Raw genomic sequence first — 227,018 nt, 5'->3', positions numbered from 1 at the left:
CCCTCAGGTCGCCAGTGACGGCCTGATTCGCCTTTTACTGCTTGATAACCAGTTTCAGGTCAACAGGGTATTTAGCCTGAACTTTTTCGCCCTTCAGCACTTTGTCGGCAGTTTCAACGCCAGTCGCGCCAATCTGCTCAGGCAGCTGAGCGATGGTCGCAGCCAGTTTGCCATCGTTTACTGCTTTTTCACCATCCGGCGTGCCGTCAAATCCGACAACCATCACATCAGATTTACCTGCAGTCTGCAGAGCGCGCAGCGCACCCAGCGCCATTTCGTCGTTCTGCGCGAATACCGCCTGCACGTCAGGATGTGCGGTCAGCAGGTTCTGCATGACGTTCAGACCTTTAGTACGATCGAAGTCTGCCGGCTGGCTGGCCAGCACGTTGAATTTGTGCGCTGCAACCGCCTGCTGGAAGCCTTCACCACGCTCGCGAGCGGCGGACGTACCGGCAATCCCCTGCAGTTCGATAACTTTCGCGCCTTCGCCGGCTTTCTTCGCAATGTAGTCACCCGCGATTTTGCCGCCCAGCACGTTATCAGACGCAATGTGGCTCACTACGTCGCCTTTCGTTGCCTGACGGTCCAGGGTGATCACCGGGATCTTCGCCTGGTTTGCCATTTTCACGGCGTTGCCTACGGCATCGGAATCGGTTGGGTTAATCAGCAGAATTTTGGTGCCACGAACGGTTAAGTCCTGAACGTTAGCCAACTCTTTCGCCGGGTTGTTCTGTGAATCCAGTACCACCAGGTTGTAGCCCAGTTTATCGGCTTCTTTCTGCGCTCCATCCTTCAGGGAAACGAAGAACGGGTTGTTCAGGGTAGAGACAACCAGCGCGATGGTATCTTTAGCCATGGCGTTAGCACTTACGGTTGCGCTCAGCGCGACAGCAGAAACCAGGGTAGCCAGTTTTTTCATGTTCATATCTAAGATGTCCTGTAGTGTCGTCAGTTACTGTTTTTTGTTGTCTACCAGTACCGCCAGCAAAATCACCACTGCCTTAACGATCATCTGGTAATAGGAGGAAACACCTAACAAATTCAAACCATTATTCAGGAAACCGAGGATCAGTGCGCCGATCAATGTCCCAACAATGCGACCTTTACCGCCCGCAAGACTCGTACCGCCCAGAACCACTGCTGCAATAGCATCCAGCTCATACCCCGTACCCGCCGTCGGCTGCGCGGAAGAGAGGCGCGCCACTTCGATGATGCCCGCCAGTGACGCCAGCAGACCACACAGGGAATACACGATGACTTTGACTTTATTAACGCTAATCCCGGACAGGCGCGTTGCCGCTTCGTTACCGCCCAGCGCATAGATGTAACGGCCCAGACGGGTATGGTGCAGCATGTACCACGCCGCCAGGAAGACGATAGCCATGATCCAGACCGGGGTCGGGACACCCAGCGGGCGACCGATACCGAACCAGCCAAACAGATCGGCGTTATCGGTGAAGCCGGTATTGACCGGGCTGCCGTTGGTATAGACCATGGTCACACCGCGCAGCAGCAGCATCATCACCAGCGTCGCGATGAACGCCTGAACGCGGCCTTTTGCCACAATCACGCCGGTGACGGCGCCAATCGCCGCGCCTGCCGCCAGGGCCGCGGCCACGGCCACCAGCGCGTTGACTTCAATCCCGACAAGCGAAGCGGCGATCGCGCCGGTGAGGGCCAGCAGGGAACCGACGGACAGATCGATCCCTGAGGTCAAAATCACCAGCGTCATGCCGACCGCCATAATGGCGTTCACCGACGTCTGCTGCAGAATGTTGAACAGGTTATTTACGGTGAAGAAATTCGGGCTCATGGTCGACACAATCGCGATCAGCACCAGCAGGGCAATCAGCGATTTTTGCTCCATCAGCCACGCCTTTGTGAAATAGCGGCGACCAGAAACAGCCTGGGTAGTCATCTTCTTACTCCTGATTCACGCGATTAAGCTTGCCCACAGCGGCAGCCATCAGAACTTCCTGGGTGGCCTGCTCGCGAGTGAATTCACCGCCGAGATGCCCTTCATGCATGACGATAATGCGATCGCTCATGCCTAATACTTCTGGCATCTCGGAAGAGACCAGAATGATGCTCAGACCGTCGGCCTTGAACTGGTTAATCAGCTGATAGATCTCTTTCTTCGCCCCCACGTCTACGCCGCGGGTTGGCTCATCGAGGATCAACACTTTCGGGCGCGTCATCAGCCCGCGCGCAATCGCCACTTTCTGCTGATTCCCGCCGGACAACAGGCCAATCGCCTGCTCCATCGACGGGGTTTTAACGTTAAAGAGACGGATGAAATCGCTCACCGCCTGCTGCTCGTCTTTATGCTTCAGGCTGCCGCCGCTGTAGCTGAAATAGCGCAGCGCAGTCAGGGACATGTTCTCTTTTACCGACATGCCCAGCACTAAGCCGTCGCGTTTGCGGTCTTCGGAGATATAGACGATGCCGTTCGCCAGACCATCCTGCGGGGAGCGGGTGACCACTTCATGGCCGTCGAGGGTGACATAACCGCTGGTGCGCGGCAGTGCGCCGTACAACACTTTCATCAGCTCGGTACGTCCCGCGCCCATCAGGCCCGCCACGCCCAGGATCTCGCCCTGGCGCAGGGTAAAAGTCACGTCATCCACACCCGGGCCGCAGAGGTTGTCCACCTTCAGGCGGATCTCACCCGGCGCTTTATCCAGATGCGGATACTGATCTTCCAGCTTACGTCCCACCATCATTTCGATGAGCGTATCTTCGGTCAGCGTGGCCACTTCGCGCTCGGCAATAAACTGCCCGTCGCGGAAGACGGTGACGTCATCGCAGATCTCGAAAATCTCTTTCATGCGGTGAGAGATATAGACAATCCCGCGCCCCTGCGATTTCAGCTCGCGGATAACGCGGAACAGGGATTCGGTTTCGGTATCGGTCAGGGCGTCGGTCGGTTCATCCATAATGATGACCTTCGACTCAAAGCTCAGCACCTTCGCGATTTCCACCATCTGCTGATCGCCGATGGAGAGATCACCGACCAGCCGGTCGCTCTTAAAGCGCAGGTTCAGCTTCGCCAGCAGCTTGTCGGCTTCGGCATACATGGTTTTCCAGTCGATCTTGCCGAAGCGGTTCACGAATTCACGGCCGAGGAAGATGTTCTCCGCAATGGTGAGCTGCGGGATCAGGTTCAGCTCCTGGTGAATAATGCCAATACCCGCTTCCTGAGAAGATTTCGGGCCAGTGAAGGTGGTTTCTTTACCCAGCCAGAGGAGTGAACCGGCATCGCGTTGATAGATACCGGTCAGCACTTTCATCATGGTGGATTTGCCGGCGCCGTTTTCGCCCACCAGCGCCATTACGCGCCCGGGGTAAACGTTCAGCGCCGCGCCGGAGAGGGCTTTTACGCCCGGGAACGACTTATCGATCCCTTTGAGTTGCAGTAATGCGTCCATGATGGCCTCAGAAGGTGACGCCAGCACAGAGAATGATATTCGCATACGGGGAACACTCCCCGCTGCGAATCACCGCCTGACTGTCTGCGGTTTGTTGTTTGAACTGTTCGTGCGTTGTGTAACGAATTTCGATGGTGTTTCCCTGGTGTTGTTGCAGCTGCTCAAGATGGCTGAGCAACGTTTCGTGGAGTTGCGGATTATGTTGTTTGATTTCCGCCGCGAGAATGGCCGCCTCAACCTGCATCTCCGCGGTCACCACGTCCAGTACCTGCATAAACGAAGGTACGCCCTGCGTTAACGCCATATCGATACGGGTTGTGCTGCGCGGAACCGGTAAGCCTGCATCGCAAACCACCAGCGTATCGGTATGCCCAAGACGGGAAATAACCGATGAGATTTCTGAGTTGAGTACAGTGCCTTTCTTCATTTTCTTGCTCCACTAGCGAAACGTTTCGCTAAAAGGAGTGTAGCGCCAGAAATGTTCAGAAAACCACCATGACGTAACAGATTTGTGATCGACGTCGAAACGTTTCGCTAAGTGAAATATTGATGGGATAAATTGCCCGGCGGCGCTTCGCTTGCGCGGGCCTACAGGTTTGGTAGGCCGGGTAAGCGCAGCGCCACCCGGCATTTTCAGAAGGACTTAAATCTCGACCTGCGTCCCCAGCTCAATCACACGGTTAGGCGGGATCTCAAACTGGTCAGGCGCACGCAGGGCGTTACGCTGCAGGATAAGATAAAGCTTACCGCGCAGGCGCAGATACCAGGGACGCTTGCCGATAATCAGCGACTCGTGCGACATAAAGAACGACGTCTCCATCATCCGGCAGCTTAACCCTTCAAGGCCGCAGCGGTGGAATACCTCCTCCACGTTTGGCGTTTCGCGCCAGCCGTAACTCGCCACCACGCGCCAGAATGTTGGGGATAACTGCTCAATCTGGACGCGGCGTACGTTGTGAACATACGGTGCATCTTCGGTACGCAACGTCAGCAGGATCACGCGTTCATGCAGGACTTTGTTATGCTTGAGATTATGCATCAGTGCGAACGGGATGACGTTCAGGGCGCGAGACATATACACCGCCGTTCCTGGCACGCGCACCGGCGGGGATTTCTCCAGGGAAGCGATCATCGCCTCCAGAGAGTTACCGTGTTCATGCATACGACGCAGCAGGCGGAAACGCTCGCTTTTCCAGGTGGTCATGACGATGAACATCACCAGACCCAGCGTCAGCGGCAGCCAGCCGCCGGAGACAATCTTGTCGAGGTTCGCGGAGAACAGCGGCACGTCAATACACAGGAAGCCCACCAGAATCATCGCCACGAGGAATTTATTCCAGTGCCAGTTTCGGTACGCCACCGTAGTGGAGAGAAGCGATGTCAGCACCATCGTACCGGTTACTGCAATACCGTACGCCGCCGCCAGGTTGCTGGAGTGCTCGAAGCTGACGATAACAATGACAACCGCGAAATAGAGCAGCCAGTTAACGAACGGGATGTAGATCTGGCCCGACTCCATCTCTGAAGTATGGATGATGCGCATCGGCGAGAGATACCCCAGACGCACGGCCTGGCGCGTCAGAGAAAACACGCCGGAAATCACCGCCTGAGAGGCAATGACGGTCGCCAGCGTCGCCAGGATCAGCATCGGCACCAGCGCCCAGTCAGGCGCCAGCAGGAAGAACGGGTTCTTTATCGCTTCCGGATTTTTGAGCAACAGCGCGCCCTGGCCAAAGTAGTTCAGCACCAGCGACGGCAGTACTACAATAAACCAGGCCACGCGGATAGGCAGTTTCCCGAAGTGACCCATGTCAGCATACAACGCTTCAACGCCGGTAATGGAGAGCACGACCGCCCCGAGCGCCACGAAGGAAACCACTTTGTATTCGAGGAAGAAATGCACGGCCCAGTAGGGGTTCAGCGCATGCAGTACTTCCGGGTTAGCAATAATGCTGCGCAAGCCAAGCGCGGCCAGGATCAGGAACCAGGCCAGCATAATTGGTGCAAACAGTTTACCCACCAGCCCGGTACCGTGCTTCTGGATCACAAACAGCAGCGTCAGCACGATTATCGCCAGCGGGACCACCCACGTATCAAGCTGTGGCGCGATGATCTCCAGCCCCTCTATCGCCGAGAGGACCGAAATCGCGGGCGTGATAACCACCTCTCCATAGAAGAAGCTGCCGCCAATCAGGCCGATAATCACCAGCACGGAGGTCATTCTGGCGGAGGTGTTGCGCCCTGCAAGGGACATCAGGGTCAGGATACCGCCTTCGCCCGCGTTATCAGCGCGCATAACGAAGGAGAGATATTTAACAGAAACCACCAGGATCAGCAGCCAGAAGATGAGGGACAGGAAGCCAAATACGGCATCGCGCTCAACACCAAAGCCAAACTGGCCGGACAGACATTCACGAAGCGTATAAAGCGGGCTGGTGCCAATATCACCGTAGACAACCCCGATCGCCGCAAGCGTTATTGCGGGTAATGATTGCTTATTATCAGTGCTCATAGACTAGTCTTTTCGTTTGAATAACAAATGTGTTCCTGGTCCCTTGGCCCACAAAAAGCGCACAGTATGCACGATTCAATGCAAAATCGTACCCCTAAATGCAACCGCATTAATGTAGCGCAAAGAAAATTGCGCCGCACTTCAGTCTATTACCAGCCCTGACTGAAACGTCTATACTCGCTTCAATTGGCCGCCACGACGGCGAAAGGATGCAAAACTATTATGGCTCACTCACATTTATTAGCAGAAAGAATTTCCCGCCTCAGCAGCGCGCTGGAGAAAGGCCTTTTCGAGCGTAGCCACGCCATTCGCCTCTGTTTGCTGGCGGCGCTGAGCGGTGAAAGCGTGTTTCTGCTTGGGCCACCGGGCATCGCCAAAAGCCTGATTGCCCGCAGGCTTAAGTTTGCTTTTCAGAACGCCCGCGCGTTTGAATACCTGATGACCCGCTTTTCCACCCCGGAAGAGGTGTTTGGCCCCCTCTCCATTCAGGCGCTGAAGGATGAAGGGCGCTACGAGCGTTTGACGGCGGGGTATCTGCCTGAGGCAGAAATTGTCTTTCTTGATGAGATCTGGAAAGCGGGACCGGCCATTCTGAACACCCTGCTCACGGCGATAAACGAACGTCGGTTCCGTAACGGCGCCAGTGAAGAGAAAATCCCGATGCGCCTGCTGGTGGCCGCCTCTAACGAACTGCCCGAAGCCGACAGCAGCCTGGAAGCGCTGTATGACCGTATGCTCATCCGCCTGTGGCTGGACAAAGTACAGGATAAGTCTAACTTCCGCTCCATGCTGATCAGCCAGCAGGATGAAAGTGAAAACCCGGTATCCGCTACGCTGCAGGTGACGGATGAAGAGTATTATCAGTGGCAGCAGGATATTGGCAAAATCACATTGCCGGACGCGGTATTCGAGCTGATCTATCTGCTGCGTCAGCAGCTTGATCACCTTCCTTCTGCGCCCTATGTCTCCGATCGCCGCTGGAAAAAAGCGATCCGCCTCCTGCAGGCCAGCGCCCTGTTTAGCGGCCGCGATGCCGTTGCCCCCATCGATCTGATCCTGCTGAAAGATTGCCTCTGGCACGACGCGGAAGGCATGAATCTGATGCAGCAGCAGCTTGACGTTTTGATGACCGGACACGCCTGGGGACAGCAGGCGATGCTCAACCAGCTGGGAGCGATTGCCCAGCGGCGCATCCAGCTTCAGCAGCAGCAAAGTGATAAAACGGCGCTGAAAGTGAATCGCCTGGGGGGGATGTTCGCCCGCAAACCGCACTATGAATTACCCGCCGAACTCACCAGCCCGACGCTGACCCTGCTGCTTCAGCAGCCGCTCAAGCTGCATGATATGCAGGTGGTGCACGTGACGATTGAGCGCGAAGCGCTGGCGCAGTGGCTGGATAAAGGCGGAGAGATCCGCGGAAAGCTCAACGGCATCGGTTTCGCGCAGCCGCTGAATATGGAAGTGGACAGCAGCCAGCACCTGGTGATCCGCGACGTCAGCCTGCAGGGCTCGCGTCTCGCGCTTCCGGGCACCGCCTCGGACAGCGTTCCCGAAGAGATTAAGCAGCAGCTGGACGCGCTGGATACCGAATGGCACCAGCAGCACACCCGCTTTAGCGAGCAGCAAAAATGCCTCTTTATTCATAGCGACTGGTTAGGTCACATTGAAGCCAGCCTGCAGGACGTCAGCGCGCAGATTAAACAGGCGCGTCAATGCTAACTCTGGATACGCTTAACGTCATGCTGGCCGTCAGCGAGGAAGGGTTGATCGAAGAAGTGGTCATAACCCTTCTGGCTTCGCCGCAGCTGGCAGCCTTCTTTGAAAAATTTCCGAAGCTCAAAAAGGCGATGACGGACGATCTTCCGCGCTGGCGCGAAAATTTGCGTCAGCGCTTCAGGGAGACCGAAGTTCCGCCTGAGTTAACGGAAGAGGTGGCCTGCTATCAGCAGTGCCAGCGGCTCTCCACGCCGCAGTTTATCGTCCAGCTTCCGCAAACCCTGACGTTGCTCGACAAGGTCCATTCCCCGTTTGCCAGCCAGGCGCGGGCGCTGGTCACGGATAACGCCACTTTTACCCCGGCGCTGCACACCCTCTTCTTACAGCGCTGGCGCCTCAGCCTGGTGGTGCAGGCCACGACGCTAAACCAGCAGCTGCTGGATGAAGAACGCGAACAGCTGCTCAGTGAAGTTCAGGAACGCATGACCTTAAGCGGCCAACTTGAGCAGGTGCTGGTGGAAAATGAGAACGCCGCTGGGCGTCTCTGGGATATGAGCGCCGGCCAGCTCAGGCGCGGGGACTATCAGCTGATCGTCAAATACGGCGATTTTCTGACGCAGCAGCCCGAATTGATGAAGCTTGCAGAACAGCTGGGACGCTCAAGGGAGGCAAAGTCGGTTCCAAAGAAAGACGCCCCGATGGAAACCTTCCGCACCCTGGTGCGTGAGCCAGCCACCGTACCGGAGCAGGTCGACGGGCTCCAGCAGAGCGATGATATTTTGCGTCTTCTGCCCACGGAGCTGAGCACGCTCGGGATGACCGAGCTGGAGTACGAGTTTTACCGTCGGCTGGTGGAAAAACAGCTCCTCACCTATCGGCTGCACGGTGAAGCCTGGCGCGAGAAAATCAGCCAGCGGCCGGTCGTTCATCAGGATTTTGATGAACAGCCGCGCGGACCCTTCATCGTTTGCGTGGATACGTCCGGCTCCATGGGTGGGTTTAACGAGCAGTGTGCGAAGGCATTCTGTCTGGCACTGATGCGCGTGGCGCTCGCCGATCGCCGTCGCTGCTTCATCATGCTGTTCTCCAGCGAAGTCGTGGGCTATGAGCTGACGAACCAGCAGGGGATCGAGCAGGCAATCCGCTTCCTGAGCCAGCGTTTTCGCGGCGGCACGGATCTGGCCAGCTGCTTTCGCAGCATTGTGGAGCGGATGCAGGGCGGCGACTGGTACGACGCCGACGCGGTGGTGATTTCCGATTTTATTGCCCAGCGGCTACCGGATGACGTGGTGAATAAGGTGAAGGAGTTACAGCGGGTGCATCAGCACCGTTTTCATGCGGTGGCGATGTCCGCCCATGGAAAACCCGGCATCATGCGCATCTTCGATCATATCTGGCGCTTTGATACCGGGTTGCGTAGCCGCCTGCTCAGACGCTGGCAGCGTTAATTACAGAAGAGAGCCGACGCTTTCACGTACCTGCTGCGGCCAGACGCCACACTGAACCTGACCGATATGGGGCAACTGAAGCAGCAGCATGGTCAGACGGGACTGGCCGATGCCGCCGCCAATCGTCTGAGGCATTTCACCGCGCAGCAGCGCCTGGTGCCATTCCAGCTTGAGGCGATCTTCATCACCGGTCACCGCCAGCTGGCGCTTCAGCGCGTCAGCATCCACGCGGATCCCCATAGAAGAAAGCTCGAATGCGTCTTCCAGTACCGGGTTCCAGACCAGAATATCGCCGTTCAGACCGGCAAATTCACCCTCACCGGTGGTGCTCCAGTCATCATAATCCGGCGCACGAACGTCATGGCGCTTACCGTCAGACAGCTTGCCGCCGATCCCAATCAGGAACACCGCACCCAGCTCTTTAGCAATCGCGCGCTCGCGGCCTTTGGCATCCAGATCCGGGAAACGAGTCAGTAATTCCTGGCTGTGCACAAAGTGGATTGTATCCGGCAGGAACGGTGCCAGACCAAACTCTTTGCTTACGGCTGCTTCGGTCGCTTTGATCCCGGCGTAGATCGCCTCAACGGTGGATTTCAGCGTACCGACGTGGCGCTCGCCGTCACCCATTACGCGCTCCCAGTCCCACTGGTCAACATAGACAGAGTGAATAGGGGTGAGGCGGTCTTCATCGGGGCGAAGGGCTTTCATGTGCGTGTAGAGCCCTTCGCCCGCGCTGAAGTCGTGTTGCCCCAGGGTTTGACGCTTCCACTTCGCCAGAGAATGAACCACTTCGAACTGGGCGTCTGGCAGTGTTTTCACTTTCACCTGTACCGCTTTTTCGCATCCAGACAAGTTATCCTGGGTCCCGTCACCCACGCGGCTCAGAATCGGCGCCTGGACTTCAATTAGCCCAAGCTTCTCTTCCAGCTGGCGGGAAAAATGGGATTTAACGAAACTGATCTGGCGTTGTTTTGCGATGTAAGCGGTTTTCATTATTTATACTCCTGCGTCCTGTTGATATTGATTAAGCAACAGAAATGGCATCAAACTCAATAACTCATCAACAAAAAGCCACCTTCACTTTTGATTCGATAAAATTAAACGTTAGAATAGAGTGATTCATTAATCTTCATAAGAAAAAGCTATGGAAAATTATCAGATCGACAATCTCGACCGCGGCATTCTGGAGGCGTTAATGGCCAATGCCCGTACCGCCTACGCCGAACTGGCGAAACAGTTTGGCGTCAGCCCGGGAACCATTCACGTTCGCGTAGAGAAGATGAAGCAGGCAGGGATCATTACCGGTGCTCGCATTGACGTCAGCCCGAAGCAGCTGGGTTACGACGTCTGCTGCTTCATCGGCATCATTCTTAAAAGCGCCAAAGACTACCCTTCCGCCCTGGCGAAACTGAACGCGCTGGATGAAGTCACCGAGGCGTACTACACCACCGGGCACTACAGCATCTTTATTAAAGTCATGTGCCGATCCATCGACGCGCTCCAGCAGGTACTTATCAACAAGATCCAAACAATCGATGAAATTCAGTCCACCGAGACCCTGATCTCCCTGCAAAACCCGATCATGCGTACCATCCGCCCGTGATCGGGCAAATCCATTCCCACATTTTCCACAGGTAGATCCCAGCTCGCTCACAGCGTACAATGACCGTCTCTTTATCCAGGCGAGCGATCAATGGCGGACATTACCCTTATCAGCGGCAGCACCCTTGGTGGTGCGGAATACGTAGCGGAACACCTGGCTGAAAAGCTGGAAGAGGCGGGCTTTTCCACGGAAACCCTGCACGGCCCGTTGCTGGAAGATCTCCCGACTGACGGGGTCTGGCTGCTGATCACCTCCACGCACGGCGCGGGCGATCTGCCGGATAACCTGCAACCTTTATATGACGAACTGCTGGAACAGCAGCCTGACCTGTCAAACGTCCGTTTTGGCGCAGTGGGGATCGGCAGTCGCGAATATGACACCTTTTGCGGGGCAATAGAGAAAGTCGAAGCCGCTGTCACCTCCTGCGGAGCAAAACAGCTGGGTGAAACGCTCAAGATCAACATCCTCGATCATGACATTCCGGAGGATCCAGCCGAGATCTGGCTCGCGGAATGGAAAAATTTACTCAAAAACGATTAAAGATCGCGCGAACAGATGTGGATAACTCTGGTTAAAAGCTCGTATTAACCCGTAGTTATCCAAAGAACAACCGTAGCGTCGTTTTTAGACTGTGCATAAGGTCGCGATCTGATCCCAGCTTATACGGTCCAGGATCACCGATCATTCACAGCAAACGATCCTTTCTAACTGCATGATCTTCTTTATGAGATCGGACTTATCCACATGGGTTCGCGATCCTAATAAGAGATCACAATAGAACAGATCTCTAAATAAAAAGATCTTCTTTTTAATAGCCCAGGATCCCAATGCTTTCTCGAAAGACTAAAGTTGAGTAGAATCCACGGCCCGGGCTTCAATCCATTTTCATACCGCTTTACGCGAGGCAGACCACCATGTTTTATCAGGATCCTTTTGACGTCATCATCATTGGCGGGGGTCACGCAGGCACTGAGGCCGCAATGGCCGCAGCGCGAATGGGTCAGCAGACCCTGCTTTTGACACACAATATCGACACGCTGGGACAAATGTCCTGTAATCCGGCGATTGGCGGCATTGGGAAAGGACACCTGGTAAAAGAAGTGGATGCACTTGGCGGCCTGATGGCGAAAGCGATCGATCATGCTGGCATCCAGTTTAGGATACTAAACGCGAGCAAAGGGCCTGCTGTTCGAGCGACGCGTGCACAGGCAGACCGCGTACTTTACCGCCAGGCGGTGCGTACCGCTCTGGAGAACCAGCCGAACCTGATGATCTTCCAGCAGGCGGTCGAAGATCTTATCGTTGAGAACGATCGCGTCGTAGGCGCGGTGACCCAGATGGGCCTCAAATTCCGCGCCAAAGCCGTGGTGTTGACCGTGGGGACATTCCTGGACGGTAAAATTCATATCGGCCTGGATAACTACAGCGGTGGCCGTGCTGGCGATCCGCCGTCTATTCCCTTGTCTCGCCGTCTTCGCGAACTGCCGCTGCGCGTTAGCCGCCTGAAAACCGGTACGCCGCCGCGTATTGATGCGCGTACCATTGATTTCAGCGTGCTGGCGCAACAGCACGGTGATAACCCAATGCCGGTCTTCTCGTTCATGGGCAATGCGGCACAGCATCCGCAGCAGGTGCCGTGCTATATCACGCATACCAACGAGAAAACCCACGACGTGATCCGCAATAACCTCGATCGCAGCCCGATGTACGCTGGCGTGATCGAAGGGATCGGTCCGCGATACTGCCCGTCGATCGAAGACAAAGTGATGCGCTTCGCCGATCGCAACCAGCACCAGATCTTCCTGGAGCCCGAAGGGCTGACCTCAAACGAAATTTACCCGAACGGCATCTCCACCAGCCTGCCGTTCGACGTGCAGATGCAAATTGTTCGCTCAATGCAGGGTATGGAGAACGCAAAAATCGTTCGCCCTGGCTACGCTATTGAGTACGATTTCTTCGATCCGCGTGACCTGAAGCCGACCCTGGAGAGCAAATTCATCCACGGTCTGTTCTTCGCGGGTCAGATTAACGGCACCACCGGCTATGAAGAAGCGGCTGCACAGGGCCTGCTTGCTGGCCTGAACGCTGCGCGCTTCTCTGCCGAGAAAGAAGGCTGGGCACCCGGCCGTTCTCAGGCGTACCTGGGCGTGCTGGTTGACGATCTCTGCACGCTGGGTACCAAAGAACCGTACCGTATGTTTACCTCTCGCGCGGAATATCGCCTGATGCTGCGTGAAGATAACGCTGACCTGCGTCTGACCGAAATGGGCCGCGAGCTCGGTCTGGTCGATGACGAGCGCTGGGCGCGCTTCAACGAGAAGCTGGAGCGCATCGAACAGGAACGTCAGCGTCTGAAAACCACCTGGGTGAATCCGCAGGCGGAAACCGCTGCTGAAGTGAACGCTCACTTAACCGCGCCGCTGTCGCGCGAGGCCAGCGGTGAAGATCTGCTGCGCCGTCCAGAAGTCAGCTACGAGAACCTGGTCAAATTGACCGCGTTCGCGCCGGGCCTGGAAGACGCTGAAGCGGCAGAGCAGGTCGAGATCCAGGTGAAGTACGAAGGTTACATCGCGCGTCAGCAGGATGAGATCGAAAAACAGCAGCGTAACGAAAACACGCTGCTGCCGGAAATGCTGGACTACCGCCAGGTGACGGGCCTTTCCAACGAAGTTATCGCCAAGCTGAACGATCACAAACCGGTGTCGATCGGTCAGGCATCCCGCATCTCGGGCGTTACCCCGGCGGCGATTTCGATCCTGCTGGTGTGGCTGAAAAAGCAGGGCATGCTGCGCCGTAGCGCGTAATTGACATTGCTTTTGGCGGGTGGCGCTTCGCTGACCCGCCCTACTTATTCGTAGGCCCGGTAAGCGGCAGCGCCACCGGGCAAAAAAACTCTCAACAGGTATTCACCGTGCTCAACAAACTCTCTCGTCTGCTGGATCAGGCAGGTATTTCGCTCACCGATCACCAGAAAAATCAGCTGGTGGCCTATGTCGATATGCTGAACAAATGGAACAAAGCCTACAACCTGACGTCTGTACGCGACCCCAACGAGATGCTCGTTCGCCACATTCTCGACAGCATCGTGGTTGCGCCCTGGCTGAAAGGTGAACGCTTTATCGACGTGGGGACGGGCCCTGGTCTGCCGGGTATTCCGCTGTCGATTGTTCGTCCTGAGAGCCATTTCACACTGCTGGACAGCCTTGGCAAACGCGTGCGCTTTTTACGCCAGGTACAGCATGAGCTGAAGCTTGAAAACATCACGCCCGTGCAGAGCAGGGTAGAGGAGTTCCCGGCAGAGCCGCCGTTTGACGGGGTTATCAGCCGCGCATTTGCGTCGCTCAACGATATGGTGAGCTGGTGCAAGCACTTACCTGCGGAGAATGGCCGCTTTTATGCACTGAAAGGGCAGTTGCCAGGCGATGAAATTGAACAGCTTCCGGACGGTTTTGCTGTCGAGTCTATTGAGAAATTACAGATTCCTCAGCTCGAAGGTGAACGTCACCTGGTGATAATTAAGCCAAACAATTTTTAAAAAATTAATAAAAAATGTGGAATTCGTGCTGTTCTTATCATGTTAAAAAACAGCACAACTAGCGGGGATTTATCGGGGAGCTTTTAACCTCTGCTTCACTAAGGTTTTTCTTCCGGTTAACGAAGTAACTCTTATTCACCGAGAAGATAGTCATCTGTGAAAATATAAGTCTGCTAAAAGTGGAAGGCAGTAACCAGAACGCAATGTTAATTATTTATTAAGAATGTCAATAAAAGGTTTTTATTGTGTACTGGGCTGTTTTGAAAATAGTTGCGACATTTTGTGTTTAATTTCATAAAGATAAATTTTCGCGATTTGCGCCTTTGATAAATACAACCTTATCGCAAATGTGTGTTTTGTGATCTCGTGCACGCTTTATCGACAACGTTTTCGCGCTGTTTGCAGTTTTGGTCGAAGGTTGACGCTTTCAGCGAAAGTTAAAAAATAGCGGTGGGGAAAAATATTTAAACATTTATTCACCTTTTCGCTACTTAATGTTTGAAATCACGGGTGCGCACCGTATAATTTGACCGCTTTTTGATGCTTGACTCTGAGCCTTAAAGGACGTTTTATACGACACGCGGCATACCTCGAAGGGAGCAGGAGTAAAAACGTGATGTCTGTGTCGCTCTTGAGTAGAAACGTTGCTCGTAAGCTTCTGTTCATTCAGTTTCTGGCTGTGATAGCAAGTGGACTGCTGTTTAGCCTCAAAGACCCCTTCTGGGGCATCTCCGCCGTGTGCGGGGGTTTGGCGGTTGTGCTGCCAAACGTGTTGTTTATGATTTTTGCCTGGCGTCATCAGGCGCATACACCTGCCAAAGGCCGCGTGGCCTGGTCCTTCGCCCTCGGCGGAGTGTGTAAGGTGTTGCTGACCTTTGCTCTACTGGTGATGGCGCTGGCGGTTTTGAAAGTGGTCTTCATGCCGCTGATAGCAACGTGGGTTTTGGTGCTGGTGGTACAAGTTCTGGCTCCAGCTGTAATCAATAACAAAGGGTAAAAGGCATCATGGCTTCAGAAAATATGACGCCGCAGGATTACATAGGTCACCATCTGAATAACCTTCAGCTGGACCTGCGTACATTCTCGCTGGTGGATCCACATAACCCCCCGGCCACCTTCTGGACGATCAACATCGACTCCATGTTCTTCTCGGTGGTTTTGGGTCTTCTGTTCCTGGCCATGTTCCGCGGTGTTGCTAAACGAGCGACCAGCGGTGTACCAGGGAAATTCCAGACCTTTATCGAAATGATCATCGGCTTCGTCCATGGCAGCGTCAAAGACATGTACCATGGCAAGAGCAAGCTGATTGCTCCGCTGGCGCTGACCGTGTTCGTTTGGGTCTTCCTGATGAACCTGATGGACCTGCTGCCAATCGATCTGCTGCCGTTCATCGGCGAGCACATCTTCGGCCTGCCTGCACTGCGTGTGGTACCGTCTGCGGACGTGAACATCACCCTGTCGATGGCGCTGGGCGTGTTTATCCTGATTCTTTTCTACAGCATCAAAATGAAAGGCGTAAGCGGCTTTGTGAAAGAGCTTACCTTGCAGCCGTTCAACCACTGGGCGTTTATTCCGGTCAACCTGATCCTGGAAGGCGTTAGCCTGCTGTCCAAACCTGTTTCACTGGGTCTGCGACTGTTCGGCAACATGTATGCGGGTGAGCTGATTTTCATTCTGATCGCGGGTCTTCTGCCGTGGTGGTCACAGTGGGTTCTGAATGTGCCGTGGGCCATTTTCCACATCCTGATCATTACGCTGCAAGCCTTTATCTTCATGGTTCTGACGATCGTCTATCTGTCGATGGCGTCTGAAGAGCACTGATTTTTTACCAACACTACTACGTTTTAATTGAAACAAACTGGAGACTGTCATGGAAAACCTGAATATGGATCTGCTGTACATGGCTGCCGCTGTGATGATGGGTCTGGCGGCTATCGGTGCTGCGATCGGTATCGGCATCCTCGGGGGCAAATTCCTGGAAGGCGCTGCGCGTCAACCTGATCTGATTCCTCTGCTGCGTACTCAGTTCTTTATCGTTATGGGTCTGGTGGATGCTATCCCAATGATCGCTGTAGGTCTGGGTCTGTACGTGATGTTTGCTGTCGCGTAGTAGTAGTTTTAAAACCCTAAGCCACAGATATTAAAGAGGTATTGTGCTGTGAACATGAACGCAACAATCCTCGGCCAGGCCATCGCGTTTATTCTCTTTGTCTGGTTCTGCATGAAGTATGTATGGCCGCCTTTAATGGCTGCCATCGAAAAACGTCAGAAAGAAATTGCTGACGGTCTGGCTTCTGCAGAACGCGCTAAGAAAGATTTGGACCTTGCACAGGCCAACGCGACAGACCAGCTGAAAAAAGCGAAAGCGGAAGCTCAGGTTATCATCGAACAGGCTAACAAACGCCGTTCGCAGATCCTGGACGAAGCCAAAGCTGAAGCAGAACAGGAACGTACTAAGATCGTGACACAGGCTCAGGCTGAAATTGAAGCTGAGCGTAAACGTGCTCGTGAAGAACTGCGTAAGCAGGTTGCGATTCTGGCTGTTGCTGGCGCCGAGAAGATCATCGAACGTTCCGTGGATGAAGCTGCTAACAGCGACATCGTGGACAAACTTGTCGCTGAACTGTAAGGAGGGAGGGGCTGATGTCTGAATTTGTTACGGTAGCTCGCCCCTACGCCAAAGCAGCTTTTGACTTTGCTATCGAACACCAAAATGTCGATCGCTGGCAGAATATGCTGGCGTTTGCCGCTGAGGTGACGAAAAACGAACAAATGGCCGAGTTGCTTTCCGGTGCGTTAGCACCTGAAACCCTCGCCGCGTCGTTTATCGCCGTGTGCGGAGAGCAACTGGATGCCAACGGCCAGAACCTGATTAAGGTGATGGCAGAGAATGGTCGTCTCCGTGTGCTCCCGGATGTTCTCGAGCAGTTTGAGCACTTACGTGCCCTTAGTGAAGCTACCGCTGAAGTTGAAGTGACTTCTGCGACTGAACTGAGTGACGAACAGCTTGCGAAAATTACCGCCGCGATGGAAAAACGTCTGTCACGCAAAGTTAAGCTGAATTGCAAAATCGATAAGTCTGTAATGGCAGGCGTAATCATCCGCTCGGGTGATATGGTCATTGATGGCAGCGTACGCGGCCGTCTTGAGCGCCTTGCAGACGTCTTGCAGTCTTAAGGGGACTGGAGCATGCAACTGAATTCCACCGAAATCAGCGAACTGATCAAGCAGCGCATTGCTCAGTTCAATGTTGTGAGTGAAGCTCACAACGAAGGTACTATTGTTTCTGTAAGTGACGGTGTTATCCGCATCCACGGCCTGGCCGATTGTATGCAGGGTGAGATGATTTCCCTGCCGGGTAACCGTTACGCTATCGCACTGAACCTGGAGCGCGACTCCGTTGGTGCAGTTGTGATGGGTCCATACGCTGACCTCGCCGAAGGCATGAAGGTTAAGTGTACTGGCCGTATTCTGGAAGTGCCGGTTGGCCGTGGCCTGCTGGGTCGCGTTGTTAACACCCTGGGTGCGCCAATCGACGGTAAAGGTCCGGTTGAGCACGATGGCTTCTCCCCAATCGAAGTTATCGCACCGGGCGTTATCGACCGTCAGTCCGTAGATCAGCCTGTTCAGACAGGTTATAAGTCCGTTGATGCCATGATCCCAATCGGTCGTGGTCAGCGTGAACTGATCATCGGTGACCGTCAGACCGGTAAAACCGCGATGGCTATCGACGCCATCATCAACCAGCGTGACTCCGGCATCAAATGTGTGTACGTGGCTATCGGCCAGAAAGCGTCCACCATTTCCAACGTGGTTCGTAAACTGGAAGAGCACGGCGCACTGTCTAACACCATCGTTGTGGTGGCGACCGCGTCTGAATCTGCTGCACTGCAATACCTGGCGCCATACGCCGGTTGCGCAATGGGTGAATACTTCCGTGACCGCGGTGAAGATGCGCTGATCGTATACGATGACCTGTCTAAACAGGCTGTTGCTTATCGTCAGGTTTCCCTGCTGCTCCGTCGTCCACCTGGACGTGAAGCGTTCCCTGGCGACGTATTCTACCTCCACTCTCGTCTGCTGGAGCGTGCTTCCCGCGTTAACGCGGAATACGTCGAGAACTTCACCAAAGGTGAAGTGAAGGGTAAAACGGGCTCTCTGACCGCTCTGCCGATCATTGAAACCCAGGCGGGTGACGTTTCTGCGTTCGTTCCGACCAACGTAATCTCCATTACCGATGGTCAGATCTTCCTGGAAACCAACCTGTTTAACTCCGGTATTCGTCCGGCAGTTAACCCGGGTATCTCCGTATCCCGTGTTGGTGGTGCTGCTCAGACCAAGATCATCAAGAAACTGTCCGGTGGTATCCGTACCGCGCTGGCACAGTATCGTGAACTGGCTGCGTTCTCTCAGTTCGCATCCGATCTGGACGAAGCAACCCGTAAACAGCTGAGCCACGGTCAGAAAGTGACCGAACTGCTGAAGCAGAAACAGTACGCACCAATGTCTGTTGCTCAGCAGGGCCTGGTTCTGTTCGCGGCTGAACGCGGTTACCTCGAAGATGTGGAACTGGCGAAAATCGGTAGCTTCGAAGCCGCTCTGCTGGCTTACGTCGACCGTGATCACGCTCCGCTGATGCAAGAGATCAACCAGACCGGTGGCTATAACGACGAAATCGAAGGCAAGCTGAAAGCTATCCTCGATTCCTTCAAAGCAACCCAATCCTGGTAATCGTCCGGCGGCTTGTCTCAGGACAAGCCGCCTGGCATTGAGGAGAAGCTCATGGCCGGCGCAAAAGAGATACGTAGTAAGATCGCAAGCGTCCAGAACACGCAAAAGATCACTAAAGCGATGGAGATGGTCGCCGCTTCCAAAATGCGTAAATCGCAGGATCGCATGGCGGCCAGCCGTCCTTATGCAGAAACCATGCGCAAAGTGATTGGTCACCTTGCAAACGGTAATCTGGAATATAAGCACCCTTACCTGGAAGAACGCGACGTTAAGCGCGTGGGCTACCTGGTGGTGTCGACCGACCGTGGTCTGTGTGGCGGCTTGAACATTAACCTGTTCAAAAAACTGCTGGCGGATATGAAAGCATGGTCTGAAAAAGGCGTTCAGTGCGATATCGCAATGATCGGCTCTAAAGGCGTCTCTTTCTTTAACTCCGTTGGTGGCAACATTGTCGCTCAGGTGACCGGTATGGGTGATAACCCGTCCCTGTCCGAACTGATCGGCCCGGTTAAAGTGATGTTGCAGGCTTATGATGAAGGCCGTCTGGACAGACTGTACGTTGTCAGCAACAAATTCATTAACACCATGTCTCAGGTTCCAACGCTCACTCAGATGCTGCCGTTACCGGCATCAGAAGATGGCGAGCTGAAGCAAAAAACCTGGGATTACCTGTATGAACCCGATCCGAAACCGCTGCTGGATACCCTGCTGCGTCGTTACGTTGAATCTCAGGTTTATCAGGGCGTTGTAGAAAACCTGGCCAGCGAGCAGGCCGCACGAATGGTGGCGATGAAAGCCGCGACCGATAATGGCGGCAGCCTGATTAAAGAGCTGCAGTTGGTTTACAACAAAGCTCGTCAGGCCAGCATTACTCAGGAACTCACCGAGATCGTCTCGGGGGCCGCTGCGGTTTAACCAGGTTTACGAATTACGTAGAGGATTCAAGATGGCTACTGGAAAGATTGTCCAGGTAATCGGCGCCGTGGTGGACGTCGAGTTCCCTCAGGACGCCGTACCACGCGTGTACGACGCGCTTGAGGTACAGAATGGTAACGAGAGCCTGGTGCTGGAAGTTCAGCAGCAGCTCGGCGGCGGTATCGTGCGTACCATCGCGATGGGTTCTTCCGACGGTCTGCGTCGTGGTCTGGAAGTAAAAGACCTTGAGCACCCGATCGAAGTCCCGGTAGGTAAAGCAACACTGGGTCGTATCATGAACGTATTGGGTCAGCCAATCGACATGAAAGGCGACATCGGTGAAGAAGAGCGTTGGGCTATCCACCGCGCGGCACCTTCCTACGAAGAGCTGTCCAGCTCTCAGGAACTGCTGGAAACCGGTATCAAAGTTATCGACCTGATGTGTCCATTTGCGAAGGGCGGTAAAGTCGGTCTGTTCGGTGGTGCGGGTGTAGGTAAAACCGTAAACATGATGGAGCTGATCCGTAACATCGCGATCGAGCACTCCGGTTACTCTGTGTTTGCGGGCGTAGGTGAACGTACTCGTGAGGGTAACGACTTCTACCACGAAATGACCGACTCCAACGTTCTGGACAAAGTATCCCTGGTTTACGGCCAGATGAACGAGCCACCAGGAAACCGTCTGCGCGTTGCGCTGACCGGCCTGACGATGGCTGAGAAGTTCCGTGACGAAGGCCGTGACGTTCTGCTGTTCGTTGATAACATCTATCGTTACACCCTGGCCGGTACTGAAGTATCTGCACTGCTGGGTCGTATGCCTTCAGCGGTAGGTTATCAGCCTACGCTGGCGGAAGAGATGGGTGTTCTTCAGGAACGTATCACCTCTACCAAAACCGGTTCTATCACCTCCGTTCAGGCGGTATACGTACCTGCGGATGACTTGACTGACCCATCTCCAGCCACCACCTTTGCGCACTTAGATGCAACCGTGGTACTGAGCCGTCAGATCGCGTCTCTGGGTATCTACCCAGCCGTTGACCCGCTGGACTCCACCAGCCGTCAGCTGGATCCACTGGTTGTGGGTCAGGAACACTACGACACTGCGCGTGGCGTACAGTCCCTGCTGCAGCGTTACCAGGAACTGAAAGACATCATCGCCATCCTGGGTATGGATGAACTGTCTGAAGAAGACAAACTGGTGGTAGCACGTGCGCGTAAGATCCAGCGCTTCCTGTCCCAGCCGTTCTTCGTTGCGGAAGTATTCACCGGTTCTCCGGGTAAATACGTTTCCCTGAAAGACACCATCCGTGGCTTTAAAGGCATCATGGAAGGCGAATACGATCACCTGCCAGAGCAGGCGTTCTACATGGTTGGTTCCATCGAAGAAGCTGTGGAAAAAGCCAAAAAACTTTAACGCCTTAATCGGAGGGTGATATGGCAATGACTTACCACCTGGACGTCGTCAGCGCAGAGCAACAAATGTTCTCTGGTCTGGTCGAGAAAATCCAGGTAACGGGTAGTGAAGGTGAGCTGGGTATTTTCCCGGGTCACGCACCGCTGCTCACCGCCATTAAGCCTGGTATGATCCGCATCGTTAAACAGTTCGGTCACGAAGAGTTTATCTATCTGTCCGGCGGCATTCTTGAAGTGCAGCCTGGCAGTGTGACCGTTCTGGCCGATACCGCTATTCGTGGCCAGGATCTCGACGAAGCGCGAGCCCTGGAGTCGAAGCGTAAGGCTGAAGAGCACATTAACAGCTCTCATGGTGACGTGGATTACGCTCAGGCGTCTGCGGAGCTGGCCAAAGCGATCGCGAAACTGCGCGTTATCGAGTTGACCAAAAAAGCGATGTAACACCGGCTTGAAAAGCACAAAAGCCAGTCTGGATACCAGGCTGGCTTTTTTTTTCGGCCTTAATTCATGATAAAAAAGATGTAGAATTTTAATCATCAAACGTTTTTACTTCTCACACAAACAACCGTCAGGATGCGTATGTTAAACAGTGCGATGAGCGTGGTGATCCTTGCCGCAGGCAAAGGTACCCGCATGTATTCCGATTTGCCTAAAGTGCTACACACGCTGGCAGGAAAGCCAATGGTGCAGCATGTCATTGATGCAGCGAATGAACTGGGTGCCCGTCAGGTCCACCTGGTTTACGGCCACGGTGGCGATCTGCTTAAAAAGACGCTGAGCGATAGCTCGCTCAACTGGGTGCTTCAGGCTGAACAGCTGGGTACCGGTCATGCGATGCAGCAGGCTGCGCCGTTCTTTGCTGATGACGAAGACATCCTCATGCTCTACGGTGACGTTCCGCTGATCTCTGTTGAAACACTCACTCGCCTGCGTGAAGCCAAACCGCAGGGCGGCATCGGCTTATTAACCGTCGTGCTGGACGATCCTACGGGCTATGGCCGTATCACGCGTGAAAACGGCAACGTTACGGGTATTGTTGAACACAAAGATGCCAGCGATGAACAGCGCAAAATTCAGGAGATCAATACCGGTATCCTGATCGCCAATGGCGCGGATATGAAGCGCTGGCTGTCGAAGCTCAACAACAACAACGCGCAGGGTGAGTTCTACATCACCGACATCATTGCGATGGCGTATCAGGAAGGGCGAGAAATTGCTGCGGTCCATCCGTCGCGCATCAGCGAAACCGAAGGGGTGAACAACCGCCTTCAGCTCTCTCGCCTTGAGCGTGTTTATCAGTCCGAACAGGCTGAAAAACTGCTGCTGGCAGGCGTGATGCTGCGCGATCCGGCGCGTTTCGATCTGCGCGGTACTTTGTCTCACGGGCGCGACGTTGAGATTGATACTAACGTTATCCTCGAGGGTAACGTTCAGCTTGGCAACCGCGTCAAAATTGGCGCTGGCTGTGTGATTAAAAACAGCATCATCGGTGACGACTGCGAAATCAGCCCGTACAGCGTGGTGGAAGATGCTCGTCTGGATGTGGCCTGTACCATAGGCCCGTTTGCGCGCCTGCGCCCGGGCGCTGAGCTGCTGGAAGGCGCTCACGTGGGTAACTTCGTGGAGATGAAAAAAGCGCGTCTGGGTAAAGGCTCTAAAGCCGGTCATCTGACCTATCTGGGCGACGCGGAAATTGGCAATAACGTGAATATTGGTGCAGGGACGATTACCTGTAACTATGACGGCGCCAATAAGTTTAAAACGATCATTGGTGATGATGTGTTTGTCGGGTCCGACACTCAGCTGGTGGCGCCTGTTACCGTGGGTAACGGGGTGACTATTGCTGCCGGAACAACCGTAACGCGCGATGTGGCCGAGAACGAGCTGGTATTAAGCCGCGTTCCGCAGGTCAGCAAGCAGGGCTGGAAACGCCCGGTGAAGAAAAAGTAACAGCAAGGCGGGTGGCGCTACGCTTACCCGCCCTACGATTGAGTAGGCCTGATAAGGCGTAGCCGTCATCAGGCAAACCCGGGAGAGGAGATAAATATATATCTCCCCCCACAAGCAGTACCCATAAAAATAACCCCACTCTCTACAAGGCTCGGGGTGCCCGGAAAGGGCAAATACAGGTCAGCGACAACGCAGGCATAATGCCTACATTCGGAATCTAAAATTATGTGTGGAATTGTTGGCGCAGTTGCGCAGCGTGATATTGCTGAAATCCTTCTCGAAGGTTTACGTCGTCTGGAATACCGTGGTTACGACTCTGCCGGTCTGGCTGTCGTCGATGCAGAAGGTCATATGACCCGTCTGCGTCGTCTCGGTAAAGTGCAGATGCTGGCCCAGGCCGCGGAAGAACATCCGCTGCACGGGGGAACCGGTATCGCGCACACCCGCTGGGCGACGCATGGCGAACCGTCTGAAGGTAACGCGCACCCGCATGTGTCTGAACACATCGTGGTCGTGCACAACGGCATTATCGAAAACCACGAACCGCTGCGCGAAGAACTGAAAGCGCGCGGCTATACCTTCGTCTCTGAAACTGACACCGAAGTGATTGCTCACCTGGTGCACTGGGAGCTTGAGCAAGGCGGCACACTGCGTGATGCGGTGCTGCGTGCTATCCCTCAGTTGCGCGGTGCGTACGGTACGGTGATCATGGATTCCCGCGACCCGTCCACGCTGCTGGCCGCGCGTTCTGGTAGCCCGATGGTTATCGGTCTGGGCATGGGCGAAAACTTCATCGCTTCTGACCAGCTGGCGCTCCTGCCAGTTACCCGTCGCTTTATCTTCCTCGAAGAGGGTGATATCGCGGAAGTGACTCGCCGCAGCGTGACCGTGTTCGATACCAAAGGCGAGCAGGTGAAGCGTCAGGAGATCGAATCTAACCTGCAGTACGACGCGGGCGACAAAGGCGCTTACCGTCACTACATGCAGAAAGAGATTTACGAGCAGCCAAACGCCATCAAAAACACCCTGACCGGGCGCATCAGCCACGGTGAAGTGGATCTGAGCGAGCTGGGCGCAAACGCGAACGAACTGCTCGGCAAGGTCGAGCATATTCAGATCGTGGCCTGCGGCACCTCATACAACTCCGGTATGGTTTCTCGCTACTGGTTTGAATCTCTGGCGGGCGTGCCGTGTGATGTGGAAATCGCGTCTGAATTCCGCTATCGCAAATCTGCGGTGCGTCGTAACAGCCTGATGATCACCCTTTCCCAGTCTGGTGAAACGGCGGATACCCTGGCTGCGCTGCGACTGTCTAAAGAGCTGGGTTACCTGGGCTCTCTGGCCATCTGTAACGTCCCGGGCTCTTCCCTGGTGCGTGAATCCGATCTGGCGCTGATGACCAAAGCGGGCACCGAAATCGGCGTGGCTTCCACTAAGGCGTTTACCACTCAGCTGACCGTTCTGCTGATGCTGGTGGCGAAACTGGCGCGTCTGAAAGGTCTGGATGCCTCCGTTGAACACGACATTGTGCATGGCCTGCAGGCGTTGCCGAGCCGTATTGAGCAGATGCTGTCTCAGGACAAACGCATTGAGGCACTGGCGGAAGATTTCTCTGACAAACATCACGCCCTGTTCCTGGGCCGTGGCGATCAGTATCCGATTGCGCTGGAAGGCGCGCTGAAGCTGAAAGAGATCTCTTACATTCACGCGGAAGCCTATGCGGCAGGTGAGCTGAAACACGGTCCGCTGGCGCTGATTGACGCGGATATGCCGGTCATCGTTGTGGCCCCTAACAACGAACTGCTGGAAAAACTGAAATCTAACATCGAAGAAGTGCGCGCCCGTGGTGGTGTGCTGTACGTCTTCGCCGACAAAGATGCCGGTTTTGTCAGCAATGACAACATGCACATCATTGAGATGCCGCATGTGGAAGAGGTGATTGCACCCATCTTCTACACCGTTCCGCTGCAGCTGCTGGCCTATCACGTTGCGCTGATCAAAGGCACCGACGTTGACCAGCCGCGTAACCTCGCTAAATCGGTTACTGTAGAATAATCCCTTCAGGCTCCACCTTCGGGTGGAGCTTTTTTATCCCATCTGGTTTGTTTTTAATCAATCTGTTCACGTTTTTAATAATGACAATTTGTCATCTTCAGCTACTTTTTTCAGTGTCACATAAAGAAAATATTTCTGAAAACGGTTTGTCATAAAAGTGGCTAAGACGATGAAAATTAAGCTTTATTTTGCTTGTTTTTAAGTGAAATTTTCGTTGTCATAAAACTGTCATAATTCGTACATTTATCTGTCACCTGTTTGTCCTATTTTGCTCATCGTAGCCACTAAACAACGATTTACGAAAATCTTGCAGGAGACATTATGAAAGTTATGCGTACCACTGTCGCAACTGTTGTCGCCGCGACCTTATCTCTGAGCGCGTTCTCTGTATTTGCAGAAGCAAGCCTGACTGGCGCTGGTGCAACCTTCCCTGCGCCGGTGTATGCCAAATGGGCGGATACCTACCAGAAAGAAACCGGTAACAAGGTTAACTATCAGGGTATCGGCTCCTCCGGTGGCGTGAAACAAATTACCGCGAACACGGTTGATTTCGGCGCGTCTGACGCTCCGCTGTCTGATGACAAACTGGCTCAGGAAGGCCTGTTCCAGTTCCCTACCGTGATCGGTGGCGTGGTTCTGGCGATCAACCTGCCGGGCGTGAAGTCGGGCGAGCTGGTGCTGGACGGCAAAACGCTGGGTGACATCTACCTGGGCAACATCAAAAAATGGGATGACGAAGCGATCGCTAAGCTCAACCCAGGCCTAAAGCTGCCTTCTCAGAACATCGCCGTGGTTCGCCGCGCGGATGGTTCTGGTACCTCTTTCGTGTTCACCAGCTACCTGGCGAAAGTGAACGAAGAGTGGAAATCTAAAGTCGGCTCCGGCTCTACCGTTAACTGGCCTACCGGTCTGGGCGGTAAAGGTAACGACGGTATCGCCGCGTTCGTACAGCGTCTGCCTGGCTCCATCGGCTACGTAGAGTATGCGTACGCGAAGCAGAACAACCTGTCCTACACCAAACTGGTGTCTGCCGACGGCAAACCGGTTAGCCCGACCGAAGAGAACTTTGCTAACGCCGCCAAAGGCGCTGACTGGAGCAAATCCTTCGCGCAGGATCTGACTAACCAGAAGGGCGAAGGTGCATGGCCAATCACCTCTACCACCTTCATCCTGGTACACAAAGAGCAGAAGAAACCTGAGCAGGGCGCTGAAGTGCTGAAGTTCTTCGACTGGGCATACAAAAACGGCGGCAAACAGGCTAACGCTCTGGATTACGCCACCCTGCCAGACAACGTGGTTGAGCAGATTCGCGCTGCATGGAAAACCAACGTAAAAGACAGCAGCGGTAAAGCATTGTATTAATTTAGCATTCTGACGAAAATGGCGGGTGGCGCTTGCGCTTACCCGCCCTACGGTTCCGACTGTAGGCCGGGTAAGCGCAAGCGCCACCCGGCGATTTCGTAAACGCGTTCAACAGAAGAGTAATTTATGGCTGCAACCAAGCCTGCATTTAACCCTCCGGGTAAAAAAGGTGACATGATTTTCAGCGCGCTGGTCAAACTGGCTGCGCTGATTGTGCTATTGCTGCTGGGCGGCATTATCGTGTCTCTGATTTTCTCCTCCTGGCCGAGCATCCAGAAATTCGGTTTCTCCTTCCTGTGGACCAAAGAGTGGGACGCGCCGAACGACATCTACGGTGCTCTGGTGCCGATCTACGGCACGCTGGTGACCTCGTTCATCGCCCTGCTGATTGCGGTTCCTGTTAGCTTTGGTATTGCCCTGTTCCTGACCGAGCTGGCGCCGGGCTGGCTGCGTCGTCCGCTGGGGATCGCCATTGAACTGCTGGCGGCCATCCCAAGTATCGTCTACGGCATGTGGGGCCTGTTCATCTTTGCGCCGCTGTTTGCCACGTACTTCCAGGAACCGGTGGGTAATGTCCTCTCTGCCATTCCGTTTGTGGGGGCCCTGTTCTCTGGCCCGGCTTTCGGTATCGGCATTCTGGCGGCTGGCGTGATCCTCGCCATCATGATTATTCCATACATTGCGGCGGTTATGCGCGATGTCTTCGAACAAACGCCGGTGATGATGAAAGAGTCGGCCTACGGTATCGGCTGTACCACCTGGGAAGTGATCTGGCGCATTGTCCTTCCATTCACCAAAAATGGGGTGATCGGGGGCGTGATGCTGGGCTTAGGTCGTGCGCTGGGTGAAACCATGGCGGTTACCTTTATCATCGGTAACACCTACCAGCTCGACAGCGCGTCGCTCTACATGCCGGGTAACAGTATTACCTCTGCGCTGGCGAATGAATTTGCGGAAGCGGAATCGGGTCTGCACGTCGCGGCACTGATGGAGCTGGGTCTGATTCTGTTCGTTATTACCTTCATTGTTCTGGCGATTTCCAAGCTGATGATTATGCGCCTCGCTAAAAATGAGGGAGCACGCTAATGGCCACTCTCGAAATGCAAGCTACCGCTGAACTGGCGGAATCCCGCCGCAAAATGCAGGCCAGACGCCGCATGAAAAACCGCATTGCCCTGACGCTCTCTATGGCGACGATGGCATTCGGCCTGTTTTGGCTGGTCTGGATCCTCTTCTCGACGGTCGTTCGCGGAATTGACGGAATGTCACTGTCGCTGTTCACCGAAATGACGCCGCCGCCGAACACGGCGGGTGGTGGCCTGGCGAATGCCCTGGCGGGCAGCGGACTGCTGATCCTCTGGGCGACGGTCTTCGGTACGCCGCTGGGCATTATGGCGGGGATCTACCTGGCAGAATACGGCCGTAAATCCTGGCTGGCGGAAGTCATTCGCTTCATTAACGACATTTTGCTGTCAGCCCCATCTATCGTCGTGGGTCTGTTCGTTTACACCGTGGTGGTGGCGCAGATGGAACACTTCTCCGGCTGGGCGGGCGTCATTGCGCTGGCGCTGCTGCAGGTGCCGATTGTGATTCGAACCACCGAGAACATGCTGAAACTGGTGCCGGACAGCCTGCGTGAAGCGGCTTACGCGCTGGGTACGCCGAAATGGAAGATGATCTCTGCGATTACGCTGAAGGCGTCGGTCTCCGGGATCATGACCGGTATCCTGCTGGCGGTGGCGCGTATCGCGGGTGAAACGGCACCGCTGCTGTTTACGTCCCTCTCCAACCAGTTCTGGAGCACGGACATGATGCAGCCGATCGCCAACCTGCCGGTGACGATCTTTAAATTTGCGATGAGCCCCTTCGCGGAGTGGCAGCAGCTGGCCTGGGCCGGAGTGCTGATCATTACCCTTTGCGTACTGTTGCTGAACATTCTGGCGCGCGTCATTTTCGCGAAGAAGAAACACGGTTAATTTTTTACGGCGCGGCAGCTCGCGGCGCCGAATGAGGAAATGAGTCAATGAGTATGGTTGATACTGCCCCGGGTAAGATTCAGGTTCGTGATTTGAACTTCTACTACGGCAAATTCCATGCCCTGAAGAACATCAACCTGGATATCGCGAAGAACCAGGTCACGGCATTTATCGGTCCGTCCGGCTGTGGGAAATCCACGCTGCTGCGTACCTTTAACAAAATGTATTCGCTCTATCCGGAGCAGCGCGCTGAAGGGGAAATCATCCTCGACGGCGAAAACATTCTGACCCAGGCTCAGGATATCGCCCTGCTGCGCGCGAAAGTGGGGATGGTGTTCCAGAAACCCACGCCGTTCCCGATGTCCATTTATGACAACATCGCCTTTGGCGTTCGCCTGTTTGAAAAGCTCTCCCGTGCCGATATGGATGAGCGCGTACAGTGGGCTTTGACCAAGGCCGCATTATGGAACGAAACCAAAGATAAGTTGCACCAGAGCGGTTACTCTCTCTCCGGTGGTCAGCAGCAGCGTCTGTGCATTGCGCGCGGTATTGCGATTCGCCCGGAAGTGTTGCTGCTGGATGAGCCGTGTTCAGCGCTGGACCCGATCTCAACCGGTCGCATTGAAGAACTGATCACCGAGCTGAAGCAGGATTACACCGTGGTTATCGTGACCCATAACATGCAGCAGGCTGCACGTTGCTCCGATCACACGGCGTTTATGTACCTGGGTGAATTGATTGAGTTCAGTAACACGGACGATCTGTTCACTAAGCCCGCGAAGAAACAAACCGAAGATTATATTACTGGCCGCTACGGTTGATTTGCCTTAGTGCATGTGGAGAAACCATGGACAACCTCAATCTTAATAAACATATTTCAGGCCAGTTCAACGCAGAGCTGGAGAGCATCCGCACGCAGGTGATGACCATGGGTGGCATGGTTGAGCAGCAGCTTTCTGATGCAATTACGGCAATGCACAACCAGGACAGCGAGCTGGCGAAGCGCGTCATTGAAGGCGACAAAAACGTCAACATGATGGAAGTCGCTATCGACGAGGCCTGCGTGCGCATTATCGCGAAACGTCAGCCGACGGCGAGCGACCTGCGTCTGGTGATGGCGATCATCAAAACCATCGCCGAGCTGGAACGTATCGGCGACGTTGCGGATAAAATCTGCCGTACCGCGCTGGAGAAGTTCTCTCAGCAGCATCAGCCGCTGCTGGTCAGCCTGGAGTCGCTGGGCCGCCACACCGTGCAGATGCTGCACGACGTGCTGGATGCCTTTGCGCGGATGGATCTGGACGAAGCGGTGCGTATCTACCGCGAAGATAAGAAGGTCGATCAGGAGTATGAAGGCATCGTGCGTCAGCTGATGACCTACATGATGGAAGATTCCCGTACGATCCCAAGCGTACTGACGGCCCTGTTCTGCGCGCGTTCTATCGAGCGTATCGGCGACCGCTGCCAGAATATTTGCGAATACATTTTCTACTTCGTGAAGGGGCAGGACTTCCGTCACGTGGGCGGCGACGAGCTGGACAAGCTGCTGGCGGGTAAAGATCCGAAAGAGTAATCCTGTCATCTGATAATAACGCCGGTACTTACCGGCGTTATTATTTCTAGTGTAATCACAATTCTCCCCTTCATCCGTTGCCTGACGTTCGAAACGCGCTAACGTGAGACGAAAAAACAGCAAAGGATGGGATATGAAAAATTCATTAGCATGCCTGGCGATAGCTATCAGCATCGGGATCGGTACTGGAACAAACGTGATTGCCGCACCGTTGCCAGCGACACCTGATCCGGCTACCCCGGTCAGCCACTATGTGACGCAGGTCAATGCGGATAAAAGCATTACGTTTCGCCTGTTTGCGCCTGGCGCAACGCGAGTCTCCGTGGTGACGGGGTCAATGCCTGAAAGCCAGGTTTCCCATGATATGACGAAAGAGAAAAATGGTGTCTGGACATGGAAAAGTGAGCCGATGGCCCCGAATCTCTACGAATATTATTTCGACATCGATGGTTATCGTTCAGTCGACACGGGAAGCCGCTATCAAAAACCTCAGCGGCAGGTGAACACCAGCCTGATTCTGGTTCCGGGCAGCATTCTCGACGATCGTGCCGTACCGCATGGCGATCTCACCACCCTGACCTGGCACTCGCCGTCACTCAAGTCAGAGCGCCGCGTTTATGTATGGACTCCCCCTGGCTACAACGGCAAAGGGGAACCTCTACCGGTGCTCTACTTCTACCATGGCTTTGGGGATACCGGGCTCTCGGCAATCGATCAGGGCCGCCTGCCGCAAATGATGGATAACCTGATGGCCGAGGGGAAAATCAAACCGATGCTGGTGGTCGTACCCGACACCGAGACGGAGAGCGCTGAGGCCATTCCCGAGAATTTCCCCCCGGCAGAACGACGGAAGTCTTTCTATCCGCTCAATGCGAAAGCCGCAGACCGTGAACTGATGAGCGAGATTATTCCGCTGGTGGATACACGCTTCAACGTGCGTAAAGATGCTGATGGCCGGGCGCTGGCGGGGTTGTCACAGGGCGGCTATCAGGCGCTGGTCTCCGGGATGAATCATCTTGAGAGCTTCGGCTGGCTGGGAACGTTCAGCGGCGTTACCACGACAACCGTGCCTGATGAAGGCGTGGCCGCACGCTTTAAGCAGCCGGAGGCCATTAACCGGCAGCTGCATAACTTCACCGTCGTCGTGGGAGAGCGCGATTCGGTGACCGGCAAAGACATTGCCGGTCTGAAAGCGGAGCTGGAAAAACAGGGCATCAAATTCGACTATAAAATGTACCCCGGTCTGAATCACGAAATGGATGTCTGGCGTCCGGCCTATGCTGAGTTTGTTCAAAAGCTCTTCAGATAAACCAGTCGCCCTCCCTGCCGGGAGGGTCTGCTTAACGCGTAATATTCCACCCGCGGGCCTTCCACAGCGCGGGTAGCTGCGCCAGATCGGTGAAGGTCGTGACTTTGGGATGATCGATCGGCTTGTTGTGCGGGTCGGCGCAGAAGTAAAACACCTCCATTCCCGCATCAATCCCCGACTGCGCGCCCGCAGACGAGTCATCCACCAGAATGCAGTGCTCTACGTTAACGTTCATCGCCTTTGCCGCATGGAACATCAGTGCCGGGTCCGGCTTCCAGCGCTGGATATCGTAGCCGCTGAACAATTTTTCCGGGAAGTGGTGCAGCATCTCAAGCTTGCCTAGCGAGTGCTGCATTTTGCTGACCGGACCGTTGGAGACCACGCAGATCGGCACCGTCATGGCATCCAGCAGCGCGTTTGCGCCCGGAATCACCTCCAGCTCCGAATCGAACAGGCGTGCAACCTCGGCGCGGTAGACCGGTTCCAGAGCCGCCTTCTCAAGAACGACGCCGTGTTCTTCGTTAATGATGTCGATAATCTCGTAGAGCTTCACGCCCTTAAAGCGTTTAAACACCTCTTCGAGTTCCAGCGTAATGCCAAATTCCTGAAACATGGCCACATACGCGCGGGAACAAATGACCTCACTGTCGACCAGCGTACCGTCGCAGTCGAAAAATACCGCTTCAATTCCGGACATGCCTTTCCCTTTTAACCAGTTTAACGTTTACGTACGGCAGTTCACCGGAACGCAATCGTTGCCGTATAAGCAAATTCAATGAAAAAAGTATCACGTAACCGCCACTATTGTCGCATTTTGGTATAGGATAGCGACGAATTTTCCCTCCTTGTTCGGAAATTGATGATGAGTCAACAACACACTACCCAGACGTCTGGTCAGGGTCTGCTTGAGCGCGTGTTTAAACTGCGCGAGCACGGCACGACGGCACGCACCGAAGTGATCGCCGGTTTCACTACCTTTCTGACGATGGTCTATATCGTTTTTGTTAACCCTCAAATTCTGGGCGTTGCTGGCATGGATACCAGCGCCGTCTTCGTAACAACCTGTCTGATCGCGGCCCTTGGCAGCATTCTGATGGGCGTATTCGCTAACTTGCCGGTCGCGCTGGCCCCGGCGATGGGCCTGAATGCGTTCTTCGCATTCGTTGTCGTTCAGGCGATGGGTCTGCCGTGGCAGGTTGGCATGGGCGCCATCTTCTGGGGCGCGGTTGGTCTGCTGCTGCTGACCATTTTCCGCGTGCGTTACTGGATGATTGCGAACATCCCCGTGAGCCTGCGCGTGGGCATCACCAGCGGTATCGGTCTGTTCATCGGTATGATGGGGCTGAAAAACGCCGGTGTTATCGTGGCGAACCCGGATACGCTGGTGAGCATCGGTCACCTGACCTCTCATAACGTGCTGCTGGGCGTGCTGGGCTTCTTTATCATCGCGATCCTGGCTTCCCGCAATATTCATGCGGCGGTGCTGGTGTCCATCGTGGTCACCACGCTGCTGGGCTGGATGCTGGGCGACGTTCACTATAACGGCATCGTTTCCGCGCCACCGAGCGTCTCTACCGTTGTTGGTCATGTTGATCTGGCGGGTTCCCTGAACCTGGGCCTGGCGGGCGTGATTTTCTCCTTCATGCTGGTGAACCTGTTCGACTCTTCCGGTACGCTGATCGGCGTGACCGACAAAGCGGGTCTGGCAGATGAGAAAGGGAAATTCCCGCGCATGAAGCAGGCGCTGTTTGTGGACAGTATCTCCTCTGTGACCGGCTCATTTATCGGAACCTCGTCTGTTACCGCTTACATTGAATCCTCTTCCGGGGTTTCTGTGGGTGGCCGTACCGGCCTGACGGCGGTTGTGGTGGGTATTCTGTTCCTGCTGGTGATCTTCCTCTCGCCACTGGCGGGCATGGTGCCTCCGTACGCGGCGGCGGGTGCGCTGATCTACGTGGGGGTGCTGATGACCTCCAGCCTGTCTCGCGTGAAGTGGGATGATTTAACCGAAGCGGTGCCGGCGTTTATTACCGCCGTGATGATGCCGTTCAGCTTCTCGATTACCGAAGGTATCGCGCTGGGCTTTATCTCTTACTGCGTAATGAAGATCGGTACCGGCCGCTTCCGCGATCTCAGCCCATGCGTGATTGTTGTGGCGCTGCTGTTTGTGCTGAAGATTGTGTTTATTGACGCCAAATAAACAGTAAGCCCTTTTCTTCGAAAAGGGCTTTAGTGTTTGTTCCCTCTCCCCGTGGGAGAGGGTCAGGGTGAGGGCATCAGGCCGCAATGATCTTACGCCTTCACTCGCTTAATATAATCCCCGAACGCCGTCAGCTGGCCAGAGAGATGGTCGCGCGTGCTCTGATCCACCACCTCACCCGTTTGCGGGTCGACCTTGTTCTGAATCACTCCGCCCATAAATTCCGGCTTGTTCATCACCATCGCATCGAGGAAGACCAGGATCTGACGCAGGTGATACTGGCAGCGTGCGCCGCCAATCGCGCCCATGGAGCTGGTCTGGATCAGCACCGGTTTGCCTGACAGCGGCTGCTCAGGTAAACGGGACAGCCAGTCGATGGCATTCTTCAGGCCACCGGGTACAGAGTAGTTGTACTCTGGCGTGACGATGACCACGCCGTCAGCCTGGCGGATCTGTTCGGCCAGCGCCTCAACGCTCTGCGGGAACCCTTCTTCCTGCTGTACGTCAGCATCATAAAGCGGAATATCGCCAATAGACGGCAGGGCGCTAATTTCCATACCTGCAGGCGCCAGCTGTGGCAGCGTGCGGGCTACCATCCCGTTAAATGAACCTTTGCGCAGGCTTCCCAGTAACGTAACGACTTTCAACGTATCAGACATGATTACTCCTGTTTCATCATGATGACCCTGATTGGATCAGCTTAGGGTAAATGCTTTTTCTGCCGGTAAACTGGTTAATCGCATCAGACGTGCGGCGGGCTCGTTGGCGCGCTCGGGCACATCAGGAAGGCTACGCCATCCCTGTTGACTGTCAAATTCCCAGATTTTCATGCGTTCGATGGCGGGGGTCACCGCGATGGACCAAATGAGCACATCCTCAGCGTCGCAGAGCGCTTCTACCAGCGTGGCCTGGGTGGCGCGCAGACGTCCGGAGCCTGGCAACAGCTGCAGCAGGCTGGCGTCGTCTGAGGCGCATCCGCAGAGCTTACGAATGCTCTGGCGCAAGGTAATGAGCTGCGCTCTGGCTTCGACAGGATCGTTCTGGTTGCGTATCCACAGCTTCTCATTACTGGAGAGCGGATAGTCTTCATGCGCATTAGCGCCATGGAAGCTGCGCGTCGCACGCTGAAGTTCCATATCGAGCCCACAGTCCCCCTCGGTGGTCAGCGCGACGCCAATGATATTGCCCGTGTAGGCAATGGAAAAACGAGGGAGATCCGGGTCAGCAAAGACCGGACGGCCTTCTGGCTGGGTAATGATATCCGGCAGCTCGCTGGTGCCGTAGAGCATAAACAGCAGTTCCGCGAGAAGCGCCCGGGACGCTAAAAACCGCGACCTGCGGTGCTCCGGAAGCGTGAGTGCTTCACGGTGACAGGCTGAAGAAATTCTTGCCGATACGAGACGTCCTTCCGTAAGTATCCCTCTTGCAAAGTGCGTAGCCATTTTTCGCTCCTTGATAATGGTCGTAATCGGTTAAACGGTTACATGATTATCGCTTAACTTGCCTCCTGTTTTAATCAGTAAATGGGCGTAAGAGAAGCCTTAGGACCGAACTTTACATTTTCTTAGGCAAAAATTGGATCGCTCGCACCGTACAGCGCCTTGATGGTCTCCCGCAGCCAGAGGATTTTTGGATTGTGGCTGTTCCGTTTATGCCAGATCAGCGTGAAGGGCACGGTCAATTTTTCCGCCTGCTCCTCATCAATCGGAATGGGGAGGGCGATCAGCTTCCGCTGGTGGAGTTCATTGTAATGGTGACAGTAGTGCGGGGCGGTGGCGATATAGTGATGGCCGGGCTGCGCCGCCATAAACATCGCCTGTTCGAAGCCCGGCAGGCTCATGGCGATCGTGCGCTCGCGTCCCATCTCCTTTAGCACCTCATCCAGCGCCCAGGTATCGCTGCGTTCCCAGAAGATGCTGATATGGGGATAGCGCAGGAAGGTCTCCAGATTCCACTCTTGCTGAAGCGCCGGATGATCCTCGCGCAGATAGACGCAGGGGCGATCGCTAAACAGGATTTCGTAGTCGATAAACCACGGCATCAGCTTAAGCAGTTCACGCGAGCGCGGGTGGGTTTCGCGACCGGTGAAGCCAACGTCCACTTCCCCGCGCGTAATGGCGTCCAGCGAGTCATAATCCCAATGACGCATCTTCACCGTCGCCTGCGGATAACGCTGGTTCACCTGCTCAAGCAGGGCGTTAAAGCGGATGAGCATCAGCGGCGTTTCGGCGGCCAGCACAAACGTCAGCCCGCCAGGCGAATCATGGTGAGATTTATCGAGGATCTGGTTGCCGATCTGCATCCAGTCGGCCAAATCCTGCTCCAGGCTGACCGTTAGTGGCGTTGGCAGCAGCCCTAACGGCGTTTTGACAAACAGCGGGTCGTCAAACCAGTCGCGCAGCCTGGCCAGCGATTTGCTCACCGCTGACGGCGTCACGTTCATCCGCTTCGCGGCTTTGGTGACGCTGCGCTCCTGCAGCAAAAGCTGCAGGCAAAGCAACAGGTTAAGATCGAGACTGCTGATAGGCTTCTTCATAATGCGCCGTGGGCTGGATGACCATAAGTAAGGTAATGCAGAGTATGCTACAGCCAATCAGAACCCCGATCAGCATATTCAGCGCGTTAAGCCCGATGACCGCCGCCAGCCATATCCACAGAGACGAGCCGCAGACCTGCGCGATACCCAGCACCGAGCTTGCCACGCCTGCCCGGAGCGAGAAGGGACCAAGCGCCTGGCTCATCGCCACGCCAAAGCCAACCGAGAACCCGGCGCAAATGAGCGTAATGCCCACCAGCATCACCGCATGTGAGCTGGTAGTCGCCAGGATCGCGCCTGCGGCGAGGAATAAAACCTGTGAGGTCAGCATCAGCGTGCGCTGGCTGAAAACATTTAGCGCAAACGGGGTAGAAAACGAGACTGCCATACTGACCATGGCGGTTAGCGCCATCACCGTCGAATACTCACCCCGATCGAAGCCCATGGTTTCCATCAGCAACACCGGGGAAACGTTTACATAGGTCAGGATCACCGCCACGCTTAACGTGGTCACGGCCAGACGACTGAGGAAAAAGCGGTTAAGCAGCTTCTCTGCCGGGTGAATGGTGGCGGTATGGCCGGTATTCTGCGAGCCTGGGTGGGTCTCTTTCAGCACGGCGATCGACAGGATAAACACCAGCGCGCCCATGGTCGCCATGGTCCAGAACAGGCTCTGCCACGGGAATTTAAGCATGATCAGATAGCCCACGACCGGTGCCAGCACCGGGATGATGCAGGTAATACCGTTCAGCATCGAGAGCACCTTAGCGCGACGCTGGGCGCTTAGGGTGTCGCGCAAAATGGCAAACGCCACCACGTAGCAACCGCCCGCACCGATGCCCTGGATAAAGCGCCCGGTCAGGAACACGGTGCTGTTTTGCGCCTGTGAGCAGAGAAGGGACGCCAGGGCAAAAACGATGGCACCGGCGATTGCGACAGGCTGACGGCCTGCTTTATCCGCGATCTTCCCGGCAAAGACCATCGACGACGCCATCCCCGCGAGGTAGGCCGAAAACGCAATATGCAGCTGCGCTTCGCTGGCGCCCAGATCGCGGGCGATATGCGGTAATCCCACCAGATACATATCAATACCGGACGGATAAAGCAGAACTAATGCGAAACTACAAAACAGAAAACGCGCCATAAACCCCCCATAGATGCAGGCAAGCAGGATAGGGGGTGAAAAGGGATTAGGCGAGTTGCCATTTGGACAATGGTGATTTCCCTGGAGGAAATCACCATGGATTAGCGGGGATCACTTACCAATACAGAAGCTCGAGAAGATCCGTCCCAGCAGATCGTCCGACGTGAACTCCCCGGTGATCTCGCTTAGATTCTGCTGCGCCAGGCGCAGCTCTTCCGCCAGCAGTTCACCCGCCCACGCACCAATCAGCTGCGCTTTGCCCTGGTCAAGATGGCGTGCCGCCTCTTCCAGCGCCTGCAGGTGACGGCGACGCGCCAGGAAGCCGCCTTCCATGCTGGTATCAAAGCCCATGCTCTGCTTGAGATGGTTACGCAGGTCGTCCACGCCTTCACCGGTCCGCGCCGACAGGCGAATAAGTGAGTGACCATTCACATCGCTGATGCCCAGCGTTTCGCCGGTCACGTCTGCCTTGTTGCGCACCACGGTGATAGGCAGCTTGGCCGGCAGACGGGCGATAAAGTCCGGCCAGATCTCCGCCGGGTCAACGGCGTCGGTCGTTGTGCCGTCCACCATAAACAGCACGCGGTCGGCCTGCTCGATCTCCTGCCAGGCGCGCTCGATACCGATGCGCTCAACCTCGTCGCTGGCATCGCGCAGACCCGCGGTATCGATAATGTGCAGCGGCATCCCGTCGATGTGGATATGCTCGCGCAGCACGTCGCGGGTGGTCCCGGCTATGTCGGTGACGATCGCCGCTTCACGGCCCGCCAGGGCGTTCAGCAGGCTCGATTTCCCGGCGTTAGGGCGTCCGGCAATGACCACCTTCATCCCTTCACGCAGCAGGCTGCCCTGGCGCGCTTCGGCGCGAACGGCGTCGAGATCGGCCATCACCTGGTTGAGCTGGGCTTCGATTTTGCCGTCAGAGAGGAAGTCGATCTCCTCGTCCGGGAAGTCGATCGCCGCTTCCACGTAGATCCTAAGGTGAGTAAGAGCTTCCACAAGGTGATTCACACGCGCGGAGAATGCGCCCTGCAGCGAGTTCAGGGCGGAGCGGGCCGCCTGTTCAGAGCTGGCGTCGATCAGGTCTGCAATCGCCTCGGCCTGCGCCAGGTCGAGCTTGTCGTTGAGGAAGGCACGCTCGGAGAATTCGCCAGGCTTCGCAATGCGCAGGCCTGGCAGGGTCAGAATACGTTTTAACAGCAGGTCGAGGATAACCGGGCCGCCGTGACCCTGAAGTTCCAGCACGTCTTCGCCGGTAAAGGAGTTCGGGCCGGGGAACCACAGCGCAATGCCCTGGTCCAGCGGCGTGCCGTCGGCATCTTTAAACGGAAGGTAATCAGCGTAGCGCGGCTTTGGCAATTTACCCAGCACCGCTTCAGCCACCTCGCGCGCCTTCAGGCCGGAGATGCGCAGAATGCCTACACCACCGCGTCCCGGTGGGGTTGCCTGGGCGACGATAGTGTCGTTATGGCTCATGGTTGGTCTCGTTCAAATACAAATAAAAAAGGCGGTCAATCGACCGCCCTTATTTTAGCGTTAACTTATCGGATCAGGACTTTTTCTTTTCGCGGCTATGCAGGCCACGTTTTTCCAGACCACGGTAAATCAGCTGCTGCTGGATGATGGTCACCAGGTTGCTGACGATATAGTACAGCACCAGACCTGACGGGAACCACAGGAAGAACACGGTGAAGATGACCGGCATAAAGGTCATGATCTTCTGCTGCATCGGGTCGGTCACGGTGGTCGGCGACATCTTCTGGATGAAGAACATCGTCACGCCCATCAGGATCGGCAGGATGTAGTACGGGTCCTGTGCGGACAGGTCATGGATCCACAGGGCGAACGGCGCGTGGCGCAGCTCAACGGAACCCATCAGCATGTAGTACAGCGCAAGGAAGATTGGCATCTGAATCAGCAGCGGGAAGCAGCCACCCAGTGGGTTCACTTTCTCTGCCTTATACAGGGCCATCATTTCCTGGCTCTGACGCTGTTTGTCATCGCCCAGACGCTCACGCATCGCCTGAATCTTCGGCTGCAGCATGCGCATCTTCGCCATGGAGGTGTACTGCGCTTTGGTCAGCGGGTACATGATGCCACGAACGATGAAGGTGATAACGATGATGGAGAAGCCCCAGTTACCCAGGAAGCTGTGGATGAACTTCAGCAGCTTAAACAGCGGCTGAGAGATGAACCACAACCAACCGTAATCCACGGTCAGATCCAGGTGCGGCGCAACAGCGGCCATTTTGTCCTGAATTTCCGGGCCGACCCACAGGGTGCTTGCCAGCTTACCGGTTTGACCCGGCTGAACCAGAACCGGCTGAGATTTGTAGCCGATGGCTGCAAGACCGTTACCCAGGTTCGCGGTATAGAAGTTGTTGGTACCGTCGTTATTTGGCACCCACGCCGTCGCGAAATACTGCTGCAGCATCGCCACCCAACCGCCTTTAGCGCTGACGTTCAGGTTTTCGTTATCGGCAATGGTGTCGAATTTGTATTTCTCGTACTTCGCGTCAGGCGTGGAGTACGCCGCGCCACGGAAGGTATGCAGCGCAAAGTTGCTGCTTCCGGTGTCACGGTGAGACGGCAGATTGATGGACTGCTTCAGCTGGCCAAAGGTCGACAGCTCCAGCGGTTTCGCACTGGCGTTCTGTACGCTGTAGCCCACGTTCACCGCATATTCACCGCGCTTCAGGGTGAAGGTTTTGGTGAAGGTGTTGCCTGCGGCGTCGGTGTACGTCATCGGGATCACGAGTTCGTTCTGACCATCAGCCAGCACAAAGGTGTCGTTCTCGACGTTATACAGTGGACGCGCACCGTTAGCTGGGTTATCCGGGCCATCACGACCGGTCAGTCCGCTCTGCGCCTGGTAGATAAACTCAGGCGTGGTTTCCAGTAACTGGAACGGTTCGTTAGACTTCAGCTCTTTCGGGTAGGTTAACAGCAGCGCCTGCTCAACATCACCACCACGGGTGTTGATAGTCAGCTCAAGCACATCGGTCTTAACCGTAATCTGTTTCCCCTGGCCACTGGCCGGTACGCCCTGGTCGGCGGCGCTACCCGCTGCGGTGGTCGTTGTCTGCGTGACCTGCTGTTGTGGTTGAGGATTTTTATCCTGCTCCCACGCCTGCCAGATCATGAAAGACACGAACAACAAAGCGATGATAAGAAGATTGCGTTGCGAATCCATCGTTAGTGTTCTCTGGTATCAAAGGGTCCTGGGGGGACGGGGTCGTCTCCACCTGGGTGTAAAGGGTGGCATTTTAATACGCGTTTCACCGTCAACCAACTGCCTTTTATCACTCCAAACCTGCGCAATGCCTCAATTCCGTAGCTTGAGCATGTTGGTGTGAAACGGCAGTGCGGCCCGAGTAGCGGACTAATCAGGCGTTGATAGACCCGAATGAGGGCTATCAGGACCCGTGAGCCAGGCGACAGTGGCGGCGCCATAATTTTTCCAACGCTTCCGAGAGAGCACGGTTATCGAGGTCGGCAACCCCTTTCTTCGCCACCACCACGAAATCCATTGAAGGCAGTTCGTGCTGACGTAAACGGAAGCTTTCACGCGTCAGACGTTTAATCCGATTGCGTTCATGCGCACGCTTAACATTTTTCTTGGCGACTGTGAGACCGATGCGGGGATGCCCCAGCGAATTTTGGCGGCCGAGGATGGTGATTTGCGGCGTGCCAGCCCGTTGTGGCTGCTGGAAGACGAAAGTGAAATGAGCGGGAGTTAACAAACGTAACTCCCTGGGAAATGCTAGCTTAACCACTCAGGGGTTAGCTTTATTACTTGGAAACGGTCAGACGAGCGCGGCCTTTAGCACGACGACGTGCCAGAACCTGACGACCATTTTTAGTAGCCATACGAGCACGGAAGCCGTGAGAACGGTTGCGCTTCAGTACAGACGGTTGAAAAGTGCGTTTCATGGCGATTTCTACCTAAACTTGAATAAATTCATGACTTTTGCGGATGCCCGACCGAGTTTCGAATGACGGACGCCGAAGCCGTGGGTGATTAAAGAGGCCGGATTGTAATAATTGTACACTCCGGAGTCAATTCTCTTTCCTTATTTCCCGCGTATTTCCGCACGTTTTCGCGTGGAAAATGAGCAACGGACGACGCAGGAAGATGAGCATCACGCGCCGGGTCGAGGATTATACGGGCTCACCGACAAAGCGCAAGGATCGTCCCGGATCTTCGTTAGATCATTTAAGCAATAAATTGTCTGTGCTCATTAATTTTTCCAATATGCGGGCTAAATCGTGGGGCACTCACGCCAGGATCGTTTACACTTAACCGGTTTCTGATCTTCCTGTGGATAAATCGGGAAGAATCTGTGAGAAACAGAAGATCTCTGGCTCAGTTTAGGCTATGATCCGCGGTCCCGATCGGGATCCCTGGATCCTGGTCAGGATAAATTGCAGATAGCAATTCGCACGTCCCCCTTTACACAGGGTCATGCCGATGTGCGCCAACAATCATGAATATTCAATAGTTTTCTTTTATTGTTCGAGTGGAGTCCGCCGTGTCACTTTCGCTTTGGCAGCAGTGTCTTGCCCGATTGCAGGATGAGTTACCAGCCACAGAATTCAGTATGTGGATCCGCCCGTTGCAGGCGGAACTGAGCGATAACACGCTGGCTTTGTATGCGCCAAACCGTTTTGTGCTCGATTGGGTAAGGGACAAATACCTTAATAACATCAATGGACTGCTGAACGATTTCTGCGGGTCTGATGCCCCACAGCTGCGCTTTGAAGTGGGTACAAAGCCGGTCACCCAAACCGTTCGTGAAACCGTGAACGTCGCAGCGCCTGCTCAGGCCGTTCCTGTTCCGGCCCCTCGCGTCGCACCCGCTCGTCAGGGCTGGGATAATGTTCCCGCACCGGCTGAGCCAACCTACCGCTCTAACGTAAATGTGAAACACACGTTCGATAACTTCGTTGAAGGTAAGTCGAACCAGCTGGCGCGCGCGGCGGCTCGCCAGGTTGCTGATAACCCCGGTGGGGCCTACAACCCGCTGTTCCTGTATGGCGGCACGGGCCTGGGTAAAACGCACCTGCTGCATGCGGTGGGCAACGGCATTATGGCGCGCAAGCCTAATGCCAAAGTAGTGTATATGCACTCCGAGCGCTTCGTTCAGGACATGGTAAAAGCCCTGCAAAACAATGCGATCGAAGAGTTTAAACGCTACTATCGATCTGTTGACGCGCTGCTGATCGATGACATTCAGTTCTTTGCCAATAAAGAACGATCGCAGGAAGAATTTTTCCACACCTTCAACGCCCTGCTGGAAGGCAATCAGCAGATCATTTTGACCTCGGATCGTTATCCAAAAGAGATCAACGGCGTTGAAGATCGTCTGAAATCCCGCTTCGGCTGGGGCCTGACCGTGGCGATCGAGCCACCGGAGCTGGAAACCCGCGTCGCGATCCTGATGAAGAAAGCCGATGAAAACGACATTCGCCTGCCGGGTGAAGTGGCGTTCTTCATTGCCAAGCGTCTGCGCTCCAACGTGCGTGAGCTGGAGGGGGCACTGAACCGCGTTATCGCCAATGCCAACTTTACCGGTCGTGCAATCACCATCGATTTTGTGCGTGAAGCGCTGCGCGATTTGCTGGCATTGCAGGAAAAACTGGTCACTATCGACAATATTCAAAAGACGGTGGCTGAGTACTACAAGATTAAAGTGGCAGATTTACTGTCTAAACGTCGTTCCCGCTCGGTGGCGCGTCCGCGTCAGATGGCGATGGCGCTGGCAAAGGAGTTAACCAACCACAGTCTGCCGGAAATCGGGGATGCGTTTGGTGGCCGTGACCATACGACCGTGCTGCACGCTTGTCGCAAGATTGAGCAGTTACGCGAAGAAAGCCACGACATAAAAGAAGATTTTTCCAATCTAATCAGAACATTATCATCGTGACGCTATGAAATTTACCGTTGAACGTGAACATTTATTAAAACCGCTGCAACAGGTGAGTGGCCCATTAGGCGGCCGCCCAACGCTGCCTATTCTCGGAAACCTGCTGCTTCAGGTCGCGGACGGTACGCTGTCGCTGACCGGTACAGATCTGGAAATGGAAATGATCGCGCGCGTTACGCTGACGCAGCCGCACGACGCGGGCGCGACCACGGTTCCGGCACGTAAATTCTTTGATATCTGCCGCGGGCTGCCGGAAGGCGCTGAAATCGCCGTGCAGCTGGAAGGCGACCGTATGCTGGTACGCTCTGGCCGCAGCCGTTTCTCGCTCTCCACGCTCCCTGCTGCGGACTTCCCGAACCTGGACGACTGGCAGAGCGAAGTGGAATTTACCCTGCCGCAGGCGACGATGAAGCGTCTGATTGAAGCCACGCAGTTCTCCATGGCGCATCAGGACGTTCGTTACTACTTAAACGGCATGCTGTTCGAAACCGAAGGTGAAGAGCTGCGTACCGTGGCCACCGACGGCCACCGTCTGGCGGTCTGTTCGATGCCGATTGGTGACTCACTGCCAAACCATTCGGTGATCGTGCCGCGTAAAGGGGTGATTGAGCTGATGCGTATGCTCGACGGTGGCGACACGCCGCTGCGCGTGCAGATCGGCAGCAATAACATCCGCGCTCACGTGGGCGACTTTGTCTTCACATCGAAGCTGGTTGATGGCCGTTTCCCGGATTATCGCCGCGTATTGCCGAAGAACCCGGACAAAACGCTGGAAGCAGGCTGCGACAGCCTCAAGCAGGCGTTTGCGCGTGCGGCCATTCTCTCTAACGAGAAATTCCGCGGCGTGCGTCTGTATGTGAGTGAAAACCAGATCAAAATCACCGCCAACAACCCGGAGCAGGAAGAGGCAGAAGAGATTCTGGACGTCACCTACGCCGGGGCTGAGATGGAAATCGGCTTCAACGTTAGCTACGTGCTGGATGTGCTGAACGCGCTGAAATGCGAGAACGTGCGCATCCTGCTGACCGACTCCGTTTCGAGCGTACAGATTGAAGATGCCGCATCACAGTCGGCTGCCTATGTTGTCATGCCAATGAGACTGTAATGTCGCTCACCCGTCTGTTGATCCGCGACTTTCGCAACATCGAGAGCGCGGATCTCGCTTTATCCCCTGGCTTTAACTTCCTGGTTGGCGCGAACGGCAGCGGCAAAACCAGCGTGCTGGAAGCCATCTATACGCTCGGCCACGGCCGGGCGTTTCGCAGTTTGCAGATTGGTCGCGTCATTCGCCACGAGCAGGAATCCTTTGTTCTGCACGGGCGTTTGCAGGGCGAGGAGCGGGAGACCGCCATCGGCCTGACCAAAGACAAGCAGGGCGACAGCAAGGTGCGCATCGACGGTACCGACGGTCACAAGGTGGCCGAGCTGGCGCTGCTGATGCCGATGCAGCTGATCACGCCCGAGGGGTTTACTTTACTCAACGGCGGCCCCAAATACAGAAGAGCGTTCCTCGACTGGGGATGCTTTCACAATGAAGCCGGATTCTTTAACGCCTGGAGCAACCTGAAGCGTCTGCTCAAGCAGCGTAACGCCGCACTGCGTCAGGTGACGCGCTACGCCCAGTTGCGTCCGTGGGATAGGGAGTTAATCCCTCTTGCGGAACAGATCAGCCGCTGGCGTGCCGAATACAGCGCAGGTATCGCCGAAGACATGGCCGACACCTGCAAACAGTTTTTACCCGAATTCTCTCTCACCTTCTCCTTCCAGCGCGGCTGGGAGAAAGAGACGGACTATGCCAACGTGTTAGAGAGAAACTTCGAGCGCGACCGCATGTTGACCTATACCGCGCACGGCCCGCACAAGGCGGATTTCCGCATTCGTGCTGACGGTGCGCCGGTGGAAGACACGCTGTCGCGCGGGCAGCTCAAGCTCCTGATGTGTGCGCTACGCCTGGCACAGGGGGAGTTTCTCACCCGCGAGAGCGGGCGACGCTGCCTGTACCTGATAGATGATTTTGCCTCGGAACTTGACGACGCGCGGCGCGGGCTGCTTGCCAGCCGCTTAAAAGCCACGCAGTCGCAGGTTTTCGTCAGCGCGATAAGCGCTGAACACGTTATAGACATGTCGGACGAAAATTCGAAGATGTTTACCGTGGAAAAGGGTAAAATAACGGATTAACCCAAGTTGAAATGAGCGAGAAACGTTGATGTCGAATTCTTATGACTCCTCCAGTATCAAAGTCCTGAAAGGGCTGGATGCGGTGCGTAAGCGCCCGGGTATGTATATCGGCGACACGGATGACGGCACCGGTCTGCACCACATGGTATTCGAGGTGGTAGATAACGCTATCGACGAAGCGCTCGCGGGTCACTGTAAAGACATCGTGGTCACCATCCATGCGGATAACTCCGTCTCCGTCACCGATGACGGTCGTGGCATCCCAACCGGTATTCACCCGGAAGAGGGCGTCTCTGCGGCGGAAGTGATCATGACCGTCCTGCACGCAGGCGGTAAGTTCGACGATAACTCCTATAAAGTTTCCGGCGGCCTGCACGGCGTGGGTGTTTCGGTAGTAAACGCCCTGTCGCAGAAGCTGGAGCTGGTTATCCAGCGCGAAGGCAAAATCCACCGTCAGCTTTATACGCACGGCGTGCCGCAGGCACCGCTGGCCGTCACGGGCGACACCGACAAAACCGGTACCATGGTGCGTTTCTGGCCGAGCCTCGAAACCTTCACCAATGTCACCGAGTTCGAGTACGACATCCTGGCGAAACGCCTGCGTGAACTGTCGTTCCTGAACTCCGGCGTCTCGATTCGCCTGCGCGACAAGCGTGACAACAAAGAAGACCACTTCCACTACGAAGGCGGTATCAAGGCGTTCGTTGAGTATCTGAACAAGAACAAAACGCCTATTCACCCGAATATCTTCTACTTCTCCACCGAAAAAGACGGTATCGGCGTGGAAGTGGCGCTGCAGTGGAACGACGGTTTCCAGGAAAACATCTACTGCTTCACCAACAACATTCCACAGCGTGACGGTGGTACTCACCTTGCAGGCTTCCGTGCGGCGATGACCCGTACCCTGAACGCCTACATGGACAAAGAAGGCTACAGCAAGAAAGCGAAAGTCAGCGCCACCGGTGACGATGCCCGTGAAGGCCTGATTGCCGTTGTCTCCGTGAAAGTGCCGGATCCGAAGTTCTCCTCACAGACCAAAGACAAGCTGGTCTCTTCTGAGGTGAAATCGGCGGTTGAGCAGCAGATGAACGAACTGCTGAGCGAATACCTGCTGGAAAACCCGTCCGACGCGAAAATCGTGGTGGGCAAAATTATCGATGCGGCGCGTGCCCGTGAAGCGGCGCGTAAAGCCCGTGAAATGACCCGTCGTAAAGGCGCGCTGGACTTAGCCGGCCTGCCGGGCAAGCTGGCTGACTGCCAGGAACGCGACCCGGCGCTGTCCGAACTGTACCTCGTGGAAGGGGACTCCGCGGGCGGTTCTGCGAAGCAGGGCCGTAACCGTAAGAACCAGGCGATTCTGCCGCTGAAGGGTAAAATCCTCAACGTTGAGAAAGCCCGCTTCGACAAGATGCTCTCTTCTCAGGAAGTGGCGACGCTCATCACCGCGCTGGGCTGCGGCATCGGCCGTGACGAGTACAACCCGGACAAACTGCGCTATCACAGCATCATCATCATGACCGATGCGGACGTCGACGGCTCGCACATTCGTACGCTGCTGTTGACCTTCTTCTATCGTCAGATGCCTGAAATCGTTGAACGTGGCCACGTCTACATTGCCCAGCCGCCGCTGTACAAAGTGAAGAAAGGCAAGCAGGAACAGTACATCAAAGATGACGAAGCGATGGATCAGTACCAAATCGCAATCGCACTTGATGGCGCAACCCTGCACGCGAACTCGCACGCTCCTGCACTGGCCGGTGAGCCGCTGGAGCGTCTGGTGTCCGAGTTCAACGCCACGCAGAAAATGATTACGCGTATGGAACGCCGTTATCCGAAAACGCTGCTGAAGGAGCTGGTTTATCAGCCAACCCTGACTGAAGCCGATCTGAGCGACGAGCAGACCGTCACCCGCTGGGTGAACGCCCTGGTGACCGATCTGAACGAGAAAGAGCAGCACGGCAGCCAGTGGAAATGCGATGTTCAGCAGAACGCCGATCATCAGTTCGAGCCGATCGTTCGCGTGCGTACCCACGGCGTCGACACCGACTACCCGCTGGAGCACGAGTTTGTCACCGGTCCGGAATACCGTCGTATCTGCACACTCGGCGAGAAGCTGCGCGGCCTGATCGAAGACGATGCGTTTATCGAACGTGGCGAACGTCGTCAGCCGGTAGCCAGCTTCGAGCAGGCGCTGGACTGGCTGGTGAAAGAGTCCCGTCGCGGCCTCGCGATCCAGCGCTATAAAGGTCTGGGCGAAATGAACCCGGAGCAGCTGTGGGAAACCACCATGGATCCGGAAAGCCGCCGCATGCTGCGCGTTACCGTTAAGGACGCGATTGCTGCAGACCAGCTGTTCACCACCCTGATGGGCGATGCGGTTGAACCACGTCGTGCCTTCATCGAAGAGAACGCCCTGAAAGCGGCAAATATCGATATTTAATCGACGTGATACCGCACGATAACTGGCCGCGCGTTTAGCGCGGCTTTTTTATGGGCGCAGGCATATCCAGCGACATCACGGACGGTAAACGGCTCGCCAGCGTGTCTATGGCCATTCTTACCCTTAGCGGCAGGTGTGGCGTCTGCTGCCAGACCGCATGTATGTCAAAATGGACATCCGGCGCCTGCTTCAGGAGCGGGACGAGTTTACCCTGGTGAATATCTTTAACGACCATCCAGCAGGGCAGCCATGCAATGCCATGTCCGGCCAGCGCAGCGTCGCAGATCGCCTGCAAATCATCCATATTAAGTGATGACCGGGGAGTAAAGGTGTGCGACGTTCCTTCGTTATCCATCAGCTGCCAGGAGAGGACTCTGCCTGCGCGCAGATAGTTAATGGCCGTATGATGGGGTAAATCAGCCACGCTTTGTGGCTGGCCTTTCTTCTGCAGATACTCCGGCGCGGCGCACAACACCATGCGATATTCTCCCAGCTTTCTGGCGACCAGCACGCTACTGTCCTGAAGCGTGCCGTTACGCACCGCCATATCAAACCCTTCCTCGACCAGATCTACCACGCGGTCGCTGAATGACATTTCCAGTTCAAGCCCGGGGTGTTCCTGCGCCAGTTCAATCAACAGCGGCGCGACGCACTGGCGACCAAACAGCACCGGCATGGCAACGCGCAGGCGGCCGCTGACCTGCTGTTTCCCGGTTTCAAGCAGCGACTCTGCGCCCCGAATCTCCTCCAGCGCGCGCAGACAGCGTTCATAAAAAAGGGCGCCGTTATCGGTCAGACTCTGGCTGCGGGTGGTGCGTTGGAAAAGACGTACCCCCAGCCGCTCTTCAAGGCGGGCAATGCTTTTTCCAACCGCCGAGCGTGACAAATGCAGACGGATGGCGGCCTGAGCAAAACTTCCCGCCTCAACGGCGGCCACAAAAACAGGAATATCCTTCAGCGTATCGGTCATGGATTGTATCTATTCTGGCGTCAATAAAGAGAAAACTTATCGCCACTGGCGACGCTTAGTCAACGGTAGACTGTCAGGACTAAAGCTCATCTGATGGCAGGAGAAATAAAATGACAGAGACAATGCAACGCTGGTCCATGGACGCCCTCGGGCGCGAGAACCTCAAGCTGACTCAGGCACCCGTTCCACAGCCTGGCCGGGGTGAAGTGCGCGTGCGGGTGAATGCCGTTGCGCTCAACTATCGCGATAAAATGGTGATTGAAGGCACGATGCCGATTCCGCTTTCCTTCCCGTTTACCCCGGCGTCTGACATGGCGGGCGTCGTAGACAGCGTTGGTGAAGGCGTCACGCGTTTCCAGCCCGGCGCTCGCGTCATCTCAACCTTCTTCCCGGAGTGGATCGACGGTAAACCGCAGGCGGACGCGCGCAATTTGCCCTATAGAACGTCCGGTGGATACTTCCAGGGAATGCTGGCCGAGTATGTGATTGTGAAGGAAGACGCGCTGGCGGCATCGCCGGAAACCCTGGATGACGCAGAGGCCAGCACCTTACCCTGTGCAGGGCTTACCGCCTGGTTTGCGCTGGTAGAACGCGGCCAGCTGCGCGCCGGACAGTCGGTGCTGGTTCAGGGGACGGGTGGCGTGGCGATTTTCGCCCTGCAAATTGCCAAAGCGCACGGCGCAGAGGTATTTGTCACCTCGGGGAGCGATGAAAAACTGGCGTTGGCCAAAAAACTGGGGGCCAGCCAGGGCATCAACCGCCTGAAAGGCGACTGGGCTGAAAATACGCTGGCACTGACGCAGGATCGCGGCATCGACCATATTATTGAAACCGTGGGCGGGGAGAACCTGAAGCACTCCCTGCGCGCCGTTGCCGTTCATGGACGTATCTCGGTCATTGGCGTGCTGGCCGGCACTGACATTTCGCTCTCTGCTGGCGAACTGTTGCTGAAATCTCCCGTCATTCAGGGGATCGGTGTAGGACACCGCAGGGCGCTGGAAGATTTCGTCCGCGCTGTTGATGTCACCGGACTGAAACCCGTGATTGAGCATCGCTACCGTTTTAACGAGCTTGAACAGGCACTTGAGCATCTCGATCGCGGTGCGTTTGGTAAAATCGTTCTCACCCGCGAGTAGGTCTTTATTCCCCGGGAGAGGCGTAAAAGGGGGCTTTTGTTGCGCAATATAGCTCTATTTTTGTGTGCTTAATCGCGTTAGCATGAGGCAGCACTCATTTATCCCGGGGATCTCATGGCTATAAAACTTATTGCAATCGATATGGACGGCACGCTGTTGCTGCCAGACCACACTATCTCTCCAGCCGTTAAGAACGCGATCGCCGCGGCACGCGCCAAGGGTGTTAATGTGGTCCTCACCACGGGGCGTCCGTATGCGGGCGTGCACAGCTACCTGAAAGAGCTGCACATGAATCAGCCTGGCGACTACTGCATCACCTATAACGGCGCGCTGGTACAGAAAGCCGCGGATGGCAGTACGGTTGCGCAAACTGCGCTGAGCTACGATGACTACCGGTTCCTGGAAAAACTGTCCCGTGAAGTGGGCTCCCACTTCCACGCCCTCGATCGCAATACGCTTTATACCGCCAACCGTGATATCAGCTACTACACGGTACATGAATCCTACGTGGCGACCATTCCGCTGGTGTTCTGTGAAGCCGAGAAAATGGATCCGGCCATCCAGTTCCTGAAAGTGATGATGATCGACGAGCCGGAGATCCTGGATAAAGCGATTGCGCGCATTCCGGCCGAAGTGAAAGAGAAATACACCGTGCTGAAAAGTGCGCCGTATTTCCTTGAAATCCTCGATAAACGCGTCAATAAAGGCACCGGCGTGAAATCGCTGGCCGACGCGCTGGGCATCAAGCCGGAGGAAATCATGGCGCTGGGCGACCAGGAAAACGACATCGCGATGATTGAATTCGCGGGCATGGGCGTGGCGATGGATAACGCCATTCCGTCGGTGAAAGAAGTGGCTAATTTTGTCACCAAATCTAACCTCGAAGACGGCGTGGCTTACGCCATTGAGAAGTTTGTGCTGAACTAAACATCCGCTTGCGATACCCTGATGCGATAACAGCGCATCAGGGTATCCTCATGAAACAAATCACCTTCGCTTCCCGCAACCACCAGCTGACCAACATCAACACCTGGACGCCGGACAGCCAGTGGCTGGTCTATGACGTACGCCCGTCAGGTGCATCGTTCACCGGAGAAACCATCGAGCGGGTCAACGTCGGCACGGGCGAGGTAGACGTGGTTTATCGCGCCACTGACGGCGCGCACGTTGGCGTGGTGACCGTTCATCCTGCGCAAGAGAAATACGTCTTTATCCACGGTCCGAAAAACCCGGATGCAGACTGGCACTACGATTTTCATCATCGTCAGGGGGTGATTGTGTATCACGGTCAGGTGAGCAACCTGGACGCAATGGATATCACTTCGCCGTACACCCCTGGCGCGCTGCGCGGCGGCAGCCACGTCCATGTCTTCAGCCCGAACGGGCTGCTCGTCAGCTTTACCTATAACGACCACGTGCTGCACGTGCGCGATCCTAAACGTGATTTACGCAACGTCGGCGTGGCGGCGCCTTACGGGCCGGTGACACCGCAGGGTAACCATCCCCGCGAATACCCGGGCGCTTACTGGAGCGTGCTGGTCAGCCGCACGACGCCCAACCCGCAGCCGGGCAGTGACGAGATTAACCGCGCCTATGAAGAGGGCTGGGTGGGCAACACCAGGCTGGCGTTTATCGGCGATACCCTCTCTGCGCAGGGCGAAAAAGTCCCGGAACTGTTTATCGTCGACCTGCCGGAAGACGAGCAGGGCTGGAAACGCGCGGGCGATGCGCCGCTGCAGGGCACCGAAGAGACCCTGCCAGCCCCGCCTGCTGGCGTGAAGCAGCGTCGTCTGACCTTTACGCATCAGAGGGCCTATCCGGGCCTGGTGAACGTGCCACGTCACTGGGTTCGCAGCAACCCGGAGGGGACACAGATCGCGTTTCTGATGCGCGACGATAACGGCATTGTGCAGCTGTGGCTAATCTCGCCTGAGGGCGGCGAGCCGCGCCAGCTGACGCAGACCGCGAGCGGTATTCAGTCTGCGTTTAACTGGCATCCGGCGGGTGACCGACTGGGGTTTGTGCTCGAAAACCGGATCGCCTGCTGTGACGCGCAGACCGGAGAGGTGACGTTTTTGACGTCCGATCACGGCAATCCGCCGTCTGCTGATGCCGTCGTGTTTTCCCCGGACGGGCGCTTTATCGCGTGGATGGAAGAGACAGGGGGTTTCCGTCAACTTTGGTTAACGGAAACCGCGCATAACTAGCGTGGAGGCATGTTAGCGGGCGGGATAACGGCGTTTGTCGCCAGATTCTCCTGCTCGCTTTTTTCTACCCGTGAGCGCACGGAGTTGTCCTTACGAAACATATCCCACGGCAGCAAAAGTGTATCCGCCACAGCCGTAAACGGCATATCCAGGATAACCAGGGATTTGGTGCCCCAGTTTGTATCGTCATCGGAGATCATCGCCGCGCTGGCACGCGTCCCCGGATATGTTCCTTCTTTACCGCCGGTGTGAGACATCACGCTCGAACACCCGCAAAGTAAAACAACCCCGCTGAACGTCGTCAGCTTTATCAGAACATTTTTCATCATCACTCAGTCATCGTTAATGGCACTGCATAGACCTGCAACTCAGGGTTATAACGAGCCTTAACCAAAATGGATAGCCCGATAACCCCGCACTGTGGCAGCCATCGCAATTTAACCCTTTGTGCTGTTGTCCCAGTCTAAGCGAGATGCAGGAAAGTGCAAAAAAAAGTGCAGTCGTCGCGCTTGAAAAGCCCGGTTGCAGACCCATTTTAAGAATACGACCCGATAACGAACTCGCCTGATGGGTGTTCGGGGGGCGCAAAGGCCTGTCCATGGTGGAAGGCTTAATTTTCTCGCTGATTTCAGGAGTTTTATTTATGCGTAACTTCGATCTTTCTCCGCTATACCGTTCTGCAATTGGTTTTGACCGCCTGTTTAACCATTTAGAAAATAACCAAAGCCAGAGTAACGGCTACCCTCCATACAATGTTGAGCTGGTTGATGAAAACCACTACCGCATCGCCATTGCCGTCGCCGGTTTTGCAGAAAACGAACTGGAGATCACCGCGCAGGACAATCTGCTGGTGGTGAAAGGTTCCCATACGGCCGAGCAGAAAGAACGTACCTACCTTTACCAGGGCATCGCTGAGCGCAACTTTGAACGCAAGTTCCAGTTAGCCGAGAACATTCACGTGAAAGGCGCGAACCTGGTCAACGGCCTGCTGTTTATCGAACTGGAACGTGTGATTCCGGAAGAGAAAAAACCGCGTCGTATCGAAATTAACTAATTATGCGGGTCGCGCGAGCGGCCCACCCAGACTTGCTTGCCGTAACGGGAGCATATGCGAATCCATCCGGATTTGCAGGAACAACTGCGCACAAAATTAAACTGTGCCGAACTCGCTTCTCAGAAGGAGATTTAGTATGCGTAACTACGATTTATCCCCCTTACTTCGTCAGTGGATTGGTTTTGACAAACTGGCTAATGCCCTGCAAAACACCGCTGAGCAACAGACGTTTCCGCCGTACAACATCGAAAAAAGCGACGATAACCACTATCGCATCACCCTGGCGCTGGCCGGCTTCCGTCAGGAGGATCTGGATATTCAGCTCGAAGGCACGCGTCTGACCGTGAAAGGTACGCCGGAGAAACAAGAGACCGAGACCAAATGGCTGCATCAGGGGCTGGTTAATCAGCCGTTTAGCCTGAGCTTTACCCTGGCAGACCATATGGACGTCTCCGGCGCAACGTTTACCAACGGGCTGCTGCATATTGATTTGACCCGTAACGTGCCGGAAGCCATCGCCCCGCAGCGTATCGCCATTAGCGATCGGCCGGCGTTAAACAGCTAATCGTGTGCGGGCTGGTGCCCTCACCCCGGCCCTCTCCCACAGGGAGAGGGTGAAAAGATAAAGCCCTGCCCCGGCAGGGCTTTTTTGTGCGCCATCGCCCATACAACCGCCCACGGCTCTGAGAGAATCCTTAGCATAACTAAGGTTATGCCAAGGAAGTGGATCATGAGTGATATCGCGTTAACCGTAAGCGTGTTGGCCCTGGTCGCTGTTGTTGGCCTGTGGATAGGGAATATCAAAATCCGTGGCGTCGGGTTTGGGATAGGCGGGGTGCTGTTTGGCGGCATTTTTGTCGGCCACTTTGCCGACCAGCTCGGGCTGGTGCTGAGCGCCGAAATGCTCCACTTTACTCAGGAGTTCGGCCTGATCCTGTTCGTTTATACCATCGGGATTCAGGTGGGGCCGGGTTTTTTCGCCTCTCTTCGTGTCTCCGGCTTACGGCTCAACCTGTTTGCCCTCGGCATTGTGGTGATGGGCGGGCTGGTCACCGCCATTCTGCATAAAATCTTTGCTATCCCGCTGCCCGTGGTGCTGGGCATTTTCTCCGGGGCGGTCACCAACACGCCCGCGCTCGGTGCCGGGCAGCAAATCCTCCGCGATTTGGGCATCGAACCCGGCATCGTCGACCAGATGGGGATGAGCTACGCCATGGCCTATCCGTTTGGCATTTGCGGCATTCTGCTCTCCATGTGGCTGGTCCGCGTCCTGTTTCGCATTAACGTCGATAAAGAGGCAAAGGACCACGAAACCACGCTTACCAACGGCCATATGCCGATCAAAACCATCAACATTCGGGTTGATAACCCCAACCTGAACAATATGGCGATTCAGGACGTGCCGATCCTGAACAGCGCCAATATTATCTGCTCCCGCCTTAAGCGCGACGATATGCTGATGGTGCCCGCGCCCGGCACCATCATTCAGCAAGGCGATCTGCTGCACCTGGTTGGCCAGCCTGGGGATTTGAACAATGCCCGTCTGGTGATTGGTCAGGAAGTGGATACCTCGCTCTCCACGCGCGGCACCGATATGCGGGTGGAGCGGGTTGTGGTGACTAACGAGCACGTACTGGGTAAAAAAATACGCGATCTGCAGGTAAAAGAGCGCTATGACGTGGTGATCTCTCGCCTCAACCGTGCGGGTGTCGAACTGGTCGCCAGCCCCGAGGCCAGCCTGCAGTTCGGTGATATCCTCAACCTGGTGGGGCGCCCGTCGTCCATCGACGCCGTGGCGGATATGGTGGGTAACGCCCAGCAGAAACTGCAGCAGGTGCAGATGCTGCCGGTGTTCATCGGTATTGGGCTTGGCGTACTCCTTGGCTCCATCCCGCTGTACGTGCCGGGCTTCCCGGTGGCGCTCAAGCTGGGCCTGGCGGGCGGGCCGCTGATAATGGCGCTGATCCTCGGGCGTATCGGCTGCATCGGTAAGCTCTACTGGTTTATGCCGCCGAGCGCCAACCTGGCGCTGCGCGAGCTGGGCATCGTGCTGTTCCTGGCGGTGGTCGGGCTGAAGTCCGGCGGGGATTTCGTCGATACGCTGGTCAAAGGCGAAGGGATGAGCTGGGTCGGCTACGGCATCTTTATCACGGCGATTCCGTTGCTGACGGTGGGCATACTGGCGCGGATGTTCGCCAAAATGAACTACCTGACGCTGTGCGGCATGCTGGCGGGCTCCATGACCGATCCGCCCGCGCTGGCCTTTGCCAACAACCTGCACACCACCAGCGGCGCGGCCGCGCTCTCCTATGCCACCGTATACCCGCTGGTGATGTTCCTGCGCATCATCACCCCGCAGCTACTGGCGGTGCTGTTCTGGGGGATGGGCTAGCAGGTCGTCCGGGTGGATGCGCCGCAGATGGTAGTCCACCTGGTAATCACTGGTATTGCGGAACATCACGGAATAATTGAGGAACTCGCCGCTGTCGCTGTAGGAAAGGGAGGTGATACGCAGCAGCGGCGTCTGTTCCGGCAGGTTCATATAACCCGCCAGCTGCTTATCGGCCAGCACCGGCGTCAGGCTCTCGTAGTTGCCGCTGATGGTGATCCCGCACTCCTTCTCGATGTAATCAAACTTTGACCCTTCAAGATGCGCCAGCGACAGATTGCGGAACAGCTTCACCGGCATAAAGCTGTCCTCAAGCATCAGCGGTTTACCATCCACGTAGCGCACCCGTCGGGAAAAGTAGATCCGCTCATCCACCTGAATTCGCAGCTGGCTGGCGATGGCGGGCGGGGCGGGCATCACTTCGAACTGCAGCACCTTGCTCTGCACCTCTTTTCCCTGCTGACGCAACACCTCCACCAGCCCGGTCAGGTTGGTGGTTTCATGGTGAACGTCTTTGCGTGACACAAACGTGCCGCTGCCGTGCCGCCGTTCAACCAGCCCCCAGCTCACCAGCAGATCCAGCGCCTTGCGGATGGTCATTCGCGCCACGCCGAACTCCTGCGCCAGCGCTTTCTCGCCCGGCAGCGGACTGCCGATATTGTAGTCCGACGAATTCAGCCGCAGCCGCAATCTGTCAGCAATGGATTTGTAGATCACCAGTAGACCTCTCTGCCCTTATCAGGGCGTGGATGGCGTCCTGACATGTCCATATTTACCGCAAAAAGTAGACCTGATTGGTCAAAATAAAACCATGAATGCGATCACGAATCGCAGCGGCACGCCATGTTCACGCATCAGTAAGTTCTTATGCTCACCTCAGGCCAGCAAAAAACCATAAAGGCCTCTACCCCTACAGGTTGTTTCATGAGGATTTAAAAATGCTCAGTCAAATACAACGTTTTGGCGGTGCCATGTTTACCCCGGTGTTGCTGTTTCCGTTCGCCGGGATCGTGGTGGGAATCGCCATCATGCTTCGCAACCCGCTGTTTGTCGGCGAAGCCTTAACGGCCCCCGATCATCTTTTCGCGCAGATTGTTCACATTATTGAAGAGGGCGGCTGGGCGGTGTTCCGCAATATGCCGCTGATTTTTGCCGTCGGCCTGCCGATTGGCCTGGCGAAGCAGGCCCAGGGCCGCGCCTGTCTGGCGGTGCTGATTAGCTTCCTGACCTGGAACTACTTCATCAACGCGATGGGGATGACCTGGGGCCACTTCTTCGGCGTCGACTTCTCCGCCGAACCGACAGCGGGAAGCGGGCTGGCGATGATTGCCGGGATTAAAACGCTCGATACCAGCATCATCGGTGCCATCGTGATTTCAGGCATCGTCACCGCCATCCACAACCGCTATTTTGACAAGCCGCTGCCGGTGTTTCTGGGGATTTTCCAGGGCAGCTCGTTTGTCGTTATCCTCGCGTTCTTCGTCATGATCCCCTGCGCCTGGCTGACGCTGCTGGGCTGGCCGAAAGTGCAGATGGGCATTGAGTCCCTGCAGGCGTTCCTGCGTTCTGCCGGTGCGCTGGGCGTATGGGTCTATACCTTCCTGGAACGCATTCTGATCCCAACCGGATTGCACCACTTCGTCTACGGTCCGTTCATCTTTGGCCCGGCGGCGGTGGAAGGGGGGATTCAGGTCTACTGGGCGCAGCACCTGCAGGAATTCAGTCAGAGCACCCTGCCGCTGAAAACCCTCTTCCCGGAAGGCGGCTTCGCGCTGCACGGCAACTCCAAAGTGTTTGGCTCGGTCGGGATTGCGCTGGCGATCTGGTACACCGCGTCGCCGGAAAACCGCGTCAAGGTCGCGGGGCTGCTGGTCCCGGCCACGCTTACCGCGGTGCTGGTGGGCATTACCGAACCGCTCGAATTCACCTTCCTGTTTATCTCGCCGCTATTGTTTGCCGTTCACGCCGTGCTGGCGGCCACCATGGCAACGGTGATGTACACCTTCGGCGTGGTCGGGAACATGGGCGGCGGCCTGCTGGACCAGTTCCTGCCGCAAAACTGGATCCCGATGTTCCACAACCACGCCGCGACGGTGTTCACCCAGATCGGCATTGGCGTCTGCTTTACCGGAGTTTACTTCGTGGTCTTCAAAACGCTGATTGCGCGTCTGAACCTGAAAACCCCGGGCCGGGAAGAGAGCGAAATCAAACTCTACAGCAAGGCCGACTATAAGGCGGCGCGCGGGCAAACCACCGCCCCGGCCGCGGCCAGCCAGCAGGTCGGGCAGGCCGCCGGATTCCTGCAGGCGCTGGGCGGCGCGGCCAACATCGAAAGCATCAACAACTGCGCCACCCGCCTGCGCATCGCCCTGGTCGATATGGCGAAAACGCAAAGCGATGACGTCTTCAAAGCCCTCGGCGCCCACGGCGTGGTGCGACGCGGCAACGGCATTCAGGTGATTGTCGGCCTGCACGTACCTCAGGTGCGCGACCAGCTGGAATCGCTGATGAAAACCCCCTTAACGAATGAACAAACCACCCTGACAGAGGCTATATCATGAAAAAATTCTCAGTTGTCATTGCAGGCGGCGGCAGCACCTTTACGCCTGGTATCGTCCTGATGCTGTTAGCCAACCGTGACCGTTTTCCGCTGCGCGCGCTGAAGTTCTATGACAACGACGGCGCGCGTCAGGAGACCATCGCCGAAGCGTGCAAAATCATCCTTAAGGAGCAGGCTCCGGAGATTGAATTCAGCTACACCACCGATCCGAAAGCGGCCTTTAGCGATGTCGATTTCGTGATGGCGCATATCCGCGTGGGCAAATACCCGATGCGCGAAAAAGATGAAAAAATCCCGCTGCGCCACGGCGTGCTGGGCCAGGAAACCTGCGGCCCGGGCGGGATTGCCTACGGCATGCGCTCTATCGGCGGCGTGCTGGAGCTGGTGGATTACATGGAGCAGTACTCTCCGAACGCGTGGATGCTGAACTACTCCAACCCGGCGGCGATTGTCGCGGAAGCCACGCGCCGCCTGCGTCCGAACGCCAAAATCCTCAACATCTGCGATATGCCGATCGGCATTGAAGGGCGCATGGCGCAGATTGTCGGCCTGAAAGACCGCAAAGAGATGCGCGTGCGCTACTACGGCCTGAACCACTTCGGCTGGTGGACGTCGATTGAAGACCTGAACGGCAACGATCTGATGCCGAAGCTGCGCGAATACGTGGCGAAAAACGGCTATGTTCCGCCTTCTGACAATACTCACACCGAGGCGAGCTGGAACGATACCTTTGCCAAAGCTAAAGACGTGCAGGCGCTGGATCCGGACACCATGCCGAACACCTACCTGAAGTATTATCTGTTCCCGGACTACGTGGTCGCGCATTCCAACCCGGAACGCACCCGCGCCAATGAGGTCATGGATCACCGTGAAAAGCACGTGTTCAGTTCCTGCCGGGCGATTATCGAGGCGGGAAAATCCTCCGCCGGTGAGCTGGAAATCGACGAACACGCGTCGTACATCGTCGATCTGGCGACCGCCATTGCCTTTAACACCCAGGAGCGGATGCTGCTGATTGTGCCCAACAACGGGGCCATCCATAACTTTGACGCCGACGCGATGGTGGAGATCCCGTGCCTGGTGGGCCATAACGGACCGGAGCCGCTCACGGTGGGCGATATTCCGCACTTCCAGAAAGGGCTGATGAGCCAGCAGGTGGCGGTGGAAAAACTGGTGGTGGATGCCTGGGAGCAGCGCTCGTACCAGAAACTCTGGCAGGCGATTACCCTGTCGAAAACCGTGCCGAGCGCGTCCGTCGCGAAAGCGATTCTGGATGACCTGATCGAGGCCAACAAGGATTACTGGCCAGCGCTGCACTGATCGTCCCGACCGGCATCGCCCGATGCCGGTCTCCTTGTCCTTGTCGATTTACGCTATGCTGAAGCCTGCCCGTTGCACGACAAGGAACCTTCATGAAAATTTCCCGCCTCGGCGAAGCGCCGGACTACCGCTTCTCGCTGGCTAATGAACGCACGTTTTTAGCGTGGATCCGCACCGCGCTGGGCTTTCTTGCCGCAGGGGTGGGGCTCGACCAGCTCGCACCTGATTTCGCCACGCCGCTGATCCGCGAGGTGTTGGCGCTACTGCTGTGCCTGTTCGCGGGCGTGCTGGCGATTTACGGCTACCTGCGCTGGCTGCGCAATGAGAAGGCGATGCGTCTGAAGCAGGATCTGCCCTATACGCGTGGGTTACTCATCATCAGCGCGATTTTGCTGGCGGTGGCGGGCGTGGTGATGGTGCTGGTGTTCTATGGCGGATAGCCGCAAAGCGCGACGCGAAGCGGACCCCGGCCTGCAGCCGGAGCGGACGTCGCTGGCCTGGCTGCGCACGCTGCTGGGATATGGCGCGCTGATTGCCCTGGCGATTAAGCACAACTGGCACCGCACCGGGGTGCCGTTCTGGATCTCGCTTGTCGTGCTGGCGCTGGTGGCGATTATTTTATGGCGCTATACCCGCAGTCGAAACCTGATGGACGTGGCGCAGAACGACTTTGTCCAGCCGAAGGCGGTGAGGGATAAGTTCCTGATCGCCCTGGCTGTGCTGTCTCTGTCTTTACTCTTCGCAGTGACTCACATTCAGCAAATTGTGAGCTTTTAAAGCCCGGTGGCGGCTACGCCTTACCGGGCCTACGATTAACGGCCTTTTGCTAAATACTTCGCCATCTCGTCTTCCGGCACCATGCCGCCGCCGGTCGCCCACACCAGGTGGGTAACGCTGGCATCTGAAGGCACGCGCAGCGGTCCGGCCATGCCCGCCAGCGCGGACGGTTCCAGCCGAATGCCTTCCTCCTGCGCCAGCCAGCCGAGCATGTCGTACATGCTCTGATCGGAAAGCGTATAGAACCCGTCAAGCAGGCGCTCCATCGCGCGGCCCACGAAGCCGGACGCACGTCCTACCGCCAGCCCGTCCGCTGCCGTCACGTTATCAATGCCAAGGTCCTGTACGGCAATCTCGTCGTGCAGGCCGGTGTAGACGCCCAGAAGCATGCACGGGGAGTGCGTGGGCTCCGCGAAGAAGCAGTGGACGTTGTCACCAAAGGCCAGCTTCAGGCCAAACGCCACGCCGCCAGGGCCGCCGCCGACGCCGCACGGCAGGTAGACGTACAGCGGATGCTCCGCATCCACCACGCGGCCCTGTTCGGCAAACTGCGCCTTTAGCCGCTCGCCTGCAACGGCGTAGCCCAGGAACAGGGTGCGGGAGTTTTCATCGTCAATGAAGAAGCAGTTTGGATCGCTTTCTGCCGCTTTGCGTCCCTGCTCCACCGCCACGCCGTAATCCTGCTCATATTCCACGACGATGACGCCGTGGCTGCGCAGTTTGGCTTTCTTCCACTCGCGGGCGTCGGCGGACATATGCACCGTCACCTTAAAGCCGATGCGGGCGCTCATGATACCGATGGACATCCCCAGATTACCGGTTGAGCCTACCGCAATGCTGTACTGGCTGAAGAAGTCCTTAAAGCGCGGCTCCAGCAGGACGCTGTAGTCATCCTCCACGCTAAGTAATCCGGCGTCCAGCGCCAGCTTTTCCGCGTGGGTCAGCACCTCATAGATACCGCCGCGCGCTTTAATCGAGCCGGAAATCGGCAGATGGCTGTCTTTTTTCAGCAGCAGCGTGCCGGGAATAGACTTAGCAGATTCTTTCTCCAGCCGCGCCTGCATTGCCGGGATCGCGACCAGTTCGGATTCAATAATCCCACCCGTTGCGGCCGTCTCCGGGAAGGCTTTCGCCAGATACGGCGCGAAGCGGTTGAGTCGCGCATGGGCGTCGTCCACGTCGGCTTTGGTCAGCCCGACATAGGGCAGCCCTTCCGCCAGCGTGGTGGTGCGCGGGTTAAGCCAGGTGGTTTCTTTCAGGGCAATCAGATCCTCAACCAGAGGAAACTGTGCGGTTAAAGTGGTGATAGTTGCGTTTTCCATAATACGTCTCTTCGCGCTCAGATAATGAAAGAAAGCAGGAATGTGCCGCCAAGTGCAAGCACCGAGGCGATAAACGTCGCCGTCGTATAGTATTTGAAGGTCTCATTCAGGGTCGCGCCGCAGTACTGCTTCACCAGCCAGAAGAGGGAATCGGTCACGATTGTGCAGCCAATTGCACCGGAACCGATGGCAATGGTAATGATCTCCGGACTGACGTTCGGGTAGAGCGGCAGCATCGGCGCGACGATGGCCGTGGCGCCCATCATCGCGACCGTGGCGGAGCCGACTGCGGCATGCAGCACCAGCGCCACCAGCCAGGCAAGCAGAATAGGGTGCATGTGCAGGTTCGAGAGAATATGCGCCAGCGAGTCCGCCAGTCCGCTGGTTTTCAGGATGGCGTTGAACGCGCCGCCCGCGCCGATAATCAGCAAAATGTTGGCGATAGAGCCAAAGCCGTGCTCCGTATGGGTCAGCATCACGCCCATGCCCATGTGCTGGCGGATCCCCAGCAGGTAGTAGGCGACAAACACGGCGATAAACATGGCGGTGATCGGGTTGCCGATAAACTCCAGCAGCGTATACAGCGTGCCGTCTTTTGCCATATTCAGTTCGGCGATGGTCTTCACCAGCATCAGGGCAATCGGCAGCAGAACCGTAAACAGCGTGGCGCCCAGCGACGGCAGGGTATGCTCCTCCCGCACCTTCAGGTCTGAAAATTCCGCCGGAACCGGTTTAAACGGCAGACGATTACCGAGCAGTTTCAGGAACAGCGGGCCGCCGACCAGAGAGGCCATCAGGCCCACCAGCAGGCCGTAGACGATCACCGTCCCGACGTCCGCCCCTAATTTATTGGTCACAAACAGCGCGGCCGGATGCGGCGGCACCACGCAGTGCACCGCCATCAGCGCGGTACAGAGCGGAATGGCCAGCTTAAGCAGCGACGTATGGGTCTTTTTGGCGATGGAAAACGCCAGTGGGATCAGCAGGACCACGCCCACTTCCACGAACAGCGTAATGCCGCAGATCAGGCCCACCAGCACCATAATCACGTCTGCTGACAGCCAGCGGCAGCGCTGCAGGGCGATCCCGATGCGTTCTGCCGCGCCGGAAACCTCCATCATCTTGCCGAGAATGGTGCCCAGACCAATCACGGCCGCCAGGAAGCCCAGCGTGCCGCCAATCCCGCTCTCAATGGCATTCACCATATCCAGCGGGCTCATTCCCATCATTGCGCCGACGAAAAAGCTCGCCAGCAGCAGCGCGAGGAACGGGTGAAACTTCAGTTTTACGATGGTTAAAACAATCAACACAATGCTGACCAGCAGCGTTGCCACAACCCAGACCTGAGATCCCATATCTCACCTCACCCTTATGTCATCTGGGGGTATTGGACGAAAAAGCGGCGTAGGCTGACAAACGATATAAATTGGCGTTCAGGTGAGCCAGATTGAATCAACTGAGTGACTACGCTCTAAAAAACGCACTTAATCCGCATTAGGTTCACATAAATTCACCCTTAAACGGTATGCTGAGCGCAGAAACCACGCGTGAGAATTGTGATGACCGATACAAATGAAGCCAGAAACCGGCTGCTCAACGGCTGGCAACTGTCGAAAATGTATACCTTTGAAGTGGCGGCCCGGCATGAATCCTTCGCGCTGGCGGCGGAGGAGTTGTCGCTCAGCCCCAGCGCGGTAAGCCACCGCATCAACCTGCTGGAGGAGGAGCTGGGTATTCAGCTGTTTGTCCGTTCGCACCGTAAAGTTGAGCTGACGCAGGAGGGAAAGCGCGTTTACTGGACGCTAAAATCGTCCCTCGACACCCTGAATCAGGAGATCCTGGACATCAAAAACCAGGCGCTGTCCGGCACGCTGACGGTCTATTCCCGCCCGTCGATCGCCCAGTGCTGGCTGGTACCCATGCTGGGCGACTTTACCCGCCGCTATCCGTCAATATCGCTCACCGTCCTGACCGGTAATGATTACGTCAATATGCAGCGAACAGGTGTCGATCTGGCGCTCTATTTCGACGATACCCCGCCAAACCATCTATCTCATCACTTTCTGATGGACGAAGAGATTTTGCCCGTCTGCTCGCCGCAGTATGCCCGCGAGCATGAGTTGCTGAAAAACCCCGATAACCTCAGTCACTGCACGCTGCTGCATGACCGTCAGGCCTGGAGTAATGATTCCGGTACGGATGAGTGGCTGAGCTGGGCGCAGCACTTTGCGGTGAATATGCCGCCATCATCGGGCATTGGTTTCGATCGTTCCGATTTGGCGATCATTGCGGCCATTAATCACGTCGGCGTCGCGATGGGCAGAAAGCGGCTGGTGCAAAAACGGCTTGAACGGGGCGAACTGATCGCTCCGTTTGGTGACAAGACCCTGAAATGTCATCAGCACTACTATATTTCGACGCTTTCTGGCCGTCAGTGGCCGAAAATTGACGCCTTTATCGGCTGGCTGAGAGAACTGGCAGGTTGAAGAATTATTACGCTTTCGCGCTACACCTAATGTGAAAAAGCGTGCTAAATACAGGTAATGCTTTCGATTTATCCAGGGTAAACCGTGTTAAAGCCTTTTATTGCCTGTGCATTACTGATCTCTTCCGGCTGGGCCATTGCCGCTGAGCCGCCGCTGACGGCCGCCCTTTATGCGCAGCAGCTGGGCGTCGGGATGGATGTGGACTGGGCGCGCACCGAGCGCGGCATACGTGAATTCGACCCGCTGGTGGTCCGCGATTTTCGGGCTAAAGGCATTACTCACGTGCGCATCCGCGTCGCCGATGAGCCGACGGAAGCGCGGCTGATCCACCTGCGCAAGCTGGTGGAAGCCTGCGAGCAGTATGGCGTGATCCCGATAGTCGCGTATCAGGCGGATGAATATAAAAACGACCCGAAAGCCGATAACGAGAAAGAGACGGTCAACTGGTGGATTGCCGTGGCGCACTATTTCGGTCAGAGCTACCCGCTGCTGGGTTTTGACCTCATTTATGAACCGGCCGACAAGCTTAACCACAATCTGGCGTCGTTAAACCGCGTGTATGAAAAAACCATCAAAGCGATCCACGACATCGCCCCACAGCGCATGATCTTCATTGCGCCACGCCTGCGTGCCGCGCCGGAGGAGTTATCCAGCCTGAAGCTGCCCGCGCACAGCCAAAACTATCTGCTGGCGGAGTGGCATATTTTCCCGTGGGGGCCGCTGAAGAATGGCGGTAAATACCCGTGGACGTCCGGCACGGCGGCGGAGAAAGCGGCAATCCGTAACCGCATCAATGCCGCGCTGCACTGGCAGCAAAAAACCGGGCACGTTAGCTGGGTCGGGGGCTGGGGTGTGGGGGAGTCCAACCACCTCACGCCAACCGCTTCGCAGCTGGCCTTCGCCACCTTTATGGCCTGCGAGCTGCAAAAGGCGAAAATCCCGTATGCGCTTAACGCGGATTTCCAGTTTTACGACGGGGAAGAGGGCGCCTGGCGGCCTGCGCCAGAGCCGTTATTGCAGGCGATGATCGCCCCTGTCTGTGAAAAGCCCGGCGAGAAGCCGGGCCATCATGCGGTTAAACCGGCTGCTCGTGATGCGGGACACGCGACGCCAGCGGCAGCCAGCACAGTAAAATCAGCAGCCCCATCAGCGTCATCAACAACCCCAGACTAGCCTGCCCGGTCTGCGGCATCATCGCCGAGAGCCAGGCCAGCGCGCCGGAACCGATGTTCTGCAAACCGCCCACCAGCGCGCCCGCCGTACCTGCGAGGAACGGGAACGGCTCCATCGCGCCGCTGGTGGCGAGCGGGAACAGCATCCCCGCGCCAAAGAAGAACAGTGCCGCCGGGATGAGCAGCGTCCAGACGGTCATCACGCCAAACAGCCCCGGGATCCACATCATCAGACCCGCCAGCAGACAGCTGATCACCGACTGCCACATCAGGGTGGAGAAGCGTTTGTTTGGTCGCCCGGCAAACCACGCGCCGAAGAACGCCGCCGGGATTGGCAGAATAAACAGAATGCTCACCACCATACTGCTCAGGCCAAGCCCCGCGCCCAGCAGCACGCCGGAGCAGGCTTCAAACACCGCGATACCCGCCAGGCCGCCAATCAGCATCAGCAGGTAGCAGGTGAACGCGCCGTTGCCGAACAGCGTTTTATAGCTGGCGATAAGCTTCGTGCGCGGCGCGTCCTGCGGGCGCGTTTCCGGCATCCAGCGCGCCATGCTGAAGGTGACAATCATGCAGAGCACCAGCAGGAAGGCGTAACAGGCGCGCCAGGACCACATCGTGTCTAGCAGGCCGCCGATCAGCGGGGCCAGCAGCGGGCTGACCAGAATGCCCATATTCAACAGGCTGTTGGCATGGCGCAGCTGGGTACCCTGATACATATCGCGCGGTAAGGTTCGCGCCATCACCCCGCCGACGCCGGTCCCGACGCCCTGCAGGGCGCTGGCGGCAATCAATACGGTCAGGTTATGGGTGGTCATCGAAATGACGGTCGCCACCATGAAAATGCTCATGCCCACCAGGATCACCGGGCGACGCCCGACGCGGTCGGAGAGCGGGCCGTAGAAGAGCTGCGAAACGCCATAGGTCAGCAGGTAAGCTGCCATTACGCTCTGTACTGCGCCCTCGCGGACGTTTAATTCCTTTGCCATGTCGGCAATCGCCGGAATGTAGATGGTTTGCGCCATCTGACCGACGGCCACCAGTAACACCAGCATCAACAATAAGTTAACGTTCCGTTGCTTTTTCATGTCGCTGAATACTTTTGCCAAAAGAGGAAAATGAAGAATAAGTGACTGCGCATTCCCATAAATGCGCGAGGAATCTACCACAGAGAGATGACAATTTAAGCACTGTTGTGGTGAATGAAAAAACCGGTAAAGGCAGGATTTGTAAACAAGAACGGCAACTAATGTTGCCAGTGCTTTACGCCAGACGCAGCAGAATGGCGCCGCCAGCAATGCCCAGCGCCGCCGCGATGCGCAGGCCCGCAACTTTCTCTTTTAAAAGCAAAAATGCGATCAGCGCGCCAAAGAGTATGGACGTTTCCCGCAGCGCCGCGACCACCGCCAGCGGTGCCTGCGTCATTGCCCACAGCGCCAGACCGTAAGAGCCCATGGTGCCCACGCCGCCGAGCAGCCCCTTTTTCCAGTGCAGACGCAGGTAGCCGGATGCCTCGCGTCGACGTGCGAGCATCGCCCAGCCGAGCAGGCAGAAGCCGTTCATAAAGAAGGTCCACAGCGTATAGCCCAGCGCGGTGTCCGACAGCCGCACGCCGGTGCCGTCCACCAGCGTATACCCGGCGATAAAACAAGCATTCAGCAGCGCCAGCCAGATCCCCCTGCGCGACTGCATGCGCCCGTTCATCGCCATCGCCAGAATCGACAGGCAAATGACTCCGATGCCGGACCAGGCGAGCCAGGAGAGACGATCGCCAAGCGCCAGCACGCTGATCAGCGCCACCAGCAGCGGTGCGGTGCCGCGCATCAGCGGATAGGTCTGGCTCATATCGGAGACCTGATAGGTCTTTGCCACCAGCACGGTGTACACCACCTGTAAGGCGCAGGAGACAATCAAAAACGGCCAGCTTGCCGCAGAAGGCTGTGGTGAGAAGGGCAGTAAAATCAGGGCAATAATCGCGGCTGAGCCGCTAACGCCGATCGCAGAATAGAGTTTATCCGTTCCGGCTTTAACGATAGCGTTCCAGCTGGCATGCAGCAGTGCGGCGAAAAGCAAAATGCAGAAAACGGTGATGGTCATGGCGTATTGGATGATGAATTGTCACTCAACTGTAACATTCACATCCTGATGCTGCCAGCCGGTTACACCGCACAAAAAAGGCGGTGCGTCACCCGCGGTTCGTCCGAGACCAGCGTAAACCCTGCCCGGCGATAAAACCCGTAGGCAGCGTCCGGCGCATGGGTATTGAGGAAATCAAACCAGATGCTGGCATCGGCCATCACGACGGTTAAAAGCTGCTTGCCAATCCCCAGCCCGCGGCACTTCTCGCTGACGTAGAGATGGCGAATACGCCCGGCGCGCGGCTGCTGGCTGAACGGATCGCGGTTGAGGCCACACACGCCCACCAGCTTGCCGTTAAGAAACGCACCCAGCAGCTTTTCACCCGGCGCGTTAAAGCGGTTCTCACCCCGCTGCCAGCTCTCTTCGAGCCTGCGCAGCATGTTAAAATTCAGTGCAATACTTTCCGCCTTCAGGGCGATATACCCCGGCTCATCCGGTGTGACAGGCTCAATTAACAGACGCGACATAGCATTCCCTCGTTATTAAAGAGGGGCGGTTGCCCGCCCCTCTCAGGTGCGACTTGAACCTGAATTACCGAAGGAATTTCAGGACAGCATCAAGCAGTTGCAGTACTGCAACAATGAGTTTGAGGATAAGTATCACCATATCCACTACGCTCATACGCGTCTCCTTTTGGTTAAAAGGAGCACGATGCTGGCGTACCTTTCCGCCGCCTGTTGCCAGCACCTGGATTGACGTAACACAGTGTGCTCACTTCAGGGGTTAAGGCACTGACGGCACCACCCGTTTCAGCCAGGACTTCGTTGCGCCGGTAGAACTGCGGCCCCCTCGCTCACTGCGAACACCCTCATTATAGATAAATACTGTATGTATGAACAGTATTTTTTGGACAAAAATCGAAAGGCGATCCATACTCAAAAACGTCAAAATCCGTGCCGGAATTGCGCGTTCGTCTTCGATCGCGTATACTTTTTGCGTTGACGTAACACAGTGTGTTCTGCGGCGACCAACCGTAAAACCCTGATAAAAACCTCGCTCCGGCGGGGTTTTTTGTTTTCTGGCCTGCCCAAAAAAATATCGGGATAAGCAGTGGCCTGGTCAGGCTTCTTAAGAAATCAATTTTATGCAGGGGAACCAGGATAGTTTACGAGATGCAGCACCAAATAAGCCATTTAATATAAACAACATACTTGCCAGGATATTAAAATCGCATCGCATATAGACGTAAGAAAAAATATTTAATCGAACTATTTTTCTCGTGAATGTATTTTTGAGGCAATTTCACCGGTTTGAATTACACTGCTTTTCAATGTATATTCTTATAACCACAAGCATTATATGGATATGTTATGCAAGCATCGGATTATTTGAAGATGAAGTTCCAGAGCGACAGACAGTTGGCTATTTATGGACAGCAAGGCGTTGCCGGGACATGGAAAGCATTAAAGGGAATCGGCGCTGATATCTATTCAGGAATGGAGCGTGTAAGCTGGTACTCATCATGCTTAATTCCCTGCTATCACGATGTAATAGCACAGATGCTCTATCTTTATTTTAAAAGTGTTCTAAATGACTCTGAAAATGGAAATGAACAAAATCGCGCCCACAAGACGGGTTCACAAGTAACCGGACTTATTAAAAATATTCCGACAAGCAAAGCAGCGCGTTTAGCAATAGCATGGGGTTTGGCAATATATCTTTCCAAATCTGGCCTGCTCTCAGAAATCGTCGTCGAACGGCTTGCACGTCGTGTACCGAACGTTGTCATGGCATTTCAACTCATTGGCACGGACCAGAAGTGCGCGCTTGCTGCTCGTCGCCTGAAAACGTTGGACCCAAAGTATTACGCCACTCTCTATGCCGCACAACTGGAGATGCTTTATTACTTTATTGAACCATTCCTGTCTGAACTGATTAAGAAGGTTCAAATGGGATACTACAGGGATTTTGAAGCGATTTATGACGACTTAAGGGACAAGTAGCGTGTTTAAGAGTCTGTTATCAATTCTCTTTACGGATATTTTATTTCCCGTTTATGTTTTTGTATGCGCCTCTTTGTTTCTGTGGTTGGTGCCTGACTACTGGGTATTACTCACATTTATTGCTATCGTTGTATTTATCATTGTTCATCCAATAATTTTCGGTCGCTTTGATAAGTACGATTGAATTTTAAAACAGGGATTCTTTATGTCAAATCCGGCTTATTTATTTCTTACAGATGAAAATGGTTCCCCCATGGTGGGCCCCTGCCTTGTAATAGGGCGTGAAGGTTCAATTGAGCTCAAATCGTTCACTCATAATGTCAACATCCCAGTCGACGGGAATACCGGGAAATTGACGGGCACGCGCATACACATGCCCATCATGTTCCAGAAAGAATTTGATCGTGTAACCCCACTTCTCTTTCGCGCGCTGAGTACGGGAAGAACACTCCAGTCAGCCACCATTAAGATGTATCAGATTAATGAGGCGGGTTTAGAACAGGAATATTTTAATATCCTCCTGGAGAATGTGAAAATAACCTCAATCACACCTGACCTGTATCCCGGCGCAAACACGGGAACACACCTTGAAACGGTTCTCATACGCTATGAGAAAATCTCCTGGAAGCATTGCGACGGCAATGTCATCTATAGTGACTCCTGGAATGAGCGGGCAACGTACTGAAACGTGATCCCTGACGCATTTTTGCGCAGATGAAAATTTTTCCATTGTCACGCCCGAAAACCTGTGTTTGTATAAATTCAATCAATGAATCCAAACACAGGTCCCCAATGACTTCATCCATCTTCACTTCGACCCTACTAAAAACTGCGCAACCAGCCGCAGTGGTCGTCGTGCGTGTGGTGGTGGTCGTCGGCAATGCGCCGTAGGGACTGGATCAACACACGAATCCAAAACCCCGCCGGCGCAAACCGGGCGGGGTTTTTCGTTTAGGACCCCTCCCGGATACGCTAAGTAGTTCGGGTTGCAGGAAGGCGGCAAGTGAGCGAATCCCCGGGAGCGTACACAGGTACGTGACTGGGGTGAGTGAACGCAGCCAACGCATCTGCAACCTGAAATACGACGCGTAACGTCGGCCCAGAAGAAAAGGACTGGAGCATGGCAAGTTCGGGCACAACATCCACCAAGACGCGTTTTACCGGCGCGCAGCTGATCGTTCATCTGCTGGAGCGACAGGGCATCACCACGGTTGCGGGCATCCCCGGCGGCACGGTGCTGCCGCTGTACGATGCGTTAAGCCAAAGCACGCAGATCCGCCACGTCCTGGCACGCCACGAGCAGGGGGCAGGCTTTATCGCTCAGGGCATGGCGCGTACCCAGGGTAAACCGGCGGTCTGTATGGCCTGCAGCGGGCCGGGCGCAACCAACCTGGTGACCGCCATCGCCGACGCGCGCCTCGACTCCATTCCGCTGATCTGCATTACCGGCCAGGTGCCGTCCTCGATGATCGGTACCGATGCGTTCCAGGAAGTGGATACCTACGGCATCTCTATCCCCATCACCAAACATAACTATTTAGTTCGCGACATCGCCGAGCTTCCTCAGGTTATCAGCGATGCGTTCCGCATTGCGCAGTCCGGCCGCCCGGGCCCGGTGTGGATAGACATTCCTAAGGATGTCCAGACCGCAGAAATCGAGATCGACGTTCTGCCGGAGCCGGGTGAACGTGCCCCTGCGCCGGAGTTCAGCGCTGAGAGCGTGCGCGATGCTGCCGCCATGATCAACGCCGCTAAACGTCCGGTGCTCTATCTGGGCGGCGGGGCGATTAACGCCGCGGATGAAATCCGCCAGTTTGCGGAAAAAGCCAACCTGCCGACCACCATGACCCTGATGGCGCTCGGCATGCTGCCAAAAGCGCACCCGCTGTCGCTGGGGATGCTGGGCATGCACGGCGCGCGCAGCACCAACTACATCCTGCAAGAGGCGGATTTGCTGATCGTTATGGGTGCGCGTTTTGATGACCGGGCGATTGGCAAAACTGAGCAGTTCTGCCCGAATGCCAAAATCATTCACGTGGATATCGACCGCGCCGAGCTGGGTAAAATCAAGCAGCCGCACGTGGCGATTCAGGGCGACGTGGCCGAAGTGCTGGCGCAGCTGATCCCGCAAACCGAGGCGACCGATCGCGCCGACTGGCGCCAGCTTGTGGCCGATCTGCAGCGCGAGTTCCCGGGCGCGATCCCAACTGAAGGCGATCCGCTGAGCCACTATGGTCTTATCAACGCCGTTGCCGCCTGCGTGGACGACAGCGCGATTATCACCACCGACGTGGGCCAGCATCAGATGTGGACCGCGCAGGCCTACCCGCTGAACCGTCCACGCCAGTGGCTGACCTCCGGCGGCCTCGGCACCATGGGCTTTGGTCTGCCTGCAGCAGTTGGTGCAGCGCTCGCCAACCCGGACCGCAAGGTCATCTGCTTCTCCGGCGACGGCAGCCTGATGATGAACATTCAGGAGATGGCGACCGCAGCCGAAAACCAGTTAGACGTAAAAATCATCCTGATGAACAACGAGGCGCTGGGCCTGGTGCACCAGCAGCAGAGCCTGTTCTACAAGCAGGGCGTGTTTGCGGCGACCTATCCGGGGATGATTAACTTTATGCAGATTGCCGCTGGCTTTGGCCTGCACACCTGCGATCTGAACGCGGAAGAGGATGCCCACGCGGCGCTGCAGGCGGCGATTTCTCGCCCTGGCCCGGCGCTGATCCACGTCCGTATCGACCCTGAACAAAAAGTGTATCCGATGGTGCCGCCGGGTGCGGCAAATACTGAGATGGTGGGAGAATAAGCCATGCAGAAACAACATGATAACGTCATTCTGGAACTCACCGTCCGCAACCATCCCGGCGTCATGACCCACGTCTGCGGGCTGTTTGCCCGCCGGGCGTTTAACGTGGAAGGCATTCTCTGTCTGCCGATTCAGGGCAGCGAGCACAGCCGCATCTGGCTGCTGGTCAACGATGACCAGCGTCTGGAGCAGATGATGGCGCAGATCGACAAGCTGGAGGACGTCACCAACGTGGCGCGCAACCAGTCCGATCCCACCATGTTTAACAAAATTGCGGTGTTCTTCGAATAAATCACTTAAGGTAAGCGTTTTTTGCCGGATGGCGCTGCGCTTATCCGGCCTACAAGGACTTTACACGCAGGCCGGATAAGGCGTTTACGCCGCCATCCGGCGCGTTCACGCATCAGGATCAAACCATGACCACCATCGCCCTTATCGACGACCACCTTATCGTCCGCTCTGGCTTTGCTCAACTTCTCAACCTCGAACCGGATTTTCAGGTCGTGGCCGAGTTTGGCTCCGGTCGCGAGGCGCTGGCGGGCCTGCCGGGGCGCGGGGTGCAGGTCTGTATCTGTGACATCTCGATGCCGGATCTCTCCGGGCTGGAGCTGTTGAGCCAGCTGCCGAAAGGGATGGCGACGATCATGCTCTCGGTCCACGACAGCCCGGCGTTGGTGGAGCAGGCGCTCAACGCGGGGGCGCGCGGGTTCCTCTCAAAACGCTGTAGCCCGGACGAGCTGATCGCCGCGGTGCGTACCGTCTCCACCGGCGGCTGCTACCTGACGCCGGATATCGCCATCAAGCTGGCGGCCGGACGTCAGGATCCGCTCACCAGACGCGAGCGCCAGGTGGCGGAGAAGCTCGCGCAGGGGATGTCGGTAAAAGAGATTGCCGCCGAGCTGGATCTGTCCCCGAAAACCGTGCACGTCCATCGCGCCAACCTGATGGAAAAACTCAATGTCAGCAACGACGTCGAGCTGGCGCGCCGCATGTTCGACAGCTGGCAATGAGTCCCGTGTTTTCGCGGCTGATCGCCGTCGTTGCCAGCTTTTTCATCTTCTCCGCCGCCTGGTTCTGCCTGTGGAGCATCAGCCTGCATCTGGTGGAACGTCCTGAGCTGGCGGTGCTGCTGTTTCCCTTTGGCCTGCGGCTGGGGCTAATGCTCCAGTGCCCGCGCGGCTACTGGCCCGTTTTGCTCGGCGCGGAGTGGCTGATGCTGGTCTGGCTGGCGCAGGAGGTGGCCCTCGCGCATCTTCCCTTATTGATGACCGGAAGCCTGCTTACGCTTCTCCCCGTTGCCCTGATTTCCCGCTACCGCTACCAGCGCGACTGGCGCACGCTGCTGCGTCAGGGGGCGGCGCTGATTGCCGCCGCGTTGCTGCAGTCCCTGCCGTGGGTTGGCGACAAGGAGATGCTCAACGCGCTGTTGCTCACCCTCACCGGTGGCCTGACGCTCGCGCCGACCTGCCTCGTTATCTGGCACTATCTCTCCAGCACCGTCTGGCAACCGCTTGGCCCTGGGCTGGTGTCCCAACCGGTGAACTGGCGCGCCCGGCATCTCATCTGGTATCTGCTGCTGTTCGTGGTGAGCCTCTGGCTTCAGTTGGGTCTACCTGCCGAGCTTTCACGCTTCACGCCGTTTTGCCTGGCGCTGCCGATTATCGCCCTGGCCTGGCACTACGGCTGGCAGGGGGCGCTGATCGCGACCCTGATGAACGCCATCGCGCTGATTGCCAGCCAGACCTGGCACGACCATCCGGTGGATCTGCTGCTCTCGCTGCTGGCCCAGAGCCTGACCGGGCTGCTGCTCGGGGCGGGTATTCAGCGTCTGCGCGAGCTGAACCAGTCCCTGCAAACGGAGCTGGCGCGCAACCGGCGTCTGGCTGAACGCCTTCTGGAGACGGAAGAGAGCGTGCGGCAGGAGGTCGCCCGCGAGCTGCACGATGATATCGGCCAGACGATCACCGCCATCCGCACTCAGGCGGGCATTGTCCAGCGTCTGGCGGCGGAAAACGCGGGCGTGAAGCAGGGCGGAGCGCATATCGAGCAGCTTTCACTGGGCGTGTATGACTCGGTGCGACGCCTGCTCGGCAGGCTGCGTCCGCGCCAGCTCGACGACCTGTCGCTGGAGCAGGCGGTGCGTTCCCTGATGCGCGAGATGGAGCTGGAAAGCCGCGGCATTGTCAGCCATCTCGACTGGCGAATTAACGAATCTGCGCTGAGCGAAGGCCAGCGCGTGACCCTTTTCCGCGTCTGTCAGGAAGGACTGAACAATATTGTTAAACACGCCAATGCCAGCGCGGTCACGATACAGGGCTGGCAGCAGGACGAACGCCTGATGCTGATAATTGAAGACGACGGCTGCGGCCTGCCGCCGGGCTCCGGCCAGCAGGGCTTTGGCCTGGCGGGCATGCGTGAGCGCGTAAAGGCGCTGGGCGGCACGCTGAACCTCTCCTGTACCCACGGAACGCGCGTCAGCGTCAGCCTGCCGCTACGGAGCTACCATGTTTAAAACCCCTGCCAGCGCCGCGCCGATTGGCGACAAAGCGGAAATCGACGCCCGCTACCGCTACTGGCGTCGCCATATTCTGATCGCCATCTGGCTCGGCTACGCGCTGTTCTACTTCACCCGCAAAAGCTTCAACGCCGCCGCGCCGGAAATTCTTGCCAGCGGCGTGATGACGCGCACCGACATCGGCCTGCTGGCGACGCTGTTTTACATCACCTACGGCCTGTCGAAGTTCTTCTCCGGCATCGTCAGCGATCGCTCCAACGCGCGCTATTTCATGGGCGTAGGGCTGATCGCCACCGGCGTGGTGAACATCCTGTTTGGTTTCTCTACCTCGCTGTGGGCCTTTGCCCTGCTGTGGGCGCTGAACGCCTTCTTCCAGGGCTGGGGCGCGCCGGTCTGCGCTCGCCTGCTCACCGCCTGGTATTCGCGCAACGAGCGCGGCGGCTGGTGGGCCATCTGGAACACCGCGCATAACGTCGGTGGGGCGCTGATCCCGATGGTGGTGGGCGCGGCAGCGCTGCACTACGGCTGGCGCGCGGGGATGATGATTGCCGGTGGCCTCGCGATTGTCGCCGGGCTGTTCCTCTGCTGGCGCCTGCGCGACAGGCCGCAAACCGTCGGCCTGCCTGCGGTGGGCGACTGGCGGCACGACGAGATGGAGATTGCCCAGCAGCAGGAGGGCGCGGGGCTGACCCGCAAGGAGATCCTCACCAAATACGTGCTGAAAAACCCCTACATCTGGCTCCTCTCGCTCTGCTACGTGCTGGTCTACGTGGTGCGCGCGGCCATCAACGACTGGGGCAATCTGTACATGTCCGAGACGCTGGGCGTGGACCTGGTGACCGCCAACTCGGCGGTCACGATGTTCGAACTGGGCGGGTTTATCGGCGCGCTGGTGGCGGGCTGGGGCTCGGATAAGCTGTTCAACGGCAACCGCGGCCCGATGAACCTGATTTTTGCCGCCGGGATTTTGCTCTCGGTCGGCTCGCTGTGGCTGATGCCGTTCGCCAGCTACGTGATGCAGGCGGCGTGCTTCTTCACCACCGGCTTCTTCGTGTTCGGCCCGCAGATGCTCATCGGCATGGCGGCGGCAGAGTGCTCCCACAAAGAGGCGGCAGGCGCGGCGACGGGCTTTGTCGGGCTGTTTGCCTACCTCGGCGCATCGCTCTCCGGCTGGCCGCTGGCGCGGGTCATCGACATCTGGCACTGGAGCGGTTTCTTCGCGGTGATCGCCATCGCGGCGGGAATTTCCGCCCTGCTGCTGCTGCCGTTTTTACATGCGCAGGCCCCGCGTGAAGCCAGTGTGATGTGATGCGCCTCACCTTTTCACCCCGAGTGGCGCAAAACTAAGAAATTTTCCCGGTTTTACCTGGACGCTGTCTCAGGCATCTCTCCCGGCTGATTTTTACAATGCTGCAAAAATCAGCTCAGGAGTAAACCAACCATGCTGGCCTTCTTAAACCAGGTGCGCAAGCCGACCCTGGATCTGCCGCTCGATGTGCGGCGCAAAATGTGGTTCAAACCGTTCATGCAGTCCTATCTGGTGGTCTTCATCGGCTACCTGACCATGTACCTGATCCGCAAAAACTTTAACATCGCGCAGAACGACATGATCTCCACCTACGGGCTGAGCATGACGCAGCTGGGGATGATTGGCCTGGGCTTCTCCATCACCTACGGCGTGGGAAAAACCGTCGTGTCCTACTACGCGGACGGCAAAAACACCAAGCAGTTCCTGCCGTTTATGCTGATCCTCTCCGCCATCTGTATGCTCGGCTTCAGCGCCAGCATGGGCGCAGGGTCCGTTAGCCTGTTCCTGATGATCGCCTTCTACGCCCTGAGCGGTTTCTTCCAGAGTACCGGCGGGTCGTGCAGCTACTCCACCATCACCAAATGGACGCCGCGCCGCAAGCGAGGGTCGTACCTCGGCATGTGGAATATCTCCCACAACCTCGGCGGGGCGGGTGCGGCAGGCGTGGCGCTGTTTGGCGCAAACTACCTGTTCGACGGCCACGTCATCGGTATGTTTATCTTCCCGTCGATTATCGCCCTGATTGTCGGTTTTATCGGCCTGCGCTTCGGCAGCGACTCCCCCGAATCCTACGGCCTCGGCAAAGCTGAAGAGCTGTTCGGCGAGGAGATCAGCGAAGAGGACAAAGAGACCGAAGAGAATGAGATGACCAAATGGCAGATCTTTGTTGAATACGTGCTGAAAAACAAAGTGATCTGGCTGCTCTGCTTCTCAAACATCTTCCTCTACGTGGTGCGCATCGGCATCGACCAGTGGTCTACCGTGTACGCCTTCCAGGAGCTGAAGCTCTCTAAAGAGGTCGCGATTCAGGGCTTCACCCTGTTTGAAGTGGGTGCGCTGGTCGGCACGCTGCTGTGGGGCTGGCTCTCCGACCTCGCCAACGGCCGTCGCGCGCTGGTGGCCTGTATCGCGCTGGCGCTGATTATCGCCACCCTCGGCGTCTACCAGCACGCCAGCAACCAGTACGTTTACCTCGCATCCCTGTTTGCGCTCGGCTTCCTGGTGTTTGGTCCGCAGCTGCTGATCGGCGTGGCGGCAGTGGGCTTCGTCCCGAAAAAAGCGATCGGCGCCGCCGATGGGATTAAAGGCACCTTCGCCTACCTGATCGGCGACAGCTTCGCCAAGCTGGGCCTGGGGATGATCGCCGACGGCACGCCGATTTTCGGCCTCACCGGCTGGGCGGGCACCTTCGCGGCGCTGGACGCGGCGGCCATTGGCTGTATCGTCCTGATGGCGATGGTCGCGGTGCTGGAAGAACGTAAGATCCGCCGTGAGAATCGTGCGCAGAAGCAGAAATTGAAAGCAGCCTGAGTGTGCAGGTAACTTCTTTGCCCGGTGTGTGATGCCGGGCTTTTTTATTTGCTCGTCCTACCTTTACCCCGCTTTACACATCCGCTCCTCTCCATGCTCTACAGTGTTTTTTGCTGCCGCCTTTCGCGCAGCCTTAGCCCCTTTTGCTAACGGAGAGCTTGCATGTTGACCCGACGATTGTCCTGCCTGGCGCTGCTGATGGCGCTGGCCTCCCCCGTAATGGCCGCGGATGCCCCCACTTACGGCGAGAAGCTGGAAGGTTTTGACTACGGCTGGCCGGTAAAACACTTTACCTTTACCTCGCAAAACCAGTCTCTGGATATGGCTTACCTGGACGTGAAGCCGGAAAAAACCAACGGCCGCACCGCCGTGCTGATGCACGGTAAAAACTTCTGCGCCGGCACCTGGGACGGCACGATCCGCGCGCTGTCGGCCAGCGGGTATCGCGTGATCGCACCCGACCAGATCGGCTTCTGTAAATCCACCAAGCCAGAGCATTATCAGTACACCTTCCAGCAGCTGGCGGATAACACCCACGCGCTGCTTAAATCGCTGGGCGTCGATCGCGTCACGGTTATTGGCCATTCGACCGGCGGCATGCTGGCGACCCGCTACGCGCTGATGTGGCCGCAGCAGGTCGAGCAGCTGGTGATGGTGAACCCAATAGGGCTTGAAGACTGGAAAGCGCGCGGCGTGCCGCATATTACCGTCGACCAGTGGTACCAGCGCGAGCTGAAGGTCAGCGCCGACGGCATTCGTCAGTACGAGAAAAACACCTACTACGCCGGGGAGTGGAAGCCGGAGTACGAACGCTGGGTCACCATGCTTGCCGGACTGAACAACGGGCCGGGCAAAGCGCGCGTGGCCTGGAACTCGGCGCTGCTCTACGACATGATCTACACCCAGCCGGTTGTCTACGAATTTAGTGAACTGAAGATGCCGGTATTATTGATGATCGGCACGAAGGACAACACCGCCATAGGGAAAGATCTCGCCCCACCGGAGATCCGCAAGACGCTCGGTAACTATGCGGTGCTGGGCAAAGAGACGGCGAAGCGTATCCCGCACGCGACGCTGGTTGAGTTCAACGACATGGGCCACGCCCCGCAGATGCAGGATCCTGCCCGCTTCCACGAGGCGCTGCTGAAAGGGCTTCAGGCGCGCTGACTGGTCTCCAGCAGTAACCCGCGCAGCCATATCTGCGCGGGGTTTCGATGCGAGCGCCCGTGCCAGGCCATGCTTTTGGTGAATCCCTGCACTGATACTGGCGTATCACAAACAAACATTCCCGCCCGGTTTTCCGCCATCCGCTCCGGCACCACGGCAATCATATCGCTGATCGCGAGCACGTCTGGCAGAACCAGGAAACTGCTCACCGATAGCCCGATGTGGCGGACCCGCCCATTCTTCGCCAGCGCGTCGTCAGTGACGCCGTGAAAGCTTTCCCCTTCATAGGAGACCAGCACATGCTCCAGCGCGCAGAATCGGTCTAACGACAGCGCTTTTCCCGCGTCAGGATGAGTGGCGCGCATCATGCAAACGTACCGTTCATCATAAAGCGCGCGGCTGTGGAGTTCGTCCGGCGTGGTGTGGGGGGTCAGGAGGGCGAGGTCGATTTTTCCCTGCTCGAGCTGAGCGATGAGACGATCGGGTTCAACCGGCACCACGCGCACGCGGATGTGGGGAGCCTGCACCTTAAGGACGGCAATAAACGGCACCACCACCGCGCGCAGGGCGTAGTCCGTCGCGGCAAGGGTGAAGGTCAGGTTGGCAGTGAGCGGGTCAAACGAGACGGGCTGCAGCAGCACGTCGATATCCGCCAGGATGCGCTTCACCGGTGCAGCAAGTTCTTCCGCACGCGAGGTCGGCACTATCCCGTGCGGCGCGCGGATAAACAGCGGGTCGTCGAAGTAGTCCCGCAGGCGGTTGAGCATGCCGCTCACGGCAGGCTGGGTCAGGGCTAGACGCGCCGCCGCGCGGGTAACGCTGCGCTCGTCCAGCAGGGCGTCCAGCGTTTTCAGCAGGTTAAGATCCAGCGTGCGCAGATCCGCTTTCATGACGTTTTTCCACCTCTTTTCCGTTCACTATTATGGCGCTGCCTGCTGTCGACGCGCTGCGTTTCCCGCTATGATGAGCGGCTAGTCTAAGGAGAACGCATGGTCTGGATAATGCTGGCAACGCTTGCCGTGGTGTTTGTGGTTGGGTTTCGTGTACTGACCTCGGACTCCCGCCGCGCCATCAAACGTTTAAGCGAGCGTCTGGGGATCACCCCGATGCCGGTCGAGTCGATGATCGACCAGTTTGGAAAATCCTCCGGGAATGAGTTTATCCGCTACCTGGAGCGCCCCGACGAGGCGCATCTGCAAAACGCCGCCCAGGTACTGCTTATCTGGCAGGTCTGCATTGTCGATGGCAGTGAAGAGAACCTGCACACCTGGCACCGCATGCTGCGCAAAGCCCGTCTGGCTTCGCCCATCACAGATGCGCAAATCCGCCTCGCGCTCGGCTTTATGCGCGAGATAGAGCCAGACCCACAGGAGCTAAACGCCTTTCAGCTGCGCTATAACCAATTCTTCCTGCCGGAAGAGGGCGTGTTTTATTTGCACTGATATCACGAATCGTGATGAAGAGTATAAAGCATCATCATTAGATTTATACCTCTCCCGGGCGCACCATCACCTTATCAACTAACCGATGAGGTGAACCATGAAACAATCCGCCATTATCTGGCCGAACGACTACCTGCCCGGCACCACCGATAACTTTGCATCCAACGAAATTATCGTCGCCGGACTGAGCGCAAGAGAGATTTGGACGCAGCTTAATGACACTACGCTGTGGCCGGGCTACTACAGTAACGCCGAGGATATCCGTTTTCACGACGGCAGCGGCCCTGAACTGAGCGCTAACGCCCGCTTCCGCTTCACCACCTTTGGCTTTCCGGTTGAGGCCCAGGTGACGGAGTATGTGCCTCCCGTTGAGGGTGAAGCGGCACGTATTGCGTGGCACGGCTGGGTGGAAGGGGATGCAAATTCGCGTCTCGACGTGATCCACGCCTGGCTGTTTGAAGACTTACCGGGCAACCGCGTGCGCATTCTGACTCAGGAGTCGCAGAAAGGCGTGCCGGCGCAGGAATTAGCACGCACCGTGCCGAACCCGATGATTAACGGGCATCAGGAGTGGATCGTGGGATTAGCGAATGCCGCCCTTAAGGCTCGCGGGTAATTTTGCCCGGTGGCGCTTCGCTTACCGGGCCTACAAGCCCCGTAGGCCGGTGCAAGCGCAGCGCCGCCCGGCATTAAAAAGCTGAAAAAGCTGTCAAATCGTTAAATTCGTCACACTTTTGATGATAAACTGCGCGACTTTTCCGCACGTTTTTATCTTCAGGTGACGCCATGACAGAACATATCCAGCCCTCGACCAGACCGCAGACCAGCGAAGTTTCACGCCCCAACTGGTCGGCCGTTTTCGCCGTGGCATTCTGCGTCGCCTGCCTGATTACCGTTGAGTTTCTGCCGGTGAGCCTGTTGACGCCGATGGCGCAGGATCTGGGCATTTCCGAAGGCGTGGCGGGGCAGTCCGTTACCGTCACCGCCTTTGTGGCGATGTTTGCCAGCCTGTTTATCACCCAGGTGATTGGCACCATCGACCGCCGCAAGGTGGTCATTCTGTTCAGCGTGCTGCTGACGCTCTCCTGCCTGCTGGTCTCCTTGGCGGAAAGCTTTACCCTGCTGCTGCTGGGGCGCGCCTGTCTGGGGCTGGGGCTCGGCGGCTTCTGGGCGATGTCCGCCTCGCTGACCATGCGCCTGGTGCCTGCGCGCACCGTGCCGAAAGCGCTGTCCGTCATCTTTGGCGCGGTCTCTATCGCACTGGTGATTGCCGCGCCGCTGGGCAGCTTCCTCGGCGGGATTATCGGCTGGCGTAACGTCTTCAACGCGGCGGCAGTGATGGGCCTGCTCTGCGTTATCTGGGTGTGGAAGGCGCTGCCGTCCCTGCCGGGCGAAGCGGCGCACCACAAGCAGAACATGTTCAGCCTGCTGAAGCGCCCCGGCGTGCTGGCGGGAATGACCGCGATCTTTATGTCCTTTGCCGGGCAGTTTGCCTTCTTTACCTATATCCGCCCAGTGTATATGACCATGGCGGGGTTTGACGTCGACGGCCTGACGCTGGTGCTCCTGAGCTTTGGTATTGCCAGCTTTGTCGGCACCTCGCTGTCGTCGCAGTTCCTGAAACGCTCCCTGAAGGTGGCGCTGGCGGGGGCGCCGCTGGTGCTGGCTGCGAGCGCCACGGTGCTGGTGCTGTGGGGTAGCGATAAGTGGGTCGCGTCGGCGATTGCGATTATCTGGGGCTTTGCCTTTGCGCTGGTGCCGGTGGGCTGGTCGACGTGGATCACCCGCTCGCTCGCCGATCAGGCGGAAAAAGCCGGGTCGATTCAGGTGGCGGTGATCCAGCTGGCAAACACCTGCGGCGCGGCGATTGGCGGCGTGGCGCTCGACCACCTGGGGCTGACGTCACCGCTGGTGATTTCCGGTACGCTGATGCTGCTGACGGCACTGCTGGTGGCAGGGAAGGTGAAGGCGCGTTGATTGATAAATAGTCACTTCATCGATATACTTGTACCGTAACTTGTACAGGAGGAAATATGCAGGTTGTGACGTTTACCGAAGCACGAAGCCGACTCAAAGATGTGTTGGACGACGTGAATGACAATGTGGAGACAACCATCATCAGCCGCCGAAACGGAGGGGATGCGGTGGTGATGTCTCTGCAGCACTACAACTCAATGATGGAAACCATCCATCTGATGAGTTCGCCTGCCAACGCCAGTCGACTGATGGAGTCAATCGCACAGGCAAACACCGGAAAAACTATCCAAAGGGATCTGATAGATGACCAGGCTACTGATTTGGACTGACAACGGCTGGGATGATTACCTGTGGTGGCAGGAGCAGGACAAGAAAACGCTTCGCAGAATCAATAAATTGATTGAAGATGCGAAGCGTCAACCCTTCGATGGCCTGGGTAAGCCGGAACCGCTTAAAGGTAACCTTTCCGGATACTGGTCCCGTCGAATCAATGATACTGACCGTCTGGTTTACGGGGTGTCAGATAGCGCTCTTACTATTTTAATGTGCCGCTATCACTATTATTCGTAGATCACGCCGATGTCCTCACCCGTCTTCTTGAATCCATCGAAATCAGTACCACCGACGACACGATCAGCAGCGTCCCCAGCCAGTCCGGCAGGGTGAACGCCACGCCCAGCAACATCACCGACAACAACGCGCTGCTCAGCGGCTCGGCGCAGCTCAGAATGCTCGCCTTCGGCCCGCCGATCATCTGCGCACCTTTCAGGTACAGGCTGAACGTCAGCGCGGTGCCGATCACCACCAGGTAGAAAAACGCCAGCAGCAGGCTGCCGTCGATCACGAAGGTGGTACCGCGTCCGGCGTAGAACGGCGTCAGCATTAACCCGGCAATCAACATACTCCAGCCGACAATCGGCAATGTGCCGTAGCGGGCAATCAGCGTTGACGGATAGGTGGTGTAAAACGCGGCGGCAAACGCCGAGGCGATGCCGAAGAACAGCGCGGCTGGCGAGATGGAGAGCGAGGTTGGGTCGCCGTGGGTCACCAGCAGGAACGTCCCGACAAGCGAGGTCACAATCGCGGACAGAACAAACACGCCGGGGCGCGTTTTCCGCGCCAGCGCAAACCACGCTACGATAATGGTTGGCGACAGAAACTGCAGCACGGTAGCGGTCGCTGCGTTGGATTTTTCAATCGTCAGCAGGAAGGTGAGCTGCACGGTGAGCGCGCCGACCAGCGAGAAAAACAGCAGGCTGAGGGCGTCTTTGCGATGCCTGATGACCGAGAAAATCTTGTCGCCGTGAACGAAGGAGAGCGTCAGAAGGATCACGCCGGTAAACAGCAGGCGAACCATGGTCAGGTATGGCGAAGAAATGTGGCTTTTCTCCATGATGTACTGTGCGCAAACGCCGGAACTGCCCCATAAAACGGCGGCGATCAGGACGTTCAACATCCCTTTACGTGTGGAACCCATGTTCTCCCCTGCTATGTTGTCGTTAATTCGGTCAACAGCATAGCATGGTTGTGTGCGGCCTGATGCCCTCACCTCGGCCCTCTCCCACAGGGAGAGGGAGCAAACACTAAAAACGGCAACGTTGCGTTGCCGTTTTGCTTTTACCTTAGAACCACGCCTCCCACATCGCGCCGACGTTGAAGTCGTCGAGCGTCTCGTCTTTGGTGTTGTTCACGCGCGCGGTGCGTGCGTTATCCACTTTGCCGCCGGTCACGTAGAAGCGCAGCATCGGACGGAACTCAGGTCCCATGGCGATAGACATGTTCTGCGACAGGGTCAGCTTCCAGCCCTTGTTGTCGCCGCCGTTGTCGTAGTCAACGTGCTGCCAGCCCGCTTCCAGCCAGGTGGAGTGAACGTCGTTCCACCAGTGCATCGGACGCACGATGGCGTTGTAGTTCTTACGGTTGTCGGTCTTATCGCGGCTGTTGTCGTAGTCGTGGAAGGCGAGGATGTACTCCACCTGCGTGGCCTGGGTGAATTTATACAGCCCTTCGAAGCTGGCGTAGACCGTGGTCAGATCCTCAGTTTTGTTGAACACGCTGTTGTCCGCGTTATCGGAGTAGCGGGCGATCACCTTGTTCACGCCGCTGTCGTTGGTGTGACTCAGCACCACGCCGCCCTGCCAGGCGTTCAGACGCTCGTCGCTCTCCACCGCTTTCGAATCAAAGCCGTAGTTGGCGTACAGCTCCATGTCGATCGGGCCGAGCTTCATGCCGTGGATTTTGGAGGTGGCGGCGTAGTTGCCCTTGTCGCCGGTGCCGGAACCGCCGGTACAGGTGATGCGCGACGGGTTCGCTTCGTCTTCCATCACTTCCGGGCTACAGGATTCGACTGCCGCCACGGCGGCGACGTCGAACTGCACGCCGCCGATGTCAAAGTTCTTCACCCCGGCGCCCTGGCCGTCGTGGTTCATCCAGAAGTAATCGTTGATGCCCTGCTGCGGACGCTGGTGGAAGTCACGACCGGCCCAGAAGTAGGCGTTCGGGTTGGAGGCCATAATATTGGTCACCCCCGCGTAGGCCTTTTTCAGGTTAACTTCGTCGCCCCAGTGGTCGATCATCACGTTGATGTCCCAGATGGCGCCGTTTTCGCCCTTGAAGGCTTTAGAGAGCTGGAACTCGCCGCCGTTGCCTTCGTTACCCAGACGACCAATCGCGGACGCGCCGTTGTAGGAGCCATCGACAGCCACGTATTTCTGATCGGCGGCCTGGAAGTGCGCGCCGTAGCGGGCGTAGCCGGTAAATTTAATCCCGAACGGGATCGCCATATCCGGGGATTGCGCCGCGCTTTGCGGCTCGGTCACCACGTCCGCTTTTTTCGCGACGGCGGCATCCATTTTGGCCTGGCGCTCGGCCAGGGCTTTATCCACCGCTTTCGCCACAATGGCGTCGATTTGCTCCTGGGTGAATTCCTGTGCGAGCACGGAAATTGGGCAAAGCGCGGCGATAACCGCCATGGTTAATGGAAGTTTTTTAATCGTATTCATGGTTATCTCAATATAGTTTAATTTTATTCAGACAATAACCATCCCGCTCCGATCTGACAGAATATGTCGCTATCATCAGAACAAGTGGATTTCTAGTTTTAGGTACAGAGGTATTGCATTAATTTATTTCGCCATAGACTATCTCTGATATAAATGAATAATTTCTTCAGACAGTTCACGCGCTAATAAGGAATTCATTAAATGATCCTGCGCGTGCACCATAATTAACGTCATTGGCTGGCGGCCTTCGCCCGCATCCTGCTCGATCAGTTTGGTCTGCATCTTGTGCGCCTGGCGCGCGTAGCCGTCAGCTTCGCGCAGCAGGCTTTTGGCTTCGTCGATGTTGCCCTGACGCGCCGCGTGCAGCGCTTCAAAGCACAGGCTGCGGGACTGACCGGCGTTGACGATAATTTCCATTACGGCTTCTTCTAGTGCGATCATCATCATTACTCTTTATCAAAGCTGTTATTTAAGGCGGTAGCGGCAAACCACTCTCCGCTTTTCTTAATGGTACGTTGTTGCGTATTTAAATCGAGCTGAATAAATCCGTAGCGATTTTTATACGCGTTGCACCACGACCAGTTATCAATAAACGTCCACATATGGTAGCCAAGACAATTGCACCCTTCGCTAATGCCCTTATGCAGCCAGGCTAAATGCTCAGAAATAAACTCGATGCGGTATTGATCGTTAATCTGACCGTTTTCAATAAAGCGCTGCTCGTTTTCGACGCCCATCCCGTTTTCAGAAATAAAGCAGCGGGGGTTACCGTAATTGTCGCGCAGGTTGACCAGAATATCGTAAATACCCGGAGCGTAGATTTCCCAGCCGCGGTACGGGTTCATCTTGCGGCCCGGCATCTCGTAGCTATCAAAGAACCATTCCGGCATAAACGGCGCCTGCGGGTTCACCGCGCTGTCGCGGCACTTCACGCGACGCGGCTGATAGTAGTTAATGCCGAGCAGGTCGATTTTCCCTTCCGCAATCAGGAAACCGTCTTCCGGCTTGCAGGCGGGCAGCTGGTCGTAAGATTTTAGCAGCGCCACAAGATCCGCCGGGTATTCCCCGCGCAGCACCGGGTCGAGGAAGCTGCGGTTAAACATCAGATCCGCAACGTGCGCCGCCTTCACGTCAGCCGGGTTCTGCGAGCGCGGATACGACGGCGTCAGGTTCAACACGATGCCGATCTCCCCCGCGTAGTGCCCGGCGCGGTAGGCCTGAACCGCCTTCGCATGCGCCAGCACCGTGTGATACGCCACGGTGGCCGCCCGGCGGAAATCCACCACGTTCGGATAGTGGAAGTCGTACAGATAACCGCCTTCCACCGGCACGATCGGCTCGTTGAAGGTAAACCAGTGCAGCACGCGGTCGCCGAACAGCTCGAAGCAAATATGCGCATAGCGGGCGTACGCGTCCACCACGTCACGGTTTTCCCAGCCGCCTATCTCCTGCATCGCCATCGGCATGTCGAAATGGAACAGGGTGATGAACGGCGTGATGCCCTGTTCATTCAGCTCATCAATGACCTGATGATAAAAATCGACCGCGTCCGGGTTCACTTCACCGATACCGTCGGGGATCAGGCGCGCCCAGCTAATCGAGGTGCGAAAGCTGTTGTGGTTCAGCTGTTTCAACAGTTGAATGTCCGTTTTCCAGTGCTGATAAAACGTGGAGGTCTGCTGCGGCCCCACGCCGTTGTGAAAACGGTTCGGCTCGCGGGCAAACCAGTAATCCCACGTGGTTTCACCCTCTCTTGCCCCTTCCGTCTGGAGAGCGGAGCTTGCGCTGCCCCACCAGAAGTTATCGGGAAATGCGTATTTCATGACCCTTCCTCTTTGACTTAATTGCTTGTGGCTTCAGCGGCACCCACGGTTGCAGCCTGGGCTTTCTGCTCTTCGTTTTTAATCAGCGTACGCTCGTAGGCGCGCAGGAACGGCAGGTACATCAGCGCGGACATCACCATGCAGACCAGGCACATTACCACCGGGCTCAGCGCCCAGTTTGCCGCCCACGAGGCGCCAATCGGTGCTGGGGTAGTCCACGGGGTTAACGAGACGACCTGTGCCAGCCAGCCGAGCTTCGTTGCACCGTACGCCAGGCAAGCGTTGACCAGCGGAACGCACACGAACGGGATAAACAGCATCGGGTTCATGATGATCGGCGCGCCGAACAGAATCGGTTCGTTGATGTTAAAGAAGCTCGGCACCACGCCCATTTTTCCGATGGTGCGCAGGTGTGTAACGCGGCTGCGCAGCAGCAGGAACGCCAGCGGCAGGGTGGAACCGACGCCGCCAATCAGCAGGTAGTGATCCCAGAAGCCCTGCAGGTAAACGTGCGGCAGCGCCGCGCCTGCGGCCAGTGCCGCCTGGTTTGCCGAGAGGTTGGCCATCCAGAACGGGTTCATGATGCCGGTAACAATCAGCGAGCCGTGGATACCCGCGAACCAGAAGATCTGGCACAGCAGCACGGAGAGCAGAATGGCGGGCAGGGAGTCGGACGCGGATACCAGCGGCTCCAGCAGGTGCATGATCGCCTGCGGGATGATCATTCCGGTCTGCGCTTCAATGAACAGGTTCAGCGGGTGCAGCGTACCGATCACCACCATCACCGGGATCAGGATCTCAAACGAACGCGCCACGCCGGTGGGTACTTCCTTCGGCAGGCGGATGGTGACGTTGTTCTGCTTCAGCCAGGCATAGACGCGGGTGGCGTAGATCGCGGTAATCAGCGCAGTGAAGATGCCCTGACCGGAGAGATACTGGGTCGAGATTTTGCCGTCGGCATACGGCGCGGCGACCAGCAGGAAGGCCATAAAGGCCAGCAGGCCGGACATCACCGGATCGAGGTTAAACTGACGCCCCAGGCTCGCTCCAATCCCTACCGAGATGAAGAAGGTCATCACGCCCATGCTGAGGTTAAACGGCAGCATCAGCTGTTCGCGGTAGGTCTGGGAGAAATCCAGCCAGCCGCGGGCGAAGCTGTTGGTGGTATCCGCCGAGAACGGCGGGAAGATGAACACCAGCATAAACGAGCCGATGATCATAAACGGCAGCGCGGCGGTAAAGCCGTCGCGAATGGCAATCACATACTTTTGCTGACCGAGCTTCGCGGCCAGCGGGGTAATTGACTGCTCAATCACCGCGACCATGGATTGATATAACGAACTCATGTGAACACCTTTTAGTGTGCCGCTTCGATGAGCGACAGAGCATAGTCCAGTACTTTATCGCCACGCTGCATGCCGTAGTCCATCATGTCGATGGGCTGCACCGGAATGCCATGCGTCGCCGCCTTGTCTGAGAGTGTCTGTAACATGTATTTCACTTGCGGTCCGAGAAGGACGACCTGGTATTGCGGAAACTGCGTATCAAATTCGGAAACACCGTACGCATCAATCTTCACCGGCAAACCACGTTCTTTCGCGACATCGACCATTTTGCTGACCAGCAGGCTGGTGGACATCCCTGCAGAGCAGCACAGCATAATCTTGAACATCGACAACCATCCTCTAAATGTAAAAAGTTATTGCGAGGATGATTGGACATGATACGGAAACCGGTTTCCATTCATAAAAGACAGAACTGTGACAACCATCAAGATCCAATACTTATGAGGCTAATTAACCGGATGCAGGTCACATAATTTGGCTGTTTTGGCATCATTTTGAGTGGAAACGGAAAATCGGTTTCCATGGAAAACGGAAACGGATATACTCCGTTCTGGCTATAATGTGAGCCGAAGCGGTCATGGAATTTGCAGGCGCGAGGTAAGCCTGCCAGGGGAAAGAGATGTCGACAATCAATGATGTATCACGTCTTGCCGGGGTGTCAAAAGCCACGGTATCGCGAGTGTTGAGTGGGTCGCGTGGCGTAAAGGAAGCCAGCCGTCAGGCCGTACTGAAAGCAGTGGATGAGCTGAACTACCGGCCTAACGTGATTGCCCAGTCGCTGCTGAGCCAGTCGACGGGCTGTATCGGGGTCATTTGCGCGCAGGAAAATATTAACCAGACCACCGGTTATCTCTACGCGCTGGAAAAACAGCTCAGCCAGCATCAAAAACACCTGCTGCTGCGCTTCGCGCACAGTAAAGCGGAAGTGATGCACGCCCTTGAAGAACTCTCTCGCGGGCTTTGCGATGACATCCTGGTGATTGGCGCGCGTTTCCCGCTGGACGTCGACATGGACAACGTCATCCTGGTCGACTGCATGGAGTCTGATAATTCCAACAGCATTCAGTTCGATCACGCCTTCGCCGCCGAAACCGCCTGTAACTACCTGACCAGCCAGGGGCGACGCCAGATTGCCCTGATCCACCCGCACGGCAGCGGGTTTGCCGACCAGGTTCTGCTCGGCTACAAGCACGCGCTGGAGAAAAATTTCCTGCCCTTTAATCGCAACCTTGTGTTCATGGACGCGACCTCCTCGTCCGTTGCGCTACAGGAGCTGCTGAATAACGCCAGCACGCTGAACTTCAACGCGCTGCTGGTGGCGGACGAGCAGGAAGCCCAGCGGGTGATCCCGCAGCTGCAGGCGTTTAATAAATCCGTGCCGGACGACATTATGGTCTTTAGCCTGGCCGGATCGCTGCACCTGCCGGGTATTCCGGTGATCCCGGCGATTGAATATTCTATGGATGCCATGGCGGCGCGTATCGTGAGCTGGCTGACGGAGAAAACGCAGATGCTGGGCTCGTATGTGCTGCGCGGGGATTTAATTATTCCGGATGTGCGTAAACGTTAAAAATGTTGTGTAGGCCGGGTAAGGCGCAGCCGCCACCCGGCGAGAAGCCTCAATAATCTTCCATACAATCCACCTGACTGACCGCATCCCAGTAGGCGTCCAGATTGTCGCGCTTCACGGCGGTGATGGCGTTTTTGATCAGCAGCTGGTTGGCCTCCGATGACAAAATCATTGCCTGCCAGGCCTTATCGCTCTGCTTTTTCTGTGGCGTACAGGTTTTCTTAATATCTTTCAGGACCTGTTGCTTAATCTGCGCCTCTTTCGCCGGATCCTCTTTTTCCTGAGCATGGACAAACGCGGCGAAGAGCAGACAAACCAGCAGGCAGACCAGGTGCGCAGCTTTCATCAACAACCCCCTTTAGACGTCACAGGCTTCCCATGAAATATATCGTTACATTCAGTGTAGCGACGCCAGCCGAAAGTATGAATTTTCTCCGTAAAGTATCTGTGAGATAGTCAAACAGCACACAAAAACAGGGAGAACGCCATGCAACTGAGCATTACCAATACGGTTACGCAGCAGGAAAAAGAAGAGTTATTAGTGGGGTTGCGTGCCTACAACGCGCAATTTTTGGATATGGCGATCTTTAGTGGTGATATTGGCGTTTACGTGCGGGACGAAAACGGCACCATGCTCGGCGGGCTCATTGGGGTGCGCAAAGGCGACTGGCTGAACATCGACTATCTCTGGGTGAGCGACACCGTACGGGGAACTGGCGTCGGCAGCCAGCTCATCAGAACGGCCGAAGAGGAAGCCAGACGCAAAGGCTGCAAGCACGCGCTGGTCGATACCGTCAGCTTCCAGGCGCGGCCGTTCTATGAAAAACAGGGGTACCAACTGCAAATGTCTTTGCAGGATTATCCTTATCCGGGCATGCAGCGACATTACCTGGCGAAAGCCCTTTAAGCTTTGAATCCGTAGGCTGGGTAAGCGCAGCGCCAGCCGGCCATAGCCGCATATAACTTATCCTTCTTATTGATTCTTTTTCGGTTTTTATTTCACCGCCTCGTTGTCGATATAGTCACTACAACATTCAGCAAAAGGAACTGTCTTGTGAAACGTCGATTAGGTGCTCTGGTACTGGCTGGCCTGCTGCTGGCCGGGTGCGATCAAAGTGGCAGCGATGCCAAACACATTAAAGTCGGCGTCATCAACGGCGCCGAACAGGACGTGGCGGAAGTCGCCAAAAAGGTGGCAAAAGAGAAATATGGCCTGGACGTGGAGCTGGTGGGCTTCAGCGGCTCGCTGTTGCCTAACGATGCCACCAACCAGGGGGAACTGGATGCCAACGTCTTCCAGCATCGTCCGTTCCTTGCAGAGGATAACAAGGCGCATGGCTACAAGCTGGTGGCCGTGGCGAACACCTTTGTTTTCCCGATGGCCGGCTATTCCCGCAAAATCAAATCCGTGTCTGACCTGAAGGATGGGGCAACCATTGCCATTCCAAACGACCCGACCAACCTGGGACGCGCGCTGTTGCTGCTGCAAAAAGAGAAGCTCATCACCCTGAAGCCAGATATCGGGCTGCTGCCGACGGCGCTGGATATTACCGCCAACCCTAAGCAGCTGAAAATCATGGAGCTGGAAGGGGCGCAGCTGCCGCGCGTGCTGGACGACCCGAAAGTGGATGTCGCCATCATCAGCACCACCTATATTCAGCAAACCGGGCTGTCGCCGGTGCATGACAGCGTCTTTATCGAAGACAAAAATTCGCCGTACGTGAACATCGTGGTGACGCGCGAAGACAACAAAGACGCGGAGAATGTGAAGGCGTTTATCCAGTCGTATCAATCACCTGAAGTGGCAAAAGCGGCTGAGACGATCTTTAACGGCGGGGCAGTGCCGGGCTGGTAAACGATGTGACAGAAAACGGGTTGCTTCTCTTGGCCCGATTCCATCGGTAATCGCCCTTTAGCCCACAGCGTCAATTGCGACGGCTGGCTATCCTCCTTATCACACCTACCGGAGGATAGCCCATGAACATCACCCACATTCGCAACGCCACCCAGCTGATTACCTATGCCGGAAAACGTCTTTTAGTCGACCCGATGCTGGCTCCGCAGGGCGCTTATCCGGGCTTCCCCGGCACGGCCCATGCCGAACGCCGTAACCCGACGGTCGAACTCCCCGTTGACGTCAACGCGCTGCTGGACGCCGACGCGGTGATCGTCACCCATACCCATGACGATCACTGGGATCGCGCCGCGGCGGAACTGATCGCCAAAGACAAACCCATTTACGTACAAAATGACCGCGACGCCGCGCTGCTGCGCAGCCAGGGGTTTAGCAACCTGACGGTCATGACCGACGAGACCACCTTTGGCGAGATTCGAATTGCGAAGACCCGCGGCGGCCAGCACGGTACCGATCGCGCATACGCCGTGCCCGAACTGGCGGAGCGGCTGGGCGAGGCCTGTGGCGTGGTGCTGCGTCATCCTGATGAGAAGACGCTCTATATTGCCGGGGATACCGTCTGGCGTGACGAGGTGGCGGCCGATCTGCAAAAGCATCAGCCGGACGTGGTGGTGCTGAACGCCGGCTATGCCCACGTCATTGGTTTTGGGCCCATTATTATGGGGCAGGAGGATGTGCTCAACGTCCATTTCCTGCTGCCGCAGGCTAAAATTGTGGCGATCCATATGGAAGCCATTAACCACTGTCTGTTAACCCGCAGCGCGCTGCGGGAGTACGTTGAAGCCAACCAGGTGAGTGACGCAGTGAGCATTCCCCAGGATGGCGAAACCGTTATATTCTGAGTGTCTGAAAGGGAAAGGAGAGACAGATGTCGCTAATCAACGTCGCGATTGTCGCGGTAGACGGGTTCAGCCCGTTCCACTACTCCGTTCCCTGCATTCTGTTTGGCGATTCGGTCTCCGGCGAAAAGCGCTTTAACGTAACGATTTGCGCCGAAACGCCGGGGTTTCTCACCTCAAAAGACGGATTTGCCCTCAACGCCACGCAGGACTACACCGCCATTGGGCAGGCCGATATTGTTGTCGTTCCCTACTGGCAGCACGTTCTGGAACGCCCGCCGCAGGTGCTGCTCGACAGCCTGGTGCAGGCGAGAGACCACGGTGCAGAAATCGTCGGGCTGTGTCTGGGATCGTTTGTGCTGGCCTGGGCGGGGATCCTCGACGGCAAACGTGCGGCCACCCACTGGGAGTTCGAACGTCAGTTTCAGTCGCTCTTCCCTAACGTTCAGCTGGATATTAATGCCCTTTACGTGGATGACGGCAATATCATCACCTCCGCCGGTACTGCCGCTGCCCTCGACTGCTGCCTGTATATCATTCGCCAGCGCTTTGGCAGCGTGGTCGCCAACCAGATTGCCCGCCGGATGATTGTTCCGCCCCACCGCGAGGGCGGGCAGGCGCAGTTCATCGCCCAGCCGGTACCCAAAGATACCCGCGACGGACGCATTAACTGCCTGATCGACTACCTGCAGCAGCACATCACCGAACCGCATAGTCTGGACTCGCTGGCGGAGGTAGTCTCAATGAGCCGCCGCACCCTGACCCGTCATTTTGTTAACGCTACGGGGATGAGCGTCACCGACTGGCTGACCGCCGAACGCCTGCGGCGCAGCCAGATCTTACTGGAAGCCGGAAATATGCCGATTGAACGCGTGGCTGAGCTGGTGGGATTTAATTCCGCCGTCACCTGGCGACAGCAGTTTAAAGCGCGTTTTGGGGTTAGTCCGGCGGAGTGGCGAAAAACGTTTCGGACTCATTTGTAGGCCGGGTAAGCGCAGCGCCACCCGGCGTTTACCCCAGCCTCTCCACCCGCGTCTCCCCCTCCACCATCGACAGCTGATACAGCGAAAACGATCGCTGCTTCTCAATCAACGTCGCCAGCTCCGGCGAGTGGCTGGTAAGCCAGATCTGCGAGTAGCGGCTGGCCTCGGCGATTAAGCTCGCCAGCGCGGGCAGCATCTGCGGGTGCAGGCTGTTTTCCGGTTCGTTCAACGCGATAAACGCCGGTGGGCGGGGGCTTAACAGCGCTACCGCCAGGCACAGGAAGCGCAGGGTACCGTCGGAAAACTCCGCAGGTTCCAGCGGTCTGCTCAGCCCCTCGCGCTGCATCATCATCCGGAACCGTCCGCCGGTGTTGTCGCTGTAAAACATGCAGCCGGGGAAGGCCTGGTCAAGGATGCGCATCAGCAACAGCTCGTCGCCAATCTCGACGATAGTCTGAAACGCGGCCGCCAGGTTAGCGCCGTCGCTGGCCAGCACCGGGGAGCGGAAACCGACCTCCGGGGCCCGCATCGCCGAGCCGATTGATACAGAAAACTCATGATAAAAGCGCCAGTTACGCAGGGACTCGCGCATCTGCGACACTTCGGGGTAAAGGTGCGGTTCGCCGAGTTGTCCGAATACCGATTCGTTCTCGTACAGCGTGCCGCTGTGGGTCACCTTCTCGTGATGCACGTTGTTCAGAAACACCGCCTGGTTCTTACGCTTCATTAGCTGTGATGAAGGTCTACGGTGCTGGCCGCTCAGCCAGATGGACTCCTCTTTGATCACCGGGTCGAGCTGAAACTGCGAGGGATAGGGCAGCTTCTCCACAAACCCGACCTGCAGCTCGTATTCGTAGCTCTCTGTTTCCACCGCGAGGTTCATCCGCCGCAGCTGGTCGCTACGGGTTTTACCTGCCCAGAACACCTTCAGAATGCCGCCCTCGTTCGCCAGCGCCTGGGAAAACTGCCCCCGGGCGGCGCTGTGCATCAGGTGTATCGCCTTGTAGATATTCGATTTCCCGGTACCGTTCGGCCCGAAGACGATATTGAGCTGCTCCAGCTCCAGCGACATCTCGCGGATGGAGCGGTAGTTTTGAATGTGCAGGGTGTGGATCACAGGCAGGCCCCTTTTGCAGAATAAGCCTGTATATAATCACAGTCTTTGAGATGAAATGCAAAAAAGAGACGACAGTGAGGATGTCGTCTAAACGGGGTACTGCTTTGGGCCTCTACGGGTCAATGGGGCCTTCGCATTTTTATGATCACTTGACTGCCAGACGCAGACCCAAATCATCAGGATAGGGATCAAAGTAGTTTTGCGTCATCAGATACCGGTCGGGGTATTCGGCCAGGTAGTGCTTCAGCAGCGTGATCGGGGCGAGGATAGGCAACTGTCCGTTGCGATAATGCAGGATCACGTCGCGCAGCTCGCCGCGCTGGCGGGTGTTCAGCTGGTTACGAAAATAGCCCTGAATATGCATCAGCACGTTGGTGTGATTCTTACGCGAAGCGGGTTTTTTCAGGATGGTCATCAGCTTTTCCCGGTACGCCACGAAGAAGGCATCAAGGTCTTCCCACTCGTGCAGCGAGGCAACGAACGGGCCGATTTCACGGTAACCCGCCTGATGGTGCGCCAGCAGCTGGAGTTTGTAACGGCTGTGGAAGTCCAGCAGCGCGCGGCGCGTGAGGCCATTTTTACGCAGCGTGTTCAGTTCGTGCAGGGCAAAAACACGTTCGACAAAGTTTTCCCGCAGCACCGGATCGTGCAGGCGTCCGTCCTCTTCTACGGGCAGCCACGGCCAAGTTTCAAGGAGGGCGGCGGTGAACAGCCCAACCCCCTCCTTGCGGCCCCGGTTGCCGTTTTCATCATACAGACGCACGCGTTCCATGCCGCAGCTTGGGGATTTAGCGCAGACGATAAAACCAGCGAGATCGCCGATTTTCGGCAAAAAATCTGCCGTAAAGTCCGCCATTTTCTGCGTAACGTCTTCGTGAGGCGCATGGCTAAAACGCATCTGCGTTTCACCGTGTTCCGTCATGATCAGACGCAGCGCCGGGCGAGGGGTCGGCAGGCCGATGGCCATTTCCGGACAGACGGGCCTGAAATTCACCCACTGGGCCAGCTCATCCATGACGAAGCCCATACGCTTGTGTCCGCCGTCAAAGCGAACGGCGGATCCGGTCAAACATCCGCTAATACCCAGCACTGGTTTCGTCGTCATGGTGTCGTCCTCCCGTTCATATCATTAAAACTTACACAACATGACTAATTTGTCCAAGTATTCGCGGAACTATTTTTTTTATTCCTTTAGAATCAATGCGTCTTAGCTGCCCTTATAGGTCGAGTAACCGTACTGGCTCAGCAGAAGCGGGATGTGCAGCTTCTCGTTGGTGCGGGTCACGGTAAACAGCACCGGAATCTCCGGGAAGAAGGAGTCCAGCTTTTTGCCGTGGAAGTACTCTGCGGTTTTGAAGGTCACTTTATACACGCCAGGCTGCATGTCCTGGTCCTGCGGATAGAGCGATTTGATGCGTCCGTCCTGGTCTGTTTTGCCGCTGGCAATCGGGGTCCATTTGTCCTGCTGCTGCTTTTCCAGCGTGACGGTGACGCCCGGTGGAGGCGTGCCGGTTTGCTGGTCGAGGATGTGTACGCTCAGGGTGCCAGCAGGAGCGGCGCTAAAGGCGGCAGGGGTAAAGGCCATCGCGGCCAGCATCAGCAGAGGGGTAGTTTTTTCATGGTGTTTTCCTGTGGAGTTATTCGTCACAGGAAAACGTTAGCATCTGCGGCGCGGGAAAATATTCAACTTTTCGTGAAGATTCCCGCAGGAGAAAATGATCAGAGGATAATCACTTCAAGCGATACCTGCTGCTGCCACTGCTCCACCTGCTTTTTCCGCGCCGCGGTGAGCTTGCCGCTGGTGACCAGAAGCCATTTGCGCTCCGGGAAAATTTCCGGGGCCAGCGCGGCCGGAGGCGAGGGCAGAATGTCGATTCGGTGTCCCTGTCCGGTGCGCGTTAAGGCTTCGAGCCAGATCTCGCAGGCGTCGTTCAGGTGCCAGCCGCTGAGCAGAATATTATCGCCCGGCGCTTTTTTATCACCCTCGAGACAAAACGAGGTGTAGGCGATGATGATGCCGTCGAGGATTGCGCGCAGGGTCATGGCGGCGGCCACGTTGGCGGATACCTGGCTGCGCAGCGGGCGCAGCACGTTCGCGACCAGCTCGGGTCTTGGGTACTCGCGTCCGGCGTCGTAAATCATCTGGCGCAGGGACTCGACTTTGCCGTCCTGCAGGCGTTGCAGCATGTTCTGCTGCAGGGTTTGCCAGTTGTTGGTCCGTCCCGGCGTCGGGCGTTCCAGCAGCGGCTTGACCTGGCCGATCGGGACGCCTTTTTTTACCCAGTCGAGGATTTTGAGCGCCTGCTGGACGTCCTCATCGCTGTACTGGCGATGGCCGCCTTCCGTGCGCTGTGGCTTGAGTAAACCATAGCGACGCTGCCACGCCCGCAGGGTGGTGGCGGTGATGCCGCTGAGTCTGGCGAATTCGCCGATGGAGTAAGCCATGTCCGTGTCCAGAGTGGAGGAATACTCTCAATATACTACGAATTTTCCCGAACGGGATGAAGCGCCGAAACGGTGCACTACACTTAACATCCAACCGTGCAAATGAAAGGAATTCTCATGAAGCTATGGCCTGTTGTGACCGGTGTTGCGATTGCTTTGACCCTGGTTGCCTGTAAATCCCCCACGCCGCCGAAAGGCGTGCAGCCTATTACCCACTTTGACGCCAGCCGCTATCTCGGCAAATGGTACGAAGTCGCCCGTCTGGAAAACCGCTTCGAACGCGGTCTGGAGCAGGTGACGGCGACCTACGGCAAGCGCAGCGACGGCGGTATTAGCGTGCTCAACCGGGGCTACGATCCGGTGAAGAACAAGTGGAACGAGAGCGAGGGGAAAGCGTACTTTACCGGCGAACCGACCACGGCCGCGCTGAAGGTCTCCTTCTTCGGCCCGTTCTACGGCGGCTATAACGTGATCAAACTGGACGATAAGTACCAGTACGCGCTGGTCAGCGGCCCAAACCGCGACTACCTGTGGATCCTGTCGCGCACGCCAACCATCCCGGATGCGGTGAAGCAGGATTACCTGAATACCGCGCGCAGTCTGGGCTTCCGGGTTGACCAGCTGGTGTGGGTGAAGCAATAAAAATCGTGCTTTCTTCCTGGGGCATTACTGGCTCGCCTGGATAGACTTCCGTTAAAAGCCTAACGGAGGGAAGACGACATGAACTGGCAGCCTTTTCGCGGCGATGCACCGGAAAATATGACGATTTTCAGCGCGTCATTTCCCGACGTCAGCGACCAGTGGCCGATGAAAGACGATGCTGCTCGTGAGATCGCCTCCCTTGACCGCGCCCTGAAAGCCGAGCCAGCGCTCCTGCCGCCGAGGGTGGAATACGACGAAGGGGGGCAGGCCGTGCTTGTTCCGCAGAACCGCTATTCCGAACAGGCCTTCCGTAACCGCCCGGCCCTCACCGCGTGGCGCACCCGACTGGTCCCCTCCGCGCTGGCGCTGTTTGTGGTGCAAAACCCGCTGGAAGACCGCCTGCCCGATGGAACAAAAATGGACAGCGACAGCCGCCAGTGGTTTATCCACGCAAATGATGCCATCGGCGTGCGTTCCCGCGCCCGGGTGCTGGCCGCGCTGGTGGATAAGTACATTCACAATGAGAGCGAGAACAACTGGGTCAGCCTCGCGAGCGGCGCTGCAATCCCCGTGCTGGAGGCGCTGCGTGAAGCAAAGCTTGATGGCCAGCAGGTCTATCTCACGCTGGTGGACAAAGACCCCGTAGCGCTGAGCTGGGCGGAAACCATGGCGGCGCAGGAAGGCATTGTGGTGGGCGAACAGCTGACGCTGCTCAGGCGCAACCTGCTCCATACGCTGGTGCGTAACGAGGACCTGCTGCTGGAGCTGGGCGAGCATCAGGCTGAACTGGTCGACGCGCTGGGGATTTTTGAATACTTCAACGATACCGACGCGGTGATTTTTCTCCAGCGGGCGCTGCGGCTGGTCAAGCCCGGCGGTGCGGTGATTGTGTCGAACATGCTGACCAGTAGCCCGCACATTGACTTTGTGCTGCGCGGGATCGGCTGGGAGGATATTTACCCGAGATCGTTACAGCAGCTGCAGGATATCCATCTTGCGGCGGGCGTGCCGGTGGAAAACGTCACCGTGGTCGTGCCGAAGGATGGGGTGTATGCGGTGATGGAGATTAAAGCGTAGCACGGTTGGTTCCCTCTCGCTTGAGGGCTGAGGGATCCCCACAAAATAATACCAGCACGGACGACCCCCTCTCCCTTGAGAGTGTACGGTCCGGGGACATAGTGAACACTTGTTCGGGGACATGGTAGACACTTACAACTAAGGCATAAGAACCCGTCTATGGAGTCGCTTATGCCCTGGGATGCGAGAGATACCATGTCATTACGTACCGAGTTTGTTTTGTTCGCCTCGCAGGACGGGGCGAACATCCGTTCCCTCTGCCGTCGCTTCGGCATTTCACCTGCCACCGGCTACAAGTGGCTTCGTCGCTGGATGGAGGAAGGTGCCTCCGGCCTTCAGGACCGCCCGCGCATACCGCACCATTCCCCGAACCGCTCATCTGACGACATCACGGCCCTGCTGCGTATGGCCCATGACCGCCATGAACGCTGGGGCGCACGCAAGATTAAGCGCTGGCTTGAAGACCAGGGGCACCGTATCCGCCTTCAGCACCGTTCATAACCTGATGGCCCGTCACGGCCTGCTGCCGGGCACTTCACCGGGCTTTCCCGCCACGGGACGCTTCGAACATGACGCGCCGAACCGGCTCTGGCAGATGGATTTTAAGGGCCACTTTCCCTTTGGCGGTGGCCGCTGTCATCCGCTCACCCTGCTGGACGACCACTCCCGTTTTTCCCTGTGCCTGGCGCACTGTACCGATGAACGGCGAGAGACCGTGCAGCAGCAGCTGGTCAGCGTGTTTGAACGCTACGGCCTGCCGGACAGGATGACAATGGACAACGGCGCCCCGTGGGGCGACACCACCGGCACCTGGACGGCGCTGGAGCTGTGGCTGATGCGCCTGGGTATCCGGGTGGGGCACTCCCGGCCTTATCATCCGCAGACGCAGGGCAAGCTGGAGCGTTTTCACCGCAGCCTGAAGTCGGAAGTGCTGCAGGGAAAATGGTTCGCGAACGAGGGCGAACTGCAGCGCGCCTTCGACCACTGGCGGACGGTCTATAACCTTGAACGCCCGCACGAGGCGCTGGATATGGCGGTACCGGCCTCGCGGTATCAGCCGTCAGCGCGGCAGTACAGCGGCAGCGTAACGCCACCTGAATACGATGAAGGGGTGAAGGTCAGGAAAGTGGATATCAGCGGAAAGCTGAGCATACAGGGTGTCAGTCTGAGCGCAGGCAAGGCGTTCAGGGGAGAACGTGTCGGGCTGAAGGAAATGCAGGAAGACGGCCGCTACGAGGTGTGGTGGTACAGCACAAAAGTGGGGGTGATCGACCTGAAGAAAAAGTCGATCACCATGGGTAAAGGATGTTAAAAAGTGTTCACCATGTCCCCGAACACCTGTCTACCATGTCCCCGGACCGTACAAGGGAGAGGGTTAGGGTTAGGGTGAGGGGGAAACAAGGCGCACAGAGTTGCTTGAATGGATTTGGTTTTCCAATCATGATCCCCCCATGAAAATAGAAACCGCACTCCCCTTACACTTCGAACGCCTGGTCGCCATCTGGGAATCCTCCGTCCGCGCTACCCACCACTTTTTACAGGAAAGCGATATTGCGGCGCTGCGCCCGTTATTGCTTAACGCCTACCTGCCTAACCTCAAGGTCGTGATAGCTCGCGATAACGCAGGCGTTATTCACGGCTTTTTAGGCGTGGATGAAAACCGCATTGAAATGCTATTTGTTGACGACGCGAGCCGCGGGAAGGGCGTTGGTAAACTGCTGCTGCAATACGCCATCGCAGACTTTGGCGCGAATGAAGTCGATGTGAATGAGCAGAATCCGCAGGGGGTGGAATTTTATCGCCATATGGGGTTTGAGCAGGTCGGGCGCTCGGAACGGGACGGGCAGGGGAATCCGTTTCCGTTGTTGCATATGCGGTTGGGGGGGCAGGCTTAACGCCCTCTCCCTGTGGAGAGGGAGTCTGCAAGCTAGTTACTGGTAATTTGCCCGATGATTACGCCACGCACTTTATCGCCATCGAAGGAATAAGAGACCGTATTACTCTGGATGAATCCATTCTGTACTGGCGTCTCCTGATAAAAAAGCATTGCTTTCTTTTTGGCGATCTCTTTATTGCCGAACAGTTCAACTAAATTCCCGTGAGTAGCATTCAACAACGGAACATTAGCGACTGAGACTTTGACAGCTTCCGTTGTTTTTGCACACTCTTTATGAATCCCATCCCTGGCTATGGCTAGTGCCGTTAACAATCCTGCACCCATTTCGTTATCCGAGATGAACCAGTAATTCGTGCCATCGTTGTCATGAAGGCAGAACCAACGAGCGGAACTGTCTTTGTTGACTGGTGTGCTGGAGATGTCTGCCAGATGAGTAACCTCCATTTGCACGGTTTTCTTACCGATGGTAATAGTGGGATAGAGGGGCACTTCTGTGGGTTCTTCCGACGTTGTTCCATCATACTGATAATACCTGGCTGCGAAGCCGGACATTTGGGCTGCTGATGTATTTTGAACCAGGAATAGAAGTGCAGCCAAAATTAACAGTACTTTCATTTTAGATACCCTAATACGTAGCTCGGTTATTCCATTCGTCAGTGTAGAGAATGTTCCCATCGCAATGCTTCCATGTAATCTTCTCGTACCGGAGTTGAATATCTTCGAGATGCGTGCTCGTCAAGCCGGTGGGATGCAGCAGGGGTGATATAGAGGTGATCTTCACGTTCTCCATTATCATATTGAAATACTCACTCTCAACGCCCTGGTCAATAATTCGATACATTTTCAATTCTGCTTTTTTTAATGTTCTTCCTTCACACATAGCACGATATAAAACAGGCGTTGCAGCATCAAATTCCTTATGCAAATTTAAGGGGGAATGAACTCTCGTGCCTGTCAAACGACCAGTATGCGAGCTCTCAGGGATCCATACCTGATGGATAACTGAACGGATTTCAAACGATCCTAATCTCGCTGGCAGTAAGGATGGACCAACTATGGGCGAGCCATTTTCATCAAACAACCACAGATGTGCGGGAATTGACATAATTTACTCCTGTTAAATAGTAATTATCTTTTTTTACGTAAAAGGATATTGAGGCCTACAATAACTACAACTGACCATGTTGCATTCATTGCGATTTTTTCGGGTAGCCAGGTTACGGCAAATAGTGCAAATATTACGACGAATAAAAGGGGAGTTGCGCCTCTCAGGAAAAATATGAGTTGGCCTTTTAGCCAGTCTTTAATAGCTTTAATCATCCCTTTATCATCCTTGAAATCGCGTATGCAATGTCGCTGTCTGAAGCATAGGCTTGGTTAAGTATGGGGGACCTCATTATTATGGGCTCAATCAAGAAAAACATCATTTCAAGCTCTTCCTGATAAAGGAGATTATAGTAATAAGCATTATAATTTTTTAGCTGGTTGGCGCTTCTGGATGCTTGCTCAACGATGCTATAAACTTTTAAACCAAGGACAGCATAAGTAGAAAACGATGTGATCTTTTCTTTCATCCAAATGTTGGTATGAACACTACTACAAATTGCAATAGTTGCCGAATATATAAAAGCCTGGCTGGAGAGCATCGATGATGAAATTGATATGCCTAAATACATAAGATTTCGTTGTATGTTATGTATTCTTTTTTCACTCTTGTTGCTTAATAGACTTTTAATATAAATATAGAGCATCTTAAAGATAACTTCTCTGTGTTTTATTAACTGGACGATACCTATCAAAAATCTGGAGTCTTCTTTGCGTAATCGTAAACATACGTCCTGATAGTTTTCAGTAAAGCACGAAAGTTGATAGCTTAATCGTGTTGCCCCATCATCTAACAGTTGTGCTTGCTTTAATACTTCATCTTTTACGCCAGTTAAGGCATGTTCTAACTTTAAAGCCAATATTTTATGTGCATCTATTGATGTTATTAATGAGTCGCTATAATACATATTGCACCCTTTAACAGTAAACATAGGCACAAGTTTCTATTAATATTGTAGTTCTGCTGTGATGCATATCGCAATAATTTATCTTTAATAAAAAATAAAGATATTTTAACCTTCGTATTATATTTATTGTGAATAATTGTTGGCTATTAATTTAGATATTGTATGAGCGTGAGAATGAAGGGGTTAGATCCGTTGTATATTATTTTACTAGCCGTATGGCCGGAAAAGGTGAAACTGGGTGCCACGAGCTGAGCGTAACTACGAGTGTTGCTTTGAGATTGTAGTGATTTCTCACTGGAAATTTGATGTCTCCTTTCCTGGCCAACTATCCGGAATTGCCGGATAGTTGAATGCTGATCAATTTCGCCATCAGAAAATCTTTTTATGAGATGCTAATTGATGGTTCGAACAGGGAGATTGGGTTGCGTCTTTATCTGCATGTCGTCTCCCCATCTACATCGTCTAACGCGCCTGGCTGGTTGTATGCCAGAAAAAGCCGCTAAGCCAGGTGGTTTGTATTTGATTTTGCGAGGCGCTTTCCAGGATGCTGAATTTGAATCGCTGCGAGTGCATTCTCTATCTCAACGAGCTTTGCCTTCGTCCGTTTATAATCGTCCTGCAACCGCTGCTCCTGCTCGTTATACGCCACCAGAACTATGCACCCTTTCATCACCTTGACCGTGATCTGCTGTCCGGTATCAAAGCCCGCCGCGCGCAGCCACTTGCCGGACAGAATGATATTGGGCGTGGATTTGTCGAAAACATTCGGGCGATATCCCACAATTAACGAACGCTCGGTTCCGGATTGGTCGGTGTCTGGGGTAGAATGCGAATCAGCCATAATCAACTCCTTGATAGTTGGTGAGGTTAGCTCTCGTCCGGTATTGCAAGTACCTGGCGAGGGCGTTTCAATGTGAGGTTTTCGTATGTTAAGGTACGTACCTCAGTGAAGATATCTTGCTCTTGTAGGTACGTACATGTCAACAGTTAAACGCGACCCTAACAAATCTAAATCCGGAAAAGCACCGACGTTTCAGATCCGTATTACGCCGGAGTTGAAGGCGCAGTTTGAGGAGGCTGCGAAGGCTGAAGGGATGAGTTTGGGGAATTGGCTCAAAACCTTGGGAAGAAATAAATTACTAAAGCTAGGTATTGAGCCAAAAATGTAAGTTAATTTATGACGTTTTTTGCCCATCAGATGTTTCAGGAAACGAAATGACATCCATTTTTAATGCAGTTTCACCAGAAAAAATTGAAGCTAGTCCTTTGCGAATTTTTTGGTTATCTAAATTCATTTGTCCATGCGCAACAGGTATATAAATTGCGTTCTGCAAATGGACCCGATCAAAATCGTAACCTATATCTTCAGCCATAACAGAAAGTAAATTCACAAAAAGTCTATCGCTAGTCTGATTCCACAACGTATTGCCACTTTCATTTTCTGGGCAATGTGTACACAAATGAGTGAAATATTCTTTCCATGCATCAAGGACTTTTTTCTCTGATTTTGTTCTTTTACTTATACTCCCTTTTATATCGCCATAAAAAGCTAGGTCGATCATATTTAGGGCTCTGACATGCTCATTGGAAAGGCGGGCCGCTGCTGATCGTGTTGCCATAAGCTCGGTGAATATATTAACTTTTATGTTTCTTTTTTCTGAATGCTTTTCGATAATCTTTTGCACTCTAACTGCAAGTAAGGGACTGAAAAGAGTTGCAAAGATAGTAGCGATAGCCAGTGCCCAGTTCATGTCTTTTCCTTAATTTTGAAGGTTATGACAACTGAAATGAAATAAATTTTTGAAGATAAGATGAGCATTTTTGGCGGAAGATCACAGGAGTCGAACCTGCCCGGGAACGCTGGCGCCCCCAACTGGATTTGAAGTCCAGCCACCTCACCGGAGATGACGATCTTCCGCGCCTACATTGCTACATGGAGGCGGGGCGCATTATAGCTACTTTCATGCATTTACCACATACCCCACACCACTTTTTTCACCTCTCTTTTGACCTTAACCCCCCTGTTTCAGCTAATTCTTAAGAAAATCCTCAGGTTAGCATTTCGTGCTGCCCAACATTTACCGCGATCACAAAAAACAAGAAACGTAATCTGCTAACCAGAAAACGCAATACCCGCTCCTGAAACAATGGTTTAAAAAACTGTAACCGGTCTCAGCGCCCCCTACAGCGTGAAGGATAAAAAGATGAGCGAAGTATTGTCAGTAAAAGAGAAGATTGGCTACGGCATGGGAGACGCCGCCAGCCACATCATTTTTGATAACGTTATGTTGTACATGATGTTTTTCTACACCGATATCTTCGGCATTCCCGCCGGGTTTGTCGGCACCATGTTCCTGCTGGCGCGCGCGCTGGATGCGATCTCCGACCCGTGCATGGGGCTGATTGCCGACCGTACCCGCAGCCGCTGGGGCAAGTTCCGACCGTGGATTTTGTTCGGCGCGATCCCGTTCGGCATCGTCTGCGTGCTGGCCTACACCACGCCGGACCTCAGCCTCAACGGCAAAATGGTTTATGCCGCCGTGACCTACACGCTGCTGACTCTGCTCTATACCGTGGTCAACATCCCGTACTGCGCGCTCGGCGGCGTGATCACCAACGACCCGACGCAACGTATCTCCCTCCAGTCATGGCGCTTCGTGCTGGCGACGGCGGGCGGCATGCTCTCCACGGTGCTGATGATGCCGCTGGTAAACCTGATTGGCGGCGACGATAAGGCGTTCGGCTTCCAGGGCGGGATCGCCGTGCTGTCAGTGGTCGCATTCCTGATGCTGGCGTTCTGCTTCTTCACCACCAAAGAGCGCATCCAGGTGCCGCCGAGCACCACCTCCATGCGGGAAGACCTGCGCGACATCTGGCACAACGACCAGTGGCGCATCGTTGGCGTGCTCACCATCCTCAACATCCTCGCCGTCTGCGTGCGCGGCGGGGCGATGATGTACTACTGCACCTGGATCATGGGCTCGCCGGAGGTGTTCGTCGCGTTCCTCACCACCTACTGCGTCGGCAACCTGATCGGCTCCGCGCTGGCGAAACCGCTCACCGACTGGAAGTGCAAGGTCAGCATCTTCTGGTGGACCAACGCCGCGCTGGCGGTGGTCAGCGTGGCGATGTTCTTCGTGCCGATGCATGCCACGGTGCTGATGTTCGCCTTTATCTTCGTCATTGGCGTGCTGCACCAGCTGGTGACGCCGATCCAGTGGGTAATGATGTCCGATACCGTCGACTACGGTGAATGGACCAACGGCAAGCGCCTGACCGGCATCAGCTTTGCAGGCACGCTGTTCGTGCTGAAGCTCGGCCTGGCGCTGGGCGGGGCGATGATCGGCTGGATGCTGGCAGGCGGCGGCTATGACGCGGCGGCCAAAACCCAGAACAGCGCGACCATCAGCATCATTATCGGCCTGTTTACCCTGGCCCCGGCGGTCTGCTACGTGCTGAGCGCCATCATCGCCAAACGCTACTACACGCTGAAAACCCCTTTCCTGACAAAAATCATGGGCGAGCTGGCGCAGGGCGCGCGCCGCAATCAGCAGGAGTTTGAAACCCTGCCGGTCAGCAAAGAATTGCAGAACTAAGAGGACGAGAGTATGAAAATCAGTGATGGAAACTGGCTTATTCAACCGGGCCTGAACGTGACCTGTCCGGTGCAGGTGTTCGACGTGGAGCAGCAGGGCAATGACCTGGTGGTGTACGTGGCGCCGCGTGACGTGCGCGAACGCACCTGGCAGCTCGACACGTTGATGTTCACGGTGCGCCTGTTTGCCCCGCAGGAAGGCATTGTCGGGGTGCGCATTGAGCACTTCCAGGGCGCGCTGAACAACGGCCCGCACTATCCGCTGAACGTTCTGAAAGACGTGAAGGTAGAGATTGAAAACAACGCCGAGTTTGCCGAGCTGAAAAGCGGCAGCGTTAGCGTGCGCGTCACCAAAGGCGAGTTCTGGGCGCTGGATTTCCTGCGCAATGGCCAGCGCATTACCGGCAGCCAGCTGAAAAACAACGGCTACGTGCAGGACAGCAATACCGATTGCAATTACGTGTTCGAACGTCTGGATCTGGGCGTAGGGGAGACGGTCTACGGCCTGGGCGAGCGCTTTACCGCGCTGGTGCGCAACGGCCAGACGGTCGAAACCTGGAACCGCGACGGCGGCACCAGCACCGAGCAGTCCTACAAAAATATCCCGTTCTACCTGACCAACCGCGGCTACGGCGTGCTGGTGAATCATCCGGAAAACGTCTCGTTTGAAGTCGGCTCCGAGAAAGTCTCTAAGGTGCAGTTCAGCGTGGAAGGGGAATATCTGGAGTACTTCGTGATCGACGGCCCGACGCCGAAAGAGGTGCTGAACCGTTATACCCGCTTCACCGGGCGTCCGGCGCTGCCGCCTGCCTGGTCGTTCGGCCTGTGGCTGACCACCTCGTTCACCACCAATTACGACGAAGCGACGGTGAACAGCTTTATCGACGGCATGGCCGAGCGCGACCTGCCGCTGCACGTGTTCCACTTCGACTGCTTCTGGATGAAGGCCTTCCAGTGGTGCGACTTCGAGTGGGACCCGGTGACCTTCCCGGACCCGGAAGGGATGATCCGCCGCCTGAAAGAGAAAGGGCTGAAGGTCTGCGTGTGGATAAACCCGTACATTGGCCAGAAATCCCCGATCTTCCGGGAGCTGAAAGAGAAGGGCTACCTGCTCAAGCGCCCTGACGGCTCCCTGTGGCAGTGGGACAAATGGCAGCCGGGGCTGGCGATTTACGACTTCACCAATCCGGACGCGTGCCGGTGGTATGCCGACAAGCTTAAAGGCCTGGTCGATATCGGCGTCGACTGCTTCAAGACCGACTTCGGCGAGCGTATTCCGACGGACGTGCAGTGGTTTGACGGGTCCGATCCGCAGAAGATGCACAACCATTACGCCTACATCTATAACGAGCTGGTGTGGAACGTGCTGAAAGAGACGGTGGGGGAAGAAGAGGCGGTGCTGTTTGCCCGCTCCGCGTCCGTGGGGGCACAGCAGTTCCCGGTGCACTGGGGTGGTGACTGCTACGCCAACTACGAATCGATGGCGGAAAGCCTGCGCGGCGGGCTGTCGATTGGCCTGTCCGGCTTCGGTTTCTGGAGCCACGATATCGGCGGGTTCGAAAACACCGCCCCGGCGCACGTCTACAAGCGCTGGTGCGCGTTCGGGTTGTTCTCCAGCCACAGCCGCCTGCACGGCAGCAAATCCTACCGCGTGCCGTGGGCGTACGATGACGAGTCCTGCAACGTGGTGCGCCACTTCACGCAGCTGAAGTGCCAGCTGATGCCGTATCTTTACCGTCAGGCGACGCTGGCCCGCGAGTTCGGCACGCCGATGCTGCGGGCGATGATGCTGGAGTTCCCGGACGATCCGGCGTGCGATTACCTCGACCGTCAGTACATGCTGGGGGATTCGTTAATGGTGGCGCCGGTGTTCTCCGAGGCGGGCGACGTGCAGTTCTACCTGCCGGAAGGGCGCTGGACGCACCTGTGGCACAACGACGAAATCCAGGGCAGCCGCTGGCATAAGCAGCAGCACGATTTCATGAGCCTGCCGGTCTACGTGCGCGACAACACGCTGCTGGCGCTGGGCAATAATAACCAGAAGCCCGACTACGCGTGGCACGAGGGGACGGCCTTCCAGCTGTTTAACCTGGATGATGGCGCAACGGCGGTGAGCGAAGTGCCTGCGGCGGACGGCTCCGTGGTGTTTACGCTGAAGGCGTCACGTCGGGGCGACATCGTGACCTTCACCGGCGCGGGAGACGCGCAAAACTGGTCGGTATGCTTGCGCAACGTGCAGAAAGTGAGCGGCGTGAAGGGTGGTTCACACGCGGGCAGCGAGTGGGGTGTTGTGGTGAAAGCGGAGGGGAATGAGGTGGTGGTTTACCTCTGAGCTGGAAAAATGCCCGGTGGCGCTTCGCTTACCGGGCCTACATGGGATCGTAGGCCGGGTAAGGCGAAGCCGCCACCCGGCTTTTTACTGTGCCGGCGCCCCCGCCGACACCACCCCGCCCGTCATCGTCTGCTCTACCTGCTGCTTATCCATATTCACCGCGCTCAGCTTCCCATTCACCGTTGGCTTCAGCGGCGCACTGGCCTGCACGCTGCCGCTGGCGGTGAGCTGAACATTGCCGTCGCCTGCAATCGGCAGCGCGGGCCAGCCCCACTGCTGCAGCACGTTGAGCGGTACGCCGCGCCCGTTCAGGCTCACCGTAGTCTGCCGCTGCGGAAGCTGAGAAACCGTCGCCGTTGCTTCCAGAATGCCTTTTTCGGTAAACGCGCTGAGGTCGGTAATATTCACCGTGGCGGCGTTGGCATTCAGCGCCAGCGACGGGCGGCGCACGTCGACGCGGTTAAAGGTTGCCGCCGCGCCGTTCAGGGTCGCGCTGCCGCCCCAGACGCCCCACTGGCGATCTTTCACCAGCTGCAGGTTTGCGCCATAGCCATCCAGAGAAGTGATCTGCCACGGGAAGGCAGGATCGATGTCGATCACCAGGTTACGGCTCAGGCCGAATTTTTGCAGCGTGACGCTGTTCAGCCATTCCGGCAGCGGCGCCATCCACAGCGTTTTCCAGTTCTGCGGCAGGGTGTACTCCAGCCCGGCGATGGCAACATCGTCCAGCACCAGCGCTTTACCGTCGCGCAGCCAGTTGCCGGAGGTGCGCACCATGCCGCCTTCCCAGCGGGAGGTGAACTGACGCAGCGCCATGCCCTGCGGGGAAAACTCCGCATTCAGGATCGGGTCAAACAGATGCAGCGAGCCGTAGATAAACTCGCTGGCGTTCATCGACAGGCGGCCCTCCTGGCTCTGCCAGTCGCCTTTGCTTAGCGTCAGGTTGCGCAGGCTTAAATCGAGATCGGTCACCGCCCAGTCCGGGCCCTGAAGCCGGGCGTCGGTCACGTCCAGACGACCAATCTGCAGAGAGGGAATGGTGGCCAGCGGCGCGAAGAATGCGGTCAGCGTTTTATCGCTCTGCAGGCGGATCTCGTTCAGGCGCATGGTGTCGATAATCCAGCTCCCGTCGGCGTTGCGCAGGGCGGAGCCGGTGAGTGAGCCGCGGGCCATATCGGCGCCAATCGTGTTCAGCACCACCTCCTTGCCGTTAAGCTGGCCCTCGATCAGCACGTTGGTGGCCGGTACGCCGTTCAGGGTCAGCGAGCCTGCGCTCATCTGAATCTGCGCGTGATTACCCAGCACGTTGCCCGCTTCCGGCTGCCATGGGCTGACGCCGCCCGTCACCTTCTGCGCGCTCAGATCCCATTCGGTATTCGGGCTGTTGAACGCCATGTTGTTCAACTGCAGGCGATCCGCCTGGAAAGGCAGCGGCGCGGTCTGCGGGGAGAGATTAAGCGTGCCGTCGAACAGGGTGATGGTGTCCATATGCAGCGGATCGGTTACCTGGCGGCTGCTCAGGCCAATATCGACTTTTTTGGCTACCAGGGTGGCGGGTTTTCCGTCCCGACCGAAGGTGACGTTTTCCAGAATGAGGTGGGAAGGCGACGAAAAGCGGTGATTCATCTTGTCGAAACTGAGTTCGTAGTTGGTATTCACCGTAACCCAGCTGCTGACCTGAGCCGCACCCCAGCGGGTCTGGAGCAGAATATAGAGCGCCAGCATCACAATGAGCAGGGCTACCAGAAGATAGACGAGTAGCTTTCCAATAAATTTCATGGTCTTCCATCCCGCAAAACGCACATAAGGGAGTTATGCACGATTTATGCGCAATCCTCAAGGCGGGAATGGTGTAATTAGATGTCACGGCAGGCATTGACTGCCTGCCGTGAGAGAAATCAATTTTTCTCAGGCGGGAAAACGAGGTTCAGCACGATAGCGGTGATACCGCCTGCGGCAATGCCGGAAGAGAGCAGATTTTTCACCCAGTCCGGGGCAAACTGCAGGATCAGCGGTTGCTGAGAAACGCCCAGACCGACGGCCAGCGACAGCGCGATAATCATGATCGCGCGGCGGTTCAGCGGCTCGCGGGAGACGATACGCACGCCGGAGGCCGCGATCGTCCCGAACATCACCAGCGTTGCGCCGCCCAGCACCGGCTCGGGAATGTGCTGCACAAAGCCGCTCACCGCCGGGAACAGGCCGAGGACGATCAACATCAGCGCCACCACGAAGCCAACGTAGCGGCTGGCCACGCCGGTCAGCTGGATCACGCCGTTGTTCTGACCGAAGCAGGAGTTCGGGAAGGTGTTGAAGACCGCAGAGACAAACGAGTTCAGACCGTTTGCCAGCACGCCGCCTTTCAGGCGCTTCATGTACAGCGGGCCGGAAACGGGCTGCTCGGAGACGTCGGAGGTGGCGGTGATGTCGCCGATGGTCTCCAGAGAGGTGATCATAAAGACCAGCATCAGCGGCAGGAGCAGGCCCCAGTCAATGCCCAGACCGTAGTACAGCGGCGTGGGGACAGCGATCATCGCGCTGTTGGTCGGCGCGGTGTTTTCCGGCAGCATACCCAGCGCCCAGGCCAGCAGGTAACCCGCCGCCATGGCGATCACCAGCGAGGCGACGCGCAGGTAAGGGTTACGCTGACGGTTAAGCAGAATAATGATGGCCAGCACGACGCCTGCCAGCAGCAGGTTTTTCGGCGCGCCGAAGGTGTGGTCGCTCATCGCGGCATAGCCGCCACCGATGGAAGTAAGGCCCACCTGAATCAGCGACAGGCCGATAATCATCACGACGACGCCGGAAACCAGCGGGGTGATAACGCGGCGAGCCAGATGCAGAACGCGGGATATCACCATTTCCGTACAGCTGGCCAGCATCAGCGTGCCGAACAGCGCCGCCATCATGGTCGGGACATCCGCACCGCCGGTTTTCAGGGCCGTACCGCCCATGATAAGCGGTGCCACGAAGTTAAAGCTGGTGCCCTGAATCGACAATAATCCCGACCCCACCGGACCCCACGCTTTAATTTGAATAATCGAGGCCACGCCGGAGGCAAAAAGAGACATGCTGATAATGTGCTGCGTGTCCTGCGCCGGTAAACCGAGCGCCTGACAGATCAGCAGCGCCGGGGTGATCACCGCAACAAACATCGCCAGAAGATGCTGGCAGGCGGCGAAAAGCGTCTGCGGCAGCGGCGGGCGGTCTTCAAGGCGGTAAATCAGTTCGCTATTTTGCTTCTGCGCAATCGGTTGCGCATCAGGCGACTCTATGGTGTTAACGGACATCGGCGGCAATCCCACGGTGGAAAAGCGGGCATTTTATCTGACCACCTGGTAAAAGCAAACGATTGCCAGCAAAAAAAGAGAAGAAAATCTGCCGCTGTGAGCAGGTTTTCTACATCCGGTGAGGAAAAAAAATTACACTTTTTGCGCCGGAAGCTCATGAAGAGCGCAAACCGGCCCAGGATAACGCCGCGTGTGTATGGAACACGCGCAAAAAAGGAGCCTTCTATGATTCATCTCGATACGTTGTCGACCCTTGTTGCCGCAACGCTGGTGTTACTGCTTGGCCGTAAGCTGGTACATAGCGTTTCCCTTCTGAAAAAATACACCATTCCTGAACCTGTCGCTGGCGGCCTGCTGGTGGCGCTGGCCCTGCTGGTGCTGAAAAAAAGCATGGGCTGGGAAATCGATTTTGATATGTCCCTGAAAGACCCGCTGATGCTGGCCTTCTTTGCCACCATCGGCCTGAATGCCAACCTGGTGAGCCTGCGGGCGGGCGGTAAGGTGCTTGGTGTATTTTTGATTGTGGTGGTGGGGCTGCTGCTGATGCAAAACGCGATTGGTATCGGCATGGCGACCTTGCTGGGGCTGGACCCGCTGATGGGGCTGCTGGCGGGGTCCATTACCCTTTCGGGCGGTCACGGTACCGGAGCCGCATGGAGCAAGCTGTTCATCGAGCGCTACGGGTTTGAAAACGCGACGGAAGTGGCGATGGCCTGCGCGACCTTTGGTCTGGTGCTGGGTGGCCTGATTGGCGGCCCGGTGGCTCGCTATCTGGTGAAGCATTCCACCACGCCGGACGGCAGGCCGGACGATGAGCTGGTGCCGACCGCATTTGAAAAGCCGGACGTCGGGCGCAGCATTACCTCGCTGGTGCTGATTGAAACCATTGCGATGATCGCCATCTGTCTGACCGTGGGTAAAGTGGTTGCGCAATGGCTGGCGGGCTCCGCGTTTGAACTGCCGACGTTTGTTTGCGTGCTGTTTATCGGGGTGATCCTGAGCAACGGTCTGGCGCTGATGGGCTTCTACCGCGTGTTTGAACGGGCGGTGTCGGTACTTGGCAACGTCTGCCTGTCGCTGTTCCTGGCGATGGCGCTGATGAGCCTCAAACTGTGGGAGCTGGCCTCGCTGGCGCTGCCAATGGTGGCGATACTGGCGGTGCAGACCCTGTTTATGGCGCTGTACGCCATGTTTGTCACCTGGCGGATGATGGGCAAAAACTATGATGCGGCGGTGCTGGCGGCGGGTCACTGCGGGTTTGGTCTGGGGGCCACCCCAACGGCTATCGCCAACATGCAGGCGATCACCGAACGCTTCGGGCCATCGCACATGGCGTTTCTGGTGGTCCCGATGGTCGGGGCGTTCTTTATTGATATCGTCAACGCGCTGGTGATTAAGCTGTACCTGATGCTGCCGATGTTTGCCTGAATCAGGCGTTGGAATAGCGTTCGGTTTCCGGCATCCAGCGCTCAATTAACGCTGCCGCCTGTTCGGGGTAGCGTTCATGAATGTGGCGGGCGAGGCGCTGAACCTCGGGGATCATGGCCTGATCGCGCAGCAAATCCGCGACTTTGAATTCCGCGTTCCCCGTCTGACGCGTGCCCAGCAGTTCACCGGGGCCGCGGATCTCCAGGTCTTTTTGCGCAATCATAAAACCGTCGTTGCTGTCGCGCAGCACCTGCAACCGCATCTGGGCGGTTTTTGAGAGCGGGGCTTTGTAGAGCAGGACGCAGTGGGACGCTACCGCGCCACGGCCGACGCGCCCGCGAAGCTGGTGGAGCTGGGCAAGGCCCAGGCGCTCCGGGTTTTCGATAATCATCAGGCTGGAGTTCGGCACATCCACGCCCACTTCAATCACCGTCGTGGCGACCAGCAAATGCAGCTCGCCCTGTTTGAACGACTGCATCACCGCCTGCTTTTCGGCAGGCTTCATGCGTCCGTGAACCAGGCCCACGTTCAGCTCCGGCAGCGCCAGCTTAAGCTCTTCCCACGTGGCTTCGGCAGCCTGCGCTTCCAGCAGTTCCGACTCTTCAATCAGCGTACAGACCCAGTAGGCCTGACGCCCTTCGTGGGTGCAGGCGTTGCGCACGCGGTCGATGATATCGCTGCGACGCGTGTCAGGAATGGCAACCGTTGTGACCGGCGTACGACCCGGGGGGAGTTCGTCGATGGTGGAGGTATCCAGATCGGCGTAAGCCGTCATCGCCAGGGTGCGCGGGATCGGCGTGGCGGTCATGATCAGCTGATGCGGGTGGAAGCCCTGCTGCAGGCCTTTCTCCCATAATGCCAGACGCTGATGCACACCGAAGCGGTGCTGCTCGTCGATAATCACAAGCGCAAGACCGTTAAACTGCACCTGCTCCTGGAAGATGGCGTGCGTGCCGACAATCATCTGCACCTGCCCGCTGGCAATAGCCTCCTGTTGCGCAAGGCGCGCTTTGCCTTTTTGCTTCCCGGCAAGCCAGCCGACTTCAATCCCGAGCGGCGCGAACCAGGCGCGGAAGTTGTTGGCGTGTTGTTCCGCCAGCAGTTCGGTCGGTGCCATCAGCGCCACCTGTTTACCGTGGGCAATCGCGCGCAGGGCGGCCAGAGCGGCAACCAGCGTTTTACCTGAACCTACGTCGCCCTGCACCAGGCGCATCATCGGCACGTCGAGCGCCATATCGCGCTCAATCTCGGCGGTGACGCGCGCCTGCGCGCCGGTGGGCTTAAAGGGTAGCGAGGCCAGCAGCTTATCTTTGAGCACATCATTCGGGCTTAATGGCTGGGCATGGAAACGCTGCGCGCCAGCGCGAAGCGCCAGCATGCTCAGGTTATGCGCCAGCAATTCCTCAAGGATAAGACGCCGTTGGGCAGGGTGTTTCCCGCTTTCTAAGTCGCTGAGCTGCAGCGTTGGCGGCGGACGGTGCAGGGTACGCAGCGCCTCGGGCAGGCTCATCATGCCCTGTGCCAGCTCGGGCGGCAGCAGCTCGGTAATGGCGCAGGTATCCAGCAGCTCCAGTGCCTGATCGGTAAGCTTACGCAGCGTCGCCTGCTTGATGCCTTCGGTCGTCGGATAAACCGGGGTGAGCGTCTCCTGCATCTCCGGCGTGCTGAGATCGCCCTGCACGCGGTACTCCGGGTGGATCATCTCTGCGCCATATTTCCCGCGTTTGGCTTCGCCATAGGCCAGCACCCTGCGGCCTGTCGCCAGGCTGTTTTTCATCGCCGCGCTGAAGTTGAAGAAACGCATGGTGAGAATGCCGGTGCCGTCGCTGATCTGGCAGGTCATCATTCGGCGTCCGCCGAAGGTGATGTTGCAGTTCAGGACTTCGCCTTCAACGGTGGCGTAAATGGCGGGAAGGAGATCGCCAATCTTGTAAAGCTGGGTGCGGTCTTCATAACGCAGGGGGAGGTGAAGCAGGAGATCCTGCACCGTGTGCAGGCCAATTTTAGCCAGCTTATTGCTTTGCGCCGCGCCCACGCCCGTCAGGCTGTTGAGCGGAATAGCATCCAGCAGGCGGCCTTTCATCGCTTACCCGGCGTACTGCATGGTGGCCCACCACTCGGCATCGGCTTCAATTTCGCCCTGCGCGTTGACGTGGGGGTAAGGCAATTTTTTCTGCTTCGCAACGCGAGCCAGCACTGGATAGCCACCTTCAAACAGCAGGCGCTGCTGTTCCTCTTCCGGCAGCATGCTGTTGCTGCGCTCGTACATGCCGGCGTTCTGACGCTGGCGCTGCGCTTCATACAGAATGAGCGCGGAGGCCACGGAGACGTTGAGTGACTGGACCATGCCAATCATCGGAATGATGATGTCCCGATCCGCCAGATCCAGCGCTTCCTGGGTGATCCCGGTTTTCTCCTGACCCATCAAAATGCAGGTCGGGCGGGTGTAGTCGATCTCGCGGAAATCCACGGCCTTAGCGGACAGGTTGGTGGCAAGGATCTGCATCCCGCGCCCTTTCAGGTGTGAGACGGCTTCGCCAATTGTCTGGTGAGATTTGACGGAAACCCAGCTGTTACTGCCTGCCGCCGCAGAGACCATGGTTCGCATCCGGTGACCCGGCCAGACGGCGTGCACTTCATGCACACCGACGGCATCGGCGGTACGAACGATAGCAGAGACGTTATGCGGTTTATGGACCTGCTCCATGCAGACCGTCAGGTCAGGCTGACGTCTGGCGAGCATTTCGCATATCCGCGCGTAACGTTGTGAATTCATACCGCTAGTTTCGGTTACGGGTGACTTTAATCACGTCCGGCATGACGCGGATCTTGCGCATAATATTCGCCAGATGCACGCGGTCACGGGCGGTCAGACGAATAAAGGCGCTGTATACGCGGCCATCTTTTTCTTCCGTATTCAGGCTTTGAATATTGGAAGACGCCGTGTTGATCGCTGCCGTCAGGTTCGCCAGGGCACCCTGATGGTTGAACATATCCACCTTAATTTCGGTGATAAATTCCTGCGCGGTCTCTTTATCCCACTCGACCGCCATAAACTTCTCGGCCTCTTTCTGGTAGCCGCGGATGTTACGACAGGATTCATGGTGGATAACCAGCCCTTTGCCCGGGCTGACGTGCGCAATAATCGGGTCGCCAGGAATTGGACGACAACATTTTGCGAAGGTGATCAGCACCCCGTCCGCGCCTTTGATTGGCAGATGAGCATGGCCGGATGCGCCTGGCGCAGAAGGTATTGCTTCGCCCTGCTGCAGGTTTTTCGCCACCACGACGCTCATGGCGTTGCCCAGACCAATTTCCGCCAGCAGATCGTCAAGAGACGTGAGCTTCATACGGTCGAGCTCGCGCTGGATATGCTCCGGGGGGATCTCAGCCAGCTTACGGCTGCCGCCCAACGCGTGGTTGAGCAGACGACGCCCCAGGCTGACGGAATCATCACGCTTGAGGTTTTTCAGCAGCTGGCGAATTTTGGCGCGGGCTTTAGAACTCACGACAAAGTTCAGCCAGGCCGCGTTCGGACGTGCGCCCGGCGCGGTAATGATTTCCACCGTCTGGCCGCTGGAGAGCGGCTGAGACAGCGGGTAAGGCTGTCTGTCGACGCGCGCGCCTACGCAGGCATGGCCGATATCGGTATGCACGGCGTAAGCGAAGTCGACCGGTGTTGCGCCCGCAGGCAGTTCGACAATGCGGCCTTCTGGGGTGAAAACGTAAATCTCATCCGGGAAGAGATCGGATTTCACGCTCTCGATAAATTCAAACGAGCTACCCGCACTCTGCTGAAGTTCCAGCAGGCTCTGCATCCAGCGCTGGGCGCGGATTTGTGCGGTCGTGCTGCTTTCGCCACCGTGCTCTTTATAGGCCCAGTGCGCGGCCACACCCATCTCTGCCATCTGGTCCATGTCTTCGGTACGAATTTGCACCTCAACAGGCACGCCGTGCGGCCCGATCATCGAGGTGTGCAAAGATTGATAGCCGTTCGCTTTTGGAATGGCGATGTAATCTTTCATCCGCCCTGGACGCGGTTTATAGAGGCTGTGCATCTGCCCCAGCACGCGATAACAGGTATCTGAATCGTGGACAATCACGCGGAAGGCGTAGATATCCATGATCGAGTGAAAACGCTGCTCTTTGAGCACCATTTTGCAGTAGATGGAGTACAGGTGTTTTTCGCGACCGCTGACGCGGCACGGGATCCCCGCTTCCTGCAAACGCCCTTCGATTTCAGAGAGGATCTTTTGAATCATCTCTTTACGGTTGCCGCGTGCGGCTTTCACCACCTCTTTAATCACGCGATAGCGGTTCGGGTACAACGCTTCAAAACCCAGCTCTTCCAGCTCGGTTTTAATGTGGTGAATACCTAAACGGTGCGCCAGCGGACTGTAGATTTCGAGGGTTTCACGGGCAATGCGGCGACGTTTATCCGGGCGAAGTGAGCCCAGCGTGCGCATGTTGTGGGTGCGGTCAGCGAGTTTGATGAGAATGACGCGGATATCCTGCACCATCGCCATAATCATCTTGCGGAAGTTTTCGGCTTGCGCCTCTTTCTTGTCGCGGAAATTCAGCTTATCAAGCTTAGAGACCCCTTCCACCAGTTCGGCAACGCTTTTGCCAAACAGCTGTTCCATGTCCTGGTAAGTGGCAGGGGTATCTTCAATCACGTCGTGCAGCAGCGCGGCCATCAGCGTTTCGTAGTCGAGTTTCATCTCGGCCAGAATACAGGCCACCGCTACCGGGTGCGTGATGTAGGGTTCACCGCTTGAACGTGTCTGGCCCTCGTGAGCGTCACGTGCAACGAGATACGCCTGCTGAAGACGCTTAATCTGGTCTTCAGGCAGGTAGGTTTGAATCAGTTGATTCAGGCTTTCAAACAGATACAAGGGCGACCCGCAGGTTTAATTAACGACGACCTTCAGCAATAGCGGTTACGGCCTGCAGTTCTGCGGCTTCCTGCTCTTGCTGCTCCTGGCGCTCGCGCACGTCGAGGATCTGGTTGTTGATCAGACCTTCTTCGATTTCGCGAAGTGCAATAACGGTGGTTTTATCGTTTTCTTCCGGTACCAGCGGATCTTTACCGCCTACCTGCATCTGACGAGCGCGACGCGCGGCGACCAGCACCAGGTCAAAACGGTTACCAATTTTCTCTACAGCGTCCTGAACAGTTACGCGTGCCATACTTAAAATGCTCCACAGGTGAAGAAATGACTGGGCATGATACTGAAAGTGGGTTCAGTCTGCCAACAGTTTGGTGATTAATGCGTCATGTCGCTGCTTCTGGCGGCTCATACGCAGACGTTCTGCACGAAGAATGGTTTTGAGATCGCTCAATGCGGCATCAAAATCATCATTCACAATAAGGTAATCATATTCCGCGTAATGGCTCATTTCTGCAACAGCCTGTTCCATACGCTTAGCGATGACTTCTTCGCTGTCCTGACCGCGGCCACGCAGGCGGCGATCCAGCTCATCTTTCGATGGCGGTAAAATAAAGATACTGCGCGAGTCAGGCATTTTCTTGCGAATTTGCTGTGCACCCTGCCAGTCGATGTCCAGGAACACATTCACGCCCGTGGCCAGAACCTGCTCAATGGTTTCACGCGAGGTACCGTAGTAATTACCGAATACTTCAGCGTGTTCAAGAAACGCGTCTCTGCCGATCATCGCTCTGAATTCGTCGTGATCCACAAAGAAATAGTGTTCACCGTGCACTTCACCCGGACGCGGCGCTCGCGTGGTGTGAGAAACAGAAACCTGTGTGTCGTACAGCGGTTGGGTTTTTAACAGTGCCTGAATAAGGCTGGATTTACCCGCGCCACTAGGGGCAGAAACAATATAAAGCGTGCCTTGAGCCATGAGAGTCTTTTGTATGTGTTAACGAAGAAGTCCTACATACGGGCTTATTATACACGTCACCGCCGTGTGACGTAGTCTTTGTCACACTTTTTCCCCTGGATTATTGAATTTTGCGTGCCGTTTTCAGGTTTTATCCGTGGTTTTCAGCAACCAAAAGAAATACCGGATGGCGTCTCGCAGTGTGAACCGTTGCCGTTAGCGTTGTTTCAGACATCGGGGTATACCTCCTGCAACGCAAAGGAGGGGTAGCGATGTGGCGATGGATAAGCGGGTTAATGCTGTTGTGGTGTGGCTATAGCGCGGCGGTGTGCCCGGTGTGGTCGCAGGCAAAAGCAGAGAAAGAGATGGCGTCATTAAGCGCACAAATCAAACGCTGGGATGATGCTTACTGGAAGCAGGGCGTGAGCGAAGTTAACGACGAGGTCTACGATCAGCTTAACGGGCGGTTAACGCAGTGGCAGCGCTGTTTTGGCACTGAACTCTCAGGAGAGAAACTTCCTCCGCTGACCGGGAGCGTCAAACATCCTGTTGCCCATACGGGCGTACATAAGGTGGCTAGCAAAGAGGAGCTGAAACAATGGATGCGTACGCGGCAACATCTGTGGATGCAGCCCAAAGTTGACGGTGTGGCGGTAACGCTGGTCTACCGTGACGGAAAGTTAATCCGGGCCATCAGTCGCGGTGATGGCCTGAAAGGGGAGGACTGGACCGGGAAGGTACGTTTAATCCCGTCTGTTCCGCAAAAGCTCATCGGCAAGCTGGCGAACAGTGTCTTACAGGGCGAGCTTTTCTGGCTAAGCGACAGTCACATTCAGCAGCAGATGGGGGGGATGAACGCTCGCGCAAAGGTGGCAGGTGTGATGATGCGCCAAAAGGATAACACGCTATTGAATAAGCTCGGCGTATTCATCTGGGCCTGGCCGGATGGGCCGAAAAATATGCAGACATCTTTAGCTGAACTATCTCAGGCCGGTTTTACGCTGTCGGCACGGTATACGCTACCCGCCGAATCTGTTGACGCCGTCGAGAAACAACGCGCGGCCTGGCACGTAGCTGCATTACCCTTTGCCACGGATGGCATTGTGGTGCGGTCGGAGGATGCGCCCGCGGGGGAAGGCTGGTTGCCGGGCGAAGGCAACTGGGTGGTTGCGTGGAAATATATGCCAGCAGCCCAGGTAGCCGAGGTGAGTGATATTCATTTTTCCGTGGGGCGAACGGGCAAAATGTCCGTTGTAGCCGCGCTGGAACCCGTGCAACTGGATGATAAACAGGTGCAGCGGGTGAGCCTGGGCTCAGTTGAGCGCTGGCAGCGGCTGGATATTGCTCCGGGGGATCAGATCCAGGTCAGCCTGGCCGGGCAGGGTATTCCCCGGTTTGATAAGGTGGTCTGGCGCGGGACGGACAGACATAAACCTGAGCCTCCCGCCTCGCGGTATCATGCGCTTAGCTGTTTCTATGCTTCGCCGGAATGTATGGAGCAGTTCTTTGCCCGACTGACGTGGCTCAGCTCAAAGCAGGTATTTGATATTGAAGGATTAGGTGAGTCAGGCTGGCGGACCCTCTGGCAGGCGCATCATTTTGAACATCTCTTTTCGTGGCTGTTATTAACGCAGGCGCAAATGCAGGCTACGCCTGGATTCTCCTCCGCGCGTGGGCTGGCGCTCTGGCATCGATTTAATCTGGTACGCGAGAAGCCTTTTATCCGCTGGCTCATGGCACTGGGTGTTCCGCTGACGCAGGCTTCGCTGAAGGCGATGGGGGATGTAACGTGGCAAACGTTGAGCGGACGTAACGCAAAGGACTGGCAGAGCCTGCCGGGAACGGGAGAGAAGAAGGCGCGACAAATTGTTAACTGGATGTACGCGCCTCAGATTGATGTGCTGGCGAAATGGCTCGCTGAACAGCACATCAACGGGTTCTGAAGCTAGTGTGCGCTGTGTTTGTAATGGAAAACGGGTAGCCCGAGCTTCAGACGCAGCGCCAGCATGCGGGCCGTAAAGCCAAACAGCAGTGTGGAGATAACCACCACATCATGGTTCGAAACGTAATGCTGCAGCGCGATATAAAGCACCGCTGCCGCGAAGGAGATGCCGGCATACAGCTCTTTTTGAAAGACGAGGGGAATGCGCTTGCAGAACATATCGCGCAGCACACCGCCGAATACGCCCGTGACCACGGCAGCAATAGTGGCGATAACCGGTCCTTCCCCCATATCGAGCGCGATTTGTGCGCCGATGATCGAAAAGACGATCAGCCCCAGCGCATCAAGCACCAGGAACAGGCGGCGAAGATGGGGCATAACGGGCGCCACGATGGTGGTTAATACAGCAGCCGTCGCCACGATAATCACGTATTCAGGGTGTTTAACCCAGCCGAGTGGATAATGACCAAGCAGGATATCCCGCACGGAACCGCCGCCCAGCGCGGTCGCTGTAGCAATAATGATCACGCCGAAGGTGTCCATACGGCGACGTCCGGCGGCAAGTGCGCCGGTCATGGCTTCTGCGGTGATGCCAATGAGATAAAGAATGTGAAGCAGCATATACCCTCCGGTGTGAATGCGGGAAGGTTAGCGATTTGTGCGCAAGATCACGATTGAGTTTTTCTAAGGCGACGGGGTTTGCCCTATATATTTTTATCAAGTTAAGTTGAATGAGCTTGATGAGCGGCGGTGAAACGCAAAATCAGCTGTTGAGATGGATTAGAAATAGTAATGGGTGGCGCCGTCGACACCACCCGGAAAGGCATTACTCAATATTCTGGATCTGCTCGCGCATTTGCTCAATCAGCACTTTCAACTCAATCGCGGAGTTGGTGACTTCTGCATTGATAGACTTAGACGCCAGGGTGTTCGACTCACGGTTGAACTCCTGCATCATAAAGTCCAGACGGCGGCCCACCGCTTCCTTCTTCTTCAGAATGTTGTAAGTCTCTTTAACGTGCGCTTCCAGACGATCCAGCTCTTCAGCGACATCGATACGTTGCGCCATCAGCACCAGCTCTTGTTCCAGACGGGTGTTTTCCAGCTGAACTTCTGCCTCTTCCAGTTTGGCGACAAGGCGCTCGCGCTGCCACTGCAGCACTTCCGGCATATGGGTGCGAACCTTAGCCACTTCAGCGCTGACGCCTTCAAGGCGCTGCTCAATCATCGCTTTCAGCGCCTGACCTTCGGTTTCGCGGGCAACGATGAAGTCATCCAGCGTGCCGTCGAGGGCGGCCAAAATTTCAGCGGCAATCGCGTCCAGATCCTGCTCACCGGCGGCCATGACGCCAGGCCAGCGCAGAATATCAACCGGGTTGATTTCGCCTTCATCGCTCTGCATTTTGACCCAGTTCGCCGCATTCACGAGCTGTTTCGCCAGTTTTTCGTTGAGGATCAGCTCGCCCTGTGCGCTGGCATCGGGCTCAAAGCGCAGGTTACATTCCACTTTACCGCGCGTCAGGCGCGTACGGATACGCTCGCGTACAACAGGCTCAAGGCTGCGGAACTGCTCCGGCATACGGAAATACGTTTCCAGGTAACGCTGGTTTACCGAGCGCATTTCCCATGTAGCGCTACCCCAGCTACCCTTGATTTCACGCCGGGCGTAGGCGGTCATACTGCGGATCATAGATATTCCCGTTTTTAAAGGAGAGATGGGGGGATTATAGCTTTCGGGGGCTTCTCAGGATAGGAATAAGCGTCCTTTATCCGTATAATGCGCAGCCACATTCGTTTCAAGCCGGAGAATCCATCATGCGTCCATCAGGTCGTAGCGCCAATCAGGTGCGTCCCGTCACCCTGACCCGTAACTATACAAAACACGCTGAAGGCTCCGTGCTGGTTGAGTTTGGTGACACTAAAGTGCTGTGCACCGCCTCCATCGAAGAAGGCGTTCCGCGCTTCCTGAAAGGTCAGGGTCAGGGCTGGATCACCGCAGAATACGGCATGCTGCCGCGTGCGACCCATACCCGTAATGCCCGTGAAGCGGCGAAGGGTAAGCAGGGCGGGCGTACCATGGAAATTCAGCGTCTGATCGCGCGTGCGCTGCGCGCCACCGTTGACCTGAAAACCCTCGGCGAATTCACGATTACCCTGGACTGCGATGTAATTCAGGCCGATGGCGGCACGCGTACGGCATCGATTACCGGCGCATGCGTAGCGCTGGCGGATGCCCTGAACAAGCTGGTTGCAGCCGGTAAGCTGAAAACCAACCCAATGAAAGGCATGGTTGCGGCGGTCTCCGTAGGTATCGTTAACGGTGAAGCGCTTTGCGATCTGGAATACGTTGAAGATTCCGCGGCAGAGACAGACATGAACGTAGTGATGACCGAAGACGGTCGCATCATTGAGGTGCAGGGCACGGCAGAAGGCGAGCCGTTCACTCACGAAGAACTTCTCTCCCTGCTGGCGTTGGCCCGAGGGGGAATCGAATCCATTGTCACGACGCAGAAAGCGGCGTTAGAAAATTGATTTTAAAGGCGACCAATGAGTCGCCTTTTTTTTGCCTGTAAGACAGAAAACCAAAGGAGCAAATCCATGAAATCGTATCAGCGCCAGTTTATTGAGTTTGCGCTTAACAAGCAGGTACTTAAGTTTGGCGAATTTACGCTGAAATCCGGGCGTAAGAGTCCCTATTTCTTCAACGCCGGGCTGTTTAATACCGGGCGCGATCTGGCATTGTTAGGCCGTTTCTATGCCGAAGCGCTGGTAGATTCCGGGATTGATTTTGACCTGCTGTTTGGCCCGGCCTATAAAGGCATTCCGATTGCGACCACCACCGCGGTGGCGCTGGCGGAACACCATGACCGCGACGTGCCGTACTGCTTTAACCGCAAAGAGGCTAAAACCCACGGTGAAGGCGGGAATCTGGTCGGCAGCGCGCTGCAGGGCCGCGTCATGCTGGTCGACGACGTGATCACCGCAGGCACGGCGATCCGCGAATCAATGGAGATTATCCAGGCCAACGGTGCAACGCTGGCAGGCGTGTTGATTTCGCTGGATCGTCAGGAGCGTGGTCGTGGAGAAATCTCCGCCATTCAGGAAGTGGAGCGCGACTACAACTGCAAAGTGACGTCGATTATCACCCTGAAAGAGCTGATTGCGTATCTGGAAGAGAAGCCTGAGATGGCGGACCATCTGGCAGCGGTAAAAGCGTATCGCGAAGCGTTTGGGGTTTAATTGCATTGCCCGGTGGCGCTACGCTTACCGGGCCTACCCGTTCGCAGGCCGGATAAGGCGAAGCCGCCATCCGGCGATGGCGTTACTGTAATTGTGCTGCGACTAAAGGCCAGCGGGCGTCAAAATCGTCCGTTGGGCGGTATTTGAACTCGCTACGCACAAAACGGGAGAGCATCCCTTCACAAAACGCCAGAATCTGGCTCGCCAGCAGCGTTTCATCAATGCTGTATCCTTCACCTTCACGCATTTTCTTTTCGCGCAGTACCTGGCGCAGCTGCGCTTCAATGCGTTCGAAAAGCTGGTTAATGCGGCCCTGCAGTCTGTCTTGTTCAAACATCAGCGCGTGGCCGGTCAGGATACGGGTTAAGCCCGGATTGCGTTCACCAAAGCCCAGGATTAACAGCACAATCAGACGCAGACGCGCGGTGGTGTCTTTTTCGTCTTTCAGAATCAGGTTGATGCGTGTGATCAGGCTGTCTTCAATAAACTCGATTAGGCTGTCAAACATCCGGGTCTTGCTCGGAAAGTGACGGTACAGCGCCGCCTCAGACACGCCTACGGAGGCGGCCAGTTTAGCGGTGGTGATGCGTTGACTACCATCGCTGGATTCAAGCATCAGAGCCAGAGATTGAAGTATTTCTTCGCGACGATTCCTTTTCGCGGTTTGTTTTTCTGCCATGTTACAAAATACCCCTGAAAATAAGCACTTGCCAGGCTGGCATCCACACAGCGACCGCAAACGGGCGTTTGCGGTTTGTTATTGCATTATGACGCTGTGAGATACGTGTCTGTCGGGCCGTTATTTGCGCCCGGAATGGCCGAAGCCGCCTTCGCCACGGTCGGTGGCATCAAAGTCTGCCACCAGGTTAAATTCTGCCTGTACCACCGGTACAAAGACCATCTGTGCGATACGCTCGCCCGGTTCAATGGTGAAGCTGTCCTGACCACGGTTCCAGACGGAGACCATCAGCTGGCCCTGGTAGTCGGAGTCGATCAGGCCCACCAGGTTACCCAGCACAACGCCGTGCTTATGACCCAGGCCTGAACGCGGCAGGATCACCGCAGCCAGAGAAGGGTCAGCGATGTGAATCGCCAGGCCAGTCGGAATCAGGGTCGTGGCACCCGAAGCCAGTTCTACGGCGTCATCGAGACAGGCGCGCAGGTCAAGACCGGCAGAGCCGGAGGTGGCATAGGTTGGCAGCGGAAATTGCTCGCCAACACGCGGGTCCAGAATCTTAACGTCGATTTTTTTCATCATAACGGGTAACGATCTCGTCGAGTAAATGTTGGCCCAGGAGTTCCTTGCGCTCAAGCGGTAAGACTTTATCTCCATCCTGCCAGAAAAGGTGCAGTGCGTTGCTGTCGCTGTTAAATCCTTGTGTGGCCAGCGATACGTCGTTCGCGCAAATTAAATCGAGGTTTTTGCGGGTACGTTTTTGCCGGGCATATTCTTCCACATTATTCGTTTCTGCGGCAAACCCAACAACGTATGGACGGTGGCTTTTTAGTGCGGCGACACCGGCAACAATGTCCGGGTTTTTCACCATTTTTAGTGTTAATTCATCGCCTTGCTTTTTAATTTTAGCCTCGGCGATCGTTTCGGCACGGTAGTCTGCAACGGCAGCACAGCCGATAAAAATCTGCTGGCTTTGCGCATGGGCCTGCACGGCGGCTTCCATCTCCAGCGCGGTGGTAACGTCAATTCGCTTCACACACGCAGGGGTAGGCAGAGAGACCGGGCCGCTCACCAGCGTGACGTTCGCACCACGCTTCGCGGCGGCGGCAGCTATCGCAAAGCCCATTTTGCCGGAGCTATGGTTGGTGATGTAGCGCACCGGATCCAGCGGCTCGCGCGTGGGGCCCGCGGTAATCATGATGTTGAGATGTTGCAGATCGTTGACAGGCGAAAAATGGGCTGCGGCCATATCAACAATCGTCAGCGGATCAAGCATGCGGCCCGGACCAACATCGCCGCAGGCCTGGCTGCCGCTGTCCGGACCCCAGATAAGCAAGCCGCGTGAGGCCAGCGTCTCAAGATTGTGCTGAGTGGCGGCATTACGGTACATCTGCTGGTTCATGGCCGGAACGACGGCAACAGGGGCAGGTGTGGCCAGACAAATGGTGGAGACCAGGTCGTTTGCCATACCGGCCGCCACCCGAGCGATTAAATCCGCGGTGGCGGGGGCGAGGATAACCAGGTCTGCCCATTTCCCAAGCTCAATATGGCCCATCGCGGCTTCGGCAGCCGGATCGAGCAGGCTGTCAGATACCGGGTATCCTGAAACGGCCTGCAGGCTCAGGGGAGTGATAAAGGCTTTACCGCCTTCGGTTATCGCGACCCGCACATCTGCCCCGCGCTCGCGCAGACGACGCACCAGTTCCGGCGCTTTGTAGGCAGCAATACCGCCGCTCACGCCAAGAACGATTTTTTTACCGGCCAGGCTCATCATGATTCTTTCCTGTTGGGTTTCACCAGAGAGCGGGCATTTTATCACAATCCCCAAAACGGGGTGATTTTGTCCTTCGACCACTTTGCGAGGCGCTACGCAGGAACGCAACGTGGCCGTCGAGCGCCGGATGGGCATGTGGCAGCATGCGGTTAAAAAAGGGAGAAAGAGCATGGAAGAAGAGGATGAGCAGCTGCTGCCGCGTGAAAAACTGCTGCGCTACGACGTCACCCTGTTAAAAGACGATGAACTGCTGGCGCTCTTTTTACGTACCGGAACGCCCGGCAAAACGGTATTTACGCTGGCAAAAGAACTGATAGCACGTTTCGGTTCGCTGTACGGTTTACTGACCGCCGAGCTGGCGCAGTTTAAGCATGTTGAGGGGATCGGCGTGGCGAAATATGCCCAGTTGAGGGCCATTGCTGAGCTTGCCCGCCGTTTTTACAATGTCCGCATCGAGAAGGACGATCCGATCCTGACGCCAGCGATGACGCGTGAATACCTGCAAAGTCAGTTAACCGATATCGAGCGCGAGATCTTTATGGTGATCTTTGTCGACAACAGGAACCGGGTACTGAAACATAGCTGCCTCTTTGCCGGCACGTTAAGCCACGTTGAGGTTCATCCGCGTGAAATTGTGCGGGAAGCGATAAAAGTGAATGCAGCGGGCGTGATCCTCGCGCATAATCACCCCTCTGGCTGTGCAGAACCGAGCAGAGCGGACAAAGAAATCACCGAGCGCATTATCAAATGCTGTCAATTCATGGACATTCGTGTGCTGGACCATCTGATAATTGGCCGCGGAGAGTACATTTCTTTTGCAGAACATGGCTGGATTTAGGCTATTTCTCGCGATCCATCGGGATCTTTGTCTGTTCGGGACTTGAGCACACCGCCGAGTCAGCGTATACTACGCCACCTTTGAGAATCTCGGGTTTGGCATTTGGGCCTGGCAATCGAGAGTTCACTTAGAACTATGCGATGACCGGGCTGTAAAGCCTGACGAGGCGCCGATACCCCATACGAAGCTCGAGCTAATTTGATTTTTGGAGAATAGACATGTCCCGAGTCTGCCAAGTTACTGGCAAGCGTCCGGTGACCGGTAACAACCGTTCCCACGCACTGAACGCGACTAAACGCCGTTTCCTGCCGAACCTGCACTCTCACCGTTTCTGGGTTGAGAGCGAGAAGCGTTTTGTCACCCTGCGCGTATCTGCTAAAGGTATGCGTGTAATCGATAAGAAAGGCATCGATACAGTTCTGTCCGAACTGCGTGCCCGTGGCGAAAAGTACTAAGTACTTAAAGAGGAAATAAATCATGGCTAAAGGTATTCGCGAGAAAATCAAGCTGGTTTCTTCTGCTGGTACAGGTCACTTCTACACCACCACGAAGAACAAACGTACTAAGCCGGAAAAACTGGAACTGAAAAAATTCGATCCAGTTGTACGCCAGCACGTACTGTACAAAGAAGCTAAAATCAAATAATTTTAGTCTCCTTGTATCGAAAAACCCCGCAACTGCGGGGTTTTTTGCATTCTGTATCTCAACGGAGGAACCATGCCTGAATTACCTGAGGTAGAAACCAGCCGTCGCGGCATTGAGCCCCATCTGGTCGGCGCGACGATTCTTCACGCGGTTGTCCGTAACGGGCGTCTGCGCTGGCCGGTGTCCGATGAGATCCACGCCCTGAGCGATCAACCCGTCCTTAGCGTGCAGCGTCGCGCGAAATACCTGCTGCTGGAACTGCCCGACGGCTGGATCATTATCCACCTGGGGATGTCCGGGAGCCTGCGCGTTCTTACCGAAGAACTGCCTGCGGAAAAGCACGACCACGTCGATCTGGTGATGAGTAACGGCAAAGTGCTCCGTTATACCGACCCACGGCGCTTTGGCGCGTGGCTGTGGACGAAAGAGCTGGAAGGGCATAACGTGCTCGCGCATCTGGGCCCGGAGCCGCTCTCAGACGCGTTTAACGCGGAATACCTGAAAGCGAAGTGCGCGAAAAAGAAAAGCCCGATTAAGCCGTGGCTCATGGATAACAAGCTGGTGGTCGGCGTGGGGAATATCTATGCCAGCGAATCGCTGTTTGCCGCCGGGATCCATCCCGATCGGCTAGCCTCTTCGCTGTCGGCGGAGGAGTGTGAGCTGCTGGTCCGCGTGATTAAAGCCGTATTGCTGCGCTCGATTGAACAGGGGGGAACAACGCTGAAGGACTTCCTGCAAAGTGACGGCAAGCCGGGCTATTTTGCCCAGGAGCTGCAGGTGTATGGCCGTAAAGGCGAACCGTGCAGAGTCTGCGGTACGCCCATTATTGCCACGAAGCACGCCCAGCGCGCCACGTTCTACTGCCGTCAGTGCCAGAAATAGGGCTATTTTAGCTTTTCCATCAACGCCTGGTGGACGTTAACCGGCAGGAAATGAGTAACGTCCCCGTGATGACGCGCCACCTCTTTTACCAGCGTGGACGAGATAAACGACCACTCTTTGGAGGGCATCAGGAACACGCTCTCCAGCTCCGGCATCAGGTGGCGGTTCATGTGCGCCAGCTGCATCTCATACTCGAAGTCTGCCACCGCGCGTAAGCCGCGGATCAGAATGTTCGCCTGCTGGGCGCGGGCGAAGTTAGCCATCAGGTCGCTAAACCCGACCACCTCAACATTCGGCAGGTGCGAAATGGCATCGGTAGCAAGCTGCACGCGCTCGTGGAGGTCAAACATCGGCTTTTTGCTGGGGCTGGCGGCAATCGCCAGGATCACCTTGTCAAACATGCACGCCGCACGGGTGATGATATCAAGATGACCGTTGGTGATCGGATCGAAGGTACCCGGATAAATCGCTTTTGTGCTCATGGCTCACGTTTTCTCTGAGTAGCCGCGGCAGAGCGCCCACAGCTCGGTGTATTTGTTAAAAGTATACTGGGCATTGACTACCGCGAGTAACCAGCCCTGCTTTCCGTCCAGCACGCCACCACGCAGCAGCAGTGTTTTCAGGAACGCGCCCAGCGTGTGGGTGAAGATTCCGGTCAGTGAGGCCTTCTTGCCGCGCTGGTGACGCTCCTGCGCCCAAGCCGTGGCATAGTTGAGCTGTTTACGCTGGAAGCTCGCGAAATCCCGGCAGGTCAGGTGCAGCAAATCGCCCATCAGGGGGATGATCTGGGCGCTATCGCAGCTCAGGGATTCATGCACCAGATTGTCGTTGTACTGATAGCGCTCGCGCTCGTAAAGGCGCGTCACGCGGTCTGGATACCAGCCGCTGTGGCGCATAAATCGGCCAAGGAAATAGTTACGACGGGCAATGCTGTATACAGCGCCAGGCTGAGGCGAGGAAAGGACCGCCTGAATGGCCTGCTGAAGTTCTGGTGTAATACGTTCGTCAGTATCGAGCATCAGGACATAATCACCGGTGGCATACCCCTGCGCGCGCTGGCGCTGGATGCCATAGCCTTGCCAGTCAGCGTCGGTAAACACCTTTGCACCCGCTGCCCGGGCAACGTCCACCGTGCTGTCCGTACTTCCGGAGTCAAGAATGACTATCTCGTCAGCCCAGGCAACGGAGGCCAGGCAGTCCGGAAGCAGGTCGGCGGCGTTTTTGGCGATCATCACGACCGACAGACGCGTTGACATTAGTGGCTCCGCTGGGGCAGGTAAGGTTGCAGAAGTTGCAGCAGACGGGTCAGGGCGCCCTGGTTCTGATGCAGCACTTCAACGGCATGACGCCCGTACCACAGGCGATAATCTTCATCAGTGAGAAGGGTCGATACCTCTTTGACTACCGAATCCGCATCGGTCACGGTAATTAAACCATCGGCCTGCTGTAATTTCGCGCAGATATCTTTGAAGTTAAACGTATGTGGCCCCATCAGCACCGGAATGGCGTGGGCTGCCGGCTCGAGCGGGTTATGACCGCCGCGCTCGACCAGGCTGCCGCCGACAAACGCGAGGTCAGCAATGCCGTAGAGCAGCATCAGTTCGCCCATCGTATCGCCAATCACCACCTGGGTGCTGCCAGACGGGATCTCCCCGCTGCTGCGCAGCGTGAAGCTGAAACCGCCTTTCTGCACCATTTCACGGGCATCTTTAAAACGCTCCGGATGGCGAGGCACGAGGATCAGCAGTAAATCAGGGAAGCTTTCCAGCAGCTTGCGGTGCGCCTGCAGGATGATCTCTTCTTCACCGTCATGGGTACTGGTCGCAATCCAGACCTGACGACGCGGGGCCCACTGGCGACGCAGCGTGATCGCACGGGCGGCGAGTTCAGGGGTAACCGAAATATCAAATTTCAGGCTGCCCGTCACCGCAAGCTGGTTGCGCTTCAAGCCCAGAGAGATAAAACGTGCCGCATCTTCTTCATTCTGCGCGGCGATCAGGGTGATTTTGCTCAGCAGGCGGCGCATAAATTTACCCAGCTTGCCGTAGCCTTTCGCCGAGCGCTCTGACAGGCGCGCGTTGGCAATCACCAGCGGAATTTTACGGGCATGCAGGGCGGAAATCATGTTCGGCCACAGTTCGGTTTCCATCACAATCACCAGCTTCGGGCGAACGGTATTCAGGAAACGATTCATGGCGCAGGGGAGATCGTAAGGGAGATAGACGTGATGAACGTCTTTGCCGAAAGCGGATAACGCGCGCTCCGAGCCGGTTGGCGTCATCGTCGTGACGGTAATCGGCAGCGACGGGTAGCGGTGACGCAGGGCGCGAACCAGCGGGATTGCCGCCAGCGTTTCACCGACAGAAACGGAATGCAGCAAAATACCGTCCGGCGCGACTTTATTGCGGCAGAAGCCATAGCGTTCAGCCCAGCGTTTACGATACGCAGGCGCTTTCCGGCTACGAAGCAACAGTCTCAGCCACACCAGTGGCTGAATAATGTAGAGCAGGGCGGTATACAACAATTCCAAGCGATTATCCGTTTTTTTAGTTTCGGCGGGCAAATTCTAAGCATTTAAGCCAGGTAAAGCTATCTCTTATGCCAGATACCGTTTCAAACGGAAATAACGGCGACCCAGCCGCCAGTGCTGGCGCAGTCCACGGGCATTTTTCCAGATGAGTGCCCAGATACCGCGGTCGAACAGTTCACGGATAATTTCGCGTTTTTTGCTGAGGTCGCCGATGTTGTTAATAGCGTGCAGAATGCCCAGCCCCTCTTTTGCAATTTGCCACCGGCAGGCCGGCACCCGGCGCACGGCCTCCGGGTAGCGCTGGTTGATAACATCCAGCATTTCCAGGATTTTCATGTAGTGACGGGCGTTACGCATACGCGTGTCATCCGTTCCTGGCGTGTGCGAGACGGAGGCGGAATGAATCAGGTAGTCGTAGAACGTTTCGTCAGTGTATTGCACGCGTTTTGCAGTAAGCAGCACTTCAGTGGTCCACGGGATATCCTGATGACGCAGACCATGCTCAAAGGTGAAACCCTGCTCTTTAATAAATGCGTGGCGATAAATATTCAACCAGGTAACGTGCAGGAATTTACGCGACGCCAGCGCGCGTTGTAGCCACGTTGGGCCATCCAGCACGTCTGTAGATTGCAGTTTGTCGGACGGGAAGATTTTCTTCGACGGCCTGCCGTCATCATAGATATACGTGCCGTTGCAGGTGGCCACATCGAGATTGTTATTTTTGGCCATTTCAAGCAGTCGCGGATACATGCCCGGATAAATGACATCGTCGATATCCGGGAACGCGACGTACTCGCCTGTCGCTTGCGCCAGACCCGTATTACGGGCCGCCGAGACGCCCTGGTTCGCCTGGTCAATGACCTTGTAGAACGGGAATTCTCCGGCGTACTGCGCAATGATGGCCGAGGAGTTGTCGCTTGACCCGTCGTTCACAACGACCAGTTCCAGACTGTCCAGATGTTGAGCTTTGATACTGTCGAAAAATGCGCTGAGGAATTTTTCACCGTTATAGACGGCGACTACAAGGCTCAATAAAGGTGTGTCGGACATGCTTTCTCCGTTGTGTTCAGGGCAGGCCACCCAATATGGTGATACCATTCGTGCTGTATTATATCTGGTGGATACTAAAAACATATGCCTGGAGGGACAAAGATCCTGCCAGGCGGCAAATTAGCGTCACGCGGACGAGATTCTTAACAGGAAATATATGCACATTGTTCACACTGAAGCAGACGGCGGCAAAGGCGGGCAGCCTCTGCGCATTATCAACGAATCGCTTGGGATGATTCAGCGTGGCCATCAGGTGACTCTCCTTTGTCCGGAAACTGCGCCGCTTCACGCGCTGGCACGCAATGCCGGTCTGACGGTGGTCACGATGCCGTTGAAGCGTAAAAACCTTAAAAACCTGCAGTTGCTGCGTCGCTGGCTGAAGGATAACCGTCAGTCGATTGACGTCATCAATAGCCATAACTCTGCTGATACCTGGCTGGTGGCGCTGGCGAATCTGACGCTCTCCAATCCCGTACCACTGGTGAGAACCCGTCATGCGTCCGGCGTTCCGCGTAATAACTGGACGACACGCTGGCTGTTCCGCACCGCCTGCGCGCACATCGTGACTACCGGGGAGGCGCTGCGCCATCAGGTGGCAAATATTGGCGTGCCGATGTCCCAGAGTACGTCGGTGCCAAGCGGTGTCGATACGCAGCGTTTCCATCCGGGAGATAAGCACCAGGCCCGGGTTCATTGTGGTTTGTCGCAGGACGATTTCTGGCTGGGCGTGGTCTCGCATTTGCGCCCGAACAAAGGCCATAGCGTACTGCTGCGCGCCCTGGCGAAAATCGACAATCCACACATCAAGCTGGCGATTGTTGGCGAAGGGCCGCACAAGGCGACGCTGGAACAGGAAATCGCCGCGCTGGGATTACAGCAGCGCGTGGTCATGGCGGGACATCAACCCGATCCGGAACGCTGGTTCCCGGCCTTTGATATTGCGCTGAGTCCTTCGCATGACATGGAAGGTGTTCCGCAGGGCGTGCTGCAATCGTTAGCCACCCGTATTGCCACCATTGCGACGGATGCCGGTGGAACGGGAGATGCGGTGATTAACGGGCAGACGGGCATTTTAATCGCGCAGCGCGACGAAAACGCACTGCACGATGCCATAATGAAACTCTATGCCGACCCAGCCCTTCGCGAGACGCTCGCGCAACAGGGATATGACTACCTGAGCACGCACTTTACCCGCGAATGTATGCTGGACGCGATGGAGAAGGTCTTCTCCGATGCCGCTCAGCGCAGCAAATCGCGATAAAGCGCCTGTAGCTCTCGGGCCATTCTGTCCAGGGTGAAAGGCTCCGCAGTCGCACGCGCGGCAGCGGCGTAATCGACACCCTGTTCACGGCCTTTTAGCCACAGCGAGATGGCCTGCTGGTAACCTTCGCTGTCCAGCGCATCGCGTACCCAGCCGTTTTGACCCTCGGTTATCCACTCCGCCGCGCCACAACCGTGGCTGGTGAGCAGTGGCAAACCACAGGCCAGCGCTTCCACGCAGACGTTCGGGAAGGGATCGTAGAGCGTCGGCAGGATAAGGGCATCCGCCGTGCCATAGACTTCACGCACGTTGGCTACGGGGCCCAGGAACGTCACTCGAGAGGAAATTCCCAGCGCCTGCGCCAGCTTTTCGAACTTCCGCGCATGTTTATCGCGGCCGGCAATCAGCAGCCAGACGTCAGGATGCGCCACAATAGCGCGCAGCGCGGTGGCGACGCCTTTGCGGCTGAAGCCTGACCCGACATACGCCAGTACCGGTGCGTTACGGGGAATACCCAGTGCATCACGCTGCGAAAGGGCGCGGACCTCAGGACTAAACTGAACGGTGTCTACGCCGTTGTAAATCACCGTCAGCTTGTCTTCCGACAGCCCGAAGCGACGGGCGATATCATCGCGAACCATCTTCGAATTACAGATCACCTTGCGCAGCTGCGGATGGGTAAACATCTGCGCCTCGGCCTGCAGAATGTAGCGGTGATAACGGCTCAGAGACTGCGCCCAACGCGCCAGTGGCGACAGAATACGACCATATTGCTCAAGCCAGGTGGCGTGAACACCGTCGCCCGCCCGGAAGATGGTGGCGCCCGGTATGCGTTCGTGGCTTTGCACAATATCAAACTGCGTAAAATGCGCGGCGGCTTCGACGGCAAAACCGGATTCACGCGCGATGCGATTGCGAAACGGCGGATTGACCGTCAACGTTTTCCAGCCTGCGGCATCCTCCCACTGGCGAGCAATCAGCGTGACATCAAGGGAGGTATCCTGCGCCAGCACGTTCAGCGCACGTGAGACAAAACGCTCTGCGCCACCGTTGGGGTTGTAGGTCTGTCGAACAATGGCCAGCTTCATGCAGGGGTTTCCGTTTCCAGAAGCATCGTATCAATGGCGCTCAGCACCTGCTGTGGGGTAATGGCCGTAATGCAATCTGAGACACCGCTGTCTCCGCAGCCCGCTTTGCCGCACGGCTGGCAGGTAAACCCGGCCACAATCACACGATAATTTACCCCCCACGGTGCCCATTTGATGGCACCGGTAGGGCCAAAGATAGCGACGGTCGGCGTACCGACGGCGCTTGCAAGGTGCATCGGCATGGAGTCCACACCGAAATAGACCCGCGCGTGCTTCATGAGCGCGCCCAGTTCTTTCAGGTTCAACTGACCGCTCAAATCAAAGACCGGCTGGGTGAGCGCAGCGCGCAGCTCGTCCATGTAGGCCTTCTCTTCTTTTGACGGTGCGGCGGAAAGGATAATTGGCAGGCCGCGCGCCGCCAGGTTATCAATTGTCGCTGCCAGCTTTTTGATATCCCAGGCCTTAAACATCCAGCGCGAGGTCGGGTGAACCAGAATGTAGGATTTACTCGTGAGCCCAAACCCGGCCAGTTTTTCGGCCACAGAGGCTTCTGCCGCGTCACCAGGCACAAAAAGCGTATGCTTGTCTTCGTCGGACTGCGGATGAATACCGATTCGGCGCAGGGCATCCAGATTGACTTCCACCATATGGCGGCTGTTGTCCTGAATGGCCGGATAGAGCGTGGTGAACGATTTCACCCAGCGACGACGTGCCAGGCCCCCTCGTTTATCCGGCTTAAAGCCGACGGAGACGCGCGGTTTCAGGCGACGCGCCAGACGCGCGCCGTGCCAGTGTTCGGTCAGATTAATCAGCACGTCATACTGACGGCCTTTCAGGGTATTCAGCAGGGCGCGGTAGAGGCGGAATTGTTCAAACCACCCCTTCTTGCGCCAGTTGCGCCCAATAGTATGCACCTGGTCGATATGCGGATGGCTGGTCAGCATCGCCTGGGTATCGTCATAAACCAGCGCATCGACTTCCACGTTCGGCCAGTTCTTTTTCAGCACGGTAAACACCGGCGAGGTAAGCAGAACGTCACCGTGGTGACGCAGCTTAATAATCAGCACGCGCTTTGGCGGGCGCTCCGCTGAGAAAAAATCAGACATAGGCTCTCTCTGCTGCCAGCAAAGGCTCTAATTGCGCAAATACCGCAGCGGCGCTGAGATCGCTCAACTGCGATGAGTGTTCCGGGCGGCAGATATATTGATTTTTTCCATAGCCGCCGATCAGGCCCGGGTCCGTTGGGCCGTAAAGCGTAATATTAGGACGGTCCAGCGCCGCCGTCAGGTGGCTGAGTCCCGTATCCACGGAGACCACAGCCGTAGCGCCTGCCAGCGCCTGAGCGACGCCATCCAGCTTCATGCGCGGCAGAACGTCCACATAATCAAATCCTGCCGCCAGGCGTTTGGCCCGTGCCTCTTCGTGCGGTGCGCCCCACGGGAGTTTGATACGCAGCCCCGCGCTTGCCAGCAGGCCGATCAGTTCGCGCCAGTGCGCTTCCGGCCAGTGCTTGTCGTCGCGGGTCGTTGCATGAAGGAAAATCAGGTAGGGTGCGTCTGTTTGTTGCGAACCGTGCAAAAAATGCTGCGAAATGGCGTAATCGCCCTGCGTTTCCGGCTTTGCATAGCCAAGACTCTTTGCAAAAAGCTCTCGGGTACGTTCCACCGCGTGCTGTTGCTTTGCGATGTGGTGGCGACGGTTATAAAACAGGCTCGCCAGCGGTTCGCGGGCGCTGTGCCAGTCCATCCCGTGCTTTACGCCGTGCGCCAGGCGCGTCACCAGCGCGGCGCTTTTGACCAGCCCCTGCGCATCAATGATGGCGTCGTAATGCTGTGCCCGCACCGCCTCGCGAAAGGCTTTGCGTTCGGCTTTAATCGGCGCGGAAAACCACGCTTTGCGCCAGCGGCGAATCGCCACCGGGATCACGCGGTCAACCGCTTCATGCCAGGTGGGGATCTGCGCGAAGCCTTCTTCCACCACCCAGTCAAAACGAATGCCGGGGATGGCCCGCATGGCGTCCGTCAGCGACGGCAGCGTATGCAGAACATCACCCATCGAAGAGGTTTTAACGATCAATACCCGCATTCGTTATCCTTCTTCGCTCAACAGCAGTGCGTTGAGTTCTTCGAGAACGCGCGCTGGCGTAATGTCGATCAGGCTCTGATGATAACCTTCTGCGGCATCGCCTTTCCGCACCTTGTGGTAGCCGGTGATCAGGCGGATGACGCGCGCTTTATGGGAAAGCGGAGGCGTGAAGTCCGGGCTGCTTGGGCCGTACAGCGCCACCAGCGGGCGGTTGAGTGCAGCGGCGACGTGCATCAGGCCTGAATCGTTGGTGACCACGGCGTGACAGGCGGCAATCAGAATAACGGCCTGTTCAAGCTGCGTTTCTCCCGCCAGGTTGCGGCACCATGCCTGCTGTTCATTACTGAGTGTGGCGAGAATTTCGTTGCCCGCCTCGTGGTCTTTTGCCGAACCGAACAGGACAATCTGGTAGCCTTCGTCGATCAGCTGTTTCGCCAGCTCCGCATAGTGGTAGTGCGGCCAGCGTTTTGCCGGGCCGAACTCGGCGCCAGGGCAGAAGCCAATCATCGGGCGTTCAGACGAAAGGCCAAACGCGCTGCAGGTCTGGGATTTTTCACCGTCGTTAACCTGGAGCTGGGGCCAGAGCAGCGGCTGAGGCAGGTCTTTCGCACTGCGCATCACGCCTTTGTCATAGGCCAGCGCCACGTAGCGCTCCACCATTAATGGCCAGGCCGCTTTATCCAGCACCCGCGCATCGTTCAGCAGACCGTAGCGCATTTCGCCGCGCCAGCCGGTGCGATGCGGGATGCCCGCAAAGAAGGGCACCAGCGCGGATTTAAAGGAGTTGGGCAGGACATACGCACGATCGTACCGCTTTTCGCGCAGGCTATGGCCGAGCTTGCGGCGCTCGCCAATCTCCAGCGCTCCGTGGCCGAGCGGCATCGGGATCGCTTCATTCACTTCCGGCATACGCGATAACAGCGGACGGCACCACGCGGGTGCCATCACGTCGATTATCGCCTGGGGATAACGCGCCTTGAGCGTGCGATAGAGACTTTGCGACATCATCATGTCGCCCACCCATGACGGGCCGATCACCAGAATTCTCATACTTACGCGTCGCGGTTCAGCCAGGCCATATATTCCGTTACGCCTTCGGCAACGGTCTTGAACGGCTTGTCATAACCTGCGGCGCGCAGGTTAGTCAGATCGGCCTGCGTGAACGCCTGGTAACGGCCTTTCAGCTTATCAGGGAACGGAATGTACTCGATGCTGCCTTTTTTATGGTACGCCAGCGTGGCGTCAGCCACCGCCTGGAAGGACTCTGCGCGGCCGGTACCGAGGTTGAAGATGCCGGACACGCCGTTTTCCCAGAACCACAGGTTTACGGCGGCCACGTCACCCACGTAGACGAAGTCACGCTTAAAGCCGTCACTGCCTTCGAACAGTTTTGGACTTTCACCGTTATTCAGTTGGGTGTTCAGGTGGAACGCCACGCTCGCCATGCTGCCTTTGTGGCCTTCGCGCGGTCCGTAGACGTTGAAGTAGCGGAAACCGACGATCTGCGAGTTCGCTTCTGGCAGTACCTGACGCACGTACTCGTCGAACAGGAACTTGGAGTAACCGTAGACGTTCAGCGGCTGCTCATATTCGCGGGACTCGATGAAGTCCGAGGTGCGCCCGCCGTAGGTGGCAGCAGAAGAAGCATACAGGAACGGAATTTCACGCTCCAGGCAGTAATGCAGGATCTCTTTAGAGTACTGATAGTTATTGTCCATCATGTACTTGCCGTCCCACTCGGTAGTGGACGAGCAGGCACCTTCGTGGAAGATGGCTTCGATCTCGCCGAACTCTTCACCTGCCATAATCTGGATAAGGAAGTCTTCTTTATCCATGTAGTCAGCGATGTTCAGATCCACCAGGTTAACGAACTTGGTGCCGTCTTTCAGGTTGTCAACCACCAGGATGTCGGTGATGCCTTTGTCATTGAGAGCCTTAACAATATTGCTGCCGATAAAGCCTGCGCCGCCGGTAACGATGATCATAACTGTAACCTTTGAAGTGTGGAGCCCGTGGACAATCCCGGACGCTAATGTTTCTATCATATCATTAGTATGGCTGCCCTTCAGCCATTCACCGACATAGCGCAAGGGTACACGTGATTTATGCTGCAAAAACGACAAGAGATGACGTGTCATCTCGTCATGAACTATAGGTTTGGGTAATATGTCCCGAAATTTGCCGAGTCTGGAGAATTGCAATGCGTGGTGATTTTTACAAACAGTTAAACAGCGACCTCGAGACCGCACGTGCGGAAGGGTTGTTCAAGGAAGAGCGTATTATCACGTCTGCCCAGCAGGCGGACATCACCGTTGCCGACGGCAGCCGTGTGATCAACTTTTGTGCGAACAACTACTTAGGTCTTGCGAATCACCCTGAGCTGATTGCCGCTGCCAAAAACGGCATGGATACCCACGGCTTCGGCATGGCCTCCGTACGCTTTATCTGCGGAACCCAGGACAGCCATAAGCAGCTTGAGCAAAAGCTGGCAACCTTCCTCGGAATGGAAGATGCGATTCTGTACTCCTCCTGCTTTGACGCCAACGGCGGCCTGTTTGAGACCCTGCTCGGCGCAGAAGATGCCATTATCTCCGACGCCCTGAACCACGCCTCCATCATCGACGGCGTGCGCCTGTGCAAAGCGAAGCGTTTCCGCTACGCCAACAACGACATGGTTGAGCTGGAAGCGCGCCTGAAAGAGGCCCGTGAAGCGGGCGCTCGCCATGTGCTGATCGCCACCGACGGCGTGTTCTCCATGGACGGCGTGATAGCCAACCTGAAGGGCGTGTGCGACCTGGCAGACAAATACGACGCGCTGGTGATGGTCGATGACTCTCACGCGGTGGGCTTTGTCGGCGAAAACGGCCGGGGCTCCCACGAATACTGCGACGTCATGGGCCGCGTGGACATCATCACCGGTACGCTGGGCAAAGCGCTCGGCGGCGCATCCGGCGGCTATACCGCTGCGCGCAAAGAGGTGGTTGAGTGGCTGCGCCAGCGCTCCCGTCCGTATCTGTTCTCCAACTCCCTGGCGCCGGCGATTGTTGCCGCTTCTATCAAAGTGCTGGAGATGGTGGAGTCCGGTGCCGGGCTGCGCGACCGTCTGTGGTCCAACGCCCGTCTGTTCCGTGAAAAAATGAGCGCAGCAGGGTTCACCCTGGCCGGTGCTGACCACGCGATCATTCCGGTGATGCTGGGTGATGCGGTCGTGGCGCAGCAATTTGCCCGCGAACTGCAGAAAGAAGGGATTTACGTCACCGGGTTCTTCTTCCCGGTGGTGCCAAAAGGTCAGGCGCGTATCCGCACCCAGATGTCTGCGGCGCATACGCCTGAACAAATTGAACGTGCGGTGGAAGCCTTTACCCGCATCGGTAAACAGCTGGGCGTCATTGCCTGAGGACGTGTGATGAAAGCGTTATCCAAACTGAAAGCGGAAGAAGGGATTTGGATGACCGACGTGCCGGAACCGGAAGTCGGTCATAACGATCTGCTGATCAAAATTCGTAAAACAGCTATCTGCGGTACTGACGTTCACATTTACAACTGGGACCAGTGGTCGCAGAAAACCATTCCTGTACCGATGGTTGTCGGTCACGAATACGTCGGTGAAGTGGTGGGTATCGGCCAGGAAGTGAAAGGCTTCAAAATCGGCGACCGCGTTTCCGGTGAAGGTCATATTACCTGCGGCCACTGCCGTAACTGCCGCGGTGGGCGTACGCACCTGTGCCGTAATACCATCGGCGTGGGCGTAAACCGTCCGGGCTGCTTCGCGGAATATCTGGTGATCCCGGCCTTTAACGCGTTCAAAATCCCGGACAATATCTCTGACGATCTGGCCTCCATCTTCGACCCGTTTGGCAACGCGGTACACACCGCGCTCTCATTCGACCTGGTCGGTGAAGACGTGCTGGTCTCCGGCGCGGGCCCAATCGGCATTATGGCGGCAGCCGTGGCGAAGCACGTGGGTGCGCGCAACGTCGTGATCACCGACGTGAACGAATACCGTCTGTCGCTGGCGCGCAAAATGGGGGTCACCCGCGCGGTGGATGTCTCGAAAGAGAGCCTGACCGACGTGATGGAAGAGCTGGGCATGACCGAAGGCTTTGACGTGGGCCTGGAGATGTCCGGTGCACCGCCGGCGTTCCGCACCATGCTCGATACCATGAACCACGGTGGTCGTATCGCGATGCTGGGCATTCCGCCATCGGATATGTCTATCGACTGGAACAAAGTGATTTTCAAAGGGCTGTTCATCAAGGGCATCTATGGCCGCGAGATGTTTGAGACCTGGTACAAGATGGCGGCGTTGATTCAGTCCGGTCTGGATCTGTACCCGATTATTACTCACCGTTTCTCCATCGATGAGTTCCAGCAGGGCTTTGACGCGATGCGTTCCGGCCAGTCAGGGAAAGTGATCCTGAGCTGGGAGTAAATCTGCCTGCTGGCACCACTTTTACGGGTGCCAGCGTTCTTTCTTAGCGGTTTGACTTTCCAGAGGTTACTTGTTAACTTCTGGCGAAATTTTCTCCATTCCGTCTTCTCCGCACGTTCATTCAAGTAGTTAAAATGATTGCGTCAGGAAAGATTCTGCCAGGCTAACTAGGTCATTATGTCCACACTGTTTCCACAGAAGTTGGTTGAGACACCTTCGCGATTTACCGCTTTCTTAGCTTTCTTTATTTCCCTGCTAATAGTCATTGGCGTTAATATTATACATGCTAAATATAATGCGGTAATTAACCGTACGCTGGTTTTCGCGCTGATATTGCTGGCGTTAAAATGTATAAACAATAAAATATTCAGAAATGTACTTGCGATTATTTTATTAATTCCAGTCGCGGCAGACATCACTTTACAGTTATATGCCTGGAGTAATTTCAATTCTGCGTTTAGCTATGGGTTTGCGCTAAGCGTACTTAATACGACACCGGATGAAGCAAGTTCGATGCTCGGTTTATACTGGCGCGATTGCCTGATTTTTATCGCCCTCTCGGCGTTTTTCATTTTTACCGCCAATACCGGGATATGGCCTGTCGCGCCGCGTTTTCGTCGCTGGCCCGCCATTGCGCTTGCCGTCACACTGCTGAGTTTTTATGGTCAGGCCTTGCAGCATCAACTCAGGAAAAGCAGCGTAGAAAGCCTGGCGCAGCGCGTGGTTCAGGCGACACCTGTCAGCACGTCAAAAGTCTTTATGCAGGCCTTAGAGGATAATGCCGTGGTGGCTAATATCGGCAAAAATATTCCTGATTATAAAATCACGTTATCCGATACCGGAATCGAAAACTATGTGCTGATCATTGGTGAGTCTGAGCGCACGGCAAATATGAGCATCTATGGTTATCAACGAGATACTACTCCGGAGCTGGAAAAGCAAAAATCGCAGCTCTTACTGTTCCGCAATGCCGTTACGCCTGCACCGGTCACGATTATGGCGGTACCGCTGGCGTTAACCGCGGATACTGTGAATGCACGCGATCCGCGTAAGTATGGCGATAACGTCATCAATATCGCTAATAAAGCGGGATATGATACGTACTGGTTTAGTCGTCAGGGTAAAGGAGGGGCGCATAATAACGTCATTACCGGCATTGCTCTGAACACGAAACAGCATGAATGGATTGACGGGGGCTACGACGAAGACCTTTTGCCGCTGTTGCAGAATGCGCTTAAAGCGCCGGGCAAGAAATTAATTGTTCTGCATTTGTACGGAAGTCACGAACCTTCCTGTCGACGCTTCCCTGCCAGCCAGGCGGTTTTGCACGGTGATAATGAAGCCGATGACTGTTATGACAACTCTGTGCGATATACGGATACGTTGATGGGCAAGGTCTTTAGCCTGCTGGAAAACTCGCGCTCATCCGTCATGTATTTCTCCGATCATGGCCTCATTCGCGATCCGAAACGTGCTGTAGCTTACTCCCACGGTAACGTTAATCCTCCACGAGAGGCACTGCATATCCCGGTGTTTATCTGGTACGGACATCAGGTGGATTCTGGTAAGCAATATACCGGAGATTACAATACCGTATGGTCAGCTGATGATATTAATACGCTGGCAGAACTGTGGCTTGGGATCCATCGCCAGGGGGAGCCTGTCCAGTCGGTACAGTCCTGGCTTACCGGTTACAATAAGAACGTTTCCGTGCTGGACACGACCGGGAAGTCCTATGACTGGCGTAATATTCGTTAACACTGGTGCGATAAACTTGCATTTAGCAGTGTGCTAGCCTGCTTTGCCTTCTTAGTAAATGGAATAATGATGATTAATGTTGAACGAGATAAGGTCCAGTTTGCGTTGTTGCAATTACTCTTTGGACTGTGTGCTATCGCTTTTGGTTGCGTAGTTGTTTCACCCAATTTATCTGCCAAAATTTTGGGCCTGGCGGGTGTTACCGCATTCGTTATTTTCTTGTTGGATATTAAAAATTTCAGAAAGAATGATGCATTCTGGCTTTGTCTGGTCCTGTTGATCATCGGGATTTGCGATCTGGTCTGGTACCGAATGTATAAGGTTGATAGTGCGGCGATCAACTCATATCGCGCTTATCTTGAAGTCGGGAAAATCTGCCTGTTCGGAGCATTTTCCATCTTCGTGTTTGTGAACCGTAATCAGCTCAAAGTAGGTAGCAATAAGATTCATATGCTGCTGGCTATCGCATTGCAGGTGATGATTGTTGTCTACGCCGGGTACCAGCACCTTTTTCTTGAAAACCAAAGGGTAACGCTCTCCCTTGCTGGTGGAGCTGATGCAACGGGAGCTGCCTATACCATTGCGTTTATCTCGTTCTATACGATTCTGGTGCTACAACACAGTTCAAGTCGATGGAAAGAGCTGTTTATACTCGCGCACTTCTTTATTACCTTCCTGGTACTGGTGGCGACAGAAACGCGGGCAGCTATTTTGACCTATCCGATTATTTTCTTCGGCTTAATGGTATTTAAGCTGTACCGGGACAAGCATATTCCGTGGAAGGGGGTGTCTGTTTTTCTGATCGCTTTGCTGGCAGGCACATTTATGATGAAAGATAGTCTGACACAGCGTTATCATGACTTTAATAATGACATTGCCTCCTATGATAAAGCGAACAGTGCCACTTCGGTTGGTGCCCGCTTGGCTATGTGGAAGACGGGGCTGATTGCGTCTAAAAATAATTATTTATGGCAGTCTACTGATGAGCGAAACGCAAAGATAATTGATGCAGTTAATAAAGATCCAAGCCTGTCAGGTGCACTGGATCACATTCGTGGTCATCTTCATAATGAAATCGTTGAAACCCTTTCTGTAAAAGGTCCTTCAGGCGTTATTCTCTATATCCTGTTCGTTATATCGCTTGGCTGGTATGCATTCCGTATCCGTAAAAGTATTATTCTTTTCGCTTTCCTGGTCTCGATTGTTATGTTCGGAGTAGGTGGCGTGATGTTCTATTCAAAAACAACCCCTGTAGCCTGGATGCTGACGTTGATAATGTCGATTGTTTTCCTTGAACAGAACAAACACCATAAGGTCATTAAGTAATCGTTTTGATTCTCCATCGGGAAAAAGGTATTCTCCCGATGGAGAAATACCTTTTACCAGACGAGCATGCCATGAACAAACTGATTTCAGTAATCATCACCACCTACAACAGAGAGGCGTTGCTGGAACGCGCAATTCGTTCAGTTATTGCTCAGACATACCCTGCGGTAGAATTGGTTATTGTTGATGATTGTTCTAATGAGCAAACCGCTCAACTTATCGAGCGTATGCGTGCGGAGTGTGAAGCGCGTTTTGTGCATTTCATCTACGAACGTAACGAAAAGAACAGCGGTTCTAACTTCAGCCGTAACCGGGGTTATGCGCTATCGCACGGCGTGTTTGTGACGGGATTGGATGATGACGATTATTTCCTGCCAGAACGTCTGACGAAACTCGCTGAGCGGTATGATGATAAGTATGCCTTTGTGACGGATACCCCCGCCCGGCTGGATAAGACCCACCGCACTTATCCGGATACTGATGATAAAAGGATTATTGCGCTACAGGATATTTTGTGCGAAAACGTGGTGGGCAATCAGGTCTTGACCACTAAAGAAAAACTGTTAGGTGTAGGCGGATTTTCTCCTGAAATTAAACAACAGCAAGATCGCGATGTCTGGATTAAATTAATTCTGAAATATGGTCCAGGTATCAAGTACAGCTTCAGTACGGCGATGGTGGATGCTGAACACGGGAGCGATCGGATTACGTCGCAAGTTAAAAAATACAATGCGTACCGTAAGCTTTATTTTAAATATCGACAGTACATGTCTGAAGTTACTCGCAGTAATAACTTGTTCCAGCTCATGTCTTTTCGAGGGTTTAAATCGACTCGTATGAATTGCTTATTACGAGGGCGTAAAAAAGACGCTAAATTAAAGATGAAACTGCTTCGCCGTACGCTAAAAGAGCTATTCTGAATTTATTAAGGTGAAATGATGAATCTCAATACAACGAATAAGCTCATCAAGAAAACCCGACGCTGGCACAAAAAAACGGGTTTTTCTTTTTTTCAGCGTGCTGCTTGCCATTTTGAGCGGAAGAAAAAAGAGACGATTTTTAGCGTTATTGATGATCTGCATGTTCAGCCTGACGCTGCACACCTAACTGAATCGGAACAATCACGCGTCATCTGGATCTGCTGGTTCCAGGGGCTCGATAATGCGCCTGAGTTGGTGAAACGATGCATTGCATCTGTTCAAGCAAACACGCCGGATGCGCAGGTCATTATCCTGACGGATGAGAATATCCCTGACTACCTTACTCTCCCTGGACACATCAAAACGAAATACCAGGCGGGGCTGATTAGTAAGGCGCAATACTCTGATATTGTTCGCTGTTCGCTGCTGTATCAATATGGTGGGATCTGGATGGACGCCACGGTGTTCATGACGAAGCCGGTGCCGGAAACATTTTTTGAGAACACTTTCTCATCACTACGTTTTGATTCACCTGAAAACGCATTGAGCCAGGGTTATTGGACGGCCTATTTTCTTGCAGCCCAAAAGGGATGCTCACTGGTAAAGACGGTTCGGGATATTCTGTATCGCTACTGGCAACACCACGATATCCTGATTGAATACTTCCTGATCGATTACAGTTTCTTATATGCGCGCGAGCGCTATCCGCAGTTTCGTCAGATCATGGATCAACAGCCGGTCACCGGGAATAATCGCTTTCTGATTCGCCAGTTCATCTCAGCGAAACCTGATTTGACGGCCATGGCGATGCTAAATAATGATCCCGTGGGCATTTATAAGCTCTCGCACAAAGAACAATACCGGACTGCAGACAACGGGCAGCCGACGGTTTACAGCCAGATCCTCGAGGGCACTTTCCACCTTTAGTGATAAATAAGCCACCGTCACGGTGGCTTATTAGCGTCAGGCTTTCTTACCCCATCCCTGCCACTGCTGCTGGACGTATTTCACCAGCGTGCTGTTACTGATGCTGTCTCCGATAACGGAGAAGAAGCGGGTCGCGTAGACCGGTTCAAGCGGCTGCTTCGGTACACAGCGCTTCACGCCGCGGAACGGATTACGCGGTGCAGTCGGCACGGGCTGCGCAGAATTTGGTGTAGAGGTATCCACCTGCGGTTCGTTCAGCAGATCGCTCGGGCGAACCAGCGTGATATCGGAAGGTAAGGTTGGCAGCATTTGCTGCAGGACGCGAACGGTCGACGGGTGGGGGTGACCGATGGCAATGGCCGAGCCATTGCGGCGGGCCAGCTGTACCGCGCGATTAAACTGCACGCGAATATCGGCTTCGTTCTGGGTGTCATCCAGGAACACCTTGCGCTTAATCACCTTTACGCCCGTTCCCTGAGCGGCGTGCATCGCCTGGCTGTTGCCGATGGTCATGCTGTCGAGGAAGTAGAGGTTATAACGCTCCAGCGCCTGCATTACTTTGAGCATCCCGTACAGGCTGGAGGTCATCGCGCTGCCCATATGGTTGTTCAGCCCTACGGCATACGGCACCTTGTTGTAAGCGTCGCGGATGATGCGCTCGATCTCCTCGCTGCTCATATCCGGGCGCAGGGTATCTTTTTCCAGCGGCTGCTTGCTGAGCGGGGCCATGGGCAGGTGAATCAGCACCTGATGCCCGCTGCTGTGGGCTTTGGTCGCCATCTCACGCGCGTGGGGGGCATTCGGCAGGACGGCGACGGAGATGGCTGACGGCATCGCCAGCACCTGATTTTCATAGTGTGGACGATAACCAAAGTCATCAATCACGATAGCGAGCTTACCTGCGTATACCGGTGCAGCCAGCGCCAGCGCGCTGACGACGGAGAAAACGATTCGACGAAATTGAAGCAAAACTTATCTTCCCAACCACGGCTGTGGATTGACCGCCTGACCCTGACGACGAATTTCGAAATAGAGTGACGGGCGGCCCTGACCGCCACTGCTGCCCACAAGGGCGATGGGTTGGCCCGCGCGCACCTGCGTGCCGACGCTGACCAGCGCGCTCTGGTTGTAGCCGTAAAGGCTCATATCACCTTTACCGTGTTCGACCACCACCACCAGTCCGTAACCCTGCAGCCAGTCGGCCAGAATCACGCGACCATCGGCAATCGCTTTCACTTCGCTACCTTCAGACGCACCGATAACGATCCCTTTCCAACGTAGCTCACCCTGCAGCTGTTCGCCATAGCGATGCAGAATTGAACCGCGAACGGGCCAGAAAGCCTGGCCGCGAGGTGAGCCTAAACCGCCGGTACGCGACATCAGGGAACGTTCGCTTTCGCTTGGCTTGTAGGTGGTGCCTTTGCGGGAGGCTTCCTGCTGTTTGTCGCGAACGGCCTGCGCCTCGCGAGCCTCTTTTTCGGCGCGCGCTTTCGCTGCGGCTTCCGCACGGGCGATGCTGTTGCGCAGTTTGGATTCGTTGGCGCGCATTTCGCTCAGCTGGCTCTGTCCTTCCTGAATCGAGGACTCGAGACCGGCCAGGGTTTTCTTACGCTCGTTGCGCGCCTGCTCGAGCTTCGCCTGCTGGGCCTGCTGATCGTAGAGCAGCGTCTGCTGCTGGCTCTGCTTCTCTTCCAGTTCGGCTTTTTGCGTGGAGACCTCTTCGCGCGTTTGCTTCAACTGCGCGATCGTCTCCTGACGCGCCTGGTTCAGATAGCCAAAGTAGGCCTGCAGGCGCTGGCCGCGCTGGCTCTCTTCGCCGCTGAGGATCAGCTGGAGTCCGGTATGTTCACCCTGGCGGAATGCGGCATCAAGCTGTGCCGCAAGGTTGCGCTCCTGCGCATCGCGCTGGCGCTCGAGTTTGGCAATCGACGCGTTCATCTCGTCGATCTGCTTATTCAGCTGGGCGAGGGTGTTTTGCGTTTCACGGAGTTTACGCGTGGCAGCGGAGATGGCCTCTTCCTGCTGCTTAAGCTGGGCGAGCAGGGCGGCGCGCTGCTGCTGCTGCTGGCGTACCGCACGCTCTTTGGCGGCGATATCGGCCTGAATGGATTTCAGCTGGTCGCGGTCATCCGCGTGAGCGGATGCGGCGCACAGCAATACGCCAGCGCTGAGTGCGCTGGCGTAAAACAGAGGTCTGACTGATAACCTAAGCGGCTTCACGACCCATGTGATTGAAAAAATCGCCTTTCCCCTCATGGGGAGCGATTATTCCACGATGAACAGCGGCTTACCAGTCATCTCTTCAGGGATCGGCATCCCCATCAGCGACAACATGGTTGGCGCGATGTCAGAAAGCTTGCCGCCTTCTACGGCTTTCACTGATTTATCACCCACATAAATCAGCGGAACCGGCAGGTTGGTGTGGGCGGTGTGCGCCTGGCCGGTCGCCGGGTCGCGCATCTGTTCAGCGTTACCGTGATCCGCGGTGATCAGCAGCTGGCCGCCAACGGATTCAACCGCTTTCGCCACCTGCTCAACACAGTGGTCCAGCGCTTCAACCGCTTTCACTGCCGCTTCCATCACTCCGGTATGACCCACCATGTCGCCATTCGGGTAGTTACAGATGATGGTGTCGTACTTGCCGCTCTCGATGGCCGCAACCAGTTTTTCAGTCAATTCTGCAGAGCTCATCTCTGGCTGCAGATCGTAGGTAGCGACTTTCGGGGAGTTGATCAGAATGCGCTCTTCCCCTTTGAACGGCTCTTCAACGCCGCCGTTAAAGAAGAAGGTCACGTGTGCGTATTTTTCCGTTTCGGAAATGCGCAGCTGCGTTTTGTTGTTCTTCGCCATCCACTCACCAAAGGTATTGGCCAGCGAGGCGGGTGGGTAAGCGCATGGGGCTTTGATGTCTGCCGCGTATTCGGTCAGCTGGATGAAGTTGATGTTTACCACTTTCTTACGGGCAAAACCGTCGAAGTCGCTGTTGACGAACGCACGGGTGATTTCGCGCGCGCGGTCAGCGCGGAAGTTCATGAAGATCAGCGCATCGCCGTCTTCCATCGCGGCATCGGCCTGGCCTTCAGCACGGATCACGGACGCTTTCACGAATTCGTCGTTTTCATCACGTGCATAAGCCGCTTCCAGGGCTTCAACGGCGGTCGCGAACTGGAATTCCCCTTTCGCCAGGGTCAGCAGGTCATAGGCCTGTTCAACGCGATCCCAGCGGTTGTCGCGGTCCATGGCGTAGTAACGACCAATGATGGAGGCCACGCGGCCTTTACCCAGCGCGGCGAATTTGTCTTCAAAGGCTTTCAGGGAGCCTTCTGCACTGCGTGGTGGCGTGTCGCGGCCGTCCAGGAAGGCGTGCAGATAGATTTTTTCCGCACCGCGTTCAGCGGCCAGCTCAACCATCGCCATGATGTGATCTTCGTGGCTGTGAACGCCGCCGGCAGAGAGCAGGCCCATGATGTGAACGGCCTTGCCAGCGGCAACGGCTTTATCAACCGCGCCAGACAGCGTTGGGTTAGAGAAGAAGGTGCGTTCTTTGATTTCAACGTCCAGACGCGTCAGGTCCTGATACACAATACGCCCGGCGCCCAGGTTAACGTGACCGACTTCGGAGTTGCCCATCTGGCGGTCCGGCAGGCCTACTTCCAGGCCAGACGCGTCAATCAGCGTATGCGGACGTTTTGCCCACAGGGCATCCATGACCGGGGTTTTGGCGTTGAAAATAGCGTTATCCTGGCTGTCTTCACGGTAGCCATAGCCATCCAGAATCACCAGTACCATAGGTTTTTTAGAAACCGACATTGCGACAACCTCATGCTCAAGAGTCAAAATTTGCGTAATTTTACTACAGCTGAATCGATCAAATAGCCGCAGAAGATCAAAGAAAGCGCAGGGGCAAGGTGCTGACCAGACCATTTTGAGGCATTTTTTTAGGTGGCATGCCGCAGAAAATGGATTAGGTTAGGGTCGCTGGCTGTATTTGCCAGAACGCACAGGTATACTCCTGTCCTGGTTTTTTTTATCACTTAGTCGGGAGTAGTTACCCTCCATGCAAGAAATTATGCAATTCGTTAGCCGCCATCCGGTTCTGAGCATCGCGTGGATTGGCCTGCTGGCTGCTGTGCTGTTCACCACATTTAAGAGCCTGACGTCTAAGATTAAGGTTATCACCCGTGGTGAAGCGACGCGTCTGATTAACAAAGAAGATGCCGTCGTTGTCGATCTGCGTCAGCGTGACGATTTCCGCAAAGGTCACATTGCGGGCGCAATCAACCTGTTGCCAGCTGAAATCAAAGCGAACAACGTCGGTGAGCTTGAAAAACACAAAGCCCAGCCGATTATCGTTGTGGATGCGACCGGCATGCAGGCACAGGAATCTGCCAGCGCGCTTCATAAAGCAGGCTTCGAAAACGTAACGGTGCTGAAAGAAGGTATTTCCGGCTGGAGCGGGGAAAATCTTCCTTTGGTGCGCGGTAAATAAGGAGTTCAGTCATGGCCCATATTGAGATCTATACCAAAGCGACGTGCCCGTTCTGCCATCGTGCGAAAGCGCTGCTGAACAGTAAAGGCGTCACGTTCCAGGAACTGCCGATCGACGGTGACGCGATTAAACGCGAAGAGATGATCCAACGTAGTGGTCGTACGACGGTTCCACAGATTTTTATTGATGCGCAGCACATTGGCGGCTGTGATGACTTGTATGCGCTCGACGCCCGTGGTGGACTCGATCCGCTGCTGAGCTAAGAGACTTTAGGACAATTAAAAAGGGTATTTCCATGTCAGAACAAAACAACACCGAGATGACTTTCCAGATCCAGCGTATCTACACCAAAGATGTCTCTTTCGAAGCGCCAAATGCGCCACACGTTTTCCAGAAAGACTGGCAGCCAGAGGTTAAACTTGATCTGGATACCGCATCTACCCAGCTGGCAGATGACGTGTATGAAGTCGTGCTGCGTGTGACCGTTACCGCCTCTCTGGGCGAAGAAACTGCATTCCTGTGTGAAGTACAGCAGGGCGGTATCTTCTCTATCGGCGGCATCGAAGGCAACCAGATGGCGCATTGCCTGGGTGCGTACTGCCCGAACATTCTGTTCCCGTATGCACGTGAATGCATCACCAGCCTGGTTTCTCGCGGTACATTCCCGCAACTGAACCTTGCGCCAGTTAACTTTGATGCGCTGTTCATGAACTATCTGCAGCAGCAAGCTGGCGAAGGTGCTGAACAACATCAGGATGCCTGATGAGCACTGTTAATGCGTCAATGACTGTGATCGGTGCCGGCTCATACGGCACCGCTCTTGCCATTACTCTGGCAAGAAATGGTCACGAGGTGGTCCTATGGGGCCACGACCCAAAACATATCGCCACGCTGCAGCGCGATCGTTGCAACGTCGCGTTTCTCCCGGACGTTCCGTTCCCTGACTCCCTGCACCTTGAAAGCGACCTTGCGACCGCGCTGGCGGCCAGCCGCAACATTCTGATTGTGGTTCCGAGCCATGTCTTTGGCGACGTGCTGCGTCAGATTAAGCCGCTGATGCGCCCGGATGCGCGCATTGTCTGGGCGACAAAAGGACTGGAAGCCGAAACCGGACGCCTGCTGCAGGACGTTGCCCGCGAAGCGCTGGGTGATGCGATCCCGCTGGCGGTCATCTCCGGCCCGACCTTTGCCAAAGAGCTGGCCGCTGGCCTGCCGACGGCGATTTCGCTGGCCTCCACCGACCAGGCTTTCTCCGACGATCTTCAGCAATTGCTGCACTGCGGCAAGAGCTTCCGCGTCTACAGCAACCCCGATTTTATCGGCGTGCAGCTGGGCGGGGCGGTGAAGAACGTGATTGCGATTGGCGCCGGGATGTCCGACGGCATTGGTTTTGGTGCCAACGCTCGTACGGCGCTGATCACTCGCGGTCTGACCGAGATGTCCCGCCTGGGCGAAGCGCTGGGTGCCGATCCGGCCACCTTTATGGGGATGGCTGGCCTGGGCGATCTGGTGCTGACCTGTACCGACAACCAGTCTCGTAACCGCCGCTTTGGCATGATGCTCGGACAGGGCAGCAATGTGAAAGACGCGCAGGAGAAGATTGGCCAGGTGGTTGAAGGCTACCGCAATACCAAAGAAGTTCGCGAGTTGGCGCACCGTTTCGGTGTCGAAATGCCAATAACCGAGGAAATTTATCAGGTATTGTATTGCGGAAAAAATGCGCGCGAGGCAGCATTGACCTTATTAGGTCGTGCGCGCAAGGACGAGCGCAGCAGTAACTAGTCGGAACCGTTGTCACCTGAATGACCCAGCCAGCGCAGAACTGGCTGGTCATTATACTATCGTCTGGAGTTAGCAATGCCGTGTGAAGAACTGGATATCGTCTGGAACAACATTAAAGCCGAAGCCCGGGCGCTGGCCGACTGTGAGCCTATGCTGGCCAGTTTCTACCACGCAACGCTACTTAAGCACGAAAATCTTGGCAGCGCGCTCAGCTATATGCTCGCTAACAAGCTGGCGTCCTCGATCATGCCCGCGATTGCCATTCGTGAGGTGGTGGAAGAGGCTTACGCCGCTGACCCGGAAATGATCGCGTCTGCCGCCTGTGATATCCAGGCCGTGCGCACGCGTGACCCGGCGGTCGATAAATATTCTACCCCGCTGTTGTACCTGAAAGGCTTCCACGCTCTGCAGGCGTACCGCATTGGGCACTGGCTATGGAATGAAGGCCGCCGCGCGCTGGCCATCTTCCTGCAAAACCAGGTATCCGTGACGTTTCAGGTTGATATTCACCCGGCGGCGAAGATTGGCCGTGGGATCATGCTCGACCACGCCACCGGGATTGTTGTCGGGGAAACGGCCGTGATTGAAGACGACGTCTCGATCCTGCAGTCGGTTACCCTGGGTGGTACCGGCAAAACCAGCGGCGATCGCCATCCGAAAATTCGCGAAGGGGTGATGATAGGCGCGGGTGCCAAAATCCTCGGCAATATCGAAGTTGGACGCGGCGCGAAAATCGGCGCAGGCTCCGTAGTGCTCCAGCCGGTTCCGCCGCACACCACCGCCGCTGGCGTACCGGCGCGCATCGTCGGTAAGCCAGACAGCGATAAGCCGTCCATGGATATGGATCAGCATTTCAACGGTATTCACCATACGTTTGAGTATGGTGACGGCATTTAACTTCTGAGAATGGCGCCCGGATAACCCAGCTGGCGCCATGCTTCATACACCACTACCGACACTGCATTCGACAGGTTCATGCTGCGGCTGTCCGGCATCATCGGAATACGGATTTTCTGCTCAGCGGGCAGGGCATCCAGAATCGTGGCCGGCAGGCCGCGGGTTTCCGGGCCAAACATCAGATAGTCACCCTCCTGATAGCTTACGGCGCTGTGCGCTGGCGTACCTTTGGTGGTCAGGGCGAACATGCGCTGCGGCTGCTCGGCTTCCAGAAACGCGGCGTAATCGTGGTGGCGAACGACGGCGGTAAATTCATGATAATCCAGCCCTGCGCGACGCAGACGTTTGTCGTCCCACGTAAAGCCCATTGGCTCAATGATGTGCAGACGAAAACCGGTGTTGGCGCACAGGCGGATAATATTGCCGGTATTTGGCGGAATTTCTGGTTCGAATAAAACGATGTTAAGCATGCTGCCCCCTTAATTGCGGGGGCAGAATAGCAGAAAAGAGAGGAACTACGCGACGCCAGGTTCCTGCGAGCGGCTGTACAGCATTTTGTAGACGGTTGCCGCAGCGGCCACCAGAGCGGGTACGCTGAGGATCATTAAAATACTGTCTGCCTGCCACTGCATCGAAAGAAGCTGGGCGCTGGTCATGGTACCCGCCACGCCGCCAAAGCGGCCGATCCCCTGCATCCAGGCGATGCCCGTCGCGCGGCACTCGGTGGGATAAAAGGTGGCGGCCAGGGTCTGCATACCCGACTGCGCGCCGTTCATCGCGATCCCCATCAGGAAAATCAACCCGCCAAACAGGGCGATATGGTTATGCTCCATGCCGAGTAGCAGGATCAGCCCCATCGTCAGGATAAACCCGCCCGCGACAACCTTGTGCGCTTCCCAGCGGTCCATCATCCAGCCGGCGAGCAGAATGCCGGCCGTGCCGCCGAAGGTGAACAGCGAAGTCAGCCATGCGGATTCCGCCAGGGCATAGCCCATCCCCTGCATCAGCGTCGGCATCCAGCTCAGCAGGACGTAGTAGATGACCAGCCCCATAAAGTAGGTCACCCATAGCATCAGGGTGCCGGGCAGCCAGGGCATCGAAAACAGCTGCGACACGCTCCCTTTTTTAGACGCGGTTTTCTCCTCCGCCAGGAGAAAGCCCGTGACGCCCTCCAGCGTACTACGGGCGAACCGGCTGGCGATACGGCGAACCTGCATGACGTCTTTCCCGCGTTGCACCAGAAATTTCACCGACTCCGGCAACAGCAGTGCCAGCAGCAGCGTTAAAATCAGCGGGGCAATCGCGCCGGTTAGCAGCACGCTTCGCCAGCCGTGGTGGGGGATAAGCCAGGACGAGATCGCGCCGCCGCCCGCCGCACCCAGAGGGAAGCCGCAGTACATGGTATTAATTGCCATGGCGCGGCAGCGCTGGGGGGCAAACTCGGAGATCAGCGTAATGGCGTTCGGCATGGCGGCGCCGAGCCCCAGGCCCGTCAGAAAGCGCCACAGCGTCAGGGTGTTGAGGCTTTGCGCCCAGGCCGTGCCCAGGCTTGCCAGGCCGAAGAACAGACACGAAAAGACCAGTACGCGCTTGCGCCCCATCCGGTCCGATACCGGACCTGCGATCAGCGCGCCCAACGACAGCCCCAGCAGCGCCGCGCTCAGCACCGGCCCCAGATCCTGTTTATGGATCCCCCATTCTGCCGACAGCGTGGGCGCGATGTAGCCCATCGCCGCCGTATCAAAGCCATCGATCGCCAGAACCAGAAAGCCCAGCACAATGAGCAGCCAGTGAAACCCTGAAAAGCGACTCTCGTCGATCACCTGCTGAATATCCACCTTACCTGAATAGGTCATACGCTCCCCTCTGATGTGATGTTGTTTTTGTGTTCTTGTCTTTGCTTGTCTATACAATTGCGGACGGCATGTATATGTCAAATTTTCTTATCCAATATGTTATCTGGATGTTATTTTTGGCATAAAAAAGCGCCCGAGGGGGAGATCGGACGCATGAGAAAGAGGTGTTAACGAGGGGGGATTCAGGCCGCGTTTCCCTGAGCAAGCGGAGCCAGCGCTGCCGGTAATTTGCTTAACTCCTGCACCAGGGAATCCTTACTGATTTCGCTAATGGTTTTCGCACCGGTCAGCGTCATCGCCACCTTCATCTCTTTTTCGATCAGGTTAAGCAGATTCGCCACGCCCGCCTGGCCCGCTGTCGCCAGGGCGTACAGATACGCGCGTCCCAGCAGCACGCTGTCGGCACCCAGCGCAATCATGCGCACCACGTCCAGCCCGTTGCGGATGCCGCTGTCGGCCAGGATGGCGATATCGCCTTTCACCGCATCGGCAATGGCCGGCAGGGCGCGGGCGGAGGAGAGCACCCCGTCAAGCTGGCGTCCGCCGTGGTTAGAGACCACAATCCCGTCTGCGCCAAAGCGGACCGCATCGCGAGCATCTTCCGGGTCGAGGATCCCCTTGATCACCATCGGGCCATCCCAGAATTCGCGGATCCACTCCAGGTCTTTCCAGGAGATGGACGGATCGAAGTTATTCGCCAGCCAGCCGATGTAATCTTCCAGCCCGGTCGGTTTGCCCAGATACGCCGAGATATTCCCCAGATCGTGTGGACGACCGTTCAGGCCGACGTCCCACGCCCACTGTGGATGGGTTACCGCCTGCCAGTAGCGACGGAGCGCCGCATTTGGGCCGCTCATGCCGGAGTGCGCATCGCGGTAGCGCGCGCCGGGGGTCGGCATATCAACGGTAAAGACCAGCGTGGAGCAGCCCGCCGCTTTAGCGCGCTCGAGCGCGTTACGCATAAAGCCGCGATCGCGCAGGACGTACAGCTGGAACCACATTGGCCGCTTGATAGTCGGGGCGACTTCTTCAATCGGGCAGACGGACACGGTGGAAAGGGTAAACGGAATGCCTTTGGCATCCGCCGCCGCGGCCGCCTGCACTTCGCCACGGCGGGCATACATACCGCACAGGCCCACAGGCGCGAGCGCCACCGGCATGGAAAGCGTTTCGTTAAACAGTTTCGTCTCAAGGCTCAGGTCAGACATATTCTTCAGCACGCGCTGGCGCAGAGCCACCTCCGACAGATCCTCCACGTTGCGGCGCAGGGTGTATTCGGCATACGCTCCGCCGTCGATATAGTGGAACAGGAACGGGGGCAAAATGCGCTGCGCCGCGGCGCGATAGTCACTGGCTGCTGAAATAATCATGCTTTGTTCTCCCTGGAAATATCACTGTCGCCAGGCAGACGGGTAATACGCGCCTGTCGGGCCTGGTCTTCATCGAATCGTTTAATCGTGGTGTGTACGAAACCGAGATGCGCCATCATCGCTTTGCGTGCGGCTTCGGCATCACCGGCCAGAATGGCGTTGAGCACCGCCTCGTGTTGTTCGGTCAGCTGGGCAAACACCGGCGGAACCAGATACATGCGCTGGCGGCTCTGCTTCACGGAGGATTGCAGCAGATCGAAGAACCCACGCATGGTCTGGAGCAGCACGACGTTGTGCGACGCCTCGGCAATCGCCAGGTGAAAACGCACGTCCGCCTGGGAGGCGATGTCCGGGTCGCTGCTTTGCGTGGCCTCAAAGCAGGCGATGAGTTTCTCTTTGTCGGCGTCGGTTGCCCGCATAGCCGCGTGCCAGGCGGTACTGGTTTCGATGGCGTGACGCGCTTCAAGGATGTCGAAGCTGTAGTCCGGGTCGTTCTCCATCAGCGTTTTCAGTGGCTGAACGATGTTTTGCTCGGACCAGTCGTCATGCTGCCAGCGTACAAAGGTGCCACCGCCACGACGGCTTACCAGCACCCCTTCGCTGACCAGCGTTGCCAGCGCCTCGCGCAGTGAATTGCGCGACACGCCAAGCTGGGCGGCGAGCTGGCGTTCGGCGGGCAACTTCATGCCCGCTTCCAGCTGTTGTTCTTCAATCAGCGCCCGCACGCGAGAGGCAATCTCGTCGGACAGGCGTCTGGGCATCACTATCATGGGATCATCCAGGTTAAGACATAGGCCTGCAGGGTGGTGATCACCCCGACCATGCTGGTGAATATCAGGCTGTGTTTCACGGTAAAGCGGAACAGATCCGACTCTTTACCGACCAGTCCCACCGCCGCACAGGCAATGGCGATGGATTGTGGGGAGATCATTTTCCCGGTCACGCCGCCGGTGGTATTTGCGGCCACCAGCAGGACGTCAGACACGCCAATCTGCTGGGCCGCCGTGGCCTGCAGCGCGGCAAACAGGGCGTTAGACGAGGTATCGGAACCGGTCAGGAACACCCCCAGCCAGCCGAGGAACGGCGAGAAGAAGGTGAAGGCGTGGCTGGTATGGGCCAGCGCCAGTGCCAGCGTCGATGACAGACCGGAGTAGTTCGAGATAAACGCGAACGCCAGCACCATGCCGATGGAGTAGATCGGCAGCATCAGCTCTTTAACGGTCGCCGCAAAAGTCTGCACCGCAGCCGCAGGCTTCATGCGCAGCCACACCACGGAAAGAATAGCGGCAAACAGGATGGCGGTCCCGGTGGCGGAGAACCAGTCGAATTTATAGACTGCGGCATACGGCGTGGCGGCGTGCACCACCGGCGGCATACGGGCGACCATCTTGTCGAGGAACGGTACCGAAACGTTAATCACCATGTCGTACAGCGCGCCGCCCGGGGCAAACAGGGCTTTAAACGGCGGGATGCTCCACAGGGTGACCGTTGCGGTCAGGAACAGGAACGGCGACCAGGCGCGGATCACCTGTCCTGCCGTATAGCCCGTACGCGCCAGGGTTTGATCAACCTGCGAGGCGCCCATGTCGGCGAAGCGGAAAATACGCACCGGCTGCCAGCGTTTCAGGAACAGCGTCAGGCAGACCAGAGACACCAGCGAAGAGATGATGTCCGGCAGTTCCGGGCCAAGGAAGTTCGAGCTGAGGTACTGGGCAATCGCGAACGAACCGCCCGCCACCATCACCGCAGGCCAGGTCTCCTTCACGCCGCGCCAGCCGTCCATAATCGCCATGATCCAGAACAGGACGATAATGGTCAGGAACGGCAGCTGGCGACCCACCATCTGGCCAATCTCAAAGCTGTCCAGGCCGGTCACCTGGCCCGCAACCAGAATCGGAATACCCATTGCACCAAACGCCACCGGTGCGGTGTTCACAATCAGGCACAGGCCTGCGGCATACAGCGGGTTAAAGCCCAGGCCCACCAGCAGCGCGGCGGTGATCGCCACCGGTGCGCCAAAGCCTGCCGCGCCTTCCAGAAACGCCCCAAAGGAGAAGCCGACAATCAGCATCTGCAGGCGCTGGTCCGGCGTAATGGAGAGAATCGACGAGCGGATAATATCGAACTGCCCGGTTTTCACCGAGATTTTATAGACAAAGACCGCCGCGATGATGATCCACGCAATCGGCCACAGGCCGTAGAAGAAACCGTAGACGACGGAGGCCAGCGCGCGATCGACCGGCATTTTGTAGAAGAACAGCGCCACCAGCAGGGCGATGGCGACGGTGTACGTCGCGGCAAGGTAGCCCTTCAGCTTGAGCTTAATCAGCGCAAAGAAGAAGAACAGGATCGGAAGCGATGCGATCAGGCTCGACAGCCAGATATTGCCGGCCGGGTCGTAGTTTTGTTGCCAGAGGCTCATGCAGGTCTCCTGGGGACCAGACAGACTGCGCTGCGGGTGAGTCTCCGCTCATCTCTGCGTCACAGTCTGTGTAAAAGTGGTCCTGCCAATATTGTGTTGTAGGGTTAATGACAATGAATGGTTAATCAGATGTTATGAGCTAGCAATAGTTTTGTGAGCAGAAATAATGGAATTGTGAACCGGGGGAGGATTGGTTGCGCTATTGGTTGGACCAATTCACACGAAGGGGAAAAGAGTAGGCCGGGTAAGCGCAGCGCCACCCGGCATGAAATCAGAACGCCGTCTTACAAAAACCCGTCATCTCTTTCAGGCCCATTTCGCGGCCAAGCTCGGTCATCGGGTGAACCACCACCAGACCACGGACGCTTTTCTTCAGCTTGCCCATGTCGGCCTGCTCTTTTTTGGTGATCGCACGACGGTGCGGCATGTTCATCAGCTTCTGCGCTTCTTTGCTCAGCTTCTGGCCTTTGACTTCGCGCAGGCGCTCGATCTCTGCTTCCAGCTTCGCGGTCTCTTTTTCAAGTTCGGCATACTTCTCGGCGGACTCGACCAGTGACAGGCCCGCCATCTGGTGGCGGATGAGATCCAGGCGGTCGCTCAGGCGTTTAATTTCGTTCTTTTCGACTTCTTTCATGACAAATAACTCTGAAAACGGGGAATTTACAGGGAAGGATACACCAATGTGAGCAGGCTTACTTCTGAAACGCTTTTTTTAAGCTGATTCGGGAAATCAGCTCAGTCAGGGAGAGAACCATTGTGGAACGGACAACCTGTTGATAACGCAGCTTTTGCATCGCGTAAAGCTCCGCGTCGCTGTTATCAAACTGCGGTGCCGGAGGAAGCGCGGTGACGCAGTGCAGCTCGCCGAACGGCCCCAGGATTTCATCGTCGGTAAAGGTGTATTCATTACCGTCATGATTGAGTTCTTCGCGCAGCGCCATTAGCAGCTCCGCATCTTCATACTCTTGTCGGTTCAGCACGCCAAGACCATAAATCAGCTTCAGACGAACGGATAAATCGCCCAGCGGTCCGTCTCCGTCCAGTAACGGTTCTACAGCATATTTTACCGCGTAGTCGTCTTTGCGAAACACCTGAAGCACCAGGATATTCACCGCCTCGGTTAACAGCTCAACGGCGGCAATCAGGAAACTTCGTACGGTTTTGCCAGCATTCAGACGCTCAAGCACACGATTTTCAAAGGCCTGGGTTTGTTCCATTATTGCCTGCATATCTGACAATCTGTTATCCGGGCGCAGGCTAACCTGCGCCGCATTCTGCATCATTTGGTTGCGTTGTATGCGTTAACCGCCTCCACAACCACGTCGCTGTTGGCGTCCAGACCGGAAATCTGCGCCAGCGCAGCCTGCGCGCCCTGGGTATCAATCAGCTGAGCCAGTTCCTGCGCCTGCGGGTCCTGCTCGCTGCGGTAGTGCATCGCGGCGGCAATCCCTTTCACAAGGTTGGCGTGCGGCAGGCCGTATTCCAGCGTGCCCAGCAGCGGCTTAATCAGGCGGTCGCCCGCGCTCAGCTTACGCAGCGGCTGGCGGCCCACGCGCTCAACGTCATCTTTCAGATACGGGTTTTCAAAGCGACCGAGGATTTTCTGGATGTATGCTGCGTGTTTTTCCGCATCAAAACCGTAGCGTTTAATCAGCACCGCGCCGCTCTCTTCCATTGCCCCTTTTACCACCGCGCGGATCTTCTCATCGAGGATCGCGTCACGAATGGTCTGATGACCGGCCAATTTTCCGAGGTACGCGGTTATAGCATGCCCGGTGTTCAGCGTGAAGAGTTTGCGTTCGACAAATGCCATCAGGTTATCGGTTAATTCCATTCCCGGAATGGTCGGCAGCGCGCCTTTAAACTGGGTTTTATCAACAATCCACTCGCTGAAGGTTTCAACGGTCACTTCCAGCGGGTCGTTGGTCGCGGATTCGGAAGGCGGAACGATGCGATCCACGGCGGAATCCACAAAACCCACGTGTGCTTCAACCCAGGCTTTGTCTTCGTCTGCCACAGCGTTGAGCACGTGGCCTTTCAGCTGCGTGGTACCGCGCACCATGTTTTCACAGGCGATGATGTTCAGCGGGGTATCGATACCCTGCGCTTTACGTTTTGCCAGGCCTTTCGCGACCGCAGGGGCGATGCGCTCAAGCACAACCGGACCCACGGCGGTGGTAACCAGATCGACGCTGGCGATAAGGTCAATAACATCGTCGCCGATGCTGTTGACCGCGTTGACGCCGGACACCGTCTCAACCTGCTCGTTTTCGCCCACCACATGGACCTGATAGCTATGACGGGCATTCAGGGCATCCAGGACGACCTGATTCACATCGGCGAATGTCAGGGTAATGCCCGCGTCTGCCAGCAGTTTACCGATAAAACCACGACCGATATTACCTGCGCCAAAATGTAATGCTTTCATAGTATTAACCTTCATCAATGTTTTTACCCGAGAGGGCTGGGGTGAGGAACGTTTTCCCCTCACCCTAGCCCTCTCCCCGGGGGGAGAGGGAGGAGTACCGTTATTTGTTAAGCAGAGCCAGCACTTCTTCAACGCTGGTGGTGTTGGCCAGACGCTCAATAACCGTTTCATCATCCAGCGCGTTGGTCAGGCTGGTAATCACCTGAATGTGCTCGTTGTTGCGAGCGGCGATACCAATCACCAGACGGGCGATGTCGTCTTCTTCTTCACCGAAGCGCACGCCCTGCGGATACTGACAGAATACGACGCCGGTTTTCAGGACGCGATCTTTCGCTTCAACCGTACCGTGCGGCACCGCGATGGATTCGCCCAGGTAGGTTGGCGTCAGTTTTTCGCGTTCCAGCATCGCGTCGACATATTCAGGCTGAACGTAGCCGCCTTTCACCAGCTGCTCACCGGCAAAGCGAATCGCTTCTTCTTTGGTGGCTGCGGTACGACCGAGGAAGATGTTTTCCGCACCCAGCTTAAACAGGTGGGCGTTGCTCTCGTCAAAGCTGTCCTGCAGGCTGGAGCGCACTTTCACTTCGTTGTCTTCGTGACGCTGCGCGGCAACCAGACGTTCGGTCAGGCTGGTGTACAGGCCGCTGTCGAGGAAGTTGGTCAGCGAAATGTGCTGTGCCTGTGGTACCTGACGCATGGCGCGTTCGGTCAGATCGCGGTGCGTGATAACCAGGTCAACATCCGGCGGCAGGCTGTTAATGGCGCTGTTGGTCACGGAGATGTTGGTCAGGCCCGCATCCTGCACTTTCTTACGCAGCACGCCTGCACCCATTGCGCTGGAACCCATACCGGCGTCGCAGGCAACGATGATTTTACGCACGTGGCTCAGGTCGTTAGAGACATCACCGGCTGCCAGTGGCGTCGCGCCTTTGGATTCGGCTTTCATGTCGTGCATACGACGGGTTGCGGCTTCGATGTCATCATCTTCTTTCACTTTGCTGGTTTTCAGCAGGATAGAAGAGACCACGAAGGAGACGGCCATTGCCGCAAAGATCGCCGCGAGGTTCGCGAAGTAAGCGCCTTTTGGCGTCATCGCCAGTACCGCCAGGATAGAACCCGGAGAGGCCGGAGAAACCAGACCGCCGCCCAGCACGCTCAGGGTGAACACACCGGTCATACCGCCGAGGATAACGGCCAGGATCAGACGTGGGTTCATCAGCACGTAAGGGAAGTAAATTTCGTGGATACCGCCCAGGAAGTGAATGATCGCCGCGCCGCCAGCAGACTGTTTAGCGCTGCCACGGCCAAAGAAGATGTACGCCAGCAGAACGCCCATACCGGGACCCGGGTTAGCTTCAATCAGGAAGAAGATAGACTTGCCGAGATCGTGAGACTGCTGGATACCCAGCGGCGAGAAGATGCCGTGGTTGATGGCGTTGTTAAGGAACAGGATTTTCGCCGGTTCAACGAAGATAGACGCCAGCGGCAGCATCTCGTGCGCCACCATGAAGTTAACGCCTGCCGCCAGAATTTTGGACAGCACTTCAACCGCAGGACCAATGCCGAGGAACGCCAGAATGGCGAGGATCATCCCGATGATGCCCGCAGAGAAGTTGTTCACCAGCATTTCGAAGCCGGATTTGATCTTACCATCAACCCAGATGTCGAATTTCTTAATCGCCCAGCCGCCCAGAGGACCGGCAATCATCGCACCGAGGAACATCGGCATATCCGCACCGACGATAACACCCATGGTTGTGATAGCACCCACGACGCCACCACGGTCACCGCCCACCAGACGACCCCCGGTGAAACCGATGAGCAGCGGCAGGAGATAGGTAATCATTGGGCCAACAAGTTTCGCCAGCGTTTCGTTAGGCAACCACCCTGTCGGAATGAACAATGCGGTGATGATACCCCACGCGATAAACGCGCCGATATTTGGCATCACCATGTTGCTGAGGAAACGACCAAAGCTTTGAACTTTGATCTTGAAATCGGATGACATAAAACACCCCTTCTTCTGTTTACGCTTAGGCTTGCGGCCCGAGGTTTATTGTTAATGAGGCGGCAGAGGTAGCCGGACCCTGTTCTGATGCTGTGAAATCTGGCACTGAATCGTTCAACTGTCCAGACAGGGAAAATTTGTGTGATGTGTGTCACGTAAAGATAGGGGGTAGGGATATCAATGGAGTGATCTCAATCACAAAATCTGCGGGCAAAAAAAATACAATGGCGACAAAAAAAGCAAAATCCACCCTTTTATGTGATTTTTGTCACGTTTTGTTCTGGTGGGTTTGTTTCTGGATTGTGACTGATTTCACAAAATATTTTTATGCGGATTTCTCCGGCTGTGATCGGCGGCAAACTCTGCTTCGCGATTCAGCGCCAGGATGATATGGCACGACACGATAAGCTAAAAAACCACTTTTCATGTGTGGTATGGCGAAAAGTTAAAAGGTGAATTACGCTCATATTGTAAGGTTAAGTCTATTATTATTCAGGATATATTTTGACACGCTTATAAACTTGCATGGAGATATTATAAAAACCGATACTCCCCGGCTCGGAAATAGTAAGCACAACCCCGTGTTTATAAAAAATTAATTAGGTTGCGTACCGTTTTATTAATTTAATGAGTTGACGTTGTTTAAGTGAGGAGAATATGTTTCTCAACTATTTTGCGCTGGGCGTATTGATTTTTGTATTTCTGGTTCTCTTTTACGGAATCATCGCCATCCATGATATTCCTTATAATATGGCCAAAAAGCGTAACCATCCGCATGCCGATGCCATTCATACGGCTGGCTGGATTAGCCTGTTTACGCTTCATGCCATCTGGCCATTCCTGTGGATTTGGGCCACGCTGTACCGCGAGGATCGCGGCTGGGGCATGCAAAACCATATCACAAAGCCTGATGAGGTCCCGGGCATGGATGCGCTCGCCAAACGCGTGGCGGAACTCGAACAAAAGCTGGCCGCGGTAAAGCCTGCCGCAGATAAGAACACGCTGGAGCACTAATCATGGATCTGTTGATTATTTTGACCTACGTGGCATTTGCCTGGGCTATCTTTAAAATATTCCGAATTCCGGTCAACCAGTGGACGCTTGCCACCGCAACATTAGGCGGCGTATTTATTGTTGCAGGACTTATTCTGCTAATGAACTATAACCACCCGTATACCTTTACGGCGCAAAAAGCGGTTATTTCTATTCCAATCACGCCGCAGGTGACCGGGGTGGTCAGCGAAGTGACCGATAAAAATAATCAGCTAATTAAAAAAGGCGAAGTGTTATTTAAACTGGATCCGGGCCGCTATCAGGCGCGCGTCGACAGACTTCAGGCCGACCTGGTGACCGCGACGCACAATATCGATAATCTGAAGGCGCAGCTGGCGGAAGCCGTTGCCAATACCACGCGCGTCTCCGCTGAACGCGATCGCCTCTATAAAGATTATCAGCGCTACCTGAAAGGTAGCCAGGCGAAGGTGAATCCGTTCTCTGAAAGCGATATCGACAACGCGCGGCAGAACTATCTGGCACAGGATGCGCTGGTGAAAGGCTCCGTGGCTGAACAGGTGCAGATCCAAAGCCAGTTAGACAGCATGGTGAACGGTGAACAGTCGCAGATTGCCTCCTTACGCGCCCAGCTTGCCGAAGCCAAATATAACCTGGACCAGACCGTAGTGCGTGCGCCGAGCAATGGTTATATCACTCAGGTACTGATTCGTCCGGGAACCTATGCCGCCGCGCTGCCTTTGCGTCCGGTAATGGTCTTTATCCCTGAACAGAAGCGTCAGATTGTGGCCCAGTTCCGCCAGAACTCGCTGCTGCGTCTGAAGCCAGGCGATGAAGCGGAAGTGGTGTTTAATGCGCTACCGGGCCAGGTGTTCTCCGGGAAGCTCACCAGTATTCTGCCGGTGGTGCCAGGGGGAACCTATCAGGCGCAGGGCGCGCTGCAGTCGCTGACGGTCACTCCGGGTAGTGATGGTGTGCAGGCCATCATTGAGCTGAACCCTAACGCGGAGGTCGATGCGCTGCCAGACGGTATTTTTGCCCAGGTGGCGGTCTATTCGGACCACTTCGCCCACGTCTCGATTATGCGTAAAGTACTGCTGCGTATGACCAGCTGGATGCACTACCTCTACCTCGATCACTAATCCTTCCAGGGCAGGAATGCGACATGCAGACCTGCCCTTTTTTCATCGCTTGATCCATACTGACTTTTTTCCGGCATCAAGGATCAGGCAATGAAACTCATCGGCAGCTATACCAGTCCCTTCGTGCGAAAAATCTCGATTCTCCTGCTGGAGAAGGGGATTGAATTTGAATTCGTGAATGAACAGCCCTACAACGCGGAAAACGGCGTCGCGCAGTACAACCCGCTGGGGAAAGTCCCGGCGCTGGTCACGGACGAGGGCGAATACTGGTTTGATTCCCCGATTATTGCGGAGTATATCGAGCTGCTGGGCGTTGCCCCGGCAATGCTGCCAGCAGACCCAAAAGCGGCGCTGGCGGTGAAGCAGGTTGAAGCCCTGGCCGATGGCATTATGGATGCGGCGTTAACCTCCGTACGGGAACAGGCAAGGCCCGCCGCCCAGCAGTCGGAAACGGAACTGTTACGCCAGCGGGAAAAAATCAGCCGCAGCCTGGACAGATGCGAACAGCTAATCCGGGAGGGTAAGATCGCCACCGACAGCCTGAACCTGGGGACCATCGCCATCGCCTGCGCGATTGGTTATCTCAACTTCCGCCGCGTCTCCCCGGGCTGGTGCGTCGACCGTCCGCTGCTGGTGAAGCTTGCAGACACGCTGTTTAGCCGCGAGAGCTTTGCCCGTACCGAAACGCCAAAGGCTTGACGCGGGTTATAACACTTCGCCGTCGGAGGCGGTACAATCCCCTCACATGTTAACTCCCTCTCCCGTCGGGAGGGGGGAAGATATTTACTCGCCAGGCGCTTTCATGACTACTCATCATTCGCTGTACAGCCAGATCCCCGCTACCGACCGTCTTCTTCGCGAACCCCGCATTCATGCTGTTGTTGAGCGTTTCGGCCATACCGCGACGGTGGAAATGTTACGCCTGCTTCAGGACGAAGCCCGCTGCGCGATTCAGGCAGAAAACGCCTTGCCAGACTGGTGTACTGGGTGGGAGCAGGAAGTTGAACAGCGGCTGGATGAGAAGGCGCAAAGCGCGTTACGCCCGGTGATAAACCTGTCGGGTACCGTGCTGCATACCAACCTGGGGCGCGCGCAGCAGGCGGAAGAGGCCGTTGCCGCGGTCGTGCAGGCCATGCGAACGCCCGTGACGCTGGAGTACGATCTGGACGGTGCCGGGCGCGGGCACCGCGACCGCGCGCTGGCGGAGCTGCTGTGTCAGCTGACCGGCGCGGAAGATGCCTGCATTGTGAATAATAACGCCGCCGCGGTGCTGCTGATGCTGGCGGCCACCGCCAGTGGCAAAGAGGTGGTGGTGTCTCGCGGCGAGCTGGTGGAGATTGGCGGGGCGTTTCGTATTCCGGACGTGATGCGCCAGGCGGGCTGCACGCTGCATGAGGTGGGCACGACAAACCGTACCCATGCGAAAGACTATCGCGCGGCTGTGAATGAAAATACCGCCCTGTTGATGAAGGTTCACACCAGCAATTACCATATTGAAGGCTTCACCAAAACGGTTGACGAGGCGGAGCTGGCGGCGATTGGGCGCGAACTGAATATACCGGTGATTGCCGATCTCGGCAGCGGCTCGCTGGTGGATCTGAGCCTGTACGGGCTGCCAAAAGAGCCGATGCCGCAGGAGATGATTGCGGCGGGCGTTAGCCTGGTCAGTTTTTCCGGCGACAAACTGCTGGGCGGGCCGCAGGCCGGAATTATCGTCGGCAAGCGCGAGCTGATTGCGCAGCTGCAGCAGCATCCGCTTAAGCGCGCCCTGCGCGCCGATAAAATGACGCTTGCCGCGCTGGAGGCGACGCTGCGCCTCTATCTCCACCCGGAAAAACTGGCCGACCGCCTGCCCACGCTGCGCCTGTTAAGCCGCGATGCCGCCTCGATTCGCGCCCAGGCCGAACTGCTGCTGCCGCGCGTCGCTCCGCGCTACCCCGATTTTGACGTTCGTATTGAGCCCTGCCAGTCGCAGATTGGCAGCGGTTCTCTGCCGGTGGACAGGCTGCAGAGTGAGGCGCTGACGTTCACGCCGCGTGACGGGCGCGGCAGCCAGCTTGATGCCCTGTCGTCGCGCTGGCGCGGTCTCTCGACGCCGGTTATCGGGCGGATTTACGACGGCCGAATGTGGCTGGATCTGCGCTGCCTTGAAGATGAAGAGCGATTTCTGGAGATGTTGTTGAAATGATTATTGCCACCGCCGGTCACGTCGACCACGGAAAAACCACGTTACTGCAGGCCATTACCGGCGTAAACGCCGATCGCCTGCCGGAAGAGAAAAAGCGCGGCATGACCATCGATCTGGGCTATGCCTACTGGCCCCAGCCTGATGGTCGCGTGCTGGGCTTTATTGATGTGCCGGGACATGAAAAGTTTCTGTCCAACATGCTGGCGGGCGTGGGCGGCATCGATCATGCTCTGCTGGTGGTGGCCTGCGATGACGGCGTGATGGCGCAAACCCGCGAGCATCTGGCGATCCTGCAGCTAACCGGCAACCCGCAGTTGACCGTGGCGCTGACCAAAGCCGATCGCGTGGATGATGCGCGCATCAGCGAGGTGCGCGAAACGGTCCAGGCGACCCTGCGGGAGTATGGTTTTGCCGACGCATCACTTTTTGTCACCGTGGCGACAGAAGGGCGGGGTATCGACGAACTTCGCCACCATTTGCAGCACCTTTCATCACGCGACCACGCCAGCCATCATCGTTTCCGTCTGGCGATCGACCGGGCGTTTACCGTAAAAGGTGCGGGGCTGGTCGTAACCGGCACCGCGCTGAGCGGTGAAGTCAGCGTGGGAGATACCCTCTGGCTGACGGGCGTGAATAAACCGATGCGCGTGCGCGGGTTGCACGCACAAAACCAGCCCGCTGACCGCGCTCATGCCGGGCAGCGTATCGCGCTGAACATTGCCGGGGATGCGGAAAAAGAGCAGCTGAACCGCGGAGACTGGCTGCTGGCCGATGCCCCGCCGGAGCCGTCTGAACGCGTGATTGTCTCCCTGCAGACACACATGCCGCTGACCCAGTGGCAGCCGCTGCATATTCACCACGCGGCCAGCCATATCACCGGGCGCGTGTCGCTGCTGGAAAACGACCTTGCCGAACTGGTATTCGATTCGCCGCTCTGGCTGGCAGAGAACGATCGTCTGGTACTGCGTGACATTTCTGCAAGGGAAACGCTGGCGGGCGCGCGCGTGGTGGCGCTTAACCCACCTCGACGCGGCAAGCGTAAACCTGAATATCTGCAGTGGCTGGCCGCGCTGGCGCAGGCCAGCGATGATAACGTCGCGCTGCGGGTGCACCTCGATCGCGGAGCGGTAAGTCTGCGTGATTTTGCATGGGCACGCCAGCTGAGTGGGGAAGGTTTACGGCAGCTGACCCAGGAGCCGGGCTTTATACAGGCCGGAGACAGCCTGCTCAATGCCCCGGTTGCTGCGCAATGGCAGCGTAAGATACTGAACACGCTTGCGACGTACCATGAACAACATCAGGACGAGCCTGGCCCGGGCCGTGAGCGTCTGCGACGCATGGCGCTGCCGATGGAAGACGATGCGCTGGTGCTGCTGCTGATTGAAAACATGCGCGAAAGCGGGGTGATTAAAAGCCACCACGGCTGGCTGCACCTGCCGGATCACAAGGCGGGGTTCACCGCAGATCAGGAGGCGATATGGCAAAAAGCAGCCCCGCTGTTTGGCGATGAGCCGTGGTGGGTTCGCGATCTGGCTCGCGAAACCATCACCGACGAGCAGGTGATGCGCCAGGTATTGCGCCATGCGGCGCAGCAGGGGCTAATCGTCGCGATCGTGAAAGATCGTTACTACCGTAACGATCGCATTGTGGCGTTTGCCAACCTGATCCGCGAGCTGGATCTGGCGCGCGGTTCGACCTGCGCCGCGGATTTCCGCGATCGGCTGAACGTGGGGCGCAAGCTGGCGATCCAGATCCTGGAATACTTCAACCGCATCGGCTTTACCCGCCGTCGCGGTAACGATCATCTGTTGCGCGATTCGTTATTATTTCCTGAAACTCCGTGACGTCCGTCGTAAACACCGTTACCGGCTGGCGAGAAAATCGCCAACCGGAACTACCCTTGTTGTACACCAACAGCAAGGAGACGGACATGACAAACAATCCTCCCTCATCGCGTATCCAGCCCGGCGAGTATGGTTTTCCCCTCAAGCTGAAGCCCCGTTATGACAACTTTATTGGCGGCGACTGGGTCGCTCCCGTCGACGGCGAATACTATCCCAACCTGACCCCGGTTACCGGCCAGCCGCTGTGCGAGATTGCCAGCTCCGGTAAGCGTGATATCGACCTGGCGCTGGATGCGGCGCACAAAGCGAAAGATAAATGGGCTCACACCTCCGTGCAGGACCGGGCGGCGCTCCTGTTCAAAATCGCCGACCGGATGGAGCAGAATCTGGAGCTGCTGGCGACGGCGGAAACCTGGGATAACGGCAAGCCGATCCGGGAAACGATGGCGGCTGACGTGCCGCTGGCTATTGACCACTTCCGCTATTTTGCCTCCTGTATTCGCGCTCAGGAGGGCGGGATCAGCGAAGTCGACAGCGACACCGTGGCGTATCACTTCCACGAACCGCTGGGGGTAGTAGGCCAAATTATTCCGTGGAACTTCCCGCTGCTGATGGCGAGCTGGAAAATGGCGCCCGCGCTGGCGGCCGGAAACTGTATTGTGCTCAAACCGGCGCGTCTGACGCCGCTCTCGGTGCTGCTGCTGATGGAAATCGTTGGTGATCTCCTGCCGCCGGGCGTAATTAACGTAGTAAACGGCGCGGGCGGGGAGATAGGCGAATATCTGGCTACCTCAAAACGTATCGCCAAAGTGGCGTTTACTGGGTCGACGGAGGTGGGCCAGCAGATCATGCAGTACGCCACGCAGAACATTATCCCGGTGACTCTGGAACTGGGCGGGAAATCCCCGAACATCTTCTTCGCGGACGTGATGGAGGAAGAGGATGCCTTCTTCGATAAAGCCCTGGAAGGGTTTGCGCTGTTTGCGTTTAACCAGGGCGAAGTCTGCACCTGCCCAAGCCGCGCGCTGGTGCAGGAGTCCATCTATGAGCGCTTTATGGAGCGGGCCATTCGCCGCGTTGAGTCTATCCGCAGCGGTAATCCGCTCGATAACGTCACGCAGATGGGGGCGCAGGTCTCGCACGGACAGCTGGAGACTATCCTCAACTACATCGACATCGGCAAGAAAGAGGGGGCGGATATTCTGACCGGCGGGCGTCGTAAGGTACTGGGAGGGGATCTGCAGGACGGCTATTACCTTGAGCCGACGATCCTCTTCGGCCAGAACAACATGCGCGTTTTCCAGGAGGAGATTTTCGGCCCGGTGCTGGCCGTGACCACCTTTAAAACGATGGAGGAGGCGCTGGAGATTGCCAACGACACGCCGTATGGCCTGGGCGCAGGCGTCTGGAGCCGCAACGGTAATCTGGCCTATAAAATGGGCCGCGGCATTCAGGCCGGGCGCGTCTGGACCAACTGCTACCACGCCTATCCGGCGCACGCGGCCTTTGGCGGTTATAAGCAGTCGGGCATCGGACGTGAAACCCACAAGATGATGCTGGAGCATTACCAGCAGACCAAATGTCTGCTGGTCAGCTATTCCGATAAGCCACTGGGGCTGTTCTAGTCGCCCAGCTCAGGCCGTCCGTGGGCGGCCTGAGCAATTTGCTGGCGCAGGCAGTTAAGGACGCCATCCAGAACGTATTGCACGCGCCAGGGCTGGTATTCGCGTTTGCGGAAGATGGCCGTCAGATCGAGCCACCACTCCTCCTGATGCGGGAAGCAGGGGACCAGCAGGCCTTTCGTTAATTCTTTTTTCAGACTCTCTTTTGGTGCAAAAACAATCCCCAGATTATTTCTGGCCAGCTCCAGGGCCGTCTGCGTATTGTCGCAAATATAATTACCGGTCACCCGGTAGTCATGCACGTCATCGCTGCCGTGCACGCGGAAACGCCAGATGTTGGCATCATCGACCAGCATGGAGTCAATGAGAATACAGGAGTGATTAATTAAATCTTCAGGTCCGGTTAAGGGATGTTTATTTAAATATTCTACGGTTGCGAAGGCCGTAACGGAATATTGTGTCAGCACGCTGGCAACCAGACTTTCGTCTTTTGGCTGAGCATAGGTAATTAAAATGTCGCAGTCATCCGGAAAGGTAACGCCTTCTGAAAATTCATTCCGGTCCAGATTGTAGGTTTTCAGGGAGATGCGGATGTCGCCGATGTCTTCTATCTGATGGATCACGTGTCGCGCGAGGTAGGTCACGATACCTGTTGGGGCATAGATCGTCACTTTTCCGCGCTTTTCATGCTTATAATCAGCAATGAAATTAACGAGCTGGCTGTTCTTATCCAGCGTGGCATTCACGTAGGGGAGTAATGCTTCACCAAACTGGGTCAGGGCCAGCTGTCGCGTGGTACGCTCAAAAACCTTGAGCCCAACCCGCGTTTCAAAATCAGACAGATATTTACTGACGTTGGCCTGCGCCATACCCAGCAGGGCGGCGGCATCACCAATGCTGTGGGTGGCGGCGATGACGGAGATAATTTTTAATTCGCGTGGTTTTAGCTGTAATGTACTCATCATGCACACCCATCTATATGATTTTATATATAATATTATATAAACCGCAGCGTTGCATTGGCAATTTTGTAACCATTATTATGCGCCTCGCTTGTTTGGCATTTAAATGGATTACATAGAATGACTATTAAATACAATTTACTCATCGCTGCCACGTTATTTGCATCAACGTCTGCCATGGCCGGTGAATTTTCACTTGGAGCGGGGGCTGTATTTAATGAGTCTCCATACAAAGGCTATAACGAAAATACGACTGCGGTACCGTTAATTAGCTACGAAGGCGTTCGTTTCTACGTTCGCCAGACCACGGGCGGATGGGTCCTGTGGAAAGATGCAAAAAATGAATTAAGCCTGACCGCAACGTGGATGCCGCTGCATTTCGACCCTGACGATAATGACGACCATCAGATGAAGCAGCTGGATGAGCGTAAAGCGTCCGCCTTCCTCGGCGGTGCGTACTACCGCCACGAAAGCTGGGGGTCGCTGAAAGTGGCGGTCTCTGGTGATGCCACGGATGAAAGCGGCGGCGTGATCGGCGAAGTATCTTACTTCCGTCCAATCAAAATGGATCGCCTGACCCTGACGCCTTCTGTGGGTGTGTTCTACAGCGACGAAAGCTATAACGACTACTACTACGGCGTATCCGGCAGCGAGTCTCGCCGCTCCGGGCTGGATCAATACACCGCCGGCGACAGCTGGACGCCATACGTTGGTCTGGCGGCTAAATATCAGTTAACCCAGAAGCTGTACCTCAATGCCAGCGCGTTCTACACCGTGTTGCCTGACGACGTGAAGAATAGCCCGATGATCGACCGCGACGACAGCTTCGCGCTGATGACCGGCCTGACCTGGCGTTTCTGATGCGGTAAAGCCGGGTGGCGGCTTCGCCTTACCCGGCATACGATCGCGCCTGCATTTTTATCTGCAATACAACGTATTCCTTTTTCTTTTCTCGATGCTTCTTCCTGTTCCGCCAAAACACGGCTGCACTGATGTTCCTTATGCGCTAATGTGATTCGACCCGATAGCGATGGTGTGTATAATGTGTATAATCATGGAAGGATTGGGATGTGAAAAGTGCGGATGTCATTACTGTTCTGACCGGCCATGGCTGGAAATGTGTCAGAACGAAAGGAAGCCATCATCAGTTTCGCCATCCCGAACAGAAAGGGCTGGTTACTGTCCCACATCCTAAGAAGGATATTAAACCGGGCACTCTCGCCCAGATTTGGCGACAGGCGGGAATTAAACACTGATATCAGGAGTAGTTATGTTTTATCCGGCTTATATACATTCTGACTCCGACGGTAGCGCCAGCGGCTTTTTCCCTGACGTTCCAGGCTGTTTTTTTGCAGGTGATTCCCTGGACGACGCTTTTCAGGATGCACGTGATGCGCTAACAGCGCACTTCGAAGCGCTGTTTGAAATGGATGATGCACTGCCTCTTTCGGGGAATGTGGAAGCGCATCTGGAAAGTCGTCCTGAGGATTTCACTGGCGGGCAATGGCTGTTGGTGGATATTAATATGAAGCAGTTCGACGGGAGGGCCGAGCGTATCAACATCACGATGCCTCGACGTTTGCTGGTAAAGATTGATTCCTTTGTCAGCGAGCATCCTCAGTTCGGTAATCGAAGCGCATTTCTGGCCGAGGCAGCACGTCGCGTGCTGCCATAGCGTTTGCCCTCTCCCGTGGGAGAGGGATGAAGTGAGGGCAACAGGCCGCAGAAATTCAACCTTCATCCACCCAGATCCGCATTTCCCCTTCTCCCCGGTTCGCCCAACTGAACCACGGAATAAAGGTTAGCGTCTGAGGCTGACGTTGTACCGGCGGGCGGTCATAGTGCCACAGCGCATCAGTGTTCTTCGTATAACAGCCCGTCCCCTCTGCCTGTATCAGCATCTTGTGCGCGAAAATGCCTTTACCTTCAAAGACCCGGAACGTGCTGTCAGGCGGCAAGGAAAGGTTATGCAGATTGGTGCCGTTATCCGCTTCTTCCAGACAGTAAACCAGCGGCCCGCGCTGTAGCGCGACTTTTCCCGCCTGCTGGCGTACCTGCGGGTTTCCATACACCCGGCGAACCGGCATCGGTAGCGTCAGCGTGACGACATCCCCTTCTTGCCAGTTTCGGGTCAGGTATAGATATCCCCGTGAAATTTCACCGGCAGCGTCTTCACCGTTCAACGATACCTCAGGCGCCGTGCACCAGTCCGGCAGGCGCAGGGCCAGGGTATGTTTCACTGGCGAAGGTGAGACGATCTCGATTTTCACCGCTTCCTGCCACGGATAATTACCGCCGATCCGCAGCGCCAGGGTTTCATCGCCAACCGGAATGACGACATCGTTGCCGACGTAGAGGTTAATAAAAAGCGCATCCTGGCGAACGGTATAAATATAATGCCCCAGCGACGTCAGCACGCGGGCGATATTCGGCGGGCAACAGGCGCAGCCAAACCAGCGCTGGCGGACGGGTTTCACGTGATCGTAGATATGGTTGAACGCCAGGGTTTTCGGATGGACTTCCAGCGGGTTCACATAGAAGAAGTGCTTACCGTCCAGCGCCATGCCGCCCAGCACCGTGTTGTATAGCGCGCGCTCCATTACGTCGGCGTAGTGGCCGTCGGCCTCCATTTCCAGCATCCGGCGGGCAAACATCATCAGGCCGATGGAGGCACAGCTTTCGGCGTACACCGTATCGTTGGGCAGATCGTAATCGCTGCTGAACGCCTCGCCGCTGCTTTGCGAGCCGATTCCACCGGTAATGTACAGCTGGCGCTGCGCCATATTTTTCCACAGCCGCAGGCAGTCCCGCCGTTTACCCTCGTCATGGCTCAGGCGTGCCAGATGCGCCATGCCCGCCATCAGATAGACAAAACGTACGGCGTGGCCGGTGGCCGTTTGTTGCTCGGCAAGCGGCTGATGCGCCTGGCTGTAGGCTTTGTCCCTGACCATCCACGCCGGGCCATAGGTATTCCAGTACGACGTTCTGCCGCGCTTCTCGTATTCGATATCGTAGAAGTGAGGCTGGGTGCCGCGCGTTTCGATAAAGTATTTCGCCAGATTAAGGTACCGGGGCGCCTGCGTAACGTCATAAAGTCGCATCAGCGCCAGCTCGATTTCCGGATGGCCCGGGTAACCGTGCAGCTGGTTTTCACCGGGGCCAAACACGCTGTCGATATGGTCCGCCAGCCTGCAGACCACGTCCAGCAGGCGGCGTTTTCCGGTCCCCTGAAAATACGCCACGCCCGCTTCAATCATATGTCCGGCGCAGTAGAGCTCGTGGCATTCGGCCAGATTGGTCCAGCGCTCCTCAGGCGCTTTTACCGTAAAGTAGGTGTTGAGATAGCCATCCTCACACTGCGCCGCCGCGACCAGCTCAATCACCTCGTCGGCGGTTTTCTCCAGTTCAGCATCAGGCTTCTGGCACAGCGACCACGCCACGGCTTCCAGCCATTTCGCCACGTCGCTGTCCTGAAACACCATACCGTAGAATTCACCCTGCTCCAGACCTGCAGCAATGCGGAAGTTGCTAATGGCGTGGCTGGGTTCGGCTTCCGTCACGCGGTCGTTTAGCGCATCCCACTGGTAGGGGATCACCACTTCACGGACCAGTCGTTGATACTGCCCGAGAAACGGATCGTTAATTTTCAGCTTGTGCAGGTCGGGTTCCATTATGGACATAGCGTTCTCCTCAGGACGGTACGTGACGCTGGCGCAGGTCGGTGGCAATGCGCGACATCATTGGGTTGTTGAGTTTGCACCAGCGGATGGAAACGGCCAGTAGCAGATGGAAAAGGGCGGGGAGCAGGGTCTCCATGGCGGTGATGCCCTGCAGCGAAGCCTGTGTCTGATTGCCCGTGCCCGGCTGGTACGCGACGGCGATAAACACCAGGCTGATGATCCCGGCGCTGGAGGCCCACGCGAGCTTGATGAAAAACAGGTTGAAGGCGAAGTTCATGCCCGATGAGCGCACCCCGGTTTTCCATTCGCCGTAGTCGTCGGCAAAGGCCATCAGCGAGAAGTGCAGCGGCAGGGTGAAGCCCAGGATCACACCGTTGCTTAAAATGACGATCAGCCAGAGCGTCTGGTGCGCCGGGCCTCCTGGCAGAAACCACATTCCCAGCGCAAGAGCGGCGAGCACCAGGTTGGTGTAGTAGTAGAGTTTGACGGTATCAATACGGCGCGACAGCGGGTTGACGATGACCGCCCCCAGAATGGCCGCAAAGGTCACCATCGTGAAAAACAGCGAGGTATAGGCGGTGCTGCCCTGCAGTACGTAGGTGATAAAGTACATGTATCCGCCGCCGCGAATGTTGAAAACGTTGATCAGCAGGAACGACATCACCAGCATCAGCAGCAACTGATCATTTTTACGTAGTCCGGCCAGATGCTCCCGCAGGGTGAATTTGCCCATCAGCGCCAGCGGGACACGCTCGCGTACCCAGAAGAAGCAGCACAGGAACATCACCACGGCAATGGCGCACAGGACGCCGACGCCAAGCTGATAGCCTTTGGCAGCATCTCCCTGGCCCAATTCAGCGACGAGCCACGGCAGACCTACGGAGACCAAAAATCCCGCCACACCGCAAAGTACGAAGCGCCAGGACTGGCAGGAGATCACCTCGTTATGGCGGGTGGTCATGGTATTAATTAGCGCGCAGTAGGGAACGTTGATGGCGGTATAGCCGACGGACAGCAGCAGATAGGTCCCGAATGCCCAGGCGATTTTCACGCCCATGCTGGCCTCGGGAACGGTGAAGGTCAGCACGCCGATAACTCCGATCGGGAAGGCGACCCACAGCTGCCATGGGCGAAAGCGCCCCCAGCGGCTCTGCGTGCGGTCGGCAATAATGCCCATGACCGGATCGGAAATAGCGTCAAATACGCGCAGGGCAATAAAGAGCGTACCCACGAGCGCAGGCGTCAGACCAAAAATATCGGTATAGAAAAAGGTCAGAAAATTCATGATCAGGCAGGTAATCACCGTACCGCCCGCGTCGCCCAGGCCGTAGCCAATTTTTTCGCGCACGGACAAACGGTCATTTATCGCCTGTTGTGTAACGTCAGACTCTGTAATCGGTGTGGAAGTCATCGGGTAACTCCTCGGTAATCGAATTTATTATCGTATTTGTGCAAGGTACCTGATTATTCTGCACTGAATGGGGAGGCCAACAAGGGAAGGGAAAAGTATAAAAAGATGACGATTCCGACCTGATGATAAAAATGTGATTCCGATCGGGCCGTCGGGCCATTATTTATTAATAATCAATGGATGCATTTAATAATGGCGGCATTAAAAGCGAAATGGTGAATATAAATGCTTGAATTATCCATAGCGTTTCCGGTTAAGGTTCAAAACGGTGGGTTGTTTATTTCCCGGGGTGTGGGCCGCCATCCTGCGCGTAAATTAACATCGTGGGAGATTATTTTTGTCGAAAAAGGGACGTTAACGATCCAGGAAGAAAATACGGTATTTGACGTGAAGGCGGGCGAGAGTTTGCTGCTTTGGCCTGGCAGGCGACATGTAGGCGTCGGCGACTTTCCCGCCGATCTGAAGTTTTACTGGCTGCATTTTGAGGTTGAGCATCACCCGCCCCGATTACCCAATCTGGCAATCGAACAACACTGCCGTGTGAGGGATGCCCAGTATGTGATTTCTCTTTTTCGCCAGTTCCTGAGCGAGCAGGAGAAATTACAGCGAAGCGTGGCGCTGGAAATCATTTTATTACTGATTTTGCAGCAAATTTCCCTTTCGCCAGGCTATGAAGACAACGCAGATGAAGCCGGTGCAGCAATGGCGTGGAAGGCGAAGCAGCTTATTCGCACGCAGTTCCATTTGCCGCTTTCTACCTCGCAACTGGCAAAAGCATTGCACTGTAATGCGGATTATCTGGGGCGCGTGTTTCGCCGGACCTTCCATTTAACCCTGACGGAGGCGATACATCGCCAGCGCGTCAGGGCGGCAGAAAAATTGTTGCTGAATGACTCTGCATCGCTCACCGAAGTGGCAACGCGGTGTGGTTTTAATGACGTGGGCTATTTTCGGCAGATCTTTTCGAAGCATACCGGGTTAACCCCCGCCGTCTGGAAACGGCGGTACTGCAAGGAACACATTAATTCCGGGTGATCACTGCCCGTAATAGGCATTCGCTCCATGCTTGCGCAGATAATGCTTGTCGAGCAGTTCCTGCTGCATAACCGGAAGCTGTGGCGCGAGCTGGCGAGAGAACAGGCCCATATAGGCGCACTCTTCCAGCACCACGGCATTGTGAACCGCATCGGCTGCGTCTTTACCCCAGGCGAACGGACCGTGGGAGTGGACCAGCACCGCCGGGATCTGCATCGGGCTAAGATCGCGCTCCTCGAAGGTTTTGATGATCACTTCACCCGTCTGGTATTCGTATTCCCCTGCAATCTCTGCCGTGGTCATCAGGCGCGTGCAGGGGATGGTCCCGTAGAAATAGTCCGCGTGCGTGGTTCCCCAGGCCGGTAAATCCAGCCCCGCCTGGGACCAGATAGTGGCGTGGCGCGAATGGGTATGCACGATACCGCCAATCTCCGGGTAACGACGATACAGCGCAAGATGGGTAGGCGTGTCTGAAGAGGGTTTTTTATTCCCCTCAATAACCTGGCCCGTGGCGATATTCACCACCACCATATCCTCCGCCGTCATGACGTCGTATTCCACACCGGACGGTTTAATGACCATCATGCCGCTTTTGCGGTCCACTGCGCTGACATTGCCCCAGGTAAACGTCACCAGCTGGTGGGCGGGCAGCGCCAGGTTTGCTGCCAGTACCTCGGCTTTAAGTTCGTCTAGCATGTCATGCCTCCTTCCTGCATACGGGCTTCAATCCAGCGGCGCGCCTGGATAATCTCCAGCACCGGCTCTTTTGCTTTTTCGGTCCACATTTCAATCAGAAATGCGCCGCGATAGTTCAGTTGATGCAGCGTGTTAAACACGCCAACGAAATCGACGCAGCCCTCGCCAAACGGTACATCGCGGAACTGCCCTGGGCTTTGTGCGGTGACGGGTTGGGTATCTTTCAGGTGAATAGCCGCAATGCGGTCAATGCCCAGCGTCAGCTCGGCGGTGACGTCGTTACCCCACGCGCTCAGGTTGCCAACGTCCGGATAAACGCTGAACCACGGTGAGGCGAGCATGTCGTCCCACTTTTTCCATTTGCTGATGGAGTTCATAAACGCGGTGTCCATGATCTCCACCGCCAGCATCACCTGTGCGGCGGCGGCCTGCTCTACGGCCCACGCCAGCCCATCGGCAAAGCGCTGTTGCGTCCCCTCGTCATGCGCTTCGTAATAGACGTCATACCCGGCAAGCTGGATGGTACGAATGCCCAAATCACGCGCCAGCCTGATGGCTTTGCTCATGATCTCACGGGCGCGTTCGCGCACGGTTTCATCGCGGCTGCCAAACGGGAAACGACGGTGGGCAGACAAGCACATAGAGGGGATCGCCACGCCGGTTTCCAGCATCGCTTCCACCAGAGAGGTGCGCTGCGTGGTGCTCCAGTCGAGGCGTGATAATCGCTCGTCGGTTTCATCGACAGACATCTCGACAAAATCGAACCCGCAGCTTTTCGCCAGTACCAGTCGCTCGGGCCAGGAGAGATCTTTTGGCAGCGCTTTTTCATAAATACCTAACGGATGCTGACGCATGGTTACGCTCCCCAGATGTCGCGAATGTGCGAATGGAATGCCTGTGCCACCTGCGGTGGATTGGCGGCACCTGCCAGCGCGCGTCCGGCAATAAAGGCTTTGACGTTGATTTGCTTAAACAGCGGCAGGTCGGCGGGGGTGATACCGCCGGTAATCGAAAGCTGCAAACCGATATCGGAGAGCGCTTTCATTTTTGCGAGATCCGCCTCACCCCACTGCTGGCCGCTCGCCTGTGCGTCACGTCCGCGGTGATAAATGGCCTGCTTCACGCCGATGCGATGCCATGCACGAGCATCGTCCAGCGTCCAGTGACCAAAGAGCTCCATCTGGATTTCTCCCCCGCGGCGCAGGGCTACCTCGTGGCCGCGTTCGACGGTGGCCAGCGGGGCGGCGCAGATGATGGTCATCCAGTTTGCACCCGCGCCAAATGCCTGCTCTGCCAGCGTTTCTCCGGCATCGGCCACTTTCCAGTCCGCAACGATGATTTTATCCGGGCATTGCTCGCGCAGGGCGCGCACGGCGTTTAGCCCTTCGGTCAGGCACAAAATGGTGCCCGCTTCGACGATATCAACGTGATCGGCAAGCGTCGCGACATCACGCTGCGCGGCCAGAAGAGAGGTATGGTCGAGCGCCAGCTGCAGTAATGGTCGGCTCATAGGTTGTTCTCCTTAACTCGGGCGTGATAGCCCTGTAGTGCTGAAATCAGTAGCTGATAGCGCTGATACTTGCGCTGATAGGCCGCATGGGCGCGCATGTCAGGCTCAATGACACGAATGTCGTGTCGGAGGGCGCATTGCGCCGTATGGAAATCGGGATACACGCCGGTGCCGACCAGGGCGGCCAGCGCCGCGCCGGAACAGCCGGTCTCTTCTACCTGCGGCAGTTCAATCGCCAGCCCGCTGACGTCCGCAAGCATTTGCATCCATACGTCCGAATGGGTTGGGCCACCCGTCACGCGCAGGGCATGAACGTGGGTAAAGCGTTCGAGCATGCGGTTGAGGTGGGTCATGTGGCAGAACACCACGCCCTCATAAACCGCCTGCAGCAGGTGCGCGCGGGTGTGTAGCGCCTGCATCCCGTAGAAGCCGCTGGTCATCTCCAGCCCGGCGTTGCTGCCATAGAGGAACGGCAGGAAGTACACATCGCTTTCGGCTTTCGGCAGGCTGGCGACGGCGTGGTTGATCTCGCTGAACGACATGTCGCCCCACTGCGCGGTGAGCCACTCAAGGTTGCCGGACGAGGTCGGGCTGGCTTCGTGAACGATGTACTGCTGCGGATGCACGTAGCGGCCATAAACGTAGGGGAAGGGCTCGTTGCTGCGAAGCGCACTGGCGATCCCGCTGGTGACGGCCCAGGTGCCCATCACGGCGTTCAGCGTGTGCTCGTCCTGCAGTCCGGCGCAGAGCGCGGTGGAAACCACATCAAACAGCCCCCCCACGACGGGCGTGCCCGCCGCGAGACCGGTAAGGGCGGCTGCCTGAGCGGTGATCTCCCCGCAGATTTCTGCTGAACCGACAATCGGCGGCAGGGCGCCGTCAATCTCGCTGATCCCGAGCCAGCGCGTAAGCTGCGGGTCGTACTGCCCGGTATTCATGTTGTAGAGATTGGACTCGGAGATGTTGCTCTCTTCACCGCCCTTCACGCCGGTCAGGCACCAGCGCAGATAGTCGTGCGCCATCATCACGCAGCCAATCTGCTGATAGCGCTGCGGCTCGTTCTCTTTGACCCAGCGCAGAAGCGAGGCCGGATGCCCGGTCCACAGCGTCTGGCGCGTATGCGGGTAGAGTTTTTCGGGAATGCCGTCCTGCTGCCAGCGCTGCACAATCTCCAGTGCCCGGCGATCGGAGGAGAGGATGGCGTTGCCCAACGGTTGGTCTTGTTTATCGAGCAGAAACAGCCCCTTACCCTGAGCAGAAATGCCGACCCCATTGATCTGGTTGCCGTTTACGCCTGCATTCTTGAGCAACGCGGCGATGGTTGCGTGGCAGTGCTGCCACAGCTGATGCATATCCCGCTCGGCGTAGCCCGCTCGCGGGCTGAGCGTGGCAACGGAGCGGCGTTCGATACTGACTTCTCTGCCCTGGCTGTTGTATAAACCGGCTTTCAGATAAGTACCGCCACAATCGATACCCAGCCAGAAGGGCTCTTTTTCACTCATCTTCATCTCGCTTAACTGCCGGGTGGACCCGGTTCGGTTTTCTCCCTCTCCCCGTGGGAGAGGGCTGGGGTGAGGGCATCAGGCCGCACGTTTATGCGGCGTCACCGTGGGATTAGGCTCTGCGCCGGCATCGCATTTCGCCGGCAACAGCAGGGCCAGCAGCGACGCCAGCGCCAGAGAAACGGCCAGGCAGTAAACGCCCGCATCTTTGCTGTACAAGGTGATTAGCACGCCAACGGCATACGGGCCGCAGAAGCCTCCGAGGTTGCCCAGAGCGTTGATCACGCCGCGCGCGCCGCCCGCCATCTCTGCGCTGAACAGACGTGCCGGGATCGTCCAGAACACGCCGGCGGCGGATTGCAGGAAGAAACCGCAGCCCACCAGTGCGGCATAGGCCAGCCAGATGTTTGCTTTCAGGGCTACGGAGAGGAACATGCAGAGCGCGAAGCCGATCAACGGCAGGGAGACAAACAGCTTGCGCTTGCCGGTGCGGTCAGAAAGCGAGGAGAACAGGAACATGCCCGCAATGGCGCCGATGTAGGGCAGGATGGCGAGCATCCCCACCTGACCAATGCTGGTGTGCGTCAGCTCCTTCAGAATGGTCGGCAGCCAGAGGGTGTAACCGTAAATCCCGGTCTGATAGAAGAAATTCAGTGCGATCAGTTGCCACATGGTTTTGTCAGACAGCACCGCGCTGAGCGAGGCATTTTTCACCTCTTTGCCAGCGATGGCCTGCTGTTCAGCCGCCAGCGTTTGCACCAGATAGTTTTTCTCCGCCTCTGAAATCCAGCGCGCTTCCTGCGGCCGGTCGTAGACCGTGAATGCCCAGAGCACCAGCACAACGACGGACATCAGACCTTCAATGATGAACAGCCAGCGCCAGTCAAGTGCGGTGATAATCCAGCCCGACAGCGGGGCGGTGATGATCCCGGCGATAGGCACGAACATAATCACAATGGCGTTGGCGCGACCGCGTTCTGCATCCGGGAACCAGTTGCTGATCATGGTGAGCACAACGGGTAGCATCCCGCCTTCCGCCACGCCGAGTAAGAAACGCAGCACCAGCAGCTGGTACTGATTCGTCACGAGACCCGTGAGCACCGAGATCACCGCCCAGGCGACCAGTGACCAGCCGATAAATTTCTTGCCGCTACCGTGCACGGCAATCTTGCCGCCGGGTACCTGCAGGAACAGATAGCCGATAAAGAAGATCCCTCCTGCCAGGCCCGCCATAGTGGCGGTAATACCCAGTTCTTCATCCATACCGCCGGGCATGGCAAAGGCGATATTCACGCGGTCCATATATGAAATAATACAGGCGATAAGAATAGGAGGAATGATTCTTAGCCAGCGCTGGCGCGGAATGTCCGCTTGTAGAGTATTCGAGTAAGTGTTCATATTTACTGTCTCAGTCAATGTAACCGGAATAGGGATATTTTTTATTGTTATTGCGTTGCTTTATTCATTTCGCTAATGCCGTCACGCAAAATAGCGATGCGATGGCTGACGTCAGCATTAGCATTTATTTCCAGTAATTTAATACCGGAGAATTTCAACGTTGCGGCGCTCGCCGCAGTAAAGAGTGATTTAGCGTGTTCAGTGGACATCAAACTGTCGGCGCAGAATGAAGAAAACGGCGCGTGCAGATCCTGCCATTCACCGTATTCTCCGCGGGTAGTCGTGCCCGAAAACATCAGTGCCCCCATCTTTCCGGCACTGAGTGCGGCCTGAACATGTTCCAGCGGGAGCGTCGTATTACGGCCTTCAATAGCCGAGCGCGCCCAGTTGATGCAGACGCTGATATCGGTGTCTTTCACCACCTCCAGCACCTGCTCCAGGGGCAGGAAGCCCTTGCGCGGTGCCGGGCCGGTCATGGCATCGCAGTGTTCCAGCACCAGATCGCAGTCCCAGCTCCAGCTCGCGATTTCCCGGATCGAGCGTGAAAACGCCTCGGTAGCCTGTTCGACGGAAGCATTACCCGCCTGCGGGGCCGCCTGCATCTCCAGGGCGATCACTTTGCCGGGAAAACGGGCGTTCACGGCTGTAATTTTCTGGCGCAGATGATGGTAGAAATCGACGCAGGCTTTACGCTGTTCGTCGTCGGCTGAGGCCAGGCCAAACGCGCCGTTGGCGCCCCGGCGGCGCATGGTTTCCATGACTGCTGTGGCGACGATTTGCCAGTCGCCCGGCGTATGACGGAACAGCCATTCATCACCAAATGGATGGAGATTTTCAAGGCACGGCTGTTCCAGCCCGCGGATATGCGGTGTGTCGGAAAGTTCCCGCCAGAAGGTTTGTTCTTCTTGTTCCCCTTTCTGGTGAAACGAGGGTGCGCAGGGGTACGCACCAATAATAAAACTGGTGTTGGTCATTTCGCGTTCCTGTATTTATCAGAAAATTAATCTAATTCGCTGATTGCCACTTTCACCACAATTTTACGAATTGCGGATCCCTTGTTTTTAATACAGGCAGGACGATGCACATCCTGCGGGAAAAATATGGCATAGCTGCCGGGTATCATTTCGATAAACGATTCATTTGCGCTGTCGTGATAAAAAATAATATCCCGCTGTTCCAGTAATGATTCGCTTATTTCGTTATTACCGGTATCAATGGCAATACCGATGTTTTCTTCACCCCATGCTAAAAACTGAATATCCAGATAGCGGCGGTGCACTTCCGGGCGGTTCTCGTGCGACTCCTTTGTCGTCAGGTCGAGAACCTGGGCAAAAATAGTGCGACCTTCAATTTCCACCACGCCTGGCGGCAGGGTGGTGAAATCCGTCGTGCGCAGAAAATGAAGGGCTTTTTCAATCGCCCGCGGCAGACGACACGGATTGGGCTGGGAAATATGTCCGAATATCATGGTCCACTCCTTACAGAGACTGGATTTTCGCCCACACGCTGTCGTCGATGGTGATGCCGTCGCGGCGGTTTTCTTCCAGCAGGCGCGTGAATTCATGGCCCGGAAGGCGGACGGCAACGTTTTCATCTGACCGCTGCGCGGTGGTGATGAAGTCCATAATGCGCTGCAGTTTGGCATCGCGGGTTGGGCCATCGATCAGGCGATCCACCTCGATGGCGATAAAGATCTGCGATACGCCGTACTCGTCGCTGTTGTCCTGGGTCACTTCCGCGACGGACGATCCGTTTGAGAGCAGGGTGGCGATCATATCGAGGACGATGGATAAGCCGGACCCTTTCCAGTAGCCCATGGGCAGAATACGGCGGTTTTTCTCGATCACGCCCGGCTCCCGGGTGAGGTTACCTTCGTCGTCAAAGCCGCCATCGACCGGCAGCTCGCGCCCGGCCAGGCGATTCACCTCCAGCATGCCGTAGGAGAACATTGACATCGACATGTCGACCATGGTGATCGGGTTCGACGGAATGGCAACGATCAGCGGGTTCGTGCCGATGCAGCATTCTTTTGATCCCCACGCGGGCATCACGGCAATCGAGTTGGTCCAGCAAATGCCGATATAGCCCTTCTCCGCCGCCTGCCAGCCGTAGCTGCCGCCGCGCATCCAGTGGTTCGCGTTACGCAGTGCTACCAGACCAATGCCGTGATCGGACGCCAGCTCGGTGGCGCGATCCATCATCTTCTTCGCCGTCAGGTTGCCAATGGAGCGCTGCGCATCCCACTGTTCGATGGCGCCTAATGTCATCACCCGTTTGGGCTGGGCGTCAGGAATGATATCCCCTGCATCAAGCTGCTGAATAAAGCGCGGGAAGCGGTTCACACCATGCGAATAGACGCCGGATTCCGTGGTGCGGGCAAACATCTCGGCGCAAGCGTCTGCGGTTTCCGCTTTTATGCCGCGATCGAGCAGAACCCGATTGAACGCCGCTTTCAACTCTTCGAAGGTCACTTTCATCCCTGTTCTCCTGTTCTTATAAGGGCAAGTGTGAGTGCTTTTTTATCGCTAAATTCCACTATGCGAAATCTGATTTCAAATATAGCGATCAAATTTTGTCAGATCAACGACATTCATGTTTTTCAAAATCGATTAAAATCAAATGGTTGTGTTTTTTCTGTTGAGATCGTGAACTGACCCACACTTTGCGCTACCATCAGGACGCGCTAAACAGGAGCCATGTAATGAGCATGAAAGAGAGCGAAATGACGCAAGAGAAAGAGAGGCCAGCAGGCAGCCAGAGCTTGTTTCGCGGCCTGATGCTGATTGAGATCCTCAGCAACTATCCGAACGGGTGTCCGCTTGCACATTTATCGGAACTGGCGGGGCTGAATAAGAGCACCGTGCACCGCTTGCTGCAGGGGCTACAGTCGTGCGGGTACGTGACCCCGGCACCCGCCGCGGGCAGCTATCGCCTGACCACCAAATTTATCGCCGTCGGGCAAAAGGCGCTGTCGTCGCTGAATATCATTCATGTGGCCGCTCCGCACCTCGAAGCGCTGAACATTGCGACCGGCGAGACGGTGAACTTCTCCAGCCGGGAAGACGACCACGCCATCCTCATTTATAAGCTCGAACCGACAACCGGTATGCTGCGCACGCGCGCCTATATTGGCCAGCATATGCCGCTCTACTGCTCTGCGATGGGCAAGATTTACATGGCGTTTGGCCATCAGGATTACGTGGCAAGCTACTGGGAAAGCCATCAGGAACAGATCCAACCTTTGACGCGCAACACCATCACTGAACTGAGCGCCATGTATGATGAACTGGCGGAAATTCGCGATCGCAGCATGGCGATGGACAAAGAAGAGAACGAGCTTGGCGTCTCCTGTATTGCCGTGCCGGTGTTTGATATTCACGGCCGCGTTCCGTATGCGATCTCTATCTCGCTATCGACGTCGCGCATGAAGCAGGTGGGCGAGAAGAACCTGCTCAAGCCGCTGCGCGAAACGGCAGAGGCTATCTCAAAAGAGCTGGGTTTTAACGTACGCGAGGCGTAACAGATGAACCGATTTATCATGGCGGATGCGGAAAAATGCATCGGGTGCCGCACCTGTGAAGTGGCCTGTGCGGTCGCGCATCAGGATGACTTCACCGCAGAGGCTTTTACCTCCCGCCTTCGGGTAGTGAAAGGGGACGACTACACAACGGCGGTGGGGTGTCATCAGTGCGAGGACGCCCCCTGTGCCAACGTCTGCCCAACCCATGCCATCAGCCGTACGGCGGGCGCCTGGCTTGTTGAGCAGACGCGCTGTATTGGCTGCAAGAGCTGTATGGTCGCCTGTCCGTTTGGGGCGATGCAGGTACGGCTGGTGGGAAACAGGGCACAAGCGCTGAAATGTGATTTGTGCCGTCATCGCGAAGGCGGACCGGCCTGCGTGGAGGCCTGTCCAACCCACGCGCTGCGCTGCGTTGATCCCGCCGGATTACGCGCCGAGCGGCAACGTCATCTGGCGTAAGGTTTGACTAACCGTCTTCGCGCCAGGCTTTTTCGATCTCTTCGGCGAGAATTTTAACACCCGCTTCGATTTTTTCCGGATCGGGGACGTAGTTCATGCGCATGCACTGATGGGTATGCGGCCACGGCTTATCCAGACCTGGGAAGAAATAATCGCCCGGGACCATCAGCACGCCGCGCTTTTTCAGGCGCTGGTAAAGCAGTTCGGTGGTGATGGGTAAATCCTTAAACCAGAGCCACAGGAAAATCGCCCCTTCCGGTTTGTGGATCAGGCAGCGTTCTTCCGGCAAGTAGCGGCGAAGTGTCGCAATCGTCTCCTGAACGCGCTGGTAATAGAAAGGCTTGATTACGTCATTCGACAGACGCAGCAGGTCCTTGCGTTTGATCATTTCGCACATCATTGCCGGGCCAATACCGCCCGGTGAAAGGCTGATAATGCCGTTCATATTGGTGATGGCGGTGATGATTTTTTCGTTAGCGATGATGATGCCGCAGCGGCTGCCCGGCAGACCCAGCTTAGAAAGGCTCATGCACAGGACGATGTTCGGGTTCCACAGCGGGCGTGCTTCGCTGAAGATAATGCCCGGGAACGGTACGCCGTAGGCGTTATCGATCACCAGCGGGATGCCGTGCTGATTTGCCAGTACATCCAGTTTCATCAGTTCGTCATCAGTGATCACGTTGCCCGTTGGGTTAGTCGGGCGCGATACGCAGATCATGCCCGTCTCTTCGCCAATATGCAGGTGCTCAAAATCGACGTGATATTTGAACTGGCCTTCCGGCAGCAGCTCAATGTTCGGGCGCGCGGAGACGAACAGATCCTCTTCCAGGCCGGAATCAGCGTAGCCGATATACTCCGGTGCCAGCGGGAAGAGCACTTTTTTGGTGGTGCCGTCGGCGCGACGTCCTGCGAACAGGTTAAACAAGTAGAAAAACGCGCTCTGGCTGCCGTTTGTTAGTGCAATATTCTGTGGTTCGATATCCCAGCCCAGCTCGTCACGCAGCATTTCGGCGAGGAGTGCCAGCAGTTCGGTTTTACCCTGCGGGCCGTCGTAATTGCAAAGCGCATCGGTTGCTTTGCCGCTTTCCAGCATCTGAGCGAGCAGGGTCTGGAAATAGGTATTCATCTCCGGGATTTGAGCCGGATTTCCGCCGCCGAGCATGATTGCGCCCGGTGTGCGCAGCCCGTCGTTGAGGTCCTCCATCAGGCGAGTAATGCCTGAATGGCGGGTAAATTTGTCGCCGAAAAGTGAAAACGTCATAGCAGGTGATCTGTCGAGCTTATTTTGAAAGTGGGTAACCATAACGCTAGCACCGTGTTGGTGCAAATCGGGTGGTGTGGTCGGATTTGTTGTTTTATAGGGCAGGAGTGGGCTTGTGTAGTGAATAGTTCTGGTGGAATTTCCCTCACCCCGGCCCTCTCCCCTTAGGGCAGAAGGTTAGGCTGAGGGGATTGATCTATTGATTACCCGCCCATACCACCATCACCTTATCGCCCTTGTGCTCGCGCACGAAGCCATACCCCTCTTTCAGCGACAGCGTGGTTTGTTTGCCTTCACCAATCGCCGGGTGACGGGCGCGGAACTGCCCCAGCGTTTGCCAGTGGGCGACGGTTAAGGCCTGCTTGCCCGTGACGTCCTGCCAGTTCATATCCGAGCGGGTGCCCTGCAGCGGGTCGGAGCCTGTCGGCCCGAACGGACGCTCGGATTCATCCCCGTAATAGATTTGCACGCTGCCCGGTGCCAGCAGGAGCAGCTCCGCCGCGCGCTGGCCCCCTTCGCGGAACAGACGCGTATCGTGCGATGAGAGGTAGCTCAGCACGTTGAAGCTTTGCAGCTTCTCCGCCATCTGCTGCCACGTCATATCGATATCAGCCAGACAGTTCACTGCTTTCGCCGCCTGCTCCTGATAGTCAAAGTTAATCATCGCGTCAAAACCGTGGCGGTAATAATCGCTCTGCATGACGCCGTGGCCCCAGGATTCCCCGGTCATCCAGAACGGTGCGTTGTCGAGCTTTTTATCCGGGTGAGCGCCTTTCCAGGCGGCCAGCGCCTGGCTTGCCTGGTCTTTCAGCTGTTGCCAGGCCGCAAGCTCAACGTGTTTCGCGGTATCCACCCGGAAACCGTCGATGCCGTAGTCACGTACCCACTGGCTGAGCCAGTGGGTCAGGTAATCGCGCGGGGTATAGCCCGGAATGGCTTTTGCGTGGGTATCGGGTTTGTGTTGGTAGAAATTGGGTAGCCCGGAAGGGGCGGTGGATTCCGTTTTCAGGTCGGGCAGGAACGCCAGCGACATCGTTAAATCATCAAAGCCGGGGTTGTCGTAATCGCCAATGTCGGTGCGGATCCACTTTTTACCCCACCATTTTTCCCATGCGGCCTTGTCGCTGAAGTTGATGTAGTCGTTGAAGCTATGCCAGGTCTGGCCTGCGCCAGGCGTCCAGTCCGTCCAGCGTTCTCCCAGCGTCTTTTTCAGTTCATCACCCTGAAGGTACAGGGCACCAAACTGAAATTCCTGCATGTCTGCCAGCGTGGCATAGCCAACGTGGTTCATGACGATATCAAACAGGATGCGAATGCCGCGCTTATGCGCCTCATCAACAAGCTGACGCAGGTCATCCTCGGTGCCCATGTTGGCATCGAGCGTTGTCCAGTCCTGGGTGTAGTAGCCGTGGTAGGCATAATGCGGGAAATCACCTTTGGTTCCGCCGCCTACCCAGCCGTGGATCTGCTCAAGCGGGGAGCTTATCCAGAGCGCATTCACCCCCAACTGCTGCAGGTAATCGAGCTTGCTGGTCAGCCCCTTTAGATCGCCACCGTGGAACGTGCCAATCTCCTGCATGCCGTCTTTATGGCGGCCATAGCTGTTGTCGTTGCTCGGGTCGCCATTCACATAGCGGTCGGTCAGTACAAAATAGACGGTGGCGTTTTGCCAGCTAAACGGTGCCGGCCTGTCGGTTTCGGCGCGCTCAAGCAGCAGCAGGCCGTTACTGTTGGCGGCTGGCTGCAGGGTGATTTTCCCATCTTGTACGGTCGCCGTCTGTTTACTGTAGTAGTCGCGCACGACGGAGCCTTCCGGGAAGGTATGGCTGACGTCCAGCGTCAGCGGCTTACCGTCCCACTTCGGACACTGGCGGATAACGTTGGCCACCGGCTGTTCTGTCGCGCTCTGAACTGCCAGCAGCAGGGTGGGCGTGCCGGAGCGGGTATCAATCCGCATCTGGTATTCACCGTCGCGGAAAAGGCGCCACTGCGGCGGAGCGCCGTCACAGGGCTTGAGCGACAGCATCTCATTGAGTTTTATCGCGCCTGTGGGCTGCCAGCACGTCTTGTCAAAACTCAGCGTAAGAGGACGCGTACCCTTCGCAAGCTTTGCCTGGCTGGTGAAAATCCCGGTGCCCTCGGCGCGAAATGCGCCAAACCCCGGCGATGACCAGTCGGCATGTGCCAGTGCGGGTAACATCAGAAAGGCTATTGCGGTGCGTTTCATTCCTGGTTCCTGTCGCGGATTTTTTGACCAGTGTGCCAGCAGGCGGGCGGGAAAAACTCATCCCCTGTCGCTTTCTGCCAGGAGGATGCGTGAGGATGAGTGATCTTGCGCAAAATTAGGCAGTTATCTGCGATAACGCACACATTTTTCCGGAAATGATGTTTTTATGAGCAAGTTTCAGGTGACATAGTTTCGGAATTGGACTATTTCTATACGTGCTCTTGAAGTCTATTTTTGATATGATTTGAGATTCCGCTCTCAAATTTGTGAAAAAAATAAGGTGTTAGGATGATTACATCCGACCAGGAGACCTAATGATATCGACTCCCATGCGACGATATGGGGCTGCGATACTCATGTTACTCACCACGGCATTTTCGGGTGAGGTGCTTGCGAAGACGCACACGGATACAACGAGTAAGAAAGCCCACGTAATAAAGACGACAAGTAGTAAGGTTAGCAGTAAACAAGAGTATTCTCGCAATAGTGCAAAGAGTAGTTCACTTCCTGATTTGCGAAAATACCCTTCCGGAACACCAAGGAAAAAAGCGTTTCTCCGGACGGTAATGCCTTACATCACGAGTCAAAATGCCGCGATTACTGCGGATCGTAACTGGCTGATTTCCAAACAGTACGATAGCCGTTGGTCGCCGTCAGAACGCGCGCGTCTGAAGGATATCACGAAGCGCTACAAGCTGAGCTGGAACGGTAACACGCGTCGTGTTCCGTGGAATGCTCTTCTTGAGCGTGTGGATATCATCCCGGGCAGCATGGTTGCGACCATGGCTGCAGCTGAAAGCGGCTGGGGAACGTCCAGGCTTGCGCGTAGCAACAACAACCTTTTCGGCATGAAATGCGTGAAAGGCCGTTGTACGAATGCGCCTGGCAAGGTGAAAGGCTATTCGCAGTTTGAATCCGTTAAGGATTCCGTGAACGCCTACGTGGTGAATCTGAACACGCACCCGGCCTACTCCTCGTTCCGTAAATCACGCGCTCAGCTGCGTAAAGCGGACCAGGAAGTGACGGCCAGTACGATGATCCACAAGCTGAAAGGGTATTCGACGAAGGGACAGAGCTATAACAACTATCTGTTCGCTATGTACCAGGATAATCAGCGCTTAATCGCCGCCCATATGTAATCTCAAAAAAACGCCTTCCAGTGGAAGGCGTTTTCTTTTCTAGATCAGCACCTCGCTGTGGCGATCCCGGTACTCTTTCGGCGTGGTGTCATACTCTTTGCGAAACACCGAATAAAAATATTGCAGCGACGGGTAACCGCACATCTGCGAGATTTCGTTGATCGACAGCGACGTGGAGATGAGCAGGCTGCGTGCTTTCTCCAGCTTTTCAGCATGGATAACGGCATGAATGGTTTCGCCCACCTCTTCTTTGAAACGCTTCTCCAGATTCGAACGCGAAATGCCCACCGAATCCAGTACCTGATCGACCTTAATCCCTTTGCAGGCGTGGTTGCGAATATAGTGCATGGCCTGAATGACGGCCGGGTCGCTTAAGGAGCGATAGTCAGTTGAGCGACGTTCTACGACGCGAACCGGTGGCACCAGCAGGCGCTGAAGCGGCAGAGATTCTTTATCCAGCAGACGGTGCAGCAGCTTCGCCGCCTGATAGCCCATCTGACGCGTGCCCTGGGCAACGGAGGAGAGCGCCACGCGGGACAGGTAGCGGGTAAGCTCTTCGTTATCGATGCCAATCACGCACAGTTTTTCGGGCACCGGAATGTGTAAGTGTTCGCAGACCTGCAGCACGTGCCGCGCGCGGGCGTCCGTCACGGCAATAATCCCTGTTTGCGGCGGCAGCGTTTGCAGCCAGTCAGCGAGACGGTTCTGCGCGTGCTGCCAGTTTTCCGGGGCGGTTTCCAGCCCCTGATAGACCACGCCGCGATACTTCTCCTGCGCGACCAGCTGGCAAAACGCGTGCTCACGCTCAACGGCCCAGCGCTTGCCGCTGGTGGCGGGTAAACCATAAAACGCGAAGCGATGGACGCCTTTCTCTTTTAAATGGAGAAACGCGGCCTCGACCAGGGCATGGTTATCGGTGGCAATATAGTGAACCGGCGGATAGTGTTCGGGCGAGTGGTAGGAGCCGCCGACGCCCACGATCGGCACGTCGACGTCGGTCAGCAGCTGTTCAATGACGGGGTCGTCATAGTCGGCGATGACGCCATCGCCCAGCCAGTCTTTAATGTTCTCCAGACGGGTGCGAAAATCTTCTTCAATAAAAATATCCCATTCGGATTGCGACGCCTGCAAATATTCACCCACGCCTTCTACCACCTGACGGTCGTAGGCTTTGTTGGCATTGAATAACAACGTAATGCGGTGACGCTTTTCAAACATGGCTCACTTCCCAATTATGTCACAATACCGTTATCAGGCCCGTCGCTTGGTGGCCGAGTCCATCCAGACTGCCAGTAAAAGAATGGCCCCCTTGACGATATACTGCCAAAACGTCGGGACGTCCATCATACTCATCCCGTTATCCAACGACGCCATAATAAATGCCCCCATCACCGCGCCCGCCACGCTACCGATACCGCCTGCTAGGCTGGTGCCACCGATGACGCAGGCGGCGATAGCATCCAGCTCGGCGATGTTGCCGGCGGAGGGAGAACCGGCCCCCAGGCGCGAACTGAGGATCAGCCCGGCGATGGCGACCATCAGGCCGTTAATGGCGAAGACCGCGAGTTTGGTGCGTTCGACGTTAATCCCCGACAAACGGGCAGCCTCAAGGTTGCCGCCGATGGCATAAATACGGCGGCCAAACGCGGTGCGCGTGGCCATAAACATGCCGCCCAGCAGTAAAAGCGTCAGCAGCAGGACGGGGGTCGGGACACCGCGATAGTCGTTTAAAAGCCAGATGGCGCCCAGCACAATGACCGCTGTCAGCGCCTGACGTCCCACCACCGAGGTTGATGCTGGCGACGCCAGCCCCAGCGCCTGACGACGCATGCGTCCACGCCACTGCCATGCAACAAACGCCAGCAATCCCGCCACGCCGATGGTAAAGCCCACGCCATCCGGGAGGTAGCTCTGACCAATCTGCGACATGGCCGCACTGGTCGGGGAGACGGTGGTGCCGTTAGTAATGCCGATTAAGATCCCACGGAAGGCCAGCATCCCCGCCAGGGTGACAATGAACGACGGCACTTTACGGTAGGCTACCCACCAGCCGTTCCAGGCCCCCAGAACGAGACCCAGCACCAGCGTGACCGCCACGGTCAGCGGCAGCGGCCAGCCGAGCCAGACGTCAAAAATCGCCGCCACACCGCCGAGGAGCCCCATCATTGAACCGACCGACAGATCGATTTCCGCGGAGATAATCACGAACACCATGCCGACGGCCAGAATGCCGGTGATAGCGGTCTGGCGGAGCAGGTTAGAGACGTTACGCGCGCTGAGGTACGAACCATCGGTCATCCAGGTAAAAAAGAGCATGATGACGATAATCGCCGCGATCATCACGAAAACCTGCAGGTTCAGCGCTTTTAGCCCTGCGAACGCACCGGGCGTCGGAACGGCGACTTTGATATCAGACGGATTGCTTTTCGACATGACGTTCGCTCCTTAAAGCGGCTTCCATCACCTGCTCCTGCGTCAGGTTCTGGTTAATCAGGTTGGCTTTCAGTTTTCCCTCGTGCATGACCAGCACACGGTCGCTTAGGCCGAGCACTTCGGGTAACTCAGACGAAATGACAATGACGGCAATCCCTTGCTGTACAAGCTGATTAATCAGTTTGTAGATTTCATATTTGGCACCGATATCAATCCCGCGCGTGGGCTCATCAAGGATTAATATGCGTGGATTGAGAAGCAGGCAGCGCGCCAGAATCGCCTTCTGCTGGTTGCCGCCGCTCAGGCGGCCAATGGCCAGTTCCGGTGAGGAGGTTTTGACCTTCAATCGGGCGAGTGACTGAAGGATGCACTGCTGCTCGGCGGCATCGTCCAGGCTGCTCAGCGCGCCGGAGAAGCGATCGAGCGCCGCCAGCGTAATGTTTTTCCCCACTGCCATGACCGGCACGATGCCGTCTTTTTTGCGGTCTTCCGGCACCATAGCAATGCCGTGGGCAATCGCCTGCTGGCAGTTGTCGATTTTCACCGGCTGGCCGTCGATATAAATCGTGCCCTCCCAGCGCCCCGGCCATACGCCAAACAGACACTGTACGGCCTCCGTGCGCCCGGCGCCGACTAACCCGGCAATACCGAGAATTTCGCCGCTGTGCAGAGAAAACGAGACGTTATTGACGCGCTTGATGTGGCGGTTAACGGGGTGCCACGCGGTCAGATTTTCCACGCGCAGCACTTCATCACCTTTGGTGTGAGGCTCATTCGGGTAGAGCGCCGTCAGCTCGCGCCCCACCATCATGGTGATGATGTCATCTTCGCTCATGCCCGCGGCTTCACGCGTGCCGATGTGTTGCCCATCGCGGATCACGCAGATGGTGTCCGAAATGGCTTTAACCTCGTTCAGCTTGTGCGAAATGTAGATACAGGCGATGCCGTGATTTTGCAGATCGCGAATAATATCGAGCAGTACCGCAGTTTCCTGTTCGGTGAGCGAGGCCGTGGGCTCATCAAGGATCAGCAGCCTGACCTGTTTATTGAGCGCTTTAGCGATTTCAACCAGCTGCTGTTGCCCCAGTCCCAGGTCGCCCACGCGGGTATCCGGTGAAATGTGGAGGCTCACCTGCGCCAGCAGCTTTTCACAGCGGAGCGTCATGGTGTCGTAATCCAGCACGCCGTGGCGGGAAATTTCGGCCCCAAGGAAAATGTTCTCCAGCACGGTGAGATGCTTCACCAGAGCCAGTTCCTGATGGATGATGGCGATGCCTTTACGTTCGGTATCACGAATGTGAGTCGCCTGGATAACTTCGCCAGCAAAAACGATTTCGCCTTCGTAACTGCCATACGGGTAGATCCCGCACAACACTTTCATCAACGTTGACTTGCCTGAGCCGTTCTCGCCACACAGCGAAACGACTTCGCCGGGGTTCAACCGGAGACTGACGTTATCGACGGCTTTCACCGTGCCGAAGCGCTTGGTGATGCTTTTCATTTCAAGTAAATAAGGCATAACTGCTCCACATAAACCGAGGAAAGAACAGTGCAACGTGATGCGCCCCCGCAGAGCAGGGGCCGCGCCGGATTACAGTTCGCTCTTCTTATGGAAGCCGTCTTTAATGACGGTGGCGTCAATGTTCTCTTTATTGACTTCAATAGGGGTGAGCAGGCGAGCCGGAACGTCTTTCAGCCCGTTATTCAGCGTTGCGTCTGCTTTAGGTTGCTTGCCATTGCCCAGTTCTACGGCGATTTCCGCCGCCGTATTGGCAAGCTCGGTAATCGGTTTGTAGACCGTCATGGTTTGGGTGCCTGCGATAATGCGTTTTACGCCAGCCAGATCGGCGTCCTGTCCAGAAATGGCGACTTTACCCGCCAGCCCCTGGGCGCTTAATGCCTGAATCGCACCGCCTGCGGTGGCATCGTTGGAGGCCACAACCGCATCAATTTTGTTGTTGTTGGCCGTCAGCGCATTTTCCATAATCTTCAGCGCGTTTTCTGGCAGCCAGCCGTCGGCCCATTGATCGCCAACCACTTTAATTTTCCCGTTGTCGATGTACGGCTTAAGGACTTTCATTTGCCCTTCGCGGAACAGCTTGGCGTTGTTATCCACCGGAGAGCCGCCCATCAGGAAATAATTGCCCTGAGGCACTTTGTCGATCAGGCTTTGTGCCTGTAATTCGCCGACTTTTTCATTATCGAACGAAATATAATAATCAATGTCCGCATTATTAATCATGCGGTCATAAGCCAGCACTTTTATGCCTTCTTGTTTGGCTTCTTTTACCACGTTACTTAATACCTGGCCGTTATAGGGGATAATGACCAGCACATCGACGCCACGGTTAATCATATTCTCGATCTGCGACATTTGCGTTTCTTCGTTGCCGTTAGCCGACTGAACAAACACGTTTGCGCCGAGGGATTCCGCTTTTTTTACAAAGATATCGCGATCTTTTTGCCAGCGCTCCAGGCGCAGGTCGTCAATCGCCATGCCAATTTTGACCTCTTTGGCATGACCGGCAAAACTGGCAAGCAGGAGCGTAGTGCAGAGCGTTAGGGTCAGGTTCTTTATCTTCATAATTATTAGGCCTTTTTGTAGGGGTATGTGTTGCTGAGATAAAAGAAACATTCACTGCTGAGACGCAGCAAATTTTTAACGCGGAAAGGCGGGCTGGCAATTACAGATTTTTATCTTCTCATTACGATATTTGGTTTATTTCTGAATTTATGACCGCGATCGGATTTTAAAATACGTAACGTCTTAATTACATTTGATTCTGGAATCCGCGCCGAAAATAGTTTGTCTGCGCATTATTTTGCGAGCCAGCGCACAGTTGTGCATTCTCTCAATAGCAGTGTGAAATAACGTAATTGAGCAACCCAAAATGTCTATTCACTATTACCCCTGTATCAACGACTCGCCGCATACCCTGATTATGGAGCTCAATATGCAAGCTTATTTCGACCAACTCGATCGTGTTCGTTACGAAGGCCCGAAAACGACCAATCCTTTAGCATTTCGTCACTACAACCCGGATGAGCTGGTGCTGGGTAAGCGCATGGAAGATCATCTGCGCTTTGCCGCCTGTTACTGGCATACCTTCTGCTGGAACGGTGCCGATATGTTCGGCGTGGGCTCCTTTGACCGCCCATGGCAGCAGCCGGGTGAGGCCATCGAGCTGGCGAAACGCAAAGCCGATGTGGCGTTTGAGTTCTTCCACAAGCTGAACGTGCCGTACTACTGCTTCCATGACGTTGACGTGTCGCCGGAAGGCGCATCGCTGAAAGAGTATCTGAACAACTTTGCGCAGATGGTGGATGTACTGGCGGCGAAACAGCAGCAAAGCGGCGTGAAGCTGCTCTGGGGCACGGCAAACTGCTTCACTAATCCACGCTACGGCGCGGGCGCGGCAACCAACCCGGATCCGGAAGTGTTTAGCTGGGCGGCCACGCAGGTGGTGACGGCAATGAACGCCACGCATCAGCTTGGCGGCGAAAACTATGTCCTGTGGGGCGGACGTGAAGGCTATGAAACCCTGCTCAACACCGATCTGCGTCAGGAGCGCGAGCAGATTGGCCGCTTTATGCAGATGGTTGTCGACCACAAGCACAAAATTGGCTTCCGCGGCACGCTGCTGATTGAGCCGAAGCCGCAGGAGCCGACGAAGCATCAGTATGACTACGACGTGGCGACGGTGTATGGCTTCCTGAAGCAGTTCGGTCTGGAAAAAGAGATCAAAGTGAACATTGAGGCCAACCACGCCACGCTGGCGGGCCACTCTTTCCACCACGAGATCGCGTCTGCGATTGCGCTGGGCATCTTCGGCTCGGTCGATGCTAACCGCGGCGACGCGCAGCTGGGCTGGGACACAGACCAGTTCCCGAACAGCGTGGAAGAGAATGCGCTGGTGATGTACGAAATCATCAAAGCGGGTGGTTTCACTACCGGCGGCCTGAACTTTGACGCCAAAGTGCGTCGCCAGAGTACCGATAAATACGATCTGTTCTACGGCCACATTGGCGCGATGGACACCATGGCGCTGGCGCTGAAAGTGGCGGCACGTATGATTGAAGACGGCGAGCTCGATAAACGCGTGGCGAAGCGTTACAGCGGCTGGAACAGTGAGCTGGGCCAGCAAATTTTGAAAGGTCAGTTATCACTTGCGGACATCGCGAAGTACGCTGAACAACATCAGCTGGCACCGCAGCACCAGAGCGGGCACCAGGAGTTGCTGGAAAATCTGGTCAATCACTACCTGTTCGATAAATAACAGCACGCAGGCCCGGTAAGCGTTAGCGCCACCGGGCATTTCTGTTAAAGGAGTCACCGTAATGTATATCGGGATCGATCTTGGCACATCGGGTGTGAAAGCCATCCTGTTAAGCGAGCAGGGCGAGGTGTTAGCAACGCAGACGGAAAAGCTGCAGGTTTCACGTCCGCATCCGCTGTGGTCGGAACAGGACCCGGAGCAGTGGTGGCAGGCAACGGATCGTGCAATCAAGGCGTTAGGTGAACAGCATTCTCTGCGTGACGTGAAAGCGCTGGGGATTGCCGGGCAAATGCACGGTGCTACCTTGCTGGATAGCGAGCATCGCGTGTTGCGTCCTGCGATCCTCTGGAATGACGGCCGTTGTGCGGAAGAATGTGCGCTTCTTGAGGCGCGCGTACCTACGTCTCGTGAGATCACCGGCAACCTGATGATGCCCGGCTTTACCGCGCCCAAGCTGCTGTGGGTGCAGCGACACGAGCCGGAGATTTTCCGGCAGGTGGCGAAAGTCCTGCTACCGAAAGACTATCTGCGCTTTCGTATGACGGGCGATTTTGCTTCCGACATGTCCGATGCCGCCGGCACGATGTGGCTCGACGTGGCGAAACGTGACTGGAGCGAGGCGATGCTGGATGCCTGCCACCTGACCCGTGAACACATGCCCGCGCTGTTCGAAGGTAGCGAGGTAACAGGCACGTTGCTGCCGGACGTTGCGGAACGCTGGAATATGCCTGCCGTACCGGTGGTTGCCGGGGGCGGTGACAACGCTGCGGGTGCCGTAGGCGTCGGCATGGTTGAGGCAGGGCAGGCGATGCTGTCTCTGGGAACCTCTGGCGTCTATTTTGCCGTCAGCGACGGCTATCGCAGTAATCCCGAAAGCGCTGTGCACAGTTTCTGTCATGCGCTTCCGGGAAAATGGCATTTGATGTCGGTGATGCTGAGTGCAGCGTCGTGCCTGGACTGGGCGGCGAAGCTGACCGGGATGGCTGATGTTCCTGCGTTGATTGCCGCAGCACAGCAGGCGGATGTAAATGCTGGTACCGTCTGGTTTTTACCGTATCTGTCCGGCGAGCGTACGCCGCACAACAATCCGGAAGCGAAAGGGGTATTCTTTGGCTTAACCCATCAGCATGGCCCGGCAGAACTGGCGCGTGCGGTTCTGGAAGGCGTGGGCTATGCCCTGGCCGACGGGATGGACGTGGTCCACGACTGCGGCCTGAAACCCGCAAGCGTCACCCTGATTGGCGGCGGCGCGCGAAGCCCTTACTGGCGACAAATGCTGTCGGATATCAGCGGGTTGCAGCTGGATTTCCGCACCGGTGGCGATGTTGGCCCCGCGCTCGGCGCCGCGCGTCTGGCGCAGATAGCCATTCATCCGGAACAACCGCTTTCGCAACTGCTGCCGCAGCTTACCCTTGAGCAGGCGCATTTCCCTGACGCGACAAACCATGCGCGGTACGCGGAAAGGCGCGCGGTATTCCGTAAAATCTATCAGCAGCTGCTGCCGCTGATGTCGTAAACACGCTTGTCCGACCGCGGCACGAGGATGTCCTTTTTTGGTCTGTGCGTGCATTTATTTCCTTGCCAGTATGGTGTCACACCTACTGGCGAGGAGATCCACCATGTCACGCATTGCACTCATCAATATTGATACTCAGCAGTCGTTCCATCATCGCAATTACTGGCAGGAGGACGACATTCCTGCCTTTCAGCAGGCGATGCTGGGGCTGATTGAAGGCTGCCAGGCGCGCGGTATTCCGGTCGTTGATATTTTCCATGTAGATGAAGACGGCCCCTTCACGCTGCAAAGCGGCTTTGTTAAACCTATGGCCTTTTTGCGTCATCAGCCGGATGTGGTTTTCCAGAAACATGTCCATAATGCCTTCACGGATACCGGGCTCGATCGCTGGCTGCGCGAGCGTGATATCAATAGTGTGATTATCTGCGGCATTCGCACTGAGCAATGCTGCGAAACCACCGCCCGGGTGGCATCCGATCTGGGTTATGCTGTGACCTTTGTGAGCGAGGCCACGCTGACGTTTCCCATGACCTACAAGGGCATTACCCTTAGCGCTGCGGAAATTCGCCATCGTACCGAAACGGTCCTGGCCGGGCGTTTTGCCGACATTAAAACGGTAGCGGAGACGCTGGAGTCACTGTAATGCGCATCGACGTCTGGTTCGTGATGTTGCCCGGGGTGCTGTCATTAGACATGACCGGCCCGGCAGAAACCTTTGTGCTGGCGGGCGACGCGTTTCGTCTGCACTACATTGGGCCGCAACCGGACGTTCCAACGTCGATAGGCCTGACGATGAGCGGCATCCAGCCGCTGCCGGAGCGTCTCCCGGCAGGTAGCCTGCTGGTATTTCCCGGCGTCAGCGACTCCCGTACTCAGTTTTCCACGCCGCAGGCGCAGCTGATCCAGCACTGGCTGATGCGCCTGCAACCGCAGATCCAGCGCCAGGACATCACGGTGATGTGCGTCTGTTCAGGCGCGCTGCTGGCGGCGAAATCGGGCCTGCTGAACAACCGGCAGTGCACAACCCACCATGACGTTATCAGCCGTTTACGCACCGCGGCCCCGACGGCGACGATCAAAGAAAACCGCATCTTTGTGCAGGATGAGAACATCTGGACCAGCGCGGGGATCACGTCGGGCATCGATCTGGCGCTGCATATGATTAACCGCCTGTGCGGTCCCGAAAAGGCGCTGGCCGTGGCGCGCGAGATGGTGGTCTGGTTCCGCCGTTCCGGTGACGATCCCCAGCTCTCCCCGTGGCTACGCTACCGCAATCATCTTCATCCGGCGATTCATCGGGCGCAGGATGCGCTCACCGCCGAGCCACAAAAAACGTGGAGCTTGCCTGATATCGCCGCGCTGGCGCACGTCAGCCCGCGCCATCTCACCCGGCTTTTCCAGTCACATTTAGGCATTAGCGTTCGCGATTATCTGGAGCAGCTGCGTCTGGCGGTGGCGGAGCAGTGGCTATTGCAGGGGCGCGGCGTGGAGCAGGCTTCACTGGCGGCAGGGTTTTCCTCCCCGCGCCAGTACCATCGCGCCCGGCAGCGAACCGTTAGCTGACGAAGCGGCGAGTATCTATTTTTTGCAGCAGCATCGACAGCAGCAGGCTGATCGCCAGCGTGGCGGCAAAAATCCAGACAATATCCAGCACCGGCCAGCTTTTTAGCTCAACGCCTCGGGTGCGCAGGGCGTGGATCACCAGCGCGTGAAAGCCGTAAATTCCGAGCGAGTGCCGCGAAATCACGCTCAGTAAAGGGAGTGGCCGCGCGTTGAGCGTGTTTTTAACGAGCGTAAGCAGCGAGACGGCACAGATAAAGACCATCGGCCCACAATACAGGTACCAGGTATCGGCAAAATTGCCGCGCCACTGCAGCTCATGCAGCGTCCCGCGTGAAATCACCGTCACGCCGGCGATAAACAGTGCCCCGCAGAGCCAGTTCAGGCCACGTTTTTGCGTGTCCATCATCCCGATGGCGCGCCCCAGCATGCCGTAAAGCACGTAATAGAAGGTATCGCCGTTGATATAGAGGTTCACCGGCAGCCACTCAAATCCGTCGATTTTCTGCGAGACCGTATTCGGGTTGGCGATAATGCCAATGACCACCATCAGGGCCAGAAGCATTTTTCCGCTGACGTTTTTCACCTGAATGAGGGGGGAGACCAGATAGATCACGATAATGGCGAAGAAGAACCACAGGTGGTAGAACACCGGTTTTTGCAGCACGTATTTTAGCGATAGTCCGGCGTTTATTGAGGTGAACAGAGTGATATAGAGCAAGGCAACGGCGCTGTAGAACCCCAGGCAGGCCGCGATGCGGATGAAGTGCCGCGGCTGCGCGCTACGCTCGCCAAAAAAGAGAAAGCCGGAAATCATAAAGAACAGCGGCACGCTGACGCGTGACGCAGAGTTGAGAATATTGGCGATATCCCAGTTAACGGGGCTGATGCTGTGCGCATTCGTGACGTACCAGGTTGTCGTGTGGATCATGACAACCATCAGACAGGCTATTCCTCGCAGATTATCAATCCAGTTAATTTTTGACTGCATCAGTTCCTCGTATTCCCTGTAAATTGAGTGTGACTCCCATTGTCCAAATGTCTTCGTTTGGAAAATTCTGAGTTTTATTCGCAGGCTTGCCGGGAGACCGCGAGATTCGCAGAATGGCTGACCATAATCTATAAAAGTGTTGATACTAAAAATAACAGCCACTGACCAGGACGGTAATAAAAATGATGATGAAGCGTGTGGCATCACTCTTTCTGCTTTTCATGCTGGCAGGATGCAGTGCGCCACAGGAAGCACCTGTGCAAAAAGCGCAGCAGGGTAAAATGAGCCCGGAACGTTCACTGAATATGGAAGCGCTCTGTAAAGATCGGGCCGCTCGCCGCTATAACTCGGACGTGCAGAAAATTGACGTCACCGGTTTTGAACGTTTTCAGGGCAGCTATGAACTGCGGGGCCATACGTCGCGTAAAGAGGGCTTTGTCTGCTCGTTTGATGCGGACGGTCAGTTTTTACATCTCTCCATGCGCTAGCCTGCTCGGATAATCAACAGCCAGACGCCGTCAGCGTTCTGGCCGGAAGGCTTATTTCCCAATTTTCCCTAAACAACCCCGTTTCGTACTGTATATCTTGCAGCCAGCGGGTATACTGGTCCCTTCCATTTAAAACCACACGTATCCAGCACGAAATACTATGCAAAAGTTTGATACCAAGACCTTCCAGGGCCTGATCCTGACCTTACAGGATTACTGGGCTCGTCAGGGCTGTACCATTGTTCAACCTTTGGACATGGAAGTCGGCGCCGGCACTTCACACCCGATGACCAGCCTGCGTGCGTTGGGGCCAGAACCAATGGCGACCGCGTATGTGCAGCCTTCCCGTCGTCCGACCGATGGTCGTTACGGTGAAAACCCGAACCGTCTGCAGCATTACTATCAGTTCCAGGTGGTGATTAAGCCATCACCCGACAATATTCAGGAACTGTACCTCGGGTCGCTGAAAGAGCTGGGTATGGATCCAACCATCCACGACATCCGTTTCGTGGAAGATAACTGGGAAAACCCAACGCTGGGTGCCTGGGGTCTGGGTTGGGAAGTGTGGCTGAACGGCATGGAAGTGACCCAGTTCACCTACTTCCAGCAGGTGGGCGGTCTGGAATGTAAGCCGATCACCGGTGAGATCACCTACGGTCTGGAACGTCTGGCCATGTACATTCAGGGCGTAGACAGCGTTTACGACCTGGTCTGGAGCGACGGCCCGCTGGGTAAAACCACCTACGGCGACGTGTTCCATCAGAATGAAGTGGAGCAATCCACCTATAACTTCGAATACGCGGACGTGGACTTCCTGTTCACCTGCTTCGAGCAGTATGAGAAAGAAGCGCAGCAGCTGCTGGCGTTGGAGACTCCGCTGCCGCTGCCTGCCTACGAGCGTATTCTGAAGGCCGCCCACAGCTTCAACCTGCTGGACGCCCGCAAAGCCATCTCCGTGACTGAACGTCAGCGCTACATTCTGCGTATTCGTACCCTGACCAAAGCCGTTGCAGAAGCTTACTACGCGTCCCGTGAAGCCCTTGGCTTCCCGATGTGCAACCGAAACAAATAAGAGGCGGCCATGTCTGAGAAAACTTTCCTGGTGGAAATCGGCACCGAAGAGCTGCCACCAAAAGCCCTGCGCAGCCTGGCTGAATCTTTTGCTGCGAACGTGACTGCCGAGCTGGATAACGCTGGCCTGGCACACGGTAAAATTGAGTGGTTTGCCGCGCCGCGCCGTCTGGCGCTGAAAGTGGCAAATCTGGCGGCGTCCCAGCCGGATCGCGAAGTCGAAAAACGTGGCCCGGCGATTGCCCAGGCCTTCGACGCGGAAGGCAAGCCGAGCAAAGCGGCGGAAGGCTGGGCGCGTGGCTGCGGTATCACCGTCGATCAGGCCGAGCGTCTGACCACCGATAAAGGTGAATGGCTGCTGTATCGTGCCCATGTGAAAGGCGAAAGCGCGGAAGCGCTGCTGCCGGACATGATTGCCACGTCTCTGGCGAAGCTGCCGATTCCTAAGCTGATGCGCTGGGGCGCGTCCGACGTGCATTTCGTGCGTCCGGTTCACACCGTGACCCTGCTGCTGGGCGACACCGTTATTCCGGCGACCATTCTGGGCGTGGCGTCCGATCGCGTGATCCGCGGCCACCGCTTTATGGGCGAGCCAGAGTTCACCATCGACAATGCCGATCAGTATCCGCAAATCCTGCTGGAGCGCGGCAAGGTCATTGCTGACTACGAACAGCGTAAAGCCAAAATCAAAGCGGACGCGGAAGACGCGGCGCGTAAGATTGGCGGTAAAGCCGATCTGAGCGACAGCCTGCTGGAAGAAGTGACCTCGCTGGTGGAATGGCCGGTTGTGCTGACCGCGAAGTTCGAAGAGAAATTCCTGGCCGTTCCGGCTGAAGCGCTGGTTTACACCATGAAGGGTGACCAGAAGTACTTCCCGGTCTATGCCAACGACGGCAAACTGCTGCCAAATTTCATCTTCGTGGCAAACATCGAATCGAAAGATCCGATCCAGATTATCTCTGGTAACGAGAAGGTCGTTCGTCCGCGTCTGGCGGATGCCGAGTTCTTCTTCAATACCGACCGTAAAAAGCGTCTGGAAGATCATCTTCCACGCCTGCAGACCGTGTTGTTCCAGCAGCAACTGGGTACGCTGCGCGACAAGACCGACCGTATCGCGGAGCTGTCCGGCTGGATTGCCCGTGAAATCGGTGCGGACGTCAACCACGCAACGCGTGCTGGCCTGCTGTCTAAATGCGACCTGATGACCAACATGGTGTTCGAATTTACCGACACCCAGGGCGTGATGGGTATGCATTACGCGCGTCACGATGGCGAAGCGGAAGATGTGGCCGTGGCCCTGAACGAGCAGTATCAGCCGCGCTTTGCGGGTGACGAACTGCCGTCTAACCCGGTTGCGTGCGCGGTGGCGATTGCCGATAAGATGGACACCCTGGCGGGTATCTTCGGTATCGGTCAGCATCCGAAAGGCGACAAAGACCCGTTTGCGCTGCGTCGTGCTGCGCTGGGCGTGCTGCGTATCATCGTTGAGAAGAACCTGAACCTGGATCTGCAGACCCTGACCGAAGAAGCGGTGCGTCTGTACGGCGACAAGCTGACCAACGCCAACGTGGTGGATGACGTGATCGACTTTATGCTCGGTCGTTTCCGCGCCTGGTATCAGGATGAAGGTTACACCGTCGACACCATTCAGGCGGTGCTGGCGCGTCGTCCGACCCGTCCGGCTGATTTCGATGCGCGTATGAAGGCGGTTTCCCACTTCCGTACGCTGGAAGCGGCATCTGCTCTGGCGGCGGCCAACAAGCGTGTCTCCAACATCCTGGCGAAATCCGACGAGACGCTGAACGAGCGTGTGAACGCCGCGACGCTGAAAGAGCCGGAAGAGATCGCCCTGGCGATGCAGGTTGTGGTGCTGCGCGACAAGCTCGAGCCGGTCTTCGCGGAAGGTCGCTACCAGGAAGCGCTGGTGGAGCTGGCTGAGCTGCGAGACGTCATCGACGCCTTCTTCGAGAAAGTGATGGTAAACGTAGAAGATAAAGAGCTGCGTATTAACCGTCTCTCTATGCTCGAAAAACTGCGTGAGCTGTTCCTGCGCGTAGCGGATATTTCGCTGCTGCAGTAATGTGCCCGATGTTACAAATGCTAAAAACCCGCTTCGGCGGGTTTTTTTATGGGGCTTTTGTAGGCCGGATAAGCGCAGCGTCATCCGGCAGGTTTAGCCGATCGCGATTGTGCCTTCGTCTGTCTGCAGCCAGCGCGGTGCCTTCAGCGTATCGGCAAAGTAGCTGACCAGTTCGCACAGCAAATCTTCCATCACGATTTCAGATTGTCGCGGCAGTGAGCCGTTCATCAACATCTGCGTAATCTCCTGACAGTAGCGCCCCAGCTGATCGCATTCGGGTTCGAAAGCCGGAACGCGTGACGGGAGTTCCTTCACGGTCAGGCGGGCTTTTAAAGCGTCCGGAACAGGATCCAGAAGCGTGGGTTGCAAAAGATTCAGACAGGCATAGAGTCTGCCGTAAAGCGCCATTTTGTGGGCACGTTGTTCGCAATCTACAATTGCGTCGGTAAAACGTTCGCAATTATCCGCCAGTTCGGTGAAGTCGGTGGCGTGGTTGAAGGGCAGGGTGAATAAAGAGTCAGTCATTGACATAAAATAACCTCAGTGAGTGGTATATCTTCCGCCACGGGAGGTTCCAGGCTCGCTGGTGGCGGAACCGAACAAGGTTGGAACGACTGGCCTCACTGACACCAGCGCGCTTTGCAGCGCCCCTGTCCGGCCCGCCATTGAGATGCAACAGGCCGTACGACACAGAGCCTGTGTCGCCAGTGAAGTGATTCAGGGTTCCAATCCCGGCACCTGATTTTGCAGGTGCGCAGAGAACTTACTGCTCATCAAAACAGGCGGCAACAGATTTGAGCTATACCACTGAGGATATTACCATTTCTGGAAAGAGACTCGCAAAATTACCGCAATGAAAAGCATACTGCGGGCAGAGGTCTTACAGCGACGCCATGGCGGTGGCGATTGAGCCGCCCTGGCACGTTCACAGGCCATGTCGTTACAGAGTAGCAAGGAGCACCCCCCACAGCCGTATGTTCCCCCTCACCCCAGCCCTCTCCCTCAAGGGAGAGGGGGCCGTCTGTGCAGGCAATATTTGGTGGGGATCCCTCAGCCCAAAGGGAGAGGGAGTACAAATCGCCCAAAATTTAACCTTGAAATGGTCAACCCATTACCGCTATCCTTATCCCCGTTAACTTTCTCGCGCTGGAGCACCCCCCAAAAATGAACAAACACGACTGATGAATTTCGATCCTTGCTAAACGCCATCGCGTCGGCAGGGGATGTTTTGATTTCATTCAGGAGTGCTTATGGCTCATTTTGCGCAGCCCCCTTCTTTTATTTTGCATCAGGTCACCTGTCAGTTTCCGACGGGCGATACCCTTTTTGGTCCGCTGAATCTTTCGCTGGAACCCTCCCTGTGCGCGCTGGTTGGCCGCAACGGCAGCGGAAAAACGCGTCTGCTGCGTCTGCTGGCGGGGCTGGACGAACCGGCTACCGGTCATATCGAACGCTTTGGCTCGCATGCCTGGGTGGCGCAGCAGCACGTTATTTCTTCGCAGACGACGCTGGCTGAACTTCTCGGATATGACGCGATTTTTGCGGCGCGTAAGCGCATCGACAGCGGCGATTATCAGCCCGACGATCTGGCGTTGCTCGACGGCTACTGGGATATAGCCGAACGTCTGAGCGAAGCGTTTATCAATGCGACGCTCCCACCGTTTGAGCCTGATAAGCCCGCCATAGAACTCAGCGGCGGCGAGCGCATCCGCGCCCTGCTGTGCGGGGCGTTTACGGCGGGCGCGGACTTTCTTCTGCTGGACGAACCGACTAACCATCTGGATCGACAAGGCCGGGCGTGGTTCTACGACCAGTTGAGTCAGTATCAGGGCGGCGTACTGGTGGCCTCCCATGACCGTGAGTTACTGGCTCAGGTACCCCGTATCCTTGAGCTGAGCGCCTCGGGTCTGCGCAGCTACGGCGGGAATTATGCGGATTATCAAATCCAGCGTGATGCCGAACAGCAGGCGGCCCGCGCGGCGCTGGAACATGCGGCAACCGAGCGCAAACGCACCCGCGCACGCATGCAAAAAGAGCATGATGACAGCCAGCGGCGGTCGGCAAAGACGTTACGCACCGTCGATACTTTGAATATCGCGTCGTTTGAACGGGTCAAATATAAAGGCGCGGCAAAGGAACGTATTGGCGCCTGGAAAAAACAGCACAGCGAGCAAAATGAAGCGCTGAACGCCGCGGTTAACAAGGCGCGTGAGCGGGTTGAAGACGATAATCCGGTGATGTTCACTCTGCCGGGGAGTCAGATCCCGGAGGGCAAGCAGGTGCTGGTGCTGGAGGATCTGGTGCTGCCGCATGTGCCTGTTCCACCGCTTACCTGGCGTATGGACGGACCGATGCGCGTGGCGTTAAAGGGACCAAACGGCTGCGGAAAATCGACGCTGTTAAAAATCCTCCTCGGCGAGATCGCCCCCCGTTCAGGGACGTGTAAGGTTTCCGTCAGCTGTGCTTATCTCGACCAGCATTTGTCACAACTTGATCTTTCGCAGTCGATCATGACGCATCTCAACCTGAGTCATACGCCTCTGGAAGAGGGGGTATTGCGAACCCGTTTAGCCCAGCTTCAACTGGGGGCTGACAAAGTGATGCTCCCATTGGCGGCGCTCAGCGGCGGTGAGCGTCTTAAGGCTGCCCTGGCCTGCGTGCTGTGGCGCGCGGAGGCCACGCAGCTTCTGCTGCTGGATGAACCGACCAATCATCTGGATCTGGCTTCAGTCCAGGCCATTGAAGCGGCGCTGGCCGGTTTCCCAGGGGCACTGCTGGTGGTATCACACGATGGGGCGTTTTTAAGCGGCTTAACGTTAACGCATGAGCTGGTGTGGGAAGAGGCGGGTTGGCGTTGTGATAGCCTGTAAAACACAAGCCCCCGCAAAGGCGGGGGCATTCAATCTTCACTACGCTATCTGTTTGCTGAGTGCAGGGTTGGCCTGAATCAGGCGCATCAGCCTTAACTCGGTTGGGGTGGGTTTCTCACGTTTTGACTCCCACTCCTGCACCATAGCCACGCTGACACCCATCGCTCTGGCGAATTCTTCGGTTTTCAGTCCTGTCCCTTTGCGCAATTGCTCATATTCTGTAAAGGGATTGGATTTTTGTTGCAGGGTAATCGTCTGCGGTACATCTTTAAAAATGATCTGTTCCAGACTGCTCAGCAGCTCAAACTCAGGATCTTTATATTCCATTGAGGACTCCTCTTAAATCTCACATCGTGATCAAGAACATCAGAGAGCCAATTAAGAATAGTCCCTAATACCAACCCAGGATCGTCACGGGTGTGATTAATCGTGCGGTAACGATCGCTGTATCCGATTCAGCAATATGGAGAGTTATGCTAATTCCCTGATTAGTCATATGTCGGCTTCGCCAGGTATTTTTTTGTAAATGATAAGAAATAAATCGGCAATAGCCGTTTTGCATGAAAAGAGTATCTTGCAAGGCTGACCTGGACTATCCTTGTAAGCCGTCGGGCACGCGTGTGCCGGTGTGCGCTTTTTTGGGTGAAAGGAGTAATAAAATGGCGACAGGAAAGTCCTGCTCTCGCTGGTTTGCGCCTATTGCGGCGTTGTTGATGGTTATTAGCCTGAGTGGGTGTTTTGATAAAGAAGGCGATCAGCGCAAAGCGTTTATCGATTTTCTGCAGAATACAGTGATGCGCAGCGGCGAGCGGTTGCCGACGCTGACTGCGGATCAGAAAAAACAGTTTGGCCCCTTCGTGTCCGATTACGCCATTCTTTATGGTTATTCACAGCAGGTGAGCCAGGCGATGGATTCCGGTATCCGCCCGGTCGTGGATAGCGTGAACGCCATCCGCGTTCCACAGGATTATATGACGCAACGTGAACCATTGCGCCAGTCCAACGGTGCGCTTGGCGTGCTGAGCCAGCAGTTGCAAAATGCGAAAATGCAGGCTGACGCGTCACGTTCTGCGCTGAAGCAGGGCGACGATCTCAAACCGGTCTTCGACAAAGTGTATGAGAAAGTGGTGACCAAACCGTCTGAAGCACTGCAACCGTTGATTCCAGCCGCGCAAATCTTCACGCAGCAGCTGGTCCAGGTGGGTGACTTTATCGCCCAGCAGAATACGCAGGTGAGCTTTGTTGCCAACGGTATTCAGTTCCCGACCTCGCAGCAGGCAAGCCAGTACAATACGCTGATTGGGCCGCTGGCCTCCCAGCATCAGGCCTTTAGCCAGGCCTGGAGTGCGGCAGTCACTGCCACAGAATAAGACGAAAAACCCCGCTTCTGGCGGGGTTTTTTTATGCATACAGAAAATAACGCTTGTCATTCCTCTACCACATCGGTATAACTGTTCCCGTCGGTTTGTTACACAGACCTAAAGCAGTTTAGTAAAGCAGTCCAGATTGTTATCCATAGATACCCTTCGTAGTGACCCTTCCTTCATCGCTTAAAAATCTGTAACGCAATCCATCAAGCCGGAAGGCACAATATATTTGTTAATAAGGTAATTTCTATGTCTGCTAAAATGACTGGTCTGGTAAAATGGTTCAACGCTGATAAAGGTTTCGGCTTCATCACTCCTGACGATGGCTCTAAAGACGTGTTCGTACACTTCTCTGCTATCCAGAACGATGGCTACAAATCTCTGGACGAAGGTCAGAAAGTGTCCTTCACCATCGAAAGCGGCGCTAAAGGCCCAGCAGCTGGTAACGTTGTAAGCCTGTAAGCTTCCAACCCAGTAGCAAAGAATTTAAAAACCCGCCTTCTGGCGGGTTTTTTCGTTTCTACCGTTGCACCTGTGGGTTCACGCAGTTTATCTCCACCTTTCCACCTAATGCGGCAATCAGATTATCAACCGCGGTGGCCGCCATGTTGTAGCGCGTCTCATGGGTAGCTGAGCCGATGTGGGGCAGGGCAACCACGTTAGGCAGCGAAAGCAGTGGCGAATCCACCGGCAGCGGCTCCTGCTCAAACACGTCCAGACCTGCGGCATGGATCTCACCGTTTTGCAGGGCCTCAATCAGCGCCTTCTCATCCACCACCGGGCCACGACCCGCGTTGATGAAAATGGCGGACGTCTTCATTTTTTCAAACGCCTCTTTGCCGATCAGATGACGGGTTTCGTTCGTCAGCGGCAGAACCAGGCAGACAAAATCGGCCTCCTGTAGCAGGGTATCCAGCTCGCAGTAACGGGCGTTGAAGCGTTCTTCGGCTTCACTGTGATGGCGACGCGCGTTATACAGAATCGGCATGTTAAAACCAAAATGCGCGCGCTGCGCCAGCGCCAGCCCGATACGCCCCATACCGACAATGCCCAGCGTTTTGCCATGAACATCCACACCGAACCAGTCCGGACCAATGCTCTTTGTCCATTCGCCCGCTTTGACGCGCTCAGCCACTTCCACCACGCGACGGGCCGTGGTGAGCATGAGCGCCATCAGCGTATCGGCCACGGTTTCCGTCAGGGCATGCGGCGTATGCATCAGCAGGATCTTGCGGGCGTTTAGGGCATCCACGTCGAAGTTGTCGTAACCCACGGAAACGGTTGAGGTAGCACGAAGCTTCGGCATTTTCTCCAGCAGGGCGACATCCACTTTTTCGCTTGAACCCAGCAGGCCCTCGGCGCTGGCGAACGCGTCGGCGTGCTGTGCCACGGTTTCCGGGCGCAGGTTCTTCACCTGCGTGACGGTAAAGTGCTCTTCAAGACGTTTCTGCAGATCTTCCGGCAGTGCTTTATACAAAATGACGGACGGCTTCATGCTAATCTCCGTTGATTTTTTTAAGGATTCAGGCGTGGCGAGCGCCGACAGGGTGTTGTTGATTATTAGCAGGCTTAACAATCAGAGTAAGCCACACCGAGGCGAAAAGCGCCACCCCCATAAAGATGTACGATGCGGACGGACTGCCAGTGGCACCGTTCAGGTAACCCACGAACCAGGAGCCGCAGAACGAACCCAGTGCACCCATACTGTTAATCAGCGCCATCGCGCCACCCGCAACGTTACGCGGCAGCATCTCGGGGATGATGGCGAAGAACGGTCCGTACGGGGCGTACATGGCGGCACCGGCAATCACCAGCAGCGTATAAGAGACCCAGAAGTGGTTTGCGCCCACGGCCCAGGAGCCAATAAAGGCGAAGGCAGCAATCAGCAGCAGCGGCCAGACAAACAGCTTGCGGTTCTGCAGCTTGTCCGACGCCCAGGAAACGATGATCATCGCGATGGTTGCCGCCAGATACGGTACGGATGACAGCCAGCCTACTTCGACCATGCCGAGGTTTTCACCGCCGCTGCGGATAATGGATGGCAGCCACAGTACAAAGCCGTACACGCCAATGCTCCAGGTAAAATACTGTGCGCAGAGCAGGATCACGTTACGCGAGCGGAAGGCTTCACCATAGTTACGTACCGCCTTCAGGCCTTGCTGTTCTTTATCCAGCTGCGCCTGCAGCGCTGCTTTTTCATCTTCGGAAAGCCACTTCGCCTGGGCAGGTTTATCCTTCACCAGCACCCACCAGCAGAAGGCCCAGATAATCGCCGGCACCCCTTCAATGATAAACATCTCGCGCCAGCCGAAGGACTGGATCAGGTAGCCCGACACCACCGACATCCACAGTACCGTGACCGGGTTACCGAGGATCAGGAAGGTATTCGCGCGCGAGCGCTCAGATTTGGTGAACCAGTTGCTGATGTAGATCAGCATCGCGGGCATAACCGCCGCCTCAACGACGCCGAGGATAAAGCGAATGGCGGCCAGGGCAGGAATATTGTTCACCATGCCGGTCAGTGAGGCGCAGGCGCCCCACAGGATCAGGCAGACGAAGATCAGCTTACGCACGCTGCGGCGTTCCGCATAAATCGCGCCGGGGATCTGGAAGAAGAAGTAGCCCAGGAAGAAAAGGGCACCCAGCAGGGAAGAGATACCTTTGGTGATCCCGAGGTCCTCGGTGATCCCCGCTGCGGACGCGAAGCTGAAGTTGGCACGGTCAAGGTACGCCAGGCTGTACGTGATAAACACGATTGGCATGATGTACCACCAGCGTTTTACTGCATTGGTCGAACTGTTCATAGGCTTGCCTCTGTTGTTGAGGTTGTTACCGCCGTTGTCTGTAGGGTACACGGTGGTTTAATTATTTGGTGCGGCTTGCTGCCTCACCCTGGCCCTCTCCCACAGGGAGAGGGAATTTAAACGCCGAGCTGTTCTCGCGTGGGTAATCCTTCGCTGTCGCCCTGCACCTGAATGGCCAGCGAGCCAATCTTGTTACCTCGCGCGACGGCCTGCGGCAGCGTTTTGCCTTCCAGCAGGGCGCTAATCACGCCCACGGCAAAGCCGTCGCCCGCGCCGACGGTGTCGACCACGTTCTCGACCCTCACTGCCGCGACCGCACCCTGTTCACCGTTGGTCGTTTTAAACCATGCGCCATCGGCACCGGTCTTCAGCACCACCGCTTTTACCCCTTTATTCAGGTAGAAGTCAGCAATGCCTTCCGGCGTGCTTTCGCCGGTCAGAATCATCCCTTCTTTCAGGCCTGGCAGAACCCAGTCCGCCCTGAACGCCAGACGGTTCAGTTTCTCCACCATCTCCGCTTCGCTTTTCCACAGCACCGGACGCAGGTTGGGATCGAACGATATGGTCTTCCCCTGGGCTTTCATGGTGGTCGCGGCATGATCCAGCAGTTCATACGAGCTGGCAGACAGTGCGGCCGCCACGCCGCTCAGATGAAGATGGCGCGCGGAGGCAAAGTAATCGGCGTGGTAATCCGCGACAGAGAGGTGGCTTGCGGCCGAGCCTTTACGGAAATACTCCACGATGGGATCGGTTCCATTTTCGACCTTGGATTTAAGCTGAAAGCCGGTAGGGAAGCGTCCGTCGAGGGTGACGCCAGCGGCATCAATCCCCTCTTTTTTCAGCGAATCGAGAACGAAATGGCCAAAGCTGTCATCCCCCACGCGGCTGACCCAGCCCACGTTCAGGCCGAGACGCGCCAGGCCGGTCGCGACGTTCAGCTCTGCGCCTGCGACGCGTTTGATAAAGTGTTCCACCGCACTCAGCTCGCCCGTTTCGGTGGCGACAAACATGGCCATGGCTTCACCAATCGTGATGGCATCCAGCGTCTTGTGCATGGTTTACTCCTCGCGCAGCAGGTTGACGTAATGGCGGGTAACGGCGGTTAAATCCGACCCTTCCAGCGGGAATTCGATACCGCGCGGGGCATCGGCAGGCAGCTGGCCGAGCAGATCCAGCCAGCGTGCATCGGCGCGGTCCGGTGCGACGGCGCGGAAGTTATCTTTATGCGGCACGGCGGCTTTCACGTGGATATAGCTCACCGCAGGGGCCAGATGACGCGCGGCCTCTTCCGGGGAGTCGCCCACCCACAGCCAGTTCCCCATGTCGAAGGTCAGCGTGACGGGGAGCGCCATTTCCCGACAGGCGGCCTGGAAGCGCTGCATGGGCGCGAGCTGTCCGCAGTCGGTCTGATCGTTCTCCACGACCAGCGCCATGCCGCTGGTGTTCAATAGCGTACGCAGGGCGTCGAGCGGTTGCGTGTCGCTGAAATGGCCGAGGGAAACCTTCAGCCACAGGGCGTTCAGGGTGCTGGCTTCAGAGAGATAGCGGGGCAGGTCCGGGTTGAGGGTGCCGTCGGGCATAAACAGGGCGGCGGGTGCGGAGTAGCACGCCAGCAGGCCCAGCAGCTCAATGGATTCGCCCAGTGCAGGCAGCGCCAGCAGCTCTTCGCTGTTGAACAGCTCGCGGCGGATCTCCACGCCATCTGCCCCCGCGCCAGCAATAACAGGGAGCATCGCCCGTTGACCGCCCGCCTGCCGCACCTGTTCCGCACCGTACGCGGCGGTGACCACCATAATTTTCCTGCCCATCTTCGGACTCCATCGCAACATATCAATACTATTACGCTAGATGGAACCGGTTCCAAAGAAAAGGTCAGGATGTTGAATTTATGATCGCTATCACAAGGGAAATTTAACGCGCGGTAGAGCCACGAACGATCAGTTCACCGGAGAAGACCTGCTCGCGAACGGCATCGCTGATGCCTTCAATACGACGAACCACTTGTTCAACAGCAGCATAGCCAATCTGCCAGGTGGGTTGTTTGAGGGTGGTAATGCCTACGCCAGCCAGTTCCGCCCACTCCAGTTCATCAAAACCCAGCAGACCAATGTCGCTGCCCCAGTGCAGGCCAATGCGCTTGAGCGAGCGGGCAACCTGCAGGGTCAACGCCCCGTTGGCGGAGATAACGGCTTTTCGCATCCCGCGATGGCGCATGTGGAACTGACGCAGGGTGTTGTCGAGCTGCGCGGCTTCGTGCAGCGGCGTTTCGGCATTTTCGGCGATCACGCCGGGATATCGCTCCAGCGTGGCGCGAAATGCGCTCAGGCGTTCACGACGGGTGTTGACCATCCCCAGCGGTTCACTCAGAAACAGAATGGCCTCGAAGCCCTGTTCAATCAGATGTTCGGTGGCGGTCGTCGCGGCCTGGGTGTTGTCCAGCCCCACCACGTCGCAGGCAAATTCCGGGATTTTACGGTCGATGAGGACCATGGGCAGGGAGGATTGCTGCAGGCGATTCAAGCCTTCTTCACGCATGCCTACCGCGTTGACCACAATCCCTTCCACCTGATAGCTGCGCAGCAGGTCGAGATAATGCAGCTCCTGGTCGACTTCGTTGTTGGTATTACAGACCAGCGGCGTGAAACCCTTCTCGCGACAGGCGGCTTCGATACCGCTGAGCACGTTCACGGAGTAGGGGTTGGTGATATCGGCGATGATCAGCCCGATAAGGCGGGTGCGGCCACGTTTGAGCCCGCGCGCCATGAGGCTGGGACGGTAGTCGAGATCGGCAATAGCCTGTTCAATACGCGCCAGCAACGCATCGGACAGCAGGTGTTTCTCGCCGTTAAGATAGCGCGAAATGCTGGTTTTACCGGTTTTGGCGGCTTTCGCCACGTCGCTGATGGTGGCCCGGGCTGGTTTGCTCATCACTGATTTCCCTGAATTTAGTGAGAATACCTTAGCGGGAAAATCGGACGAATCAAGTAATTTGCCCGGTAGCGCTGCGCTTACCGGAGGTTGCGGTCTGATGCCCTCACCCCAACCCTCTCCCACGGGAGAGGGCGCAAACACTAAAAACGGCAACGGGGTTGCCGTTTTGCTTTTACCTACTGAATTGGGCTTAACGTAATCTCTACGCGGCGGTTCTGCGCTTTGCCTTCCGCCGTGCTGTTGCTGGCGATAGGGTTGGCAGGGCCCATGCCGCTGGTGCGGATGCGGTTTGCTTCAACGCCCTGGGTAATCAGCGAGCTGGCCACGGCATCGGCACGCTGCTGGGACAGACGCATGTTCAGATCCTGGCTGCCGGTGCTGTCGGTATAGCCCATCACGTTTACAGCGGTCTTGTTGTACTCTTTCAGCACCATCGCCACGCCGGTCAGGGTATTCGCACCAGCCGGTTTCAGCGTTGCGCTGCTGCTGTCGAAGGTCACGTTGTTCGGCATGTTCAGGATGATGTTATCGCCGCTGCGCGTCACGCTCACGCCGGTTCCCTTCATTTTGTCGCGCAGTTTTGCTTCCTGCACGTCCATGTAATAACCGACGCCGCCGCCCAGCGCTGCGCCCGCCGCTGCGCCAATCAGCGCGCCTTTGCCGCGGTCTTTCTTGGAGGAGGAGAGCGCCCCCACACCTGCGCCGACCAGCGAGCCGATACCCGCGCCAATGCCGGATTTACCCGCTTCGCGTTCACCGGTATAAGGGTTGGTTGTGCAGCCAGAAACAGCCAGGGCACCGCTCACCAGAGCGGCAATAACGAGTACGCGTTTTTTCATCTTCTTTCCTTAATCCTTTTTATTCTTTGCCACGGCGAGCGTGGCAGTTGATTATGACGTCCAGATACGGAGAAAATTCCGGGTATAACTCTGAAATTTGTGACAAACCATAAACGGCCTCAACAAGAAGGCCGTAAACCTGCACGCAACCAGGAGCGCACGCTTGAGCACCTCAACGAAAACCATTCTGACCGCCGCCCACTGGGGGCCGATGCTGGTCGAAACCGATGGCGAAAATGTTCTGTCGTCCCGCGGGGCACTGCCAACACAACATCCCAACTCGTTACAGACCGTCGTTCGCGATCAGGTGCATAGCAAAACGCGCGTGCGCTGGCCGATGGTGCGTAAAGGTTTTCTGGCCTCGCCGGACAAGCCGCAGGGTATTCGCGGGCAGGATGAGTTTGTTCGCGTGAGCTGGGATGACGCGCTGGCGCTGATCCACACCCAGCACAAGCGCATTCGCGACAGTTACGGTCCGTCGTCCATTTTCGCCGGGTCCTACGGCTGGCGCTCTAACGGGGTGCTGCATAAGGCGTCGACGCTGCTGCAGCGCTATATGAGCCTGGCGGGAGGCTATACCGGTCATCTGGGGGATTACTCCACCGGTGCGGCGCAGGCGATCATGCCGTACGTCGTGGGCGGGAACGAAGTGTATCAGCAGCAGACCAGCTGGCCGCTGGTGCTGGAGCATACCGATGTGGTGGTGCTGTGGAGCGCTAACCCGCTTAACACGTTGAAAATTGCCTGGAATGCCAGCGACGAGCAGGGCATTGGCTATTTCGACGCGCTGCGCAAAAGCGGCAAGCGCATCATCTGCATTGACCCGATGCGCTCTGAAACCCTGGATTTCTTCGGCGACAGCGCCGAGTGGGTTGCCCCGCATATGGGCACCGACGTGGCAATGATGCTGGGTATCGCCCATACGCTGGTGCAAAACGGCTGGCACGATGTCGAATTCCTGACGCGCTGTACCACCGGCTTCGATAAGTTCGCCGGCTACCTGACGGGCCAGTCCGATGGCGTGGCGAAAACGGCAGAGTGGGCAGCAGAGATTTGCGGTGTTCCTGCGGATAAACTCCGCGAACTGGCGGCGTTGTTCCATAAAAATACCACGATGTTAATGTCCGGCTGGGGGATGCAGCGCCAGCAGTTTGGCGAGCAAAAACACTGGATGCTGGTGACCCTTGCCGCGATGCTTGGGCAGATCGGTACGCCGGGCGGGGGTTTTGGTCTCTCCTATCACTTTGCGAACGGTGGTAACCCCACGCGTAAAGCGGCGGTGCTGGCGTCTTTGCAAGGCTCGGTGCAGGGCGGCGTGGATGCGGTGGATAAAATCCCGGTGGCACGTATTGTTGAAGCCCTGGAGAATCCGGGAGGTTTCTATCAGCACAATGGTCTGGACCGCCACTTCCCGGAGATTAAATTTGTCTGGTGGGCGGGCGGGTCAAACTTCACGCACCATCAGGATACCAATCGCCTGATCCGCGCCTGGCAGAAGCCGGAGCTGGTGGTGATTTCAGAGTGCTTCTGGACCGCCTCGGCGAAACACGCCGATATTGTGCTGCCGGCGACCACCTCGTTTGAGCGTAACGATCTCACCATGACCGGCGACTACAGCAATCAGCATATGGTCCCGATGAAGCGCGTGGTCGCCCCGCGTGATGAAGCGCGTGACGATTTTGACGTGTTTGCTGAACTGAGCGAACTGTGGGAAGCGGGCGGAAGCGCGCGTTTTACTGAAGGGAAAAACGATCTGCAATGGCTGGAAACGTTCTACCAGATTGCCGGGCAGCGCGGCGCGGCGCAGGGCGTGACGCTTCCGCCATTTGCTGAGTTCTGGGAGGCGAACCAGATTATTGAAATGCCGGAGAGCGAACAGAACGCGCAGTTTGTTCGTTTCGCTGATTTTCGACGCGATCCGGAAAACCATCCGCTGAAAACCGAGAGCGGAAAGATTGTGATCTACAGCGAGCGTATCGCCAGCTTTGGCTATGCTGACTGCCCGCCGCATCCTACGTGGCTCGAGCCGGACGAGTGGCACGGCAACGCCCGGCCGGATCAACTGCAGGTGTTGTCTGCCCATCCCGCGCACCGTCTGCACAGCCAGCTTAACTATACCTCCCTGCGCGAGCAGTATGCGGTCGCCGGACGAGAGCCGATCACGCTGAATACCCTCGACGCGAAAGCACGCGGGATTGCGGACGGCGACGTGGTGCGCGTCTGGAACTCACGCGGGCAGGTGCTGGCAGGGGCGGTGGTGAGCGACGGGATTAAGCCGGGCGTGATCTGCATTCATCAGGGCGCATGGCCTGACCTTGAGCTCGCCGAAGGCGGTATCTGTAAAAACGGGGCTGTTAACGTGCTGACCAAAGATCTCCCCAGCTCGAAGCTGGGGAATGGCTGCGCAGGAAACACGGCGCTGGTCTGGGTCGAGAAATATACGGGTCCCGAGCTTACCTTAACGGTGTTTGATCCGCCTGCCAGCTCATGATCCACGTCGGGTGCTGGGTGTCATCCTGCCAGGCGCTGTCTTCAATGCGAAAGCCCTGCGCATGGTAGAAGTTCACCGCCCGGACATTTTTCTGATACACCTCCAGGGTTAAGTGCGGGAAGCGCTGTTGAACATGGTTCAGCAGCGCGCGCCCGATCCCTTTCCCGATGCATGACGGCGCTACAAACAGGGCGCCGACAAACTGAGACTGCATCACGCTGATAAATCCGCAAGGTTCGCCGTCCTGTTCCCAGACCCAGGTTTCAGCGGAGGGCAGGTAAACATCCCGCACCATGGCCTCATGCTCTTTCCAGTAATTCGGCGCGATAAACGGATGCGCTTCTGTGGTGCTTTCAAGCCACAGGCTTAGAAGCGGTGCGGTATTTTCACTTTGCCATTTGCGGATCATGATGGCCTCCCGGATGACAAAAGCAGCCGGTAACGTGGTCGTTGACCAGGCCACAGGCCTGCATAAAGGCGTAGCAGATGGTGGAGCCGACAAACTTAAAGCCGCGTTTTTTCAGGGCCTTCGAGAGCGCATCCGAGGCTGGGGTGGAGGCCGGGATGTCCGCGAGCGTGGCGGCCTGCGTGACTTGCGGATCGTTATTCACAAACGCCCAGACAAAATCTGAAAATGATTCGCCGTTTTGTTCCATCGCCAGATAAGCCCGTGCGTTACCGATGATGGCCTGGATCTTACCGCGATGGCGGATGATGCCGGCATCCTGCACCAGTCGTTCCACGTCCTCATCGGTCATCGCGGCGACGGCGACGGGATCGAACTGATGGAAGGCGTTGCGGTAATTTTCGCGTTTCTTCAGTACCGTAATCCATGACAACCCTGCCTGCTGGCCCTCAAGGCAGATCATCTCAAAGAGTTTTTTGCCATCCGTTTCGGGCACGCCCCATTCCCGATCGTGATAGTCGATATAAAGCTGATCCTGGCTTACCCAACCGCAACGTTCCATCCGTCATCTCCCTTATTGATACTGATTTCGCAAAAATTCGTTCTGACCGGCTTGACGTGTTTACTATAAAGACAATAGTTAATACAGGGCTATAAGCTCTTCCTGAATAACGACAAATATCGCCGAATTCGGCTCTCTCTGGGGTCGCGTTGATGATGATAAAAAAAATCAGTGGTCGCCATGCTGTGTCTGGCCTGGTGGGAATTTCAGCCTGCCTGTTTTTTTGTAATACAGCGTCTGCCTGGCAACAGGAATATATCGTTTCAGACGCCCAAAATAATACGGCGGAACGCTATACATGGGACGCGGATCACCAACCGCGCTATGAGGATATTCTCGCTGAGCGTATTCAGTCTTCGCAAAACGCCCCGGGTCTTGCCCTGAATATACCGTCTGGTAGTACGGCAGAGGGGGCGATGAACGTGGGCTGGAATTTTCCCGTTTCAGCGCGCATCACCACCGGCCCGGTGGTGGCGTGGCGTTATGACGGCACGGCTCCCATGATGATCAACGAGTTTGGTGATAGCGCGTCGACACAATCAGTGACGGACCCGCTATGGCATGCCAGCATCAGCACGCTGGGGTGGCGCGTGAATACCCAGTACGGCGATCTCCGACCCTGGGCGCAGATCAGCTATAACCAGCAGTTTGGTGAAAACCAGTGGAAATCGCAGTTTGGTATGCCACAAACGCCAGCCCCTGCTCAAAACGGTAGCTGGATGGATGTCACCGTAGGAACGGATATTCCCTTTAATACGCACATGGCGGCCTATGCGTCGCTGGCTCAGGGGGAGCATACCACTACCGGTGAGGAGTTTTTATACACCCTCGGCGTCAGCGCGAATTTCTAGAGTTGTTACTTTTTTAAACGTTACGATAACATCTCAAATACAACAACCACAGGGTTTACAGCGATAGCAGGTACTAACACGCTATCGCTTTATTCCCGTGCCAGGTCATTCATTCCCGATTTCAGGCATTTCATTCCGTTCCGCCTGCATTTCATGCCGTTTTACCCCAGGCATATTAAGGTTTTGTTTATCGTTGTCCTCAGCGAACTTCCTTAATTTCTCTTGCAGGACAACTGCCATGAACACATCAACCTATAACCGCACGCGCTGGCTCACGCTCTTTGGTACCATCGTTACTCAGTTTGCGCTGGGGTCGGTCTATACCTGGAGCCTGTTTAACAGCGCGCTTTCCGACAAACTCGGCGCCCCGGTCAGCCAGGTCGCGTTCTCCTTTGGTCTGCTGAGTCTGGGTCTGGCGATTTCATCTTCCGTCGCGGGCAAGCTGCAGGAGCGTTTTGGCGTGAAGCGCGTGACCATGGCGTCCGGTATCCTGCTGGGGCTGGGCTTTTTCCTGACCGCGCATTCCAGCAACCTGATGATGTTGTGGCTAAGCGCTGGCGTGCTGGTGGGGCTGGCGGACGGAGCGGGGTATCTGCTGACGCTGTCAAACTGCGTGAAGTGGTTCCCGGAACGTAAAGGCTTAATCTCGGCGTTTGCCATTGGTTCTTACGGTTTGGGCAGCCTCGGGTTCAAATTTATCGACGCCCATCTGCTGGCGTCCGTCGGTCTCGAAAAAACCTTCATGATCTGGGGCGCTATCGTGCTGGTGATGATCCTGTTCGGCGCCACGCTGATGAAAGATGCGCCGCAGCAGGAAGTGAAATCTGTAAACGGCGTGGTGGAGAACGACTTCACCCTCGCGCAGTCCATGCGTAAGCCACAGTACTGGATGCTGGCGGTGATGTTCCTGACGGCTTGCATGAGCGGTCTTTATGTCATCGGCGTGGCGAAAGATATCGCGCAGGGGATGGTGAAACTGGATGCAGCCACGGCGGCCAACGCGGTGACTGTGATTTCCATTGCTAACCTCTCGGGTCGTCTGGTCCTCGGTATTCTGTCTGACAAAATTGCCCGCATCCGCGTGATTACGATTGGGCAGGTGGTTTCGCTGGTCGGTATGGCGGCGCTGCTGTTCGCTCCGCTGAATGAAGCCACCTTCTTCGCGGCGATTGCCTGCGTGGCCTTTAACTTCGGCGGCACCATTACCGTCTTCCCGTCACTGGTGAGCGAGTTCTTTGGCCTGAACAATCTGGCGAAAAACTATGGGGTTATCTATCTTGGCTTCGGGATCGGCAGTATCTGCGGCTCGCTGATTGCCTCCCTGTTCGGCGGGTTCTACGTGACCTTCTGCGTGATCTTTGCCTTGCTGATTATCTCGCTGGCGCTGTCCACGACGATTCGTCAGCCGCAGCGTGAAGTCTTCAAAGAGGTGCATGCCTGAGACGTTAAATAAGGCCGGTTATCCGGCCTGTTTCTTATGTGAAAACCGAGGCTTTGTTGGCGTCGTCAAATTCCTGAAGTGTTTTTTGTAAATAACTGTACCGATCACACACTCTGCTGCCACTTTTTCCTTCCTCTGTGGTCTACTTACCACGCCTGTCGTCGTTTCACTGAACGATCCCCTGTGCGTATATGTAATCTGCCCACGTAATAATCAGCGTGGGCGGTGGTACTGTCCCTTGTTCCGGGTAGCTTGCATGAAATACATTAAATCGATGGCGCAACAAAAGCTCTGCTTTTTGCTGGCGTTGTACATCGGCCTGTTTATGAATGGCGCAGTTTTTTTTCGTCGGTTTGACGGTTATGCGCATGATTTTACCGTCTGGAAAGGAATTGCAGCGGTTGTCGAATTGGTCGCTGCGGTACTGGTCACCTTCTTTTTATTCCGTATTCTTACTCTGTTTGGCCGTCGCGTGTGGCGAGTGCTGGCAACGTTTATCGTGCTGTGCTCGGCGGGTGCCAGCTATTACATGACCTTTATGAACGTGGTGATTGGCTACGGCATTATTGCCTCGGTGATGACCACGGATATCGACCTCTCTAAAGAGGTTGTAGGGCTCCACTTTATTCTCTGGCTGGTGGCCGTCAGCGCCTTGCCGCTGCTGCTCATCTGGAGCAACCGCTGCCGCTACACGCTGGTTCACCAGATCCGCACGCCCGGAAAGCGATTCAGAAGCGTCGCCGTGGTGCTGCTGGCGGGCCTGATGGTCTGGGGGCCGATTCGCCTGCTGGAAGTGAAGCAGAAGAATGATGAGCGTACCTCCGGTGTGGATCTGCCAAGCTATGGCGGTGTGGTCGCCAACTCGTATTTACCGTCTAACTGGATCTCCGCGCTGGGGCTGTATGCGTGGGCGCAGGTGGATGAGTCCTCGGATAATAAGTCGCTGATAAACCCGGCGAAGAAGTTTACCTATGTGGCGCCAAAGGATATCGACGATACCTACGTCGTCTTTATTATCGGAGAGACCACACGCTGGGATCATATGGGCATTCTCGGCTATAACCGTGATACCACGCCGAAACTGGCGCAGGAAAAAAACCTGATTGCCTATCGTGGCTATTCCTGTGATACCGCCACCAAGCTCTCCCTGCGCTGCATGTTTGTGCGCGAGGGCGGGGCGAGTGACAACCCGCAGCGTACGCTAAAAGAGCAAAACGTCTTCTCGGTGCTGCATCAGCTTGGATTTACGTCTGACCTCTATGCGATGCAGAGCGAGATGTGGTTCTACAGCAACACCATGGCGCAAAATATTTCCTACCGCGAGCAGATTGGCGCAGAGGCGCGCAACCGTGGAAAACCTGTCGATGACATGCTGCTGATTGATGAGATGAAACTCTCTCTCAACGGTAAGCCTGATGGCAAGCACATGATCATCCTGCATACCAAAGGGTCGCACTTTAATTACACCCAACGCTATCCGCGTAGCTTTGCCAAATGGACGCCGGAATGCGTCGGGGTGGATAAAGACTGCACCAAAGCGCAGCTGATTAACTCCTACGACAACTCCGTGATGTATGTGGATCACTTTATTGATACGGTGATTGACCAGGTTCGTGATAAGAAAGCGATCGTCTTCTATGCGGCGGACCACGGTGAATCTATCAATGAATACGAGCATCTGCACGGTACGCCACGCAAGATGGCGCCGCCGGAGCAGTTCCGCGTGCCAATGATGGTGTGGATGTCCGACAAGTATCTGGAAGACCCGGAGAAAGCGAAGATGTTTGCTCAGCTGAAGAAAGAGGCGGAGATGAAGGTGCCGCGTCGTCACGTTGAGTTGTATGACACCATCATGGGTTGCCTCGGCTATACCTCACCGGATGGTGGAATTAACGAAAACAACAACTGGTGTAAACTCCCCGATAACAGCGCAAAAGCCGCGCAGTAGCTGCTCTGGCGAGAATATCGCCAGTTGAATGGCTTTTTGAAAATAAGGGATTGACGGGGGCGCACCTCAGCAGTAAGATGCGCTCCGCATTCGGCGAGTAGCGCAGCTTGGTAGCGCAACTGGTTTGGGACCAGTGGGTCGGAGGTTCGAATCCTCTCTCGCCGACCACATTCTGAAAAGGGCTAACCGCAAGGTTAGCCCTTTTTGCATTATGACCTTACCCCACCAGAGTATCCAAAACGCCTGTTAGACCGACTTCTCCCTGTCTGTTAACGATTTTGTGACATAATCCATTGTATTTTTTTATATATAGATTGATCTTTTTTCGCGTTGCTTATGGATAACCTCAGCATTTTTCGCTGTGCGTTTTAACGTTCGCGGTATTTAGTGCTCAGATAATCACCATTCTGCAAGAAAATTTACCCATTCTGAATAAAAGTTAATCACTGATTGTGGCGAAATAGGGAGAGACTTGTGCTGCAACATGGCGAGTAGCATAAATTTCCCTGCTGAAAACTGGCGCTCATGGTTTTTTTAATCTTTGTTTGCGGTTTCTCACACTCAGCGTAAATCCCCGTCACCTGTATTGACGTTTTCACATTCTGTTGACAGATTGTAGGGCATGAGGGGCATTTCAGGGACGATCTGCGCTGCAACTCAAACGCTCTTCTGAAAGGATTCTCCATCCCTTTAACGCCTTCGGGCACCTCCGACCGGACCGGGTAAAAAATAAATAAAGGTCTGGCGGCGTAACACAACAAAGCAAAACATCACATTGGAGCAGAATAATGAGTATTTCCTTGAAGAAGTCAGGGATGCTGAAGCTTGGTCTGAGCCTGGTGGCTATGACCGTGGCAGCAAGCGTACAGGCAAAAACCCTGGTTTACTGTTCTGAAGGCTCGCCGGAAGGCTTTAACCCACAGCTCTTTACCTCTGGTACGACGTACGACGCAAGCTCTGTACCGATCTATAACCGTCTGGTTGAATTCAAAACCGGCACCACGGAAGTGATTCCGGGTCTGGCCGAGAAGTGGGACGTCAGCGAAGACGGTAAAACCTACACCTTCCACCTGCGCAAGGGCGTGAAGTGGCAGGACAGCAAAGAATTCAAACCAACGCGCGACTTTAATGCCGACGACGTGGTGTTCTCCTTCGACCGTCAGAAAAACGCACAGAACCCGTACCACAAAGTCTCTGGCGGCAGCTATGAATACTTCGAAGGGATGGGTCTGCCGGATCTGATCTCTGAAGTGAAAAAAGTGGACGACAATACCGTTCAGTTCGTGCTGACGCGTCCGGAAGCGCCGTTCCTGGCTGACCTGGCCATGGACTTCGCCTCTATTCTGTCCAAAGAGTACGCGGACAACATGCTGAAAGCCGGTACGCCGGAGAAAGTCGACCTGAACCCAATCGGTACCGGTCCATTCCAGCTGCTGCAGTACCAGAAAGACTCCCGTATTCTGTATAAAGCGTTCGAAGGCTACTGGGGCACCAAGCCGAAGATTGATCGTCTGGTCTTCTCCA

Annotated in this window: 218 protein-coding genes, 2 tRNA genes, 1 pseudogene and 1 other annotated feature (1 of these 222 running past the window's edge); of the genes and pseudogenes, 116 read left to right on the top strand and 105 right to left on the bottom strand. The window is 56.2% G+C overall.

The window, feature by feature from the left end:
• Positions 1-34: 34 nt before the first annotated feature.
• The 5 genes from rbsB to kup form a co-directional block, all read right to left on the bottom strand.
• Entirely contained in the window at positions 35-925 is an 891-nt protein-coding gene (gene rbsB / locus CWR52_RS12605; RefSeq protein ID WP_008503498.1) for a ribose ABC transporter substrate-binding protein RbsB, read from the bottom strand.
• Positions 926-952: 27 nt separating this feature from the next.
• Positions 953-1,918, bottom strand: coding sequence for a ribose ABC transporter permease (rbsC, locus tag CWR52_RS12600; protein ID WP_021242657.1), 966 nt, complete (start codon positions 1,916-1,918; stop codon positions 953-955).
• Positions 1,919-1,922: 4 nt separating this feature from the next.
• The gene (gene rbsA, locus CWR52_RS12595) at positions 1,923-3,428 is read right to left on the bottom strand and encodes a ribose ABC transporter ATP-binding protein RbsA (protein ID WP_104949823.1); all 1,506 of its coding nucleotides are present in this window, start codon (positions 3,426-3,428) and stop codon (positions 1,923-1,925) included.
• A 7-nt stretch (positions 3,429-3,435) separates the two neighbouring features.
• Positions 3,436-3,855 (bottom strand): D-ribose pyranase, encoded by a 420-nt coding sequence (gene rbsD / locus CWR52_RS12590; protein ID WP_008503495.1) that lies wholly within the window; start codon positions 3,853-3,855, stop codon positions 3,436-3,438.
• Between the two features lie 216 nt (positions 3,856-4,071).
• Positions 4,072-5,940 carry a low affinity potassium transporter Kup gene (kup, locus tag CWR52_RS12585; RefSeq protein WP_008500202.1) on the bottom strand — a complete coding sequence of 623 codons (1,869 nt, stop codon included), beginning with the start codon at positions 5,938-5,940 and terminating at the stop codon, positions 4,072-4,074.
• 222 nt (positions 5,941-6,162) lie between these two features.
• Here kup and ravA point away from each other — a divergent pair, with 222 nt between their 5' ends.
• Both ravA and viaA read left to right on the top strand, forming a co-directional pair.
• The gene (ravA, locus tag CWR52_RS12580) at positions 6,163-7,659 is read left to right on the top strand and encodes an ATPase RavA (protein WP_104949822.1); all 1,497 of its coding nucleotides are present in this window, start codon (positions 6,163-6,165) and stop codon (positions 7,657-7,659) included.
• Complete coding sequence (gene viaA, locus CWR52_RS12575; RefSeq protein WP_104949821.1) at positions 7,653-9,104, top strand: ATPase RavA stimulator ViaA; 1,452 nt, start codon at positions 7,653-7,655, stop codon at positions 9,102-9,104. Before ravA ends, viaA begins: the two co-directional genes overlap by 7 nt.
• Here viaA and asnA read toward each other — a convergent pair whose 3' ends face one another.
• Positions 9,105-10,097 (bottom strand): aspartate--ammonia ligase, encoded by a 993-nt coding sequence (asnA, locus tag CWR52_RS12570; RefSeq protein WP_104949820.1) that lies wholly within the window; start codon positions 10,095-10,097, stop codon positions 9,105-9,107.
• Between the two features lie 151 nt (positions 10,098-10,248).
• On the opposite strand from asnA, the gene asnC reads away from it, so the two are divergent.
• From asnC to CWR52_RS12465, 21 genes are all read left to right on the top strand, one after another.
• Positions 10,249-10,707 carry a transcriptional regulator AsnC gene (gene asnC, locus CWR52_RS12565; RefSeq protein WP_008500198.1) on the top strand — a complete coding sequence of 153 codons (459 nt, stop codon included), beginning with the start codon at positions 10,249-10,251 and terminating at the stop codon, positions 10,705-10,707.
• 90 nt (positions 10,708-10,797) lie between these two features.
• A complete protein-coding gene (gene mioC / locus CWR52_RS12560) occupies positions 10,798-11,247 on the top strand; it encodes an FMN-binding protein MioC (RefSeq protein ID WP_008500197.1) in 450 nt (149 codons plus the stop codon).
• A 374-nt stretch (positions 11,248-11,621) separates the two neighbouring features.
• On the top strand, positions 11,622-13,511 hold the full coding sequence (gene mnmG / locus CWR52_RS12555; RefSeq protein ID WP_104949819.1) for a tRNA uridine-5-carboxymethylaminomethyl(34) synthesis enzyme MnmG: 1,890 nt from the start codon (positions 11,622-11,624) through the stop codon (positions 13,509-13,511).
• 107 nt (positions 13,512-13,618) lie between these two features.
• Complete coding sequence (rsmG, locus tag CWR52_RS12550; protein ID WP_008500195.1) at positions 13,619-14,242, top strand: 16S rRNA (guanine(527)-N(7))-methyltransferase RsmG; 624 nt, start codon at positions 13,619-13,621, stop codon at positions 14,240-14,242.
• Positions 14,243-14,858: 616 nt separating this feature from the next.
• Positions 14,859-15,239 (top strand): F0F1 ATP synthase subunit I, encoded by a 381-nt coding sequence (atpI, locus tag CWR52_RS12545; protein WP_104949818.1) that lies wholly within the window; start codon positions 14,859-14,861, stop codon positions 15,237-15,239.
• An 8-nt stretch (positions 15,240-15,247) separates the two neighbouring features.
• Positions 15,248-16,063 carry a F0F1 ATP synthase subunit A gene (gene atpB, locus CWR52_RS12540; RefSeq protein ID WP_008500193.1) on the top strand — a complete coding sequence of 272 codons (816 nt, stop codon included), beginning with the start codon at positions 15,248-15,250 and terminating at the stop codon, positions 16,061-16,063.
• A gap of 49 nt (positions 16,064-16,112) precedes the next feature.
• Positions 16,113-16,352 carry a F0F1 ATP synthase subunit C gene (gene atpE / locus CWR52_RS12535; RefSeq protein WP_000429386.1) on the top strand — a complete coding sequence of 80 codons (240 nt, stop codon included), beginning with the start codon at positions 16,113-16,115 and terminating at the stop codon, positions 16,350-16,352.
• Positions 16,353-16,400: 48 nt separating this feature from the next.
• Positions 16,401-16,871: a F0F1 ATP synthase subunit B gene (gene atpF / locus CWR52_RS12530; protein ID WP_003862370.1), complete on the top strand. Its 471-nt coding sequence runs from the start codon at positions 16,401-16,403 to the stop codon at positions 16,869-16,871.
• A 14-nt stretch (positions 16,872-16,885) separates the two neighbouring features.
• The gene (gene atpH / locus CWR52_RS12525) at positions 16,886-17,419 is read left to right on the top strand and encodes a F0F1 ATP synthase subunit delta (protein WP_008500192.1); all 534 of its coding nucleotides are present in this window, start codon (positions 16,886-16,888) and stop codon (positions 17,417-17,419) included.
• Between the two features lie 12 nt (positions 17,420-17,431).
• Positions 17,432-18,973, top strand: a complete 1,542-nt coding sequence (atpA, locus tag CWR52_RS12520) for a F0F1 ATP synthase subunit alpha (RefSeq protein ID WP_003862367.1) — start codon at positions 17,432-17,434, stop codon at positions 18,971-18,973.
• A 51-nt stretch (positions 18,974-19,024) separates the two neighbouring features.
• Positions 19,025-19,888, top strand: a complete 864-nt coding sequence (gene atpG, locus CWR52_RS12515) for a F0F1 ATP synthase subunit gamma (RefSeq protein ID WP_024907886.1) — start codon at positions 19,025-19,027, stop codon at positions 19,886-19,888.
• 31 nt (positions 19,889-19,919) lie between these two features.
• On the top strand, positions 19,920-21,302 hold the full coding sequence (gene atpD, locus CWR52_RS12510) for a F0F1 ATP synthase subunit beta (protein ID WP_003862362.1): 1,383 nt from the start codon (positions 19,920-19,922) through the stop codon (positions 21,300-21,302).
• Positions 21,303-21,322: 20 nt separating this feature from the next.
• Positions 21,323-21,742, top strand: coding sequence for a F0F1 ATP synthase subunit epsilon (locus CWR52_RS12505; RefSeq protein WP_003862360.1), 420 nt, complete (start codon positions 21,323-21,325; stop codon positions 21,740-21,742).
• 138 nt (positions 21,743-21,880) lie between these two features.
• Positions 21,881-23,251, top strand: coding sequence for a bifunctional UDP-N-acetylglucosamine diphosphorylase/glucosamine-1-phosphate N-acetyltransferase GlmU (gene glmU / locus CWR52_RS12500; protein ID WP_104949817.1), 1,371 nt, complete (start codon positions 21,881-21,883; stop codon positions 23,249-23,251).
• Positions 23,252-23,476: 225 nt separating this feature from the next.
• On the top strand, positions 23,477-25,306 hold the full coding sequence (glmS, locus tag CWR52_RS12495) for a glutamine--fructose-6-phosphate transaminase (isomerizing) (RefSeq protein ID WP_104949816.1): 1,830 nt from the start codon (positions 23,477-23,479) through the stop codon (positions 25,304-25,306).
• Between the two features lie 321 nt (positions 25,307-25,627).
• On the top strand, positions 25,628-26,668 hold the full coding sequence (gene pstS, locus CWR52_RS12490) for a phosphate ABC transporter substrate-binding protein PstS (RefSeq protein WP_032675678.1): 1,041 nt from the start codon (positions 25,628-25,630) through the stop codon (positions 26,666-26,668).
• Between the two features lie 126 nt (positions 26,669-26,794).
• On the top strand, positions 26,795-27,754 hold the full coding sequence (gene pstC, locus CWR52_RS12485) for a phosphate ABC transporter permease PstC (RefSeq protein ID WP_023309793.1): 960 nt from the start codon (positions 26,795-26,797) through the stop codon (positions 27,752-27,754).
• Positions 27,754-28,644, top strand: a complete 891-nt coding sequence (gene pstA / locus CWR52_RS12480; RefSeq protein ID WP_024907882.1) for a phosphate ABC transporter permease PstA — start codon at positions 27,754-27,756, stop codon at positions 28,642-28,644. The genes pstC and pstA overlap by 1 nt, the downstream gene beginning before the upstream one ends.
• Positions 28,645-28,691: 47 nt before the next feature.
• Positions 28,692-29,465 carry a phosphate ABC transporter ATP-binding protein PstB gene (pstB, locus tag CWR52_RS12475; RefSeq protein ID WP_008500183.1) on the top strand — a complete coding sequence of 258 codons (774 nt, stop codon included), beginning with the start codon at positions 28,692-28,694 and terminating at the stop codon, positions 29,463-29,465.
• 26 nt (positions 29,466-29,491) lie between these two features.
• Complete coding sequence (gene phoU, locus CWR52_RS12470) at positions 29,492-30,217, top strand: phosphate signaling complex protein PhoU (RefSeq protein WP_008500182.1); 726 nt, start codon at positions 29,492-29,494, stop codon at positions 30,215-30,217.
• Between the two features lie 133 nt (positions 30,218-30,350).
• Positions 30,351-31,526, top strand: a complete 1,176-nt coding sequence (locus tag CWR52_RS12465; protein WP_167467782.1) for an esterase — start codon at positions 30,351-30,353, stop codon at positions 31,524-31,526.
• A 31-nt stretch (positions 31,527-31,557) separates the two neighbouring features.
• Here the strand turns inward: CWR52_RS12465 and yieH are convergent, their stop codons facing one another.
• Positions 31,558-32,223 carry a 6-phosphogluconate phosphatase gene (yieH, locus tag CWR52_RS12460; protein ID WP_104949815.1) on the bottom strand — a complete coding sequence of 222 codons (666 nt, stop codon included), beginning with the start codon at positions 32,221-32,223 and terminating at the stop codon, positions 31,558-31,560.
• A 165-nt stretch (positions 32,224-32,388) separates the two neighbouring features.
• Between yieH and adeP the strand changes: the two genes are divergently transcribed.
• Positions 32,389-33,726, top strand: coding sequence for an adenine permease AdeP (gene adeP, locus CWR52_RS12455; protein WP_152034560.1), 1,338 nt, complete (start codon positions 32,389-32,391; stop codon positions 33,724-33,726).
• Positions 33,727-33,818: 92 nt separating this feature from the next.
• Here the strand turns inward: adeP and CWR52_RS12450 are convergent, their stop codons facing one another.
• The 9 genes from CWR52_RS12450 to rpmH all read right to left on the bottom strand — a co-directional run bounded on the left by CWR52_RS12450 (position 33,819) and on the right by rpmH (position 41,339).
• The gene (locus CWR52_RS12450; RefSeq protein ID WP_014833835.1) at positions 33,819-34,385 is read right to left on the bottom strand and encodes an NADPH-dependent FMN reductase; all 567 of its coding nucleotides are present in this window, start codon (positions 34,383-34,385) and stop codon (positions 33,819-33,821) included.
• A 36-nt stretch (positions 34,386-34,421) separates the two neighbouring features.
• Complete coding sequence (locus CWR52_RS12445) at positions 34,422-35,168, bottom strand: 4'-phosphopantetheinyl transferase family protein (RefSeq protein WP_104949813.1); 747 nt, start codon at positions 35,166-35,168, stop codon at positions 34,422-34,424.
• 122 nt (positions 35,169-35,290) lie between these two features.
• Positions 35,291-36,262, bottom strand: a complete 972-nt coding sequence (yidZ, locus tag CWR52_RS12440; protein ID WP_104949812.1) for an HTH-type transcriptional regulator YidZ — start codon at positions 36,260-36,262, stop codon at positions 35,291-35,293.
• Positions 36,231-37,406, bottom strand: coding sequence for an MFS transporter (locus CWR52_RS12435; protein ID WP_104949811.1), 1,176 nt, complete (start codon positions 37,404-37,406; stop codon positions 36,231-36,233). The genes yidZ and CWR52_RS12435 overlap by 32 nt, the downstream gene beginning before the upstream one ends.
• A gap of 111 nt (positions 37,407-37,517) precedes the next feature.
• Positions 37,518-38,882, bottom strand: a complete 1,365-nt coding sequence (mnmE, locus tag CWR52_RS12430) for a tRNA uridine-5-carboxymethylaminomethyl(34) synthesis GTPase MnmE (protein ID WP_032654291.1) — start codon at positions 38,880-38,882, stop codon at positions 37,518-37,520.
• A gap of 73 nt (positions 38,883-38,955) precedes the next feature.
• Positions 38,956-40,599 (bottom strand): membrane protein insertase YidC, encoded by a 1,644-nt coding sequence (yidC, locus tag CWR52_RS12425; RefSeq protein WP_023617679.1) that lies wholly within the window; start codon positions 40,597-40,599, stop codon positions 38,956-38,958.
• A gap of 2 nt (positions 40,600-40,601) precedes the next feature.
• Positions 40,602-40,859 (bottom strand): membrane protein insertion efficiency factor YidD, encoded by a 258-nt coding sequence (gene yidD, locus CWR52_RS12420; protein WP_001307474.1) that lies wholly within the window; start codon positions 40,857-40,859, stop codon positions 40,602-40,604.
• Entirely contained in the window at positions 40,823-41,182 is a 360-nt protein-coding gene (gene rnpA / locus CWR52_RS12415; RefSeq protein ID WP_024907873.1) for a ribonuclease P protein component, read from the bottom strand. The genes yidD and rnpA overlap by 37 nt, the downstream gene beginning before the upstream one ends.
• Before the next feature lie 16 nt (positions 41,183-41,198).
• Positions 41,199-41,339: a 50S ribosomal protein L34 gene (gene rpmH, locus CWR52_RS12410; protein ID WP_000831330.1), complete on the bottom strand. Its 141-nt coding sequence runs from the start codon at positions 41,337-41,339 to the stop codon at positions 41,199-41,201.
• Between the two features lie 599 nt (positions 41,340-41,938).
• On the opposite strand from rpmH, the gene dnaA reads away from it, so the two are divergent.
• From dnaA to gyrB, 4 genes are read left to right on the top strand one after another with little or no spacing between them, the layout of a single operon-like run.
• Positions 41,939-43,333: a chromosomal replication initiator protein DnaA gene (gene dnaA / locus CWR52_RS12405; protein WP_104949810.1), complete on the top strand. Its 1,395-nt coding sequence runs from the start codon at positions 41,939-41,941 to the stop codon at positions 43,331-43,333.
• A gap of 4 nt (positions 43,334-43,337) precedes the next feature.
• Positions 43,338-44,438, top strand: coding sequence for a DNA polymerase III subunit beta (dnaN, locus tag CWR52_RS12400; RefSeq protein ID WP_008500170.1), 1,101 nt, complete (start codon positions 43,338-43,340; stop codon positions 44,436-44,438).
• The gene (gene recF, locus CWR52_RS12395) at positions 44,438-45,511 is read left to right on the top strand and encodes a DNA replication/repair protein RecF (protein WP_104949809.1); all 1,074 of its coding nucleotides are present in this window, start codon (positions 44,438-44,440) and stop codon (positions 45,509-45,511) included. Before dnaN ends, recF begins: the two co-directional genes overlap by 1 nt.
• Positions 45,512-45,539: 28 nt before the next feature.
• On the top strand, positions 45,540-47,951 hold the full coding sequence (gene gyrB / locus CWR52_RS12390; RefSeq protein ID WP_048030320.1) for a DNA topoisomerase (ATP-hydrolyzing) subunit B: 2,412 nt from the start codon (positions 45,540-45,542) through the stop codon (positions 47,949-47,951).
• A gap of 34 nt (positions 47,952-47,985) precedes the next feature.
• Here the strand turns inward: gyrB and CWR52_RS12385 are convergent, their stop codons facing one another.
• Positions 47,986-48,921: a LysR family transcriptional regulator gene (locus CWR52_RS12385; RefSeq protein ID WP_104949808.1), complete on the bottom strand. Its 936-nt coding sequence runs from the start codon at positions 48,919-48,921 to the stop codon at positions 47,986-47,988.
• Positions 48,922-49,031: 110 nt separating this feature from the next.
• Between CWR52_RS12385 and CWR52_RS12380 the strand changes: the two genes are divergently transcribed.
• From CWR52_RS12380 to CWR52_RS12370, 3 genes are all read left to right on the top strand, one after another.
• Positions 49,032-50,057, top strand: a complete 1,026-nt coding sequence (locus CWR52_RS12380) for a zinc-dependent alcohol dehydrogenase family protein (protein ID WP_104949807.1) — start codon at positions 49,032-49,034, stop codon at positions 50,055-50,057.
• Positions 50,058-50,171: 114 nt separating this feature from the next.
• Positions 50,172-50,984, top strand: a complete 813-nt coding sequence (gene yidA, locus CWR52_RS12375; RefSeq protein WP_104949806.1) for a sugar-phosphatase — start codon at positions 50,172-50,174, stop codon at positions 50,982-50,984.
• A 50-nt stretch (positions 50,985-51,034) separates the two neighbouring features.
• A complete protein-coding gene (locus CWR52_RS12370) occupies positions 51,035-52,264 on the top strand; it encodes a DUF3748 domain-containing protein (protein WP_104949805.1) in 1,230 nt (409 codons plus the stop codon).
• Here CWR52_RS12370 and CWR52_RS12365 read toward each other — a convergent pair.
• Positions 52,261-52,593, bottom strand: coding sequence for a YceK/YidQ family lipoprotein (locus tag CWR52_RS12365; protein WP_104949804.1), 333 nt, complete (start codon positions 52,591-52,593; stop codon positions 52,261-52,263). The two genes, CWR52_RS12370 and CWR52_RS12365, sit on opposite strands and share 4 nt — an antisense overlap.
• 249 nt (positions 52,594-52,842) lie before the next feature.
• Positions 52,843-52,914 (top strand) — a sequence feature (ROSE (Repression Of Heat Shock gene Expression) occurs in the 5'-region of heat shock genes and acts as an RNA thermometer to modulate expression.).
• Between CWR52_RS12365 and ibpA the strand changes: the two genes are divergently transcribed.
• The 3 genes from ibpA to CWR52_RS12350 all read left to right on the top strand — a co-directional run bounded on the left by ibpA (position 52,908) and on the right by CWR52_RS12350 (position 55,710).
• Complete coding sequence (gene ibpA / locus CWR52_RS12360; RefSeq protein ID WP_008500162.1) at positions 52,908-53,318, top strand: small heat shock chaperone IbpA; 411 nt, start codon at positions 52,908-52,910, stop codon at positions 53,316-53,318. It overlaps the preceding feature by 7 nt.
• A gap of 136 nt (positions 53,319-53,454) precedes the next feature.
• Complete coding sequence (gene ibpB, locus CWR52_RS12355) at positions 53,455-53,883, top strand: small heat shock chaperone IbpB (protein WP_008500161.1); 429 nt, start codon at positions 53,455-53,457, stop codon at positions 53,881-53,883.
• Between the two features lie 165 nt (positions 53,884-54,048).
• Positions 54,049-55,710: a putative transporter gene (locus tag CWR52_RS12350; RefSeq protein WP_023618234.1), complete on the top strand. Its 1,662-nt coding sequence runs from the start codon at positions 54,049-54,051 to the stop codon at positions 55,708-55,710.
• On the opposite strand, the gene CWR52_RS12345 is transcribed toward CWR52_RS12350, so the two are convergent.
• Complete coding sequence (locus CWR52_RS12345; RefSeq protein ID WP_023618235.1) at positions 55,678-56,424, bottom strand: GntR family transcriptional regulator; 747 nt, start codon at positions 56,422-56,424, stop codon at positions 55,678-55,680. The genes CWR52_RS12350 and CWR52_RS12345 overlap by 33 nt on opposite strands.
• A gap of 221 nt (positions 56,425-56,645) precedes the next feature.
• Between CWR52_RS12345 and CWR52_RS12340 the strand changes: the two genes are divergently transcribed.
• From CWR52_RS12340 to CWR52_RS12325, 4 genes are all read left to right on the top strand, one after another.
• On the top strand, positions 56,646-58,268 hold the full coding sequence (locus CWR52_RS12340; protein ID WP_008500158.1) for an alpha-glucoside-specific PTS transporter subunit IIBC: 1,623 nt from the start codon (positions 56,646-56,648) through the stop codon (positions 58,266-58,268).
• Positions 58,265-59,587, top strand: coding sequence for a 6-phospho-alpha-glucosidase (locus tag CWR52_RS12335; RefSeq protein ID WP_104949803.1), 1,323 nt, complete (start codon positions 58,265-58,267; stop codon positions 59,585-59,587). Before CWR52_RS12340 ends, CWR52_RS12335 begins: the two co-directional genes overlap by 4 nt.
• A gap of 92 nt (positions 59,588-59,679) precedes the next feature.
• Positions 59,680-60,027, top strand: a complete 348-nt coding sequence (locus tag CWR52_RS12330) for a YidH family protein (protein WP_024907384.1) — start codon at positions 59,680-59,682, stop codon at positions 60,025-60,027.
• Positions 60,017-60,364 carry a DUF202 domain-containing protein gene (locus tag CWR52_RS12325; RefSeq protein ID WP_024907383.1) on the top strand — a complete coding sequence of 116 codons (348 nt, stop codon included), beginning with the start codon at positions 60,017-60,019 and terminating at the stop codon, positions 60,362-60,364. Before CWR52_RS12330 ends, CWR52_RS12325 begins: the two co-directional genes overlap by 11 nt.
• A 35-nt stretch (positions 60,365-60,399) precedes the next feature.
• Here CWR52_RS12325 and dsdA read toward each other — a convergent pair whose 3' ends face one another.
• Positions 60,400-61,686 carry a D-serine ammonia-lyase gene (gene dsdA / locus CWR52_RS12320; RefSeq protein WP_104949802.1) on the bottom strand — a complete coding sequence of 429 codons (1,287 nt, stop codon included), beginning with the start codon at positions 61,684-61,686 and terminating at the stop codon, positions 60,400-60,402.
• 17 nt (positions 61,687-61,703) lie between these two features.
• On the bottom strand, positions 61,704-63,041 hold the full coding sequence (gene dsdX / locus CWR52_RS12315) for a D-serine transporter DsdX (RefSeq protein ID WP_104949801.1): 1,338 nt from the start codon (positions 63,039-63,041) through the stop codon (positions 61,704-61,706).
• 204 nt (positions 63,042-63,245) lie between these two features.
• On the opposite strand from dsdX, the gene dsdC reads away from it, so the two are divergent.
• Both dsdC and CWR52_RS12305 read left to right on the top strand, forming a co-directional pair.
• Positions 63,246-64,172 (top strand): DNA-binding transcriptional regulator DsdC, encoded by a 927-nt coding sequence (gene dsdC / locus CWR52_RS12310; RefSeq protein ID WP_104949800.1) that lies wholly within the window; start codon positions 63,246-63,248, stop codon positions 64,170-64,172.
• 84 nt (positions 64,173-64,256) lie between these two features.
• Positions 64,257-65,345 carry a cellulase family glycosylhydrolase gene (locus CWR52_RS12305; RefSeq protein ID WP_104949799.1) on the top strand — a complete coding sequence of 363 codons (1,089 nt, stop codon included), beginning with the start codon at positions 64,257-64,259 and terminating at the stop codon, positions 65,343-65,345.
• Here CWR52_RS12305 and emrD read toward each other — a convergent pair.
• The 4 genes from emrD to tisB form a co-directional block, all read right to left on the bottom strand.
• Entirely contained in the window at positions 65,248-66,432 is a 1,185-nt protein-coding gene (gene emrD / locus CWR52_RS12300; RefSeq protein WP_104950918.1) for a multidrug efflux MFS transporter EmrD, read from the bottom strand. The two genes, CWR52_RS12305 and emrD, sit on opposite strands and share 98 nt — an antisense overlap.
• A 175-nt stretch (positions 66,433-66,607) precedes the next feature.
• Positions 66,608-67,441, bottom strand: coding sequence for an EamA family transporter (locus CWR52_RS12295; RefSeq protein ID WP_104949798.1), 834 nt, complete (start codon positions 67,439-67,441; stop codon positions 66,608-66,610).
• A gap of 62 nt (positions 67,442-67,503) precedes the next feature.
• The gene (locus CWR52_RS12290) at positions 67,504-67,950 is read right to left on the bottom strand and encodes a GNAT family N-acetyltransferase (RefSeq protein WP_025910712.1); all 447 of its coding nucleotides are present in this window, start codon (positions 67,948-67,950) and stop codon (positions 67,504-67,506) included.
• A 64-nt stretch (positions 67,951-68,014) separates the two neighbouring features.
• Positions 68,015-68,104 (bottom strand): type I toxin-antitoxin system toxin TisB, encoded by a 90-nt coding sequence (gene tisB, locus CWR52_RS12285; protein ID WP_023309830.1) that lies wholly within the window; start codon positions 68,102-68,104, stop codon positions 68,015-68,017.
• Between the two features lie 689 nt (positions 68,105-68,793).
• Between tisB and CWR52_RS12280 the strand changes: the two genes are divergently transcribed.
• The 10 genes from CWR52_RS12280 to CWR52_RS12230 all read left to right on the top strand — a co-directional run bounded on the left by CWR52_RS12280 (position 68,794) and on the right by CWR52_RS12230 (position 78,756).
• Entirely contained in the window at positions 68,794-69,426 is a 633-nt protein-coding gene (locus tag CWR52_RS12280; RefSeq protein ID WP_104949797.1) for a hypothetical protein, read from the top strand.
• A 205-nt stretch (positions 69,427-69,631) separates the two neighbouring features.
• Positions 69,632-70,111 (top strand): Hcp family type VI secretion system effector, encoded by a 480-nt coding sequence (locus CWR52_RS12270; RefSeq protein ID WP_104949795.1) that lies wholly within the window; start codon positions 69,632-69,634, stop codon positions 70,109-70,111.
• Between the two features lie 107 nt (positions 70,112-70,218).
• A complete protein-coding gene (gene ivbL / locus CWR52_RS12265; protein WP_057979964.1) occupies positions 70,219-70,317 on the top strand; it encodes an ilvB operon leader peptide IvbL in 99 nt (32 codons plus the stop codon).
• Between the two features lie 229 nt (positions 70,318-70,546).
• Positions 70,547-72,235: an acetolactate synthase large subunit gene (gene ilvB / locus CWR52_RS12260; RefSeq protein ID WP_104949794.1), complete on the top strand. Its 1,689-nt coding sequence runs from the start codon at positions 70,547-70,549 to the stop codon at positions 72,233-72,235.
• Positions 72,236-72,238: 3 nt separating this feature from the next.
• A complete protein-coding gene (gene ilvN / locus CWR52_RS12255) occupies positions 72,239-72,526 on the top strand; it encodes an acetolactate synthase small subunit (protein WP_008500144.1) in 288 nt (95 codons plus the stop codon).
• Positions 72,527-72,651: 125 nt separating this feature from the next.
• The gene (uhpA, locus tag CWR52_RS12250; RefSeq protein ID WP_022646555.1) at positions 72,652-73,245 is read left to right on the top strand and encodes a transcriptional regulator UhpA; all 594 of its coding nucleotides are present in this window, start codon (positions 72,652-72,654) and stop codon (positions 73,243-73,245) included.
• Entirely contained in the window at positions 73,242-74,747 is a 1,506-nt protein-coding gene (uhpB, locus tag CWR52_RS12245) for a signal transduction histidine-protein kinase/phosphatase UhpB (RefSeq protein ID WP_104949793.1), read from the top strand. The genes uhpA and uhpB overlap by 4 nt, the downstream gene beginning before the upstream one ends.
• The gene (locus CWR52_RS12240) at positions 74,740-76,059 is read left to right on the top strand and encodes an MFS transporter (RefSeq protein WP_104949792.1); all 1,320 of its coding nucleotides are present in this window, start codon (positions 74,740-74,742) and stop codon (positions 76,057-76,059) included. The genes uhpB and CWR52_RS12240 overlap by 8 nt, the downstream gene beginning before the upstream one ends.
• Positions 76,060-76,191: 132 nt before the next feature.
• Entirely contained in the window at positions 76,192-77,589 is a 1,398-nt protein-coding gene (uhpT, locus tag CWR52_RS12235) for a hexose-6-phosphate:phosphate antiporter (protein WP_104949791.1), read from the top strand.
• A 162-nt stretch (positions 77,590-77,751) separates the two neighbouring features.
• Entirely contained in the window at positions 77,752-78,756 is a 1,005-nt protein-coding gene (locus tag CWR52_RS12230; RefSeq protein ID WP_104949790.1) for an alpha/beta fold hydrolase, read from the top strand.
• Here the strand turns inward: CWR52_RS12230 and CWR52_RS12225 are convergent.
• Positions 78,744-79,646 (bottom strand): LysR family transcriptional regulator, encoded by a 903-nt coding sequence (locus tag CWR52_RS12225; RefSeq protein ID WP_104949789.1) that lies wholly within the window; start codon positions 79,644-79,646, stop codon positions 78,744-78,746. The two genes, CWR52_RS12230 and CWR52_RS12225, sit on opposite strands and share 13 nt — an antisense overlap.
• Positions 79,647-79,745: 99 nt before the next feature.
• Between CWR52_RS12225 and CWR52_RS12220 the strand changes: the two genes are divergently transcribed.
• The 5 genes from CWR52_RS12220 to CWR52_RS12200 all read left to right on the top strand — a co-directional run bounded on the left by CWR52_RS12220 (position 79,746) and on the right by CWR52_RS12200 (position 82,745).
• On the top strand, positions 79,746-80,198 hold the full coding sequence (locus CWR52_RS12220; protein ID WP_104949788.1) for a DUF1198 domain-containing protein: 453 nt from the start codon (positions 79,746-79,748) through the stop codon (positions 80,196-80,198).
• Positions 80,199-80,295: 97 nt separating this feature from the next.
• Positions 80,296-80,814 carry an SRPBCC domain-containing protein gene (locus CWR52_RS12215; protein WP_104949787.1) on the top strand — a complete coding sequence of 173 codons (519 nt, stop codon included), beginning with the start codon at positions 80,296-80,298 and terminating at the stop codon, positions 80,812-80,814.
• 170 nt (positions 80,815-80,984) lie between these two features.
• On the top strand, positions 80,985-82,175 hold the full coding sequence (gene nepI / locus CWR52_RS12210; protein WP_104949786.1) for a purine ribonucleoside efflux pump NepI: 1,191 nt from the start codon (positions 80,985-80,987) through the stop codon (positions 82,173-82,175).
• A 56-nt stretch (positions 82,176-82,231) separates the two neighbouring features.
• Positions 82,232-82,504, top strand: a complete 273-nt coding sequence (locus CWR52_RS12205) for a type II toxin-antitoxin system Phd/YefM family antitoxin (RefSeq protein WP_104949785.1) — start codon at positions 82,232-82,234, stop codon at positions 82,502-82,504.
• Positions 82,479-82,745, top strand: coding sequence for a Txe/YoeB family addiction module toxin (locus CWR52_RS12200; RefSeq protein WP_041911701.1), 267 nt, complete (start codon positions 82,479-82,481; stop codon positions 82,743-82,745). The genes CWR52_RS12205 and CWR52_RS12200 overlap by 26 nt, the downstream gene beginning before the upstream one ends.
• A 1-nt stretch (position 82,746) precedes the next feature.
• On the opposite strand, the gene CWR52_RS12195 is transcribed toward CWR52_RS12200, so the two are convergent.
• The 6 genes from CWR52_RS12195 to CWR52_RS12170 all read right to left on the bottom strand — a co-directional run bounded on the left by CWR52_RS12195 (position 82,747) and on the right by CWR52_RS12170 (position 88,672).
• Complete coding sequence (locus tag CWR52_RS12195; protein ID WP_104949784.1) at positions 82,747-83,652, bottom strand: EamA family transporter; 906 nt, start codon at positions 83,650-83,652, stop codon at positions 82,747-82,749.
• 145 nt (positions 83,653-83,797) lie between these two features.
• Entirely contained in the window at positions 83,798-85,177 is a 1,380-nt protein-coding gene (locus CWR52_RS12190; RefSeq protein ID WP_104949783.1) for a carbohydrate porin, read from the bottom strand.
• Positions 85,178-85,315: 138 nt separating this feature from the next.
• The gene (locus CWR52_RS12185) at positions 85,316-85,618 is read right to left on the bottom strand and encodes a PTS lactose/cellobiose transporter subunit IIA (RefSeq protein WP_029741865.1); all 303 of its coding nucleotides are present in this window, start codon (positions 85,616-85,618) and stop codon (positions 85,316-85,318) included.
• Between the two features lie 5 nt (positions 85,619-85,623).
• A complete protein-coding gene (locus CWR52_RS12180) occupies positions 85,624-87,000 on the bottom strand; it encodes a glycoside hydrolase family 1 protein (protein WP_104949782.1) in 1,377 nt (458 codons plus the stop codon).
• A gap of 17 nt (positions 87,001-87,017) precedes the next feature.
• The gene (locus tag CWR52_RS12175) at positions 87,018-88,346 is read right to left on the bottom strand and encodes a PTS cellobiose transporter subunit IIC (protein WP_008500133.1); all 1,329 of its coding nucleotides are present in this window, start codon (positions 88,344-88,346) and stop codon (positions 87,018-87,020) included.
• 11 nt (positions 88,347-88,357) lie between these two features.
• Positions 88,358-88,672: a PTS sugar transporter subunit IIB gene (locus tag CWR52_RS12170; protein WP_032644367.1), complete on the bottom strand. Its 315-nt coding sequence runs from the start codon at positions 88,670-88,672 to the stop codon at positions 88,358-88,360.
• Between the two features lie 293 nt (positions 88,673-88,965).
• Between CWR52_RS12170 and CWR52_RS12165 the strand changes: the two genes are divergently transcribed.
• Positions 88,966-89,916 carry a LacI family DNA-binding transcriptional regulator gene (locus tag CWR52_RS12165; protein WP_008500131.1) on the top strand — a complete coding sequence of 317 codons (951 nt, stop codon included), beginning with the start codon at positions 88,966-88,968 and terminating at the stop codon, positions 89,914-89,916.
• Between the two features lie 49 nt (positions 89,917-89,965).
• On the opposite strand, the gene CWR52_RS12160 is transcribed toward CWR52_RS12165, so the two are convergent.
• Complete coding sequence (locus CWR52_RS12160; RefSeq protein ID WP_104949781.1) at positions 89,966-90,262, bottom strand: YicS family protein; 297 nt, start codon at positions 90,260-90,262, stop codon at positions 89,966-89,968.
• 141 nt (positions 90,263-90,403) lie between these two features.
• On the opposite strand from CWR52_RS12160, the gene CWR52_RS12155 reads away from it, so the two are divergent.
• The 4 genes from CWR52_RS12155 to CWR52_RS12140 all read left to right on the top strand — a co-directional run bounded on the left by CWR52_RS12155 (position 90,404) and on the right by CWR52_RS12140 (position 93,653).
• On the top strand, positions 90,404-90,823 hold the full coding sequence (locus CWR52_RS12155; protein WP_104949780.1) for a GNAT family N-acetyltransferase: 420 nt from the start codon (positions 90,404-90,406) through the stop codon (positions 90,821-90,823).
• 147 nt (positions 90,824-90,970) lie between these two features.
• Positions 90,971-91,771, top strand: coding sequence for a lipoprotein NlpA (nlpA, locus tag CWR52_RS12150; RefSeq protein ID WP_104949779.1), 801 nt, complete (start codon positions 90,971-90,973; stop codon positions 91,769-91,771).
• Between the two features lie 122 nt (positions 91,772-91,893).
• Positions 91,894-92,673 carry an MBL fold metallo-hydrolase gene (locus tag CWR52_RS12145; RefSeq protein ID WP_104949778.1) on the top strand — a complete coding sequence of 260 codons (780 nt, stop codon included), beginning with the start codon at positions 91,894-91,896 and terminating at the stop codon, positions 92,671-92,673.
• A gap of 26 nt (positions 92,674-92,699) precedes the next feature.
• A complete protein-coding gene (locus CWR52_RS12140; RefSeq protein WP_104949777.1) occupies positions 92,700-93,653 on the top strand; it encodes a GlxA family transcriptional regulator in 954 nt (317 codons plus the stop codon).
• Between the two features lie 28 nt (positions 93,654-93,681).
• On the opposite strand, the gene CWR52_RS12135 is transcribed toward CWR52_RS12140, so the two are convergent.
• The 4 genes from CWR52_RS12135 to CWR52_RS12120 all read right to left on the bottom strand — a co-directional run bounded on the left by CWR52_RS12135 (position 93,682) and on the right by CWR52_RS12120 (position 97,215).
• On the bottom strand, positions 93,682-94,770 hold the full coding sequence (locus CWR52_RS12135; protein WP_104949776.1) for an AAA family ATPase: 1,089 nt from the start codon (positions 94,768-94,770) through the stop codon (positions 93,682-93,684).
• 145 nt (positions 94,771-94,915) lie between these two features.
• Positions 94,916-95,875 carry a YbgA family protein gene (locus CWR52_RS12130; protein WP_104949775.1) on the bottom strand — a complete coding sequence of 320 codons (960 nt, stop codon included), beginning with the start codon at positions 95,873-95,875 and terminating at the stop codon, positions 94,916-94,918.
• A gap of 102 nt (positions 95,876-95,977) precedes the next feature.
• Positions 95,978-96,367 carry a hydroxyisourate hydrolase gene (gene uraH / locus CWR52_RS12125; RefSeq protein WP_104949774.1) on the bottom strand — a complete coding sequence of 130 codons (390 nt, stop codon included), beginning with the start codon at positions 96,365-96,367 and terminating at the stop codon, positions 95,978-95,980.
• Positions 96,368-96,489: 122 nt separating this feature from the next.
• The gene (locus tag CWR52_RS12120; RefSeq protein ID WP_048030818.1) at positions 96,490-97,215 is read right to left on the bottom strand and encodes a MerR family transcriptional regulator; all 726 of its coding nucleotides are present in this window, start codon (positions 97,213-97,215) and stop codon (positions 96,490-96,492) included.
• A 117-nt stretch (positions 97,216-97,332) separates the two neighbouring features.
• On the opposite strand from CWR52_RS12120, the gene CWR52_RS12115 reads away from it, so the two are divergent.
• The 4 genes and pseudogenes from CWR52_RS12115 (at position 97,333) to CWR52_RS12100 (ending at position 100,829) form a co-directional block, all read left to right on the top strand.
• Positions 97,333-97,857, top strand: coding sequence for a lipocalin family protein (locus CWR52_RS12115; RefSeq protein ID WP_045281336.1), 525 nt, complete (start codon positions 97,333-97,335; stop codon positions 97,855-97,857).
• 78 nt (positions 97,858-97,935) lie between these two features.
• Positions 97,936-98,934 carry a class I SAM-dependent methyltransferase gene (locus CWR52_RS12110; RefSeq protein ID WP_104949773.1) on the top strand — a complete coding sequence of 333 codons (999 nt, stop codon included), beginning with the start codon at positions 97,936-97,938 and terminating at the stop codon, positions 98,932-98,934.
• Positions 98,935-99,105: 171 nt separating this feature from the next.
• Positions 99,106-100,246 (top strand): annotated as a pseudogene (locus tag CWR52_RS12105) (IS481 family transposase).
• A 139-nt stretch (positions 100,247-100,385) separates the two neighbouring features.
• Positions 100,386-100,829 carry a GNAT family N-acetyltransferase gene (locus tag CWR52_RS12100; RefSeq protein WP_104949772.1) on the top strand — a complete coding sequence of 148 codons (444 nt, stop codon included), beginning with the start codon at positions 100,386-100,388 and terminating at the stop codon, positions 100,827-100,829.
• Between the two features lie 32 nt (positions 100,830-100,861).
• Here the strand turns inward: CWR52_RS12100 and CWR52_RS12095 are convergent, their stop codons facing one another.
• The 5 genes from CWR52_RS12095 to CWR52_RS12075 all read right to left on the bottom strand — a co-directional run bounded on the left by CWR52_RS12095 (position 100,862) and on the right by CWR52_RS12075 (position 103,684).
• Positions 100,862-101,446 (bottom strand): hypothetical protein, encoded by a 585-nt coding sequence (locus tag CWR52_RS12095; RefSeq protein ID WP_252152157.1) that lies wholly within the window; start codon positions 101,444-101,446, stop codon positions 100,862-100,864.
• Positions 101,447-101,456: 10 nt separating this feature from the next.
• Positions 101,457-101,936, bottom strand: coding sequence for an Hcp family type VI secretion system effector (locus tag CWR52_RS12090; RefSeq protein WP_023326420.1), 480 nt, complete (start codon positions 101,934-101,936; stop codon positions 101,457-101,459).
• A gap of 23 nt (positions 101,937-101,959) precedes the next feature.
• The gene (locus CWR52_RS12085) at positions 101,960-102,151 is read right to left on the bottom strand and encodes a hypothetical protein (RefSeq protein ID WP_060571989.1); all 192 of its coding nucleotides are present in this window, start codon (positions 102,149-102,151) and stop codon (positions 101,960-101,962) included.
• Entirely contained in the window at positions 102,148-102,843 is a 696-nt protein-coding gene (locus CWR52_RS12080; protein WP_104949771.1) for a hypothetical protein, read from the bottom strand. Before CWR52_RS12080 ends, CWR52_RS12085 begins: the two co-directional genes overlap by 4 nt.
• 499 nt (positions 102,844-103,342) lie before the next feature.
• Complete coding sequence (locus CWR52_RS12075) at positions 103,343-103,684, bottom strand: SymE family type I addiction module toxin (protein ID WP_104949770.1); 342 nt, start codon at positions 103,682-103,684, stop codon at positions 103,343-103,345.
• A gap of 136 nt (positions 103,685-103,820) precedes the next feature.
• Between CWR52_RS12075 and CWR52_RS12070 the strand changes: the two genes are divergently transcribed.
• A complete protein-coding gene (locus CWR52_RS12070) occupies positions 103,821-104,012 on the top strand; it encodes a toxin-antitoxin system HicB family antitoxin (protein ID WP_104949769.1) in 192 nt (63 codons plus the stop codon).
• Between the two features lie 6 nt (positions 104,013-104,018).
• On the opposite strand, the gene CWR52_RS12065 is transcribed toward CWR52_RS12070, so the two are convergent.
• Both CWR52_RS12065 and CWR52_RS12060 read right to left on the bottom strand, forming a co-directional pair.
• Positions 104,019-104,594 carry a DUF6680 family protein gene (locus CWR52_RS12065; protein WP_104949768.1) on the bottom strand — a complete coding sequence of 192 codons (576 nt, stop codon included), beginning with the start codon at positions 104,592-104,594 and terminating at the stop codon, positions 104,019-104,021.
• 71 nt (positions 104,595-104,665) lie between these two features.
• A tRNA-Sec gene (locus CWR52_RS12060) sits at positions 104,666-104,760 on the bottom strand.
• Positions 104,761-105,047: 287 nt separating this feature from the next.
• Here CWR52_RS12060 and CWR52_RS12055 point away from each other — a divergent pair.
• Together CWR52_RS12055 and yicI are read left to right on the top strand one after the other, a co-directional pair.
• A complete protein-coding gene (locus tag CWR52_RS12055; RefSeq protein ID WP_104949767.1) occupies positions 105,048-106,439 on the top strand; it encodes a glycoside-pentoside-hexuronide family transporter in 1,392 nt (463 codons plus the stop codon).
• 12 nt (positions 106,440-106,451) lie between these two features.
• Entirely contained in the window at positions 106,452-108,770 is a 2,319-nt protein-coding gene (gene yicI / locus CWR52_RS12050; protein WP_104949766.1) for an alpha-xylosidase, read from the top strand.
• Between the two features lie 84 nt (positions 108,771-108,854).
• On the opposite strand, the gene CWR52_RS12045 is transcribed toward yicI, so the two are convergent.
• Positions 108,855-110,549 carry an AsmA family protein gene (locus tag CWR52_RS12045; protein WP_104949765.1) on the bottom strand — a complete coding sequence of 565 codons (1,695 nt, stop codon included), beginning with the start codon at positions 110,547-110,549 and terminating at the stop codon, positions 108,855-108,857.
• A gap of 119 nt (positions 110,550-110,668) precedes the next feature.
• A complete protein-coding gene (gene xanP, locus CWR52_RS12040) occupies positions 110,669-112,060 on the bottom strand; it encodes a xanthine/proton symporter XanP (RefSeq protein ID WP_104949764.1) in 1,392 nt (463 codons plus the stop codon).
• Positions 112,061-112,285: 225 nt separating this feature from the next.
• Here xanP and gltS point away from each other — a divergent pair, with 225 nt between their 5' ends.
• The gene (gene gltS / locus CWR52_RS12035) at positions 112,286-113,488 is read left to right on the top strand and encodes a sodium/glutamate symporter (protein WP_104949763.1); all 1,203 of its coding nucleotides are present in this window, start codon (positions 112,286-112,288) and stop codon (positions 113,486-113,488) included.
• Position 113,489: 1 nt separating this feature from the next.
• Here the strand turns inward: gltS and recG are convergent, their stop codons facing one another.
• From recG to gmk, 5 genes are read right to left on the bottom strand one after another with little or no spacing between them, the layout of a single operon-like run.
• Positions 113,490-115,571: an ATP-dependent DNA helicase RecG gene (recG, locus tag CWR52_RS12030; protein ID WP_104949762.1), complete on the bottom strand. Its 2,082-nt coding sequence runs from the start codon at positions 115,569-115,571 to the stop codon at positions 113,490-113,492.
• Between the two features lie 3 nt (positions 115,572-115,574).
• Complete coding sequence (trmH, locus tag CWR52_RS12025) at positions 115,575-116,264, bottom strand: tRNA (guanosine(18)-2'-O)-methyltransferase TrmH (RefSeq protein ID WP_048028145.1); 690 nt, start codon at positions 116,262-116,264, stop codon at positions 115,575-115,577.
• A gap of 4 nt (positions 116,265-116,268) precedes the next feature.
• Entirely contained in the window at positions 116,269-118,383 is a 2,115-nt protein-coding gene (gene spoT, locus CWR52_RS12020; RefSeq protein ID WP_032644393.1) for a bifunctional GTP diphosphokinase/guanosine-3',5'-bis pyrophosphate 3'-pyrophosphohydrolase, read from the bottom strand.
• 19 nt (positions 118,384-118,402) lie between these two features.
• Positions 118,403-118,678: a DNA-directed RNA polymerase subunit omega gene (gene rpoZ / locus CWR52_RS12015; RefSeq protein ID WP_000135058.1), complete on the bottom strand. Its 276-nt coding sequence runs from the start codon at positions 118,676-118,678 to the stop codon at positions 118,403-118,405.
• Positions 118,679-118,732: 54 nt separating this feature from the next.
• Positions 118,733-119,356, bottom strand: a complete 624-nt coding sequence (gene gmk / locus CWR52_RS12010; protein ID WP_010426438.1) for a guanylate kinase — start codon at positions 119,354-119,356, stop codon at positions 118,733-118,735.
• Between the two features lie 251 nt (positions 119,357-119,607).
• On the opposite strand from gmk, the gene ligB reads away from it, so the two are divergent.
• The gene (gene ligB / locus CWR52_RS12005; protein WP_104949761.1) at positions 119,608-121,278 is read left to right on the top strand and encodes an NAD-dependent DNA ligase LigB; all 1,671 of its coding nucleotides are present in this window, start codon (positions 119,608-119,610) and stop codon (positions 121,276-121,278) included.
• A gap of 2 nt (positions 121,279-121,280) precedes the next feature.
• Here the strand turns inward: ligB and CWR52_RS12000 are convergent, their stop codons facing one another.
• Positions 121,281-121,898: a trimeric intracellular cation channel family protein gene (locus CWR52_RS12000; protein WP_023334014.1), complete on the bottom strand. Its 618-nt coding sequence runs from the start codon at positions 121,896-121,898 to the stop codon at positions 121,281-121,283.
• Positions 121,899-122,103: 205 nt separating this feature from the next.
• A complete protein-coding gene (locus CWR52_RS11995; protein ID WP_008502687.1) occupies positions 122,104-122,967 on the bottom strand; it encodes a YicC/YloC family endoribonuclease in 864 nt (287 codons plus the stop codon).
• A gap of 125 nt (positions 122,968-123,092) precedes the next feature.
• Between CWR52_RS11995 and rph the strand changes: the two genes are divergently transcribed.
• Together rph and pyrE are read left to right on the top strand one after the other, a co-directional pair.
• Positions 123,093-123,809: a ribonuclease PH gene (gene rph, locus CWR52_RS11990; protein WP_104949760.1), complete on the top strand. Its 717-nt coding sequence runs from the start codon at positions 123,093-123,095 to the stop codon at positions 123,807-123,809.
• A gap of 66 nt (positions 123,810-123,875) precedes the next feature.
• The gene (gene pyrE / locus CWR52_RS11985) at positions 123,876-124,517 is read left to right on the top strand and encodes an orotate phosphoribosyltransferase (protein ID WP_048028136.1); all 642 of its coding nucleotides are present in this window, start codon (positions 123,876-123,878) and stop codon (positions 124,515-124,517) included.
• 82 nt (positions 124,518-124,599) lie between these two features.
• On the opposite strand, the gene slmA is transcribed toward pyrE, so the two are convergent.
• From slmA to coaBC, 3 genes are all read right to left on the bottom strand, one after another.
• Positions 124,600-125,196, bottom strand: a complete 597-nt coding sequence (slmA, locus tag CWR52_RS11980) for a nucleoid occlusion factor SlmA (protein ID WP_008502690.1) — start codon at positions 125,194-125,196, stop codon at positions 124,600-124,602.
• Between the two features lie 120 nt (positions 125,197-125,316).
• On the bottom strand, positions 125,317-125,775 hold the full coding sequence (gene dut / locus CWR52_RS11975; protein WP_045907002.1) for a dUTP diphosphatase: 459 nt from the start codon (positions 125,773-125,775) through the stop codon (positions 125,317-125,319).
• Complete coding sequence (gene coaBC, locus CWR52_RS11970) at positions 125,753-126,964, bottom strand: bifunctional phosphopantothenoylcysteine decarboxylase/phosphopantothenate--cysteine ligase CoaBC (protein ID WP_025910617.1); 1,212 nt, start codon at positions 126,962-126,964, stop codon at positions 125,753-125,755. The genes dut and coaBC overlap by 23 nt, the downstream gene beginning before the upstream one ends.
• 172 nt (positions 126,965-127,136) lie before the next feature.
• Here coaBC and radC point away from each other — a divergent pair, with 172 nt between their 5' ends.
• The 4 genes from radC (at position 127,137) to mutM (ending at position 129,332) form a co-directional block, all read left to right on the top strand.
• Positions 127,137-127,805, top strand: a complete 669-nt coding sequence (radC, locus tag CWR52_RS11965; RefSeq protein WP_104950916.1) for a RadC family protein — start codon at positions 127,137-127,139, stop codon at positions 127,803-127,805.
• Between the two features lie 218 nt (positions 127,806-128,023).
• A complete protein-coding gene (rpmB, locus tag CWR52_RS11960; protein WP_002436699.1) occupies positions 128,024-128,260 on the top strand; it encodes a 50S ribosomal protein L28 in 237 nt (78 codons plus the stop codon).
• Between the two features lie 22 nt (positions 128,261-128,282).
• The gene (gene rpmG, locus CWR52_RS11955) at positions 128,283-128,450 is read left to right on the top strand and encodes a 50S ribosomal protein L33 (RefSeq protein WP_003024094.1); all 168 of its coding nucleotides are present in this window, start codon (positions 128,283-128,285) and stop codon (positions 128,448-128,450) included.
• Between the two features lie 72 nt (positions 128,451-128,522).
• A complete protein-coding gene (gene mutM / locus CWR52_RS11950; protein ID WP_104949759.1) occupies positions 128,523-129,332 on the top strand; it encodes a bifunctional DNA-formamidopyrimidine glycosylase/DNA-(apurinic or apyrimidinic site) lyase in 810 nt (269 codons plus the stop codon).
• Between the two features lie 2 nt (positions 129,333-129,334).
• On the opposite strand, the gene coaD is transcribed toward mutM, so the two are convergent.
• The 4 genes from coaD to CWR52_RS11930 all read right to left on the bottom strand — a co-directional run bounded on the left by coaD (position 129,335) and on the right by CWR52_RS11930 (position 132,912).
• Positions 129,335-129,814, bottom strand: coding sequence for a pantetheine-phosphate adenylyltransferase (coaD, locus tag CWR52_RS11945; protein ID WP_008502695.1), 480 nt, complete (start codon positions 129,812-129,814; stop codon positions 129,335-129,337).
• 3 nt (positions 129,815-129,817) lie between these two features.
• Positions 129,818-130,588 carry a glycosyltransferase family 2 protein gene (locus CWR52_RS11940; RefSeq protein ID WP_104949758.1) on the bottom strand — a complete coding sequence of 257 codons (771 nt, stop codon included), beginning with the start codon at positions 130,586-130,588 and terminating at the stop codon, positions 129,818-129,820.
• Positions 130,588-131,862, bottom strand: coding sequence for a lipid IV(A) 3-deoxy-D-manno-octulosonic acid transferase (waaA, locus tag CWR52_RS11935; protein ID WP_025910600.1), 1,275 nt, complete (start codon positions 131,860-131,862; stop codon positions 130,588-130,590). The genes CWR52_RS11940 and waaA overlap by 1 nt, the downstream gene beginning before the upstream one ends.
• 66 nt (positions 131,863-131,928) lie before the next feature.
• Positions 131,929-132,912 carry a glycosyltransferase gene (locus tag CWR52_RS11930; protein ID WP_024906624.1) on the bottom strand — a complete coding sequence of 328 codons (984 nt, stop codon included), beginning with the start codon at positions 132,910-132,912 and terminating at the stop codon, positions 131,929-131,931.
• 157 nt (positions 132,913-133,069) lie between these two features.
• On the opposite strand from CWR52_RS11930, the gene CWR52_RS11925 reads away from it, so the two are divergent.
• On the top strand, positions 133,070-134,173 hold the full coding sequence (locus tag CWR52_RS11925; protein WP_104949757.1) for a glycosyltransferase family 4 protein: 1,104 nt from the start codon (positions 133,070-133,072) through the stop codon (positions 134,171-134,173).
• Here the strand turns inward: CWR52_RS11925 and CWR52_RS11920 are convergent.
• The 5 genes from CWR52_RS11920 to rfaD are packed head-to-tail and all read right to left on the bottom strand — an operon-like array spanning position 134,152 to position 139,331.
• Complete coding sequence (locus CWR52_RS11920; protein WP_104949756.1) at positions 134,152-135,261, bottom strand: glycosyltransferase family 4 protein; 1,110 nt, start codon at positions 135,259-135,261, stop codon at positions 134,152-134,154. The two genes, CWR52_RS11925 and CWR52_RS11920, sit on opposite strands and share 22 nt — an antisense overlap.
• Positions 135,258-136,367, bottom strand: a complete 1,110-nt coding sequence (gene rfaQ / locus CWR52_RS11915; protein ID WP_104949755.1) for a putative lipopolysaccharide heptosyltransferase III — start codon at positions 136,365-136,367, stop codon at positions 135,258-135,260. The genes CWR52_RS11920 and rfaQ overlap by 4 nt, the downstream gene beginning before the upstream one ends.
• Positions 136,360-137,346, bottom strand: a complete 987-nt coding sequence (gene rfaC / locus CWR52_RS11910; protein WP_104949754.1) for a lipopolysaccharide heptosyltransferase RfaC — start codon at positions 137,344-137,346, stop codon at positions 136,360-136,362. The genes rfaQ and rfaC overlap by 8 nt, the downstream gene beginning before the upstream one ends.
• A gap of 3 nt (positions 137,347-137,349) precedes the next feature.
• Entirely contained in the window at positions 137,350-138,396 is a 1,047-nt protein-coding gene (rfaF, locus tag CWR52_RS11905; protein ID WP_045907906.1) for an ADP-heptose--LPS heptosyltransferase RfaF, read from the bottom strand.
• Positions 138,397-138,398: 2 nt separating this feature from the next.
• Positions 138,399-139,331, bottom strand: coding sequence for an ADP-glyceromanno-heptose 6-epimerase (rfaD, locus tag CWR52_RS11900; protein WP_008502707.1), 933 nt, complete (start codon positions 139,329-139,331; stop codon positions 138,399-138,401).
• A gap of 215 nt (positions 139,332-139,546) precedes the next feature.
• On the opposite strand from rfaD, the gene kbl reads away from it, so the two are divergent.
• From kbl to CWR52_RS11870, 6 genes are all read left to right on the top strand, one after another.
• Positions 139,547-140,743: a glycine C-acetyltransferase gene (kbl, locus tag CWR52_RS11895; RefSeq protein ID WP_104949753.1), complete on the top strand. Its 1,197-nt coding sequence runs from the start codon at positions 139,547-139,549 to the stop codon at positions 140,741-140,743.
• Between the two features lie 9 nt (positions 140,744-140,752).
• Entirely contained in the window at positions 140,753-141,778 is a 1,026-nt protein-coding gene (gene tdh, locus CWR52_RS11890; RefSeq protein WP_104949752.1) for an L-threonine 3-dehydrogenase, read from the top strand.
• A gap of 177 nt (positions 141,779-141,955) precedes the next feature.
• A complete protein-coding gene (locus CWR52_RS11885; RefSeq protein WP_104949751.1) occupies positions 141,956-143,536 on the top strand; it encodes a phosphoethanolamine transferase in 1,581 nt (526 codons plus the stop codon).
• A 66-nt stretch (positions 143,537-143,602) separates the two neighbouring features.
• On the top strand, positions 143,603-144,862 hold the full coding sequence (locus CWR52_RS11880; protein WP_348982976.1) for an O-antigen ligase family protein: 1,260 nt from the start codon (positions 143,603-143,605) through the stop codon (positions 144,860-144,862).
• 71 nt (positions 144,863-144,933) lie between these two features.
• Positions 144,934-145,782 (top strand): glycosyltransferase, encoded by an 849-nt coding sequence (locus tag CWR52_RS11875; RefSeq protein ID WP_104950914.1) that lies wholly within the window; start codon positions 144,934-144,936, stop codon positions 145,780-145,782.
• A gap of 15 nt (positions 145,783-145,797) precedes the next feature.
• Positions 145,798-146,709: a capsular polysaccharide synthesis protein gene (locus CWR52_RS11870; protein ID WP_252152156.1), complete on the top strand. Its 912-nt coding sequence runs from the start codon at positions 145,798-145,800 to the stop codon at positions 146,707-146,709.
• Positions 146,710-146,745: 36 nt separating this feature from the next.
• Here the strand turns inward: CWR52_RS11870 and CWR52_RS11865 are convergent, their stop codons facing one another.
• The 3 genes from CWR52_RS11865 to gpmM are packed head-to-tail and all read right to left on the bottom strand — an operon-like array spanning position 146,746 to position 150,519.
• A complete protein-coding gene (locus CWR52_RS11865) occupies positions 146,746-147,678 on the bottom strand; it encodes a divergent polysaccharide deacetylase family protein (RefSeq protein ID WP_104949748.1) in 933 nt (310 codons plus the stop codon).
• Between the two features lie 3 nt (positions 147,679-147,681).
• Positions 147,682-148,941, bottom strand: coding sequence for a murein hydrolase activator EnvC (gene envC, locus CWR52_RS11860; RefSeq protein WP_025910576.1), 1,260 nt, complete (start codon positions 148,939-148,941; stop codon positions 147,682-147,684).
• A 33-nt stretch (positions 148,942-148,974) separates the two neighbouring features.
• The gene (gene gpmM, locus CWR52_RS11855) at positions 148,975-150,519 is read right to left on the bottom strand and encodes a 2,3-bisphosphoglycerate-independent phosphoglycerate mutase (RefSeq protein WP_104949747.1); all 1,545 of its coding nucleotides are present in this window, start codon (positions 150,517-150,519) and stop codon (positions 148,975-148,977) included.
• Between the two features lie 247 nt (positions 150,520-150,766).
• Between gpmM and CWR52_RS11850 the strand changes: the two genes are divergently transcribed.
• From CWR52_RS11850 to cysE, 5 genes are all read left to right on the top strand, one after another.
• Positions 150,767-151,198, top strand: coding sequence for a rhodanese-like domain-containing protein (locus CWR52_RS11850; RefSeq protein WP_023309913.1), 432 nt, complete (start codon positions 150,767-150,769; stop codon positions 151,196-151,198).
• A gap of 11 nt (positions 151,199-151,209) precedes the next feature.
• The gene (gene grxC / locus CWR52_RS11845; RefSeq protein WP_008502715.1) at positions 151,210-151,461 is read left to right on the top strand and encodes a glutaredoxin 3; all 252 of its coding nucleotides are present in this window, start codon (positions 151,210-151,212) and stop codon (positions 151,459-151,461) included.
• Between the two features lie 32 nt (positions 151,462-151,493).
• A complete protein-coding gene (gene secB / locus CWR52_RS11840; protein ID WP_003860835.1) occupies positions 151,494-151,961 on the top strand; it encodes a protein-export chaperone SecB in 468 nt (155 codons plus the stop codon).
• Positions 151,961-152,980 carry an NAD(P)H-dependent glycerol-3-phosphate dehydrogenase gene (gene gpsA / locus CWR52_RS11835; protein WP_104949746.1) on the top strand — a complete coding sequence of 340 codons (1,020 nt, stop codon included), beginning with the start codon at positions 151,961-151,963 and terminating at the stop codon, positions 152,978-152,980. Before secB ends, gpsA begins: the two co-directional genes overlap by 1 nt.
• A 75-nt stretch (positions 152,981-153,055) precedes the next feature.
• Entirely contained in the window at positions 153,056-153,877 is an 822-nt protein-coding gene (gene cysE, locus CWR52_RS11830; protein ID WP_008502718.1) for a serine O-acetyltransferase, read from the top strand.
• Here the strand turns inward: cysE and trmL are convergent.
• The 9 genes from trmL to CWR52_RS11785 all read right to left on the bottom strand — a co-directional run bounded on the left by trmL (position 153,874) and on the right by CWR52_RS11785 (position 163,961).
• On the bottom strand, positions 153,874-154,347 hold the full coding sequence (trmL, locus tag CWR52_RS11825) for a tRNA (uridine(34)/cytosine(34)/5-carboxymethylaminomethyluridine(34)-2'-O)-methyltransferase TrmL (RefSeq protein WP_104949745.1): 474 nt from the start codon (positions 154,345-154,347) through the stop codon (positions 153,874-153,876). The genes cysE and trmL overlap by 4 nt on opposite strands.
• A 45-nt stretch (positions 154,348-154,392) precedes the next feature.
• Positions 154,393-155,733 (bottom strand): MFS transporter, encoded by a 1,341-nt coding sequence (locus CWR52_RS11820; protein WP_104949744.1) that lies wholly within the window; start codon positions 155,731-155,733, stop codon positions 154,393-154,395.
• Between the two features lie 182 nt (positions 155,734-155,915).
• On the bottom strand, positions 155,916-157,103 hold the full coding sequence (gene lldD / locus CWR52_RS11815; RefSeq protein ID WP_023334042.1) for a quinone-dependent L-lactate dehydrogenase: 1,188 nt from the start codon (positions 157,101-157,103) through the stop codon (positions 155,916-155,918).
• On the bottom strand, positions 157,100-157,873 hold the full coding sequence (gene lldR, locus CWR52_RS11810; protein WP_023294814.1) for a transcriptional regulator LldR: 774 nt from the start codon (positions 157,871-157,873) through the stop codon (positions 157,100-157,102). The genes lldD and lldR overlap by 4 nt, the downstream gene beginning before the upstream one ends.
• Positions 157,870-159,525, bottom strand: coding sequence for an L-lactate permease (lldP, locus tag CWR52_RS11805; RefSeq protein WP_104949743.1), 1,656 nt, complete (start codon positions 159,523-159,525; stop codon positions 157,870-157,872). The genes lldR and lldP overlap by 4 nt, the downstream gene beginning before the upstream one ends.
• A gap of 271 nt (positions 159,526-159,796) precedes the next feature.
• Positions 159,797-160,159, bottom strand: coding sequence for a YibL family ribosome-associated protein (locus tag CWR52_RS11800; protein WP_021242435.1), 363 nt, complete (start codon positions 160,157-160,159; stop codon positions 159,797-159,799).
• A gap of 58 nt (positions 160,160-160,217) precedes the next feature.
• Positions 160,218-160,808 (bottom strand): mannitol operon repressor MtlR, encoded by a 591-nt coding sequence (gene mtlR, locus CWR52_RS11795; protein ID WP_104949742.1) that lies wholly within the window; start codon positions 160,806-160,808, stop codon positions 160,218-160,220.
• Positions 160,805-161,953, bottom strand: coding sequence for a mannitol-1-phosphate 5-dehydrogenase (gene mtlD / locus CWR52_RS11790; RefSeq protein ID WP_104949741.1), 1,149 nt, complete (start codon positions 161,951-161,953; stop codon positions 160,805-160,807). Before mtlD ends, mtlR begins: the two co-directional genes overlap by 4 nt.
• Before the next feature lie 100 nt (positions 161,954-162,053).
• Positions 162,054-163,961 (bottom strand): PTS mannitol transporter subunit IICBA, encoded by a 1,908-nt coding sequence (locus tag CWR52_RS11785; protein ID WP_104949740.1) that lies wholly within the window; start codon positions 163,959-163,961, stop codon positions 162,054-162,056.
• Positions 163,962-164,618: 657 nt separating this feature from the next.
• Here CWR52_RS11785 and CWR52_RS11780 point away from each other — a divergent pair.
• From CWR52_RS11780 to aldB, 6 genes are all read left to right on the top strand, one after another.
• On the top strand, positions 164,619-164,975 hold the full coding sequence (locus CWR52_RS11780) for a DUF3302 domain-containing protein (protein ID WP_104949739.1): 357 nt from the start codon (positions 164,619-164,621) through the stop codon (positions 164,973-164,975).
• Between the two features lie 2 nt (positions 164,976-164,977).
• A complete protein-coding gene (locus tag CWR52_RS11775; RefSeq protein ID WP_104949738.1) occupies positions 164,978-166,114 on the top strand; it encodes an HlyD family secretion protein in 1,137 nt (378 codons plus the stop codon).
• Between the two features lie 90 nt (positions 166,115-166,204).
• On the top strand, positions 166,205-166,813 hold the full coding sequence (locus CWR52_RS11770) for a glutathione S-transferase (RefSeq protein WP_104949737.1): 609 nt from the start codon (positions 166,205-166,207) through the stop codon (positions 166,811-166,813).
• Between the two features lie 103 nt (positions 166,814-166,916).
• Entirely contained in the window at positions 166,917-168,302 is a 1,386-nt protein-coding gene (gene selA, locus CWR52_RS11765; protein ID WP_104949736.1) for an L-seryl-tRNA(Sec) selenium transferase, read from the top strand.
• Positions 168,299-170,146 carry a selenocysteine-specific translation elongation factor gene (gene selB, locus CWR52_RS11760; protein ID WP_104949735.1) on the top strand — a complete coding sequence of 616 codons (1,848 nt, stop codon included), beginning with the start codon at positions 168,299-168,301 and terminating at the stop codon, positions 170,144-170,146. Before selA ends, selB begins: the two co-directional genes overlap by 4 nt.
• 86 nt (positions 170,147-170,232) lie before the next feature.
• Entirely contained in the window at positions 170,233-171,771 is a 1,539-nt protein-coding gene (gene aldB, locus CWR52_RS11755) for an aldehyde dehydrogenase AldB (protein ID WP_104949734.1), read from the top strand.
• Here the strand turns inward: aldB and CWR52_RS11750 are convergent.
• Entirely contained in the window at positions 171,768-172,733 is a 966-nt protein-coding gene (locus tag CWR52_RS11750; protein WP_104949733.1) for a LysR family transcriptional regulator, read from the bottom strand. The genes aldB and CWR52_RS11750 overlap by 4 nt on opposite strands.
• Before the next feature lie 117 nt (positions 172,734-172,850).
• On the opposite strand from CWR52_RS11750, the gene CWR52_RS11745 reads away from it, so the two are divergent.
• From CWR52_RS11745 to CWR52_RS11735, 3 genes are all read left to right on the top strand, one after another.
• Complete coding sequence (locus CWR52_RS11745) at positions 172,851-173,591, top strand: MipA/OmpV family protein (protein WP_104949732.1); 741 nt, start codon at positions 172,851-172,853, stop codon at positions 173,589-173,591.
• 209 nt (positions 173,592-173,800) lie between these two features.
• Positions 173,801-173,986, top strand: a complete 186-nt coding sequence (locus tag CWR52_RS11740; RefSeq protein WP_104949731.1) for a type II toxin-antitoxin system HicA family toxin — start codon at positions 173,801-173,803, stop codon at positions 173,984-173,986.
• A 14-nt stretch (positions 173,987-174,000) separates the two neighbouring features.
• Entirely contained in the window at positions 174,001-174,405 is a 405-nt protein-coding gene (locus CWR52_RS11735) for a type II toxin-antitoxin system HicB family antitoxin (RefSeq protein ID WP_104949730.1), read from the top strand.
• Between the two features lie 55 nt (positions 174,406-174,460).
• Here the strand turns inward: CWR52_RS11735 and CWR52_RS11730 are convergent, their stop codons facing one another.
• Both CWR52_RS11730 and CWR52_RS11725 read right to left on the bottom strand, forming a co-directional pair.
• Entirely contained in the window at positions 174,461-176,410 is a 1,950-nt protein-coding gene (locus CWR52_RS11730; protein ID WP_104949729.1) for a glycoside hydrolase family 127 protein, read from the bottom strand.
• Positions 176,411-176,420: 10 nt separating this feature from the next.
• A complete protein-coding gene (locus tag CWR52_RS11725; protein ID WP_104949728.1) occupies positions 176,421-177,821 on the bottom strand; it encodes an MFS transporter in 1,401 nt (466 codons plus the stop codon).
• A gap of 225 nt (positions 177,822-178,046) precedes the next feature.
• Here CWR52_RS11725 and CWR52_RS11720 point away from each other — a divergent pair, with 225 nt between their 5' ends.
• The gene (locus tag CWR52_RS11720) at positions 178,047-178,856 is read left to right on the top strand and encodes a helix-turn-helix domain-containing protein (protein WP_104949727.1); all 810 of its coding nucleotides are present in this window, start codon (positions 178,047-178,049) and stop codon (positions 178,854-178,856) included.
• Here CWR52_RS11720 and araD read toward each other — a convergent pair whose 3' ends face one another.
• From araD to yiaK, 8 genes are all read right to left on the bottom strand, one after another.
• Positions 178,857-179,552 (bottom strand): L-ribulose-5-phosphate 4-epimerase, encoded by a 696-nt coding sequence (gene araD / locus CWR52_RS11715; protein ID WP_048028083.1) that lies wholly within the window; start codon positions 179,550-179,552, stop codon positions 178,857-178,859.
• On the bottom strand, positions 179,546-180,406 hold the full coding sequence (locus CWR52_RS11710; protein ID WP_104949726.1) for an L-ribulose-5-phosphate 3-epimerase: 861 nt from the start codon (positions 180,404-180,406) through the stop codon (positions 179,546-179,548). The genes araD and CWR52_RS11710 overlap by 7 nt, the downstream gene beginning before the upstream one ends.
• A gap of 2 nt (positions 180,407-180,408) precedes the next feature.
• Positions 180,409-181,062 carry a 3-keto-L-gulonate-6-phosphate decarboxylase UlaD gene (gene ulaD / locus CWR52_RS11705; protein WP_104949725.1) on the bottom strand — a complete coding sequence of 218 codons (654 nt, stop codon included), beginning with the start codon at positions 181,060-181,062 and terminating at the stop codon, positions 180,409-180,411.
• Entirely contained in the window at positions 181,059-182,564 is a 1,506-nt protein-coding gene (locus tag CWR52_RS11700; RefSeq protein ID WP_104950913.1) for an FGGY-family carbohydrate kinase, read from the bottom strand. Before CWR52_RS11700 ends, ulaD begins: the two co-directional genes overlap by 4 nt.
• Before the next feature lie 78 nt (positions 182,565-182,642).
• On the bottom strand, positions 182,643-183,962 hold the full coding sequence (locus tag CWR52_RS11695) for an MFS transporter (protein ID WP_104949724.1): 1,320 nt from the start codon (positions 183,960-183,962) through the stop codon (positions 182,643-182,645).
• A gap of 47 nt (positions 183,963-184,009) precedes the next feature.
• The gene (locus tag CWR52_RS11690) at positions 184,010-184,936 is read right to left on the bottom strand and encodes a DUF4862 family protein (protein ID WP_104949723.1); all 927 of its coding nucleotides are present in this window, start codon (positions 184,934-184,936) and stop codon (positions 184,010-184,012) included.
• Positions 184,937-184,962: 26 nt separating this feature from the next.
• Positions 184,963-185,430 (bottom strand): YhcH/YjgK/YiaL family protein, encoded by a 468-nt coding sequence (locus CWR52_RS11685; RefSeq protein ID WP_104949722.1) that lies wholly within the window; start codon positions 185,428-185,430, stop codon positions 184,963-184,965.
• A gap of 10 nt (positions 185,431-185,440) precedes the next feature.
• Positions 185,441-186,439, bottom strand: a complete 999-nt coding sequence (yiaK, locus tag CWR52_RS11680) for a 3-dehydro-L-gulonate 2-dehydrogenase (protein ID WP_104949721.1) — start codon at positions 186,437-186,439, stop codon at positions 185,441-185,443.
• A 224-nt stretch (positions 186,440-186,663) separates the two neighbouring features.
• Here yiaK and yiaJ point away from each other — a divergent pair, with 224 nt between their 5' ends.
• Positions 186,664-187,482: an IclR family transcriptional regulator YiaJ gene (gene yiaJ / locus CWR52_RS11675; RefSeq protein WP_021242452.1), complete on the top strand. Its 819-nt coding sequence runs from the start codon at positions 186,664-186,666 to the stop codon at positions 187,480-187,482.
• Between the two features lie 3 nt (positions 187,483-187,485).
• A complete protein-coding gene (locus tag CWR52_RS11670) occupies positions 187,486-187,941 on the top strand; it encodes a 4Fe-4S dicluster domain-containing protein (RefSeq protein ID WP_104949720.1) in 456 nt (151 codons plus the stop codon).
• 7 nt (positions 187,942-187,948) lie between these two features.
• On the opposite strand, the gene avtA is transcribed toward CWR52_RS11670, so the two are convergent.
• Positions 187,949-189,202, bottom strand: coding sequence for a valine--pyruvate transaminase (gene avtA, locus CWR52_RS11665; RefSeq protein WP_104949719.1), 1,254 nt, complete (start codon positions 189,200-189,202; stop codon positions 187,949-187,951).
• A gap of 196 nt (positions 189,203-189,398) precedes the next feature.
• Positions 189,399-191,429: an alpha-amylase gene (locus tag CWR52_RS11660; protein ID WP_104949718.1), complete on the bottom strand. Its 2,031-nt coding sequence runs from the start codon at positions 191,427-191,429 to the stop codon at positions 189,399-189,401.
• Between the two features lie 314 nt (positions 191,430-191,743).
• Here CWR52_RS11660 and CWR52_RS11655 point away from each other — a divergent pair, with 314 nt between their 5' ends.
• Entirely contained in the window at positions 191,744-192,568 is an 825-nt protein-coding gene (locus CWR52_RS11655; RefSeq protein WP_104949717.1) for a protein bax, read from the top strand.
• Between the two features lie 39 nt (positions 192,569-192,607).
• Here CWR52_RS11655 and xylR read toward each other — a convergent pair whose 3' ends face one another.
• The 4 genes from xylR to xylF all read right to left on the bottom strand — a co-directional run bounded on the left by xylR (position 192,608) and on the right by xylF (position 197,585).
• Positions 192,608-193,786 (bottom strand): D-xylose utilization transcriptional activator XylR, encoded by a 1,179-nt coding sequence (xylR, locus tag CWR52_RS11650; protein ID WP_021242460.1) that lies wholly within the window; start codon positions 193,784-193,786, stop codon positions 192,608-192,610.
• A 33-nt stretch (positions 193,787-193,819) separates the two neighbouring features.
• Positions 193,820-195,001 (bottom strand): xylose ABC transporter permease XylH, encoded by a 1,182-nt coding sequence (gene xylH / locus CWR52_RS11645; protein WP_045907874.1) that lies wholly within the window; start codon positions 194,999-195,001, stop codon positions 193,820-193,822.
• The gene (locus CWR52_RS11640; protein WP_104949716.1) at positions 194,979-196,520 is read right to left on the bottom strand and encodes a xylose ABC transporter ATP-binding protein; all 1,542 of its coding nucleotides are present in this window, start codon (positions 196,518-196,520) and stop codon (positions 194,979-194,981) included. Before CWR52_RS11640 ends, xylH begins: the two co-directional genes overlap by 23 nt.
• Positions 196,521-196,592: 72 nt before the next feature.
• On the bottom strand, positions 196,593-197,585 hold the full coding sequence (gene xylF / locus CWR52_RS11635; protein ID WP_008502746.1) for a D-xylose ABC transporter substrate-binding protein: 993 nt from the start codon (positions 197,583-197,585) through the stop codon (positions 196,593-196,595).
• Between the two features lie 370 nt (positions 197,586-197,955).
• Between xylF and xylA the strand changes: the two genes are divergently transcribed.
• The 4 genes from xylA to CWR52_RS11610 all read left to right on the top strand — a co-directional run bounded on the left by xylA (position 197,956) and on the right by CWR52_RS11610 (position 202,357).
• A complete protein-coding gene (xylA, locus tag CWR52_RS11625) occupies positions 197,956-199,278 on the top strand; it encodes a xylose isomerase (protein ID WP_086374966.1) in 1,323 nt (440 codons plus the stop codon).
• Positions 199,279-199,339: 61 nt separating this feature from the next.
• Complete coding sequence (gene xylB / locus CWR52_RS11620; RefSeq protein ID WP_104949715.1) at positions 199,340-200,794, top strand: xylulokinase; 1,455 nt, start codon at positions 199,340-199,342, stop codon at positions 200,792-200,794.
• Between the two features lie 103 nt (positions 200,795-200,897).
• Positions 200,898-201,437 carry an isochorismatase family protein gene (locus CWR52_RS11615; RefSeq protein ID WP_104949714.1) on the top strand — a complete coding sequence of 180 codons (540 nt, stop codon included), beginning with the start codon at positions 200,898-200,900 and terminating at the stop codon, positions 201,435-201,437.
• Positions 201,437-202,357: a GlxA family transcriptional regulator gene (locus CWR52_RS11610; RefSeq protein ID WP_104949713.1), complete on the top strand. Its 921-nt coding sequence runs from the start codon at positions 201,437-201,439 to the stop codon at positions 202,355-202,357. Before CWR52_RS11615 ends, CWR52_RS11610 begins: the two co-directional genes overlap by 1 nt.
• Here CWR52_RS11610 and CWR52_RS11605 read toward each other — a convergent pair.
• Positions 202,350-203,345: an acyltransferase gene (locus CWR52_RS11605; RefSeq protein WP_104949712.1), complete on the bottom strand. Its 996-nt coding sequence runs from the start codon at positions 203,343-203,345 to the stop codon at positions 202,350-202,352. The genes CWR52_RS11610 and CWR52_RS11605 overlap by 8 nt on opposite strands.
• 182 nt (positions 203,346-203,527) lie before the next feature.
• Between CWR52_RS11605 and CWR52_RS11600 the strand changes: the two genes are divergently transcribed.
• From CWR52_RS11600 to glyS, 3 genes are all read left to right on the top strand, one after another.
• On the top strand, positions 203,528-203,833 hold the full coding sequence (locus tag CWR52_RS11600; protein WP_104949711.1) for a YsaB family lipoprotein: 306 nt from the start codon (positions 203,528-203,530) through the stop codon (positions 203,831-203,833).
• A gap of 160 nt (positions 203,834-203,993) precedes the next feature.
• Positions 203,994-204,905: a glycine--tRNA ligase subunit alpha gene (glyQ, locus tag CWR52_RS11595; protein WP_003860141.1), complete on the top strand. Its 912-nt coding sequence runs from the start codon at positions 203,994-203,996 to the stop codon at positions 204,903-204,905.
• Between the two features lie 9 nt (positions 204,906-204,914).
• The gene (gene glyS / locus CWR52_RS11590) at positions 204,915-206,984 is read left to right on the top strand and encodes a glycine--tRNA ligase subunit beta (protein WP_045907867.1); all 2,070 of its coding nucleotides are present in this window, start codon (positions 204,915-204,917) and stop codon (positions 206,982-206,984) included.
• Between the two features lie 93 nt (positions 206,985-207,077).
• Here the strand turns inward: glyS and CWR52_RS11585 are convergent, their stop codons facing one another.
• On the bottom strand, positions 207,078-207,515 hold the full coding sequence (locus CWR52_RS11585) for a hypothetical protein (protein WP_104949710.1): 438 nt from the start codon (positions 207,513-207,515) through the stop codon (positions 207,078-207,080).
• 719 nt (positions 207,516-208,234) lie between these two features.
• Here CWR52_RS11585 and CWR52_RS11575 point away from each other — a divergent pair.
• On the top strand, positions 208,235-209,854 hold the full coding sequence (locus CWR52_RS11575; protein ID WP_104949709.1) for an ABC-F family ATP-binding cassette domain-containing protein: 1,620 nt from the start codon (positions 208,235-208,237) through the stop codon (positions 209,852-209,854).
• Positions 209,855-209,893: 39 nt separating this feature from the next.
• On the opposite strand, the gene CWR52_RS11570 is transcribed toward CWR52_RS11575, so the two are convergent.
• Positions 209,894-210,181, bottom strand: a complete 288-nt coding sequence (locus tag CWR52_RS11570) for an HTH-type transcriptional regulator (protein ID WP_008502755.1) — start codon at positions 210,179-210,181, stop codon at positions 209,894-209,896.
• Between the two features lie 332 nt (positions 210,182-210,513).
• Here CWR52_RS11570 and CWR52_RS11565 point away from each other — a divergent pair, with 332 nt between their 5' ends.
• Both CWR52_RS11565 and cspE read left to right on the top strand, forming a co-directional pair.
• Entirely contained in the window at positions 210,514-211,224 is a 711-nt protein-coding gene (locus CWR52_RS11565; RefSeq protein ID WP_104949708.1) for a DUF3053 domain-containing protein, read from the top strand.
• 246 nt (positions 211,225-211,470) lie between these two features.
• Positions 211,471-211,683, top strand: a complete 213-nt coding sequence (gene cspE, locus CWR52_RS11560) for a transcription antiterminator/RNA stability regulator CspE (RefSeq protein ID WP_003860775.1) — start codon at positions 211,471-211,473, stop codon at positions 211,681-211,683.
• Between the two features lie 58 nt (positions 211,684-211,741).
• Here cspE and ghrB read toward each other — a convergent pair whose 3' ends face one another.
• The 6 genes from ghrB to CWR52_RS11530 all read right to left on the bottom strand — a co-directional run bounded on the left by ghrB (position 211,742) and on the right by CWR52_RS11530 (position 217,795).
• Positions 211,742-212,716, bottom strand: coding sequence for a glyoxylate/hydroxypyruvate reductase GhrB (gene ghrB / locus CWR52_RS11555; RefSeq protein ID WP_069720483.1), 975 nt, complete (start codon positions 212,714-212,716; stop codon positions 211,742-211,744).
• A gap of 28 nt (positions 212,717-212,744) precedes the next feature.
• Complete coding sequence (locus CWR52_RS11550) at positions 212,745-214,025, bottom strand: MFS transporter (RefSeq protein ID WP_104949707.1); 1,281 nt, start codon at positions 214,023-214,025, stop codon at positions 212,745-212,747.
• Between the two features lie 116 nt (positions 214,026-214,141).
• On the bottom strand, positions 214,142-215,080 hold the full coding sequence (locus CWR52_RS11545; protein ID WP_104949706.1) for a sugar kinase: 939 nt from the start codon (positions 215,078-215,080) through the stop codon (positions 214,142-214,144).
• A gap of 3 nt (positions 215,081-215,083) precedes the next feature.
• The gene (locus CWR52_RS11540; RefSeq protein WP_104949705.1) at positions 215,084-215,833 is read right to left on the bottom strand and encodes a sugar phosphate isomerase/epimerase family protein; all 750 of its coding nucleotides are present in this window, start codon (positions 215,831-215,833) and stop codon (positions 215,084-215,086) included.
• Between the two features lie 103 nt (positions 215,834-215,936).
• The gene (locus CWR52_RS11535; protein WP_104949704.1) at positions 215,937-216,953 is read right to left on the bottom strand and encodes a LacI family DNA-binding transcriptional regulator; all 1,017 of its coding nucleotides are present in this window, start codon (positions 216,951-216,953) and stop codon (positions 215,937-215,939) included.
• A 179-nt stretch (positions 216,954-217,132) separates the two neighbouring features.
• Positions 217,133-217,795 (bottom strand): OmpA family lipoprotein, encoded by a 663-nt coding sequence (locus tag CWR52_RS11530; RefSeq protein WP_024909080.1) that lies wholly within the window; start codon positions 217,793-217,795, stop codon positions 217,133-217,135.
• A gap of 211 nt (positions 217,796-218,006) precedes the next feature.
• Between CWR52_RS11530 and CWR52_RS11525 the strand changes: the two genes are divergently transcribed.
• Positions 218,007-220,286 carry a molybdopterin guanine dinucleotide-containing S/N-oxide reductase gene (locus tag CWR52_RS11525; protein WP_252152197.1) on the top strand — a complete coding sequence of 760 codons (2,280 nt, stop codon included), beginning with the start codon at positions 218,007-218,009 and terminating at the stop codon, positions 220,284-220,286.
• On the opposite strand, the gene CWR52_RS11520 is transcribed toward CWR52_RS11525, so the two are convergent.
• Both CWR52_RS11520 and tag read right to left on the bottom strand, forming a co-directional pair.
• On the bottom strand, positions 220,249-220,695 hold the full coding sequence (locus CWR52_RS11520) for an N-acetyltransferase (protein ID WP_104949702.1): 447 nt from the start codon (positions 220,693-220,695) through the stop codon (positions 220,249-220,251). The genes CWR52_RS11525 and CWR52_RS11520 overlap by 38 nt on opposite strands.
• On the bottom strand, positions 220,673-221,254 hold the full coding sequence (gene tag / locus CWR52_RS11515) for a DNA-3-methyladenine glycosylase I (RefSeq protein ID WP_104949701.1): 582 nt from the start codon (positions 221,252-221,254) through the stop codon (positions 220,673-220,675). Before tag ends, CWR52_RS11520 begins: the two co-directional genes overlap by 23 nt.
• A 152-nt stretch (positions 221,255-221,406) precedes the next feature.
• On the opposite strand from tag, the gene CWR52_RS11510 reads away from it, so the two are divergent.
• From CWR52_RS11510 to dppA, 5 genes are all read left to right on the top strand, one after another.
• On the top strand, positions 221,407-222,105 hold the full coding sequence (locus tag CWR52_RS11510; RefSeq protein WP_104949700.1) for an autotransporter domain-containing protein: 699 nt from the start codon (positions 221,407-221,409) through the stop codon (positions 222,103-222,105).
• 238 nt (positions 222,106-222,343) lie between these two features.
• Complete coding sequence (locus tag CWR52_RS11505; protein ID WP_008502767.1) at positions 222,344-223,546, top strand: L-lactate MFS transporter; 1,203 nt, start codon at positions 222,344-222,346, stop codon at positions 223,544-223,546.
• A 256-nt stretch (positions 223,547-223,802) separates the two neighbouring features.
• Positions 223,803-225,494, top strand: coding sequence for a kdo(2)-lipid A phosphoethanolamine 7''-transferase (gene eptB / locus CWR52_RS11500; RefSeq protein ID WP_045907857.1), 1,692 nt, complete (start codon positions 223,803-223,805; stop codon positions 225,492-225,494).
• Positions 225,495-225,585: 91 nt separating this feature from the next.
• Positions 225,586-225,662: transfer RNA gene (locus CWR52_RS11495), tRNA-Pro, on the top strand.
• Positions 225,663-226,282: 620 nt separating this feature from the next.
• Positions 226,283-227,018: the beginning of a dipeptide ABC transporter periplasmic-binding protein DppA gene (dppA, locus tag CWR52_RS11490; protein ID WP_008502769.1), read on the top strand. It continues 872 nt past the right edge of the window; the window shows 736 of its 1,608 coding nt (coding positions 1-736); its start codon is at positions 226,283-226,285; its stop codon lies off the right edge, out of view.

It is taken from the genome of Enterobacter sp. SGAir0187, assembly GCF_002952735.2.
Lineage (GTDB): Bacteria > Pseudomonadota > Gammaproteobacteria > Enterobacterales > Enterobacteriaceae > Enterobacter > Enterobacter quasiroggenkampii.
The sequence above is the reverse complement of the archived record's forward strand: the minus strand, read 5'-3'. Positions and strand labels throughout refer to the sequence as shown.

Excerpts from the sequence above, each read along its gene's own strand:
- rbsB (WP_008503498.1), bottom strand. The coding sequence starts at position 925 with ATGAACATGAAAAAACTGGCTACCCTGGTTTCTGCTGTCGCGCTGAGC.
- rbsC (WP_021242657.1), bottom strand. The coding sequence starts at position 1,918 with ATGACTACCCAGGCTGTTTCTGGTCGCCGCTATTTCACAAAGGCGTGG.
- rbsA (WP_104949823.1), bottom strand. The coding sequence starts at position 3,428 with ATGGACGCATTACTGCAACTCAAAGGGATCGATAAGTCGTTCCCGGGC.
- rbsD (WP_008503495.1), bottom strand. The coding sequence starts at position 3,855 with ATGAAGAAAGGCACTGTACTCAACTCAGAAATCTCATCGGTTATTTCC.
- kup (WP_008500202.1), bottom strand. The coding sequence starts at position 5,940 with ATGAGCACTGATAATAAGCAATCATTACCCGCAATAACGCTTGCGGCG.
- ravA (WP_104949822.1), top strand. The coding sequence starts at position 6,163 with ATGGCTCACTCACATTTATTAGCAGAAAGAATTTCCCGCCTCAGCAGC.
- viaA (WP_104949821.1), top strand. The coding sequence starts at position 7,653 with ATGCTAACTCTGGATACGCTTAACGTCATGCTGGCCGTCAGCGAGGAA.
- asnA (WP_104949820.1), bottom strand. The coding sequence starts at position 10,097 with ATGAAAACCGCTTACATCGCAAAACAACGCCAGATCAGTTTCGTTAAA.
- asnC (WP_008500198.1), top strand. The coding sequence starts at position 10,249 with ATGGAAAATTATCAGATCGACAATCTCGACCGCGGCATTCTGGAGGCG.
- mioC (WP_008500197.1), top strand. The coding sequence starts at position 10,798 with ATGGCGGACATTACCCTTATCAGCGGCAGCACCCTTGGTGGTGCGGAA.
- mnmG (WP_104949819.1), top strand. The coding sequence starts at position 11,622 with ATGTTTTATCAGGATCCTTTTGACGTCATCATCATTGGCGGGGGTCAC.
- atpI (WP_104949818.1), top strand. The coding sequence starts at position 14,859 with ATGTCTGTGTCGCTCTTGAGTAGAAACGTTGCTCGTAAGCTTCTGTTC.
- atpB (WP_008500193.1), top strand. The coding sequence starts at position 15,248 with ATGGCTTCAGAAAATATGACGCCGCAGGATTACATAGGTCACCATCTG.
- atpE (WP_000429386.1), top strand. The coding sequence starts at position 16,113 with ATGGAAAACCTGAATATGGATCTGCTGTACATGGCTGCCGCTGTGATG.
- atpH (WP_008500192.1), top strand. The coding sequence starts at position 16,886 with ATGTCTGAATTTGTTACGGTAGCTCGCCCCTACGCCAAAGCAGCTTTT.
- atpA (WP_003862367.1), top strand. The coding sequence starts at position 17,432 with ATGCAACTGAATTCCACCGAAATCAGCGAACTGATCAAGCAGCGCATT.
- atpG (WP_024907886.1), top strand. The coding sequence starts at position 19,025 with ATGGCCGGCGCAAAAGAGATACGTAGTAAGATCGCAAGCGTCCAGAAC.
- atpD (WP_003862362.1), top strand. The coding sequence starts at position 19,920 with ATGGCTACTGGAAAGATTGTCCAGGTAATCGGCGCCGTGGTGGACGTC.
- CWR52_RS12505 (WP_003862360.1), top strand. The coding sequence starts at position 21,323 with ATGGCAATGACTTACCACCTGGACGTCGTCAGCGCAGAGCAACAAATG.
- glmU (WP_104949817.1), top strand. The coding sequence starts at position 21,881 with ATGTTAAACAGTGCGATGAGCGTGGTGATCCTTGCCGCAGGCAAAGGT.
- glmS (WP_104949816.1), top strand. The coding sequence starts at position 23,477 with ATGTGTGGAATTGTTGGCGCAGTTGCGCAGCGTGATATTGCTGAAATC.
- pstS (WP_032675678.1), top strand. The coding sequence starts at position 25,628 with ATGAAAGTTATGCGTACCACTGTCGCAACTGTTGTCGCCGCGACCTTA.
- pstC (WP_023309793.1), top strand. The coding sequence starts at position 26,795 with ATGGCTGCAACCAAGCCTGCATTTAACCCTCCGGGTAAAAAAGGTGAC.
- pstA (WP_024907882.1), top strand. The coding sequence starts at position 27,754 with ATGGCCACTCTCGAAATGCAAGCTACCGCTGAACTGGCGGAATCCCGC.
- pstB (WP_008500183.1), top strand. The coding sequence starts at position 28,692 with ATGAGTATGGTTGATACTGCCCCGGGTAAGATTCAGGTTCGTGATTTG.
- phoU (WP_008500182.1), top strand. The coding sequence starts at position 29,492 with ATGGACAACCTCAATCTTAATAAACATATTTCAGGCCAGTTCAACGCA.
- CWR52_RS12465 (WP_167467782.1), top strand. The coding sequence starts at position 30,351 with ATGAAAAATTCATTAGCATGCCTGGCGATAGCTATCAGCATCGGGATC.
- yieH (WP_104949815.1), bottom strand. The coding sequence starts at position 32,223 with ATGTCCGGAATTGAAGCGGTATTTTTCGACTGCGACGGTACGCTGGTC.
- adeP (WP_152034560.1), top strand. The coding sequence starts at position 32,389 with ATGAGTCAACAACACACTACCCAGACGTCTGGTCAGGGTCTGCTTGAG.
- CWR52_RS12450 (WP_014833835.1), bottom strand. The coding sequence starts at position 34,385 with ATGTCTGATACGTTGAAAGTCGTTACGTTACTGGGAAGCCTGCGCAAA.
- CWR52_RS12445 (WP_104949813.1), bottom strand. The coding sequence starts at position 35,168 with ATGGCTACGCACTTTGCAAGAGGGATACTTACGGAAGGACGTCTCGTA.
- yidZ (WP_104949812.1), bottom strand. The coding sequence starts at position 36,262 with ATGAAGAAGCCTATCAGCAGTCTCGATCTTAACCTGTTGCTTTGCCTG.
- CWR52_RS12435 (WP_104949811.1), bottom strand. The coding sequence starts at position 37,406 with ATGGCGCGTTTTCTGTTTTGTAGTTTCGCATTAGTTCTGCTTTATCCG.
- mnmE (WP_032654291.1), bottom strand. The coding sequence starts at position 38,882 with ATGAGCCATAACGACACTATCGTCGCCCAGGCAACCCCACCGGGACGC.
- yidC (WP_023617679.1), bottom strand. The coding sequence starts at position 40,599 with ATGGATTCGCAACGCAATCTTCTTATCATCGCTTTGTTGTTCGTGTCT.
- yidD (WP_001307474.1), bottom strand. The coding sequence starts at position 40,859 with ATGGCGCCGCCACTGTCGCCTGGCTCACGGGTCCTGATAGCCCTCATT.
- rpmH (WP_000831330.1), bottom strand. The coding sequence starts at position 41,339 with ATGAAACGCACTTTTCAACCGTCTGTACTGAAGCGCAACCGTTCTCAC.
- dnaN (WP_008500170.1), top strand. The coding sequence starts at position 43,338 with ATGAAATTTACCGTTGAACGTGAACATTTATTAAAACCGCTGCAACAG.
- recF (WP_104949809.1), top strand. The coding sequence starts at position 44,438 with ATGTCGCTCACCCGTCTGTTGATCCGCGACTTTCGCAACATCGAGAGC.
- gyrB (WP_048030320.1), top strand. The coding sequence starts at position 45,540 with ATGTCGAATTCTTATGACTCCTCCAGTATCAAAGTCCTGAAAGGGCTG.
- CWR52_RS12385 (WP_104949808.1), bottom strand. The coding sequence starts at position 48,921 with ATGACCGATACGCTGAAGGATATTCCTGTTTTTGTGGCCGCCGTTGAG.
- CWR52_RS12380 (WP_104949807.1), top strand. The coding sequence starts at position 49,032 with ATGACAGAGACAATGCAACGCTGGTCCATGGACGCCCTCGGGCGCGAG.
- yidA (WP_104949806.1), top strand. The coding sequence starts at position 50,172 with ATGGCTATAAAACTTATTGCAATCGATATGGACGGCACGCTGTTGCTG.
- CWR52_RS12370 (WP_104949805.1), top strand. The coding sequence starts at position 51,035 with ATGAAACAAATCACCTTCGCTTCCCGCAACCACCAGCTGACCAACATC.
- CWR52_RS12365 (WP_104949804.1), bottom strand. The coding sequence starts at position 52,593 with ATGATGAAAAATGTTCTGATAAAGCTGACGACGTTCAGCGGGGTTGTT.
- ibpA (WP_008500162.1), top strand. The coding sequence starts at position 52,908 with ATGCGTAACTTCGATCTTTCTCCGCTATACCGTTCTGCAATTGGTTTT.
- ibpB (WP_008500161.1), top strand. The coding sequence starts at position 53,455 with ATGCGTAACTACGATTTATCCCCCTTACTTCGTCAGTGGATTGGTTTT.
- CWR52_RS12350 (WP_023618234.1), top strand. The coding sequence starts at position 54,049 with ATGAGTGATATCGCGTTAACCGTAAGCGTGTTGGCCCTGGTCGCTGTT.
- CWR52_RS12340 (WP_008500158.1), top strand. The coding sequence starts at position 56,646 with ATGCTCAGTCAAATACAACGTTTTGGCGGTGCCATGTTTACCCCGGTG.
- CWR52_RS12335 (WP_104949803.1), top strand. The coding sequence starts at position 58,265 with ATGAAAAAATTCTCAGTTGTCATTGCAGGCGGCGGCAGCACCTTTACG.
- CWR52_RS12330 (WP_024907384.1), top strand. The coding sequence starts at position 59,680 with ATGAAAATTTCCCGCCTCGGCGAAGCGCCGGACTACCGCTTCTCGCTG.
- CWR52_RS12325 (WP_024907383.1), top strand. The coding sequence starts at position 60,017 with ATGGCGGATAGCCGCAAAGCGCGACGCGAAGCGGACCCCGGCCTGCAG.
- dsdA (WP_104949802.1), bottom strand. The coding sequence starts at position 61,686 with ATGGAAAACGCAACTATCACCACTTTAACCGCACAGTTTCCTCTGGTT.
- dsdX (WP_104949801.1), bottom strand. The coding sequence starts at position 63,041 with ATGGGATCTCAGGTCTGGGTTGTGGCAACGCTGCTGGTCAGCATTGTG.
- dsdC (WP_104949800.1), top strand. The coding sequence starts at position 63,246 with ATGACCGATACAAATGAAGCCAGAAACCGGCTGCTCAACGGCTGGCAA.
- emrD (WP_104950918.1), bottom strand. The coding sequence starts at position 66,432 with ATGAAAAAGCAACGGAACGTTAACTTATTGTTGATGCTGGTGTTACTG.
- CWR52_RS12295 (WP_104949798.1), bottom strand. The coding sequence starts at position 67,441 with ATGACCATCACCGTTTTCTGCATTTTGCTTTTCGCCGCACTGCTGCAT.
- CWR52_RS12290 (WP_025910712.1), bottom strand. The coding sequence starts at position 67,950 with ATGTCGCGTCTGTTAATTGAGCCTGTCACACCGGATGAGCCGGGGTAT.
- tisB (WP_023309830.1), bottom strand. The coding sequence starts at position 68,104 with ATGAGCGTAGTGGATATGGTGATACTTATCCTCAAACTCATTGTTGCA.
- CWR52_RS12280 (WP_104949797.1), top strand. The coding sequence starts at position 68,794 with ATGCAAGCATCGGATTATTTGAAGATGAAGTTCCAGAGCGACAGACAG.
- CWR52_RS12270 (WP_104949795.1), top strand. The coding sequence starts at position 69,632 with ATGTCAAATCCGGCTTATTTATTTCTTACAGATGAAAATGGTTCCCCC.
- ivbL (WP_057979964.1), top strand. The coding sequence starts at position 70,219 with ATGACTTCATCCATCTTCACTTCGACCCTACTAAAAACTGCGCAACCA.
- ilvB (WP_104949794.1), top strand. The coding sequence starts at position 70,547 with ATGGCAAGTTCGGGCACAACATCCACCAAGACGCGTTTTACCGGCGCG.
- ilvN (WP_008500144.1), top strand. The coding sequence starts at position 72,239 with ATGCAGAAACAACATGATAACGTCATTCTGGAACTCACCGTCCGCAAC.
- uhpA (WP_022646555.1), top strand. The coding sequence starts at position 72,652 with ATGACCACCATCGCCCTTATCGACGACCACCTTATCGTCCGCTCTGGC.
- uhpB (WP_104949793.1), top strand. The coding sequence starts at position 73,242 with ATGAGTCCCGTGTTTTCGCGGCTGATCGCCGTCGTTGCCAGCTTTTTC.
- CWR52_RS12240 (WP_104949792.1), top strand. The coding sequence starts at position 74,740 with ATGTTTAAAACCCCTGCCAGCGCCGCGCCGATTGGCGACAAAGCGGAA.
- uhpT (WP_104949791.1), top strand. The coding sequence starts at position 76,192 with ATGCTGGCCTTCTTAAACCAGGTGCGCAAGCCGACCCTGGATCTGCCG.
- CWR52_RS12230 (WP_104949790.1), top strand. The coding sequence starts at position 77,752 with ATGTTGACCCGACGATTGTCCTGCCTGGCGCTGCTGATGGCGCTGGCC.
- CWR52_RS12225 (WP_104949789.1), bottom strand. The coding sequence starts at position 79,646 with ATGAAAGCGGATCTGCGCACGCTGGATCTTAACCTGCTGAAAACGCTG.
- CWR52_RS12220 (WP_104949788.1), top strand. The coding sequence starts at position 79,746 with ATGGTCTGGATAATGCTGGCAACGCTTGCCGTGGTGTTTGTGGTTGGG.
- CWR52_RS12215 (WP_104949787.1), top strand. The coding sequence starts at position 80,296 with ATGAAACAATCCGCCATTATCTGGCCGAACGACTACCTGCCCGGCACC.
- nepI (WP_104949786.1), top strand. The coding sequence starts at position 80,985 with ATGACAGAACATATCCAGCCCTCGACCAGACCGCAGACCAGCGAAGTT.
- CWR52_RS12205 (WP_104949785.1), top strand. The coding sequence starts at position 82,232 with ATGCAGGTTGTGACGTTTACCGAAGCACGAAGCCGACTCAAAGATGTG.
- CWR52_RS12200 (WP_041911701.1), top strand. The coding sequence starts at position 82,479 with ATGACCAGGCTACTGATTTGGACTGACAACGGCTGGGATGATTACCTG.
- CWR52_RS12195 (WP_104949784.1), bottom strand. The coding sequence starts at position 83,652 with ATGGGTTCCACACGTAAAGGGATGTTGAACGTCCTGATCGCCGCCGTT.
- CWR52_RS12190 (WP_104949783.1), bottom strand. The coding sequence starts at position 85,177 with ATGAATACGATTAAAAAACTTCCATTAACCATGGCGGTTATCGCCGCG.
- CWR52_RS12185 (WP_029741865.1), bottom strand. The coding sequence starts at position 85,618 with ATGATCGCACTAGAAGAAGCCGTAATGGAAATTATCGTCAACGCCGGT.
- CWR52_RS12180 (WP_104949782.1), bottom strand. The coding sequence starts at position 87,000 with ATGAAATACGCATTTCCCGATAACTTCTGGTGGGGCAGCGCAAGCTCC.
- CWR52_RS12175 (WP_008500133.1), bottom strand. The coding sequence starts at position 88,346 with ATGAGTTCGTTATATCAATCCATGGTCGCGGTGATTGAGCAGTCAATT.
- CWR52_RS12170 (WP_032644367.1), bottom strand. The coding sequence starts at position 88,672 with ATGTTCAAGATTATGCTGTGCTGCTCTGCAGGGATGTCCACCAGCCTG.
- CWR52_RS12165 (WP_008500131.1), top strand. The coding sequence starts at position 88,966 with ATGTCGACAATCAATGATGTATCACGTCTTGCCGGGGTGTCAAAAGCC.
- CWR52_RS12160 (WP_104949781.1), bottom strand. The coding sequence starts at position 90,262 with ATGAAAGCTGCGCACCTGGTCTGCCTGCTGGTTTGTCTGCTCTTCGCC.
- CWR52_RS12155 (WP_104949780.1), top strand. The coding sequence starts at position 90,404 with ATGCAACTGAGCATTACCAATACGGTTACGCAGCAGGAAAAAGAAGAG.
- CWR52_RS12145 (WP_104949778.1), top strand. The coding sequence starts at position 91,894 with ATGAACATCACCCACATTCGCAACGCCACCCAGCTGATTACCTATGCC.
- CWR52_RS12140 (WP_104949777.1), top strand. The coding sequence starts at position 92,700 with ATGTCGCTAATCAACGTCGCGATTGTCGCGGTAGACGGGTTCAGCCCG.
- CWR52_RS12130 (WP_104949775.1), bottom strand. The coding sequence starts at position 95,875 with ATGACGACGAAACCAGTGCTGGGTATTAGCGGATGTTTGACCGGATCC.
- uraH (WP_104949774.1), bottom strand. The coding sequence starts at position 96,367 with ATGCTGGCCGCGATGGCCTTTACCCCTGCCGCCTTTAGCGCCGCTCCT.
- CWR52_RS12120 (WP_048030818.1), bottom strand. The coding sequence starts at position 97,215 with ATGGCTTACTCCATCGGCGAATTCGCCAGACTCAGCGGCATCACCGCC.
- CWR52_RS12115 (WP_045281336.1), top strand. The coding sequence starts at position 97,333 with ATGAAGCTATGGCCTGTTGTGACCGGTGTTGCGATTGCTTTGACCCTG.
- CWR52_RS12110 (WP_104949773.1), top strand. The coding sequence starts at position 97,936 with ATGAACTGGCAGCCTTTTCGCGGCGATGCACCGGAAAATATGACGATT.
- CWR52_RS12100 (WP_104949772.1), top strand. The coding sequence starts at position 100,386 with ATGAAAATAGAAACCGCACTCCCCTTACACTTCGAACGCCTGGTCGCC.
- CWR52_RS12095 (WP_252152157.1), bottom strand. The coding sequence starts at position 101,446 with ATGAAAGTACTGTTAATTTTGGCTGCACTTCTATTCCTGGTTCAAAAT.
- CWR52_RS12090 (WP_023326420.1), bottom strand. The coding sequence starts at position 101,936 with ATGTCAATTCCCGCACATCTGTGGTTGTTTGATGAAAATGGCTCGCCC.
- CWR52_RS12085 (WP_060571989.1), bottom strand. The coding sequence starts at position 102,151 with ATGATTAAAGCTATTAAAGACTGGCTAAAAGGCCAACTCATATTTTTC.
- CWR52_RS12080 (WP_104949771.1), bottom strand. The coding sequence starts at position 102,843 with ATGTATTATAGCGACTCATTAATAACATCAATAGATGCACATAAAATA.
- CWR52_RS12075 (WP_104949770.1), bottom strand. The coding sequence starts at position 103,684 with ATGGCTGATTCGCATTCTACCCCAGACACCGACCAATCCGGAACCGAG.
- CWR52_RS12070 (WP_104949769.1), top strand. The coding sequence starts at position 103,821 with ATGTCAACAGTTAAACGCGACCCTAACAAATCTAAATCCGGAAAAGCA.
- CWR52_RS12065 (WP_104949768.1), bottom strand. The coding sequence starts at position 104,594 with ATGAACTGGGCACTGGCTATCGCTACTATCTTTGCAACTCTTTTCAGT.
- CWR52_RS12055 (WP_104949767.1), top strand. The coding sequence starts at position 105,048 with ATGAGCGAAGTATTGTCAGTAAAAGAGAAGATTGGCTACGGCATGGGA.
- yicI (WP_104949766.1), top strand. The coding sequence starts at position 106,452 with ATGAAAATCAGTGATGGAAACTGGCTTATTCAACCGGGCCTGAACGTG.
- CWR52_RS12045 (WP_104949765.1), bottom strand. The coding sequence starts at position 110,549 with ATGAAATTTATTGGAAAGCTACTCGTCTATCTTCTGGTAGCCCTGCTC.
- xanP (WP_104949764.1), bottom strand. The coding sequence starts at position 112,060 with ATGTCCGTTAACACCATAGAGTCGCCTGATGCGCAACCGATTGCGCAG.
- gltS (WP_104949763.1), top strand. The coding sequence starts at position 112,286 with ATGATTCATCTCGATACGTTGTCGACCCTTGTTGCCGCAACGCTGGTG.
- recG (WP_104949762.1), bottom strand. The coding sequence starts at position 115,571 with ATGAAAGGCCGCCTGCTGGATGCTATTCCGCTCAACAGCCTGACGGGC.
- trmH (WP_048028145.1), bottom strand. The coding sequence starts at position 116,264 with ATGAATTCACAACGTTACGCGCGGATATGCGAAATGCTCGCCAGACGT.
- rpoZ (WP_000135058.1), bottom strand. The coding sequence starts at position 118,678 with ATGGCACGCGTAACTGTTCAGGACGCTGTAGAGAAAATTGGTAACCGT.
- gmk (WP_010426438.1), bottom strand. The coding sequence starts at position 119,356 with ATGGCTCAAGGCACGCTTTATATTGTTTCTGCCCCTAGTGGCGCGGGT.
- ligB (WP_104949761.1), top strand. The coding sequence starts at position 119,608 with ATGTGGCGATGGATAAGCGGGTTAATGCTGTTGTGGTGTGGCTATAGC.
- CWR52_RS12000 (WP_023334014.1), bottom strand. The coding sequence starts at position 121,898 with ATGCTGCTTCACATTCTTTATCTCATTGGCATCACCGCAGAAGCCATG.
- CWR52_RS11995 (WP_008502687.1), bottom strand. The coding sequence starts at position 122,967 with ATGATCCGCAGTATGACCGCCTACGCCCGGCGTGAAATCAAGGGTAGC.
- rph (WP_104949760.1), top strand. The coding sequence starts at position 123,093 with ATGCGTCCATCAGGTCGTAGCGCCAATCAGGTGCGTCCCGTCACCCTG.
- pyrE (WP_048028136.1), top strand. The coding sequence starts at position 123,876 with ATGAAATCGTATCAGCGCCAGTTTATTGAGTTTGCGCTTAACAAGCAG.
- slmA (WP_008502690.1), bottom strand. The coding sequence starts at position 125,196 with ATGGCAGAAAAACAAACCGCGAAAAGGAATCGTCGCGAAGAAATACTT.
- dut (WP_045907002.1), bottom strand. The coding sequence starts at position 125,775 with ATGATGAAAAAAATCGACGTTAAGATTCTGGACCCGCGTGTTGGCGAG.
- coaBC (WP_025910617.1), bottom strand. The coding sequence starts at position 126,964 with ATGAGCCTGGCCGGTAAAAAAATCGTTCTTGGCGTGAGCGGCGGTATT.
- radC (WP_104950916.1), top strand. The coding sequence starts at position 127,137 with ATGGAAGAAGAGGATGAGCAGCTGCTGCCGCGTGAAAAACTGCTGCGC.
- rpmB (WP_002436699.1), top strand. The coding sequence starts at position 128,024 with ATGTCCCGAGTCTGCCAAGTTACTGGCAAGCGTCCGGTGACCGGTAAC.
- rpmG (WP_003024094.1), top strand. The coding sequence starts at position 128,283 with ATGGCTAAAGGTATTCGCGAGAAAATCAAGCTGGTTTCTTCTGCTGGT.
- mutM (WP_104949759.1), top strand. The coding sequence starts at position 128,523 with ATGCCTGAATTACCTGAGGTAGAAACCAGCCGTCGCGGCATTGAGCCC.
- coaD (WP_008502695.1), bottom strand. The coding sequence starts at position 129,814 with ATGAGCACAAAAGCGATTTATCCGGGTACCTTCGATCCGATCACCAAC.
- CWR52_RS11940 (WP_104949758.1), bottom strand. The coding sequence starts at position 130,588 with ATGTCAACGCGTCTGTCGGTCGTGATGATCGCCAAAAACGCCGCCGAC.
- CWR52_RS11930 (WP_024906624.1), bottom strand. The coding sequence starts at position 132,912 with ATGTCCGACACACCTTTATTGAGCCTTGTAGTCGCCGTCTATAACGGT.
- CWR52_RS11925 (WP_104949757.1), top strand. The coding sequence starts at position 133,070 with ATGCACATTGTTCACACTGAAGCAGACGGCGGCAAAGGCGGGCAGCCT.
- CWR52_RS11920 (WP_104949756.1), bottom strand. The coding sequence starts at position 135,261 with ATGAAGCTGGCCATTGTTCGACAGACCTACAACCCCAACGGTGGCGCA.
- rfaQ (WP_104949755.1), bottom strand. The coding sequence starts at position 136,367 with ATGTCTGATTTTTTCTCAGCGGAGCGCCCGCCAAAGCGCGTGCTGATT.
- rfaC (WP_104949754.1), bottom strand. The coding sequence starts at position 137,346 with ATGCGGGTATTGATCGTTAAAACCTCTTCGATGGGTGATGTTCTGCAT.
- rfaF (WP_045907906.1), bottom strand. The coding sequence starts at position 138,396 with ATGAGAATTCTGGTGATCGGCCCGTCATGGGTGGGCGACATGATGATG.
- rfaD (WP_008502707.1), bottom strand. The coding sequence starts at position 139,331 with ATGATCATCGTTACCGGCGGCGCAGGCTTTATCGGCAGCAATATTGTT.
- kbl (WP_104949753.1), top strand. The coding sequence starts at position 139,547 with ATGCGTGGTGATTTTTACAAACAGTTAAACAGCGACCTCGAGACCGCA.
- tdh (WP_104949752.1), top strand. The coding sequence starts at position 140,753 with ATGAAAGCGTTATCCAAACTGAAAGCGGAAGAAGGGATTTGGATGACC.
- CWR52_RS11885 (WP_104949751.1), top strand. The coding sequence starts at position 141,956 with ATGTCCACACTGTTTCCACAGAAGTTGGTTGAGACACCTTCGCGATTT.
- CWR52_RS11880 (WP_348982976.1), top strand. The coding sequence starts at position 143,603 with ATGATGATTAATGTTGAACGAGATAAGGTCCAGTTTGCGTTGTTGCAA.
- CWR52_RS11875 (WP_104950914.1), top strand. The coding sequence starts at position 144,934 with ATGAACAAACTGATTTCAGTAATCATCACCACCTACAACAGAGAGGCG.
- CWR52_RS11870 (WP_252152156.1), top strand. The coding sequence starts at position 145,798 with ATGATGAATCTCAATACAACGAATAAGCTCATCAAGAAAACCCGACGC.
- gpmM (WP_104949747.1), bottom strand. The coding sequence starts at position 150,519 with ATGTCGGTTTCTAAAAAACCTATGGTACTGGTGATTCTGGATGGCTAT.
- CWR52_RS11850 (WP_023309913.1), top strand. The coding sequence starts at position 150,767 with ATGCAAGAAATTATGCAATTCGTTAGCCGCCATCCGGTTCTGAGCATC.
- grxC (WP_008502715.1), top strand. The coding sequence starts at position 151,210 with ATGGCCCATATTGAGATCTATACCAAAGCGACGTGCCCGTTCTGCCAT.
- secB (WP_003860835.1), top strand. The coding sequence starts at position 151,494 with ATGTCAGAACAAAACAACACCGAGATGACTTTCCAGATCCAGCGTATC.
- gpsA (WP_104949746.1), top strand. The coding sequence starts at position 151,961 with ATGAGCACTGTTAATGCGTCAATGACTGTGATCGGTGCCGGCTCATAC.
- cysE (WP_008502718.1), top strand. The coding sequence starts at position 153,056 with ATGCCGTGTGAAGAACTGGATATCGTCTGGAACAACATTAAAGCCGAA.
- trmL (WP_104949745.1), bottom strand. The coding sequence starts at position 154,347 with ATGCTTAACATCGTTTTATTCGAACCAGAAATTCCGCCAAATACCGGC.
- CWR52_RS11820 (WP_104949744.1), bottom strand. The coding sequence starts at position 155,733 with ATGACCTATTCAGGTAAGGTGGATATTCAGCAGGTGATCGACGAGAGT.
- lldD (WP_023334042.1), bottom strand. The coding sequence starts at position 157,103 with ATGATTATTTCAGCAGCCAGTGACTATCGCGCCGCGGCGCAGCGCATT.
- lldR (WP_023294814.1), bottom strand. The coding sequence starts at position 157,873 with ATGATAGTGATGCCCAGACGCCTGTCCGACGAGATTGCCTCTCGCGTG.
- lldP (WP_104949743.1), bottom strand. The coding sequence starts at position 159,525 with ATGAGCCTCTGGCAACAAAACTACGACCCGGCCGGCAATATCTGGCTG.
- CWR52_RS11800 (WP_021242435.1), bottom strand. The coding sequence starts at position 160,159 with ATGAAAGAAGTCGAAAAGAACGAAATTAAACGCCTGAGCGACCGCCTG.
- mtlR (WP_104949742.1), bottom strand. The coding sequence starts at position 160,808 with ATGATGCAGAATGCGGCGCAGGTTAGCCTGCGCCCGGATAACAGATTG.
- mtlD (WP_104949741.1), bottom strand. The coding sequence starts at position 161,953 with ATGAAAGCATTACATTTTGGCGCAGGTAATATCGGTCGTGGTTTTATC.
- CWR52_RS11785 (WP_104949740.1), bottom strand. The coding sequence starts at position 163,961 with ATGTCATCCGATTTCAAGATCAAAGTTCAAAGCTTTGGTCGTTTCCTC.
- CWR52_RS11780 (WP_104949739.1), top strand. The coding sequence starts at position 164,619 with ATGTTTCTCAACTATTTTGCGCTGGGCGTATTGATTTTTGTATTTCTG.
- CWR52_RS11775 (WP_104949738.1), top strand. The coding sequence starts at position 164,978 with ATGGATCTGTTGATTATTTTGACCTACGTGGCATTTGCCTGGGCTATC.
- CWR52_RS11770 (WP_104949737.1), top strand. The coding sequence starts at position 166,205 with ATGAAACTCATCGGCAGCTATACCAGTCCCTTCGTGCGAAAAATCTCG.
- selA (WP_104949736.1), top strand. The coding sequence starts at position 166,917 with ATGACTACTCATCATTCGCTGTACAGCCAGATCCCCGCTACCGACCGT.
- selB (WP_104949735.1), top strand. The coding sequence starts at position 168,299 with ATGATTATTGCCACCGCCGGTCACGTCGACCACGGAAAAACCACGTTA.
- aldB (WP_104949734.1), top strand. The coding sequence starts at position 170,233 with ATGACAAACAATCCTCCCTCATCGCGTATCCAGCCCGGCGAGTATGGT.
- CWR52_RS11750 (WP_104949733.1), bottom strand. The coding sequence starts at position 172,733 with ATGATGAGTACATTACAGCTAAAACCACGCGAATTAAAAATTATCTCC.
- CWR52_RS11745 (WP_104949732.1), top strand. The coding sequence starts at position 172,851 with ATGACTATTAAATACAATTTACTCATCGCTGCCACGTTATTTGCATCA.
- CWR52_RS11735 (WP_104949730.1), top strand. The coding sequence starts at position 174,001 with ATGTTTTATCCGGCTTATATACATTCTGACTCCGACGGTAGCGCCAGC.
- CWR52_RS11730 (WP_104949729.1), bottom strand. The coding sequence starts at position 176,410 with ATGTCCATAATGGAACCCGACCTGCACAAGCTGAAAATTAACGATCCG.
- CWR52_RS11725 (WP_104949728.1), bottom strand. The coding sequence starts at position 177,821 with ATGACTTCCACACCGATTACAGAGTCTGACGTTACACAACAGGCGATA.
- CWR52_RS11720 (WP_104949727.1), top strand. The coding sequence starts at position 178,047 with ATGCTTGAATTATCCATAGCGTTTCCGGTTAAGGTTCAAAACGGTGGG.
- araD (WP_048028083.1), bottom strand. The coding sequence starts at position 179,552 with ATGCTAGACGAACTTAAAGCCGAGGTACTGGCAGCAAACCTGGCGCTG.
- CWR52_RS11710 (WP_104949726.1), bottom strand. The coding sequence starts at position 180,406 with ATGCGTCAGCATCCGTTAGGTATTTATGAAAAAGCGCTGCCAAAAGAT.
- ulaD (WP_104949725.1), bottom strand. The coding sequence starts at position 181,062 with ATGAGCCGACCATTACTGCAGCTGGCGCTCGACCATACCTCTCTTCTG.
- CWR52_RS11700 (WP_104950913.1), bottom strand. The coding sequence starts at position 182,564 with ATGAGTGAAAAAGAGCCCTTCTGGCTGGGTATCGATTGTGGCGGTACT.
- CWR52_RS11695 (WP_104949724.1), bottom strand. The coding sequence starts at position 183,962 with ATGAACACTTACTCGAATACTCTACAAGCGGACATTCCGCGCCAGCGC.
- CWR52_RS11690 (WP_104949723.1), bottom strand. The coding sequence starts at position 184,936 with ATGACCAACACCAGTTTTATTATTGGTGCGTACCCCTGCGCACCCTCG.
- CWR52_RS11685 (WP_104949722.1), bottom strand. The coding sequence starts at position 185,430 with ATGATATTCGGACATATTTCCCAGCCCAATCCGTGTCGTCTGCCGCGG.
- yiaK (WP_104949721.1), bottom strand. The coding sequence starts at position 186,439 with ATGAAAGTGACCTTCGAAGAGTTGAAAGCGGCGTTCAATCGGGTTCTG.
- yiaJ (WP_021242452.1), top strand. The coding sequence starts at position 186,664 with ATGAGCATGAAAGAGAGCGAAATGACGCAAGAGAAAGAGAGGCCAGCA.
- CWR52_RS11670 (WP_104949720.1), top strand. The coding sequence starts at position 187,486 with ATGAACCGATTTATCATGGCGGATGCGGAAAAATGCATCGGGTGCCGC.
- avtA (WP_104949719.1), bottom strand. The coding sequence starts at position 189,202 with ATGACGTTTTCACTTTTCGGCGACAAATTTACCCGCCATTCAGGCATT.
- CWR52_RS11660 (WP_104949718.1), bottom strand. The coding sequence starts at position 191,429 with ATGAAACGCACCGCAATAGCCTTTCTGATGTTACCCGCACTGGCACAT.
- CWR52_RS11655 (WP_104949717.1), top strand. The coding sequence starts at position 191,744 with ATGATATCGACTCCCATGCGACGATATGGGGCTGCGATACTCATGTTA.
- xylR (WP_021242460.1), bottom strand. The coding sequence starts at position 193,786 with ATGTTTGAAAAGCGTCACCGCATTACGTTGTTATTCAATGCCAACAAA.
- xylH (WP_045907874.1), bottom strand. The coding sequence starts at position 195,001 with ATGTCGAAAAGCAATCCGTCTGATATCAAAGTCGCCGTTCCGACGCCC.
- CWR52_RS11640 (WP_104949716.1), bottom strand. The coding sequence starts at position 196,520 with ATGCCTTATTTACTTGAAATGAAAAGCATCACCAAGCGCTTCGGCACG.
- xylF (WP_008502746.1), bottom strand. The coding sequence starts at position 197,585 with ATGAAGATAAAGAACCTGACCCTAACGCTCTGCACTACGCTCCTGCTT.
- xylA (WP_086374966.1), top strand. The coding sequence starts at position 197,956 with ATGCAAGCTTATTTCGACCAACTCGATCGTGTTCGTTACGAAGGCCCG.
- xylB (WP_104949715.1), top strand. The coding sequence starts at position 199,340 with ATGTATATCGGGATCGATCTTGGCACATCGGGTGTGAAAGCCATCCTG.
- CWR52_RS11615 (WP_104949714.1), top strand. The coding sequence starts at position 200,898 with ATGTCACGCATTGCACTCATCAATATTGATACTCAGCAGTCGTTCCAT.
- CWR52_RS11610 (WP_104949713.1), top strand. The coding sequence starts at position 201,437 with ATGCGCATCGACGTCTGGTTCGTGATGTTGCCCGGGGTGCTGTCATTA.
- CWR52_RS11605 (WP_104949712.1), bottom strand. The coding sequence starts at position 203,345 with ATGCAGTCAAAAATTAACTGGATTGATAATCTGCGAGGAATAGCCTGT.
- CWR52_RS11600 (WP_104949711.1), top strand. The coding sequence starts at position 203,528 with ATGATGATGAAGCGTGTGGCATCACTCTTTCTGCTTTTCATGCTGGCA.
- glyQ (WP_003860141.1), top strand. The coding sequence starts at position 203,994 with ATGCAAAAGTTTGATACCAAGACCTTCCAGGGCCTGATCCTGACCTTA.
- glyS (WP_045907867.1), top strand. The coding sequence starts at position 204,915 with ATGTCTGAGAAAACTTTCCTGGTGGAAATCGGCACCGAAGAGCTGCCA.
- CWR52_RS11585 (WP_104949710.1), bottom strand. The coding sequence starts at position 207,515 with ATGTCAATGACTGACTCTTTATTCACCCTGCCCTTCAACCACGCCACC.
- CWR52_RS11575 (WP_104949709.1), top strand. The coding sequence starts at position 208,235 with ATGGCTCATTTTGCGCAGCCCCCTTCTTTTATTTTGCATCAGGTCACC.
- CWR52_RS11570 (WP_008502755.1), bottom strand. The coding sequence starts at position 210,181 with ATGGAATATAAAGATCCTGAGTTTGAGCTGCTGAGCAGTCTGGAACAG.
- CWR52_RS11565 (WP_104949708.1), top strand. The coding sequence starts at position 210,514 with ATGGCGACAGGAAAGTCCTGCTCTCGCTGGTTTGCGCCTATTGCGGCG.
- cspE (WP_003860775.1), top strand. The coding sequence starts at position 211,471 with ATGTCTGCTAAAATGACTGGTCTGGTAAAATGGTTCAACGCTGATAAA.
- ghrB (WP_069720483.1), bottom strand. The coding sequence starts at position 212,716 with ATGAAGCCGTCCGTCATTTTGTATAAAGCACTGCCGGAAGATCTGCAG.
- CWR52_RS11550 (WP_104949707.1), bottom strand. The coding sequence starts at position 214,025 with ATGAACAGTTCGACCAATGCAGTAAAACGCTGGTGGTACATCATGCCA.
- CWR52_RS11545 (WP_104949706.1), bottom strand. The coding sequence starts at position 215,080 with ATGCACAAGACGCTGGATGCCATCACGATTGGTGAAGCCATGGCCATG.
- CWR52_RS11540 (WP_104949705.1), bottom strand. The coding sequence starts at position 215,833 with ATGGGCAGGAAAATTATGGTGGTCACCGCCGCGTACGGTGCGGAACAG.
- CWR52_RS11535 (WP_104949704.1), bottom strand. The coding sequence starts at position 216,953 with ATGAGCAAACCAGCCCGGGCCACCATCAGCGACGTGGCGAAAGCCGCC.
- CWR52_RS11530 (WP_024909080.1), bottom strand. The coding sequence starts at position 217,795 with ATGAAAAAACGCGTACTCGTTATTGCCGCTCTGGTGAGCGGTGCCCTG.
- CWR52_RS11525 (WP_252152197.1), top strand. The coding sequence starts at position 218,007 with ATGCTGGTCGAAACCGATGGCGAAAATGTTCTGTCGTCCCGCGGGGCA.
- CWR52_RS11520 (WP_104949702.1), bottom strand. The coding sequence starts at position 220,695 with ATGATCCGCAAATGGCAAAGTGAAAATACCGCACCGCTTCTAAGCCTG.
- tag (WP_104949701.1), bottom strand. The coding sequence starts at position 221,254 with ATGGAACGTTGCGGTTGGGTAAGCCAGGATCAGCTTTATATCGACTAT.
- CWR52_RS11510 (WP_104949700.1), top strand. The coding sequence starts at position 221,407 with ATGATGATAAAAAAAATCAGTGGTCGCCATGCTGTGTCTGGCCTGGTG.
- CWR52_RS11505 (WP_008502767.1), top strand. The coding sequence starts at position 222,344 with ATGAACACATCAACCTATAACCGCACGCGCTGGCTCACGCTCTTTGGT.
- eptB (WP_045907857.1), top strand. The coding sequence starts at position 223,803 with ATGAAATACATTAAATCGATGGCGCAACAAAAGCTCTGCTTTTTGCTG.